Origin of the sequence: Planotetraspora mira, assembly GCF_016863275.1 — a bacterium.
GTDB lineage: Bacteria > Actinomycetota > Actinomycetes > Streptosporangiales > Streptosporangiaceae > Planotetraspora > Planotetraspora mira.
This window is the reverse complement of record NZ_BOOO01000036.1, coordinates 1-222,974: the sequence shown is the minus strand read 5'-3', so window position 1 is coordinate 222,974 and position 222,974 is coordinate 1. Positions and strand designations below refer to the sequence as shown.

At 70.5% G+C, this 222,974-nt stretch carries 212 protein-coding genes, 2 pseudogenes and 1 riboswitch; of the genes and pseudogenes, 119 read left to right on the top strand and 95 right to left on the bottom strand.

What is annotated here, in order from left to right; all coding sequences use genetic code 11:
• The first annotated feature begins 437 nt into the window (after positions 1-437).
• On the top strand, positions 438-1,622 hold the full coding sequence (locus Pmi06nite_RS31135; protein ID WP_203956718.1) for a coiled-coil domain-containing protein: 1,185 nt from the start codon (positions 438-440) through the stop codon (positions 1,620-1,622).
• Between the two features lie 102 nt (positions 1,623-1,724).
• Here the strand turns inward: Pmi06nite_RS31135 and Pmi06nite_RS31130 are convergent, their stop codons facing one another.
• The gene (locus Pmi06nite_RS31130; RefSeq protein ID WP_239114323.1) at positions 1,725-2,186 is read right to left on the bottom strand and encodes a MerR family transcriptional regulator; all 462 of its coding nucleotides are present in this window, start codon (positions 2,184-2,186) and stop codon (positions 1,725-1,727) included.
• An 80-nt stretch (positions 2,187-2,266) separates the two neighbouring features.
• On the opposite strand from Pmi06nite_RS31130, the gene Pmi06nite_RS31125 reads away from it, so the two are divergent.
• Positions 2,267-3,742: an MFS transporter gene (locus tag Pmi06nite_RS31125; protein ID WP_203956717.1), complete on the top strand. Its 1,476-nt coding sequence runs from the start codon at positions 2,267-2,269 to the stop codon at positions 3,740-3,742.
• A 32-nt stretch (positions 3,743-3,774) separates the two neighbouring features.
• On the opposite strand, the gene Pmi06nite_RS31120 is transcribed toward Pmi06nite_RS31125, so the two are convergent.
• Together Pmi06nite_RS31120 and Pmi06nite_RS31115 are read right to left on the bottom strand one after the other, a co-directional pair.
• On the bottom strand, positions 3,775-4,935 hold the full coding sequence (locus Pmi06nite_RS31120; protein WP_203956716.1) for an acyltransferase family protein: 1,161 nt from the start codon (positions 4,933-4,935) through the stop codon (positions 3,775-3,777).
• Positions 4,928-5,896, bottom strand: a complete 969-nt coding sequence (locus Pmi06nite_RS31115; protein WP_239114322.1) for an alpha/beta hydrolase — start codon at positions 5,894-5,896, stop codon at positions 4,928-4,930. The genes Pmi06nite_RS31120 and Pmi06nite_RS31115 overlap by 8 nt, the downstream gene beginning before the upstream one ends.
• A gap of 217 nt (positions 5,897-6,113) precedes the next feature.
• Between Pmi06nite_RS31115 and Pmi06nite_RS31110 the strand changes: the two genes are divergently transcribed.
• Together Pmi06nite_RS31110 and Pmi06nite_RS31105 are read left to right on the top strand one after the other, a co-directional pair.
• A complete protein-coding gene (locus Pmi06nite_RS31110) occupies positions 6,114-7,316 on the top strand; it encodes a sensor histidine kinase (RefSeq protein WP_203956714.1) in 1,203 nt (400 codons plus the stop codon).
• Complete coding sequence (locus Pmi06nite_RS31105) at positions 7,313-7,969, top strand: response regulator (RefSeq protein ID WP_203956713.1); 657 nt, start codon at positions 7,313-7,315, stop codon at positions 7,967-7,969. Before Pmi06nite_RS31110 ends, Pmi06nite_RS31105 begins: the two co-directional genes overlap by 4 nt.
• A gap of 204 nt (positions 7,970-8,173) precedes the next feature.
• On the opposite strand, the gene Pmi06nite_RS31100 is transcribed toward Pmi06nite_RS31105, so the two are convergent.
• The 5 genes from Pmi06nite_RS31100 to Pmi06nite_RS31080 form a co-directional block, all read right to left on the bottom strand.
• A complete protein-coding gene (locus tag Pmi06nite_RS31100; protein ID WP_203956712.1) occupies positions 8,174-8,818 on the bottom strand; it encodes a permease-like cell division protein FtsX in 645 nt (214 codons plus the stop codon).
• The gene (locus Pmi06nite_RS31095; RefSeq protein ID WP_203956711.1) at positions 8,815-9,387 is read right to left on the bottom strand and encodes a sigma-70 family RNA polymerase sigma factor; all 573 of its coding nucleotides are present in this window, start codon (positions 9,385-9,387) and stop codon (positions 8,815-8,817) included. Before Pmi06nite_RS31095 ends, Pmi06nite_RS31100 begins: the two co-directional genes overlap by 4 nt.
• Positions 9,388-9,523: 136 nt before the next feature.
• Entirely contained in the window at positions 9,524-10,558 is a 1,035-nt protein-coding gene (locus Pmi06nite_RS31090; protein ID WP_203956710.1) for a serine hydrolase domain-containing protein, read from the bottom strand.
• 182 nt (positions 10,559-10,740) lie between these two features.
• A complete protein-coding gene (locus Pmi06nite_RS31085; protein ID WP_203956709.1) occupies positions 10,741-11,226 on the bottom strand; it encodes a Clp protease N-terminal domain-containing protein in 486 nt (161 codons plus the stop codon).
• Positions 11,223-11,459 (bottom strand): hypothetical protein, encoded by a 237-nt coding sequence (locus tag Pmi06nite_RS31080; RefSeq protein WP_203956708.1) that lies wholly within the window; start codon positions 11,457-11,459, stop codon positions 11,223-11,225. Before Pmi06nite_RS31080 ends, Pmi06nite_RS31085 begins: the two co-directional genes overlap by 4 nt.
• 345 nt (positions 11,460-11,804) lie before the next feature.
• Here Pmi06nite_RS31080 and Pmi06nite_RS31075 point away from each other — a divergent pair, with 345 nt between their 5' ends.
• Positions 11,805-12,284 carry a DUF302 domain-containing protein gene (locus Pmi06nite_RS31075; RefSeq protein ID WP_203956707.1) on the top strand — a complete coding sequence of 160 codons (480 nt, stop codon included), beginning with the start codon at positions 11,805-11,807 and terminating at the stop codon, positions 12,282-12,284.
• Positions 12,285-12,335: 51 nt separating this feature from the next.
• On the opposite strand, the pseudogene Pmi06nite_RS43040 reads toward Pmi06nite_RS31075, so the two are convergent.
• The 3 genes and pseudogenes from Pmi06nite_RS43040 to Pmi06nite_RS31060 all read right to left on the bottom strand — a co-directional run.
• Positions 12,336-12,458 (bottom strand): annotated as a pseudogene (locus Pmi06nite_RS43040) (ADP-ribosylglycohydrolase family protein); the annotation flags it as partial.
• Positions 12,459-12,517: 59 nt separating this feature from the next.
• Positions 12,518-12,883, bottom strand: coding sequence for a VOC family protein (locus Pmi06nite_RS31065; protein ID WP_203956706.1), 366 nt, complete (start codon positions 12,881-12,883; stop codon positions 12,518-12,520).
• Positions 12,884-13,041: 158 nt separating this feature from the next.
• Positions 13,042-13,950, bottom strand: coding sequence for an oxidoreductase (locus Pmi06nite_RS31060; protein WP_203956705.1), 909 nt, complete (start codon positions 13,948-13,950; stop codon positions 13,042-13,044).
• Positions 13,951-13,998: 48 nt separating this feature from the next.
• On the opposite strand from Pmi06nite_RS31060, the gene Pmi06nite_RS31055 reads away from it, so the two are divergent.
• Positions 13,999-15,015 (top strand): ArsR/SmtB family transcription factor, encoded by a 1,017-nt coding sequence (locus Pmi06nite_RS31055; RefSeq protein WP_239114321.1) that lies wholly within the window; start codon positions 13,999-14,001, stop codon positions 15,013-15,015.
• 149 nt (positions 15,016-15,164) lie between these two features.
• Complete coding sequence (locus Pmi06nite_RS31050; RefSeq protein WP_203956704.1) at positions 15,165-15,920, top strand: SRPBCC family protein; 756 nt, start codon at positions 15,165-15,167, stop codon at positions 15,918-15,920.
• Here Pmi06nite_RS31050 and Pmi06nite_RS31045 read toward each other — a convergent pair.
• Positions 15,917-16,294, bottom strand: coding sequence for an ArsR/SmtB family transcription factor (locus tag Pmi06nite_RS31045; RefSeq protein WP_203956703.1), 378 nt, complete (start codon positions 16,292-16,294; stop codon positions 15,917-15,919). The two genes, Pmi06nite_RS31050 and Pmi06nite_RS31045, sit on opposite strands and share 4 nt — an antisense overlap.
• A 122-nt stretch (positions 16,295-16,416) precedes the next feature.
• Positions 16,417-17,091 (bottom strand): CHAP domain-containing protein, encoded by a 675-nt coding sequence (locus Pmi06nite_RS31040; protein WP_203956702.1) that lies wholly within the window; start codon positions 17,089-17,091, stop codon positions 16,417-16,419.
• Positions 17,092-17,105: 14 nt separating this feature from the next.
• Positions 17,106-17,242: riboswitch (cyclic di-AMP (ydaO/yuaA leader) on the bottom strand.
• 325 nt (positions 17,243-17,567) lie between these two features.
• On the opposite strand from Pmi06nite_RS31040, the gene Pmi06nite_RS31035 reads away from it, so the two are divergent.
• The 4 genes from Pmi06nite_RS31035 to Pmi06nite_RS31020 all read left to right on the top strand — a co-directional run bounded on the left by Pmi06nite_RS31035 (position 17,568) and on the right by Pmi06nite_RS31020 (position 21,059).
• Positions 17,568-18,482: an ABC transporter ATP-binding protein gene (locus tag Pmi06nite_RS31035; RefSeq protein ID WP_203956701.1), complete on the top strand. Its 915-nt coding sequence runs from the start codon at positions 17,568-17,570 to the stop codon at positions 18,480-18,482.
• Between the two features lie 177 nt (positions 18,483-18,659).
• On the top strand, positions 18,660-19,265 hold the full coding sequence (locus Pmi06nite_RS31030) for an ABC transporter permease (protein WP_203956700.1): 606 nt from the start codon (positions 18,660-18,662) through the stop codon (positions 19,263-19,265).
• Positions 19,266-19,275: 10 nt separating this feature from the next.
• Positions 19,276-20,424 (top strand): sensor histidine kinase, encoded by a 1,149-nt coding sequence (locus Pmi06nite_RS31025; RefSeq protein ID WP_239114320.1) that lies wholly within the window; start codon positions 19,276-19,278, stop codon positions 20,422-20,424.
• On the top strand, positions 20,415-21,059 hold the full coding sequence (locus Pmi06nite_RS31020; RefSeq protein ID WP_203956699.1) for a response regulator: 645 nt from the start codon (positions 20,415-20,417) through the stop codon (positions 21,057-21,059). Before Pmi06nite_RS31025 ends, Pmi06nite_RS31020 begins: the two co-directional genes overlap by 10 nt.
• 6 nt (positions 21,060-21,065) lie before the next feature.
• On the opposite strand, the gene Pmi06nite_RS31015 is transcribed toward Pmi06nite_RS31020, so the two are convergent.
• Positions 21,066-22,418 (bottom strand): serine hydrolase domain-containing protein, encoded by a 1,353-nt coding sequence (locus Pmi06nite_RS31015; protein WP_203956698.1) that lies wholly within the window; start codon positions 22,416-22,418, stop codon positions 21,066-21,068.
• A 129-nt stretch (positions 22,419-22,547) separates the two neighbouring features.
• Here Pmi06nite_RS31015 and Pmi06nite_RS31010 point away from each other — a divergent pair, with 129 nt between their 5' ends.
• Both Pmi06nite_RS31010 and recD2 read left to right on the top strand, forming a co-directional pair.
• Positions 22,548-23,399 carry a helix-turn-helix domain-containing protein gene (locus Pmi06nite_RS31010; protein ID WP_203956697.1) on the top strand — a complete coding sequence of 284 codons (852 nt, stop codon included), beginning with the start codon at positions 22,548-22,550 and terminating at the stop codon, positions 23,397-23,399.
• A gap of 84 nt (positions 23,400-23,483) precedes the next feature.
• The gene (recD2, locus tag Pmi06nite_RS31005; protein ID WP_203956696.1) at positions 23,484-25,745 is read left to right on the top strand and encodes an SF1B family DNA helicase RecD2; all 2,262 of its coding nucleotides are present in this window, start codon (positions 23,484-23,486) and stop codon (positions 25,743-25,745) included.
• Between the two features lie 58 nt (positions 25,746-25,803).
• Here the strand turns inward: recD2 and Pmi06nite_RS31000 are convergent, their stop codons facing one another.
• Complete coding sequence (locus Pmi06nite_RS31000) at positions 25,804-26,250, bottom strand: SRPBCC family protein (protein WP_203956695.1); 447 nt, start codon at positions 26,248-26,250, stop codon at positions 25,804-25,806.
• Positions 26,247-26,609, bottom strand: coding sequence for an ArsR/SmtB family transcription factor (locus Pmi06nite_RS30995; RefSeq protein ID WP_239114319.1), 363 nt, complete (start codon positions 26,607-26,609; stop codon positions 26,247-26,249). Before Pmi06nite_RS30995 ends, Pmi06nite_RS31000 begins: the two co-directional genes overlap by 4 nt.
• A 177-nt stretch (positions 26,610-26,786) precedes the next feature.
• Here Pmi06nite_RS30995 and Pmi06nite_RS30990 point away from each other — a divergent pair, with 177 nt between their 5' ends.
• From Pmi06nite_RS30990 to Pmi06nite_RS30975, 4 genes are all read left to right on the top strand, one after another.
• Positions 26,787-27,956, top strand: a complete 1,170-nt coding sequence (locus Pmi06nite_RS30990) for a cytochrome P450 (RefSeq protein WP_203956694.1) — start codon at positions 26,787-26,789, stop codon at positions 27,954-27,956.
• Positions 27,957-28,218: 262 nt separating this feature from the next.
• The gene (locus tag Pmi06nite_RS30985; protein ID WP_239114318.1) at positions 28,219-29,319 is read left to right on the top strand and encodes a L,D-transpeptidase; all 1,101 of its coding nucleotides are present in this window, start codon (positions 28,219-28,221) and stop codon (positions 29,317-29,319) included.
• 130 nt (positions 29,320-29,449) lie between these two features.
• Entirely contained in the window at positions 29,450-30,004 is a 555-nt protein-coding gene (locus Pmi06nite_RS30980; RefSeq protein ID WP_203956693.1) for a DUF6817 domain-containing protein, read from the top strand.
• The gene (locus tag Pmi06nite_RS30975) at positions 29,994-30,380 is read left to right on the top strand and encodes a VOC family protein (RefSeq protein WP_203956692.1); all 387 of its coding nucleotides are present in this window, start codon (positions 29,994-29,996) and stop codon (positions 30,378-30,380) included. The genes Pmi06nite_RS30980 and Pmi06nite_RS30975 overlap by 11 nt, the downstream gene beginning before the upstream one ends.
• 22 nt (positions 30,381-30,402) lie before the next feature.
• Here Pmi06nite_RS30975 and Pmi06nite_RS30970 read toward each other — a convergent pair whose 3' ends face one another.
• Positions 30,403-31,173: a phytanoyl-CoA dioxygenase family protein gene (locus Pmi06nite_RS30970; protein WP_203956691.1), complete on the bottom strand. Its 771-nt coding sequence runs from the start codon at positions 31,171-31,173 to the stop codon at positions 30,403-30,405.
• Positions 31,174-31,319: 146 nt separating this feature from the next.
• Positions 31,320-32,336 carry a radical SAM protein gene (locus Pmi06nite_RS30965; RefSeq protein WP_203956690.1) on the bottom strand — a complete coding sequence of 339 codons (1,017 nt, stop codon included), beginning with the start codon at positions 32,334-32,336 and terminating at the stop codon, positions 31,320-31,322.
• 184 nt (positions 32,337-32,520) lie between these two features.
• On the opposite strand from Pmi06nite_RS30965, the gene Pmi06nite_RS30960 reads away from it, so the two are divergent.
• The 5 genes from Pmi06nite_RS30960 (at position 32,521) to Pmi06nite_RS30940 (ending at position 35,688) form a co-directional block, all read left to right on the top strand.
• The gene (locus Pmi06nite_RS30960) at positions 32,521-32,844 is read left to right on the top strand and encodes a DMT family transporter (RefSeq protein ID WP_203956689.1); all 324 of its coding nucleotides are present in this window, start codon (positions 32,521-32,523) and stop codon (positions 32,842-32,844) included.
• 59 nt (positions 32,845-32,903) lie between these two features.
• Positions 32,904-33,518: a TetR/AcrR family transcriptional regulator gene (locus Pmi06nite_RS30955; protein ID WP_239114327.1), complete on the top strand. Its 615-nt coding sequence runs from the start codon at positions 32,904-32,906 to the stop codon at positions 33,516-33,518.
• A 17-nt stretch (positions 33,519-33,535) separates the two neighbouring features.
• Positions 33,536-33,859: a DUF952 domain-containing protein gene (locus Pmi06nite_RS30950; RefSeq protein ID WP_203956687.1), complete on the top strand. Its 324-nt coding sequence runs from the start codon at positions 33,536-33,538 to the stop codon at positions 33,857-33,859.
• A gap of 446 nt (positions 33,860-34,305) precedes the next feature.
• Positions 34,306-35,223 carry a GNAT family N-acetyltransferase gene (locus Pmi06nite_RS30945; protein WP_203956686.1) on the top strand — a complete coding sequence of 306 codons (918 nt, stop codon included), beginning with the start codon at positions 34,306-34,308 and terminating at the stop codon, positions 35,221-35,223.
• A gap of 63 nt (positions 35,224-35,286) precedes the next feature.
• Positions 35,287-35,688, top strand: a complete 402-nt coding sequence (locus Pmi06nite_RS30940) for a VOC family protein (protein WP_203956685.1) — start codon at positions 35,287-35,289, stop codon at positions 35,686-35,688.
• Here Pmi06nite_RS30940 and Pmi06nite_RS30935 read toward each other — a convergent pair.
• Genes Pmi06nite_RS30935 through Pmi06nite_RS30920 form a run of 4 tightly spaced genes read right to left on the bottom strand, consistent with a single transcriptional unit; the run spans position 35,678 to position 39,050 of the window.
• The gene (locus tag Pmi06nite_RS30935) at positions 35,678-36,436 is read right to left on the bottom strand and encodes a helix-turn-helix transcriptional regulator (RefSeq protein WP_239114317.1); all 759 of its coding nucleotides are present in this window, start codon (positions 36,434-36,436) and stop codon (positions 35,678-35,680) included. The two genes, Pmi06nite_RS30940 and Pmi06nite_RS30935, sit on opposite strands and share 11 nt — an antisense overlap.
• 60 nt (positions 36,437-36,496) lie before the next feature.
• Complete coding sequence (locus tag Pmi06nite_RS30930) at positions 36,497-37,303, bottom strand: ABC transporter permease (RefSeq protein ID WP_203956684.1); 807 nt, start codon at positions 37,301-37,303, stop codon at positions 36,497-36,499.
• On the bottom strand, positions 37,303-38,112 hold the full coding sequence (locus Pmi06nite_RS30925) for an ABC transporter permease (RefSeq protein ID WP_203956683.1): 810 nt from the start codon (positions 38,110-38,112) through the stop codon (positions 37,303-37,305). The genes Pmi06nite_RS30930 and Pmi06nite_RS30925 overlap by 1 nt, the downstream gene beginning before the upstream one ends.
• Before the next feature lie 2 nt (positions 38,113-38,114).
• Complete coding sequence (locus Pmi06nite_RS30920; RefSeq protein WP_239114316.1) at positions 38,115-39,050, bottom strand: ABC transporter ATP-binding protein; 936 nt, start codon at positions 39,048-39,050, stop codon at positions 38,115-38,117.
• A gap of 142 nt (positions 39,051-39,192) precedes the next feature.
• Between Pmi06nite_RS30920 and Pmi06nite_RS30915 the strand changes: the two genes are divergently transcribed.
• Positions 39,193-39,642, top strand: a complete 450-nt coding sequence (locus Pmi06nite_RS30915) for a universal stress protein (RefSeq protein ID WP_203956681.1) — start codon at positions 39,193-39,195, stop codon at positions 39,640-39,642.
• Positions 39,643-39,659: 17 nt separating this feature from the next.
• On the opposite strand, the gene Pmi06nite_RS30910 is transcribed toward Pmi06nite_RS30915, so the two are convergent.
• Entirely contained in the window at positions 39,660-40,361 is a 702-nt protein-coding gene (locus Pmi06nite_RS30910; protein ID WP_203956680.1) for an ATP-binding protein, read from the bottom strand.
• 150 nt (positions 40,362-40,511) lie between these two features.
• A complete protein-coding gene (locus Pmi06nite_RS30905) occupies positions 40,512-41,078 on the bottom strand; it encodes a TetR/AcrR family transcriptional regulator (protein ID WP_203956741.1) in 567 nt (188 codons plus the stop codon).
• A 98-nt stretch (positions 41,079-41,176) separates the two neighbouring features.
• On the opposite strand from Pmi06nite_RS30905, the gene Pmi06nite_RS30900 reads away from it, so the two are divergent.
• Together Pmi06nite_RS30900 and Pmi06nite_RS30895 are read left to right on the top strand one after the other, a co-directional pair.
• Complete coding sequence (locus Pmi06nite_RS30900; RefSeq protein WP_203956679.1) at positions 41,177-41,638, top strand: nuclear transport factor 2 family protein; 462 nt, start codon at positions 41,177-41,179, stop codon at positions 41,636-41,638.
• Positions 41,639-41,711: 73 nt separating this feature from the next.
• Positions 41,712-42,110, top strand: coding sequence for a DUF3224 domain-containing protein (locus tag Pmi06nite_RS30895; protein WP_203956678.1), 399 nt, complete (start codon positions 41,712-41,714; stop codon positions 42,108-42,110).
• A 54-nt stretch (positions 42,111-42,164) separates the two neighbouring features.
• Here Pmi06nite_RS30895 and Pmi06nite_RS30890 read toward each other — a convergent pair whose 3' ends face one another.
• Positions 42,165-43,121, bottom strand: a complete 957-nt coding sequence (locus Pmi06nite_RS30890; RefSeq protein WP_203956677.1) for an NAD-dependent epimerase/dehydratase family protein — start codon at positions 43,119-43,121, stop codon at positions 42,165-42,167.
• 199 nt (positions 43,122-43,320) lie between these two features.
• Here Pmi06nite_RS30890 and Pmi06nite_RS30885 point away from each other — a divergent pair, with 199 nt between their 5' ends.
• The 16 genes from Pmi06nite_RS30885 to Pmi06nite_RS30815 all read left to right on the top strand — a co-directional run bounded on the left by Pmi06nite_RS30885 (position 43,321) and on the right by Pmi06nite_RS30815 (position 55,636).
• Positions 43,321-43,947, top strand: coding sequence for a D-sedoheptulose-7-phosphate isomerase (locus Pmi06nite_RS30885; protein WP_203956676.1), 627 nt, complete (start codon positions 43,321-43,323; stop codon positions 43,945-43,947).
• Positions 43,944-44,318, top strand: a complete 375-nt coding sequence (locus Pmi06nite_RS30880; protein ID WP_203956675.1) for a HypC/HybG/HupF family hydrogenase formation chaperone — start codon at positions 43,944-43,946, stop codon at positions 44,316-44,318. Before Pmi06nite_RS30885 ends, Pmi06nite_RS30880 begins: the two co-directional genes overlap by 4 nt.
• The gene (locus Pmi06nite_RS30875; RefSeq protein WP_203956674.1) at positions 44,305-45,036 is read left to right on the top strand and encodes a D-sedoheptulose-7-phosphate isomerase; all 732 of its coding nucleotides are present in this window, start codon (positions 44,305-44,307) and stop codon (positions 45,034-45,036) included. The genes Pmi06nite_RS30880 and Pmi06nite_RS30875 overlap by 14 nt, the downstream gene beginning before the upstream one ends.
• Positions 45,037-45,164: 128 nt before the next feature.
• Positions 45,165-46,241 (top strand): NADH-quinone oxidoreductase subunit B family protein, encoded by a 1,077-nt coding sequence (locus Pmi06nite_RS30870; protein WP_203956673.1) that lies wholly within the window; start codon positions 45,165-45,167, stop codon positions 46,239-46,241.
• A 1-nt stretch (position 46,242) separates the two neighbouring features.
• Complete coding sequence (locus Pmi06nite_RS30865; protein WP_203956672.1) at positions 46,243-48,030, top strand: nickel-dependent hydrogenase large subunit; 1,788 nt, start codon at positions 46,243-46,245, stop codon at positions 48,028-48,030.
• 53 nt (positions 48,031-48,083) lie between these two features.
• Positions 48,084-48,767, top strand: a complete 684-nt coding sequence (locus Pmi06nite_RS30860; RefSeq protein ID WP_203956671.1) for a NifU family protein — start codon at positions 48,084-48,086, stop codon at positions 48,765-48,767.
• Positions 48,764-49,543: a DUF5947 family protein gene (locus Pmi06nite_RS30855; protein WP_239114315.1), complete on the top strand. Its 780-nt coding sequence runs from the start codon at positions 48,764-48,766 to the stop codon at positions 49,541-49,543. The genes Pmi06nite_RS30860 and Pmi06nite_RS30855 overlap by 4 nt, the downstream gene beginning before the upstream one ends.
• Positions 49,540-50,184 carry a DUF6084 family protein gene (locus Pmi06nite_RS30850; protein WP_203978639.1) on the top strand — a complete coding sequence of 215 codons (645 nt, stop codon included), beginning with the start codon at positions 49,540-49,542 and terminating at the stop codon, positions 50,182-50,184. The genes Pmi06nite_RS30855 and Pmi06nite_RS30850 overlap by 4 nt, the downstream gene beginning before the upstream one ends.
• On the top strand, positions 50,181-51,740 hold the full coding sequence (locus Pmi06nite_RS30845) for a collagen-like triple helix repeat-containing protein (RefSeq protein WP_203956670.1): 1,560 nt from the start codon (positions 50,181-50,183) through the stop codon (positions 51,738-51,740). The genes Pmi06nite_RS30850 and Pmi06nite_RS30845 overlap by 4 nt, the downstream gene beginning before the upstream one ends.
• Positions 51,737-52,261, top strand: coding sequence for a hydrogenase maturation protease (locus Pmi06nite_RS30840; RefSeq protein WP_203956669.1), 525 nt, complete (start codon positions 51,737-51,739; stop codon positions 52,259-52,261). The genes Pmi06nite_RS30845 and Pmi06nite_RS30840 overlap by 4 nt, the downstream gene beginning before the upstream one ends.
• Positions 52,255-52,359, top strand: a complete 105-nt coding sequence (locus Pmi06nite_RS43035; RefSeq protein ID WP_373317340.1) for a DUF6893 family small protein — start codon at positions 52,255-52,257, stop codon at positions 52,357-52,359. The genes Pmi06nite_RS30840 and Pmi06nite_RS43035 overlap by 7 nt, the downstream gene beginning before the upstream one ends.
• A gap of 28 nt (positions 52,360-52,387) precedes the next feature.
• Entirely contained in the window at positions 52,388-52,771 is a 384-nt protein-coding gene (locus Pmi06nite_RS30835; protein WP_203956668.1) for a hydrogenase maturation nickel metallochaperone HypA/HybF, read from the top strand.
• Entirely contained in the window at positions 52,755-53,006 is a 252-nt protein-coding gene (locus tag Pmi06nite_RS30830; protein WP_308441936.1) for a HypC/HybG/HupF family hydrogenase formation chaperone, read from the top strand. The genes Pmi06nite_RS30835 and Pmi06nite_RS30830 overlap by 17 nt, the downstream gene beginning before the upstream one ends.
• A 7-nt stretch (positions 53,007-53,013) precedes the next feature.
• Complete coding sequence (gene hypD / locus Pmi06nite_RS30825; protein ID WP_203956666.1) at positions 53,014-54,141, top strand: hydrogenase formation protein HypD; 1,128 nt, start codon at positions 53,014-53,016, stop codon at positions 54,139-54,141.
• Positions 54,138-55,214: a hydrogenase expression/formation protein HypE gene (gene hypE, locus Pmi06nite_RS30820; protein ID WP_239114314.1), complete on the top strand. Its 1,077-nt coding sequence runs from the start codon at positions 54,138-54,140 to the stop codon at positions 55,212-55,214. Before hypD ends, hypE begins: the two co-directional genes overlap by 4 nt.
• A gap of 26 nt (positions 55,215-55,240) precedes the next feature.
• Complete coding sequence (locus tag Pmi06nite_RS30815) at positions 55,241-55,636, top strand: hypothetical protein (RefSeq protein WP_203956665.1); 396 nt, start codon at positions 55,241-55,243, stop codon at positions 55,634-55,636.
• Between the two features lie 42 nt (positions 55,637-55,678).
• Here the strand turns inward: Pmi06nite_RS30815 and Pmi06nite_RS42715 are convergent, their stop codons facing one another.
• Positions 55,679-58,246, bottom strand: a complete 2,568-nt coding sequence (locus Pmi06nite_RS42715; protein ID WP_203956664.1) for a helix-turn-helix transcriptional regulator — start codon at positions 58,244-58,246, stop codon at positions 55,679-55,681.
• Between the two features lie 67 nt (positions 58,247-58,313).
• Here Pmi06nite_RS42715 and Pmi06nite_RS30805 point away from each other — a divergent pair, with 67 nt between their 5' ends.
• The 7 genes from Pmi06nite_RS30805 to Pmi06nite_RS30775 all read left to right on the top strand — a co-directional run bounded on the left by Pmi06nite_RS30805 (position 58,314) and on the right by Pmi06nite_RS30775 (position 65,690).
• Entirely contained in the window at positions 58,314-59,438 is a 1,125-nt protein-coding gene (locus Pmi06nite_RS30805) for an aminoglycoside phosphotransferase family protein (RefSeq protein ID WP_203956663.1), read from the top strand.
• A gap of 129 nt (positions 59,439-59,567) precedes the next feature.
• Positions 59,568-60,836 carry a hypothetical protein gene (locus Pmi06nite_RS30800; protein WP_203956662.1) on the top strand — a complete coding sequence of 423 codons (1,269 nt, stop codon included), beginning with the start codon at positions 59,568-59,570 and terminating at the stop codon, positions 60,834-60,836.
• 4 nt (positions 60,837-60,840) lie between these two features.
• A complete protein-coding gene (locus tag Pmi06nite_RS30795) occupies positions 60,841-61,626 on the top strand; it encodes a hypothetical protein (protein ID WP_203956661.1) in 786 nt (261 codons plus the stop codon).
• Positions 61,627-62,136: 510 nt separating this feature from the next.
• On the top strand, positions 62,137-62,577 hold the full coding sequence (locus Pmi06nite_RS30790) for a 50S ribosomal protein L7/L12 (protein ID WP_203956660.1): 441 nt from the start codon (positions 62,137-62,139) through the stop codon (positions 62,575-62,577).
• A 348-nt stretch (positions 62,578-62,925) separates the two neighbouring features.
• The gene (locus tag Pmi06nite_RS30785) at positions 62,926-63,957 is read left to right on the top strand and encodes a tyrosine-type recombinase/integrase (protein WP_203956659.1); all 1,032 of its coding nucleotides are present in this window, start codon (positions 62,926-62,928) and stop codon (positions 63,955-63,957) included.
• 40 nt (positions 63,958-63,997) lie between these two features.
• Positions 63,998-64,348, top strand: a complete 351-nt coding sequence (locus tag Pmi06nite_RS30780; RefSeq protein WP_203956658.1) for a hypothetical protein — start codon at positions 63,998-64,000, stop codon at positions 64,346-64,348.
• A 265-nt stretch (positions 64,349-64,613) separates the two neighbouring features.
• Positions 64,614-65,690: an RNA polymerase subunit sigma-70 gene (locus tag Pmi06nite_RS30775; protein ID WP_203956657.1), complete on the top strand. Its 1,077-nt coding sequence runs from the start codon at positions 64,614-64,616 to the stop codon at positions 65,688-65,690.
• A gap of 278 nt (positions 65,691-65,968) precedes the next feature.
• Here the strand turns inward: Pmi06nite_RS30775 and Pmi06nite_RS30770 are convergent, their stop codons facing one another.
• A complete protein-coding gene (locus Pmi06nite_RS30770; RefSeq protein WP_203956656.1) occupies positions 65,969-66,532 on the bottom strand; it encodes a dihydrofolate reductase family protein in 564 nt (187 codons plus the stop codon).
• A 525-nt stretch (positions 66,533-67,057) separates the two neighbouring features.
• Between Pmi06nite_RS30770 and Pmi06nite_RS42165 the strand changes: the two genes are divergently transcribed.
• Positions 67,058-67,246 (top strand): hypothetical protein, encoded by a 189-nt coding sequence (locus Pmi06nite_RS42165; protein WP_239114313.1) that lies wholly within the window; start codon positions 67,058-67,060, stop codon positions 67,244-67,246.
• On the opposite strand, the pseudogene Pmi06nite_RS30760 reads toward Pmi06nite_RS42165, so the two are convergent.
• Positions 67,180-67,649 (bottom strand): annotated as a pseudogene (locus Pmi06nite_RS30760) (Tn3 family transposase). The gene Pmi06nite_RS42165 and the pseudogene Pmi06nite_RS30760 overlap by 67 nt on opposite strands.
• Before the next feature lie 125 nt (positions 67,650-67,774).
• On the opposite strand from Pmi06nite_RS30760, the gene Pmi06nite_RS30755 reads away from it, so the two are divergent.
• From Pmi06nite_RS30755 to Pmi06nite_RS30745, 3 genes are all read left to right on the top strand, one after another.
• Entirely contained in the window at positions 67,775-68,869 is a 1,095-nt protein-coding gene (locus tag Pmi06nite_RS30755) for a hypothetical protein (protein WP_203956653.1), read from the top strand.
• A 75-nt stretch (positions 68,870-68,944) separates the two neighbouring features.
• Positions 68,945-69,703, top strand: coding sequence for a MerR family transcriptional regulator (locus tag Pmi06nite_RS30750; RefSeq protein ID WP_203956652.1), 759 nt, complete (start codon positions 68,945-68,947; stop codon positions 69,701-69,703).
• Positions 69,704-69,810: 107 nt separating this feature from the next.
• Complete coding sequence (locus Pmi06nite_RS30745; protein WP_203956651.1) at positions 69,811-70,623, top strand: HAD family hydrolase; 813 nt, start codon at positions 69,811-69,813, stop codon at positions 70,621-70,623.
• Here Pmi06nite_RS30745 and Pmi06nite_RS30740 read toward each other — a convergent pair.
• The 3 genes from Pmi06nite_RS30740 to Pmi06nite_RS30730 all read right to left on the bottom strand — a co-directional run bounded on the left by Pmi06nite_RS30740 (position 70,557) and on the right by Pmi06nite_RS30730 (position 76,091).
• Positions 70,557-71,315: a GNAT family N-acetyltransferase gene (locus Pmi06nite_RS30740; RefSeq protein WP_203956650.1), complete on the bottom strand. Its 759-nt coding sequence runs from the start codon at positions 71,313-71,315 to the stop codon at positions 70,557-70,559. The genes Pmi06nite_RS30745 and Pmi06nite_RS30740 overlap by 67 nt on opposite strands.
• Complete coding sequence (purB, locus tag Pmi06nite_RS30735; RefSeq protein WP_203956649.1) at positions 71,312-72,739, bottom strand: adenylosuccinate lyase; 1,428 nt, start codon at positions 72,737-72,739, stop codon at positions 71,312-71,314. Before purB ends, Pmi06nite_RS30740 begins: the two co-directional genes overlap by 4 nt.
• Before the next feature lie 115 nt (positions 72,740-72,854).
• Entirely contained in the window at positions 72,855-76,091 is a 3,237-nt protein-coding gene (locus tag Pmi06nite_RS30730; RefSeq protein ID WP_203956648.1) for an efflux RND transporter permease subunit, read from the bottom strand.
• Between the two features lie 129 nt (positions 76,092-76,220).
• Between Pmi06nite_RS30730 and Pmi06nite_RS30725 the strand changes: the two genes are divergently transcribed.
• Positions 76,221-76,760, top strand: a complete 540-nt coding sequence (locus Pmi06nite_RS30725) for a MarR family winged helix-turn-helix transcriptional regulator (protein ID WP_239114311.1) — start codon at positions 76,221-76,223, stop codon at positions 76,758-76,760.
• Between the two features lie 30 nt (positions 76,761-76,790).
• Complete coding sequence (locus Pmi06nite_RS30720; protein ID WP_203956646.1) at positions 76,791-77,564, top strand: SDR family NAD(P)-dependent oxidoreductase; 774 nt, start codon at positions 76,791-76,793, stop codon at positions 77,562-77,564.
• Positions 77,565-77,734: 170 nt separating this feature from the next.
• Here Pmi06nite_RS30720 and Pmi06nite_RS30715 read toward each other — a convergent pair whose 3' ends face one another.
• On the bottom strand, positions 77,735-78,214 hold the full coding sequence (locus tag Pmi06nite_RS30715; RefSeq protein WP_203956645.1) for a pyridoxamine 5'-phosphate oxidase family protein: 480 nt from the start codon (positions 78,212-78,214) through the stop codon (positions 77,735-77,737).
• Positions 78,215-78,499: 285 nt separating this feature from the next.
• Here Pmi06nite_RS30715 and Pmi06nite_RS30710 point away from each other — a divergent pair, with 285 nt between their 5' ends.
• Positions 78,500-79,477 (top strand): aldo/keto reductase, encoded by a 978-nt coding sequence (locus Pmi06nite_RS30710; protein ID WP_203956644.1) that lies wholly within the window; start codon positions 78,500-78,502, stop codon positions 79,475-79,477.
• A 109-nt stretch (positions 79,478-79,586) separates the two neighbouring features.
• Here Pmi06nite_RS30710 and Pmi06nite_RS30705 read toward each other — a convergent pair whose 3' ends face one another.
• A complete protein-coding gene (locus tag Pmi06nite_RS30705) occupies positions 79,587-80,333 on the bottom strand; it encodes an alpha/beta fold hydrolase (RefSeq protein WP_203956643.1) in 747 nt (248 codons plus the stop codon).
• Positions 80,334-80,490: 157 nt separating this feature from the next.
• Positions 80,491-81,474: a helix-turn-helix transcriptional regulator gene (locus Pmi06nite_RS30700; protein WP_203956642.1), complete on the bottom strand. Its 984-nt coding sequence runs from the start codon at positions 81,472-81,474 to the stop codon at positions 80,491-80,493.
• A 71-nt stretch (positions 81,475-81,545) separates the two neighbouring features.
• On the opposite strand from Pmi06nite_RS30700, the gene Pmi06nite_RS30695 reads away from it, so the two are divergent.
• Together Pmi06nite_RS30695 and Pmi06nite_RS30690 are read left to right on the top strand one after the other, a co-directional pair.
• Entirely contained in the window at positions 81,546-82,310 is a 765-nt protein-coding gene (locus Pmi06nite_RS30695; RefSeq protein ID WP_275409618.1) for a DeoR/GlpR family DNA-binding transcription regulator, read from the top strand.
• A gap of 244 nt (positions 82,311-82,554) precedes the next feature.
• Positions 82,555-83,856 (top strand): MFS transporter, encoded by a 1,302-nt coding sequence (locus Pmi06nite_RS30690; protein WP_203956640.1) that lies wholly within the window; start codon positions 82,555-82,557, stop codon positions 83,854-83,856.
• Here Pmi06nite_RS30690 and Pmi06nite_RS30685 read toward each other — a convergent pair.
• Positions 83,838-84,599 (bottom strand): sulfite exporter TauE/SafE family protein, encoded by a 762-nt coding sequence (locus Pmi06nite_RS30685; RefSeq protein WP_203956639.1) that lies wholly within the window; start codon positions 84,597-84,599, stop codon positions 83,838-83,840. The two genes, Pmi06nite_RS30690 and Pmi06nite_RS30685, sit on opposite strands and share 19 nt — an antisense overlap.
• A 191-nt stretch (positions 84,600-84,790) precedes the next feature.
• Positions 84,791-86,707, bottom strand: a complete 1,917-nt coding sequence (locus Pmi06nite_RS30680; RefSeq protein WP_239114310.1) for an amino acid transporter — start codon at positions 86,705-86,707, stop codon at positions 84,791-84,793.
• A gap of 211 nt (positions 86,708-86,918) precedes the next feature.
• Between Pmi06nite_RS30680 and Pmi06nite_RS30675 the strand changes: the two genes are divergently transcribed.
• On the top strand, positions 86,919-89,351 hold the full coding sequence (locus Pmi06nite_RS30675; protein ID WP_203956638.1) for a Tex family protein: 2,433 nt from the start codon (positions 86,919-86,921) through the stop codon (positions 89,349-89,351).
• On the opposite strand, the gene Pmi06nite_RS30670 is transcribed toward Pmi06nite_RS30675, so the two are convergent.
• Both Pmi06nite_RS30670 and Pmi06nite_RS30665 read right to left on the bottom strand, forming a co-directional pair.
• Positions 89,322-90,593: a methyltransferase family protein gene (locus Pmi06nite_RS30670; protein ID WP_203956637.1), complete on the bottom strand. Its 1,272-nt coding sequence runs from the start codon at positions 90,591-90,593 to the stop codon at positions 89,322-89,324. The genes Pmi06nite_RS30675 and Pmi06nite_RS30670 overlap by 30 nt on opposite strands.
• Positions 90,590-91,465 (bottom strand): hypothetical protein, encoded by an 876-nt coding sequence (locus Pmi06nite_RS30665; protein WP_203956636.1) that lies wholly within the window; start codon positions 91,463-91,465, stop codon positions 90,590-90,592. Before Pmi06nite_RS30665 ends, Pmi06nite_RS30670 begins: the two co-directional genes overlap by 4 nt.
• Positions 91,466-91,559: 94 nt before the next feature.
• On the opposite strand from Pmi06nite_RS30665, the gene Pmi06nite_RS30660 reads away from it, so the two are divergent.
• Together Pmi06nite_RS30660 and Pmi06nite_RS30655 are read left to right on the top strand one after the other, a co-directional pair.
• Positions 91,560-92,177 (top strand): TetR/AcrR family transcriptional regulator, encoded by a 618-nt coding sequence (locus Pmi06nite_RS30660; protein WP_203956635.1) that lies wholly within the window; start codon positions 91,560-91,562, stop codon positions 92,175-92,177.
• A gap of 106 nt (positions 92,178-92,283) precedes the next feature.
• The gene (locus Pmi06nite_RS30655) at positions 92,284-93,384 is read left to right on the top strand and encodes an MBL fold metallo-hydrolase (protein ID WP_203956634.1); all 1,101 of its coding nucleotides are present in this window, start codon (positions 92,284-92,286) and stop codon (positions 93,382-93,384) included.
• A 9-nt stretch (positions 93,385-93,393) separates the two neighbouring features.
• On the opposite strand, the gene Pmi06nite_RS30650 is transcribed toward Pmi06nite_RS30655, so the two are convergent.
• Positions 93,394-94,341, bottom strand: coding sequence for an endonuclease/exonuclease/phosphatase family protein (locus Pmi06nite_RS30650; RefSeq protein ID WP_203956633.1), 948 nt, complete (start codon positions 94,339-94,341; stop codon positions 93,394-93,396).
• A 239-nt stretch (positions 94,342-94,580) separates the two neighbouring features.
• Here Pmi06nite_RS30650 and Pmi06nite_RS30645 point away from each other — a divergent pair, with 239 nt between their 5' ends.
• Together Pmi06nite_RS30645 and Pmi06nite_RS30640 are read left to right on the top strand one after the other, a co-directional pair.
• On the top strand, positions 94,581-95,609 hold the full coding sequence (locus Pmi06nite_RS30645) for an ROK family protein (protein WP_203956632.1): 1,029 nt from the start codon (positions 94,581-94,583) through the stop codon (positions 95,607-95,609).
• Between the two features lie 168 nt (positions 95,610-95,777).
• Positions 95,778-96,125, top strand: coding sequence for an avidin-fold protein (locus Pmi06nite_RS30640; RefSeq protein ID WP_203956631.1), 348 nt, complete (start codon positions 95,778-95,780; stop codon positions 96,123-96,125).
• 70 nt (positions 96,126-96,195) lie between these two features.
• Here the strand turns inward: Pmi06nite_RS30640 and Pmi06nite_RS30635 are convergent, their stop codons facing one another.
• The gene (locus Pmi06nite_RS30635) at positions 96,196-96,834 is read right to left on the bottom strand and encodes an Lrp/AsnC family transcriptional regulator (protein WP_203956630.1); all 639 of its coding nucleotides are present in this window, start codon (positions 96,832-96,834) and stop codon (positions 96,196-96,198) included.
• A 120-nt stretch (positions 96,835-96,954) separates the two neighbouring features.
• Between Pmi06nite_RS30635 and Pmi06nite_RS30630 the strand changes: the two genes are divergently transcribed.
• From Pmi06nite_RS30630 to Pmi06nite_RS30605, 6 genes are read left to right on the top strand one after another with little or no spacing between them, the layout of a single operon-like run.
• On the top strand, positions 96,955-98,550 hold the full coding sequence (locus Pmi06nite_RS30630) for an ABC transporter substrate-binding protein (RefSeq protein ID WP_203956629.1): 1,596 nt from the start codon (positions 96,955-96,957) through the stop codon (positions 98,548-98,550).
• Positions 98,525-99,655, top strand: coding sequence for an ABC transporter permease (locus Pmi06nite_RS30625; RefSeq protein WP_203956628.1), 1,131 nt, complete (start codon positions 98,525-98,527; stop codon positions 99,653-99,655). The genes Pmi06nite_RS30630 and Pmi06nite_RS30625 overlap by 26 nt, the downstream gene beginning before the upstream one ends.
• Positions 99,652-100,518, top strand: a complete 867-nt coding sequence (locus Pmi06nite_RS30620; RefSeq protein ID WP_203956627.1) for an ABC transporter permease — start codon at positions 99,652-99,654, stop codon at positions 100,516-100,518. The genes Pmi06nite_RS30625 and Pmi06nite_RS30620 overlap by 4 nt, the downstream gene beginning before the upstream one ends.
• Positions 100,515-101,306 carry an ABC transporter ATP-binding protein gene (locus Pmi06nite_RS30615; RefSeq protein ID WP_203956626.1) on the top strand — a complete coding sequence of 264 codons (792 nt, stop codon included), beginning with the start codon at positions 100,515-100,517 and terminating at the stop codon, positions 101,304-101,306. Before Pmi06nite_RS30620 ends, Pmi06nite_RS30615 begins: the two co-directional genes overlap by 4 nt.
• Positions 101,306-102,220, top strand: a complete 915-nt coding sequence (locus tag Pmi06nite_RS30610; RefSeq protein ID WP_203956625.1) for an ABC transporter ATP-binding protein — start codon at positions 101,306-101,308, stop codon at positions 102,218-102,220. The genes Pmi06nite_RS30615 and Pmi06nite_RS30610 overlap by 1 nt, the downstream gene beginning before the upstream one ends.
• Before the next feature lie 51 nt (positions 102,221-102,271).
• Positions 102,272-103,252: a M24 family metallopeptidase gene (locus tag Pmi06nite_RS30605; RefSeq protein WP_239114309.1), complete on the top strand. Its 981-nt coding sequence runs from the start codon at positions 102,272-102,274 to the stop codon at positions 103,250-103,252.
• A 15-nt stretch (positions 103,253-103,267) separates the two neighbouring features.
• On the opposite strand, the gene Pmi06nite_RS30600 is transcribed toward Pmi06nite_RS30605, so the two are convergent.
• The 3 genes from Pmi06nite_RS30600 to Pmi06nite_RS30590 all read right to left on the bottom strand — a co-directional run bounded on the left by Pmi06nite_RS30600 (position 103,268) and on the right by Pmi06nite_RS30590 (position 105,716).
• Positions 103,268-103,852, bottom strand: coding sequence for a DJ-1/PfpI family protein (locus tag Pmi06nite_RS30600; RefSeq protein ID WP_239114308.1), 585 nt, complete (start codon positions 103,850-103,852; stop codon positions 103,268-103,270).
• 283 nt (positions 103,853-104,135) lie between these two features.
• Positions 104,136-104,333, bottom strand: coding sequence for a hypothetical protein (locus Pmi06nite_RS30595; protein ID WP_203956623.1), 198 nt, complete (start codon positions 104,331-104,333; stop codon positions 104,136-104,138).
• Positions 104,334-104,456: 123 nt separating this feature from the next.
• Entirely contained in the window at positions 104,457-105,716 is a 1,260-nt protein-coding gene (locus Pmi06nite_RS30590; RefSeq protein WP_203956622.1) for a hypothetical protein, read from the bottom strand.
• A gap of 378 nt (positions 105,717-106,094) precedes the next feature.
• On the opposite strand from Pmi06nite_RS30590, the gene Pmi06nite_RS30585 reads away from it, so the two are divergent.
• Together Pmi06nite_RS30585 and Pmi06nite_RS42710 are read left to right on the top strand one after the other, a co-directional pair.
• Positions 106,095-110,720: a cation-translocating P-type ATPase gene (locus tag Pmi06nite_RS30585; RefSeq protein WP_239114307.1), complete on the top strand. Its 4,626-nt coding sequence runs from the start codon at positions 106,095-106,097 to the stop codon at positions 110,718-110,720.
• Between the two features lie 104 nt (positions 110,721-110,824).
• Positions 110,825-110,950 (top strand): hypothetical protein, encoded by a 126-nt coding sequence (locus Pmi06nite_RS42710; RefSeq protein WP_275409617.1) that lies wholly within the window; start codon positions 110,825-110,827, stop codon positions 110,948-110,950.
• Positions 110,951-111,075: 125 nt separating this feature from the next.
• Here the strand turns inward: Pmi06nite_RS42710 and Pmi06nite_RS30580 are convergent, their stop codons facing one another.
• On the bottom strand, positions 111,076-111,270 hold the full coding sequence (locus Pmi06nite_RS30580; RefSeq protein WP_203956621.1) for a CsbD family protein: 195 nt from the start codon (positions 111,268-111,270) through the stop codon (positions 111,076-111,078).
• A 178-nt stretch (positions 111,271-111,448) separates the two neighbouring features.
• Here Pmi06nite_RS30580 and Pmi06nite_RS30575 point away from each other — a divergent pair, with 178 nt between their 5' ends.
• Positions 111,449-111,997 carry an SPW repeat protein gene (locus tag Pmi06nite_RS30575; RefSeq protein WP_203956620.1) on the top strand — a complete coding sequence of 183 codons (549 nt, stop codon included), beginning with the start codon at positions 111,449-111,451 and terminating at the stop codon, positions 111,995-111,997.
• A gap of 151 nt (positions 111,998-112,148) precedes the next feature.
• Here Pmi06nite_RS30575 and Pmi06nite_RS30570 read toward each other — a convergent pair whose 3' ends face one another.
• Both Pmi06nite_RS30570 and Pmi06nite_RS30565 read right to left on the bottom strand, forming a co-directional pair.
• Positions 112,149-113,771, bottom strand: coding sequence for a thiamine pyrophosphate-binding protein (locus Pmi06nite_RS30570; RefSeq protein ID WP_239114306.1), 1,623 nt, complete (start codon positions 113,769-113,771; stop codon positions 112,149-112,151).
• Between the two features lie 144 nt (positions 113,772-113,915).
• A complete protein-coding gene (locus Pmi06nite_RS30565) occupies positions 113,916-114,359 on the bottom strand; it encodes a DoxX family protein (protein WP_203956619.1) in 444 nt (147 codons plus the stop codon).
• Positions 114,360-114,516: 157 nt separating this feature from the next.
• On the opposite strand from Pmi06nite_RS30565, the gene Pmi06nite_RS30560 reads away from it, so the two are divergent.
• The 8 genes from Pmi06nite_RS30560 (at position 114,517) to Pmi06nite_RS30525 (ending at position 124,245) form a co-directional block, all read left to right on the top strand.
• Entirely contained in the window at positions 114,517-115,635 is a 1,119-nt protein-coding gene (locus Pmi06nite_RS30560) for an NAD(P)/FAD-dependent oxidoreductase (protein ID WP_239114305.1), read from the top strand.
• A 63-nt stretch (positions 115,636-115,698) separates the two neighbouring features.
• The gene (locus tag Pmi06nite_RS30555) at positions 115,699-116,673 is read left to right on the top strand and encodes a glutathione S-transferase family protein (protein WP_239114304.1); all 975 of its coding nucleotides are present in this window, start codon (positions 115,699-115,701) and stop codon (positions 116,671-116,673) included.
• A gap of 57 nt (positions 116,674-116,730) precedes the next feature.
• Positions 116,731-117,936: a sensor histidine kinase gene (locus tag Pmi06nite_RS30550; protein WP_203956618.1), complete on the top strand. Its 1,206-nt coding sequence runs from the start codon at positions 116,731-116,733 to the stop codon at positions 117,934-117,936.
• Positions 117,933-118,616 (top strand): response regulator transcription factor, encoded by a 684-nt coding sequence (locus Pmi06nite_RS30545; protein ID WP_203956617.1) that lies wholly within the window; start codon positions 117,933-117,935, stop codon positions 118,614-118,616. The genes Pmi06nite_RS30550 and Pmi06nite_RS30545 overlap by 4 nt, the downstream gene beginning before the upstream one ends.
• A gap of 177 nt (positions 118,617-118,793) precedes the next feature.
• Complete coding sequence (locus tag Pmi06nite_RS30540; protein ID WP_203956616.1) at positions 118,794-121,961, top strand: efflux RND transporter permease subunit; 3,168 nt, start codon at positions 118,794-118,796, stop codon at positions 121,959-121,961.
• Between the two features lie 455 nt (positions 121,962-122,416).
• A complete protein-coding gene (locus Pmi06nite_RS30535) occupies positions 122,417-122,710 on the top strand; it encodes a DUF2218 domain-containing protein (protein ID WP_203956615.1) in 294 nt (97 codons plus the stop codon).
• 36 nt (positions 122,711-122,746) lie between these two features.
• Positions 122,747-123,577 carry a metallophosphoesterase family protein gene (locus Pmi06nite_RS30530; protein ID WP_203956614.1) on the top strand — a complete coding sequence of 277 codons (831 nt, stop codon included), beginning with the start codon at positions 122,747-122,749 and terminating at the stop codon, positions 123,575-123,577.
• Entirely contained in the window at positions 123,574-124,245 is a 672-nt protein-coding gene (locus tag Pmi06nite_RS30525) for a 4'-phosphopantetheinyl transferase family protein (protein WP_203956613.1), read from the top strand. The genes Pmi06nite_RS30530 and Pmi06nite_RS30525 overlap by 4 nt, the downstream gene beginning before the upstream one ends.
• 63 nt (positions 124,246-124,308) lie before the next feature.
• Here the strand turns inward: Pmi06nite_RS30525 and Pmi06nite_RS30520 are convergent, their stop codons facing one another.
• Positions 124,309-126,360 (bottom strand): HNH endonuclease signature motif containing protein, encoded by a 2,052-nt coding sequence (locus Pmi06nite_RS30520; RefSeq protein ID WP_203956612.1) that lies wholly within the window; start codon positions 126,358-126,360, stop codon positions 124,309-124,311.
• Between the two features lie 254 nt (positions 126,361-126,614).
• Between Pmi06nite_RS30520 and Pmi06nite_RS30515 the strand changes: the two genes are divergently transcribed.
• The gene (locus tag Pmi06nite_RS30515) at positions 126,615-127,289 is read left to right on the top strand and encodes an endonuclease V (RefSeq protein ID WP_203956731.1); all 675 of its coding nucleotides are present in this window, start codon (positions 126,615-126,617) and stop codon (positions 127,287-127,289) included.
• 227 nt (positions 127,290-127,516) lie between these two features.
• On the top strand, positions 127,517-127,699 hold the full coding sequence (locus tag Pmi06nite_RS30510) for a deaminase (protein ID WP_203956611.1): 183 nt from the start codon (positions 127,517-127,519) through the stop codon (positions 127,697-127,699).
• Between the two features lie 581 nt (positions 127,700-128,280).
• On the opposite strand, the gene Pmi06nite_RS30505 is transcribed toward Pmi06nite_RS30510, so the two are convergent.
• The gene (locus tag Pmi06nite_RS30505; protein ID WP_203956610.1) at positions 128,281-128,874 is read right to left on the bottom strand and encodes a hypothetical protein; all 594 of its coding nucleotides are present in this window, start codon (positions 128,872-128,874) and stop codon (positions 128,281-128,283) included.
• Positions 128,875-128,883: 9 nt separating this feature from the next.
• Between Pmi06nite_RS30505 and Pmi06nite_RS30500 the strand changes: the two genes are divergently transcribed.
• The gene (locus Pmi06nite_RS30500) at positions 128,884-129,153 is read left to right on the top strand and encodes a hypothetical protein (RefSeq protein WP_203956609.1); all 270 of its coding nucleotides are present in this window, start codon (positions 128,884-128,886) and stop codon (positions 129,151-129,153) included.
• Here the strand turns inward: Pmi06nite_RS30500 and Pmi06nite_RS30495 are convergent.
• From Pmi06nite_RS30495 to Pmi06nite_RS30485, 3 genes are all read right to left on the bottom strand, one after another.
• A complete protein-coding gene (locus tag Pmi06nite_RS30495; protein WP_203956608.1) occupies positions 129,150-129,449 on the bottom strand; it encodes a hypothetical protein in 300 nt (99 codons plus the stop codon). The genes Pmi06nite_RS30500 and Pmi06nite_RS30495 overlap by 4 nt on opposite strands.
• Before the next feature lie 1,123 nt (positions 129,450-130,572).
• The gene (locus Pmi06nite_RS30490; protein WP_203956607.1) at positions 130,573-130,920 is read right to left on the bottom strand and encodes an MmcQ/YjbR family DNA-binding protein; all 348 of its coding nucleotides are present in this window, start codon (positions 130,918-130,920) and stop codon (positions 130,573-130,575) included.
• Positions 130,917-131,222, bottom strand: a complete 306-nt coding sequence (locus Pmi06nite_RS30485; protein ID WP_275409616.1) for an MTH1187 family thiamine-binding protein — start codon at positions 131,220-131,222, stop codon at positions 130,917-130,919. The genes Pmi06nite_RS30490 and Pmi06nite_RS30485 overlap by 4 nt, the downstream gene beginning before the upstream one ends.
• Before the next feature lie 204 nt (positions 131,223-131,426).
• On the opposite strand from Pmi06nite_RS30485, the gene Pmi06nite_RS30480 reads away from it, so the two are divergent.
• The gene (locus Pmi06nite_RS30480; RefSeq protein ID WP_239114303.1) at positions 131,427-132,629 is read left to right on the top strand and encodes an NAD(P)-binding domain-containing protein; all 1,203 of its coding nucleotides are present in this window, start codon (positions 131,427-131,429) and stop codon (positions 132,627-132,629) included.
• Between the two features lie 179 nt (positions 132,630-132,808).
• Here the strand turns inward: Pmi06nite_RS30480 and Pmi06nite_RS30475 are convergent, their stop codons facing one another.
• Positions 132,809-133,753, bottom strand: coding sequence for an SDR family NAD(P)-dependent oxidoreductase (locus Pmi06nite_RS30475; RefSeq protein WP_203956606.1), 945 nt, complete (start codon positions 133,751-133,753; stop codon positions 132,809-132,811).
• Positions 133,754-133,935: 182 nt separating this feature from the next.
• Here Pmi06nite_RS30475 and Pmi06nite_RS30470 point away from each other — a divergent pair, with 182 nt between their 5' ends.
• Positions 133,936-134,514, top strand: a complete 579-nt coding sequence (locus tag Pmi06nite_RS30470) for a TetR/AcrR family transcriptional regulator (protein WP_203956605.1) — start codon at positions 133,936-133,938, stop codon at positions 134,512-134,514.
• 18 nt (positions 134,515-134,532) lie between these two features.
• Here Pmi06nite_RS30470 and Pmi06nite_RS30465 read toward each other — a convergent pair whose 3' ends face one another.
• Both Pmi06nite_RS30465 and murQ read right to left on the bottom strand, forming a co-directional pair.
• On the bottom strand, positions 134,533-135,585 hold the full coding sequence (locus tag Pmi06nite_RS30465; protein ID WP_203956604.1) for a serine hydrolase domain-containing protein: 1,053 nt from the start codon (positions 135,583-135,585) through the stop codon (positions 134,533-134,535).
• A 6-nt stretch (positions 135,586-135,591) separates the two neighbouring features.
• Positions 135,592-136,602, bottom strand: a complete 1,011-nt coding sequence (murQ, locus tag Pmi06nite_RS30460; protein WP_203956603.1) for an N-acetylmuramic acid 6-phosphate etherase — start codon at positions 136,600-136,602, stop codon at positions 135,592-135,594.
• Between the two features lie 32 nt (positions 136,603-136,634).
• Here murQ and Pmi06nite_RS30455 point away from each other — a divergent pair, with 32 nt between their 5' ends.
• Positions 136,635-137,747, top strand: a complete 1,113-nt coding sequence (locus Pmi06nite_RS30455) for an exo-beta-N-acetylmuramidase NamZ family protein (protein ID WP_203956602.1) — start codon at positions 136,635-136,637, stop codon at positions 137,745-137,747.
• A gap of 2 nt (positions 137,748-137,749) precedes the next feature.
• Here the strand turns inward: Pmi06nite_RS30455 and Pmi06nite_RS30450 are convergent, their stop codons facing one another.
• The 13 genes from Pmi06nite_RS30450 to Pmi06nite_RS30390 all read right to left on the bottom strand — a co-directional run bounded on the left by Pmi06nite_RS30450 (position 137,750) and on the right by Pmi06nite_RS30390 (position 152,040).
• A complete protein-coding gene (locus tag Pmi06nite_RS30450) occupies positions 137,750-138,616 on the bottom strand; it encodes a GNAT family N-acetyltransferase (protein WP_203956601.1) in 867 nt (288 codons plus the stop codon).
• Positions 138,613-139,635, bottom strand: a complete 1,023-nt coding sequence (locus tag Pmi06nite_RS30445) for an ABC transporter ATP-binding protein (protein ID WP_203956600.1) — start codon at positions 139,633-139,635, stop codon at positions 138,613-138,615. The genes Pmi06nite_RS30450 and Pmi06nite_RS30445 overlap by 4 nt, the downstream gene beginning before the upstream one ends.
• Positions 139,632-140,642 (bottom strand): ABC transporter ATP-binding protein, encoded by a 1,011-nt coding sequence (locus Pmi06nite_RS30440; protein ID WP_203956599.1) that lies wholly within the window; start codon positions 140,640-140,642, stop codon positions 139,632-139,634. Before Pmi06nite_RS30440 ends, Pmi06nite_RS30445 begins: the two co-directional genes overlap by 4 nt.
• A gap of 6 nt (positions 140,643-140,648) precedes the next feature.
• Complete coding sequence (locus Pmi06nite_RS30435; protein WP_203956598.1) at positions 140,649-141,560, bottom strand: ABC transporter permease; 912 nt, start codon at positions 141,558-141,560, stop codon at positions 140,649-140,651.
• A complete protein-coding gene (locus Pmi06nite_RS30430; protein ID WP_203956597.1) occupies positions 141,557-142,591 on the bottom strand; it encodes an ABC transporter permease in 1,035 nt (344 codons plus the stop codon). Before Pmi06nite_RS30430 ends, Pmi06nite_RS30435 begins: the two co-directional genes overlap by 4 nt.
• Positions 142,588-144,393, bottom strand: a complete 1,806-nt coding sequence (locus Pmi06nite_RS30425; RefSeq protein ID WP_203956596.1) for an ABC transporter substrate-binding protein — start codon at positions 144,391-144,393, stop codon at positions 142,588-142,590. Before Pmi06nite_RS30425 ends, Pmi06nite_RS30430 begins: the two co-directional genes overlap by 4 nt.
• Positions 144,394-144,480: 87 nt before the next feature.
• Positions 144,481-145,416 carry a MurR/RpiR family transcriptional regulator gene (locus Pmi06nite_RS30420; RefSeq protein ID WP_203956595.1) on the bottom strand — a complete coding sequence of 312 codons (936 nt, stop codon included), beginning with the start codon at positions 145,414-145,416 and terminating at the stop codon, positions 144,481-144,483.
• 87 nt (positions 145,417-145,503) lie between these two features.
• Positions 145,504-146,994, bottom strand: coding sequence for a glycoside hydrolase family 3 protein (locus Pmi06nite_RS30415; protein ID WP_203956594.1), 1,491 nt, complete (start codon positions 146,992-146,994; stop codon positions 145,504-145,506).
• Entirely contained in the window at positions 146,991-148,013 is a 1,023-nt protein-coding gene (locus Pmi06nite_RS30410) for an N-acetylglucosamine kinase (RefSeq protein WP_239114302.1), read from the bottom strand. Before Pmi06nite_RS30410 ends, Pmi06nite_RS30415 begins: the two co-directional genes overlap by 4 nt.
• Before the next feature lie 132 nt (positions 148,014-148,145).
• Positions 148,146-148,370: a hypothetical protein gene (locus Pmi06nite_RS30405; RefSeq protein ID WP_203956593.1), complete on the bottom strand. Its 225-nt coding sequence runs from the start codon at positions 148,368-148,370 to the stop codon at positions 148,146-148,148.
• 75 nt (positions 148,371-148,445) lie between these two features.
• Entirely contained in the window at positions 148,446-150,545 is a 2,100-nt protein-coding gene (locus Pmi06nite_RS30400) for a xanthine dehydrogenase family protein molybdopterin-binding subunit (protein ID WP_203956592.1), read from the bottom strand.
• Entirely contained in the window at positions 150,542-151,540 is a 999-nt protein-coding gene (locus Pmi06nite_RS30395; RefSeq protein ID WP_203956591.1) for an FAD binding domain-containing protein, read from the bottom strand. Before Pmi06nite_RS30395 ends, Pmi06nite_RS30400 begins: the two co-directional genes overlap by 4 nt.
• Positions 151,537-152,040 (bottom strand): 2Fe-2S iron-sulfur cluster-binding protein, encoded by a 504-nt coding sequence (locus Pmi06nite_RS30390; protein ID WP_203956727.1) that lies wholly within the window; start codon positions 152,038-152,040, stop codon positions 151,537-151,539. The genes Pmi06nite_RS30395 and Pmi06nite_RS30390 overlap by 4 nt, the downstream gene beginning before the upstream one ends.
• Before the next feature lie 141 nt (positions 152,041-152,181).
• On the opposite strand from Pmi06nite_RS30390, the gene Pmi06nite_RS30385 reads away from it, so the two are divergent.
• From Pmi06nite_RS30385 to Pmi06nite_RS30375, 3 genes are all read left to right on the top strand, one after another.
• The gene (locus Pmi06nite_RS30385; protein ID WP_239114301.1) at positions 152,182-152,472 is read left to right on the top strand and encodes a DUF6400 family protein; all 291 of its coding nucleotides are present in this window, start codon (positions 152,182-152,184) and stop codon (positions 152,470-152,472) included.
• Positions 152,459-152,686, top strand: a complete 228-nt coding sequence (locus tag Pmi06nite_RS30380) for a hypothetical protein (protein ID WP_203956590.1) — start codon at positions 152,459-152,461, stop codon at positions 152,684-152,686. The genes Pmi06nite_RS30385 and Pmi06nite_RS30380 overlap by 14 nt, the downstream gene beginning before the upstream one ends.
• 100 nt (positions 152,687-152,786) lie before the next feature.
• On the top strand, positions 152,787-155,462 hold the full coding sequence (locus Pmi06nite_RS30375; RefSeq protein ID WP_203956589.1) for a YfhO family protein: 2,676 nt from the start codon (positions 152,787-152,789) through the stop codon (positions 155,460-155,462).
• Positions 155,463-155,487: 25 nt separating this feature from the next.
• Here the strand turns inward: Pmi06nite_RS30375 and Pmi06nite_RS30370 are convergent, their stop codons facing one another.
• Entirely contained in the window at positions 155,488-156,804 is a 1,317-nt protein-coding gene (locus Pmi06nite_RS30370; protein WP_373317341.1) for an LVIVD repeat-containing protein, read from the bottom strand.
• Positions 156,805-157,069: 265 nt separating this feature from the next.
• On the opposite strand from Pmi06nite_RS30370, the gene Pmi06nite_RS30365 reads away from it, so the two are divergent.
• Positions 157,070-157,699 carry a DUF305 domain-containing protein gene (locus Pmi06nite_RS30365; RefSeq protein ID WP_239114299.1) on the top strand — a complete coding sequence of 210 codons (630 nt, stop codon included), beginning with the start codon at positions 157,070-157,072 and terminating at the stop codon, positions 157,697-157,699.
• Between the two features lie 533 nt (positions 157,700-158,232).
• Here the strand turns inward: Pmi06nite_RS30365 and Pmi06nite_RS30360 are convergent.
• The 3 genes from Pmi06nite_RS30360 to Pmi06nite_RS30350 form a co-directional block, all read right to left on the bottom strand.
• Complete coding sequence (locus Pmi06nite_RS30360) at positions 158,233-159,912, bottom strand: DEAD/DEAH box helicase (RefSeq protein WP_203956724.1); 1,680 nt, start codon at positions 159,910-159,912, stop codon at positions 158,233-158,235.
• 154 nt (positions 159,913-160,066) lie between these two features.
• Positions 160,067-161,539: a class II fumarate hydratase gene (locus Pmi06nite_RS30355; RefSeq protein ID WP_239114298.1), complete on the bottom strand. Its 1,473-nt coding sequence runs from the start codon at positions 161,537-161,539 to the stop codon at positions 160,067-160,069.
• A 2-nt stretch (positions 161,540-161,541) separates the two neighbouring features.
• Complete coding sequence (locus Pmi06nite_RS30350) at positions 161,542-163,266, bottom strand: NAD-dependent malic enzyme (protein WP_275409615.1); 1,725 nt, start codon at positions 163,264-163,266, stop codon at positions 161,542-161,544.
• A gap of 260 nt (positions 163,267-163,526) precedes the next feature.
• On the opposite strand from Pmi06nite_RS30350, the gene Pmi06nite_RS30345 reads away from it, so the two are divergent.
• The 5 genes from Pmi06nite_RS30345 to Pmi06nite_RS30325 are packed head-to-tail and all read left to right on the top strand — an operon-like array spanning position 163,527 to position 168,334.
• Complete coding sequence (locus tag Pmi06nite_RS30345; RefSeq protein WP_203956586.1) at positions 163,527-165,026, top strand: purine-cytosine permease family protein; 1,500 nt, start codon at positions 163,527-163,529, stop codon at positions 165,024-165,026.
• Positions 165,023-165,646: a cysteine hydrolase family protein gene (locus tag Pmi06nite_RS30340; RefSeq protein WP_203956585.1), complete on the top strand. Its 624-nt coding sequence runs from the start codon at positions 165,023-165,025 to the stop codon at positions 165,644-165,646. Before Pmi06nite_RS30345 ends, Pmi06nite_RS30340 begins: the two co-directional genes overlap by 4 nt.
• Positions 165,643-166,362, top strand: coding sequence for a GntR family transcriptional regulator (locus Pmi06nite_RS30335; RefSeq protein ID WP_203956584.1), 720 nt, complete (start codon positions 165,643-165,645; stop codon positions 166,360-166,362). The genes Pmi06nite_RS30340 and Pmi06nite_RS30335 overlap by 4 nt, the downstream gene beginning before the upstream one ends.
• Positions 166,359-167,375, top strand: coding sequence for an ADP-ribosylglycohydrolase family protein (locus Pmi06nite_RS30330; RefSeq protein WP_203956583.1), 1,017 nt, complete (start codon positions 166,359-166,361; stop codon positions 167,373-167,375). Before Pmi06nite_RS30335 ends, Pmi06nite_RS30330 begins: the two co-directional genes overlap by 4 nt.
• Positions 167,376-167,404: 29 nt before the next feature.
• The gene (locus Pmi06nite_RS30325; RefSeq protein WP_203956582.1) at positions 167,405-168,334 is read left to right on the top strand and encodes a PfkB family carbohydrate kinase; all 930 of its coding nucleotides are present in this window, start codon (positions 167,405-167,407) and stop codon (positions 168,332-168,334) included.
• On the opposite strand, the gene Pmi06nite_RS30320 is transcribed toward Pmi06nite_RS30325, so the two are convergent.
• Positions 168,298-169,233, bottom strand: coding sequence for an NAD-dependent epimerase/dehydratase family protein (locus Pmi06nite_RS30320; RefSeq protein WP_203956581.1), 936 nt, complete (start codon positions 169,231-169,233; stop codon positions 168,298-168,300). The two genes, Pmi06nite_RS30325 and Pmi06nite_RS30320, sit on opposite strands and share 37 nt — an antisense overlap.
• A 102-nt stretch (positions 169,234-169,335) precedes the next feature.
• On the opposite strand from Pmi06nite_RS30320, the gene Pmi06nite_RS30315 reads away from it, so the two are divergent.
• The 3 genes from Pmi06nite_RS30315 (at position 169,336) to Pmi06nite_RS30305 (ending at position 171,097) form a co-directional block, all read left to right on the top strand.
• A complete protein-coding gene (locus Pmi06nite_RS30315) occupies positions 169,336-169,770 on the top strand; it encodes a MarR family winged helix-turn-helix transcriptional regulator (RefSeq protein WP_203956580.1) in 435 nt (144 codons plus the stop codon).
• A gap of 125 nt (positions 169,771-169,895) precedes the next feature.
• On the top strand, positions 169,896-170,723 hold the full coding sequence (locus Pmi06nite_RS30310) for a hypothetical protein (protein ID WP_203956579.1): 828 nt from the start codon (positions 169,896-169,898) through the stop codon (positions 170,721-170,723).
• Positions 170,720-171,097 (top strand): GntR family transcriptional regulator, encoded by a 378-nt coding sequence (locus Pmi06nite_RS30305; protein WP_203956578.1) that lies wholly within the window; start codon positions 170,720-170,722, stop codon positions 171,095-171,097. The genes Pmi06nite_RS30310 and Pmi06nite_RS30305 overlap by 4 nt, the downstream gene beginning before the upstream one ends.
• Before the next feature lie 30 nt (positions 171,098-171,127).
• Here the strand turns inward: Pmi06nite_RS30305 and Pmi06nite_RS30300 are convergent, their stop codons facing one another.
• The gene (locus tag Pmi06nite_RS30300) at positions 171,128-172,030 is read right to left on the bottom strand and encodes a hypothetical protein (protein WP_203956577.1); all 903 of its coding nucleotides are present in this window, start codon (positions 172,028-172,030) and stop codon (positions 171,128-171,130) included.
• Positions 172,031-172,129: 99 nt separating this feature from the next.
• Positions 172,130-174,796 carry a glycoside hydrolase family 3 protein gene (locus tag Pmi06nite_RS30295; RefSeq protein ID WP_203956576.1) on the bottom strand — a complete coding sequence of 889 codons (2,667 nt, stop codon included), beginning with the start codon at positions 174,794-174,796 and terminating at the stop codon, positions 172,130-172,132.
• A 113-nt stretch (positions 174,797-174,909) separates the two neighbouring features.
• Between Pmi06nite_RS30295 and Pmi06nite_RS30290 the strand changes: the two genes are divergently transcribed.
• Positions 174,910-177,033, top strand: coding sequence for a helix-turn-helix domain-containing protein (locus tag Pmi06nite_RS30290; protein ID WP_203956575.1), 2,124 nt, complete (start codon positions 174,910-174,912; stop codon positions 177,031-177,033).
• 13 nt (positions 177,034-177,046) lie between these two features.
• On the opposite strand, the gene Pmi06nite_RS30285 is transcribed toward Pmi06nite_RS30290, so the two are convergent.
• Positions 177,047-178,045 (bottom strand): CU044_5270 family protein, encoded by a 999-nt coding sequence (locus Pmi06nite_RS30285; RefSeq protein WP_203956574.1) that lies wholly within the window; start codon positions 178,043-178,045, stop codon positions 177,047-177,049.
• Entirely contained in the window at positions 178,038-178,652 is a 615-nt protein-coding gene (locus Pmi06nite_RS30280; protein ID WP_203956573.1) for an RNA polymerase sigma factor, read from the bottom strand. Before Pmi06nite_RS30280 ends, Pmi06nite_RS30285 begins: the two co-directional genes overlap by 8 nt.
• Before the next feature lie 238 nt (positions 178,653-178,890).
• On the opposite strand from Pmi06nite_RS30280, the gene Pmi06nite_RS30275 reads away from it, so the two are divergent.
• Together Pmi06nite_RS30275 and Pmi06nite_RS30270 are read left to right on the top strand one after the other, a co-directional pair.
• On the top strand, positions 178,891-179,451 hold the full coding sequence (locus Pmi06nite_RS30275) for an RNA polymerase sigma factor (protein WP_203956572.1): 561 nt from the start codon (positions 178,891-178,893) through the stop codon (positions 179,449-179,451).
• A 44-nt stretch (positions 179,452-179,495) separates the two neighbouring features.
• Positions 179,496-179,945 carry a hypothetical protein gene (locus tag Pmi06nite_RS30270; protein WP_203956571.1) on the top strand — a complete coding sequence of 150 codons (450 nt, stop codon included), beginning with the start codon at positions 179,496-179,498 and terminating at the stop codon, positions 179,943-179,945.
• Positions 179,946-180,006: 61 nt separating this feature from the next.
• Here the strand turns inward: Pmi06nite_RS30270 and Pmi06nite_RS30265 are convergent, their stop codons facing one another.
• Genes Pmi06nite_RS30265 through Pmi06nite_RS30250 form a run of 4 tightly spaced genes read right to left on the bottom strand, consistent with a single transcriptional unit; the run spans position 180,007 to position 183,086 of the window.
• Positions 180,007-180,777: a peptidoglycan-binding protein gene (locus Pmi06nite_RS30265; RefSeq protein WP_203956570.1), complete on the bottom strand. Its 771-nt coding sequence runs from the start codon at positions 180,775-180,777 to the stop codon at positions 180,007-180,009.
• The gene (locus Pmi06nite_RS30260; RefSeq protein ID WP_203956569.1) at positions 180,761-180,928 is read right to left on the bottom strand and encodes a hypothetical protein; all 168 of its coding nucleotides are present in this window, start codon (positions 180,926-180,928) and stop codon (positions 180,761-180,763) included. Before Pmi06nite_RS30260 ends, Pmi06nite_RS30265 begins: the two co-directional genes overlap by 17 nt.
• 60 nt (positions 180,929-180,988) lie before the next feature.
• A complete protein-coding gene (locus tag Pmi06nite_RS30255) occupies positions 180,989-181,384 on the bottom strand; it encodes a nuclear transport factor 2 family protein (RefSeq protein ID WP_203956568.1) in 396 nt (131 codons plus the stop codon).
• Between the two features lie 25 nt (positions 181,385-181,409).
• Entirely contained in the window at positions 181,410-183,086 is a 1,677-nt protein-coding gene (locus Pmi06nite_RS30250) for a class I adenylate-forming enzyme family protein (protein ID WP_239114297.1), read from the bottom strand.
• Between the two features lie 305 nt (positions 183,087-183,391).
• Here Pmi06nite_RS30250 and Pmi06nite_RS30245 point away from each other — a divergent pair, with 305 nt between their 5' ends.
• From Pmi06nite_RS30245 to Pmi06nite_RS30220, 6 genes are all read left to right on the top strand, one after another.
• Positions 183,392-183,925: a nuclear transport factor 2 family protein gene (locus Pmi06nite_RS30245; RefSeq protein ID WP_203956567.1), complete on the top strand. Its 534-nt coding sequence runs from the start codon at positions 183,392-183,394 to the stop codon at positions 183,923-183,925.
• The gene (locus Pmi06nite_RS30240) at positions 183,922-184,677 is read left to right on the top strand and encodes an SDR family oxidoreductase (protein WP_203956566.1); all 756 of its coding nucleotides are present in this window, start codon (positions 183,922-183,924) and stop codon (positions 184,675-184,677) included. Before Pmi06nite_RS30245 ends, Pmi06nite_RS30240 begins: the two co-directional genes overlap by 4 nt.
• Entirely contained in the window at positions 184,674-185,447 is a 774-nt protein-coding gene (locus Pmi06nite_RS30235; RefSeq protein WP_203956565.1) for a VOC family protein, read from the top strand. The genes Pmi06nite_RS30240 and Pmi06nite_RS30235 overlap by 4 nt, the downstream gene beginning before the upstream one ends.
• Complete coding sequence (locus Pmi06nite_RS30230) at positions 185,444-186,511, top strand: NAD(P)H-dependent amine dehydrogenase family protein (protein ID WP_203956564.1); 1,068 nt, start codon at positions 185,444-185,446, stop codon at positions 186,509-186,511. The genes Pmi06nite_RS30235 and Pmi06nite_RS30230 overlap by 4 nt, the downstream gene beginning before the upstream one ends.
• Positions 186,508-188,109 carry a long-chain-fatty-acid--CoA ligase gene (locus Pmi06nite_RS30225; RefSeq protein WP_203956563.1) on the top strand — a complete coding sequence of 534 codons (1,602 nt, stop codon included), beginning with the start codon at positions 186,508-186,510 and terminating at the stop codon, positions 188,107-188,109. The genes Pmi06nite_RS30230 and Pmi06nite_RS30225 overlap by 4 nt, the downstream gene beginning before the upstream one ends.
• 197 nt (positions 188,110-188,306) lie before the next feature.
• Positions 188,307-190,235, top strand: a complete 1,929-nt coding sequence (locus tag Pmi06nite_RS30220) for a Xaa-Pro dipeptidyl-peptidase (RefSeq protein WP_239114296.1) — start codon at positions 188,307-188,309, stop codon at positions 190,233-190,235.
• Positions 190,236-190,323: 88 nt separating this feature from the next.
• Here the strand turns inward: Pmi06nite_RS30220 and Pmi06nite_RS30215 are convergent, their stop codons facing one another.
• The 4 genes from Pmi06nite_RS30215 to Pmi06nite_RS30200 are packed head-to-tail and all read right to left on the bottom strand — an operon-like array spanning position 190,324 to position 195,651.
• A complete protein-coding gene (locus tag Pmi06nite_RS30215; protein WP_203956562.1) occupies positions 190,324-191,847 on the bottom strand; it encodes a long-chain-fatty-acid--CoA ligase in 1,524 nt (507 codons plus the stop codon).
• 17 nt (positions 191,848-191,864) lie between these two features.
• Positions 191,865-192,878 carry a winged helix-turn-helix transcriptional regulator gene (locus Pmi06nite_RS30210; RefSeq protein ID WP_203956561.1) on the bottom strand — a complete coding sequence of 338 codons (1,014 nt, stop codon included), beginning with the start codon at positions 192,876-192,878 and terminating at the stop codon, positions 191,865-191,867.
• A 19-nt stretch (positions 192,879-192,897) separates the two neighbouring features.
• Complete coding sequence (locus tag Pmi06nite_RS30205) at positions 192,898-194,412, bottom strand: carotenoid oxygenase family protein (protein WP_203956560.1); 1,515 nt, start codon at positions 194,410-194,412, stop codon at positions 192,898-192,900.
• A 15-nt stretch (positions 194,413-194,427) separates the two neighbouring features.
• Positions 194,428-195,651, bottom strand: coding sequence for an acetyl-CoA acetyltransferase (locus Pmi06nite_RS30200; RefSeq protein WP_203956559.1), 1,224 nt, complete (start codon positions 195,649-195,651; stop codon positions 194,428-194,430).
• A 98-nt stretch (positions 195,652-195,749) separates the two neighbouring features.
• On the opposite strand from Pmi06nite_RS30200, the gene Pmi06nite_RS30195 reads away from it, so the two are divergent.
• From Pmi06nite_RS30195 to Pmi06nite_RS30185, 3 genes are read left to right on the top strand one after another with little or no spacing between them, the layout of a single operon-like run.
• A complete protein-coding gene (locus Pmi06nite_RS30195) occupies positions 195,750-196,994 on the top strand; it encodes an acetyl-CoA C-acyltransferase (RefSeq protein WP_239114295.1) in 1,245 nt (414 codons plus the stop codon).
• A complete protein-coding gene (locus tag Pmi06nite_RS30190) occupies positions 196,991-197,875 on the top strand; it encodes an SDR family NAD(P)-dependent oxidoreductase (protein ID WP_203956558.1) in 885 nt (294 codons plus the stop codon). The genes Pmi06nite_RS30195 and Pmi06nite_RS30190 overlap by 4 nt, the downstream gene beginning before the upstream one ends.
• On the top strand, positions 197,872-198,681 hold the full coding sequence (locus tag Pmi06nite_RS30185; RefSeq protein ID WP_203956557.1) for a DUF1295 domain-containing protein: 810 nt from the start codon (positions 197,872-197,874) through the stop codon (positions 198,679-198,681). The genes Pmi06nite_RS30190 and Pmi06nite_RS30185 overlap by 4 nt, the downstream gene beginning before the upstream one ends.
• A 72-nt stretch (positions 198,682-198,753) precedes the next feature.
• Here Pmi06nite_RS30185 and Pmi06nite_RS30180 read toward each other — a convergent pair whose 3' ends face one another.
• Complete coding sequence (locus Pmi06nite_RS30180) at positions 198,754-199,392, bottom strand: hypothetical protein (protein ID WP_203956556.1); 639 nt, start codon at positions 199,390-199,392, stop codon at positions 198,754-198,756.
• Between the two features lie 167 nt (positions 199,393-199,559).
• Between Pmi06nite_RS30180 and Pmi06nite_RS30175 the strand changes: the two genes are divergently transcribed.
• Together Pmi06nite_RS30175 and Pmi06nite_RS30170 are read left to right on the top strand one after the other, a co-directional pair.
• Complete coding sequence (locus Pmi06nite_RS30175; protein WP_203956719.1) at positions 199,560-200,666, top strand: LLM class flavin-dependent oxidoreductase; 1,107 nt, start codon at positions 199,560-199,562, stop codon at positions 200,664-200,666.
• A 29-nt stretch (positions 200,667-200,695) separates the two neighbouring features.
• On the top strand, positions 200,696-201,313 hold the full coding sequence (locus tag Pmi06nite_RS30170; RefSeq protein ID WP_203956555.1) for an FMN reductase: 618 nt from the start codon (positions 200,696-200,698) through the stop codon (positions 201,311-201,313).
• 79 nt (positions 201,314-201,392) lie between these two features.
• On the opposite strand, the gene Pmi06nite_RS30165 is transcribed toward Pmi06nite_RS30170, so the two are convergent.
• From Pmi06nite_RS30165 to Pmi06nite_RS30150, 4 genes are read right to left on the bottom strand one after another with little or no spacing between them, the layout of a single operon-like run.
• Positions 201,393-202,115, bottom strand: coding sequence for a TetR/AcrR family transcriptional regulator (locus Pmi06nite_RS30165; RefSeq protein ID WP_203956554.1), 723 nt, complete (start codon positions 202,113-202,115; stop codon positions 201,393-201,395).
• Between the two features lie 15 nt (positions 202,116-202,130).
• The gene (locus tag Pmi06nite_RS30160; protein WP_203956553.1) at positions 202,131-203,378 is read right to left on the bottom strand and encodes a ZIP family metal transporter; all 1,248 of its coding nucleotides are present in this window, start codon (positions 203,376-203,378) and stop codon (positions 202,131-202,133) included.
• The gene (locus Pmi06nite_RS30155) at positions 203,369-203,530 is read right to left on the bottom strand and encodes a hypothetical protein (RefSeq protein ID WP_203956552.1); all 162 of its coding nucleotides are present in this window, start codon (positions 203,528-203,530) and stop codon (positions 203,369-203,371) included. The genes Pmi06nite_RS30160 and Pmi06nite_RS30155 overlap by 10 nt, the downstream gene beginning before the upstream one ends.
• Positions 203,527-204,267 (bottom strand): DivIVA domain-containing protein, encoded by a 741-nt coding sequence (locus Pmi06nite_RS30150; RefSeq protein WP_203956551.1) that lies wholly within the window; start codon positions 204,265-204,267, stop codon positions 203,527-203,529. Before Pmi06nite_RS30150 ends, Pmi06nite_RS30155 begins: the two co-directional genes overlap by 4 nt.
• 339 nt (positions 204,268-204,606) lie before the next feature.
• Here Pmi06nite_RS30150 and Pmi06nite_RS30145 point away from each other — a divergent pair, with 339 nt between their 5' ends.
• Both Pmi06nite_RS30145 and Pmi06nite_RS30140 read left to right on the top strand, forming a co-directional pair.
• Positions 204,607-205,692 (top strand): cation diffusion facilitator family transporter, encoded by a 1,086-nt coding sequence (locus tag Pmi06nite_RS30145; RefSeq protein WP_203956550.1) that lies wholly within the window; start codon positions 204,607-204,609, stop codon positions 205,690-205,692.
• Positions 205,693-205,883: 191 nt separating this feature from the next.
• A complete protein-coding gene (locus Pmi06nite_RS30140; protein WP_203956549.1) occupies positions 205,884-206,303 on the top strand; it encodes a CBS domain-containing protein in 420 nt (139 codons plus the stop codon).
• A gap of 31 nt (positions 206,304-206,334) precedes the next feature.
• Here the strand turns inward: Pmi06nite_RS30140 and Pmi06nite_RS30135 are convergent, their stop codons facing one another.
• On the bottom strand, positions 206,335-208,959 hold the full coding sequence (locus Pmi06nite_RS30135) for a CHAT domain-containing protein (RefSeq protein WP_203956548.1): 2,625 nt from the start codon (positions 208,957-208,959) through the stop codon (positions 206,335-206,337).
• A 126-nt stretch (positions 208,960-209,085) separates the two neighbouring features.
• On the opposite strand from Pmi06nite_RS30135, the gene Pmi06nite_RS30130 reads away from it, so the two are divergent.
• Positions 209,086-210,597: a S8/S53 family peptidase gene (locus Pmi06nite_RS30130; protein ID WP_203956547.1), complete on the top strand. Its 1,512-nt coding sequence runs from the start codon at positions 209,086-209,088 to the stop codon at positions 210,595-210,597.
• Positions 210,598-210,782: 185 nt separating this feature from the next.
• Here the strand turns inward: Pmi06nite_RS30130 and Pmi06nite_RS30125 are convergent, their stop codons facing one another.
• A complete protein-coding gene (locus Pmi06nite_RS30125) occupies positions 210,783-212,252 on the bottom strand; it encodes an MFS transporter (RefSeq protein WP_203956546.1) in 1,470 nt (489 codons plus the stop codon).
• A gap of 211 nt (positions 212,253-212,463) precedes the next feature.
• Between Pmi06nite_RS30125 and Pmi06nite_RS30120 the strand changes: the two genes are divergently transcribed.
• A complete protein-coding gene (locus tag Pmi06nite_RS30120; RefSeq protein ID WP_239114324.1) occupies positions 212,464-213,018 on the top strand; it encodes an AAA family ATPase in 555 nt (184 codons plus the stop codon).
• Here Pmi06nite_RS30120 and Pmi06nite_RS30115 read toward each other — a convergent pair.
• Both Pmi06nite_RS30115 and Pmi06nite_RS30110 read right to left on the bottom strand, forming a co-directional pair.
• On the bottom strand, positions 212,985-214,736 hold the full coding sequence (locus Pmi06nite_RS30115) for an ABC transporter ATP-binding protein (protein WP_203956544.1): 1,752 nt from the start codon (positions 214,734-214,736) through the stop codon (positions 212,985-212,987). The two genes, Pmi06nite_RS30120 and Pmi06nite_RS30115, sit on opposite strands and share 34 nt — an antisense overlap.
• An 80-nt stretch (positions 214,737-214,816) precedes the next feature.
• Positions 214,817-215,461 (bottom strand): nitroreductase family protein, encoded by a 645-nt coding sequence (locus Pmi06nite_RS30110; protein WP_239114294.1) that lies wholly within the window; start codon positions 215,459-215,461, stop codon positions 214,817-214,819.
• A 112-nt stretch (positions 215,462-215,573) separates the two neighbouring features.
• Here Pmi06nite_RS30110 and Pmi06nite_RS30105 point away from each other — a divergent pair, with 112 nt between their 5' ends.
• The 4 genes from Pmi06nite_RS30105 to Pmi06nite_RS30090 all read left to right on the top strand — a co-directional run bounded on the left by Pmi06nite_RS30105 (position 215,574) and on the right by Pmi06nite_RS30090 (position 218,959).
• On the top strand, positions 215,574-216,290 hold the full coding sequence (locus Pmi06nite_RS30105; RefSeq protein ID WP_203956542.1) for an IclR family transcriptional regulator: 717 nt from the start codon (positions 215,574-215,576) through the stop codon (positions 216,288-216,290).
• Between the two features lie 123 nt (positions 216,291-216,413).
• Positions 216,414-217,400, top strand: coding sequence for a glutathione S-transferase C-terminal domain-containing protein (locus tag Pmi06nite_RS30100; RefSeq protein ID WP_203956541.1), 987 nt, complete (start codon positions 216,414-216,416; stop codon positions 217,398-217,400).
• Positions 217,401-217,525: 125 nt separating this feature from the next.
• On the top strand, positions 217,526-217,909 hold the full coding sequence (locus Pmi06nite_RS30095; protein ID WP_203956540.1) for a VOC family protein: 384 nt from the start codon (positions 217,526-217,528) through the stop codon (positions 217,907-217,909).
• Positions 217,910-218,728: 819 nt separating this feature from the next.
• The gene (locus Pmi06nite_RS30090; RefSeq protein WP_203956539.1) at positions 218,729-218,959 is read left to right on the top strand and encodes an alpha/beta fold hydrolase; all 231 of its coding nucleotides are present in this window, start codon (positions 218,729-218,731) and stop codon (positions 218,957-218,959) included.
• Here the strand turns inward: Pmi06nite_RS30090 and Pmi06nite_RS30085 are convergent.
• Positions 218,956-221,703, bottom strand: coding sequence for an AfsR/SARP family transcriptional regulator (locus tag Pmi06nite_RS30085; RefSeq protein ID WP_203956538.1), 2,748 nt, complete (start codon positions 221,701-221,703; stop codon positions 218,956-218,958). The genes Pmi06nite_RS30090 and Pmi06nite_RS30085 overlap by 4 nt on opposite strands.
• Before the next feature lie 421 nt (positions 221,704-222,124).
• Positions 222,125-222,739 carry a hypothetical protein gene (locus tag Pmi06nite_RS30080; protein WP_203956537.1) on the bottom strand — a complete coding sequence of 205 codons (615 nt, stop codon included), beginning with the start codon at positions 222,737-222,739 and terminating at the stop codon, positions 222,125-222,127.
• Between the last annotated feature and the right edge of the window lie 235 nt (positions 222,740-222,974).

Sequence of the window (222,974 nt, the reverse complement as noted above, 5' to 3'; positions counted from 1 at the left end):
CTAGGTGCGGTCGCACGGCCTTGGCTCCCCATCACCAGTCGAGCCGACCATCATATGAAGGCTCCCAGCCGGGCAAGTGGCCTGACCTGCAGATTCGTCGGGAAGCGCTGCATGGAGTCACTGACAAAACTCTGCGCCTACTGACAAAACCCTGCGTTTCCACTGTCAGAACGGCTGCGCTCAACACTTGCTGACACCTAGTGGCAAACCCACTGACACCATGTGGCAAAACCGCAGGACAACTACGTGGCAGTTCGCAGCTTTACAACTTCATGGCAGTTCGCACTTGGGCAGCCGATCTACGAGGAGAAGGTCTCAGGACGATAACTTGCGAGAATTGAACATCTCCCAAGTGATGGTCATCTGACCCGAGCAACGGATCTTCGTTTCTGGATTTCTATTTCCAGAAATTCAGAAAGTCGCTAGATTTGGGCCCCGTGACGACCCCCGCGCCCGCTCCCGCAACGACCGCGTGCAAGCACTGCGGCACCGCCATCGAGCAGAGAACGGGGCGGGGGAGACCCAAGGAGTACTGTCCCGACGGCGACTGTCAGGCCGCGGCCAAGCGCCGGCGTGAGGTACGCCGCGGGACACCGGGTCTCGACGGCGCCCTCGCCCGTGTCGAGGATCTCTACGACCGGATGGAGAAGGGGCTCGCGGCGGCCATCGCGCCTCTCGCACAGGTTCTGTCCGAAGAGCTGAGCCCGGCCGGCGTGGAGGCCAAGCTCAGCGCTGTGCAGGCCGAGGCCCACACCCGGGTGGCGATCGCGCATACCGAGCGCGAGCAGGCGCTGGCACAGGTGCGCATGGCACGCGAGGCCGCGGACGAGGCCAGGCGCGAGACGGAGGAGGCCCGGGTCCGGGCCGAGGAGGCCCACACCGAACGGGACGGTGCGTTCGCCGACGCCGAGACCGCCAGGGAACAGGCGCTCGCCGCGCTCCGGGAGGCGGCGGGCACCGAACGGCGGGCCAGGCAGGAGGCCGAGGACGCTCACCGCAGAGCCGATGGCGCGGAGGCCGCCCGCGATCAGGCCGCAAGGGAACTCGCCGAGCGGATCGAGAAGGCGACCGCTGACGTACGGCAGGCGGAGGCGCAAACCGTACAGGAGCGCAAGGAACGGGAGCGGGCGCAGGCGGACGCCGCGAGCGCGCGGAAAGAGGGCGAACTGGCACAGCGGGCCCGGCGTGAGGCCGAGCAGGCGAGCGCGGCGTCCCTCGCCCGCGCTCAGGCGGCGGAGGCCGAACGTGACCGCGCGGTCTCCCGGGCCGAGGCCGAGCGAGACCGCGCCGTCGCGGTGGCGGAGGCACAACGTGACCAGGCACTGAGCCGCGCGGAGGCGGCCGAGGCGGCGCGGGCGGTTGCCGTGGCGGACGCCGGCCGAGCCGCCGCCGAGGCGGCACACTCTGCCGCACGCGTGGAGGAGGCGGCCGGCGAGCTGGAGCGCCGGGCCGGTGAGGTTCGTGCGGCAGGCGCTCAGCGGGAGCGGATCGCGGCCGAGCTCGAATTGGAGCGGTCACGGCTGGTGGACCTGCGCGCCCAACTCGAGACCACCAGAGCGGAGGCGGCCGAGCTGCGCGAGCGGGCGATCACCGCCGAGTTGCGTCTGCGCGACCACGGGTAAGGCGCAGGTCTCCCACGGCTGAGGCGAAGGGGACTCGTCGGTAGCTGCGCCGATGCGATCTGGGTGCGCCGGATCGCTGGATCCGGACCGGCTCAGCTCACTTCAGTTGGTGTCGGCGGTCGGCGCCCACAGTCGGTCGGCGTCACCGGCGGCGAGCCGGCCTCGGTAGACGCCGATCTTGCGGTCGATGACCTTGAGGTTCTCCTGTATCTCAGCGAGCTTGGCGGTCACGTCGGCGCGGTGGGCCTCCATGAGGGCAAGTCGTTCCTGCTCGTTGCCGGGGCCGGCGGATACGAGTTCGGCATAGCGCCGAATGGTCTTGATGGGCATGCCTGTGGCCCGCAGTTTGGTGCAGACGGTGATCCAGTTCAAGTCTTGCTGCCGGTAGCGCCGCCGGCCGCCATGGGTGCGGTCGACGTCGGTGATGACCAGGCCGGCGCGTTCGTAGTAGCGCAGGGTGTGCGCGCTGACGCCGGTGCGGCGAGCGGCCTCGGCGATGCTCAGGCCCGACTGGGGGATGGAGGGAACGAGCCCGGACACCGGCGGCGGGTTGACTTCGAGCACGCTCTAAATCCTAGCGTCGTGGTCAGTCGCCGAGAAAACCCTCACTGACGATCCTCAACAGCCCGCCGATTGGACCCCGCATGCCCGAACTCAGCCAACGCCGCCGATTCCTGGTGCTCGCGATCTGCTGCGCCAGCATGGTGGTCGTGGTGATGGACATCTCCATCGTCAACGTCGCACTGCCGGCGATTCGCCGGGACCTGCACGCCTCGGTGTCCGGTCTGCAGTGGACGGTCGACGCGTACACCCTGGTGCTGGCCTGTCTCCTGTTGCTGGCCGGGTCCACCGCCGACCGGGTCGGCCGTCGGCGGATCTTCCAGATCGGCCTCGCCGCCTTCGGGCTCGGCTCGCTGCTGTGCAGCCTGGCGCCGGGCATCGGTTGGCTGATCGCGGCACGTGTTCTGCAGGCCGTCGGCGGCACGATGCTCAATCCGGTGGCGATGGCGATCATCGCCACCACGTTCCCCGACCGGGCCGAGCGGGCCAGGGCCATCGGCGTGTTCGGCGCGACGTCCGGCCTGTCACTGGGGTTGGGTCCGATCCTCGGCGGCGCCCTGGTCGACGGTTTCGGCTGGCGCTCCATCTTCTTGATCAACGTGCCGATCGTGGCCGCCGCGATCGTGTGCACCGCGCTGTTCGTGCCGGAGTCCCGTGCCGCCCGGGCGCGCCGGTTCGACCCGGTGGGCCAGACCCTGGTGGTCCTGGTGCTGGGCGGCGTCGTCTACCCGATCATCGAGTCCGGCGGGGCGGGCTGGACCTCGCCGGTCACCCTCGGCCTGCTCGCCGTCGCCGTGCTCGGCGTGCTGGGCATCCTCGGCTACGAACCACGCCGTGCCGACCCGCTGCTGGAGCTGCGTCTGTTCCGCAGCGTGCCGTTCACCTCGGCGATCCTGACGGCGCTCTTCGCCTTGTGCGGGTTCGGCGCGTTTCTGTTCGTGACCACCCTGTACCTGCAGAACGTGCGCGGCATGTCGGCGCTGACGGCCGGGCTGTGCCTACTTCCGGTCGGGGCACTGATCGTGGTGCTCGCCCCGCTCACCGGCCGGCTCGTCGGCACGCGCGGTCCGCGGCTGCCGCTGGTGGTCTCCGGGGTCGCGCTGGCGCTGGGCGGCGGCGTGTCGATCTGGCTCGGACCGGCCACCCCGCTACCGGCCGTGCTCGCGATGTATCTGCTGTTCGGCGTCGCACAGGGCACCGTCAACCCGCCGATCACCAACTCGGCGATATCCGGAATGCCCGCCTCGATGGCCGGGGTGGCCGCCTCGGTGGCCTCCGCCGGCCGGCAGACCGGCACCACCCTGGGGGTCGCGATCGCCGGGACGATCGTGGGATCGGCCGCGTCCCGCGGCGGGACGGCGTTCACCGGCGCGGAGCACGACGTGTGGTGGCTGGTGGTCGGGCTCGGCGTCGGCATCCTGGTCCTGGGGCTGCTCGGCACCGGCCGCTGGGCCTCGGACACCGCCGCGCGGGCCGCGGCGTTGTTCGAAGGCCTGGACGCCGGCGCCACGGCGGGCCCGTCACGCGGCACCCGTGTGCACGCCCGTGGGAACGGTTGAGTGTCCTCAAGTTCCGGACCCCCGTAGACACGTCAGGCACCCCGCGCAACAGGTGACTCGCGGGGCGAGCGCTCCGTCCCGGCATGGTCGCGCCCGTCGGGCTGTCGCTGCTCGTGGACGCGGAACGCGGCCAGGCAGACCAGGAGCGCCAGCGCGAACGCGGGCAGCCAGGCCAGCCGGGCGAGCACCCAGCCCCTGCCGTCGGGGACGGTGTGCAGCCCGGGCAGCGGCCCGGTGAGCAGGCCGATCGCGGTGACCGCGATCATCGCGGTCTGGTGCCACAGGAAGATCGTCATCGCGGAGAGGTTGACCAACGCCACCGCCGTCCAGGTGGCGGGCCGCCTTAGCGCCCGGCGCAGTGGGCCGAGGAGCAGCAGGACCGCCCCGCACTGGGCGAGCCCGAACGCGACGACCGCGAGAGTGGGCGGATCGAGGTTCGAGACGGCGGCGCCCGGCACACCGACCATCGCCGCCGGGTAGCCCGCCCACACGACGAGTCCGGTGGCGGCGGCCACGCCGCCGATCAACAAGGCCCACCCGGTCGCACGGCTCCGCAGGTCGCCGCGAGCCCAGGCCGCGCCGAGGCAGTACGGCACCAGCCACCCGGCCACCACGTTGATCCAGCCGATGCCGGCGGGTCCGCCGAGGCCGTACCGGACCACGTCGGCGAGCGCGACGGCCAGGAGCGGCCAGATCGGGTGCAGCCTGGCGGCCAGCGGGGTCGCCGCCGTCAGCACCGCGAACACCAGCAGGAACCACAGCGGGGACACCACCAGTTTGACCAGCGCCCGTACGGTCTCCAGGCCGGCTCCGAAGGCCAGCATCGCGACCACCGCCACGCTCCACACGATCAGCACGGCGACGACCGGCCTGAACAACCGGCCCATTCGCGCTCCGAGCCACTGCCCGTATCTCGCGCCATGAGCGCGGGCCGAGGCATGACTCTTCGCCGCCACCAGCCCACCCACCAGGAAGAAGACCGCCAGCGTCTGGAACAGCCAGGAAACCGGGGCGAGCCGGGGCAGGTATCTGAGCGGGCTGGCGGCGTGCACCGTCCCGCTGTCCTCGACCAGGGCAGTCACCAGCCAGTGGCCGAGCACCACGCCGAGGATGGCGAGGGCTCGCAGCGCGTCGACGGCGCGGTCGCGGCCGGGCGGAGTCGCCGCCTCGATCCGCCTGATGAGGTCACGCACCGCCGCCCGCCTCCGAGGGGGTCTGTCCTGAGACGATCCGGGCGATGTTCTCCAGCGCGGGAGAGCGAGCATTCAGGTAGTCGCTGTGACCGCCGTCGCCTGCCGCGAAGAGCCGGGCGCCGAACTCCGGCGAGACCGGGTCGGCACCGAATCCGACGGTGACGAAGGGAAGGCGGAGCCGTGTGTGCGGCACATGGGCGATCCAGTCGTGCGTGGCCCGGCCCGCCCACACGGTGGCCGGCGTGTGCAGCGCGGCGACGTCGTCGGCGGTGGTGCCGGCACTGCCGTACAAGATGATGTCCGCGACTTCGAGCCCGGACGCGGCTCGCCCGCAGACCACGGAGCCGTAGGAGTGGCACACCAGGGAGAGCCGGGCGCCGGGCTTGGCCGTGCTCAGCTCCCGAACGAAGGCGCGCAGGTCAGGGGCGGCCGCCGACGCACGGCCGGGTGTCAGAGCCTGGAGGCTCACCGTGCTCGGTGTCCGGTATCCGAGCCAGGCGATGACGGCGGACCGAGCGCCGAGCCGCTGCTGCAGTCTCATCGAGCCGCCGCGCAGGAGTCCGTAACGGTCGAGATCGGTGTCGGAGCCGGGAACCAGCACCGCGATGCGCTCGGACTGGGACAGGTCCCCGAAGACTTCGGTGGCACGGCCGCCGTCGCGGCCGTCGAAGGACAGGAAGTGGCGCGCGGGGTCCGCCATCGCACGCAACATCCCTGCCCTCCACTGGTGACCGCGGTCGGCGGCCATCCGTTCGGCCGCCCAGATGGCCTCGCGGTTCGCGGCGTACCGGTCGGCCAGGGCCGCCGGGGTCGCCGCACGCAGCGGGGTCAGAACGGGCGGGACCGGTGCGGCGACGGCGGCGGGGCGTGCCGCGCCCGTCACGGGTACGGCCACCGAGGCGGTGACGAGGACGGCGAGCACGGTGCGGCGCAGGCGGCTCCCACGCGGACGGGACGCCACGGCGGATGGTCCTTCCCTATCTCGTGCCCGTCCGTGTAACGCGCTGCCGACTCCGGCGAAGGTCCGTTCGTTGACTTCGATCACCCGGCCGACGGTGCCGCAGGCCGCACCCGTGTCACATCGGCCTGCGGATTGCATTCGCCGGGGGCACCCCAGACCGTGGATGTACACCCGTGGTCCGATGCCCGGGTGGAAACCGCGCGGTTACGATCTGCGCATGCAGGTCACACCGCCGCTCCCCGCGCTGAAGCGTGTGCCACCCGGCGTCTGGACGGTCCTGGCCTGGTTCGCGGGCGTGGCGTTCACGTTTCTCACGCGCGTCCGGTTGCCCGGCGAGGGGGCGCCCGCCGTGCACCCCGGCGTCCTCGTCTATCGGTGGGACGGGTTGACGACCCTGGCGACCGCCACCGCTCTGATGCTGGCCGGCAGCGGCCTGCTGCGGCGCCGGCCGCTGGCGGCTCTGACCCTGTTGCTCGCCGCCTCCGCCCTCGCGTCGTTCCCTTTGGGAGTGGGGGAGATCCCCCTGGCTCAGTTCCTGGCGGTCGACGTCGCGCTGTACTTCATCGCGGCCACCCGGTCTCGCCGGACCGGCGTCGTCACCGTCGCCATGGCGCTCGCCGTACTCGTCGGCTACCTGGCCACGCGACTGCTGTTCGGCTGGTCCATCGGGACCTCATGGTCACTGGCGGTGGCCCTGGCGGCCGTCATCGCCTGGCTGATCGGCAATTCGGTGCGCCAGGCCCGTGATTACGCCGAGAATCTGAGCGCCCAGGCCGCGGCGCGGGCGGTGACGGACGAACGGCTCCGGATCGCGCGCGAGTTGCACGACATGGTGGCGCACAACATCGGCATCGTCGCCCTGCAGGCCGGAGCGGCACGGCGGGTCATCGACACGCAGCCGGCGGGGGCGCGTGACGCGCTGGGTGAGATCGAGACGGCCAGCCGGGAGACGTTGTCGGGATTGCGCCGGATGCTTGGTGCGCTCCGCCAGGCCGAACCCGCAACGGCGTCGCAGACGCTGCCACTCGAACCGGGGCTCCGCCTGGCGGACGTCGACCGGCTCGCCGCGACGACGACCGACGCCGGGGTCCGTGTCGACGTGCGCCGGCGGGGCGAGCAGCGTCCGCTTCCTCCGGAGATCGACATGTCCGCCTACCGCATCATCCAGGAGGCGATCACCAACGTGGTGCGCCACGCCGGCATCGACTCCTGCCGTGTGTCCATCGACTACCGGGCTGAGGAGATCTCCATCGAGGTGCTCGACGACGGGCAGGGCCCCTCGGCTGAGGGCAGCGGATACGGCCTGCTCGGGATGCGCGAACGCGTCGGCCTGCTGCACGGAGAGTTCTCCGCCGGACCGCGTGCCGAAGGCGGCTTCCGGGTGGCGGCCCGACTGCCCGTTCCTGCGGGGGTCCGATGACCGTCCGCGTCGTCCTCGCCGACGACCAGCCTCTGGTGCGCGCCGCCCTGCGGATGGTCATCGCCGACGCCCCCGACCTCGAAGTCGCAGGGGAGGCCGGAACCGGCGCGGAAGCGGTTCGGCTGGCCGAGACCGTCTGCCCCGATGTCGTCGTGATGGACATCCGCATGCCGCAGATGAACGGCATCGACGCGACCCGGCTGATCACCTCGGGCCCCGGCGGGGTCCACGTCATCGTCCTGACCACCTTCGACGACGACGACCACGTCTACGGCGCGTTGCGCGCCGGCGCATCGGGATTCCTCGTCAAGGACATGGCCCTGGACGACATCCTCGCGGCGATCCGTGTCGTCGCCGCCGGCGACGGGCTGATCGCACCCAGCGTCACCCGCCGGCTGATCGAGGAGTTCGCGGGACGGCCGGCGTACACCCCCAAGCGCCGCCCGGTCGACGGCATCACCGAGCGTGAACGCGAGGTGCTGACTCTCGTCGGCCGTGGCAGGTCCAACACCGAGATCGCCGCAGACCTGGTCATCAGCGTCGCCACCGTCAAAACGTATGTGACACGGTTGATCGCCAAACTCGACGCCCGCGACCGGGTCCAGCTCGTGATCATCGCCTACGAGTCCGGCCTGGTGTCCCCGGCTCAGTGACGGGGTCACGCGCCCGCGGGCCCCGTATAGGTGTGGGTCCGGGTGTACGCGCGGAAACCCATGGACTCGTAGAGCCGTTTGGGGAGGGGACAGGCGGCGTCTCCGCGCGAGTAGACGACGGCGCGCCGGCCGCCCGCTGCGGCGAAGGCATGCAGTACGGCGGTGCAGACCGAGCGGGCGAGGCCGAGGCCGCGGTGGGTCAGGTCACCGGCCCGTGCCCCCGAAGGAACACTCGTCCTTCGATCCCAGCCACCTCTTGACCGATCCCCAGGCGGAAAGGCTGTCGGCGATGCAGGCACCGTCGACGCTGTTGGACACGCCGGGGAACTCACTCGCGGCCCGAGCCACGGCGGAGAAGTCCGCACCCGGTCTGACCTGGACGCGGAAGGCCTCGGGAAGGTCCGACGGGACGACCGTCCGTAAGAGTTCCGGCTTGTCGGTCATGTTCCTGCGGAAGTTCTCCCATGCCTGCTGTTGGTCTTCGAAGGAGACACTTTCCACGTCGGGCCGTCTTTCCATCGCCCGGCGAAGCTTCTCCCGTTCCGCATCGGTTGCCTTGCCGCTCTTGCAACTCGCGAAGACGTCGTCCTTCATGCAGAGGAAGACCGACACCACAGGCCTACCTGCTGACTCGACGGCGCTCAGGGATACGGTGAGCGTGCTCTCCTGCTCCTGTGGCGCCGCCAGCCGCACCAGTCCGAAAGCCGTCACGGTTACGGCCAGAGCCGCGGCAGCGATCTTGAATCTGCCCCCTCCGGCACGCGGCGCGGGCAACGGGAGGTCGTCGTCCCGGACGGTCCGCGCGCGGGCGGCCATGGCGTCACGCAGTCGATCCTCGATGGCGCTCATGCGTTCTCTCCAGATTCGTCTTGTTCGTCTCCCAGTTCACGGAGCAGCCTGGCCAGCGCTCGTGCGGTCGTGGACCTGACCGTGCTCCGCCTGACGCGCATGATCTCCGCGATCTCGGACTCGGGCAGGTCGAGGTAGTAGCGCAGGACCAGGGCCTCTCGCTGGCGTCGCGGCAACCGGCCGAGCGCCACCAGCACCTCTCGTCGTGACTCTCCGATCAACGCGGCGGTCTCCGCCGAGTCGACCAGGTCCGTGACCCGCTCGGCCCGCCGCAGGGCGACCGCCCTACGGCGGAGCACCGATCGGGCTGCGTTCAGGACACAGGTCCTCACGTACGCGAGTGTCGTGACGCCCGGCCGCCACTTGCCGTGCAGCCGTGCGAACACGTCCTGCACGATGTCCTCGGCCGTCTCCTGATCGCCGACGAGGAGCACCGCCAGCCGGACCAGGTGGAGCCGGTGGTCGCGGTAGAGGGCGACCAACTCGACGTCGGGGGAGCCGGAGATCAAGGCTGTCGGAGCGGGAGCCTGGGGCACCCGCTCCGACAGTCGTAAGGTTTCACCGTCCATGTCGTATGAACGCCGATCTCGGCCGATCCGCTGCTTCTCCACTGGATTCGCCTGGTTCCTCGGCCGTGATGGGGCTGCCGCCTTCGGCGGCGTGGCTGTCGCACCGTCCCGCGCGCGGCTGTCCCGTAGCGCCGGGTTACGAGGCCGAGTTCCGGGGGGTGTCCGGGCAGAAGCCTGTCTCGAAGAGCTTGGTGAAGGTCTCCAGGAAGTCGCTCCAGTCGCCGTTCACGTTGCTCACCATCGTGCGGGTGCCCTGGCGGTTACCCATCACGTACGACATCGAGCCCTGGATGAAGCCGCCGCCGCCCCAGACCGTGGCCCCGCACGGAAGCGTCTGGGAGTAGACGCCGAGGCCGTACCTGGTGTTCGGGACCCAGCCCGAGCCTTCCGTCGACACGGTGGTGAACATCTCCTTCTGCTGGGCGGGCGGAAGGAGATCGCCGTGCAGCAGCGCACTCAGGAACCGGTGCAGATCCGAGGTCGTCGAGATCATGCCGCCGGCGGCCCAGGCCCAGCTCAGGTCCATTTCGGTCACGTCGTGGATCTCCGCCTCGGAGCCGGTCTGCCCCAGCTTCGAATAGTGCCGCGCGTGCGGGTCGCGGATCGTCTGTTCACCGCCCGGGAGGTACGTCCCCGTCAGGCGCAGCGGGCGGGCGATGCGGCGCTCGATCTCGTCCACGAGGGTCGAGCCTGTCGCACGCTCGACGATCATTCCCGCGAGGTTGTAGTTGACCTTGGAGTAGATGAAGCGCTTGCCTGGCTCTTCGGGGCGTGGGGTCTCCTGGCCGAGGATGGCGTCGGGGAGTCCGCTGGTGTGGTTGAGCAGTTGTCTGATGGTGATCTCGGTGCCGTCCGCGCCGAGGGACTCCTCCACCACGCCGGGCAGCCACGTGGCCACCGTGTCATCAAGGGTCGACTTTCCTTCGGCCGCCAGTTGCAGGACCACCGTGCCGGTGAACGCCTTGGTGAAGCTGCCGACGCGAAAGTGCTCACGAGGTTGGCGTTTGCGGCCGGTCGTCATGTCGGCCACCCCCGCCGTGCCGAACCACGGTGTCGCGTGACCGTCTCTGATCTCGGCGACGATGCCGGGGCCGCCGCCGTCCGCCACGGCCTGGTCGAGCGCGCGCTGAATCTCGGCATGGCCTCGGCCGCGGTCGGCCGCGGGGGTCATCAGGCGCTCCCGGCCAGGGTCAGCGCGCCGACGAGCAGGCCCGTGCGGGCGTAGATCATGGACATTCTGCCTCCTTGGGCATGGAAGAAGGGTCGGAGGTCGGGAGGTGGTGGGGGTCCGGCATGGCTCTGCCGGCAAGGGCCTCGAACGGCACTTCGGACTTCGACGGGGCCGGCGACTCGTTACTCGTTGTCGTCGTTGGTGATGGTGTTTTGGACGCGGGTCAGCAGGTCGGTACGGTCGACACCGGCCAGGGCCAGGGCGCGTGGCACCGTGCCCGCCTCGGCCTGCAGGATTCCGAGCAGTACGTGCGCCGGCCGCAGGTCCTTCTTGCGGGGGACCGAGGCGAAGCCGCGCTCAAGGGCGAGTTTGCCCGTCGCGCCCATGGTGGGCAGGCGCTTGAGTGTGGTGCTCGGCCGGGAGAGGCCGAAGGAACCGCGGGACACCCCGACCGTGCTCAGGCTGTGGTCGAACTCCCGATCGAGAGCAGCCTGGACCCCCTCGTGGTCGAGGCCTGCGGCGGCCAGTACGCGCTGCGGGGCGGTGCCCTCCTGGGCCGCGACGGCCAGCAGCAGATGCCGCGCCTCGACCGTGGCCGATCCGTCCCTCTGCGCCTCGACCCCTCCTTCCATGATGATCGTATGGAGGTACTCGTCGAACGGGCTCATGGTGAACGTCTCCTCAGCTTGACGCCTGCGGCGATGAGCCGCTTGGCGTGCTTCCTGTGGACGGCTTGACGGGTCACGCCGAGCGCCTCGGCGACCTGCGGCCAGCTCCAGCCCGCCCGCATCGCCTGCTCGACGGCGGCGTCCTCCAGTTGGTCGGCCAGGCGCCGAAGCGCCACCACGGCCGCCAGTGCGTCGGCGGGGTCCTGGGGGACGGGGATGTCGCTCGCGGGCATGTAAGCAACATTAATTGACTAATTTGAAGATAGTCAACATGAGTTGCTTATAAGGGCCACTGCAGCGCAAAAACCCGGCGATGGTCGGCAAAGGGTCGGCCGACGAGGCGTTTCGGACCGGCGAGCGGTCACATAACACGTCGATGGGGCCCCACCGCCGTGCCCGGCCTCGTACGTGTGGACCCGCGAACGACGGGTCGCCTCCGCCATAGAGGTCCAGCCTGGTTCACCCGCCTCGAGCGATCCATGACGCCCGCGATCCGGAACGTGGACCAAGGAGTCGGAGGAATCATGAGCCAGTCGGTGCACAACAGAATCGAAACCGTGCCGCATCGGGTGAATCGCATGTCCATCGCGGTCGGCGAGCCGTTCGACGTCTTCCGTGCCAGGTACGAGAGCGCCGTACCCCGATTCGAAGCCGAACGTTTCGAGCGGCTCGTCGAGGATGAGGCCGACTGGGACACCATCCGCCAGGCGACGGCCGAGAACGCCCCGCACACCTTCATCATCTACTGGACGGGAGACTTCAACGCGCTGCTGCGGCTGGCCGGTGACCGGTTGCGCTGCGTCGAGTACCTGATGGGCAACCATACGATCGCCCAGAGGATGTTCCACCACAATCCCGCCATCCAGCTGTACGCCCCGCTGCGCACGGCGATCCACGAGGACGCCGAGGGCGAGACCTGGTTCTCGGTGGAGCAGCCCAGCAGCCACTTCTCCAGCTTCGGCAGTCCGGACATCACCGAGGTCGGTCTCGAACTCGACCGGGAACTCGCCGCTCTGCTCGAGTACCTCGGCGTACCGGTCCCGGCCGCCCTCACCTGACACGCTGACGGGCGGCCCCCCCTTGTGCCCGCCTCGGCGAGTCCACCCGTAACACGCGCCCGCGAGGCCGCCCGTGACAGCGGCGACGGTGTCGGTGTCGCCGCCGAGGTCCACCGCCGCGCGGAGCGCGTCCTTTGGGGCCTCCAGAGCGTCACCGACCGCGGAGCCGATCACCGCATCGGCCACGCGCCGGGCATGATCGAGATCCTCGGCACGGGCCGGGGCGGGCGGGCTCAACTCTGCTGGAGCACCGACAGGATGTTGCCGGCGGGGTCCTTGAACCAGGCGATGGGCGGCCCGACTCGGCGGAAGACGCCCTTGTCGTCCGTACCGTCGTAGAACTCGAATTGGACTCCCCGTGAGGCGAGTTCGTCGACGGCGGACTCGATGTCGTCCACGGGGAAGTTGAGGATCGTGAACGTCGCCGGCGTGTGGTCCGGCTTGGGGTAGATCAGTGTGTTCCGGTCGCCGGCGATGTGCAGCGTGAGCATGCCGTTCTCCTCGGACACCCGAATGCCGAGGGTCTCGCCGTAGAACCGCTTGGCCGCCGGGATGTCGTCCACGGAGAATCCGCTGAACGCCCTGGTGTGCTCGAACATCTCGCTCCGATCCAGGTGCCGGGCCGAATGTGGGGCGGTCCACACTATCCAGATCTCCCGCGGATGGGGGATCACCGGTGAAAATGCGTCTCTCTGCAGGGACCACTCATGACGACGTTCAGTACTGCTGCCCGGGCCCGTCGATAGCGACCTAACAGTCAGCGAGGGCGCCGATGGAGGGAGTCCAGGAGGGCCAGCTCGTCCTCGGACAGACGCAACGCGCCGGCGGCCACGTTGGCGGCCAGGTGGTCCGGGTCGCCGGTGCCGGGAATGGCCAGCACGTGCGGCCCGCGGTGCAGCGTCCACGCCAGTCGGACCTGCGCCGTGCTCACCCCGTGGGCCCGCGCGACGGCCAGGACCTCCTCGTCGCCGGCGCCGGTGGTGCCCGCCGTACGCCCGGCGCCGGCGATCGCGTAGAACGGGACGAACGCGATTCCCTGTTCACCGCAGGCGCGTACGAACTCGTCCTGGTCGGGCCGCACCCCGATGCCGTACATGTTCTGCACGCATGCCACCGGGGCGATGGACTGGGCCTCGGCGAGATGTCCGGGGGTGACGTTGGAGATGCCGAGATGGCGGATGAGCCCGGCGTCGCGCAGTTCGGCCAGCGCGCCGAAACGCTCGGCGATCGAGCCGGTTCCGACGATGCGCAGGTTGACCACGTCGAGGTGGTCACGGCCGAGCTGGCGCAGGTTCTCCTCGACCTGACCGCGCAGTCGCTCGGGACCGGCGTGGGGCAGCCACTCACCGGAGAGGTCGCGGCCGGGCCCGACTTTGGTGGCGATGACGAGGTCGTCGGGGTAGGGGGCGAGCGCCCGGTTGATCAGCTCGTTGGCCGACCGCAGCGCAGAGAAGTAGAACGCGGCGGTGTCGATGTGGTTCACCCCGAGTTCGACCGCTCGGCGCAGCACGCTGATGGCCTGGTCGCGGTCGCGGGGTGTGGCGCCGGCGACGAGCGCTTCGCCGGTCTGCGGCAGACGCATCGCGCCGAAGCCGATCCGGTTGATCTCCATGTCGCCGAGCTTCCAGGTGCCCGATGCCGCCGCGGTGATGGTCTGTGAGGTCATGCCGGAATGATCCCTACACGGTAGGGTGGCCGCCATTGATTCAGACATGTGTTAATCGTGGAGGTGGCCGAGCTGGCGGAGCTGGCGTTCTCGGCGAGCGACCTGGCGCAGATGCGGTTCGCCGTCTCGCCGATGTGGGAGGTCGGGACCAGCTTCAAGCTGCTGAGCTCCGGCGCGGCGCATGCCGTGCACCGCCCCTGGATCGAGCAGGTCCGGCCACGGGTGGCGGCCGCTGGGCTGTTCCGGGGGTGGCTCGCCGAGCTGATCCCGCTCTCGGGTTATGTTCCCGACTTCCTCAACCCGGCTCCCACCGGACCGGCCCCCACCCTGGCGGCGGAGTTGACCCGCCTCCTGGCCGCTCCCGGCGGCCAGGTACGCAACGACCTCGATCGCCTGTCACGCCACGGGGGAGATCTGGGCCCCCGGCTGCGGACCCTCTACGCCGAGCCGCAGGACCGCATGGCGCGAGTCGCGGAAGAGATCGAGACCTATTGGGAGCTGGCGCTCGCCCCCTATTGGGCGCGGATCCGGACCGTGCTCGACGCCGACGTCTTCCACCGGGCCAGACAGGTCGCCGAGCACGGCGCGGCCCACCTCTTCAACGAGCTGCACGCCTCGGTGAGCTGGGATGACGACACACTGCGGCTGATCCGCCGGCAGCGGGCCCTGTCCCGCGAGACGGCCGGCCCCGGACTGCTGCTCATTCCCTCGGCCTTCACCGGGCCGGGACTGCTCACCCGGGTCACGCCACCGGACCCGCCGCAACTCGCCTACCCGGCACGCGGCATCGGCTCGCTCTGGGAACCCCAGCCGACCACCGGGCTCGACGCCCTCGCCGCCGTCCTCGGCCGCTCGCGGACCCAGCTGCTGGCCGAACTGGACACCCCGGCCTCCACCGCCGAACTCGCCCGGCGCACCGGCCTGTCCCCGGCAGGGGTGTCCCAGTACCTCACGGCGCTGCGCGACGCGGGCCTGGTCAGCGCCCACCGGGCCGGCCGTTCTGTGTTGTACGCCCGCACCTTCGCCGCCGTGTCCCTCCTCGCCGCCTCCCCGGACAGACGGTGAGCCCCGAAAGATCAGGAGCCTCCGGAGGAGGGCAGCCCGACATTTTTCATCACCTTGACAATAAAAATGTTCGGTGGCAGGCTTCGACACGTTCGAGAATGGCCGCGGCCCGGGCCGCCGGTCGACCATGACGAAGAGGGGGAGCCCCGATGGCCCACGAGTTCGAACTGCGCAAGGAAGTCGAGCTGGACGCGACACCCGAACAGGTGTGGGAGGCCATCTCCACCGGCCCGGGGGTCGACGCGTGGTTCATGGGCCGCAACGAGATCGAGCCGGGTGTCGGCGGCACGATCCGGATGACCGTGGCCGGGCACACCGACGAGTCCAGGGTGACCGCGTGGGAACCGCGCAAACGGCTCGCGCACCAGAGTTCAGCCGGGGCCGACGGGGCCTTCATGGCCTTCGAGTACCTCATCGAGGGGCGAGCAGGCGGCAGCACCGTGCTCCGGATGGTGCAGAGCGGAGTGCTGAGCGGCGACTGGGAGACCGAGTACGACGCGCTGAACGAGGGCTGGAACATCTACCTGCACAGCCTGGACCAGTACCTCGCGCACTTCCCCGGCCGGCATGGAGCCGTGGTCACGGTCGTCAAGCCGCAGGCGGCCGATCGCGACAGGGCGTGGGCTCTGATCAAGTCGGAGCTCGGCCTGGCCGGAGAGATCGCCGTGGGCGACCGCGTGCACCTGGAGATCGAGGGCGCCCCTCCCGTCGAAGGGGTCGTCGACTACGCCGGCCTGCCCACCTTCATCGGCGTGCGCACCCCCGACGGGCTCTACCGCTTCGTCCACTCCGGGCCGCAGCGCGGCGACGTCGTGGTCCTCGGGCATCACATCTACTCGGCGGACGCGGACCCTGATCAGGTCGAGCAGACCTGGCGGTCCTGGCTGGACGGGCTGTTCGCCTAGCCGTCCGAGCCGGGTGTCCCATCCGGGAGGGGGTCCGCCTCGCCTGCCGTACGGCGGGCCCTCCGGCCTCGGGCGACCTCGGTGCCGAGCGCGTCGAGGCGCTGGGTCCAGAACCGGCGGAAGTGCTCCAGCCAGATGTCGACCTCGCGCAAGGGCGCGGGGTCGACGGCGTAGAGGCGTCGTGTGCCGGCGGCCCGCACGGTGGCGAAGCCGCTCTCCCGCAACACCCGCAGGTGTTGCGACACCCCCGGCTGGGAGATTCCGAACTCGCCTTGGACGATCGTGCCGATCTCACCGGCCGAGCGCTCGCCGTCGGCGAGCAGTTCCAGGATCCGGCGCCTGACCGGGTCTCCGAGAACGTCGAACGCGTGCATGCACGCAGCGTCTCAGCTGCGGCTTATATAAATCAACTTCGAAACTTGCCGTCCGGCCCAGAAGATCATAAAACGACAGCGCGCCCGGAGACGTTCCGGGCGCGCTGTCGTTCGAGCTCTGATCAGGCGCTGTCGCTCGCCGTGTAGTACGGGTAGCCGTATCCGGTCACGGACGAGGTGGGCCGGGTGCGGATCTCCACCACGCCGTTGCCGGTGTTGCCCTCGACCGTCTTGATGGTGCCGTCACCGTTGTCCTTGATGACGAAGCCCACGTGGTCGATGGCGTCGATGCTCTTGCTGCCGCTCCAGCTGAAGAACACCACGGCGCCCGGCTTGGGGGTGGTGCCCCATCGGTGGTTCTGCGCGAACCAGCGGGCGTGCGCGACGGTGTAGGCGTCCCATCCCAGGACGGGACGGATGCCGAGCTGGTTGCCCACCCAGGAGACGAACATGTCGCACCAGGCGGCGTTGGCGTAGTCGGCCGTGCTCCCGCCGTCGCGGGCCACGGTCTCCCTGGCGCGCGGCGAGGACATGTACCAGGCCTGGAACTTGGTGCCGCCGCCGAGAGAGTTCTCCCGCACGCCGACCTGGCTCTCGGCCAGCTTCAGCAGTTGAGACGGGCTGACCTTGGGCAGCCCCGCCGCCTCCTTGGCCAGGGGCGTCGTGTTGTCGCTGCCGGCCACGATGTGGTCGGAGCTCTGGGCGTGAGCCGCTGCCGCCACCGGTCCGGCGGCCACCGCCGTAGCGAGAGCGCCGGTTATCAGGGCAGCGTTGATGCAGGTCTTCAGGGCTCGCATGCTGGGGTCTACTCCCTTGCTTCCAGGCCGCCTACCGGGTTAGCTGACGGGTTCGGGCTGGAAGGCGCCCTACGGCACGATGTGTGCCGATTCACCCCAGGAGAGGTGGGTCCCCGGCTCCGCGCTGGCGCGGACTCAGCGGTGGACGGTCCTTCTTGACGGAAGGAACCGCCATCCGAGAGGGCACATCTGCCTTTGATTGAAACGGACAGGTATGCCCTGAGTTACCTAAAAGGTAATAGACGCATCCATACCGGTCAAGTAAGGACAAGTCAGATTTTACCTGTCAGCGTTTCGGTAAACACTCGGATGATCGGGCGTGACGGATCCTCCGCCTACTGCTGCGGGGAAACAGGAACGGGGTAAAGAAGCCGCGCGACCCCCTGCAGGTCAGCGGGGTTTACGGTTTTCCGCCATCGAAGTGGGAGGTTCGCCACCATGGTGGCCACACCACCGGCTGCCTAGCGTCGACCGACATGATCACTCTCAACGGATTGTGCAAACGCTACGGTGACCGGACGGTCGTCGACGACCTGTCGCTGGAGGTCCGGCCTGGCACCGTCACCGGATTCCTCGGGCCGAACGGCGCGGGCAAATCGACGACGATGCGCCTGATCCTCGGGCTCGACCGCCCCACCGCGGGCACGGCACTGATCAACGGCGTGCCGTACCACCGGATCAGGAACCCGCTGCGGACGGTCGGCGCGCTCCTGGACGCCCGTGCGCTGCATCCCGGGCGCAGCGGGCACGCGCATCTGGTGGCGCTGGCACGCGGCAACGGCATCGCGCGCCGCCGCGTGGCGGAGGTCCTGGAGACGGTCGGGCTGACGGATGCGGCGCGCAAGCGGGCCGGTGCGCTGTCGCTGGGCATGAGCCAGCGGCTCGGCATCGCGGCCGCGCTGCTGGGCGACCCCGAGGTGCTGATGTTCGACGAACCCGTCAACGGCCTCGACCCCGACGGCGTGCGCTGGGTGCGCCACCTGATGCGATCACTGGCCGACGAGGGCCGCACGGTGTTCGTCTCCAGCCACCTGATGAGCGAGATGCAGCTCACCGCCGACCACCTGGTCGTGATCGGCAGAGGACGGCTCATCATGGACGCGCCGCTGACAGAGGTCATCGCGCGCAGTTCCCTGACCGCCGTGGTCGTGCGCACCCCGCACGCGGGCGACCTGTCCGTACGGCTGAGCGCCGCCGGGATGAGGGTGGAACGGCCCGGCGAGAACGAGATCGTCGCCACCGGCGCCGCGATCGAGCACATCGGTGACCTGGCGTACGAGGCGGGCATCCGGCTGCACGAGCTTCGGACCCGCGAGGCCTCGCTGGAGCAGGCCTACCAGGAGCTGACCGCGAGCAGCGTGGAGTACGGCGCGCGGAAGGCGGGCGTGTGAACATGCGGACCGGAGAGTTGGGCCAGGCAGTGGGCGCCGAATGGTCGAAGTTGTGGTCGGTCCGCTCCACCTGGTGGTGCCTGGCCGGCGCAGCGGTGCTCATGGTGGTGAGCGCCCTGACGCTCGGCGGATCCACGGCCACAGACATGCTGCACGGCAGAGGCGCGCAGACCCCCGGTGATCACGGCCACCTTGTTCGTCCAGTTCACACTGGTGGCCCTGGCCATGCTGGTGATCACCTCGGAATACGCGTCGGGCGGCATCCGGAGCACGTTGCAGGCCACACCGATCCGCGGCCGGGTGATCGCCGCGAAGGCGCTCGTGGTGGCGCCCGTGATGTTCGCCGCCGGAGTGCTGTCCGGGGGAGTGGCCGCAGCGGTCGTCTACGCGGCGCTGTCCACCGACCTGTTCGGCGGCTACGTGACACTGCCGCCCGCAGAGGTGGCGGTCGACCTGCTGAGGGTGGGGGTCTTCCTCGCCCTGGTGTCGGTGACCACGCTCGGCGTGGGCACCGCGGTGCGCAGCGCGGCGGGCACCCTGACCGTGGTGTTCATGGTGCTGATGGGGCTGCCGCTGATGTTGCTGATGACGGGGAGCCAGGTCGGCGTGGAGGTGTCCCTGCGCATGCCGTTGTTCGCCGGTCTGGCCTTTATGGGCGGCACCGACGACCTGACCGCCGGCCTGATCCCCTACTCGGCGGGAGAAGGACTGGCCTGGCTCCTGGCGTGGACGGCGGCGGCCGTGGCGGCCGGCTATGCCGTGCTGCGCCGGCGTGATGCCTAGACTTCGGACCGTGTCAGGCACCCGCGTCGCGCGCACCCTGGTCGGAGTGATCGCGGGCATGGCCCTGGGGGTCGTCGAGCTGCTCTTCCTGTGCGTGGCCTGGCCGGCTTCCCTGATCCCGGCCACGCGGCCCGCCGCCGACCGGGGCCTGGCCCGGCTGCTGGCACTCGAACGGGCTCGGCTGTCCACGTGGCTGGACCACGACACGATCTCGGCAGGCGGCGGATACGGCTTCCTCGGCGCCCGCGCCGCTCTGGGGGTGCTTGCGGGGTACGGATGCGCCGCCGGTCTGTTCCTCAGCGGCCTGCTCCTGTTCGGCGGGTCGTGGGACCTGCTCTGGGGCGAACCCGAGGCCGTGCCGGTCAACCTCCCCGGCGTGAAGGTGATCACCAACAGTGCGATCCTCGTGCTGACCACCGCCGCCTTGCTGCTGGTCCTGATCGTGCTCGGGGCCGTCGCCGTGGCCGCCGCGGAACGGCGGCTGGCCGACCATCTGCTCGGACCGGGCAGGCAGGAGTTGATGCGCAGGCGCATCGCCGAGCTGACCGCGACCCGCTCGGGCATCGTCCGGGCCGTGGACGACGAGCGCCGCAGGATCGAGCGTGACCTGCATGACGGCGTCCAGCAACGGGGGGTGGCCCTGGCCATGCTGCTCGGGCGTGCCCGGCACAGCGCCGACCCGGCCAGAACCGGCGAGCTGGTCGCCCAGGCCTACGCCGAGTCGCGAGGGCTCCTCGACGAGCTGCGGAGCGTGGCCTGGCGGATCTACCCGACAGCACTGGACGAACTGGGCCTGCGCGCGGCGCTCGCGGGCGTCGCCGAACGGTCGAGCGTGCCGGTGACCGTCCACTACGGGCTGGCCGGGCGGCCCGTGTCCGAGGTGGAGACGGCCCTGTACTTCATCGCCAGGGAAGCGATCACCAACGCGATCAAGCACGCGGGGGCGGGAGACATCCTGGTCGTGCTGACCGAGGACGAGGAGAAGGTGACCGTGGCGATCTCCGACGACGGCCGGGGCGGAGCCGACCCCTCCGGCGGAGGGCTGTCCGGGCTGGCCCGGCGCGTCCTGGCGCTCGACGGAGTCCTCACCGTCGACAGTCCGGAAGGCGGCCCCACCGAGATCGCAGCGACACTGCCGAAGGACGCGCCATGCGGTTGATCCTCGCCGACGACTCGGTGCTGCTCCGTGAGGGCCTGATCCGGCTGCTCACCGACGCCGGGCACGAGGTCGTCGCCGCCGTCGGCGATGCCCCGGCCCTTCTCGACGCCGTCGAACTGCACCGGCCCGACGTGGCAGTCATAGACGTGCGCATGCCGCCGACCCACACCGACGAGGGGTTGCGGGCGGCACTGGAGATCCGCGAACGCCACCCGGACGTCGGCGTGCTCGTGTTGTCGCAGTACGTGGAGAAGACGTACGCGGCCACGCTCCTGGCCGACGCCACCGGGGGCCTGGGTTACCTGCTCAAGGACCGGGTCTCCGAAGTGGCCGACTTCCTGGACTCCCTCACGCGGGTGCGCGCGGGCGGGACGGTCTTCGACCCGGAGGTCGTCCGCCAACTGCTCGCCCGCACCACCCACGCCGACCCGCTGAGCAGGCTGAGCCCGCGCGAGGCGGAGGTGCTGAGGCACCTCGCGCAGGGCTACGTCAACGCGGCGATCGCCGAACGCCTGCACGTGTCGCTCAGCACCGTCGAAAAACACGTCAACGCCATCATGGACAAGTTCGACCTGCCACGCGACCCCGGCTACAGCCGCAGGGTGCTCGCCATCCTGCGCTACCTGGACGGCTGAGGCCCGTCAGCGCCAGCCCTGGGGGTCGACACCTCCCGGCACCGGGACGGCCGCGTCGTACGGCTCCCGCGTGAAGACGAACGTGTTGAGGTCCAGGTGCACACCGCCGACGGTCCTGACGACCTGGAGCGTCTCGCCCGCGTAGTAGCCGTCGAGCCCGAGCCACGTGCCGTCGGCCTGGGCGGCGAAACGGGACGCCCGGCCCTGGGCGTTCACCGGGGTGAGCGACAGCCCCCGCCCGGGCAGCACCCGGCAGACGTATGCCGTCGGACCCCAGTACCACGGCCCGGTCAACGCCAGGAGGTCGTCGTCGGCGGGAGCCGGTGACCATTCGGCCGGCAACGGCGGCTCGTGCTGGGTCAGGATGTCGAGCAGATCGGTGAGCAGGGAGGCGCGCATCCCCGAAGTGGTGTTCGCCAGGAACAGCACGCCGGTGCCGTCCGCCGGGTCCGCCCAGACGGTGGCCAGGAAGCCCGGCATGGAGCCGGTGTGCCCGGCGAGCCTGCGAGAACCGGCCGGGCCGGTGTACCGGCTCAGCTGGAGGCCGAGGCCGTACCCCCGCGTCCAGACGTCTCCGTCCTCGACGGCGGCGGGCTCGCGCATCTCCGCGACGGTCTCCGGCCGCAGCACGCCGCCGGTGTCGCCGCCGACGAACGCCGCCCAGCGGGCGAGATCGGACGCCGTCGACCAGAGCTGCCCGGCCGGCGCCATCGCCCCGTGGTCGTTCTCCGGCTCGGGGAGCAGCACGTCGGCCCAGGGGTGGACGGCGAAACCGGTCGCGTGCGGCGCCCGCGGACGCGGAGTGGTCTCACGCATGCCGAGCGGTTCCAGGACCTCCTCCCGCAGGACCTCCTCCCACGGGGCCGAGCGCCTGCGCGCGACGATCTCGCCGAGCAGGGCGAAGCCGACGTTCGAGTAGTGGTAGCGGCGGCCGGGCCGGTGCCTGGCCGACTCCGATCCGAGCGAGCCGATGAGCTCGGCCGCGGGGACTCCCGGGGTGCGTTCCCACCACTCTCCCGGCGACTCGGCGGTGAGCCCGGCCGTGTGGGAGAGCAACTGGGCGATCGTCACGTCGCCGACCGGCGTTCCCGGCAGGTGCTTGTCCAGGGGATCGAGCAGGTCGAGTTGTCCCTCCTCGCGGAGCCGCATGATCAGGACCGCGACCATGCTCTTGGTGATCGATCCGATGCGGTACTGCGTGTTCTCGCCGGGCTGCTCCCCGCCGACCCGTCCGCGTCCGCCGAACCACGCGACCTGGCCGTCCCGGACCAGCGCCGCCACTATCGACGGAATGCGTGATTCCGCCTGTTCGACCGCCAGCCTCCGCAGCAACGCGCGAGCCGTACCCTCCAGAACCATCTTCGCGACCCTCCCGTATTGTGATCGGTCCAGGCTAACGCCCTGCCGGCGCCGGGCCACCGGGTTCCCGCCGATCCTGGTGCCGGCAGGGACAGGAACCGCCCGCACCGGCCGGATAGCATCGGCGTCATGGCTGTGACCAGCACACTCGGTGAATATCTACGGGCCAGGCGCGAGCTGGTCCGTCCCGGTGAGGTCGGCCTTCCTGAGGGGGATCGGCGCCGGGTCCCCGGGCTGCGGCGCGAGGAGGTCGCGCTGCTGGCCGGGATCAGCGCCGAGTACTACCTGCGGCTGGAGCAGGGCCGTGACCAGCACCCGTCCGACCAGGTCCTCGACTGCATCGCGAAGGCGTTGCGGCTCGACACCGAGGCGTCGGCCTACCTGCACGGCCTCGCCCATCCGGTGCCGCAGAAACGGCGCCGGCCCGCACCGCCCGAGCGCGTCAGCGACAGCGTGCGGAACCTGATCGGCAACTGGACGACGACGCCGGCCTACGTCCACGGCCGCAGTGGGGACGTCCTGGCCGCCAACCCGCTGGCCATGGCGCTGTCACCTCACTACGCGCCCGGCTCCAACACCCTCCGGGCGGCCTTCCTCGAGCCGGAGATGCGCGTCTTCTACCGCGACTGGGACGAGATGACCGCCAAGGTCGTGCCGTATCTGCGGTCGGTGATCGGGGCGGGCGTCGACGACCCGCGCCTGGTCGACCTCATCGGGGAGCTGAGCCTGGGCAGCGAGCGCTTCCGCGCCCTGTGGGCTCGTCACGACGTCCGGCACAAGACCAGCGGCCTGACCCGGCTGCTGCACCCGCAGGTCGGCCCGCTCGACCTGCGCTATGAGAAGCTCGCCCTGTCCGGCGCGGGCCAGATGCTGATCACCTACCACGCCGACCCCGGCTCCGACTCCGAGCAGCGCCTCCACCTCCTCGCCACACTGGCGGTCCCGTCAGATGGCGCGTCCATGCTCGCGGCAGAGGCGTAGGAGGCCTCGGCGGGGCTTCATCGTCGGGTCGATGCCGCCGGCGAGTGAGCACACGCCCTCGGCCGCTGCGGAAGAATGCCGTGCATGACCAATCCTCCTGGCGGCTCCTCCGACGGGTCCGGCACGGGCTCCGAGGGAGGCAGGCCGCCGGGCGCGGTCCTCGAGGCGGTCCTTGAACGGATCACCTACGCCAACGAGGAGACGGGCTACACGATCGCGCGGGTCGCCACCGACCGCGGCGGCAACGAGTTGCTGACCGTCGTCGGACCACTCCTCGGGGCGCAGGTCGGCGAGTCGCTGCGGCTGACCGGCCGGTGGGGCTCCCACCCCCGGTACGGCAGGCAGTTCGAGGTGTGGTCCTACACCACGGTCCTGCCGGCCACGATCCAGGGAATCCAGCGTTACCTCGGCTCCGGGCTGATCAAGGGCATCGGCCCCAAGATGGCCGAGCGCATCGTGGATCATTTCGGCACCGACACCCTGCGCGTGATCGAGGAGGAACCGGGCCGGCTCGTCGAGGTGCCGGGGCTCGGCCCGAAGCGGACGAAGATGATCGGCGCCGCCTGGGAGGAGCAGAAGATCATCAAGGAAGTGATGATCTTCCTGCAGGGCGTCGGCGTCTCCACCTCGATCGCGGTGCGGATCTTCAAGCAGTACGGCGACGAGTCCATCGACGTGGTCCGCAAGGAGCCCTACCGGCTCGCCGACGACGTGTGGGGCATCGGCTTCAAGACCGCCGACACCATCGCCCAGGCGGTGGGCATCCCGCACGACAGCCCCGAGCGGGTGAAGGCCGGCCTGCGCTACACCCTGTCGCAGGCCGCCGACGACGGCCACTGCTACCTCCCCGCGCCCAACCTCGTGGCGGACGCGGTGAAGATCCTCGAGGTGGCGCCCGACCTCACCGCCACCTGCCTCGACGAACTCGTCGCCGAGGAGGGCGTGGTCCGCGAGGAGGTGCCGGTCGGGGAAGGCTCCGTGCCCGCCGTCTACCTGGTGCCCTTCCACCGAGCCGAGCTCTCGCTGGCGGGAACGCTGCGCGGGCTCCTGGCCTCCGGCCACGACCGGCTGAAGGCGTTCGCCGACGTCGACTGGCCCGCCGCCCTCGACTGGCTGCGAGGCAGGACAGGTTCCGACCTCGCCCCCGAGCAGGCCCAGGCCGTACGGCTGGCCCTGACCGAGAAGGTGGCCGTCCTCACCGGCGGTCCGGGCTGCGGCAAGAGCTTCACCGTCCGCTCGGTCGTCACACTGGCCAAGGCCAAGAGGGCCAAGGTCATCTTGGCGGCGCCCACCGGGCGCGCCGCCAAACGCCTGTCCGAGCTGACCGGCCACGAGGCCACCACCGTCCACCGGTTGCTGCAGCTCCGCCCGGGTGGCGACGCCACGTTCGACCGCGACAACCCGCTCGACGCCGACCTGGTCGTCGTCGACGAGGCGTCCATGCTCGACCTGCTGCTCGCCAACAAGCTGGCCAAGGCCGTGGCTCCCGGTGCGCACCTGCTGTTCGTCGGCGACGTCGACCAGCTTCCCTCGGTCGGCGCGGGCGAGGTGCTGCGTGACCTGCTGGCCGCTCCGGAGATCCCCCGTGTACGGCTGACGCAGATCTTCCGCCAGGCACAGGAGTCCGGGGTCGTCGTCAACGCCCACCGGGTCAACACCGGCCAGTCCCCCCTGGTCAGGGACTTCCCGGACTTCTTCCTCTTCCCCTGCGAGGAGCCGGAGGAGATCGCCTCCCTGACGGTCGACGTGGTGGCGCGGCGCATTCCGGCGAAGTTCGGCCTCAACCCGCGGCGCGACGTCCAGGTGCTCGCTCCGATGCACCGCGGGGCCGCCGGCGCGGGAGCGCTCAACATCGCCCTGCAGGAGGCGCTGACACCGTCGCGGGAGGGCATGCCCGAGCGCCGTTACGGCGGGCGGGTCTTCCGCGTGGGCGACAAGGTCACGCAGCTGCGCAACAACTACGACAAGGGCGCCGCCGGGGTGTTCAACGGCACGGTCGGCGTGGTCACCGGCATGTCTCCGGAGGAGAGCAAGCTGACCGTCCTCACCGACGAGGACGAGAACGTCGACTACTCCTTCGACGAACTCGACGAGCTCGCCCACGCGTACGCGGTCAGCATCCACCGGTCCCAGGGGAGCGAGTATCCGGCCGTCGTCATCCCGCTCGCGACGAGCGCCTGGATGATGCTGCAGCGCAACCTGCTCTACACCGCCATCACCCGGGCCAAGAAGCTCGTGGTCATCGTGGGGTCCCGGCGCGCGCTCGCGCAGGCCGTACGGACGAAGGGGGCGGGCCGCCGGCACACCGGCCTGACGCATCGCCTCGACTCTCCGGCGCGACCCTGACGACCGGCCCGGGCGCCGCGGCTCGCCCTTCTCGCCCTGCGCACCCTCGAGACCGGCTCTAACGCCGGAGTTCCGCCTCCAGCGCGGTGAGCTGGTCGAGCGTGCCCTGCTGCCGCCAGGAGGGCTGCTCGTGCCCGTCGAGGAACGTGCCCTGCTCGGTGAGCAGCAGCCGGGTGCCCTCACCGTCCGGGGTGAGCTCCACGGCCGTGACGGACACCGTGGCCATGGTGTCGCCGGACTTGAGGACGGAGGCGGAGACGATCCGCTGGTCGGGGATGATGTCGTGGTAGACGGACTCGAACGTCAGCGCCGCGCCGTCCTCGGCACGTCCGCGGACGACCTCTCTGCCGCCGATGCGGAAGTCGATCTCGTGCTCGGCGGCAGGTCCGGCGAACCAGCGGGCCTTCGCGTCGGGGTCGGCCCATGCGGCGAAGACGCGGGCCGGTGACGCCTTGTAGACGCGTTCGAGGGTGAACGTGGTGTGGGTGACGGAACGGTCGCTCATGATGTGCTCCTGTTCTCCGGTTCCTGGTCTGCTGTGGCCTGGGGATCTTCGGTCAGGTAGTCGCCGAGCCGGTCGAGACTCCGCTCCCAGGACGTGCGCTGCCGCGTGATCCACTCCTCGGCGGCCCGCAACACCTCCGGCTCGATGTGGCACGTGCGGACGCGGCCGGTCTTGCCGGACCTGACCAGGCCGCATGCTTCGAGGACCTGCAGGTGCTGCATGACCGCCGGCAGGGACATGTCCAGTGGCCTGGCCAGATCGCTCACCGAGGCCGGCCCGCGGACCAGCCGCTCGACCATGCTCCGGCGGGTCGTGTCCGCCAGCGCCTGGAAGACCCGGTCCAACTCATACTTAGGCACGTACTTAACTATTCGCGGTGGAGGGCTCGATAGTCAAGTAGTCGCTTAAGCATTCTTGAATCGGTCCGCGGGGGGAGGGCGTGCCGTCCACGGGCGGGAAGCAGCGCACGCTCCACGGGCGAGAAGCAGCGCATGCTTCGCCTCGTGCCGAAACGTCACGCGCTTAGCGTTCCGGGCATGACACACGAACCTCCTGTGATCAGCCGGCACGCCGACGTTCGAGCCGTGTTGTCCGATTCACGCTTCGAGGTGCCCGCGGTCGCGCCCGTGACGGACGGCACACATGGCATCGCCTGGCTCCGGGGGGCGGTGAGCAGGTTCAGCAACGGGGACGAGCACGCCCGGCGCAGGTCACACGCGATCGGACTGCTGTCCCCGATCAGCCCCGCCCAACTGCGCGCGGACGCTTTCGACCTGGCATCCGCGGAGTTGTCTTCCGCCGGGCCGTCCTCGCCTGCGCCGCCCCCGTACGGGCCGTCCCCGTGTGGGCCGCTCCTGGATGGGCCGTTCTCGTCCGGGCGGTCCGAGGCGGTCGTCGTGGACGTGATGGCACGGCTCGCCCGCCGCGTACCGGTCGGTGTTCTCGCCACGCACCTGGGCATCGGCCCGGAGCGCCGGGAGGAGGCCGTCGGCGCCGTCACCGCGATGGCCGCCGCCTACCACCCGCGGCCCGTTTCGGCGCGGCCCGCCCCCGAGGCCGACGCGCGGGACGAACAGGCCGACCTGGCGGTGGGTGTGCTGGCGGACCTGCTCGGACACCCGGAGCCGGAACGGCTGGCCGCCGTGGCGGCGCTGCTGATCCAGGCATGCGACGCGACGGCGGGCCTGATCGGCAACGCTCTCAATCTGCTGACGCGACTGCCGCACGCCGTGGTCGCGAAGTGGCCGGCCGAGGCGATCCTCACGGAGACCCTCCGCCACGACCCTCCCGTACGGCTGACGCGCCGGGTGGCCGCGGCGGACACGATCGTGGGTGGAGCGCTCATTCCCGCAGGCACCGTGGTCGTCGTCGACCTCGCGTCCGCCAACCGCGATCCCGACGCCTTCCGCGACCCTCACCGGTTCGACCCCGACCGGTTCGATCCACGAAGAACCGATGTCGATCGTCGGGGGTCGGGCGAGGAGACGGAGGGCGGACCTGCCGGTTGTCCGCATTTCGGATTCGGCGCCGGAATCAGATCGTGTCCCGGCGATGTGACCGCGATCGCCCTCGCGGCGGGAGTGGTCGAAGCAGCGGCCTCCTGGGTCCTCGTCAACCCGGAGATCCACTACGAGCCGTCACCCAATCTGCGGGTTCCCGCACGTCTTGATCTGCGGGCGGACGAGCCTCGGAAAACAGCTGACTGACGTCCATGATCAGGTTTGACGCGGACTTTACCGGTGATCGAGATAGGTGTGAACGTTCGGCGACCAAACTGTGACCTAACCGGCCCAGAAATTGCACATATCGACGGCTACCCCTAATAAGGTCTTGTGTGCACTTTGCGCCCATGGGGGAGAAGTTGTGACGAGTACTCACACCCGGTCTAAGTTGCCCATCGCCGGGGTCGCCGTGGCCATGGTCACGGCATTGGCAGCATGTTCCAGTGGGTCGGGATCGGGATCCACCGTGTCGCCGGGGGGCGACTCCGGTGAGTCCACGCCCGCGAAGCCGGTACCTTCCATCAAGATCAGTCCGGTCAAGGGCACCTCGAAGGTGCGCCCGGACAAGCCCGTGGTCGTGACGGCCGACAACGGTTCGCTTGAAGAGGTCGTCGTCCAGGCCGGCGGCGTGCCGGTCGAGGGGGAGTTCGACTCCACTCGCACCAAGTGGACGTCGAAGGGCCCGTTGAAGCCGTCGAGCAAGTACACCGTGTCGGCCAAGGCCAGCGGTGAGGGTGGCCCCGCCGAGGCGACCAGCCAGTTCAGCACCCTGAAGCCTAAGTTTCCTTTGGCCATCGCCGACATCACCCCGGGTGTCAAGGGTGAGTCGGTGGGCGTCGGAATGCCGATCATGGTGACCTTCAACCAGGCGGTGACCGACAAGGCGTCCGTCGAGAAGGCCCTGAAGGTCAAGGCCCAGAAGCCGGTCGACGGCGCGTGGCGCTGGATGAGCGCCAAGCAGGTGATCTACCGCCCCGCCAAGTACTGGCCCGCCCACCAGCAGGTGAAGTTCACCGCGAACCTCGCGGGCGTGCGCGGCGGCAAGGACATGTACGGCGTCAAGAACTCCAGCGCGACCATCAACATCGGCGCGGCGTTGATCAGCACCGTCAACGTGAAGACGCACATGATGTACGTCAAGAAGGACGGCAAGACCGTCCAGACGATGAAGATCAGCGCCGGCAAGGGTGACACGCGCGAGTACACGACGACCAGCGGCATCCACCTCACGATGGAGCGCGCGAACCCGGTCACGATGATCTCGCCGGGTAAGAAGGAGGGCGATCCCGGCTACTACAAGGAGATCGTCAACTACGCCGTCCGCATCTCCAACAGCGGCGAGTACGTCCACAGCGCACCGTGGTCGGTCGGCTCGCAGGGCTACGCCAACGTCAGCCATGGCTGCGTGAACGCCAGCCCGGCGCAGGCGAAGTGGTTCTACGACAACTTCCACCGCGGCGACGTCGTCAAGGTCACCGGCACCACCCGCATCCTGGAGTCGTGGAACGGCTGGGGCTTCTGGCAGATGTCGTTCAAGGAGTGGGAGAAGGGCAGCGCGCTCAAGTAGCGGCGCCTCGGCATCAGGGCCCTCGGGTGTTCACCGGAGGGCCCTTTTCACTGCCCTCGGCAGGGGGTCCAACTTCGGCGGGGGGTGGCGATCCGCCTTCCGTGCCGAGGCTCTTGGGACAATGCCAGGTATGCATGGCGATGCGATACGGCTCCTACGCCGGCTAGGCGCGGAGACCGTCCCCCACCCCGGTGGCATGTTGCTGGATCATCTGATTCGGGTGCGTGACCGCCTGGCCCGCTGGAAGGCCGCCCCCGCACTGCGGGCAGCCGGACTGTGCCACGCCTTCTACGGAACCGACGGCTTCCCGACCGGCCTGCTCGGCCTCGCCGAGCGGGGCCTGCTCGAGGAGGTCATCGGGTCGGAGGCCGAAGAGCTGGTCTACCGCTACGGCGCCTGCGATCGTGCGCACGTCTACCCCCAGTTGGGGGTCGCCGACCCAGTCGAATTCCGCGACCGGTTCACCGGCCGGACCGCGCCGATCGCGGCGGCCGAGCTGGCCTGGTTCGCCGAGCTGACCGCGGCCAACGAGCTCGATCTGGCCGACCACGACCCTGACTTCGCCGTGAAGTACGGATCTGATCTGCTGACGCTGTTCACCCGCGCCCGGCCGCTGTTGTCGGCGGCGGCCTGGACAGACTGCCAGACGATCCTGGCCGGGAAGGAGGTGGGCGATGCGGATTGACCGGCTCGATCACCTGGTGCTGACCGTCGCCGATCTGGAGGCCACGGTCGACTTCTACACCCGGATACTGGGAATGACCCCGGTCACCTTCGGAGGTGGCCGCCGGGCGCTGGTCTTCGGCCAGTCGAAGATCAACTTGCACCAGGCGGGTCAGGAGTTCGAACCCAAGGCAACGCACCCGATCCCGGGCAGCGCCGATCTGTGCTTGATCACGACAGACTCGCTGGAGCAGGTGATCACCGAGCTGACCGCGCACGGTGTGCCGATCGAGGAAGGACCGGTCGGGCGTACGGGCGCGATCGGCCCGATGGACAGCGTGTACCTGCGCGATCCCGATGGCAACCTGATCGAGATCAGCGTCTACTCATCGGGTTGAACGCCGGGGGATCTCCGGCGGGTCAGCCTGCGAGGCCGAGCCGTACCGCCCGGGACAGGGGTGTGGACTCGCCGGCCCGCAGAGGCTCGGACAGGAAGAACGGGATCTGCGACATGAACCTCGGCCGCGTCCCGTGGTGCGGCTGGGCGGCGTGGACCAGGAACGGGTGGCACAGGTAGGCGTCGCCGGGCAGACCGGTGGCCAGGGCCAGCGGACGGTCCGCGCCGGCCGCATCCATGACGGGGCCCGACTCGTGGAACGGCAGCCCGCGCTCACCGTACGGCTCCAGGGCGCGGGCCGTGTCGAGATGGGAGCCCACGCGGATCCGAGTGGGGGCGTCCTGCTCGGTGACCTCGGAGTAGAGCAGCAGCACGAGCATGGTGCGCGGTCTGGGCGAGACGATCCCCCAGGCGCCGTCCGGACCGGGATCGTTCTGGTCGATGTGCCAGCCGGTGTCCCCGGCGTCCTCCGGGTGCGGGAAGCGGATCGGCGCCATGCCGACGGAGCCGCGCGGGATCCAGCCGTCCTTGCCCGCGATCTGATCCAGCGCGGCGGCGATCTTCGGGCTGCGGATCGCCTCCCCGAACGGGCCCTGTCCCGTCTGGTCGGTAGCCCAGATGACCGGCTTGACCCACTCCGACGGCCTGTCCGGCGACAGCCCGATCTGCTCCCAGAGCGACTCCCGGATACGGTCGCCCACCGCACGCGGGAAAGCCTCTTCGATCTTGAGGAATCCGTCCGCCACGAACCGCTCGACGTCCACGTCGGCCGTCCGGCCATCCACCGTGCTCATGCCCTGAACGCTAACGATCCGGCACCCGCACGTCTTCTCATTTTTCGGCCGCCCGGCCGAACAGGAGGTCGCGACCATACTGCGACCATGGGCAGGGATCAGACCGGAGCTCGCACGTGAGCTCAGACGAGAGCTCAGTCAAGGGCTCAGACCAGCGCGAGTTGCCTGGCCGGTGATCGGCGGCGACGCCAGCGTCTGGCCGACGTCCCGATGCCGTACGCCTCCGTCAGACCACGGACCTGGTCGGCGATCCGGCGCCGGTAGTCGGCGTCGGCCGTGGGGCCCTTGCCGTACAGCGCCTGGTATCGGGGGACGAGCCCGGGATGTTCGCGTTCGAGCCAGCCCATGTACCACTCGCGGGCGCCGGAGGGGAGTCGCAGGACGACCGGTGTCACGCTGACCGCGCCCGCCTCGGCTGCCCGCCGCACGGTGGACAGGAGGTGGTCGGCCGAGTCGGTGATCAGAGGGAGGATCGGCGCCATCAGGACGCCGCAGGGGATGCCGCCGTCATTCAGCGCGGCGCACACCTCCAGCCGGCGCTGGGGGGTCGCCGCACCCGGCTCGACGGCCCGGCGGATGCGGTCGTCGACGAAGCCCACCGACACCGCGGCGTTCACCTGGGTCATCTTGGCCGCTTCGCGCAGCACGTCGAGATCGCGGAGGATGAGCGGGCTCTTGGTCAAAAGGGTGAAGGGGTTGCCCGCCTCCGCGAGGGCGCGGATGACGCGGGGCATCAACTGGTAGGTCTCCTCGGCGGGCTGGTAGCAGTCGCCGGTCAGCCCGAGCGCGATCGGATCACCGTGCCAGCGAGGTGAGGTGAGCTCGCGGCGTAACCGATCGGCCAGGTTGGTCTTGACGACGATCCGCGAGGCGAAGTCCTCTCCGGCGTCGAGCCCGAGATAGCGGTGGCCGCGCCTGGCCATGCAGTAACTGCATGCGGCCTGACAGCCGCGATAGGGGCTGACCGCCCATTGGTAGGGAAGCTCCGCGGCCTCGGGGACCTTGTCGATCGCGACCCGGGCGGGCACCTCGTAGCAGGTGATGCCGTCGAAGGCTCGCATGACGGCCTGCCGTTCGACCCGGGGCCGCGAGGGCCCTCCGTCGAGGAGCGACTGCTGAACCCCTGGAGTGATGGCGGGGCCGGGAGAGGCGTCGCGACGCATGGGGATCAGTAGAACACGCATTCGACCCTGACGCCAAGTGCCGCGCCGTACGGGAGTGGGCGCCGTGCGGCGGGGGCATGGAGGGACAGGATCCGTCGCCTGGAAAGAGTGGCGAAATGCCCATGGCCCTGACCATGGGAGACCTCTAAACTGGTACAAGCGTACCGCTTAAGTGGAGGTTCCCATGGCGTGGATCCTGCTCGTCGCCGCCATCCTCACGGAGGTCCTGGCCACCTCCGCTCTCAAGTTGAGCAACGGGCTGACCAACGTCGGGTGGACCATCGTGGTCGTCATCGGATACGTGGCGTCCCTCGTGCTGCTCGCGCGTGCCCTCAAGCTGGAGATGCCGGTCGGCGTGGCCTACGCCGTGTGGGCGGGCATCGGCACGGCGGCCATCGCCCTGATCGGCACGTTATTCCTCGGCGAAGGGATGAACCTGACCAAAGCCGCCGGTATCGTTTTGATCATCTGCGGCGTCGTGGTGCTGAACCTGGCCGGCGCCCATTGAGCTCATCGAGATCGGTACGTCGCATCAGCTCTGTTTCGTGAGGTCGTTCCTTGGATGAGGTGGACGAGCAGCGCGAGGGGCACGCCGGCGCGGAGGTCGTGACCCAGCGGCGGCGCAGGCAGGAACGCGCCCTCCGCCGTCGCGAGGCGCTGCTGGGCGCGGCGGCCGATCTGCTGGGGGAGGGCGGCTTCGCCGCCGCGACGCACCGTGCCGTCGCCCGCCGGGCCGGGATCCCCCTCGCGGCGACCACCTACTACTTCGCCGGTCGTGACGAGTTGCTCGCCCAGGCGTTCGCCCTGCTCGTCGAGCGGGAACTGGCCGACATGCGCCTGTCGCTGGAGGACGTGCGCGAGCGGTCCCCCGAGGTCCTCGCGGACAGGCTCGCCACCGTCTACGCCGTCGACCGGCCACGGCAGCTCGGCCTGTGGGAGCTCTACCTGCAGGCGGGCCGGGATCCGGCTCTTCAGGACGTCGCGCGGGCGTGGACGGACGGCTGCGACGAGATCGTCGCGTCGGTGCTCGAACGGGCCGGATACGCCTGCGGGCGGTCCGAGGTCCGGTTCGTCACCACCGTGCTGTCGGGTCTGTGGCTGGAGGACATCGTGGAGGCGCGGCCCGAGGGGCTCGAGCGTGCCCGCGACGTGGTGGCCCGCGCGCTCAAGGCGATCAGCTGACCCATAGGCTCCGTGTCATGATTTTTCATCTTGCACTGGCGGCCGACTGGGAAGACGCCGTGAAGACGGGCGAGTATCGGGTGTCCACCCTCGGCCGCACGCTCGACGAGGAGGGCTTCATCCACGCCTCCGCCGACCTGGCCCAGGCCGAGGGGGTGGCCCGGCGCTTCTATCTGGACGTCACCGAGCCGCTGCTGCTCCTGGCCATCGATGAGAGCCTGCTGAACTGCCCGCTGAAGTTCGAGGTCCCCGAGGGGACGACCGAGGCCTTCCCGCACATCTACGGCCCGATCCCCGTCGCCGCCGTCACCGACGCCACCCCCTTCACCCCCCACCCATGACCACGGGTGGGGGTACGTGATCACGCGCACCACCCATGATCACGCATACCACCCGTGATCATGCACAGGTTCGGAAAATCCCCCACCGACCTGCCCCAACCCCGATCGTGATCATGCGCAGGTTCGGCGGAATCCCCCTTGAGCTGGCACAACGCGAGTCGTGATCATGCACGGATTCGGTGTTGACCCACCCGACCTGGGCGGACACCTTCGGTGATCATGCAATGGGCAGGAAATACATTTGCGGTGGATCCAGCGATTCGATAGTCATTACCGACGGATGCCCCAGCGGAACCGCGGGGCCGATGATCGATGAGAGGAGGGATAAGCCCATGATCCCCATGATCACTGCGCTTGTGTCGTCCCGGGGCGCGCACCGCGTTTGACCTCGGAACACAGGCGCCCTCACTGGAGCGTGCCTTAACTTGTACCCGAACGACCTGATCATGCGTCCGATCACCGGACGCGAAGAACTCGACCTCTTCTCCCGGCTGCCTTACACCCTCAACGAGGAACTGGCGGACGACCTCGACACCGGCCGCAGGCGGCCACCGTGGATGTGGGTCGCCCTGCGTGGCGGCCGTCTCGTGGCCAGGGCCGCCTGGTGGGGCCGGCCAGACGAGGAGACACCGTCCTTCCTGGACGTCTTCGACGTCGACGACGCGGAACCCGATCGCGTGGACATCGGCGTACGGCTGTTGCGGACGGCCATGTCCGAGACTCTCCGGCCGGGTACGACGCCGCCCGTGTACGTGCGGTTCATCCCGCCCGACTGGCACGAAGACGAGATGTCCAGGGGGGTGGTCGAGGACCGGATGACGGCGCTGGAAAAGGTCGGCGCCCGTCTGTTCGTCGAACGGCTCCGGCTGGAATGGCGTCCCGGGACACCGGTTCCCGAGCCGGACGGCCGCCTGGAGTTCCGGCCGGTCCGCGACACCGAAGAGATCCTCGACCTGATGACCCTGACGATGGACGGGACTCTCGACGCGCACAGTCGCGACGACCTGACGCGCTTTTCCGCCCGTGAGGCGGCGGTCAGACATCACGACGACGAACTCGCGCGCTACACGAGCCCGCGGGACTGGTGGCGCATCGCGACCCTGCCCGGCGGCGAGCCGGTGGGGTTCGTCATCGCGGCCCGCAACGACTACAACCCGATCATCGCCTACATCGGCGTTCTGCCCGCCCACCGCGGCAACGGCTACATCGACGGCATCCTCGCCGAGGGCACTCGTGTGCTCGCCGGACAGGACGTTCCGCGTATCCGGGCCGCCACGGACGTCGGCAACGTCCCCATGGCGAAGGCCTTCCAGCGGGCCGGGTATGCCAACTACGAACGTCAGATCACGATGACCTGGAGCTGACCAGGGCACCGGGTGTCTGATTCGTTCAAGACGGTGCCATGCGGGTCCCGTAGCGTGACCGGCATGGCACCTTCCTTCAATCTGATCGGCCTCGTGGTGGCCGACATGGGCAAATCACTCGCCTTCTACCGCCGCCTCGGGCTCGACATCCCGGCGACGGCCGACGCGGAACCGCACGTCGAGGTGGTTCTGCCCGGCGGCATACGGCTCGCGTGGGACGACGTCGAGACCATCCGTTCCTTCGACCCGGCCTGGACACCGCCGAGCACCGGCTCCAAGATCAGCCTGGCCTTCCTGTGCGACGACCCCTCGGACGTGGACCGCGCCTACGCGGGGCTCGTCGAAGCCGGGTACGAGGGGCACAACCCTCCGTGGGACGCGTTCTGGGGCCAGCGCTACGCGACCGTGTTCGATCCGGACGGCAACAACGTCGAACTGTTCGCGCCGCTTCCCGTCAGCGGATGAGCGTGCCGAGAGTCACCCCGGTCAGCGCCCTCACCTCACGCGCGAGGTGGGCCTGGTCGGCATAGCCGGCCACGGCGGCCACGGTCGCGAACGACGTGCCGGTGCGTGCCAGGTCGACCGCGCGGTTCATGCGGAGGATCCGCCCCAGGGTCTTGGGACCGTATCCGAAGACCGCCAGGCACCGCCGGTGCAACTGCCGCTCACTGATCCCCGTCGCGTCGGCCACGCCCGCGGCGGGCAGTCCGGCACGCACCAGCGCGACCACCTCCGCCACCGCGGGGTCCGGCGGACCGGCCTGCCGGTAGCGACCTCCCGCGACCTGCTCCATCGCCGCGCCGAGATCCGTCATCGTTCCTGACTCCAGCACCGCGTGCAGGTGATCGGCCAGCCGCCGGACTCGTACGGCCAGCCACAGATCATCGAGCGGAACCCGGCGGTCACGCAGCTCATGCGCGGGCACTCCGAGGACGGCGGGGCCGGTGCCCGGCGCGAACCGAAGCCCGACGTAGCGCGTGCCCGCCGGATCCGCGGCCAGGTGCGCCTCGGTGTCGGGCCCGGCGACCATCAACTCGCCGTCCGTCCAGATGAGGTCCATGCAGCCGTCCGGCAGCACCCGCTGCGCGGACTCCGAGGCCGGCATCACCCGTCGCCACAGGACCGCGCCGGGGACGCGCGAGGCCCGCTCCCGGTAGGCGCCGGGATCGGGGTCCATCACGACGCCGCTGTCACGCGCGTCCGTCACCGGCACCCGGTCACGACATCCGGGACTCGGCGCCGGACGGCGTCCGGACACGGCAGGCGGGACACACTAGAGGCACAACATCTTCTCCACGCGGCGCGAGGCGAGCCACAACCCGCCCACACCCATGATGGCCAGGTAGGCGATGTTCACCAGGATGCCAGGCCCGACGATTCCCGTGCACAGCGCCCGCACCAACTCGACCGCGTGGTAGAGCGGAGTGAGCTGGATCAGGATCTCCACCCCGACGGGGTAGTTCTGCACAGGCGAGAAGGTGCCGGAGAACAGGAACAGCGCGAACTGGCCCGTGCCCATCAGGTCGAAGTCCTGCCATCCGCGCATCAGCGTGCTGACCCACATGCCGACGGCGCCGAAGGCCAGGCCGATCAGCACGGTCGCCGGGAACGCGGCCAGAGCCCCGGCCACCGTCGTCAACCCCATCGCGACCATGAACCCGAGGAAGATCGCGGTGTACAGCGAACCGCGGATCACCGCCCAGACGAGCTCACCCACCGCGATCTCGAAGGGCCGCACCGGGGTGGCGAGGACCGCTTCGAACGTCTTCATGTATTTGAGCTTGAAGAAGAAGTTGAACGTGGTCTCCGCCAGCGCGCCGGACATGGCCGACACGGCGAGCATCGCCGGGGCGACGAACGCCGCGTAGGACATGGTCTGCCCGTCGAGGGTCAGATCCCCGACGAGGGCGCCCACCCCCACACCGATGGACAACAGGTAGAGCAGCGGCTCGAAGAAGCCGGATATGAGCACGACCCAGTAGGAGGGGCCCGACCGGAGCGCACCCACGTTCCGGTTGATCACGGCGCCCACCCGGCCGGGTGAGACCGAGATCCGGGCGGCCACAAGGGTGGTCATCATCAGTCTTCCAGCCTCCGGGCGAACGCTCGTCTCGCCGCCAGCAGCCCGATCACGGCCCACAGCAGCAGATATCCGATGTGCACGACTATCGGCCAGCTCGGCGCGCGGCCGAGCGTGGCGGCCCGGCTCAGCTCCACCGCATGCCACACCGGCGACGCGTACGCCACAGGCCGGATCGCGACGGGAAGCTGCTCGACGGGGAAGAACACGCCGGAGAACAACGTCGCGGGGATCACGACGAACCGGAAGAGCAACGCGAAGTAGCTGTCACTCTCGATCGTGGCGGCGAACGCGGTGACCGGAGTGACGACCGCGGCCGTCAGCAGCGCGCAGATGGGCAGGGTGGCGAGCGCCCAGGGTGAGTGCAGGCCGCCGAAGAAGACGACCACCAGCAGGAACGCCACGATGGAGAGCTGCACCCGGAAGATCATGTAGAGCAGGTGCCCGTGGACGATGTCCTTCGGCTGGACCGGCGCGGCGCGCATGGCGTGGTAGGCCCGCACCCATTTGAAATCGCCCAGAACCGGATAGGTCGACTCGCCGACGCAGATCTGGAACGCCGTCGAGACGAGCACTCCGGGGACGATCCACGACAGGTAGTCGACGCCCTCGATGGACCCGACATATCCGCCGACCCCGATGCCGATGCTGATGAGGAACAGGATCGGCAGGATGAACGACGAGAAGACCGATGCCTGCCAGAGCCGCCGGTAGAGCGTCAGATACCGCTCCACGACGGCGACGACGGGACGCAACCGCAACGGGCGCGGGTCGCCGGCGCCCGTCACCGTGATCGTTTCCGTGGTCATCGTCAGTCCACCAGCGTCCGGCCGGTCAGGTGCAGGAACACGTCTTCCAGGGTGGAGCGGCGCACGAGCACGCTCGCCGGTGTCAGGCCGCGGCGGTGCACCTCGGCCACGGCGGCGTCGCCGTCGTCGGCGTAGAGGAGCACCCGGTCGGGCAGCGGGTCGACCCGATCGCCGATCCCGTCGAGCTTGGCGGCGTACTGGGCGTTGGAGTCGAGCCCGTCGGAGAAGCGCAACTCGACGACCTCGGCCGTCGAATAGTTCTCGATGAGCGCGCGCGGGGAGCCCTCAGCGACGATCTTCCCGCCGTCCATGACGACGAGCCGGTCGCATAACTGCTCCGCCTCGTCCATGTAGTGCGTGGTCAGCACCAGGGTGGTGCCGCGCTGCTTGAGCCGGAAGAGGCGCTCCCACACCAGATGGCGTGCCTGCGGGTCGAGGCCGGTCGTGGGCTCGTCGAGCAGCACCAGGTCGGGCTCGTTGACCATCGCCCTGGCGATCGTCAGGCGCCGCTTCATGCCGCCGGACAGCGGCTCCACCTTGCCGTTGGCACGATCGGACAGCTGGACGAACTCCAGAAGCTCATCGGCCCGCCTGCGCGCCTCGGCCCTGGTCACCCCGAAATAGCGCGCATAGGTCGTCAGGTTCTCCCGGACGGACAGGTCGGGATCGAGGTTGTCCAACTGCGGGCAGACCCCGAGCCTGGCCCGGATCCGGGTGCCGTCGCGAACCGGATCCATCCCCAGGATGCGCAGCTCACCGGCGGTCGGCGTGGAAACACAGCCGATCATGCGCATCGTCGAGGACTTGCCGGCGCCGTTGGGCCCAAGGAAGCCAAATGCCTCGCCCGGAGCCACTTCCAGGTCGATCCCGTCGACGGCGGTGAAGTCCCCGAAGCGCTTGACCAGGCCGCGCGCAGAGATCAGAGATTGGTCAGCCACGTGTCGAGACCCTAACCAACGGCACCGACATTTCCGCAACAGGTTTTCGGCCTCCGCCATGCCCGGACGCCGGGCGCATGGTCCGCGCCGCTCACCGCCCCTGCCGTGGATCAGCGCCTCCGCCGGGCCATAAGCTCACGATATGAGCGGGTTCGAGATAGGCACCGACGGCCCTCAGGTGATCGTCGTGGGAATCGACGGCTCTGACACCTCGTTGCGCGCGACGGCCTACGCCTGGGGGCTCGCCCGCAGACAGGGCTCCCGGCTGGTCTTCGTGTTCGCCGCCTCCTCCAACACGATCACCACGTTCCTGCCCGATGCCACCGCCTCCGCCATCATGGCCGGCCAGGAGGTGGCGACCGACCTGATCGAGCGGGTGAGCAAGGTCTCGGAGACCATCCACCCCCCGGTTCCCTACACCTTCCGCGTCGAGCAGGGCGACGCCGCGTCCATGCTGATCCGCGTCGCCGACGAGGTCAGAGCCGACGCCGTCGTCGTCGGCGCCTCGGTTCAGGCGGGCCACCGCATCATGGGCTCGGTGGCGATCCGCCTCGTCCGCGTCGGCCGGTGGCCCGTCACCGTCGTGCCATGAGTGCCATGAGTGCCATGTCAGCCGGGACCGTCCAGCACATCACCGCTGGGGGCGGCGACATCGAGGTTGCGCAGACCGTCGAGGACGCGTAGCAGCGTCATCTCATCCGGCCCCGCGGCCCGCTCGGCCTGTGGATGTTGCCGGACCCGCCGGGGCAGGCCCCTGTGCGCGTCGTCGGCGCCGGCGGCCGAACCCTTCCTGCGGCCGATGGCGGCCGCGACGCGGGCCGGCCTGGCGACGGACCGGGCCAGAGCGGGCGGCGGGAGAGGGACCTCACACCAGACGATCTTCCCTCGGTCACGCGCGGTGTAGTGGCCCCAATTCGTCGACAACGTGCCGACGAGGGCGAGCCCCCGGCCGCCCTCGGCGGACGTGTCGTTCTCGGCCACCACGGGCGCCCGCTCGCTGCCGTCCCACACCTCGATGAACAGGCTGCGCGGGCCTGAGGAGACGCGCAACCGGAGCGCGACCATCCGCAACGCCACGGGGAACATCGACGACGCGATCGGGGCGTTGCGCACCAGGTTGGTGGCGTGCACGGCGTTGGTCACCAGCTCGGACACCAGCAGTTCTGCGGTGTCCGCGAGGTTGGCCAGCTCCCACCTGCCGAGTTGACAGCGCACGAACGCCCGGGCCCGTCTCGGCGCGGTCAGCGCGGAGCCGAACACCCTGTCGGCGACCCGCCGATCGCCATGGGAGGAGAACGGTGAGGTCAACATCCTCGGAGTGACTCCCGGAAGGCCCCGACGGACGCGGACTGCGGGAGCAGCCGAGGAAGACGCATGCCTCCGATCATCTGTCATTGAAGGTTGGGAAGTGACGGGGTTTTCAGGATTCAGATAAGTTTCTTGTCGGATGCGCTCATGTCATCACCGAATAGGACGAAGCCCGTCGAACACGATGTCGAGCGCCCGAGTCCGGACGTCCGGACTCACCCGCTCCGCCGCCCGGGACGCTCCGATCAGCAACGCGATCAGCTCCGCGGGACCGACGTCGGCGCGGACGGCTCCGGCCTGCTGCGCGCGGACCAGCAACGTCTCGACGGTGGCCGCCAGTTCCACCCCGACCACGGACGGCTCCCCGCCGCCGCCCCCCGCGACCGCGGCCTCCGACAGCACGTCGGCGTAGGCGCTCTGTGTCGCCGCCTGCTCCACCGCGTAGGTGAAGAACCCGTAGAACGCCGGGCCCGCCTGGGCCTGCGACAACGCCGCCGCCTTGTCGGCCAGTGCGCGCACCCGCGCGAGGAAGACCGCCTCGATCAGCGACTCCTTGGCGGGGAAGTGGCGGAAGACGGTGCCGATGCCGACGCCGGCCTCCTTCGCCACATCCTCCGTGGAGGCCGACAGGCCCTGGGCCGCGAAGACGGCTTCGGCCGCGTCGAGGATCTTTGCGCGGTTCCGCTGGGCGTCCGCGCGCAGCGGCCGCCCCTCACCCATTGACAAGCGGAGTCGTCGCTCCGTATTTTCTAAGCGGAGTCACGACTCCGAGTGTACGGCATGCAGTCCGGACCCCCAGGGAAAGGAATCAGGACCTCATGACCCTCACCCCACGCGACGCCTTCACCCGGTGGCAGCACGCCGTGCTGTCCGGTTTCCCCGATGAGCAACAAGACGCGAACGGCGCGACGAGCACGGCCGGCCCCACGGCGTACGGCGGCGACCTCGCGGACGACCTGGTGGTGGAGTGGCCCTTCAACCTGCCGGGACGGCCGCGCCGCATCGAGGGCAGAGCCGCGTTCGAGGCGATCGCCGGGCCCGGCCGGGCCGCACTGCCTGTGCGGTTCGAGGAGTTCCGCGACCTCGTCATCCATGAGACCGCCGACCCCGAGGTGATCATCGCCGAGTACCTTCTCGCCGGCACGGTGCTCACGACCGGCCGCCAGGCGTCGGCGGGATTCGTCACCGTTCTCCGCGTCCGCGACGGGAAGATCGTGCACGTCCGGGAGTACCAGGATGGGCCGGCCATTGCCGCGGCGCTCGGCGAACTGCCCGGATGACGGAGGCGGGCGACGTCAGCCGAGCCGGTCATACCTGACGGCGGATGACAGGAAAATGCGGCAGGGTCGAGACATGACGAATCACGCGACGGGCATGTTCGACATCACCGGCTGGGAAGAGGTGGCCACTGAGGAGAAGACAGGCGCCACGATCGGGCGGACGCGCATCAGCAAGGCATTCCGCGGCGACCTCGAGGGCACCAGCACCACCGAGATCATGACCGTCGGCACCGAAGCCGGCCCCGCGGCCTACGTCGGCATCGAGCATGTCGAAGGAACTCTTGGCGGCCGCAAGGGCACCTTCGTCCTGCAGCACAGCGCGGGCGGCGACGACGACGGCAAACCCTGGATGCGCTGGCTGATCGTCTCCACCTCGGGAACCGGTGAGCTCACCGGGCTGCGCGGCGAGGGCCGGATCGAGATCCTCGAGGACGGCGGCCACGCCTACACGCTCGACTACGCCGTGGAGTAGGTCCCAGCCCTGCAGTAGGTCCCAGCCCGCCGACCGGGACCTCACGTGACGCGCTCATGCTCCGGCGAGAATCCTGTCCTCCTCCTCCGGGGACAGGCCCACCGACAGCGGCGGCAGGCCCCGCTCGCGATCCCAGGCCAGGACGTCGGCGGCGGTGACGGCCAGCGGCGTCGCGGGCATGCCGGCCGCATGAGCGCGCGCGGCGCTGCGCTGGAACGTCAACGCCCAGACCGGATCGGTGCGCACCAGCGGGAACCGGGGCGGCGCCGACTCGGGCGGCACCGGCACGATCTCGACGTGAGTGCCGGCCGCGGCCGCGCACGTCTCGACGAGCCCGGCCAGCGTCACCGGCTCGGCCGGGCCCACCGCGTTGAAGGCGCCCGGCCGGTCATCGGCGAGCAGGCGCACGACGAGACGGGCGAGGTCACGTGAATCGACCACCTGCACCGGCTGTTCGGGACGTCCGGGCAGGGCGACCCGTCCACCGCGTGAGGCCCGGCGCACCCAGTACGTGAACAGGTCCTGGTTGTCGTACGGCCCGGCCACGACCCCGGGCCGCACGATCGTTGCCCGTTGCCCGAACCTGGCCAGCAGGTCGTCCTCACAGGCCACCTTGAGCGGCCCGTAGGTGTCGGCCCCGATCTGTTCGGTGTCCCGCTCCGCCGGGAGGCGCGGCGCGTCCTCGTCCGAGCCCGGCCCGCAACCGGGCCGGTAGACCGCGTTGCTGGAGATGAACAGGTACCGGCCGACCTGCTCGCCGATCGCGTCGGAGGCCTGCCGTACGTGCCGGGGCACGTAGCCGCTGACATCCACCACCGCGTCCCAGACATCGTCACCCAGCGCCGCGTAGTCGCCGGCGTCGCGGTCGCCGATGCGTCGCGGCAGGTCGGGGAACACCTCGGGGCCGGTTCTGCCGCGGCAGAAGAGGGTCACATCGGCACCGGTCTCCCGTGCTTCGTCGACGATGGCCCGGCCGACGAACGAGGTGCCGCCGAGAATCAGAATCCGCATAGCGGCGGATGATAGTCCTGCCGCACCCCTCCGCCCTGTGGCTCGCCTCGCGAGTGCCCGAGCGGCTCGCCTCGCGAGGACCTGCCGGAGACAGGGGGATTACGCCCGCGATAAGAGCTTTACTCGGGGTTGTGACGCTCGAGGTATCTCGTCCTCGGACACCCACCGTAGCCTGACGACTACCGTCAAGGAGCGTCACATGTCCGTCGCATCGATCGAGCAGGTCGCACGTGAGGCCTTCGCCCGCCGGGACACCGCCGGCGGCGCACTCGCGCGCGACGCGGAGCTGATCACCCGCACGGCCCGTGACATGGCCGTGCGGTTCCGCCGCGGCGGAAAGCTCGTCGTCTTCGGCAGCGGAGGGGCGGGCACCGACGCCGCCCACGTCGCCGTCGAGTTCATGCACCCCGTCATCGTGGGCAAACCGGCGCTGCCCGCCCTGGCGCTCAGCAACGACGCCGCGACGGTCTCCGCGGTCGGCACCGACGACGGGATGGCCGAGGTGTTCGCCCATCAGGTCCGCCACTGGGCGGATCCCGGCGACATCGCACTGGGGATCTCCCGGGACGGCGGAAGCCCCGCCGTACGGCAGGGCCTTGCGGCCGCCCATGATCTGGACCTGCTGACCGTCGCCCTGACGGGCGCACACCATGCAGACCGTACAGATCATGCAGACCGTGCCGGACCGATGACGCGCGCCGACCATGTCATCGCCGTCGCCTCGACCGACCCCGCCGTGGTCAAAGAGATCCACGTCACGACCTATCACCTGATGTGGGAACTGGTCCACGTCTTTCTCGAACAGGGCGGGGAGGCCCTCACATGAACGAACCCACCGGCGAGCCCGGCGGCCGTCTGCGCGACGGCTCGGATGACGGCTCGCACGACCGCTTGAGCGACCTGTTCGTCGGCGAATTCGGCGAGATCCTCGAGATCGGCGACACCGATGACGCTTTCGACGGTTCGGGTGACGACTGCCACTCGACCGGCGGCTGCGTCACATGTTCCGACGAGGCCATACCGGTCACGGTCGTGCGCCTGAAGTACCGGGACATGGCGGTCGTCGACACCGGTGACGGCGAGCCGGAGGAGGTCAGCGTGGCGCTGGTGGAGACCGCCGTGGGCGACACCATCCTGGTGCACGCCAAGGAGGCCATCGCCGTCGTCACGAGGGTGGACGACGATGGGTGTCGCTGAGGACCCGGCACGCGGCCGGGGGATGCGGGAGCTGTACCCGTTCCTCTACGAGGCCTCGGCCGACCCGGCCCCGGTCTGGGCCGACGCCACCCGGTCCTCCGAGGGCAAGGCCACCGAGATCGTGCTGCTGCGCCGCCGGATGGCCGAGTTGTGCGGCGACCGCGTCGCCGTGTGCGCCGAGCGGATGGCGGCCGCCTTCGCCGGCGGCGGGCGGCTGTTCACGTTCGGCAACGGCGGAAGCAGCACCGACGCCCAGGAGGTGGCGACCGCGTTCCTGCGTCCCGCCCATGGCCGCCCACTGCCCGCCCTGTCGCTGACCACCGATGTCGCCGTCGTCACGGCACTGTCCAACGACGTGGGCTTCGACGCCGTATTCGCCCGCCAACTCGCCGCGCTCGGCCGCCGCGGCGACGTCGCGCTCGGGTTGTCCACCAGCGGGGGCTCGGCCAACGTGGCCCGGGCCTTCGAGGAGGCGGCACGCCGGGGCATGCTCACGGTCGGCCTCGCCGGCGGGCACGGCGGGATGCTCACCGAGCTTTGCGAAGCAGGGGTGCTCGACCACCTCTTCGTCGTCCCGTCCTCGTCGGTGCACCGCATCCAGGAGACGCAGACGACGGTCTACCACGTGCTGTGGGAGATCACCCAGCACGTCCTGGCCGGCCGTCGGGCGGCGGAGCACGACCATGCCGCTGCCACGCCGGCGTCCAGCCCACCGTGACCGAGCAGACCGAGCAGACCGGGGGGACGAGCCCGGAGACACACGGCGAACCAGGCACGAGGCACGGCATCTGAGGCCGTCGACCTGCATCGACAGCCATCGACACGGTATCGAGACGGGGAGGCGTCATGACAACGCCGACGAAGTCAGCGACCAGCAAGCAGCGCAAGCAGGAAGAGCCGGTCATCCACATTCTCTGGATGAACGCCGGCCTGAGCTGTGACGGCGATTCCGTGGCCCTCACCGCCGCGACCCAGCCGAGCATCGAGGACATCGTGCTCGGCGTGTTCCCCGGGCTGCCCAAGGTGGCCGTGCACTGGCCCCTGATCGACTACGAGTCCGGCCCGATGCAGGGCGCGGACGCCTTCATCGAATGGTTCTTCAAGGCCGCGCGCGGCGAACTCGACCCGTTCGTCCTCGTCGTCGAGGGGTCGATCCCCAACGAGTCGCTCAAGCGGGAGGGCTACTGGACCGGTTTCGGCAACAATCCCGACACCGGCCAGCCCATGACGGTCCCCGAATGGCTCGACCGGCTCGCGCCGAACGCGACCGGCATCATCGCCGCGGGCACGTGCGCCACCTACGGCGGCATCCACGCCATGGCGGGCAACCCGACCGGCGCCATGGGCGTGGCCGACTACCTCGGCTGGGACTGGCGGTCGAAGGCCGGCCTGCCCATCGTCAACGTGCCCGGCTGCCCCATCCAGCCGGACAACCTGTCGGAGACCGTGCTCTACCTGCTCTACCAGCTCGCCGGGCAGGCGCCGATGATCCCGCTGGACCAGGCGCTCCGCCCAACCTGGCTGTTCACCGCCACCGTCCACGAGGGATGCGACCGGGCCGGCTACTACGAGCAGGGCCAGTTCGCCACCGGGTACGGCACGCCCGAGTGCCTCGTCAAGATCGGCTGCTGGGGGCCGGTCGTGAAGTGCAACGTCCCCAAACGCGGCTGGATGAACGGCATCGGCGGCTGCCCCAATGTGGGCGGCATCTGCATCGCCTGCACCATGCCGGGCTTCCCGGACAAGTTCATGCCCTTCATGGACGAGCCGCCCGGCGCGCACGTCTCCTCGACCATCAGCGAGGCGTACGGCTCGGTCATCCGCACGCTGCGCGGCTTCACCTTCAGAACCGTCGACAAGGAGCCGAAGTGGCGCAGGAAGGGCCGCGAGCTGCTCACCGGATACAAGGCGCCCTGGAGCTGACATGACGACCTCATCGGAGCAAGGCCGTGAGCTGGTCGAGATGGCCTGGGATCCCATCACCAGGATCGTCGGCAGTCTCGGCGTCTACTGCAAGATCGACTTCGCCAACCGGCAGGTGGCCGAGTGCTACAGCACCTCGTCCATCTTCCGCGGCTACAGCATCTTCATGAAGGGCAAGGACCCCCGCGACGCCCACTTCATCACCAGCAGGATCTGCGGCATCTGCGGCGACAACCACGCCACCTGCTCGGTCTACGCGCAGAACATGGCCTACGGCGTACGCCCACCGGCCCTCGCCGAATGGATCATCAACTGCGGCGAGGCCGCCGAATACATGTTCGACCACAACATCTACCAGGAGAACCTGGTGGGGGTGGACTACTGCGAGAAGATGGTCCGCGAGACCAACCCCGGGGTCCTGGCCAAGGCCGAGCGGACCGAGGCGCCGCACGCCGGAGACCACGGCTACAAGACGATCGCCGACATCATGCGCTCGCTCAACCCCCTGGAGGGGGACTTCTACCGCGAGGCGCTGGCGATGAGCCGCCTCACCCGCGAGATGTTCTGCCTGATGGAGGGCAGGCACGTGCATCCCTCCACCCTCTACCCGGGCGGGGTCGGCACGGTCGCGACCGTGCAGTTGTTCACCGACTACATGACCCGGCTGATGCGCTACGTCGAGTTCATGAAGCGGGTCGTGCCGATGCACGACGACCTGTTCGACTTCTTCTACGACGCGCTGCCCGGCTACGAGAACGTCGGCCGCCGCCGCGTCCTGCTCGGCTGCTGGGGAAGCCTCAACGACCCCGACCACTGCGACTTCACCTACGAGAACATGGGCGACTGGGGCCGGAAGATGTTCGTCACGCCGGGCGTCATCGTCGACGGGCGGCTGGTCACCAACGACCTCGTCGACATCAACCTCGGCATCCGCATCCTGCTCGGCAGTTCCTACTACGACGACTGGGTGGGCGCCACCGACCCGTTCGTCACCCACGACCCGCTCGGCAACCCCGTCGACATCCGCCATCCGTGGAACCAGCACACCATCCCGCGGCCGCAGAAACGCGACTTCACCGACAAGTACAGCTGGGTCATGTCACCCCGCTGGTTCGACGGGAAGGACATGCTCGCCCTCGACACCGGCGGCGGACCCATCGCGCGGCTGTGGTCGACGGCGCTCAACGGGCTCGTCGACATCGGCTACGTCAAGGCCACCGGGCACAGTGTGCTGATCAACCTCCCGCGGACGGCCACCAAGCCGGAGAAGACGTTCGAGTGGAAGATCCCGACGCACAAGGGTGAGCCGCTGTCCAACGCCCTCGAACGCAATCGCGCGCGTTCCTACTTCCAGGCCTACGTCGCGGCCTGCGCGCTCCACTTCGCCGAGCAGGGGCTCAACGAGGTGCGGCAGGGCCGTACGCAGACCTGGGAGCCGTTCACCGTTCCCGACGAGGCGATCAGCTGCGGCTTCACCGAGGCCGTCCGCGGCGTCCTGTCCCACCACATGGTCATCAGGAACGGCAAGATCGCCAACTACCACCCCTACCCGCCGACGCCGTGGAACGCCAGCGTCCGCGACAGCTACGGCACGCCCGGGCCGTACGAGGACGCGGTGCAGAACACGCCCATCTTCGAGGAGAACTCCCCGGAGAACTTCAAGGGCATCGACATCATGCGCGCCATCCGCAGCTTCGATCCGTGCCTGCCCTGCGGCGTGCACATGTACCTCGGCGAAGGAAAGCTGCTGCGCACGCTGCACAGCCCCCACGCCTTCACCGCGCCGTGACCGGCCCCCGGTGACCGGCTGACGACCGACTGACGGAAAGGAACCCGGGGCAGATGCCCGAAGCCAGCGACCACAACACCAGGGCCGGCGCGGCCTTTGACGGGCCTATGGCGGACGTCCACGAGGCGGGGGCCCGGGTCGAGGCGCTCATCGCCGAACTCGCCGAACTCGGCCCGCACGGCACGCGGTCGAAGGCCGAGGAACTCGTCCGGGTCCTCGTCGGCCTGTACGGCGAGGCCCTCGAGCGTGTCATGCGGACCGTCACCGGGGCCGAGGCCGCCGAGGTCCTGCACCGGCTCACCACCGACGACCTCGTCTCCGGCCTGCTCATCGTGCACGACCTGCATCCGCTGGGGACGGCCGACCGGGTGCTGGGCGCGCTGGAGGAGGTCCGGCCGCATCTCGGGCTGCACGACGGGGGAGTGGAACTGGTCGGGGTCGATCCCTCCGGGGTGGTGCGGCTGCGGCTCGAAGGAACCTGTCACGGCTGCCCGTCCTCGCGGCTGACCGTGACCGGCGCCATCGAGCGGGCCATCACGCGCGCGGCCCCCGAGGTGACCAGGGTCGACGTCGAAGGACTCGACCACGACGACGGCATCGACGGCCGCGCCGGGCGCCACGATCACCACCATGGCACCGCGTCCGAACCGTCGAACGGGCATGGCGCGGGCCGGCCGCTGCTGCAGATCCAGCGGCGCCCGCCGGGGCCCTGCCCGGTGCCGGAGGAGATCTCGTGACGGGGAGCGGGCTGCGCCGGTTCCGCGAACCGCCGCAGCGAACCCACCAGGACCACCATCTCGACCACCATCCTGACCATCAGCGCGCCCATCAGCAGGCTCACCCGGCGGCGGGGGCACAGGTGTCCCCGGCCGCCGGTCCGGGAACGGCGCGGCGCCCCGCGGAGGGCACACGGTGTGAGCTGTGCTCCGAACCCGTCGGGGAGGACCACGGCCACGTCGTCGACATGGACGACAGGGCACTGCTGTGTGCCTGCCCCGGCTGCCACCTGCTCTTCGCACCCGCCGCGCAGGGCCGCTACCGCGCCGTGCCGCGCCGCTACCTGCACGCCCCGGAGTTCCGCATGTCGGCCACCGACTGGGACGAACTGCAGATCCCGGTCCGCACCGCGTTCTTCTTCCACAACTCCGCGCTCGGCCACGCCGTCGCGTTCTATCCCAGCCCCGCCGGCGCCACCGAATCACTGCTCCCGATCCCGGCCTGGGAGCGGATCCTCGCGGCCAACCCCGAGCTTCCCGGGGCGGAGCCCGACGTCGAGGCGTTGCTCGTCGACCGCGGCGCCGGCACCGACCGCACGGGAGCCTTCGTCTGCCACCTCGTGCCGATCTCCGCCTGCTACGAACTGGTCGGCCTCGTCCGGCTGCACTGGAAAGGGTTCAGCGGAGGCGAGGAAGCCTGGGCCGCCATCGACGGCTTCTTCGCCGAACTCGTACGGCGAGGCACGGCCGTGCCGTACGGACCGGGCGGCGGCGACGGGGGAGGCGGGCGCTGGTGAGCGAGCCGCGGTTCGACTGCCTTGGCGCACGGCCGGAGCCGTACGCGGCCTCGCCCACCATGGACTTCCGCCTGCGGATCACCGACCCCTCACCGGTGCACGCCATCCTGCTGCACTGCCAGATCCGCATCGAGCCGCAACGCAGGAGGTACGGCCCCGCCGAAGCCGCGCTGCTCGGCGACCTGTTCGGAGAGCCGTCCCGCTGGGGGGAGACCCTCAAACCCCTCCACCTCGCCGGCGTCTCCGTCATGGTCCCCGGCTTCGAAGGCTCCACCGAGATCGACCTGCAGGTGCCGTTCACCTACGACCTGGAAGTCGCCGCCGGGAAGTACTTCGCCGCGCTCGACGACGGCGAGATCCCGCTCATCCTGCTGTTCAGCGGCACCGTTTTCGTCCGGACCGAGAGCGGTTTCACCGTACGGCAGGTGCCCTGGCACTGCGAGAGCCGCCATCGGCTGCCGGTCGCGGTGTGGCGCGAACTTATGGACCGCTACTTCCCCGGCTCCGGCTGGCTGCTGTTGCGGCGGGACACCCTGCGGGCGCTCCACCGCTACAAATCCGAACACGCCGTTCCCACCTGGGACGACGCCATCGACATGCTTCTGGGCGAGGCCCGGGGACTCAAGGAGGCCCAGAAGTGAGCGTCCCCATGGACATCGCCCGGCGGGTGGCCGACGCCGTCCTGTACGAGGGCTACCTGCTCTACCCGTATCGCGCCTCGGCGGCCAAGAACCAGCTCCGCTGGCAGTTCGGCGTGCTCGTCCCGAACGGCTACTCGGCCACCGCCGAGCCGTCCAGGAGCGTGACCGAGTGTCTCCTCGAGGCCGGCGGCGACGCCGAGGACGCCGACGTCCACCTGCGCCTGCGGTTCCTCCACATCAGGTCCCGCACCGTCGAGGAGCTGACCGGCGACGGCGGCTACCGGGCCGTGCCCGAGCTGACCAGCGGCGAGACCGTGTACCTCGGCTTCGACGACGCGACCGAGCGTGAGGCGGAGGCCGTCCTCCCGCTGCGCGACCTCCTCACCGAAGAACACTCCGTCGAGGTCCAGGTCGCCGGGGGCAGGACGGCCGAGCCGATCCTGTCGCCGGCGGGCGAACCTCTGGGCCGGGTGGTGTCGCAGCAGCAGCCCCTCGACGCCAGGCTCCGCGTCTCCGCGACGCGGCAGGCCGGGCCGTACGGCCTGATCAAACTTCACATCGAGACGAGGAACACGAGCTCCTGGGACGAGCCGGGGGCGCCTCGCGAGGAGGCGCTGCGCCGGTCGCTGATCGCGGCGCACCTGCTCATCGGAACCACCCGGGGAGGGTTCGTCTCCCTGATCGACCCACCGGAATGGGCGGGCCCCGCCGTCGACGGCTGCAGGAACCAGCATGTCTGGCCGGTCCTGGTCGGCGAGCCCGGCGACCGTTCGCTGATGTTGTCCTCGCCGATCATCCTCTACGACTACCCGGACATCGCCCCGGAGAGCCAGGGCGACATGTTCGACTCGACCGAGATCGACGAGATGCTCCACCTGCGGGCGATCACACTGACCGACGAGGAGACGCGGGAGGCGGCGGCGACCGACCCGCGAGCGGCCGAGATCCTCCGCAGGGCGCGGGAGTTGCCCCCGGAACTGGTCGAGCGGCTGCACGGCGTCATCAGGTACCTCGGCGCGCCGTCGCATCCCGCCGCTCCCGGCGCCCCCGCCACGGCGGGGCCCGGCGGTCCGGCCCTGGCGGGCTTCCCCGGCTTCTCCGGCGTTCGTGGTGTTTCCGGTGTTTCCGGCCCCGACGGTGCCCCCGGTCTCCCCGGGGTTCCTGGTGTCCCCGGACCGGCCGGCGGCCTCGCGAACGGTCATGCCGCGGACCCGGGCGTTCCCGGTGCGGCTCCCGGCACGCCGTGGTGGGACCCCGGCACCGATGCGCGCGTGTCTCCGGAGACCGACACCGTCACCGTCTCCGGAGTCCCGCTCGCCAAGGGCAGCCGCGTCCGCCTCAATCCCGGCAAACGCCGCGCCGACGCCCACGACATGTTCCTCACCGGGAAGGTCGCCCACGTCGAGGCGGTGTTCCTCGACGTGGACGGATCCCGTCACCTGGCGGTCACCCTCGCCGACGACCCGGCCGCTGACCTGCAACGAACCCAAGGGCGTTTCCTCTACTTCGCACCCGACGAGGTGGAGCCGCTCGGCGACGAGGAGGCGCACCCATGAAGATCCTGGTCGCGGGAGTGGGCAACATCTTCCTGCGCGACGACGGGTTCGGCGTCGCCGTCGCCAGGCACCTGGCCGACGTCGACCTGCCCGAGCAGGCGCGGGTCGCCGACTTCGGCATCCGCGGCATCCACCTCGCCTACGAGCTCACCGGCGGCGGCTACGACCTCACCATCCTGGTCGACGCCACCGCCCGCGGCGGCGCACCCGGCACCGTCTACGTGCTCGAACCCCCACCTGACCAGCAGCGCGGGGCGGCCTTCGTCGACGCCCACGCCCTGACACCGGAAACCGTGCTCGCCCTGGCCGGCACCTTCGGCGGGGGAGCGGGCCAGGTGCTGATCGTCGGCTGCGAACCCGCCGACACCTCACCCGGCATGGAGCTCACCCCACCCGTCGCCGACGCCGTGCCCAAGGCCGCGTCCGTCGTCGCCGACCTCATCGAACAGCACATCAACGCCGGCCACCACGACCACGCACCCGCCCACCCACCTGCCCAGCAAGAGGAGCGGACATGTTGAGACGACTCGTCATCGGCGCCGCCGTCGTCACCGTCGGAGTCATGGTCTACCGGGCGATGCCCGACCTGAGGCGCTACATGGAGATCCGCAAGATGTGAGACCCGTCGCCGACCAGGAAGGCACGACATGCACGAGTTCGGAATCGCCGAAGCCATCCTCTCCGCGGTCGAGCAACGCGCCGCCGGCCGTCGCGTCCGGCAGGCACGCGTACGCGCCGGAGCGCTGCTGCGCATCACCGAGCCCGCGATCAACCAGGCGTTCGCCATGGTCGCCGAGGGATCGGCCGCCGAGGGCGCCCGCGTGGACCTGGTCATCGTCCCGGCCAGGCTGACCTGCCGGTCCTGCGGTCAGACGACGACCTCACACGACCCGTTCGTCACATGCCCGGGCTGTGGCGGCGCGGACATCGACACCGAGGGCGGCGACGACCTCATCCTCGAATCCATTGAGATGGCGGAGGCCACCCATGTGCCTGGGAATCCCCGGCGAGATCGTGGAAATCCTGAATGACCGTCCCGACCTCGCCATGGTCGCCGTCAGCGGCGTACGGCGCGCGATCAACATCGGCCTGCTCGAGGACGAGACCGTCGCACCCGGCGACTGGATCCTCATCCACGTCGGCTTCGCCCTGTCCAAGATCGACGAGACCGAGGCCAAGGCCGCTCTCGACTTCCTCGAGAGCATCGGCCAGGCCTACGACGACGAGATCGCGGCGCTCCGAGAATCCATGATCGAACAGGGGTGACACCTGAATGCGCTTCGTCGACGAATACCGCGACGCCGACACGGCCAGAGCACTGGCCGCCCGGATCACCGCGCTCTGCGAACCCGGCCGTTCCTACAAGTTCATGGAGGTCTGCGGCGGCCACACCCACACGATCTACAAGCACGGCATCGAGGACTACCTGCCCGAAGCGGTCACGCTCGTCCACGGACCCGGATGTCCCGTCTGCGTCATCCCGATGGGACGGGTCGACGACGCCATCCACATCGCCGCGCAGCCCGACGTCATCATGACGTCGTTCGGCGACATGATGCGCGTCCCCGGCGGCAAGGGCTCGTTCCTCGACGCCAAGGCGCGCGGCGCCGACATCCGCATGGTCTACTCACCGCTCGACGCCCTGAAGATCGCCAAGCAGAACCCGTCCAAACGCGTCGTCTTCATGGCCATCGGCTTCGAGACGACCGCACCGTCGACCGCCATGACCGTCCTGCGGGCCAAGGCCGACGGCGTCGACAACTTCTCGGTCTTCTGCAACCACGTCACGATCATCCCCGCCATCAAGGCCATCCTCGACTCGCCCGACCTGCGCCTGGACGCCTTCATCGGCCCCGGCCACGTCTCCACCGTCATCGGCTGCCGGCCGTACCGGTTCATCGCCCGCGACTACGGCAAGCCCATCGTCGTGGCCGGATTCGAACCGCTCGACGTCCTGCAGTCGGTCCACCAGATCCTCACCCAACTCGCGCAGCGCCGTTGCGAAGTGGAGAACCAGTACGCCCGCGTCGTGCCCTGGGACGGCAACCCCAAGGCCCTGGCCGCCATCAACGAGGTCATGGAGTTGCGGCCCCACTTCGAATGGCGCGGCCTCGGATTCATCTCCCAGTCCGCGCTCAGGGTGAGCGCCAAGTACGCCCGCTACGACGCGGAACGGATCTTCCAGATCCCCGGCGGCCGCGTCGCCGACCCCACCTCCTGCCAGTGCGGCGAGGTGCTCAAGGGCGTGCTCAAACCCTGGGAGTGCAAAGTCTTCGGCACCGCCTGCACGCCGGAGACGCCGATCGGCACCTGCATGGTCTCCTCCGAAGGAGCATGCGCCGCCTACTACAACTTCGGGCGCTTCTCCCGTGAGCGCGTCAAGGAGGCGACCCGCCAGTGACAGGAGACACCGGCCTGGAGGAGCAGGTCCTCGAACGCATCGAGCGGGCCCGCCGCCGCAAGGCCCGCGTGCGCGAGGAGTACATCACCCTCGCCCACGGGGCAGGCGGCAAGGCGACCCACACGCTGATCGAAGGGGTGTTCCTCGAGTCCTTCCGCAACGCCCTCCTCGAACCGCTGGAGGACGGCGCGGTCATCGACGAGATGGCCTTCACGACCGACTCGTTCGTCGTCACCCCGCTGTTCTTCCCCGGCGGCGACATCGGCGACCTGGCCGTCAACGGCACCGTCAACGACCTCGCCATGTGCGGGGCCCGGCCCCGATACCTGTCGGCCGGCTTCATCCTCGAGGAAGGCTTCCCCCTCGCCCACCTGCGGCGCATCACCGCGTCCATGGCCGCGGCCGCAAAGGCGGCGGACGTGCAGATCGTCACCGGCGACACCAAGGTCGTCGAGAGGGGCAAGGCCGACGGCTGCTACGTCGTCACCGCGGGCGTCGGCACGCTCGACCGGCCCACCCGGCTGAGCGCCGCCGCCGCCCGGCCCGGCGACGCGGTCATCGTGTCCGGGCCCATCGGCGAACACGGCATCACGATCATGCTGGCCAGGGGAGAGCTCGACATCCAGGCCGACCTCACCTCCGACACCGCGCCGCTCAACGAACTCACCGCGCGACTGCTGGACGCCTGCGACGACGGCGAGGTCCGCTGCCTCCGCGACGCCACCCGCGGGGGAGTGGCCACCGTCCTCAACGAGATCGCCGAGGCATCCAAAGCGGCAATTGTCGTGAATGAGGACATAATTCCGGTTCGTCCTGACGTTCGCGGGGCATGTGAACTCCTAGGCATCGACCCGCTGTACGTCGCCTGCGAAGGCCGGATGGTCGCGATCGTGTCCCAGGCGTCCGCCGAGACGGCGCTCACCGCGCTGCACTCGCACCCGCTCGGCCGCGAAGCCGCCGTCGTCGGCCGGGTCAACGACGACCCGCCCGGCCTCGTCCTGCTGAAAACCGCATTCGGCGGGACCCGCATCGTCGACCTGCTGGTCGGTGACCCGCTACCGCGGATCTGCTGAGATCCGCCGACCCGGGGGAGTCGGACATGACCAAAACCACCAAGCCCGGCCGCTTCGAAGGCAAACACCAGCACGGATTCTCACCCGACGTCGGCAAGGCCAGCGAAGAGGTCGTCCGAGCGGGCGACCGCGCCTTCCGCAAGCCCTCCGCCGACCAGGGACCCGGACGCGAGGTCGGCGCCACCGAACGCCACGGCGTCCCGGCCACCGACGTCAGCGCCTCCTCACCCCTCGGCGTCGGCGTCAGCACGACCACCCGCGCCGAGGACATCGCCCACAAGAAGGAATCGGCCCACCACCGGACCGGCACCCACGAAAAGACCGGCCGACCCTACGGGAAGACCCCCGAGGGACACGGAACGGGTGTCGGCCGGCCGCATCTCGTCGAGGAGGAGGAAAGCCCGAACCTCCCGACCGGCTGAAACCCGACTCCCAGGCCGCGGCCGCTCAGTCGAGGCGGCTCATCAGTCGAGGCGGCTCAGAATCTCGCCCAGAGCCACCCGGTCACCCACACCGAGCCGCTCATACACCGCCCCGAGGTGGTTCGCCACCGTACGGATCGACAACACCAGCCGATCGGCGATCTGCCGATTGGTCAACCCCTCAGCGGCCAGCGCCGCGACCTCACGCTGCCGCGCGGTCAACTCGGGAAGCACCAGACGCACCAACGCCGGGGTCCGAACCCCCGGACAGTCACGCGCCAGCGACCAGGCCCTCGTCCTCGACGCCTGAGCCGCCCGCACGTTCCCCTCCCCATCGTGGACGACCGCCGCCTGAGCAGCCGCCTCCGCAGCGAGCACCCGCAACTCCAGCGCCGCGAACTCGGCCGACAAGGCGTCCAGACCCACCCCGTCCCTCGACACGCACGCCGTGGCATGCCGGGACAACAACCCGACCAAAGGACCCTCGACCTCGCCCGCCAACTGAACCAGACGCGACTCCGCCAGATGAGCCGCACCCAGCCGCACAAGGTCATGCCACGCGGTCACCTCATAAACCCGCAAACCCCGAGACGCCGCCTCACCAGCCGTCTCCACCCCGTTCCTGACGGCCGCCGCGAGATCACCACCCACCGCGAGAACCCACGTACGGGCGAGCCGCACAGGGAACACCACAGGATGACCCTCCGACACCGTCATCTCCGCAGCGGCCCGCAACGCGTCCCCCGCCGCCGCCGCGTCCCCCCGCATCGCCAGCACAAGAGCCAACTCGCCCAGACACCCACCCGCATACACACTGCGCCGCGGCAACCTCGCCGCCGCCTCCCGGCACAGACGCAGCGCCTCATCCGACTCGCCACGCAACCGGCACACCCGCGCCCGGTCCACGCCGAACCCCACCAGCGCCCGGTTCCACGCACCGAACTCCTCCGCCAACCGGAGCCCCGCCGCCGAATACCGCTCAGCCGCCCGCAGATCACCGACCAGGAGCGCGGCCACCACCCCATACTCGAGCAACGCCGCCCGATAACTCGGAAAGGCCTCAGAAGAGTTCCCCTCGACAAGCTCCAGAGCCTGAACGGCCCGCCCGTCGAAGGCATAGACACTCATCCGCAACGGCGTCACCGACCGAGCGCCCTCCTCCGGCATCGGCCCCAGCGCCAGCACCCGCTCCAGCCCCGCCTCCGCCGCGACCAGATCCCCGGCGAAGGAATCCATCACGGCCCGAAGAACAGCCAGGCCCTGCTGGTAGACGGGCTCCGACATCCCCCCACCCGCCTCGTCGGCCAGAGCCCGCGCCTCACCCTCCCGCCCCAGACCCCAGTACAGATTGAACGACCGCGCCGCGACGTACTCGATCCGCTGCAAGTCATCGCCCAACCGCACCCCCTGGAGCACCTCCTCCGCCTCCTCATACCGGTCCATGTAGTGCAGGATCCGCGACAGATGAAGGTCGGCCTCGGCTCCGCCACCCGCCGCCGACGCCGCCCGCGCCAGCCGCTCGGCCAACCCCAGATCACGCGCGAGCCGCGCCACCCGGCAGGCCTCCAGCAACAGACGCGGATCAGCCGCCGTCCCACTGTCCAGCCGCCACAACGCCACCCGCAACGCGTCCTCACGCCGCCGCAACCCCGCCGCCTCCACGGCCTCGGCCAGCCGCGACAACACCCGCCGCGTCCGCAACGTCCCGCACCTGGCCCGTACGGCCTGGCCGTACAGAGGATGCGCGAGCCGCACCTGCAGCCGCCGCCCCTCAACCACGACCGACACGAGCTGACGATCCTCCAGCCGCTCCAGAACCTCCGCCGACCCCAACCGGCCCAGCAACTCCGCACCGAGCGGCTCCCCATACGCCACCAACTCCAGGACGTCCCGCTCGGCATCGTTCACCGCCCCGATACGCCGGCCGACGAGCTCCCGCAGCCGCGTCGTGACCGCAAGCTCGCCCTGCCACCGCCACGACCCACCGCCGACCGCGAGCGAACCGGTGGCCTGCCCCGCCAGCACCAGCTCACGCAAGAACAACGGATTGCCCTGACTGACCTCCCACAGCCGGCGAACCGTCCGCTCCTCGACCGGCCCGCCGAGCGCCCCGCCCAGCGCGTCGCCCGCCTCCTCCAACGACAACGGACCCAACTCCAGCCGCGGAACCAGACCGTCCTTCCACAAAGCGATCACCGCGTCAGCGGTCGCCTCCCCGGTCCTGACGGTCGCGACCACCCGCACCCCGCCGTACCTCACCAGATGATGAACCAACGCGGCAGAGGCACCATCGAGCAGATGAGCGTCATCGACCAGCAGCAGACCCGTCGCGCTCAACTCCCCGGCCGCCCACCGAAGGGGATTGACCCGATCAGCCGGGGGAGCGGGCAGCAGATGAGCGAACGCACCGAACGGAAGCTCCGCCGCCGCCTCCGTCGCCCGGACCTCGGCCACCGAGAAACCCGCCGCCTCACCCACGGCCCGCGCGGCCAGACGGCTCTTACCCACCCCCGCCGGACCCGCCACGACGACACCACGGCCACCGCGGATCGCCGCGCCCATCGCCGCCAACTGCGCCATACGGCCCGCGAAGGGCCAGGTGGTCCGCACGGCGTCGAGCGTAAATGAGTACGCCATACTCATGCCAGAGCCCAAACCCCCGGCGCACCCTCAGTCCATGACACAACTCGACGACCCCGCGATCACCGCACTGACCACACTGCTCGGCACACGGCTGACCACAGCCGCCGTCACGGACGTGGTCCACGCCGCGATCGGACGCGGCGACGCCGACGTCGCCGAGTGGCGGTTCACACCGGTCGACCACCCCCTGTCCACCCCGTCCACCACCGCACTCGCCCGCATGACAGGAACGACGGCATGGGGGGAGAAGTGGTCGGTGTTCATCAAGGCCATCGCATCCGCCCGCCACTGGCCGCTCATCGACCAGATCCCCGAACAGGCCAGAGACGAGTTCATCGCCCAGTTCCCCTGGCGCGCCGAACTGGACGCCCACGCCTGCGACCTGCCCCTTCCCGACGGCCTCCGGCTGCCCCGGCTGTACCGAGTGGACGACCTCGGCGACGACCGCCTCGTCCTGTGGATGGAAGACGTACGCGTCGCCCCCCGCGACTGGGACCTGCCCCGATACCGCACCGCCGCCCGGCTGCTGGGCCGCCTCGCCGCCCTGCGACAGGTGACGGACGCCACCGGGCCCGGCCTTCGCCCCTACTGGCTCGGCCGGGTCACCCTGGGACTGCTGCCGATCCTGCGCGACCCGGCCACTTGGGAACACCCACTCGTGGCCCGGCACGCGGACCCGGACCTCCGCACCGACCTCGCCACCCTCGCCGAACGCGTCCCCGCCCTGCTCGACGCGCTCGACCGCCTCCCGCAGACCTTCGTCCACGGCGACGCCTGCCCCCAGAACCTGCTGATCCCCGCCGACGGCTCAGCCGAGTTCGTCGCGATCGACTGGGGCTGGTCCGGCTCGTACCCCCTCGCCTTCGACCTCGCCCAACTGCTGGCCGGACTCGCCTTCAGCGGCACGACCGACCCCCGCGACCTACCCGCGATCAACACCGAAATCCTCAACGCGTACACCGAAGGATCCGGGGGAGACCCCGCCCACGTCGCCTTCGGCCACACCGCGACGACGCTGATCCGCTGCGGCTTCAGCGCGCTGCCCGGCGAACTCCTGGGGGAGGAGCCGACACCCGAACTGGACGAACTGTTCCGCAAACGGATCGCCCTCACCAGATTCATCGCCGACCTCGCCCTCGCCCTGCCCGTCAGTCCCTGACCCGGGAAACCGATAGCGCGCAGGATTTGAGTACGGGCCTACTCACGCGGACCCACCCGGCCCCGGACCAGGATCGGAGCCACGCCCCTCCGCGCCCACTCAGCTCAGCCATCCCAGGACGGAGACGACATGATGGCTGTCGTCCTGATCATCATCATCCTCAGCATCCTCCTCACGCTGCTCGCCAAACACATCCGCAGGCGACGCGACACCGGCCCGCTCACCGTCACCGAAACGATCCCGACCTTCAACGTCGTCGCCCTCGGCCTGCAGGGGTCGGGGAAGACACTGCTGCTCGCCAGCATGTACCACCGGCTCAAGGCGCCGACCGGCCAGTGCTACTTCATCACCGCGACCCGCGACGACGTCCTGCAACTCAACGACTGGTACCTCCAGATGGCCGACACCGCCGCCACCGGCGCCTGGCCACGCGGCACCGCCAAAGGCGAGACACGCCACTTCACCTTCACCGTGAAAACGCACATCGACGGCGCGGCGCACCCCATCCTCGACCTGAAGTACCTCGAATACGCGGGGGAGTTGCTCACCGACCTCCAGGACGCCGGATCCACCAAACAGCAGGAACTCTTCTCCCACATCGACTCCGCCGACGCCCTCATCGGAGTCATCGACGGCTACCGCATACGCCAGCACGTCGACGGCCACCCCGAAGGGCCGCTCCACCTCGAACGAACCCTCAACGCGCTCCTGCCCGTCATGCTCGAGGCGACAGCCCCCATCAGCTTCGTCATCACCAAATGGGACCTGCTCGCCGGCCTCCACCCCGACGAGAGCACCCGGCTCAACATCGTCCGCAACCTGCTGACGTCCAACGACCACTTCCGCTCACTGGTGAACCTGCACGGCGCCACCCGGGTGGTCCGCCTCATCCCCGTCAGCGCCGTCGGACCCGGATTCGCCACCATCGACCCGAGCGGAGAGATCGTCAAAACCCCGCAGAGCGCGGTACAGCCGACCAACGTGGACGTCCCGCTGTCGGCCGTCGTCCCCGGACTCTTCGAACAGATCGAGACCCGCCTCGACCACGACAGCATCGCCGCCATCAGAGCCGAGGTCGACAAGCGCACCCGGCAGGGCGCCCTCGAGGCGTTCGCCTCGCTCACCAACTTCGCCGGCCAACTCGCCGGCCGTACGGTGCTCGCCATGCTCGGCACCCCGGGCGCGGCATTCGGCGACACCGTGCTCGGCTTCTTCCTCGACTCACGCATGGGCGCACCCGACGACGAACGAGCACGCCTCGGCAGAGAGCTGAACGAGGCGGAACAGCGCATCGAAAGCATCCAGCTCGCCCGCCGACGTGTCATGTACGACATGCGCCGCAAAGTGGACGCCATGGAAGGACGTCTGCCGTACTCCCGGCTGTCCGAAGGCGGGTGATGACATGAGCGGGTACGCCTGGCCGTTCCTCGTAGCCCGGGGGAGGCGCCTCGGATACCGCACCATCCTCGCGCCCGGCTTCCTCATATCGGCGGGGGAGCACGGCGTCCTCGACGACACCGTGGTGCCGGACAGCCAGGAGGACCGGGCGGCCGTCGTCGAAACGGAAACACCCTCCGGACGGAGGATATCGATCGTCCACGCCACCCACATCGTCACCGCCGCGGACGTCGCCGAACCGGGAACGCCGCCGGCCGAGCGCGCACCCCGGGACACGCACAGCCGGCCTCTCCAGTTGATCTACGGATTCGTCTACGTGGGCGGGGGAGCAGGTCCACCGGGCTCCGACGACCTGCGAATCTGCCGGGATCTGTCACTGGCCGCCTACCGGAGGTTCCTGGCGGACGAGGAGGCGTTCCGGGTGGAGTCCGGGCACGGGTTCGCATTGCGCTCCGGCTTCAACGGCGGCGTCACGGAGCCTGAGGAGTCAGCCCAGTCGTCGATGCCGGGAATCGAGGACTTCGAGACGCCCGACCCCGGGCGGCATAATCACACCGGTGTGATTCTCCTGGCCGGCGCCGTGGTGCTGATCGGCGTCGTGATCCTGGCCATGCTGCGGCTCACGGCGACCCCGGAGCCGATCGTCCCGTGTCCGAGCGTGTCGGCAGTGGCGAGTAAGACCGACCCGAAGAAGCTTTCACCAGCACAACCCACACAAAGCAAGCCCACCCTCAAACCGACGACGCCATGCGCCCCACAACCCCCAAGAGAGAAGCCTCAACCCAAGTAACTTGACATAATGTTCCTTATCAAGCACAACTCCTTCATAGGCGTGATCACTTTAATGGGCGTGATCATGCACAGATTCGCAAATACCCTGCACGACCTCGCCATCCCCGATGCGTGATCATGCACACCTTCGGGAATGCGCGGCGCGAGCTGCACCGACACGTTTCGTGATCATGCACGGATTCGGTCGCACCTGCCGTGACGTGCGTCTTTGCCGTGCGTGATCATGCGCGCTGCCGGCTCAGTCTTGTCTAGCAGGCCGGACCCAACGGACGAGACAACTCAGCAGCCGCGCTCGTAGGTGCTGGTTTGGGTTTTGGAGAGATGGAACAATTTTCCAAAACTGAGCGCCTTTACAATGTAGATTAATTAATGATTGCCGGCGAGCATGCCTGCGCATCGCATGATCACGAAACGTGTCGGTGCAGCTCGCGCCGCGCATTCCCGAAGGTGTGCATGATCACGCCGAGGGGGCTGGGGCAATGGGTAGGTAAAGCCGTACGATCACGACATGTTCGGCCTCACGATCGAGTTAGTCGTCTTGGTGCTCGCCGCCCTTCTCACGGTCGCGGCACTCGTGGTCGTGCTGGCCGCAGTCCGGACAGGCGCCCGGCCCAGCACCTCGCTTGGCTGGCGTTCACCCGGGCTTCCGCCGCCGATCTCCGCTGACCTGCAGAACCGTGTACGGGCTCTCATCGCCGAAGGACGGAAAACTCAGGCGATCAAGGTCGTCAGGGAGGAAACCGGGATCGGCCCCAGAGAAGGCAAGAGCGTCGTGGATGCCATCGCCGCGGGACAGCCGATTCCAGGAGTCACCCCCACCCCCTCCGACCTCGCCTCCCGGGTTCGCGAGCTGAAGGCGGCCGGCCGTACCCAGCAGGCCGTGCTACTCGTCCGCGGCGAGACCGGAATGGGACAAGTGGAAGCAGAAGCATTCATCAATGCCCTCTAACTCCCATACCGGACAGAAGGTGAATTCTGTCCGGTATGGGAGAACGGTTCTTCTGAGCACCCTCGCCAACGCGGCGCCACCAGAAACTGAATGCCGAGGCCAGGCCGCTGCACACAGTCACGTGCATGATCGCGCTTGACGTAAGGCCAGCTCAGCGGGATCTGCCAGAAAGTGCGCACGATCACGCACGGCAAAGACGCACGTCACGGCAGGTGCGGCCGAATCCGTGCATGATCACGGAACGAGTCGGTGCAGCTCAGGCCGCACATTCCCGAAGGTGTGCATGATCACGGTGGTCGCCGGCTCTTCGATCTGTGAATGTCGGTGGGCACCGGTACGGTTTCGATCATGCTGCCCGCACAGGTGAACCGCCTGACCGTGGAGGAGGCCGCCGATCGTTACGTGGATCTGGTGCGGGCCAAGACCGTGACCGGGGCGCTCTCCCCCGCCACCGCCGAGGTCTACGCGCGCGACGTCACCACGTTCGTACGGCTGGCAGGCCCGGGCCGGGTGCTCGACGACCTGACGGGTGAGGACGTCGACGAGGTGCTCCTGGCGTTCGCGAGGAAACCCGACGAGCGGCGCAGGGCGGACGCCCCCCGCAAGGATGAGGGTGTGCAGAGCGCGGCGTCGCAGGCCCGCTTCCGGCGATCGGTCTCCGCGTTGTTCAAGCACGCCGCGTCGGTGGGCTGGGTGCAGCTGAACCCGATGGCGACGGCATCGGTCACGGCGCGGGAGCGTGGCGGGCTGCGGGCCGAGCGCCGGGCCCTGACCAAGGAGCAGGCGGAGGGCCTGATCGGCGCGGCCCGCTCCCCCGCCGCCGAGCCCGCCCGGCGAAGGGACCAGCGGACCGACATCCGTGACGCCTTGATCGTCCTGCTGCTCGCGACGCTGGGGCCGAGAGTGTCCGAGCTAGTCAGGGCAAATGTGGAGGACTTCTACACCAACGACGGGGTGCGTTACTGGCGGATCTTCGGCAAGGGCGGGAAGACCAGGGATGTGCCGCTCCCCCGTGACGTCGCCGCGGTGTTCGACGCGTATCTGGTGGTCCGGGCGGCCGAGCGGGACAAGGCTCTGCTGTTGTCCTGGCGCGGCCGGCGGCTCGCACGGGGCGACGTGCAGGCGGTGATCGACCGCATGCAGCAGCGGGTCGAGCCGGGGCGGCGGCGCAGCGTCACCCCGCACGGCTTACGCCACACGACGGCGACGCATCTCTTAGCGGACGGCACGGACATGGACGCGGTGCGCCGGGTTCTCGGGCACAGCGACCTGTCCACACTCGGCCGGTACCGGGACGAGCTTCCCGGAGAGCTGGAGGTCGCGATGCGCTCCCACCCGCTGCTCCGTGACGGGGACACCCCATCACCGCCGCACGGATGAACCTGGGGTCCCCGTAGTACTCGCCGAAAATCGGACGGATATGGCGCTGACCAGCGATGATCCGACCGGGCAGGCGGCACGATCACCGGGTGGTCATGCGGTCTACGAGTTCGTCGGCGCTGAGTGTCCAGGTACCGCGCTGGGCCTCGATGCCGTCGAGTCGGCGCTGGGTGCCTTCTTTGCTGGGCTTGAGGTAGCGCTGGAGGGTGCGGCGGTCTTCGTGGCCGGAGAGGTTCATCAGGTCGGCTTCGGTGGCGCCGTCCTCGCCGGCGTGGGTGAGTCGGGAGTGGCGCAGGTCGTGCAGATTCCAGCCGTCGGTGACCGGGCCACCGCTGGTCTGAACCGTCGGTTAGGCGTCCTGTCCGACCTCGGCGAGGCCGCGGGTGACTGACCTCGCCGAGGCGGCGTCTGGTTTGGCATCGCGGTCGGAGGCGCGCCGACGCGGCCCCTAAGTAGCAGGCGCCGAGAAACAACGCTTAGCCGCGCCGGCCCCACCTCGACATCGAGGGTGTGCCCGACCCGGAGCACGTTCCCTGGATCGACCCCGACCCATCCGGCCTGGCGAACGGCCCGGTGTCAGCGGCTTCACCGATCAGAAATCCTCCGCCACGTCGTCAGTTCTGTTAGCCCTCGCACCGGTGGAAGGATTGATGACCATGACCGACAGCAGACCGCTGGGCGCCGACGAGGCCACGTTCCTCGCGGCGGTCCGCTCAGGCGACACGGCGCGGTTCGCACTCATCACGGAGCGCCACCGGCGTGAGCTGCAGGTGCACTGCTACCGGATGCTCGCGAACTACGAGGATGCCCAGGACCTGACGCAGGAGACGTTCCTGCGCGCGTGGAATAAGCGGGAGTCGTTCAAGGGCCACGCGGCCCTGCGGACCTGGCTGTACCGAATCGCGACGAACGCCTGCCTCGACTTCCTGGAGAAGCGCAACGACCGCACACCCGTACCCTCCGAGCTGCCGGACCCCGGCTCCGAGGTGCTGTACCTGCAGCCCTACCCCGACCGGATGCTCCCCGAGGACCCGCAGGAATCGGTGGTGGCGCGGGAGACGATCGAGCTGGCGTTCATCGTCGCCGTCCAGCACCTGCCGCCGCGGCAGCGGGCGGTGTTCATCCTGCGCGACGTCCTCGGCTGGCCGGCGACGAAGGCCGCCGACGCCCTCGAGCTGACCGTCGCATCGGTGACCAGCGCACTGCAGCGGGCGCGTGTGACGATGCGCGAGCAGCTGCCCGACCGCCGCCTCGACTGGCGGAGCCCCGCCACCCACGAGCTGTCGAATGACGAGCGGGGCGTGGTGAAGTCGTATATCGACGCCCATGAGCGCAACGACCTGGACGGGCTGATGTCCCTGCTGCGCGACGACCTGCGCTTCGCGATGCTGCCCGAGTCGGGAACCTCGGTCATCACGGCCAAGGACGCGGTGGACGGCTGGGTCTCCGGTGGGCTCTTCCAGCGCGGCCACGACGACTGGCGCTGTATCACCACGACGGTCAACCGCATGCCTGCCGCCGTGCTGTACCTCCGCACCCCCGACGACCCGGCGTACCGGCTATTTGCCATCGCGGTCCTGCACATCGTCGACAGGAAGATCGCCGAGCTCACCGGATTCGACGCCACCGACAAACCATGGCTGGGCCTGCCCCCGACACTGTCATCAGACAAAAGCCCCATCGTCGACGAGTCCAGCGCACGGGCCGCCGTCACCGAAGTCACCGTGGAATGAGCACCCCGACCAGCTGAACACCAACGCGACAACGCGAACACCACCGCCCCGCCGGCGTTGCCGGCGGGGCATCTTCATGCCCGAACAACATCGTCACAATCAACGATGCCGTCGCCCTCATCTCCAGCAAGTCGGTCAACAGCTCACTCGGAACGCAAGGAAGGGCCCGGGAAAGGTTCCCTCATAGCCGAGGGTCACGGTGAGCACGCCAGGAAGGATTTCGACCTGGCCTCACGAGCCCAGGACCTGGCTTCACGAGCCGAGCATCTGGCCCGTCCTCATCGCCTCGTCTCGTATCGGGTCAGCACCACGCCGCCGGGAAACGTCCGCGTCTCGACCAGATTCAGGTTCACCCAGCTGTCCAGGGCCGTAAAGAACGGCGTGCCGCCGCCCACCAGGACCGGGTGGGTGACCAGCACGTACTCGTCGATCAGCCCGGCCCGCATGGCCGCTGCGGCAAGTGTGGCGCCGCCGATGTCCATCGGGCCGCCGTCTTCGGCCTTGAGCCGGGTGATCTCGGCGACCGCGTCGCCGGTGACCAGGCGGGTGTTCCAGTCGACCGTGCTGGTCGTCGAGGAGAACACCACCTTCGGCATGTCCCGCCAGCGGCGGGCGTACTCGATCTCCGCCGGGGTAGCGCCAGGCTGCTGGTCGGCGGTCGGCCAGTGGGAGCTCATCGTCTCCCACAGTTTGCGCCCGTACAGCGCCAGGCCGGTCGCCCCCACCCGGTCGGACCACCACCGGAACAGCTCGTCGCTCGGTACGCTCCAGCCGAGGTCGTCGCCGGGCGCGGCGATGTAGCCGTCCAGGCTCAGGTTCATGCCGAAGATCAGTTTCCGCATCGTGCCAGCCTCTCGTGAGTCGATCTCACACGTACAGACGGGCACGGCGCGGAAACCTAATCGGTGCGCGATCTGCGTCCGCAGGTAGTCCTCGCGTTCCGGACTCGGCTCGGCGTACTCGGCTGGGCTCGAGCACTACCCACCGGATCTCGACTTCACCCTCGTACGGGCAGCGGCGCACCCATGGCCAGCTCTCCCCGGCCGCTGCTGCCGTCTGCCCGGACGGGAAGGCCTTCCACGGCCACCTGCAACAGAGGCTGTCTACTTTCGCAGAGGCGTTGCGGTAGCGCTCGACGCGCTCGCTGTGCGAGCAGGAGTGTGAGCGATCTGGGTCCCCGAACGCCTGATCACACAGCTATAGCGCCAGCCAGGCCCCCTCACCGCGCTGGAGATCGCCAACCAGTTCCCGACGCTGGGCATCTCGCTCGGCAACCAGCGGCCGCACGTGCCCGGCAAGATCCGAGCGTGTCGCGGACGAGCAGCGGCCGATAGCCGGTGGGACCGAGCTGGGCGAGTTCACCTTCGATGTCGACCTCGTTTGCGCCGAAGAAGTTGATGTTCTCGCTATGCGCCGGGGAGATGTGGGCCAGGACCTCGTCGTCGATGCGGCGTCCCGCCCTGCGCATCGACTCGACCGCGAGGCCGTACTACTCGGTGGTCCAGGCGACCACGGCGTTGGTGGCCAGCGTCAGGCACCACGCCTGCTCGGTCTGAGCTTCGAGCTGCCGCGCTCGGATGGCGCCCTCGTGGGCGTAGAGCAGGTCTCGCTTGAGCGCGCGCAGCGACTCGCCCTGTTCAGCTGCCGGGAGATCTTGCGCCGGTAGGCCGGGTCGGCGAGGTACCGGGCGGCGTAGATGGTGCGCCGCAATGCCCCGTACTCCTTGAGCGCTGCGGCGAGCGCGTTCTGCCTGCCGGCCGCGGACAGCTTGCCGACCAGTAGCGAGCCGGTGGCGTGCCCGAACTTTAGCGAACCGGCCAGCCGGAGCAGGTCGTCGTAGTGCTCGGCGATCAGGTCAGTGTTGAGCGGGTCAGCAGCGGCCCGGTGCGCGGGAAGAGCGCTCCAGCTCCTCGTCCGCGAACACCTGCGTCGACAAGAACGACCTACCGCCAGACCCACAGATTCCCCGCTCAGAAGCCTACCCAGCCATATCCGCCCGATTTTCGGCGAGTACTACGGGGACCCCAACCTGTCCCGAACGAATCCCCTCTAGTTGGCGTCCAACCTGTAAACAGGGAGGGCCCATGCGGTATGTGCTGGTGGCGGGAGCGGCGGTTGTCGGGCTGACCGGGGTGGTGGTCGTCGCTCCGCCTGCCGGGGCGGGAGGTACGGGAGCGGCCGGCCAGGCCCCGCCGGTGTGGAAGCTGGTCAAGGTCAACACCCTGCCGAAGGACGACGTGCTCAACGACGTGGCCACGCTGAAGAACGGCTCGGTCTGGGCTGCGGGTCACCGGGTGGTGAACGGGAAGGCGAAGGGCGTCGTCGAGCGCTTCGACGGCAAGAAGTGGACCCTGCTGCCCGGCGTGCCGGCGGTCGACCTGACGGCCATAGCCGCGAGTTCACCCAAGAGCGTGTGGGTGTTCGGGCAGGGCAAGGCGGCCCGGTGGAACGGGAAGTCCTGGACCACCCGGTCGCTGGGCAAGCGGTTCTCGACCGCCGACGCCGACGCTCTGAACGTGAAGGACGTCTGGGCCGTCGGGGCCCAGACGTCCTCTGCCCGGCACTGGAACGGCAAGTCCTGGCGGAGCTTCGCACTCCCCGGTCAGGCGAGCGCGATCGACATCTACAAGGCGCGCGACGTCTGGGCCGCAGGCCTGAACGGGTCGCAACCGGCGATCATGCGGTGGAGAGGGGGCTCCTCGTGGAAACCCGTCCCCCTTCCCCCGGTGGCGCTGCCTTCACCTGACGCGGAGGTGGGCTTCCGGGACATCCTGGTGATGGGACCCAAGAACGTCTGGGCGGTCGGCGGCATCAGCTGGGAGGGCGCGAACGAAGAGGGTGACGACGTCACGTTCAGCCGTACGCTTGTCATGCACTGGAACGGCACGAAGTGGACGACGTCCGTGGGGAAGATCGGCGGCCAGCCGTACACCCAGGTGACGCCCGACGGCCGGGGCGGGGTCTGGATCGTGCAGGGTGCGTGGAACGCCACGTTGTGGCATGTCACCGGGTCGGGGTGGAAGAGCACGCCGCTGCCGCGCAAGCCGGGGACGGACGCCGTGTTGTCGTCCATCGCCCGGATACCGGGGACGGCGACGACGTGGGGCGCGGGGTTCACGGTTCCGCAGGGCGATCCCGACGATCCATCCGCGAACGGGGCGTTCTGGCGCGCACGCTGACCCACCGGCGAAGATGACGAGTTGACCCTCCCGTAACGTCAGGCCACACGCTGGATCCTGAAAGGGGGTGAACCCATGGGCTATTCGGTCGGCCAGGTCGCCGCGCTCGCCGGAGTGACGGTCCGGACGCTGCATCATTACGACGAGATCGGACTGCTGTCGCCGGGTGAGCGGACCCGCGCGGGGTACCGGCGGTACACCGAGCCGGATCTCGACCGGTTGCAGCGGATCCTGTTCTACCGCGAGCTCGGGTTCTCCCTGGAGGAGATCGCCACCATCCTGGACGAGCCGGGCGTCGACCCGATGACGCACCTGCGGCGTCAGCACGAGTTGCTGCGGCGGCGGATCGGCAGGCTCCAGGAGATGGTGGCGGCGGTGGACAAGGCGATGGAGGCACAGACGATGGGGATCTCGCTGACCCCGCAGGAGCGGTTCGAGGTGTTCGGCGACTTCGATCCGGACGAGCACGCGCAGGAGGCAGAGGAGCGGTGGGGCGGCACGGACGCGTTCGAGCAGAGCCGCCGCCGGACGGCCGCGTACACGAAGGAGGACTGGCTGAGGATCAAGGAGGAGGCCGGCGAGGTGGTGCGGGACTTCGCCGCGGCGTTCGAGGCGGGCGTCCCGGCTGACGACGTGCGTGCGATGGACGTGGCCGAGCGGCATCGTGAGCACCTCGGCCGGTGGTTCTACGACTGCTCGCCGGAGATGCACAAGGGGCTGGGCGACATGTTCGTCGCCGATCCCCGGTTCGCCGCTAACTACGAGCAGGTGGCGGAGGGGCTGGCGGTGTACGTCCGGGACGCTCTCCACGCGAACGCCGAGCGCCGTTCCTGACCGTCCCAACCGGCCCCCGGCCCGAGTTGACCTGAGTTGACCGGTGCGGTCACGGGCCTTCATCCGCAGGAAATCCGGGTGAAACACCGGCTGGTCACGATGGCCTGGTGATCAGGGCCATTCTGTTCGACCTTGACGAGACCCTTTTCGACCACCGTCGGGCCGTCGCGTACGCCGCGACGAGCTGGACGGAGTCGGTCTCCCCCGGGCATCCGCTGCTGATGGAGACGCCCGCGTTGTGGCTGGATCTGGAGAACAGGCATCTCCCCGCGTGGCATGCGGGCGAGTGCTCGTTCGCCGAGCAGCGGCGCAGGAGGGTGCGGGAGTTCTGCGGCCGGCTGGGGTTCCCGGTGCCGGCGGAGGACCCGGACGCGGCCTACGCGGACTTCCTCGTGCACTACGAGGCCGCGTGGTCCGCGTTTCCGGACGCGGCCGAGGTGATCGACGTTCTCGCGGGTGCCGGCCTGACTCTCGGGGTGCTCACCAACGGGGTGCCCGTGCAGCAGGAGGCCAAGCTGCGCCGTATCGGGCTGATGGACCGCCTCGACCCGGTCCTGACGCCCGACTCTCTCGGTGGGCACTTCAAGCCGTCGGCGGAGTGCTACCTGCGGGCCTCGGCCAAGCTGGGGCTGCGGCCGCAGGAGGTCGTGCTCGTCGGTGACAACCTCCTGCTCGACGCGGTCGGCCCGACCCGGGTGGGCATGCACGGGGTCTGGCTCGACCGTTACGGCAGCACGCCCGCGGCCGCGCCCGCGGAGATCGCGACGATCACGTCACTGACCCGGCTGCCGGACGTCGTCCGCGCACTCGGAAGGGTCTCCCCCGCTCCCCCATGGCGTACGGCGGGTCCGGGTCAGGCGAGGTGGCCGTCGACGGCGGCGGCCGCGACGAAGCGGCGGGCGAAGCCCAGGCGCTCGTAGACGCCGATCGCGGCGGGGTTCTCGTCGTCCACCATCAGCGCCGCCCGGTCGTGCTCGGCCAGCAGCGCCTCGGTGACGAACCGGCAGGTCCGCTCCCCCAGCCCGCGCCCTCTGGCCTGTACGGCTGTCGCGACGCCGGCGAGCAGCCCGACCGTGGGCGCCGACCAGGCGTCGGCGGCGACGGCGAGCAGTTCGCCGGTCGTGTCTCGGATGCCGGCCCATCGGCGGACCCCGGGGATGCCCGGCACGGCGTAGGAGTCGGGGTTGGCGGTCTTGAGGAGATCGGTCACATCCGGCTCCTCGTCCGGAGGCAGCCAGGCGACGTCCCGGTCACCGGCGGCGGGCAGAGCCGGGGCGGGTGGCGGCGAGGTGGTCGCCATCCAGGAGAAGCGGCCCAGGAGCGCCAGCTCGTCGATGGTCTCCGACAGTTCGCGGACGAGCTGGACATCGCCGAACGGGCGGAACTCCGGGCCCATCTCGGCCAGGGCGTGCCGTACCAGCCGGGTGGCGTAGGCGGTGCTCCCGCGGACGGCCAGCCGGTCGCGGCGGGACGCCTGCGGGCTGGCCACGGCCACCGCGTCACCGGCGGCCCAGGCCCGCACGCCGGGCTTCATGTCCTGGGCCGCCCACACGATGAGGTCGTCGTCGGCGGAGGCGTCCACGACCTCCGCCGTGCGGGTGAGCTCCCTCAAAGGATCGCGCCGGGCGTGTAGGCGGCGGCCGCGGGGTGGGCGGCGGTGATCCTCCCGACGCGTTCGACGATCTGGGTGACCTGGTCGGGCGCGGCACCGGTGAAGGAGATCCGGTCGGCGAGCAGCGCGTCGAGCTCGGCCCTGCCGAGCGGGAACCGGGTGTCGGCGGCCAGCCGGTCCAGCAGTTCGTTGGCCTTGCCCTCGGAGCGCATGGCGAGCGCGGACGCCACCGCGTGCTCCTTGATCAGCTCGTGTGCGGTCTCGCGCCCCATCCCGGCGCGGACCGCGGCCATGAGCATCTTGGTCGTGGCGAGGAAGGGAAGGTAGCGGTCCAGCTCGGCCTCGATGACGGCGGGGAACGCGCCGAACTCGTCGAGGACGGTGAGCATGGTCTCCACGAGTCCGTCGAAGGCGAAGAACGCGTCGGGCAGGGCGACCCTGCGCACGACCGAGCACGACACGTCGCCCTCGTTCCACTGGTCCCCCGCCAGTTCTCCCGCCATGGACGCGTACCCACGCAGGATGACGGTGAGGCCGTTGACGCGTTCACACGAGCGGGTGTTCATCTTGTGGGGCATCGCCGAGGACCCGACCTGGCCCTCCTTGAATCCCTCGGTGACGAGCTCGTGCCCGGCCATCAGGCGGATGGTCTTGGCCAGCGACGACGGCGCGGCGGCCAGTTGCACCAGCGTGGTGAGCACGTCGTAGTCGAGGGAGCGCGGGTAGACCTGACCCACGCTCGTGAAGCGGCGGGCGAACCCAAGGTGCGCGGCGACCCGGTCCTCCAGTTCGGTGAGGCGGTCACCGGATCCGAGGAGGTCGAGCATGTCCTGCGCGGTGCCGACCGGGCCCTTGATGCCGCGCAGCGGGTAGCGGTCCAGCAGGTTCTCGAGGCGTTCGAAGGCGGCGAGCAGTTCGTCGGCCGTGGTCGCGAAGCGTTTCCCGAGCGTGGTGGCCTGCGCGGCGACGTTGTGGGAGCGGCCGGCCAGCACCGTCGGGGAGTGCTCGGCGGCCAGCCGTCCGAGGCGGGCGAGCAGCGCCACGACACGCCCCCGGACGAGCAGCAGGCTGTCGCGGACCTGGAGTTGCTCGACGTTCTCGGTCAGGTCGCGCGAGGTCATGCCCTTGTGGACGTGTTCGTGCCCAGCCAGGGCGTTGAACTCCTCGATGCGGGCCTTCACGTCGTGGCGGGTGACCCGCTCACGCTCGGCGATGGATCCGAGGTCGACCTGGTCGACGACCTTCTCGTAGTCGGCGACCACGCCCGGCGGCACGTCGATCCCGAGGTCGCTCTGCGCCTTCAGCACGGCCAGCCAGAGCCTGCGCTCCAGCACGACCTTGTGCTCGGGGGACCACAGGCGGGCCAGCTCCGCTGACGCGTAGCGGGCGGCCAGGACATTCGGGATTCGCGGCTTGGCACTCACGTTGGGTCAGTCTATTGAGGCCACCCACCCTCTTGCGCTGCCGCCCCGCCAGAGCGGCCGTCCCCGGCCGCTCTGGCGGCAGGCGGGCCGCTCTGGCCCGCCTGCCGGGGGTGTCTCACTGGGCCGGGGTGAGTGCCTCCTTCTCGTACACCTTGAGGTCGCCGTCGCCCGACGGCTCCTTGGGCGTACGGCGCATGCGCTCCTTGGTCCGCTCGACCATCGTGTAGAGGGTGGGCACGAGCACCAGCGTGAGCAGCGTCGAGGAGATCAGTCCGCCGATCACGACGATCGCGAGCGGCTGGGAGATGAACCCGCCCGACCCGGTCACACCCAGCGCCATCGGGGTCAGCGCGCAGATCGTCGCGATGGCCGTCATGAGGATGGGGCGCAGCCGGCGCCTGCCGCCCTCGATGACCGCCTCCACGATGCCCAGCCCCTTGGCTCGGTACTGGTTGATCAGGTCGATGAGCACGATGGCGTTGGTGACCACGATGCCGATCAGCATGAGCATGCCGATCAGCGCGGGGACGCCCAGCGCCGTGTCGGTGGCCAGCAGCAGCCCGATCGCGCCGGTCGCCGCGAACGGGATCGACACGAGCAGGATCAGCGGCTGCACGAGGCTACGGAACGTCGCGACCATGATCATGAAGACGATCGCGATCGCCAGCAACATCGCGATGCCGAGGCTGGAGAACGCCTCCTGCTGGTCGGAGCTCGCTCCGCCCATCTCGTAGGTCACCCCGGCGGGCAGCGTGAGCGTCTTCAGCTTGTCGGTCACCTTCGAGGTGATCGCCCCGAGGTCGGAGGCGTCGGCCGCGCCGGAGACCGTCGCCGTCCGATCGCCGTCCTGACGGCTGATCTGCGTCGGCCCGTCGGTCTTGACCACGTCGGCGACCTGGCTCAGCTTGACCAGCCCGGTGGGCGTGGGCAGCTGAATGTCCTTGATCGCGTTCAGGTCGTCGGGTGCGTCACCCACACGCAGCACGACGTCGCTCGACCGCTCGTCGATGTCGAGCGATCCGATCGGCGCCCCGCGGAAGGACTGCGCGACGATCTGGCCGATCCCGGCCTCGGTCAGCCCCTTGGCCGCGGCCTTCTCCCTGTCCACGTGGACCTCGACGCGCTGCGCGCTGTCTTCCAGGTTGGAGGCCACGTCACGCAGCCCGCCGACCCCGGCCATCGCGTCACGCACCGTGGTGGCGGCCGTCTTCAGCTCCGCGGGGTCGGAACCCTGCAGGATGACCTGGACCTGGTTCGAGTTGAACCCGCCGCCGCCTCCCCCGCCGACCGTGATGTCGCCGATGCCGGACACCTGCTTCAGCCGGTCGCGGAGCGTCTGCTCCACCGTCGGGGTGTCGACCCCGTCGGACAGCGTGAGGGAGAAGGACGCGCGGTCGGCGCCCCCGCCCACACCCGCGAGGAACTGGTTGCCGCCGCCGACCGTCACCTGGTACGACGCGATTCCCTTGACCGACGACAGGACGCCCTCGACCTTCTTCGCCGCGGCGTCGGTGGTCGCGAGGTCGGTGCCGACGGGCATCCGCTGGCTGACCTGGGTGGTGTCGTTGCCCGAGGAGTCGAGGAAGTTGGTCTTCAGGTTGGGGACGAGCCCCATCGTGCCGATGAAGATGACCAGCCCGATCAGGAGCGTGACGAGCCGCCGCTTGGTGGCGAACCGCAACACCGGCAGGTACATGCGCTGCAGCGGGCTGCGCAGTTCCCTGCGCTCCGCGTCCTCCCGTGCCGCCTCGGCCTCCTGCGGCGTGAATTTCGGCGTCTTGAGGAACCAGTACGCCAGGACCGGGATCACGGTGAGCGCGACCAGCAGCGACGCGAGCAGGGCCACCGTCACGGTGATCGCGAACGGGCTGAACAGCTGGCCGACCAGGCCGCCGACGAACGCGATCGGCAGGAACACCGCCACCGTCGTCAGTGTGGACGCGGTCACCGCCCCCGACACCTCACGTACGGCCCCGAGGATGGCCTGGCGTTTCGGCTCGCCGTACGCCAGATGTCGTTTGATGTTCTCCAGCACGACGATGGAGTCGTCGACCACGCGGCCGATGGCGATGGTCAGCGCGCCCAGTGTGAGCAGGTTGAGCGAGTAGTCCCCGATCCACAACGCGATCAGGGCGATGACCACCGACAGCGGGATCGACACGGCCGTCACCAGCGTCGACCGGACCGACAGCAGGAACACCAGAATGATCAGCACGGCGAAGACCAGCCCGAGCAGGCCCTCGGTCGTCAGGTCCTCGATCGAACGCTCGACGTAGGGAGCCTGGTCGAACACGACCGTCAACTGGGAGACGTCGCCGAGCGAGCGCGTCAGCGCCGGCAGCGCGTCACGCACGTCATGGGAGATCTGCACGGCGTTGCCGTCCGGCGTCATCGTGACCGACACACCGAGGCTCGACTTGCCGTTCGTGCGGGTCAGCGTCGTCGCGGGGGCGTCCTTGATCTCAATGGTCGTGACGTCGCCCAGCTTGACCGGCCGGAGCCGCAGCGAGGCGACACCACCCGGCAGACCGGGCTGCCCGGCCCGCGCTCCCGCGCCCTGTACGGCCTGGCCTCCCTGTCCTCCGGCCCTGCCGGCTCCGGCGGGCGGCGCGGCGGGGGTGAGGTAGAGGTTCTTGAGGTCGTCGACGCTCTGGATCCGGTCGCCCGTCTGCACGGTGAGGGACTTGCCGGCCTCGGTGAGACTGCCGGCGGGGATCAGCACGCCGTTCGCCCGCAGCAGGTCGGGGATCGAGGCGGCGGACAGGCCGAGGAGCGCGAGCTTGCGCTGGTCGGGGGTGACCACGACCTGCTTCTCGCCTGCGCCGCTCACGGTCACCTCACGGACGCCGGTGATCGACTGCAGCTTGGGCACCATGACCCGCTCGAGCTTCTCGAACGTGCCGTGCTTGTCGCCGGCGTCGTCGACCGCGATGGCCATGACGGGGATGTCGTCGGTGCTGCCGGCGACCACCTGCGGGTCCACGTTCTCCGGAAGCTGCGGCCTGACCCGGGTCAGAGCCTGCTGCATCTTGCCGACGACGTCGTCGATGTCGGTGCCGAACTCGTAGGCCACCTGGATCTGGGCCACCCCCTCCTTCGAGGTGGAGGTGATCTCCGTCACGCCGGGCAGGCCCTGGAAGCCACTCTCGATCGGCTTGGTGACCTGTTCCTCGACGATCTCAGGCGAGGCGCCGGGGTAACTCGCGACCGTGAAGGCCGCCGGGAACTCCAGCGAGGGGAAAAGCTGTTGCTTCAGCGAGGGGATCGCGAAGGCGCCAAAGAGGCCGAGGACAACCGCAATCATGATCACCAGACTGCGATTGGCAAGACTCAGCCTGGCCAGCGAGGTCATCTGGCAAGCTCCTTAACCGGGTTATCTAGGTAAGACATCAAAGTGTTTTGGCCAACGATAACACTTCGCTTGGCACGAACATTTAGCATGGCATTAACTTCTGGTAACCTCTCCAGGCGAGAGGTGAACGTGAGCGACTGTCGAACAGGGCGGCCCGGCGACGCAGCAGCCGACGTCGACACTCAGGGGCCCGACCAGGATCAGGCCGGTGACCGGGACGAGATCATCGCCCGGCTCGCCGAGCTGCAACGAGGGCTCGGCCGGTTCTTCGCCCGCGACCGATCCCTGCCCATCATGGCCTCCAACCTGACCATGCAGCAGCTCAAGGTCGTGATGTTCCTGTCCTTCCACGGTTCGACCTCCGGGCAGGAGCTGGCCCGCCATCTGCACGTCGGCCTCGGAACCGTGACCGGGATCGTGGACCGCATCGTCGCCCAGGGCCTGGCCGGCCGCCGGGAGGATCCGAACGACCGCCGCATCCGCCGGGTCGAGCTCACCGACGCGGGCAAGCGGCTGACCGCCGAGATCGTCGACGCCGGGACCACCGGCTACCGCCGCCTCCTCGAGCATCTCGACACCGAGACGCTGCGGACGATGGAGACCGTCATGCGGAAGATACAGCAGGCCATGCGGGACATGGCGGCGGAAGACCACTCCCCCTCGCACTGACAGTGATCAGCGCTGATAGCTTTCCACGACATGTCGGCATACCTTGAGTCGCTGTTCTCCCTCACCGACCGCGTCGCCCTGGTAACCGGAGGCAGCTCCGGCATCGGCCACACGATAGCCGAGGCACTCGGCCGGGCCGGCGCCGCCGTGGTCATCGTCGCCCGGCGCGAGGAGGAACTCGCCAAAGCCGTCAGTCGCCTCGAGGGGCACGGCGTGCGCGCGGCCGCGATCAGCGCCGACCTCGGCGACCGCACGGCCGTCGCCCGGGTGTGCGAGCAGGCGCCCCGCTTCTTCGGCGACATCGACATCCTCGTCAATGACGCCGCCAACAACATCCGGCGGCCCATGGCCGAGCTCACCGTCGACGACTACGACCACACCATCGCGGTGAACCTCACCGCGCCGTTCCTCCTCGGTGGGCACTTCGGCCCACGCATGGCCGAGCGCGGCTGGGGACGGATCATCAACGTCGGCTCGCAGCAGTCGATCAGCGCCTTCGGCGACAGCGGCGCCTACGGAGCCTCCAAGGCGGGCATCTGCGGGCTGACGCGCTCCCAGGCCGAGGCGTGGTCGGCATCAGGTGTCACGAGCAACACGATCATCCCCGGGTTCGTGCTCACTCCCCTGACCGAGCCGGCCCAGGCCGTGCCCGGACGCGTGGAGGCGCTCGCCGCCCGCTCGATGACCGGTCGCAACGCCGTCCCCGCCGACTTCGCCGGAGCCGCGGTCTTCCTGGCCGGTGACGCCTCCGCGTATGTCACCGGTCAGGAAATCCGCGTCGACGGAGGCTTCAGCGTCCACTGAGGGTCCACTGAGGGTCCATTGAGGACGCCCACGCCGATGCCCGCCGCCCCGGGCGTCACGACCGCCGCCAAGGCAGCCCCCGTGACCGCCGCTGTGACCGCCGCTGTGACCGCCACCTGGACCCGCGACGTCGTGCACCCCACCGGCCGATGTGGCTATCAACGTGCCGGTCACTTGCGGCGGACCACCCGGACGCCTTGCCCCTCGTGCCACATCTCGATCACGAGGTGCTCCCCCGCCGGGTCGACCTTCGTCAGGACGACCTCGGTGACGTCCACCCGGAACAGGTGGGAGTCCATCTCGGGCGAAGCGCCGAACCGCTCGCGCGCCGCCGGGTCGGTGATCTCCACCGCCGTGCCCGCGAGCTTCGCGTCGCCGTCCCACGCGGTCGGATCGGACTCGTCCGGGTCGTCGGACATGCCGTGGATCGCCACGCGTGGATCCCGCCGAAGGTCGAGCGCCTTCACCGCGCCGGTCATCGAGCCCAGCCACACCTCGCCGTCCTTGAACTCCACCTCGGTCCCGCTGATCCGCGGCGAGCCGTCCTTGCGGAGTGTGGCCATCGTCTTGTGCTTGCGTCTCCCCATGAGCGCCAGCACGCGCGCGGCCAGCTCGGGGATCTCCTTCTCGATCTCCTGCCATGAAGCCATGCCGCCATAGTGCCGTCCGCCACCGACAGTTTCCATCGGCGACCCTTCGGCCCCGACGCGGTCGCGGAGGCCTCCCGATCGCAGAGGCCGGCGACGGCTGATCGAGCCGTCCCGCCGCGTGACCGGCTCAGCCGTCCACAGACCTCGTGGAGATCCTCTCGGCCCCGATCAAGGGGGGCGCTTACCCCAGGGCGCCCCCGGAGGAGAAGACTTGGTCCGTAGATCGCGACAGCGCCACGCGAACGGCGTTCACGACACCACGCACAACCCGATGATGGGGGAGCAATGAAGCAGCGCACACTCGGCCAGGGCCTGCGCACGTCCGCGCTCGGACTCGGCTGCATGGGCATGAGCGACTTCTACGGTCCCGGAGACGACACCGAGTCGACCGCCACGATCCACCGTGCGCTCGACCTGGGGATCACCTTTCTCGACACGTCCGACGCGTACGGGCCCTTCACCAACGAGCGCCTCGTCGGCAAGGCCGTCGCCGGCCGCCGCGACGAGGTGGTGCTCGCCACCAAGTTCGGCATCGAGCGGCTGCCCGATGGCACCCGGCTGGGGCACAACGGCCGCCCCGACTACGTGCGCAAGTCCTGCGACGCCTCCCTGGAACGGCTCGGCGTGGACCACATCGACCTCTACTACCAGCACAGGATCGACCCGGACGTCCCGATCGAGGACACCTGGGGAGCGCTCAAGGAGCTGGTCGAGGCGGGCAAGGTCCGTCATCTGGGCATCTCGGAGGCCGCTCCCGCGACCGTGCGGCGAGCCCACGCGGTCCACCCGATCACCGCGGGCCAGTACGAGTATTCGCTGTTCACCCGGGACATCGAAGACGAACTCCTGCCGACGCTGCGCGAGCTCGGCGTCGGCCTGGTGGCCTACAGCCCCCTCGGCCGCGGCTTCCTGGCCGGCGCCTTCAGCAAGCCCGGCGATCTCGCGGACGGCGACGTCCGTCACACGCACCCGCGCTGGCAGGGTGACAACTTCGCCGCCAACCACGCCCTCGCGGCGAAGATCGGCGAGGTGGCGTCGGGTATCGGCGCCACGCCCGCCCAGGTCGCACTCGCCTGGGTGATCGCCCAGGGCGAGGACGTCGTGCCGATCCCGGGCACCAAGCATGTCGGCCGTCTCGAGGAGAACGCCGCGGCCGCCGGGATCGAGCTCGGCTCCGGCGACGTCGAGGCCCTCGAATCGCTGGCCGCCCAGGTGTCCGGCCCCCGGTACAACGCGACGCAGATGTCCGGGGTCAACCGCTGACCGGCGCCCAGGAAGGCCGGTTCGTCCAGGCGAGGTTGGGGGCAGGCGGGGTTTTGGGGTTGGGCGCGGTGAGCTCACCGCGCCCAACCCGGCGCCTTTACAATGTAGATCAACAAGGTAGGAAGCTCAGCAGGAGCGAGGTCACCTCGTCGGGGCGTTCCAGACTGGGCAGGTGACCGGCCCAGTCGAACTCGAAGAGCGCCGCGAGCGGCATGGTGTCCGCCATGTGCCGGCCGCTCTCCCTGAAGTACGGCAGGTCATGTGCGCCGGTGACCACCAGGGTGGGCGCGCCGATGACGGCCAGGTCGATCGGGGCGCGGCGCTTGTCAGGCTCGGAGACGGCGGCCAGTTGCATCTCGAACGCATGCCGCTGCATCGCCGCGAGACGCGTCCGGGTGGCGTCGTCGGCCGACGGGCCGAGCCAGGTACGCACGTTGAGGGCCACCGCTCCGTCCAGGTCGCCGGCGTCGATCAGGCGCTCCTCCTCGGCGTCGAACTCGGTCAGGTCCGGCGTTGGGGGCAGCCCGCACCCGGCGTTCAGCAGCGCCAGCTGCGACACCAGATCGGGATGCTCGGTGGCGAGTTCGAGCGCCACCCGCCCGCCGTACGACGATCCGACGAGCGCCACGCTGCGAAGGTCCAGTGCCGCGAGCAGCGAGGCCACGTCGCCGGCGTCGGAGTAGGGCCCCTCCGACGCGTACGGCGTGCGCCCGTGGCCCCGGAAGTCCATCCGCACCACGTCGAAGCAGGCGGTCAGCGGCTCCCACTGCGCGTCCCACATGCCCGAGTCGGCGACGCTGGAATGCAGCAGCACGACCGGATCGCCCGCTCCCCCACGTTCGTGCCAGACCGTCATCGAGCGACCCGCCCGTACGGTGGGACCGGCGTCAGGGCGGCGAGAGGAGGTGGCGCCGCGGGCGGTGAAGCAGTCAGATGCATGTGCCCATCGTTCCGGGGCCGGGGCGGACGATCAACATCATTCACCCGCGCCGGAACCCTGCTGATCGTCAGTGTCATTCCTCATCGGGGGCGTCGCCGTACATGACGGACAACTCGGCCACCGTCCTCGCTATCCGATCGCGCACCTCGGCCGGCTCCAGGACTTCCACGGAGGAGCCCAGCCGCAGCAGTTGCCACGCCGCGTGGTTGACCGACTCGATCGGCAGGGTGATGCGGATCCACCCGTCCGCGCCGGTCACCCCGTCGGCCAGCGCCTTGTCGCTCACGTCGGCGCCCATGGTGTAGCGCAGCAGGTCCTGCATCCCGGGTGCGAGGCGGATGACCGCCTTGGCGGTGTACATCCGCACGGCGAACTCCGCGGCGAACTCGCGCCAGAAGTCCGCGAGGTCGAAGTCCGGCGCCCGCGTGAACGTCTCGTCCAGGGCCTCGGCCGCGATGATGCGGCTGACCCGGTATGTGCGCACGGTTCCGTCGCAGGACGCCGCGAGATACCACGAGCCGCCCTTGAGGATGAGTCCGTAGGGATGGACCACCCGCTCCACCTCGGCCGGCCCCCATCGGCGGTAGCGCAGCCGGACGACGCGGTCCTCCCACACCGCCTCCGCGACGTCCATGAGGAACGGCACGTCGTCGTTGCCCCGATACCACCCGGGCACGTCGAGATGGAACCGCTCGCGCATCCGGGCCGCGTGCGAACGGGGCTCGGGCGGGAGCGCGGCGAGAAGCTTCAGCTCGGCCGTCGCGGCGACGTCGGCCCGCCCGAGTTCGGCGGCGGGGCCGGGAAGGCCCGCGAGGAACAGGGCCGAGGCCTCGTCGGCCGTCAGCCCGTTCAGCCGAGTGCGGTACCCGTCGAGCAACTGGTATCCCCCCAGCGGGCCGCGATCGGCGTACACCGGCACGCCTGCCGACGACAGGGCCTCCACGTCGCGGTAGACCGTGCGGACCGAGACCTCGAGTTCCGCGGCCAACTCGGGCGCGGTCATCCTGCCGCGGGTCTGGAGGAGCAGCAGGAGGGAGAGCAGTCGGCTCGCGCGCATGCGCTCCAGTCTGCCACCTTTACAATGTAGATTTATTTGCGTTCGCACATCGACAATGTTCAAATGAACGCATGGAAGGTGCCGACAGGATCCGCGCCATCATGAACGAGCTGCGGACCTCCGACAGCGTCTCGGTGACCGAGCTCGCCGCATTGCACGGCGTCTCGGAGATGACCATCCGCCGCGACCTCGACGAACTGGCCCAGCAGGGTGTGGTGCGGCGGGTGCGCGGAGGCGCTCTCAGCCTGCTCCTGCGCGGCGAGGAACCCCCCTTCGGCGTCCGCGAACGCGAGGCCGTCGACGCCAAGCAGCGGATCGGCGCCGAGGTCGCGGGCCTGCTCGCCGACGGCGAGGCGGTCCTGCTCGACGGCGGCACGACCGTCCTGGAGGTCGCCAGGGCGATCCACGACCGGCGGCTCACCGTGCTCCCGCTCGCCCTCCAGGCGACACAGGAACTCGCCGGCGCCCCGCGGATCCGCCTCGTCCTTCCCGGCGGCGAGGTACGGCACAGCGAGATGAACTTCGTGGGCCCGCTGACCGAGGCCTCCATCAGGGCGTTGCGTTTCGACACCGCGGTCATCGGCTGTTGCGGGCTGTCCGCCGAGCATGGGCTGACCGCCCACGACCTGCCGGAGGTCGCGATCAAACAGGCCGCGATCGCGGCCGCCCGCCGGGTCGTGGTGGCGTGCGACTCGGGGAAGTTCTCCCGCACCGCGTTCGGCTCGGTCTGCACGCTCGACAAACTGGATGTGGTCGTCACCGACGACGGCATCCCCCGCGAGCAGCACGACGCCCTGACCGCCGCCGGCGTGACCGTCCGCATCCCCTCCGCATGATCCCCCCGCACCTCCCCCGCCGTGATCATGCGCACGCGTCAATCCCCCGCGTGATCATGCACACCTTCGCCCGCGCCCCCTCCCACCTGCCCCTCCCCCCGCCGTGATCATGCACGGATTCGGGAAAACCCCCTTCCACCTGCGCGTTCTCGCATCGTGATCATGCGTGGATTCGGCCGCGTCACCTCTCACCTGGCCGAACGTCCTTTGTGATCTGGCATTCTCACCGTTGGAGCCCTGCCACATGGCGCTACTCGCCACCGCCCGGCCGTCCCTGCGACGCGCCCGCCTCGCCGTCTTCGGGCTGTTCCTGCTCGCCGGGACGGCCATCGGCACCTGGACGGCCCGCATCCCCGCCATCAAGGAGGACCTCGCCCTCTCGGACGGCCGCCTGAGCCTGGCCCTGCTCGGCGTCGCGGCGGGCGCCATCACCGGAATGCTGATCATCGGCCGTCTCGTCGACAGGTACGGCAGCGACCGCGTCATGATCCCGGCGGCCATCGCCCAGGGGGCCGTCCTGGTGCTCCCCGCCCTCGCGCCCGATCTGCCGGTGCTCGCCCTGACCCTGTTCCTGTTCGGCGTGGTCAACGGCACGCTCGACGTCTCGATGAACGCCAACGCCGTCACGGTCGAACGCGCGTACGGCCGGCCGATCATGTCGGCGTTCCACGCCGTGTTCAGTGTCGGAGGCTTCGCCGGGGCGGCGTTGGGCGGGCTGTTCGCCCACGCCGAGGCCGGCCCGACCGCCACGTTCGCGGTGGCCGGGGCGATCATCCTGGTCGTCGCCGTGCTGTCCGCCCGCTGGGCCCTGCGCGACACCCCCGACCCCCGGGAGCCGCAGTCGGCCGCGGCCGCGGCCATCCAGCAAGAGGCCACCCCACAAGAGGTCACCTCCGAAGAGGCCGCCCCTCAGGAGGCCGCCTCCGATCGCCGGACCGCCGCGCCCCGCCGCCGACTGCCGCAAGGCGCGTTCTTCCTCGGTGTGCTCGCCTTCTGCGGTCTCATCGGCGAGGGAGCCTCAGCCGACTGGAGTTCGGTCTACCTCCACGACGACCTCGGCTCCTCCCCCGGCTTCGCGGCCGCCGCCTTCGCCGCCTTCTCGATCATGATGACCGCCGGGCGCTTCGCCGGCGACCGGCTCGCCGCCCGCCTGGGCCCGGTGGCCCTGGTGCGCGGGTGCGGCCTGCTCGGCGCCGTGGGCCTCGCGGTCAACCTCGTGATCGGCACGCCGGTCGCCGGGGTTATCGGGTTCGCGCTGTTCGGCGCGGGGCTGTCGTGCGTCATCCCGCAGGTCTTCTCTGCCGCCGGGCACCGCGATCCGGCCCAGTCCGGGCGTGCGCTGGCGACGGTGGCGAGCCTCGGCTACACGGGGTTTCTCGCCGGCCCGGTGATCATCGGCGCCCTCGCGGAGCTCGTCACACTGCCGAGAGCCCTGTTCGTCCCCGCCTTGCTGACGCTCCTCGTCGCCCTCGCCGCTCCCGCCGTACGGCCGGTGCGCACCGGCGGAACGACCTCCGCCGCGCCCGCTCAGGCGAACGTCTCGTAGCCGAGCTTCAGAACCAGCACCGTCACCACGCACAGCAGGACGATCCGCACGAACCCCGCACCGCGGCGCAACGCCATCCGCACACCCAACTGCGCGCCGGCGATGTTGCACACGGCCATGCCCAGGCCGAGCGCCCACATCACGTGCCCCTGGGCGCCGAACACGATCAGCGCGCCGAGGTTCGTCCCCGTGTTGATCACCTTCGCCGTCGCGGAAGCGTGCACGAAGTCCATCCCCAGCAGGGAGGTGAACGCGATGAGCAGGAACGTCCCCGTTCCCGGGCCGAGGATGCCGTCGTAGAACGCGATCGCGACGCCGGCGATCCCGACGGCGGTCACGACGCGGGTCCTCGTCCGCAGGTGCGGGTGCGGCAACCTCCCGAAAGCAGGGCGGAACGTCACGAACGCCGCGACCACCAGCAGCACGACCATCACCAGCGGCTTGAGCATCGAGGCGTCCAGCAGCGCCGCCGACGCCGCTCCCAGCCCGGCGAACACCACCGCGAGAACACCCGCCGGTACGGCCACGGCCCGGTCCAGCTTCGTCCCCCGCACGTACGTCACCGCGGCGGACGCCGTGCCGAAGATGGCCGCGGACTTGTTGGTGGCCAGCGCCTGCACCGGCGACAGGCCCGCGAGGATCAGCACAGGAAGCTGAAGCAGCCCGCCCCCGCCCACGACGGCGTCGACCCATCCCGCGGCCAGCGCCGCCAGAAGCAGGAGCACGATCTGTCCGACCTGCATCGCGGCGCGTCCCCCCGTGTGTGTTCGACGGCGCTCTGCGACGCGCGGTCGGCTAGGCCGAGGTTAGCCGCCGGACAAATCGCATCATCACAGGGGTGACCACTGAACGCCCAAGCCCGCCAGACCGCCCGACTGCGTGAACGCCCAAGCTCCCGAGCGCCTGACTGCGTGAACGCCCGAGCGCCGGGGGATCAGCTCACATGGACCTGGGGGCGGCGGCCGATGTCGGGCTCCGCCTTCCTGATGACCTCCCGCGTCAGCGGCGGCACGTCTCCCCCGCCGAAGACCAGGTAACGCAGCAGCGCGCCGACCGGGTTCCCCTCGGCCCAGTGGAAGTACACGTGTGGCCGTTTGCCCGTCACATCCCTGAGGTGGAACAGGATCGCCGCGATCGTGTTGGCCACCGCGGGGCTCTGCACGGTCAGCACCTGGTAACCGTGCCGCGTCTCCCCCTTGACGAGCAGATCCGCCTCGAACTCCGACGCGTCGCCGAGGGTGACCTCCAAGAAGATCATCGGCTCGTCCTCGGGCAGATGGTGGTATTCGCGCGTCTCGCGGTCCTTCTCGGCGTACTCGGCCGTGTCCCGCGCGTCGGGCTCGTTGGCGATCAGGCGGAGCTGTCCCGGTGCCTCGGCGACGATCCTGCGGGCGGTCTCGTCCAGCCTCACCTCGGTGACCCGCAACTCCGTCGACCGGGTGGCGCGGGACACGAGTGAGCTCACGACGATGGCGACGACGAAGCCGATCGCGATGCTCAGGCCGTCGGGCCGCTCCCTGATGTTCTCGACGGCGGCGTAGGCGATGACGAGGGTGATCAGGCCGAACCCGGCCCCGGCGACCGTGCGCCCGGCGCGGAAGACGGTGAGCGTGACGGCGATCGCCGCCGAGAGGATCAGCACGAGCACCCCTGTGGCGTATGCGCCACCCTGGGGCTCCACCTCGGCGCCGAACAGGATCGTGATGCCGAAGGCGATGGCGGTGAAGACCAGGACGAGCGGGCGTACGGCCCTGGCCCAGTCGGGGGCCATGCCGTACCGGGGCAGGTAACGGGGGACGATGTTCAGCAGCCCGGTCAGCGCGGACGCGCCCGCGAACCACAGGATGGCGATCGTGCTGACGTCGTAGACGGTGCCGAAGGCGTCGCCCAGGTTCTCGTGGGCCAGGTAGGCGAGCGCGCGGCCGGACGCCTTGCCGCCCTCGGCGAACTCCCCGGCCGGGATGAGCATGGTCGTCGCGACGCTGCTCGCGAGAAGGAAGACGCTCATGATCAGCGCGGCGGTCGTGAGCAGCCGCCGGGCGCCGGCGATGCGGGCTCGCAGGTCGCCCTCGATCTGCGGCATCACGGCCACGCCGGTCTCGAAGCCGGACAGGCCGAGAGCGAGCTTGGGCAACACCAGCAGGGACATCGCGATCATCGCCACCGGGCTGGAGTGATCAGCCGTGAGCGAGTGCTGCCAGCCGTCCAGGAGTTCGGGGTGCGTCACGACCTTCGCCAGGGCCACCCCGACGACCACCACGTTGAGCACGAGGTAGACCACGACGAGGACGACCGCGAGCCCGATCGCCTCGCTGAAGCCGCGCAGGAAGATGCCGCCGAGCAGCGCGATCAGCAGCAGCGTGATGCCGACCTGGTGGCCGCTGAGGAACCCCGGCACGAACGGGTTCTGCAGGATGTGGGCGGTGGCGTCCGACGCCGACAGGGTGATCGTGAAGATGAACGCCGTCGCGACGAACCCGAGCAGCACGAGGACGAAGAGCTTGCCCCACCAGCGCGGCAGCAGGCCCTCCAGCATCGCGATGGAGCCCATTCCGTTGGGGCTGTGCTGGGCGACGGCACGGTAGGTGGGCAGGGCGCCGAACAGGGTGAGCAGCACCAGCAGGAGCGTGGCGATCGGCGACAGCGCTCCGGCGGCGACCGCCGCGATCCCCGGCTGGTATCCCAGGGTGGAGAAGTAGTCGACGCCGGTGAGGCACATGACCTGCCACCAGGTGTGCCGCTTCTCCGGATGCTCCTCATGCGGGCCGGTGGCCCGGCGTTCGCGCTGAAGGCCCTCCAGGAGCCAGGCACGGACGGTCCCGGGGCTTTCCCGCTGCGCGGACGTGGTCAATCCGGCTCACTCTCCTCGGCTGGGGGACACGATGGCGGCAGGGAGACCATACTGACCAATCACGCGGCACGCCGCGTTCCGCCGGGCCGTTTCCGGCTCCGTCGTCCAGCCCGGTCATCCGGCTTGTCCTCCGGGCTTTCTCCACGGAGGCGGGATCACCTCCGCGATCCGGCAGAATGAGTGCCCTCCCGGAAGAAAGCAGATCAGGATCGTGACGACCACCATTCAGCAGCGGATCGCCGAAGAACTCGGCGTACGCGAGAGCCAGGTGACCGCGGCGGTCGACCTGCTCGACGGCGGGGCAACGGTCCCGTTCATCGCCCGCTACCGCAAGGAAGCGACCGGCACGCTCGACGACGCGCAGTTGCGCACCCTCGAAGAGCGGCTGCGCTACCTGCGCGAGCTGGAGGAACGGCGCGCGGCCATCCTCGACTCGATCCGGTCGCAGGGCAAGCTCGACGAGGCGCTCGAAGCGCAGATCTTGGCGGCCGACTCCAAGGCCCGGCTGGAGGACATCTACCTGCCCTTCAAGCCGAAGCGCCGGACGAAGGCGCAGATCGCCAGGGAGGCGGGGCTCGAGCCACTCGCCGACGGCCTGCTCGCCGACCCCTCGCTCGACCCGGCCGGCACGGCGGCCGCGTACGTCGGGGAGGGCGTCGCCGACGCGGCGGCGGCGCTCGAGGGCGCCAGGGCCATCCTGGTCGAGCGCTTCGGGGAGGACGCCGACCTGATCGGCGATCTGCGTGAGCGCATGTGGGGGCGCGGCCGGCTGGTCGCGCAGGTCAGGGAGGGCAAACAGGAGGCCGGGGCCAAGTTCTCCGATTACTTCGACTTCTCCGAGCCGTTCACCAAGCTGCCCTCGCACCGCATCCTCGCGATGTTCCGGGGTGAGAAGGAGGAGATCCTCACCCTGACGCTCGACCCGGAGGCGGACGAGCCGAACGGCTACGAACTGCGCATCGCCGGCCGGTTCGGCGTCTCCGACCAGGGCCGCCCGGCGGACAAGTGGCTCGCGGACACCGTCCGCTGGGCCTGGCGTACACGGATCCTGGTGCACCTCGGCATCGACCTGCGCACGCGCCTGTGGCAGGCCGCCGAGGAGGAGGCCGTCCGCGTTTTCGCCACCAACCTGCGCGACCTGCTGCTGGCGGCCCCTGCGGGCACCCGCGCGACCATGGGCCTCGACCCCGGCCTGCGTACGGGCGTGAAGGTCGCCGTGGTCGACGCGACGGGCAAGGTCGTGGCCACTGAGACGATCTACCCGCACGAGCCGAAGCGGCAGTGGGACCAGTCCCTCGCCGTCCTCGGCAGGCTCGCCGCCGAACACGGCGTCGAGCTGATCGCGATCGGCAACGGCACGGCGTCGCGCGAGACCGACAAGCTCGCCGGCGAGCTCGTCAAGCTCATGCCGGGCCTGACCAAGGTCGTGGTCTCCGAGGCCGGGGCGTCGGTCTACTCGGCGTCCGCCTACGCCTCGCAGGAGCTTCCCGGGATGGATGTGTCGCTTCGCGGCGCCGTCTCCATCGCGCGCCGGTTGCAGGACCCCCTGGCCGAGCTCGTCAAGATCGACCCGAAGTCGATCGGCGTGGGGCAGTACCAGCACGACCTGTCGGAGATCAAGCTCTCCCGGTCGCTCGACGCGGTGGTCGAGGACTGCGTGAACGGCGTGGGCGTCGACGTCAACACCGCGTCGGCCCCGCTGCTCACCCGGGTCTCCGGAATCGGGTCCGGCCTGGCGGAGAACATCGTGGCGCACCGCGACTCCAACGGCCCGTTCCGGTCGAGGAGCGCGTTGAAGGAGGTCCCCCGGCTGGGTCCCAAGGCGTTCGAGCAGTGTGCGGGCTTCCTGCGCATCCCGGGCGGCGACGACCCGCTCGACGCGTCCAGCGTGCACCCGGAGGCGTACCCCGTCGTCCGGCGCATGCTCCAGGTCGCCCAGGGCGAGCTCGGCACGCTCATCGGCAACACGGCGGTGCTGCGCTCCATCCGGCCGGCCGACTTCGTCGACGACACCTTCGGCCTGCCCACCGTCACCGACATCCTCAAGGAACTGGAGAAGCCGGGCCGCGACCCCCGGCCCGCGTTCAAGACCGCGACCTTCAAGGAAGGCGTGGAGAAGATCGCGGACCTCACGAGCGGCATGATCCTCGAGGGCGTCGTCACCAACGTCGCGGCCTTCGGCGCCTTCGTCGACGTCGGCGTGCACCAGGACGGGCTCGTCCACGTCTCGGCGATGTCCAACACCTTCGTCAAGGACCCGCGTGACGTCGTCAAGCCCGGTGACGTGGTGCGGGTGAAGGTCCTCGACGTGGACATCCCGCGTAAGCGCATCTCGCTGACGCTCCGCCTCGAGGACGAGGTCACGGCCAGTGGGCGGCCCGAGCGTGACGGCGCCCAGGGAGGCCGGGACGGCCGGCCCAGGCAGGACCGGGGCGGCGCGGGCAGGGGCGGCGGGCAGAACCGGGGCGGCCAGAGCCGAGACGCACAGAACCGAGACAACGCGGGCAACCGGGGCGGGCGCGGCGCAGGCGGCGGTTCCGGTTCCGGCGGCGCGATGGCCGAAGCCTTGCGGCGTGCCGGGCTGGCCGACCCCGGCGCTTCGGGGGGCGGGTCGTCACGCGGGTCGTCGGGGCGTGGCCGCTGAGCTCCCCGGCTCGTACGGCTGCCGCCGCGTGACGGTGCGGGGGCCCGCGCCGAGGGCGTCCGCACAGAGCTGCGCGAACCAGGCGATCCCGGGGAGCAGCAGGATCCAGCCCATCAGGGCCCAGCCGAGGTGGAGGTGGCCTGCGGTGTGCGCGAACGCGGCGACGCCCTGGGCGCGCACCCCGTCGGACCGCTCGTAGGTCATGCGGCGGATGCCGTGCGGGTGGTCCTCGGCGGCGCACAGGTGCAGGGCCACGGGGCGGCGCCGGGCGATCCACCGGCCGAGCGCGCGGCACTGCTCGCATCCCTCCGCGACGTACACGACGGCGTGCGGCGTCTCCGGATGCGGGCGCAGGCGCGGCCACCAGGGGCGCACCCGGGCCTGGTAGCCCACCCACGCCTCCCCGTGCCGGGCGGCGAGCTGCTCGCCCTCGTGCCATGCGGCCAGGCCCGCGCCGTAGGCGACGGCGACGACCGCCGCGGCGAGGAAGCTCACGTCCAGCGCGCCGAGCAGCAGGAAACTCGCGGCCATGGACACCTGCATCGGGTTGCGGACGTAGGCGTACGGCCCGCCGGTCGCCAGGCGGCGCGGCGGGTCGTACGGCACCGGCGTGCCGCCCGCCCACGCGAACTCCCGCACGGCGGCCAGGCCGAGCGTCATCGGGGCGGCCAGGAGCTGCGCGAACAGCCCGATCACCCACGCGGGCTGGCGCCACACGCCGGTGAGCGCCACCGGCAGGCCCAGCATCAGGCCGCCGGCGAGCACGACCTGGGCCGCGGCCCGCCAGGGCAGCCGCCGGTCGTCTCGGGTCCAGCGGGCCAGTAGGAGGCCCGGGACGAGGCACAGCGCCACCGCCAGGGCCTCGCCGTACAGCCAGCCGGGCCCGAGCCGCACCACGGGAGCGGTCAGCGGCATCAGCGCGAGGTCGGCCCAGGTGAGCACGGCGACGGTCAGCGGCAGCGGGAGGCTCCTGGCGGCGTGGGCGGGCAGGGCGCCCCACAGCAGTGCCCAGCCGATGAGCAGGTCCGCGGGCGTCCCCGCGACGACGGCCCCGTCCGCGTGGAAGGTCCACCATCCGGCGGCCAGGGCGACCTCGTTGACCGCCGCGAGGGTGAGGAGGTTCCACGCCGTTGCGACGATCACGGCCGCGACGTCCCGGCCTGCCGGGCGCCGTACGGCCAGGGCGAACCAGAGCGCGGCGACGGGGCCGAGCAGGGCCAGCGCCCGGATGAGGGCGATCATGAGGTGAAGGTGGCGGCGAGGTAGCCGGCCGCCTCCGAGAGGGCGTACCGCTGGAGCGGGCCGAAGTACCATCCCGGGTCGAAGGTGCGGCGGTAGCGCAGCGTCACCTCCAGGCGTTCGCCCTGCCAGCGGAAGTCGGCCTCGCGCAGGTCGAGCCAGCGGGCCAGCGTCGTGTCCTCCACCACGGCGAACACGACGCGCCCGGAGGCGAGCGCGCTGACCCGCAACGTCATGGAGCGCGGCTCGGGCGGCGCCCCGATGCCCAGCGGCCTGCGCGGCGTGAACGTGATCTTCCGGGTGTCGCCGATCTGGAGACCCTGGCCGTCCGAGGCGAGCGGCCGGGGGAAACCCGCTTTGAGGAACAGCGAGTCGAACGGGCGGAAGACCGGGGTGCGCGCGAGCGCGCCCTCGATGTCGGCGCCCGGTGCCGCGATGCGGGTCGCGCGCACCTCCTCGAGGTGCGGCGTGGACGAGCCGCCCTGTAAGGCCAGGCCGAGGAGGAGCGGAACGGCCACCAGCGCGTGTTCCCGCCTCCTTCCCCTGGCCACCCAGTCCAGGACTCCTCCGATGAGGAAGCCGATGAAGTAGAAGATCGGCGCCGCCATGAGCAGGCAGACGATGCCCTCGTTGAGCAGCGGCCCCGCGAGGGCGAGCCCGATGGTGATCACCGACATGATCAGGCCCGTGGCGCTCTTCGGGCGGGCGGTCAGTGCCACGGTGAGGGCGATGACCGCCGGAATGCCCACGTAGAACAGCACGGTCTGCTCCAGGTGCCCGGCATGAAGCACGCGGTAGAGCAGCAGCGCGGCGAAGAGACCGGCGAGCACGGCCGCGAGGAGCAGTCGCGCGCTCCTGTGGTCGTCGGGATCCATCGGTACTCCCATCGGGATTGATCGATCGGTTTAATCGATTGATTAAACCGTATGATGAAGGCACCGTCGGCTGTCATGTCAAGAGGGAGTCGCCATGACCGGGAAGCAGCAACCGGGCGCGGAGACGCGCGAGCGGCTCATCGAGGCCGCGGCCGAGACGCTGCGCACCGAGGGGTACGCCGGAACCAGCGCACGCACGATCGCCCGAGCCGCCGAGGTCAACTCGGCGCTCGTCTTCTACCACTTCGGCGGCGTCGACCCCCTGCTGCTCGCCGCGCTCGACCGCTCTTCCGAGCAGCGGATGAGCGCCTACCAGGAGGCGGTGGCGGGTGCGCGAACCCTGGAGGAACTGGCCGAGATCGCGACCGCCATCTACCGGGCCGACATCGAGGGCGGCCACATCACGCTGTTCTCCGAACTCGTCGGCGCGAGCATCGCCCGTCCCGAACTGCGCAAGGAGATCATCGAGCGGGCCGGGCCGTGGATCGATTTCGTCGAGCACACGCTCGACCGGATCATCGGCGGATCCCCCCTGGCCAAGCTCCTGCCGCCGCGCGACCTGGCGTACGCGGCCATCACGTTCTACCTCGGAGTGAACCTCTTCACCCATCTCGACACCGACAACAGCCGCACCGAGGCGTTGTTCGCGCTGGCCGGGCGGGTCGCGCCGCGGGCGAAGTTGCTGACCCTGCGCCTGCCCCGCCGCCGCTGACCCTGCGCCTGCCCGTCGCCCGCGGGCGGAGCATGGCGGGAAATTGTCTAGGCTGATCGAACCATCCCCGGTCCCCCACAAGGAGCGAGTTCTATGGCAGTCCACCATGGCTGACGGGCGGATGTGGCGCCTGGCCGCCGGAGCGCTGGCGCTCGGCGCCGCCGGATACGCCCTGCGCGGAGTCTCGGCCGCCCTCGGCTCACGGCCGTCGGGCGACAGGGCCCGGCGGGTCAAGCGGTCGCCCCAGTTCCGCGACGGCGCGTTCAGGAACGGCAACCCCAGCCCGATCCTGCCGCCCGGCACGGTCAACCGGGTCGCCCGCGAGATGATCTTCGGGAAGCAGCGGCGCACTCCCCGGCTGCCGGTGCCTCTGATGACGCCCTCCCGCGCGCCCGAGAGCGATCTGGACGTCATCTGGTACGGCCACTCCTCGGCACTTGTGGAGATCGAGGGCAGGCGGGTGCTGTTCGACCCGGTGTGGAGCGACCGCTGCTCGCCCTCCACGCTGGTCGGCCCGCGCCGGTTGCATCCGGTCCCGGTGCCCCTGCACGACCTGCCCGAGGTCGACGCCATCGTGATCTCCCATGACCACTACGACCATCTCGACCTGGAGACCGTCCGGGCGCTGACCCGCGCGGGGTCCGCGCCGTTCCTCGTGCCGCTGGGGGTGGGCGCCCATCTGCAGCGGTGGAAGGTGCCCGCGTCCCGGATCATCGAACTCGACTGGAACGAGGAGGCCTCGGTCGCCGGGCTGCGCTTCGTCGCGACCGCCGCCCAGCATTTCTCCGGCCGCGCGTTCACCCGCGACCGGACCCTCTGGGCCTCGTGGGTGGTGGCCGGCGAGCGCAGGCGGGTCTTCTACAGCGGCGACTCGGGCTACTTCTCCGGGTACGCGGAGATCGGCGAGGAGCACGGCCCCTTCGACCTGTCCCTCATCCAGATCGGCGCGTACAGCCCCGGCTGGCCGGACATCCACATGACGCCGGAGGAGGCGATCCTCACGCATCTCGACGTGCGCGCGGGTGTGCTCCTCCCGGTGCACTGGGGGACGTTCAACCTCTCCTATCACGCCTGGAGCGAGCCGATCGACCGGCTCTGGCAGGAGGCGAAGGCGCGCGACGTCCGGCTCATCGTGCCCCGGCCGGGCGAGCGGGTGAGCGTGGACGACCCGCCGCCCGTGGACGCCTGGTGGCAGACGATCGCGTAGGCGCCCCGGTCAGATCGACAGTGTGGCGACGATCGGCGCGTGGTCGGAGTCGGCCGCGTCCCGGCGCGCCGCGGGCTCGTCGCCGACCGACGGCAACCCGTGGTCGACCACCGACCGGACCGACTCCACCCGGTCCAGGACGGCCCGGCTGACCAGGATGTGGTCGATCAGTTCGCCGCGGCCGTGATAGACGCGCGAGTGCCGCTCGTCCTCGGGGATGAGCGGCGCGAGGTTCCACAGGCGCGTCGCGTCGCCCTTGTCCGGCCGTCGCTCCCCCACCGTGCCGATCTCCGAGCCGGGCGGGCCGAGCAGGATCTGGGTGGTGGCCGCTTCGGGCTCGTCGTTGAGATCGCCGAGCACGATGACGTTGCGCGTCCCGCCCTGCCGGTCGAGCAGCCGGTCGGCCAGGGTCCGCACGGTGACGGCCTCGGCGCTGCGCCGGTAGAGCGCGTACGCGCCGAACCTGGCCCGCTCCTGCTCGTCACGCGGCTGGAAGCGCCTGCCGGGGAAGGACAGCAGCTTCGACTTGAGGTGGCAGACCACGACGTCGAGCGCCGTCCCCTGTCGGGGCTCCACGCGTACGGCCAGCACGCCGCGGCTGGTCTGGAAGGTGGTCGCCCCCGTGTCGTCCGCCTGGACGGGCGCCAGCGGATGGGAGAAGGCGGCGAGGTCGTGGAGCACCTGGAGAGGGAACCTGCTGACGAAGCCGACGCGGATGCCGCGCGGGTCGGGATGCCGCGAGAGCGCGACGTGCCACTCCCCGTCGAGGAGGGCGACCAGGTCGTCGAGGGCGGCCGGATCCCCGACCTCCTCGACGCCGAGGACGTCGGGCGAGATCCTGGTGATCGTTGCGCTCAGCGCCTTGAGCTTGGCCTCGTAGGCCGCCGGGTCGCGCGGGCCGTACTCGCCGCCCGGACGGTAGAGGTTCTCGAGGTTCCACGTGCCGACTACAGCCATGGCCGCCACCCGGGGTAGGGGTCGAATCAAGGGATTGCAGGGACGGACCCACTATGTACCGTTCCAGAAGTCCTGGCGAGGACATCGCATCGCGAAACCCAACACAGTTTCTGTAAAGCCGCTCCACCTGGACATGTCAGCCCCATCGGGCGGGCGACGGCTGCGAGCACGGGCTGTGCTGGGCGCAAGATCTCTCGTAGTCTCTGCTCTGACAAGCGCGGACAGAAGGAACTCCCCCAATGGCAGATGCAGGGTCCTGGGTCGTCGTCGGCCTGGACAACGGCGGTACCAGCAACAACGCGACGGTCCTCGACGCCTCGGGGCGGTTCCTGGTGGACCGTCTGGTCGAGACTCCCAGTCTCGTCCGGGAGGGCCCCGAGACCGCCGTGGAGCAACTCGTGCTCGCCCTGCACAACGTGCTCGACGTCACCGGCACCGCCGTGGAGCAGGTCCGCGCCGTGGGCCTGGACACTCCCGGGCCCGCCAGCGCCAACGGCGTGATCTCCTCGAAGGGCGCCACGAACTTCGTCGACCCCGGCTGGTACGGCTACGACTTCCGGGGCGCACTCGAAGCCCGGCTGGGCCTGCCCGTCGTCTACAACAACGACGGGAACGCCGCCGCTCTCTACACCCATCACGTCCGCTTCGGTGACGACGCCTGGGACAACTCCTCGGTCTCCGCCATCGTGGGCACCGGGCTCGGCGGCGGCGTCATCGAGTCGGGCCAGGTGGTGAAGGGGTCCGCCGGAATGGCCGGCGAACTCGGCCACGTCCACATCCCGATGCACGGCCTGCTCGAGGACGGTCAGCCGCTGCCCGCCTGCAACTGCGGGTTCGCCGGTGACGCCGAGAGCGTCGCCTCCCTGACCGGCATCGAGAAGAACCTCCTGCCGTACTGGCTGTCCCGGTTCCCCGACCACGAGCTGGCGCGGGTCGAGCCGATCGGCAAGGCCGCCAAGCTGCTGCGCGGCTACGCCGAGAACGGCGACGGGCTCGCGCTCAAGGTCTTCGGGCAGCAGGCGATGGCGATCGGGCGGCTGTTCACGATCGCGGCCAACTTCACCGACCCCGACGCCTACTTCGTGGGTGGCGGCGTGGTCGAGGCCGCGCCGCACTTCCGCGAGTGGTTCCTCGAGAAGGTGCGCGAGCACACGCTTCTCCGCGAGGAGCAGCGGCAGGTGGCGACCGTGTCGCTCGTGGAGGACCTCGACATGGCGGGCGCACGCGGCGCCGCGCTGGCCGCCCTCAGCGAGACCGTCGGCCGCTGATCCCACTGCCCGGGCTGCCTGAGATCTCGCGGCCCGGGTCATTTGTGATCTCGCGGACCGGGCCGTCCGGCGGAAGACTTGGACGGATCACCATGTGTATCGCCCACTTGTGAGCGAAACGTCCAGGTCTGGTTGCGGAAGTCCGCAAGTCCGGCACGATGCGGAGACGTGAACGACAAGGACCTCCTCAACGGCCGCCGATTCGCCATGGTCAGCTCCACGTCCAGCTCCGTCGACGCCGACGCGCCGACCGAGTTCGCCTACGAGGAGGCGGGCGGGGTGATCTGGGGCAGCTACGCCGGGGACACGGTGGAGCACGGCCGGTTCGTGGGGACCAGGGACGCCGACCGGATCCAGCTGTCGTACGTCCACCTGCTCAGGACGGGTGAGCGGGCGGCCGGCCAGAGCAGCAGCCGCATCGAGGCCCTTCCCGACGGCCGGCTGCGGCTGGTCGAGGAGTTCCAGTTCGCCGGTGACGACGAGACGCACGTCAGCGTGTGCACCGAGCTTCGCTGAGGCCCACCGGCACGCGCGGATCTCGGCCGCCCCGGGCCCCGGCAGCGCCCGGGCCTCGACGGACGCCTGCTCACGACTCCTTGCCGAGCCCCGCCCGGCCCTCCGCCGCGCCCACGAAACCCAGCTTGCCGAGGGGAACGGGGTCCTGCGCGGGGGCGGGGGCCGAACGGCGCACGGGCCGGCCCTGGCCGCGGTCACTCGGCAGGACATAGGGCCGTCTGAGCACCTCGTCGAGGATGAAGACCGTCTCGGTCGCCTTGACCGCCGGGATGTTGGCCAGACGATCGGTGACCATGGTGTGGACCGCGGCGACGTCGGCCACCCGGATCTGGATCATGGCGTCGTGCTGTCCCGTGGTGATCGCGCAGTACTCCACCTCGGGCATCTGGGCGAGTTGGGCACGGAACTGACGCCACATCTGCTGCCGGACGGTCACGAAGATCAGCGCGGTGATGCCCAACCCGGCACGCGTGTGGTCGATCTCGGCCGTGAACCTTCTGATCGCGCCGTCGGCGCGCAGCGCCTCGAAGCGCGTGTACGCGTTCGCCCGCGAGATCCCGACCCGCTCGGCGAGCGCCGCGACGGAGATCCGCCCGTTCTCCCGGAGCACTTCGAGGATCTTCAGATGCGTGGCGTCGAGCTCCAGGCCGATGCCGATCCGTCCAGGCGGGCCGCCCTCAGTGCTCGGGTTGCTTGACGTTTCGGTCATCGTCTAATCCTCCGTGGGCGTTTCGTCTCGGCTTTGCCGTACGAGCTGGACTTTCTGCCGGACAATCCTGGACGATCGGCGACCAAACGTCTACACGGTCCATTTTCGGAGGATACAGAAATGGCGACCCGTTCGCGGCAGGCGCAGGCAGCCCTGCTGCCGGTGCTGCTCACCGGCTTCCTCTCCCTCGCCGCCTGCTCCGGCGGCGGTTCGTCCACGACGCCCTCAGGCGGCGCCGCGAGCAAGACGCTCGTGATCGACACCTCGTTCGACCTCAAGACGGCCGACCCCGGGCGCACCTACGAGCCCACCGGCCTGATCGTCGACAAGGCGATCTACGACACTCTGCTCACCTTCGACGGTTCCGACGTCACCAAGCCGGTCCCGGCACTCGCCGAGTCGTACGAGCTGTCGCCCGACGGCACCACGCTCACGCTGAAGCTGCGCAAGGGGGCGACCTTCGCCGACGGGTCCCCCGTCACGGCCGACGACGTGGTGTTCTCGCTGACCCGGGTGCGGGACATGAAGGGCACGCCGTCCTTCCTCCTCGACGGGGTGGACGTCGCCAAGACCGACGAGTCCACGGTCACCCTGACGTCCAAGACGCCCAACCCCGCCCTGCCGTTCCTGCTCCCCAACCCGGCGCTCGGCATCCTCAACTCCAAGGTCGCCAAGGCCAACGGGGCGACCACCGACTCGACCGACAAGGCCGAGCAGTACCTGAACTCGACCTCCGCCGGCTCGGGGCCGTACACGATCGAGTCGTTCAACGTCAGCAACCAGGTCGTGCTCAAGGCGAACACGAAGTACTGGGGCGAGCACAAGCCGGTCTACGACAAGGTGGTCATCCGCAACGTCGAGGCGGCCACGCAGAAGCTCAACGTGCAGCGCGGCGACAGCCAGGTGGCGCTGAACCTGTCGGGCGACCAGGTGTCCGCCATCTCCGGCGGCCTCCAGGTCACCAAGACGCCGTCGGCCAACGTCATCTTCCTGCTGGCCAACCAGGACGCGTCGGTCAGCAAGGTCACCTCGAGCCCCGGGTTCGCCGAGGCCGTCCGCAAGGGCGTCGACTACGCGGGCCTGCTCGAACTGGCGGGCGAAGGGTCGGTGCAGGCCCCCGGCGTGATCCCGTCGATGCTGCTCGGCGCGCTGCCGCCCGACCAGGTCGCCAAGCGTGACGTCGAGGGCGCCAAGGCCGCGCTCCAGTCGAGCGGCCAGAGCAACCCGACGGTCAAGCTGGAGTACCCGAGCGAGCTGACCGTGAACGGCCTGTCCTTCCAGCCGCTGGCCGAGCGGATCCAGGCCAACCTCAAGGAGGTCGGCATCAACGTGGAGCTGGCCCCCGCGCCGGTCACCACGGCCCTGGACAACTACCGCAACGGCAAGGAGGAGCTCGGCCTCTGGTACTGGGGGCCCGACTACCCGGACCCCAGCGACTACCTGGCCTTCCTCCCCGGCAAGCTCGTCGGCCTGCGATCCGGCTGGAAGGCGGGAGCCGACAAGGAGCTCGAGGCGGCCGGCGACAAGGCGGCCACGACCCTCGGCGACGACGCCAGGAAGCAGGCCTACGCCGACATCCAGACGAAGCTCAACGCCTCCGGCCCCTTCGTCCCCCTCATCCAGCCCAGCCAGAACATCGTGACGGCCGCGTCCGTCACCGGCCTGGCGTACAACCCCGTGTGGACCGTCGATGTCGCCAGCCTCGGCGCCAAGTAACGAGCCCGAGTCCGGTACGGCCGCGCAGGGGCCCACGGCCCCCGTGCGGCGCGGCCGTACCGGACGGGGACCGCGCGGCTCCCGGAGGCCCCTGGTCCGCTTCCTGGCCCGCAGGGTGGCCATCGCGCTGCTGCTCGCGCTCGCCATCACGCTGGTCACGTTCGTGCTGACCAACCTGGTCCCCGGCGACCCCGTCTCGGCCAACCTCGGCCAGCAGGCGCTGGGAGACCCCGCCATCGTGGCCCAGTGGCGGACCGACCACGGCCTCGACCGGCCGCTCCCGGAGCAGTACCTGCTGCATCTGGAGGGCCTGCTGCACGGCGACCTCGGGATGAGCCAGCAGAGTCACCGCCCGGTCGGCGACGACCTGGCCGAGTTCGTGCCGGCGACCCTGGAGCTGGCCGGAACCGCGATCATCATCTCCCTGGTGCTGGGCGTGGCGTTCGGCGTGATCGCCGCCCTCCGGCGCGATCGCCTGTCCGATCACGTGCTCAGGATCGCCAGCCTCATCGGCATCTCCGTGCCGACGTTCTGGCTGGCCCTCGTGGCGTTCTACGTCTTCTTCTTCCGGCTGCAGATCACACCGGGCAGCGGCAGGATCGACCCGGGCCTGAGCCCGCCGCCGCAGGTCACCGGGCTCTACACGGTCGACTCCGCGCTCGCGGGCCAGTGGGACGTGTTCTCCTCGGCCATCGGGCACCTGCTGGCGCCCGCGCTGGTGCTCGCCCTGTACACGATCGGCCTGCTCACCCGCTTCACCCGTTCCGCGGTGCTGGAGGTGCTCGGGCAGGACTACGTCCGCGCGGCCCGCGCGAAGGGGCTCCCGGGGCGGGTCGTCCTGTTCCGGTACATCCTGCGTCCCGCCCTCGTGCCGATCATCACGGTCGCCGGTCTCGCGTTCGGCAGCCTGCTGTCGGGCACGGTGCTGGTCGAGGCGGTCTTCGCCTGGCCGGGCGTCGGCCAGTACGCCTACAAGAGCGCGACGACTCTCGACCTGCCGGCCGTCATGGGCGTCGGCCTCGTGGTCGGCCTGGTCTACCTCGTCATCAACCTCGTCGTCGACGTGCTCTACGGCGTCATCGACCCGAGAGTGAGGGTCTCGTGAAAGGATCCGGGATCCTGGGCCGGACCCGGCTGCCCGAGGCCTGGCGGCAACCGCTGGCCGTCGCCGGAGGCGTCATCGCCCTCGCCTGGATCGTGATCGCCGTCGCCGCACCCCTGCTGGCTCCGCACGATCCGCTCGCACAGGACCTGCCGCGCCTGGCGCCGCCCGGTGCCGGGCACTGGTTCGGCACCGACCAACTGGGCCGCGACATCCTCAGCCGGATCATGTACGGGGCGCGGGTGTCGATCCCGCTCACGCTGCTGCTCGTGGTGCTGTCGGTCCTGATCGGCGGCCTGCTGGGCGCCGCCGCCGGATATTTCGGTCGATGGGTGGGCGAAACGATCATGCGGGTCGCCGACCTCGTGTTCGCGTTCCCCACGGTCATCCTCGCCATGGTCGTGGCGGCCGCCCTCGGGGCGAGCCTCACCAACGCGGTGCTCGCCGTACTGGTCGTCGCGTGGCCGTCCTACGCCCGGGTGACGCGGGGCCTGGTGCTGGGAGTGCGGGAGCGCGAGTTCGTGCTGAGCGGGCGTCTCCTCGGGTTCTCCGCCTGGCGCTCGCTCCGGGTGGACGTGCTGCCCAACGTCACGGGGCCGATCCTGGTCCTCGCCACCCTCGACATCGGCACGGCGCTGCTCCTGCTCTCCGGGCTGTCCTTCCTGGGCCTGGGTGCCAAGCCCCCCTCGCCCGAGTGGGGCGCGATGGTCGCCTCGGGAGTGGACGTCTTCGACAGCTGGTGGGTCGCCACGTTCCCCGGTCTGGCCATCCTGACCGTGGTCCTGGCGTTCAACTTCCTCGGTGACTCGCTGCGCGACGCCCTCGACCCCCGCACCGCCCGGGCCATCAAGGAGCGTGCGCTGTGACGCTGACCATCTCAGGGCTGAAGGTCTCCATCGGCGAGGCCGAGATCCTGCGCGGCGTCGACCTCACGGTCAGCGCGGGCCATGTCCACGGCCTGGCGGGCGAGAGCGGATCGGGCAAGACCGTCACCGGGCTCGCCGTGCTGGGCCTGCTCCCCCACGGCTCCCGTACCGCAGGCACGATCGAACTGGCGGGCCGGGACCTGCTGGCCATGCCCGCCAAGCAACTCAACGCGGTGCGCGGGGCCGAGATCGCGATGGTCTTCCAGGACCCGGCCACCAGCCTGCACCCCATGGTGACGGTGGGCGTCCAGCTCACCGAGCACATGCGCCACCACCTCGGCGTCGGCAGGAAGGAGGCGCGGGAGCGGGCCCTCGGCCTGCTCGCGAAGGTGCGCATCCCCTCTCCGGAGACGGCCGTCGACCGCTACCCCCACCAGTTCTCCGGCGGCATGCGCCAGCGGATCGCCATCGCCGTCGCCCTGGCCTGCGAGCCCAAGGTGCTCATCGCCGACGAGCCGACGACCGCGCTGGACGTGACCGTCCAGGCGGGCATCCTCCGCCTGCTCCGCGGGCTCTGCGACGACCTCGGCCTGGCCGTGCTCCTCGTGACCCACGACCTCGGGGTGATGTCGGCGGTCGCCGACGAGGTCAGCGTGATGAAGGACGGGCTCGTCGTGGAGACGGGACCGCGCGGGCAGGTGCTCACGGAGCCCCGCCACGCGTACACCCGCGCCCTGCTGGAGTCCCTGCCAGGGGACGACCACAAGCTTCCGCAAGAGGAGCGGTGATGACGCTGCTGACGATCGACGATCTCGTCGTCGAACACCGGACGCCGGGGCGCCCCCTCGTGCGCGCCGTGGCGGGCGCGAGCCTGACCGTCGCGGCCGGGGAGGTGGTCGGCCTCGTCGGAGAGTCGGGGTGCGGCAAGTCCACGCTGGCTCGCGCGGTGTGCGGCCTGCATCCGGCGGCCGCGGGCACGATCACGGTCGGCGGGCACCCGGTGACGTCCCTCGGGCTGCGCAGCAGGCACCGGGCTCTCACCGGCGCCCAGATGGTCTTCCAGGACCCCTACGCCTCGCTCAATCCACGGCGCCGGGTCGGGGCGCAGATAGCCGACGGGCTCCGTACCGCGGACGACCGCACCACCGCCCCCGCGGACCTGCTCGAACGCGTCGGGTTGCCCCGTGACTTCGCCGAGCGGTTCCCGCACGAGTTCTCCGGCGGCCAGCGGCAGCGGATCGCGATCGCCAGAGCCCTCGCGGCCAGGCCGTCCCTGCTGATCGGGGACGAGCCCATCTCCGCGCTCGACGCCTCGGCCCAGGCCCACGTGGCACGGCTGATGCGAGACCTGGCCGTGGAGTCCGGAGCGGGGCTCCTTTTCATCAGCCACGACCTGTCGGTCGTGCGGCTGATCGCCGACCGCATCGCGGTGATGTACCTCGGGAAGATCGTGGAGACGGGACCGACGGCGGAGGTGTGGGCCGACCCCAAGCACCCCTACACCCGGGCTCTTCTCGGCGCGATTCCGATTCCCGACGGCCGCGGAGTGCTACCCACGGAGTTGCCGGGCGACGTGCCCGACCCTGCGGACCCGCCCTCCGGGTGCCGGTTCCATCCGCGCTGCCCGCTGGTGATGGACGTCTGCCTCGATCGGGAGCCGGAGTTCGGCCCGGTCGCCTGCTGGCTTCACAAGCCGGCGTGACCGAGCGGCACGATGGACCACGCCGGAGTGGCGCCTGATGGACCTCCGCTGATGGATCCCCTCATGCTCGGCGACGTGCGTGCCGGGATGGCCGCGGCCGGCGTCGACGCGCTGGTGCTGCGCCCCTCCCCCGACTTCCGCTATCTCGGCGGGCGGGGCACCGGTTATCTCGTCCTGACCGCCGAGGGGCCGCCGAGGACGGCTCGGGGACCGGCCGAGGCGGCGGCCCTCGTTCCCGCCTCGGCGCGCCGCGTCGCGGTGGATCCCGAGACGCGGGCGCGGGAGTTGCTCATCATGGGGCTGGACACCGAGCTCATGCTGGCCTCGGCCGTCCTCGGGCCGCTCAGGCTGACGAAGCGGCCGGCCGAGGTGGCGGCCCTGCGGCGGGCGGCCTCGGCCGCCGACTCGGTGCTGCTCGCGGCACGGGAGCTGACCTGGTTCGGCGCCACGGAGCGGGACATGGGCTTCCGGCTGCGGGCAATGCTGGCGGAGGCCGGGTGCGACGAGGCGATATCCGTCGTCGTCGCGGCGGGTGAGCACACGGCCGAGCCGTCGCACGAGCCGTGCGACCGCGTGATCAACCCGGGAGACGCGGTCGTCGTCTCGGTGTGCGGGCGGTGGGACGGCTACTGCGCGGAGGTGGCCCGCGTGCTCGCGGTCGCCGAGCCTCCCGAGGACTTCGACGCCATGTATTCGGTGGTCCTCGCGGCCCAGCAGGCGGCTTTCGACCTCATACGGCCGGGAGTCCCAGCTTTCGAGCCGGCCCGGGCCGCCCGGGAGGCGATCGAGGGCAGCGGCTACGGTCACTACGTGTCCGAACGACAGGGACGCGGCATCGGCCTCAGCGACGACGAGGGCCCGTCCCTGACCTCCGGCCAGCAACTGGCCCCCGGCATGACGATCTGCCTCGAAACGGCCATCTACCTGCCTGAGCTGTTCGGGGCGCGGGTGGCCGACGTCGTGCTCTGCGGCCCCGAGGGGCCCGAACGGCTGAGCCCCGGGCCCCAGAACCTCCACATCGCCGACCACTGACCGCGCGGGCCCGCCCTACACCGGCGGCATCGGGTCGTACTGCATCTGGCGCCGGACCTTCCGCGCGCGTTCGACCCCGGCCAGCCTCGCGACGAGGTGCAGCGCCATGTCGATTCCCGCCGAGACCCCGGAGGACGTGACGATGTCGCCGTCGTCCACGAAACGCTCGTCGGCCCGCACGTCGATGGTCGGGTCCAGTTCCTTCAGGCGATCGAGGCTGCCCCAGTGCGTGGTCGCGGGGCGGCCGGTGAGCAGGCCGGCGGCGGCGAACACGAGCGAGCCGGTGCACACACTCGTCAGCAGCGGGATCCGGCCCTGTTGCTCGCGCACCCACGCCAGCCGGTCGGGGTCGTCGAGGTGTGGCCTGGTGCCCCGTCCGCCCGGATAGACCAGCACGTCGAGCGGCCCCACGTCCGCGAAACCACGGTCCGCGTGCAGCGTGAGGCCCTTCGACGCGAGGACCGGTCCCGCCTCGGGGGCGAAGGACACCACCTCCGCCTCATCCGGGCATGTGCTCGCCCACATGCCGAACACCTCCCAGGGGCCGACCGCGTCCAACTCGTCGACGTGCTCGAACAACAAGATGCCGATACGTGTCATGCCGACCATCCTCACGCATCACCGTACGGTCATCGCCACTCGATTTCGCATGCTTATGACGAGCCAAGGGCGCTTTAGTGGGGAATATCCCGGAAGCGAGCTCTATGGAGGAGATCGCTTCTGCAAAAGTGAGCAAATAACCGCTATCGGCATCAGAAACCCCACCTGACACGGTGGAAGATAGAAAGGTCGTTTTGCACTCGTGGACCTCACGGGCAGCTCGACCGCACCCCGCCACCGTGCCGGGGGGTTTCGCACTCGGGGGAGGAACCATGACCGTGGCTCAGACGACGAGGCCGTCACGCACGCGAACGCCCAGCACCTCCAGGACACGCTCCGCGATGGCGAAGAAGACCTCAGGCCACCAGCTCAAGCTCAACCTGCCGTTCATGAGCATCCAGGTCCGGCAGCCGGAGATGCGGATGCCCCACATGGACATGCCGCACATCAGCAAGCGTGAGGTCGGGCAGGCCGTGGACATCGCACGGACGTTCCTCCCCCCGCCCGAGCGCATCGCCTACTACGGCGGCCTGGGAGCGCTGGCCGTCCTCGGGTTCCTCGAGTGGCCTGTCGCGGCGGCGATCGGCGCGGGCACCATCATCGCTCAGCGCACCCGCGCCCAGGAGCGCTGGTCCCCGCTCCGTCCGCAACGCACCACACCTCCGAGGACCGCGCGCTCGGCTGAGAAGATGGCCGAGGGCGCGGAGGAGCCGACGACGCGGAAGCCCGCGGCCCGGCGCACCACCGCGCGGAGGACGACGACCGGGGCCGCCAAGCGGACCACCGGACGGACGACCACAGCCACAGGGCGTGCGGCCACCGCGCGGACCACCACGGGGCGGACCACGGCCGGCCGGGCCACGACCGCAGGCACCGCCACCGGCCGCACCGCAGCGGGCCGTACCACCACGGGACGCGCGACCACCGCACGGACCACCACCGCCCGCGGCACTGCCGCACGGACCACCACAGGACGTGCGACCACCGCACGGACCACCGCCGGCCGCACCACCACGGGACGGGCCACCACCGCACGGACCACTACGGGACGGACGACCACCGGCCGGGCAACCACCGCACGAGCTACTGCCGGCCGTACCACCACGGGACGTGCGACGACTGCACGGACCCCTGCCAAACGCGCGACCACCACGGGGCGGGCAACCACCGGGCGGGCGACCGCTGCACGGACCACCGCCGGCCGCACCGCAGCGGGCCGTACCACCACGGGACGTGCGACCACCGCACGGACCACCACCGGCCGCACCACCACGGGACGGACGAGCGGAGGCACCGCCGCCACGCGGAGCACCGCCGCACGATCCACGGCCAGGCGCACCGCCACCGGACGGACGACTACGGGACGGAGCACCGCCGCACGGACGACCGGAGGCGCCACCACCGCTCGGAGCACCGCCCGGCGTACGACCGGAGGCACGACGACCGGCCGCTCCACCGCGGGCCGGACAGCCCCCCGGCGGGCCACCGGGCGCACCACCGTCGCTCGGACGGCCACAGGACGGACCACCGCCAGGCGCACCACCACGGGACGCGCGACGGGACGTGCCACGACTGGACGGACCTCAGCGTCACGCGCCTCCGCGACACGGACGTCGCCCGCCCGAATCGGCGCAGGGCGCACCACCGCCACCGCGCGCACATCGGCGGCACGATCGGCCACCCCGCGAAGCGGCGCGGCACGCACCACGGCGGCGCGCAAGGCCACGGCACGCACCACGGCCGCGCGGAAGGCCACGGCACGGTCCTCAGCGGTCCGTATCTCGGCGGCACGCGCCTCCGCGACACGAACCGTGACCGCTCGGACCGGTGCCGCGAAGTCGTCGGCGGCGCGGGCATCGGCCAAGCGCACCACCAAATAGACGCAGCACGGACCGGCGTGGCCGCGCCCCACAGTGCGCTCCAGGGTTTGACCCCGAGGCTCGCACAACGGAACTCGTGACCACGTCGCCTGCTGACGCTCACCGCACGGCCCGACCAGCACTGCTCGACCCGCTTGACCCGCTTGACCTGCTTGACCTGCTTGACCTGCTTGACCCGCGTTGCCCTCGTGGCCTTCGTGACCCCGATCCGGCTGACCCCGGTCGGGACCTCGATCGGTCCGGGGGTACGTGTGCTCGCTAGCGATCACTCTTCGTGGTCGAACCTGTTCGATCCGTGCCGGACGATCATTCGTGATCACCCGGCGTGTCCACCATTTCCAGATTCGATCTCCGGAGACGACATGTGGCCGTTCGGCTCGCTGGCCGCCGACTCATTGCTGGCCCTGGTGCCGGACCAGGTCCTCAGCCTGGTACCCGACCCCGTCCTGTCCCTCATACCGCGGGCTCGGCGGACGCAGGTGTGCACCGGCGGGGTGCGGATCAGCCTGCGCGTCATCGGCGGGCCCGGCACCGAGAAGGCGATCAGCGGCCTCGAGGCACGGCTGTGCGACGCGGGAATGGCGCGGGCGGAGGTCAACGGCGCCCTCGGCTGCGTCTTCGTCGCCTGCGATCCCGAGACGGTCGACATGGACAAGCTCCTGCGGATCGTGGAGGAGTTCGACGTCGACGACCCGGACGGTGATCCTCACGGGGATCAGATCAGTGAGCGGGAGACCGGTGACCAGGACGAGACCGGCCCGGAGACAGGTCTGATCGACATACCGGAGATCGCCGACCTGGCGGAGCAGGCCGTCCTGGAGATCGTCACAGACGCGGAATCGGCCGCCGCCGCACCTGAGGAATCGGCCGCGGACGAGGACGAAGAGGAGGCCGAAGCAGACAGCCTGGACAGCGAGACGGCCGATGACTGGGAGATGGACGGAAGCCCGGAAGACGGCGCCGACGAAGGCGTGTGGGCACGCGACGCGCGCGAACACCACGCTCGGGCGGCGCTGAGCCTCGCGGGCAGCCTGGTCGGCACCGGTGTGGCGCTCGCGGGGAGGGCGACGCGGGTGTGGCGGCTGCCACCCACCGTTCCCACGTTCCTGCACCTCGCCGAGCACACGCCGCGCGTCCGCCGGGAACTGGAGCGGCGCATCGGCTCTCCCGGCACGGAGGTGCTCTTCGCGACCACCCGGCTCGTCGGCCAGACGCTGGGCCAGCGGCCGACCGGGCTGTTCGTCGACTCGCTCGCCGCGGCGGGCCGGTACGCCGAGGCTCGCGCCGGGCTGGGCGCGTGGGCCCGTCTGGAGGAGGCGTTCGCCACCCACGACGGGGCCTACGCCCATGTCCGGGCGGAGAAGGAACCGCGGCCTGAGTCGCTGCCACGCGGGCCGATCGAGCGATACTGCGAAATCGCGAGCCCCGCGTCGCTGGCGGCTCACGGCCTGACGCTCGCCGCGAGCCGGAGCCGCGCCCGCGCGTTGTCCGTCCTCATCACGGGAACGCCGAAGTCGGCGCGCGTGGGCAGGGACGCCTTCGCCAGCGCGGTCGGCCGGGCTCTGGCCCGACGCGGCGGCGTGGTCCTCAACCGGCACGCCCTTCGCCGGATGGACCGCGTCGACACCGTGGTGCTGGACGCCGAGATCCTCACCACCGGAGCCTGGACGATCGACGCGGTCGTCCCCCTGACCACCAAGCTCGACCTCGACGACCTGCACGACCGCCTCTACTCGTTGCTCGACCTCACCGACCCGGAGGCCCGGCGGCGTCACGACGGTTGGAAGGCCGAGCCGTACAAGGGGGACGAGGATCTGGCTCAGGTGGCGCAGTGGCGCGCGCAGGGCATCCGGCCGGTCACCGTCATCAGGGGCAGGACGGCCGTCGCGCTCGTCGGCCTGGCTCCCGAGCTCGATCCGCTGGCCGAGTCCCTGGTCGAGGCGCCGGCCGGCACATGCGAGGTGCTCGTGGCGGGAGGCCCGTCGTGGCTCGCCCGCCGCCTCCAGGTCGCACAGGTCGCCGGCGGGGAGGATCTCACCGACGCGATCATGGACCTGCAGGCCGAAGGGCGCGGCGTGGCCGTGGTCGCCACGGGGTCGCACCGCGCCCTGCGCCAGGCCGACCTGGGCGTCGGCCTGATCCGCCGGTCCCGTCAGGTGCCCTGGGAGGCGGACGTCCTCGGTGACCTCGGCGGCGCGCATCTGATGCTCGCCTGTCTGCCCGCCGCCCGGCGTGCCAGCGAGTTGGTCGTACGGCTCGCCGCGGCCTCCGCGGTCGTCGGAGGCGCGCTGGGGATCTTGGGGATGGAGCGCACCGCCGTACGGCGAGCGCAGCTCGTGGCCGACGGGACGTCGCTCGCGTCCCTCGTCATGGGCACATGGGCGGGACGGCGCATGGGGAACGGCGAGACGCCGATCACGGCCGACCGGACGCCCTGGCACGCGATGTCGGCGCAGGACGTGCTGGCCCGGCTGAACAGCTCGCCCGGCGGGCTGACCGAGGCGGAGGCCGCACTGCGCAGAAGGACGTCGGTGCGGTCCGCCTCGGCGGGCCCCGAGTCGCTGGCCAGGGCGTCGGTGGAGGAGCTGGCCAATCCGCTGACCCCAGTGCTCGCGGCGGGTGCGGGAGTGTCCGCGGCCATCGGGTCGGTCCTCGACGCGGTGCTGATCGTCAGCGTGATGGTCGTCAACGCCGTGCTCGGCGGCGCGCAGCGACGCGACGCCGGCCGGGTGCTGAGCGCGCTGTCCGAGGCCACCGCCGTGCGGGTACGGCTGCGCCGCCCGGACGGCGCGGGAGACGGCGGCCAGACGGGCAACGCCGCGGACCTGGTCCCCGGCGACGTGATCGAGCTTCGCGCAGGCGACGCCGTGCCCGCGGACGCCCGGCTGCTCAAGGCCGTGGGCCTGGAGATCGACGAGTCCACCCTCACCGGGGAGTCGCAGCTCGTGAGCAAGGCGGTCGCTCCGACCGCCGCTCCCGCGGTCGCCGACCGCAGCTCCATGGTGTACGAGGGCAGCTCGGTGGCGGCGGGCTCAGGCCTCGCGGTGATCGTGGCGACGGGCGAGGAGACCGAGACGGGCAGGACGGCCCGGCTCGTCCACGGCGGGCCTCCTCCGAGTGGTGTGGAGCTGCGGCTCCGCACGCTGAGCAGCAAGATCGTGCCGATGGCGATCGGCTCCGGTGTCGTCCTGATGGCCGGTGAGCTGCTCCGCGGCGCGTCGTTGTCGCAGGCGCTCGCACCGGCCGTGAGCCTCGCCGTCGCGGCGGTCCCGGAAGGGCTTCCGTTCGTCGCCACGCTCGCGGAGCTGGCGGCGGCGAAGCGTCTGTCCACACGCAACACCCTCGTCCGCAACCCCTCCACGATCGAGGCGCTCGGACGGGTCGACGTGCTGTGCTTCGACAAGACGGGCACTCTGACCGAGGGGCACATCAGCCTGCGCCGTGTGTCCGACGGCCGGATCGAGGGCGGCGCGGGCTCGATGACGCCGCGGCTGCGCCGCGTCGTCGCCGCTGCTCTGCGCGCCGGGCCGAAGTTCGAGGGCGGCCGGGTGCTCGCGCACCCCACCGACCGGGCCGTGGTCGAGGGGGCGCAGGGCCTCGGGGTCGCGGCCGCCGAGGGGCTGGAGAAGTGGGAACGGGTCGACGAGATGCCGTTCGAGCCGGCGAGGGGTTTCCACGCCGTGCTGGGGCTGGCCGAGTCCGCCCACCTGCTCAGCGTCAAGGGCGCCCCCGAGGTGGTGCTGACCCGCTGCGCGACCCTGCTCCGCGACGACCAGGAGGTCGAGCTGGACGAGGACGCCCGGCTGGAACTGGAGACCGAGGTCGAACGGCTCGCCCTGCAGGGTTACCGGGTCCTCGCCGTGGCGGAGCGGCCCGCGTCCAGCCGCGCGGATCTGGACGAGTCGCGGGTCGACCGGTTGTGCTTCCTCGGGTTCCTCGGAATGGCCGATCCCGTGCGCCCGACGGCTGCGCGGAGTGTTCAGGGCCTGATGAAGGCGGGCGTCCGGGTGATCATGCTGACCGGTGATCACCCGAGCACGGCGGAGGCCATCGCGGCCGAGATCGACGCCGTCAACGGCCTGCGGGTCATGACGGGTCCCTCGCTCGACGCGCTCGACGACGAAGAGCTGATGAAGATCCTTCCCGAGGTGTCGGTGTTCGCGCGGACCACACCCGCGCACAAGGCACGCATCGTGTCCGCGCTCCGGCAGTCAGGGAGCGTCGTGGCCGTGACCGGAGACGGCGCCAACGACGTGCCCGCGATCCGTCTGGCCGACGTGGGTGTCGCCCTCGGCTCCCGCGCCACGGCCGCGGCCCGCGCCGCCGCCGACATCGTCGTGACGGACGACCGCATCGAGACGATCATCGACGCGATCGTCGAGGGCAGGGCCATGTGGGGGTCGGTCCGCGACGCCCTGGGCATCCTGCTCGGCGGGAACATCGGTGAGATCATCTTCACCGTCGGATCGAGTCTGCTGACCGGTCGCAGCGCGCTGAACGCCCGGCAACTCCTCCTGGTCAACCTGCTCACGGACATGTTGCCCGCCATTGCGGTCGCCGTACGGCCGCCGAGCGCCGCCAGTCCGGAGAAGGTCCTGGCGGAGGGCCCGGAGAACTCTCTCGGCTCGGCTCTGACCAAGGACATCAACGTGCGGGCCGTGACGACCGCCTCCGCCGCGGGCGTCGCGTGGATCGCCGCCCGGATGACGGGCACCCGGAGCCGGGCGGACACGGTCGCGCTGGTGGCCCTGGTCTCGGCCCAGTTGCTCCGGACCCTCAGCGCGGGCGGCAGGGACCGCACGGTCACGATCGCCGCGGTCGCCTCGATGGGCGCGCTGATGGTCATCGTGTCGACTCCCGGCGTCAGCCAGTTCTTCGGATCACGCCCGATCGGCCCGTTCGGCTGGGGGATCGGGCTCGGATCGGCCGCCGCGGCCGGGATGACGGGCGGCACGGTCGAAAAGATGATCGACAGAATGTACGGCTGACGATCGCCGATCGTTCACCATTGGTTAACCATATCTGTACCGATATGGTCAGTTTTGTGCGACACTATCCCGTGGAATGTAAGTTTATAGCCACGAGGTATCTTGTGTCCGAGTTTCTCACCGCGATGCTGGCCAGGGCCGTCGTGATGATGCTGGAGGCGCTGCTCATGCGCCTGATCCAGTCGTTCGTGACGTCCGGGTTCCGCATCAGCTTCCCGCAGGCGGCCTGAGGCTCCACGCCTCGGCCCACGGCCAGAGACCCGGCCGGGCCCGGAACATTCCATCCGGGCCCGGTTCACCAGCCATTCCACGGACCGTTCACGGGCGCGAAGCCCGTGGACCGTCGTCGCCCACGTCAGCGCTTGAAAGCGTGCTTGACCTTGTCGGCGGCGTCCTTCACCTTCTCGCCGGCCTGCTTGGCCCGGCCCTTGGTCGTGTCGGCGCGGCCACTGGCTTCGAGGTCTTCGTCGCCGGTCGCGCGGCCCGCCATCTCCTTGACCTTGCCGGCGACCTCCTGCGCCTTGTTACGGATCTTGTCTCCGGCGCCCATCGGTCATCCCTCCCGGTCGGTTCGACTGAAGAACCACCTTCCCCCGCCCATGGGCTCAAACCCCTCAGGACGCCCGCCAAATGCCATCATTCCGTCACAATCTGGATCAACCGGATATCTCGGGCGTAAGATGGATATAAGTGTTTAAATCCACACCTTCAGAAGGGTGGTGTAACAGATGACGCATAGCACTGACATCGGGTCGCACCCCGACATCGTGCAGATGCGTGCGCGGTACGAGGCCGCCGCGGCTAATCCCGTAGCTCAGGGAGCGGATGGCCTCGCGCTACTCAGCGGCATGTACCTCGCGCTCTCACCCTGGATCGCAGGATTCAGCAACAGGGGTCCGCTCACCATCAACAACCTCATCACGGGCCTCGTCGTCACGATCCTCGCCCTGGGGTACAGCTCGATGTACGGCCGCACCCATGGCATCGCGTGGGTCCTGCCCCTGATCGGGCTCTGGACCATCATCGCCCCCTGGGTCATTCGGGGGGACATGGCGTCAGCCAGGACGATCTGGAGCAACGTGATCGTCGGCGCGATCATCCTGGCCCTCGGGCTGGCCACGATGCGCTTCGGCATGATGGCCGACCACGACCGGTCCGGCGGGTTCCGTAAGCCGAAGCTCACCGAGCGCTCGACTCACGGCCAGGAGCGCACCCCGTACGGTCAGGAGCGCCCCCCGTACGGCCAGGACCGTCCGGGCCCGACCTCACGGACCTGACCAGTCCGATGACGCCTCTCCGATAGGAGGAGGCATCCGACGTGGGGCATCCGCGGCCTCAACCGGCTCCGGACGCCCCACGGCCGGTCATGGGAACCCGTCTCCCGGACGGGGCCCTCGAGAACAGACCTCTCTCAAGCATGCGGCCGCGTCACGCGGTCACCCAGATCAGCGTCGGCCGGTCCGCGCCGAACGCCCTCGTGACCTCGGCTCCCACCTGCGGCGCGGACACGCGCACACTTCGGCAGCCCAGAGCCCGGGCCAGCGCGGTCAGGTCCGCGGGAGGCGAATCGGACGCCCAGACCGGATTCCCCGGGGCCGCATCATCGTCGCCCGGGCCCGCTGGGCTCTGCACGACGACCACGGGCAGCGGCAGGTCGAGCTCCGCGGCGGCCGCCAGTTCGGCCAGGGCCGACATCGCACCGTGCTCGTCGAGCAACACGACCAGCGGCGTGCACGGAGCCGCGATCTTCGCTCCGACCCCTGCCGGAAGGCCGAACCCGGCGACGGCGTCGCCGTACAGGAACGCGCCGGGATGGTGGGCGGGCAGGTTGGCCAGCACCCCGTGGGCGGAGATCGCCGCCGCGCCCGCGGCCACGACGGCGTCGCGCGGCAGAACCGCGGCCAGGGCGTCGACGACCTCCAGCCACTCCGCCCCGTCCGCGCGTGACTCGGCACGCTTGCGCCGGCGCCATTCGTCGCGGACCTCGTCGCGCAGTTTACGATCGGCCGGATCCAGGTCGCCGGGGGCGAGGCGCTCGAACAGGCCGCGCAGCGCCTGCGCCGCGTCCGCGACCACGGCCACCTCGGGAATCGCGTTGGCCAGGATCTGCTCCGGGTCGAGGTCGATCCGCACCAGCCTGCCGTACAGGGGAAGCGGGCCGTTCCACAGGTCAGAGGGCGCGAGCTCGCTGCCCACGACCAGGACGGCGTCGGCCTGCTCCACCAGGTCGGCCACCGTGTGCAGGTGTGTGCCCGCGCCGAGTGCGAGCGGATGGTTGTCCCAGATCACGCCCTTGCCACCCGCGGTCGTGACCACGAGGGCGCCGAGGCGTTCGGCCACCGCGCGCAACTCCCCCGCGGCGCCGCGGGCCCCGCCGCCCGCCACGATGACCGGCCGTTCGGCGGCGGAAAGCCGCTCGGCGGCCGCGTCCAGGTCCTCCGCCCGCGCGGCCGGTACGGGGAGGCGAATCGGGGCGACGGGCCGGGCGGCCCCGTCGGCCTCCGACAGGTCGGCGGGCACCTCGATGTGCGCGGGCCGGGGACGCCCTGACGTCATCGCCGCGAACGCCCTGGCGACCGCGACCGGGATCTCCGCCACGCTCGTCACCCGGTGGCTGTAGGCGGTGACCGCGCCCATCACGGCGGTCTGGTCCCCGATCGTCTGCCCGGCGCCGCAGGACACGAGGAGGACGGGCACGGAGTCGCGGTACGCCTGGGCGACCGCGCCCATGGCGTCCAACGTCGGCGTTCCGGAGGCCAGCAGGCAGACACCCGGCCGGCCGGTGACCCTCGCGTGTCCGTACGCGGCGTGGACCGCCCCCTGCTCGCGCCGCATGCTCACATGCCGGACGCCGAATCCATGCAGATGGCGGTAGGCCGGAAGTCCGTGCGCCCTGGGGGTTCCGAAGACGATGTCCACGCCATGCGCCGCCAGCGCCCGGATCAACGGCTGTCCCGCCATGGCTCCGTCCGGGCCCACCCGCAAGAGGTTGATCTCGATCTCCTCGACGTCCGGCCGCGCGGCAGGGCGCCGCGAGGCCGCGGCCACCACCGGCGCGGCGCCTTATTGGCACATGCGGGACGCCGGAGGACATCCCCATCAGTCTGTGCGGGAGGGAGGATACGCAACCCCGCGATCACTCCCGCGTCCGGGTCCACCTTCCGAGGAAAGTTGGAGCTACAACCTTGGCGATCGCTACGCCGGCGTCTCCTCGCGGGAGCGCCCGCCCAGGAGGGCCCGGCGCCGCCACAGACCGTCGACGGCCAGAGCCCCGCCGCCGCTGAACGCGATGAGCAGACATGCTCCCGCGAGCGCCAGCACGTACTCGTATCCGCCGTTCTCGGAGCCGAGGCCGTGGGAGCCGTGGACGAAGACGATCGCCCCGATCATGTCCATCGCCAGCAGCATCGCGAACAGCGGCAGGGCCGCGCCGAGGATCAGGGCCGTCCCCCCGACCAACTCCAGCACCGCGACCCCCGGGCCGGCGATCCCGGCCAGCGGGATGCCCACGTCCTCGAACATCTGCGCCGTCCGCGCGAGGCCCATGTCGGCGACCTTCATCCACCCATGGAAGACGAAGATCACACCGATGATCACCCGGCCTGCGAGCGTCGCGACGCCTCGCGCCCGATCGAACATGACGACTCCCCCGATATCGCGTGTTCCATGGCGGCGGCCTCCCGCTTCCGCGCGGAATCGGCCTCCCCCATTCAACTGGGCGGCCACGCGCGCCCGGGGCGCGCAACGCCGGGCGACGGGCGGACCGGTGGTGACGGCTTCCTGCGACGATGCGGGTATGCAAAGGGACATTTCCATCGTCGTGGTCGGAAGCGGAATCGTCGGCGCGAGCGCCGCCTACCATCTCAGCCTCCTGGGCGTCGCCGTGACCCTGGTCGACCGGCCGACGGCCGGCGAGGCGACCTCCGCCGGCGCGGGCATCCTCTGCCCGTGGGTCGATCACGAGGGCGACGACGACTGGTTCCGGCTGGCCCTCGACGGCACCCGCTACTACGACCGCCTGGTGGAGTCGCTGGTGGAGGACGGCGAGCACGACGCCGGCCACACGAGGACCGGCGCGCTCCTCGTGGCGGACCTGCCGGGCGAGTTGGCCGGCGTCGAGTCGCTCCTGCGGAGCAGGCAGGGGTCGGCCCCCGACATGGGGACGATCTCCACGGTCGACCGGCCAGAGGACCTCTTCCCGCCACTCCGTCCGGACCTGGCCGCGCTGCACATCGAGGGGCCCGCCCGCGTCGACGGCAGGGCCGTCAGGGACGCCCTGCTCCGCGCCGCAGCCAGGCACGGCGCCCGTATGGTGACCGGGACCGCGTCGTTCACCGCGGCGGGCGCACTGCTGGTCGACGGCTCACCGCTGGAGGCGGACGCGGTCGTCGTGGCGGCCGGGGCATGGACCGGCGAGCTGTGCCGGCCTCTCGGGCTCGAGATTCCCGTCGGGGCGCGCCGGGGCCAGATCGTGCACGCGGAGGTGCCCGGGACCGACACGTCGGGCTGGCCGATCGTGTTGCCGCGGCGAGGGCCGTACCTGCTGGGATTCCCGGGCTCGCGCGTGGTGCTCGGAGCCACCGTCGAGGACGCCGGGTTCGACGCCCGGGTGACGGTCGGGGGGATCGGCGAGGTGCTCGCGACCGGTGTGGAACTCGCGCCCGGTCTCGCCGCCGCGACCCTCGTGGAGACGCGTGTGGGCTTCCGCCCGGTGACGGCGGACGGCCTGCCCCTGATCGGCCCTCTCACCGACCGCGTCGTGCTGGCCACGGGGCTCGGGGCGTACGGCCTGACGGCCGGGCCGTACGCCGGGCTGCTCGCCGCGCACCTCACGCTGCGGGAGGCACCGCCGTCGGACATGAGCGCCTTCTCCCCGCGCCGGACCGTGCGGGGAGCGGAGAGGCAGGAGGGCTGAGGCGTGCCCGCGGGCGGCACGCGTCTATTCTCGGAAGACCGTCCCCCAGGAAGGACCGTGCCGATGACCACGACAGCCCCCGTCGCGAGCCCGGTGGACTTCGCCGCTTACGGCGACTACATGGTGAAGCCCCCCGTCCGCGGGGACGGCTCCTTCGTGCGCCCTCTGTATCCCTTCCAGGGCCGGATAACCGCCGGCGGGGAGAGCGGCTACCGCGCCCAGCCGGGCCGGTACCACCTCTACGTGTCGTACGCCTGCCCGTGGGCACACCGGGCGGTGATCGTGCGGTCCCTGCTGGGCCTGGAGGACGTCGTCAGCCTGTCGGTCGTCGACCCGGTCCGCGACGGCCGGGGCTGGGCCTTCCGCGAGGGCCCGGGGCACGGGCCCGACGAGCTCAACGGCTTCGCCCTGCTCCGCGAGGCCTACGAGGCGACGGAGCCCGGCTACGACGGCCACGTGTCGGTCCCCGTGCTGTGGGACCGCGAGAGCGGCCGGATCGTCAGCAACAACTTCCCCGACATCACGATCGACCTGGGCACCCAGTTCGCGGAGTGGGCCGATCCGGACGTCGACCTCTACCCGGCGGCGCTCCGCGCCGACATCGACGCCCTCAACGAGCAGATCTACGCGACCGTCAACAACGGCGTGTACCGCTGCGGCTTCGCGACGAGCCAGGAGGCGTACGAGTCGGCGGTGTCCGCGCTGTTCGCCACTCTCGACGAACTGGAGCGGCGCCTGGCCGATCGCCGCTACCTCTTCGGCGACCGCATCACCGAGGCCGACGTCCGGCTGTGGGTGACGCTGGCCAGGTTCGACAGCGTGTACGTCACCCATTTCAAGGCCAACCTGCGCCGCCTGGTGGACCACCCCAACCTGTGGCGTTACGCCCGCGACCTCTACCGGCTCCCGGCCTTCGGCGGGACCACCGACTTCGGCCACATCAAACGGCACTACTACGGCACGCATCCCGGGATCAACCCGACCCGCATCGTGCCGGCCGGGCCGATCCTCGACTGGTCCCTACCGCGGCCGCAGTAGTCATGACCGATACGTGGGAACGATGAGCGCGGCGCGGTGCGACCCTAGCGTGGACGGGTGCAGCACCTGAGAGCCTCCCTGAAACAGGCACTGCGGGCGCGGCCGTACATCTTCGACACCGCCGTGGCCGTCTGCGTGTACGCGGTCGTCCTCATGGCGACGTCCGCGGGGCCGGGCCCGGGGCCGGAGCTGACGCCGGCACTGGCGGTGGCCGGGGCGGTGATGTGCGGCGCCCTGGCGTTCCGGCGTCGATGGCCGCTCGGCGTCCTCGCCGTCACCGTGACCGGGACCGTCGTACACGACACGGTCGCGTCGTCGCGGAGCCCCCTCATCCTCGTCGCCATGGTGGCCACCCTCTCCGCCGCGACACTCGTGCCGCGCAGGACGGCGTGGGTCGCGGGCACGGCGGCCGCGCTCACCCTCGCGGTGAGCCGGATGCTGGCCTCGGATGAGTCATGGCTCCATCCCGAGATCGTGGGCCTGGTCGCCTGGCTGGGCATGGCCACCGCGGCGGGCGATGCGCTGCGCAGCCGGCGCGCGTATGTGGCCGCCATCGAGGAGCGGGCGCGCCGGGCCGAGCAGACGCGCGAGGAGGAGGCCGAGCGCAGGGTCATGGAGGAACGCCTGCGGATCGCCAGGGAGCTCCACGACGTCCTGGCGCACCACATCGCCCTCATCAACGTCCAGTCGCAGGTCGCCGCGCACGTGCTCGACGACGAGCCGGCCCAGGCACGCGAGGCGCTGGGGCACATCAGGCTCGCGGGCCGCGCCGCCCTGGAGGAGCTGCGGACCACCGTGGGCCTGCTCCGCCGGCCGGGCAGCCCGGACGAGCCGCTCACCGAGCTGGTCACGGAACCGGCGCCGGGGCTCGACCGGCTCGACGACCTGATCGGTTCGTTCACGGCCGCCGGGCTCGCCGTCGACTTCCGGACGGAGGGCGACCCGCGCCCGCTCCCCGCGCCGGTCGAGCTGGCCGCCTTCCGGGTGACGCAGGAGGCGCTGACCAACGTCAGCAAGCACGCCCCGCGCGCCCGTGCCACCGTCCGGATCGTCTACACACCGCGGGATCTCGTCGTGGACGTCGCCGACGACGGGGGTCCGCTCAAGGCCCCCTCGGACGCCGGCCACGCCGGCCACGGGCTCGTGGGCATGCGTGAGCGGGCCCTGTCGGTGGGCGGGACGTTCACCACCGGGCCGTCCGTGACGGGCGGCTTCCGGGTGCTGGCCGTGCTCCCCGCCGCGCTGGGCGTGACCTCGGCATGACGGAGGTCTCCCCGATCCACATCGTGATCGCCGACGACCAGGCGCTGGTCAGGGCGGGATTCCAGATCCTGGTCGACTCCGCGCCCGACCTCACCGTGGTGGGGCAGGCGGCCACCGGCGACGAGGCCGTACGGCTCGCGCGGGCGACCCGGGCCGACGTGGTGCTGATGGACATCCGCATGCCCGGGATGGACGGCCTGGCCGCGACCCGGGCGATCACCTCCGACGGTGAGCTCTCGTCGGTCAAGGTGCTGGTTCTGACGACCTTCGAGATCGACGAGTACGTCTTCGCGGCGTTGCGCGCCGGGGCGAGCGGGTTCCTCGGCAAGAGCGTGGAGGCGGGCGAGCTGCACGACGCGATCAGGCTGATCGCGCGCGGCGACTCCCTGCTGTCGCCGGTGGCGACCAAGACCCTGATCGCCCGGTTCCTCGCCGGCCCGGCGTCCACCGTGGAGCACGTGCCCGAGGATCTCGACTCCCTCACCGACCGTGAGCGTGAGGTCATGATCCTCGTGGCGGCCGGCCTGACCAACGACGAGATCGCCGACCGGCTCGGCATCAGCAGGACGACGGCCAAAACGCACGTCAACCGGGCGATGCTCAAGCTCGGCGCGCACGACCGCGCACAGATGGTGATCATCGCGTACGAGACCGGGCTGGTGCGCCCGGGATCCCGGTGACCCCGCCCCCCGGCGTAACCGCCACCTGACCGCTACTGCGATCGCGGTACCCGAAGACCGTCCTCGCGTCGGACGAGCCGGGTCCCTGCGCGCGCGAGCCTTGAGACATCACGACGAGCAGCCGTCGGCCCGGGCCGAAATCGCATGCGCCCCGGTCATATCAAGAGAAGTGGAACGATGTCCTTTCTGGCCAGATTGAGCCTCGCCAACCGGGGGCTGGTCGCGCTCCTGACCATCATGGTGGTCGGGTTCGGCGCATATACGCTCCCGGCGATCAAACAGCAGTTGCTGCCCTCGATATCCCTGCCCACCGTGTCGATCGTGTCGTCGTACCCGGGAGTGGCGCCGCAGATCGTCGAGGAGCAGGTGACCGTGCCGCTCGAGGACGCGGTCCGCGGCCTGGCGGGAGTCACCGGGGTCACCTCGATATCCAGGGAGTCCGGCGCGACCGTCGGGGTCGTGTTCGACTTCGGCGCCGACATCGACGCCGCGCAGGCCCAGATCCAGCAGGCGATCGGCAGAGTGTCCGCGCAACTGCCCGACGGCGTCGACCCCCAGGTCCTCGCGGGAAGCACCGACGACCTGCCGGTCATCCAGCTCGCCGCGGGATCGACCGGGGACCAGCGCGCGCTCGCCGCCAAGCTGAACTCCCAGGTCGCTCCCGCGCTCAGCGGAATCGACGGGGTCAGAGACGTCTCCGTCAGCGGCGCACGCGACCAGGTCGTCACCGTCACGCCGGACGACGACAAGCTGGCCCGCCACGGTCTGACCGCGGCCGCCGTCATCGGCGCCATCCAGGCGGCCGGCGCCCCCGTTCCCGCCGGCACCCTCACCCAGTCGGACCGGACGCTGACCGTGCAGGTGGGCAAGGGCTTCACCGGCGTCGACGACCTCAAGAACCTCTACCTGACCCCCGCGCCTCCGGCCTCCGCCGGTGGGGCCGCCGGGCCTCCCGCGGGCCGGACGGCCGGCCGGGCCGCACCTGCCCCGGTACGGCTCGGCGACGTCGCGAAGGTCTCCCTCGGCCTCGCCGACACCACCACGCTGACCAGGACGAACGGCAAGCCGAGCCTGGCCGTGTCGATCACGATGAAGTCCGGCGGCAACGCAGTGTCGATCTCCGACGCCGTCCGGGCGAAGCTGCCGGAGCTGACCCGGGGGCTAGGCGGGGACGCCCAGCTCACCGTGGTGTTCGACCAGGCGCCCTCCGTGCGGGAGTCCATCAACAGCCTGACCACCGAGGGCCTGCTCGGCCTGGTGATGGCCGTGCTGATCATCCTCGTCTTCCTCACGTCGATCCGCTCGACGATCGTGACGGCGTTGTCGATCCCGCTGTCGGTGCTCATCGCGCTGATCGCCCTGTGGGCCCGGGACTACTCGCTGAACATGCTGACCCTCGGCGCGCTCACCATCGCGATCGGCCGCGTCGTGGACGACTCGATCGTGGTGCTGGAGAACATCAAACGCCACCTGTCGTACGGCGAGGCCAAGCGGAAGGCGGTGGAGAACGCGGTCCGCGAGGTGGCGGGCGCGGTCACCGCGTCGACGCTGACCACGGTCGCGGTCTTCCTGCCCATCGCGTTCACCGGCGGCCTCGTCGGCGAGCTCTTCAGCCCGTTCGCGGTCACGGTGACCGTGGCGCTGCTGGCCTCGCTGCTCGTGGCCCTCACCATGGTGCCGGTGCTCGCCTACTGGTTCATGAAGGCGCCGCAGGGCGCCGACGCGGAGACGATCCGGGTCCAGGCCGAGGAGCGGGAGCGGCACGGGTGGCTCCAGCGGGCGTACGTCCCCGTCATCCGGTACGCGACCGAGCACAGGTTCAGGATCGTGGCCGCGGCTCTGGCCATCTTCGTGGGAACGCTCGCCCTGGTCCCGAGGCTGCAGACGAGCTTCATCGACGGAACCGGCGAGAACACCGTCAACATCACCCAGACCCTGCCCGTCGGCACGTCGCTGGCGAGCGCCGACGCCAAGGCCAAGCAGGTCGAGCAGGTCGTCACCGCGACCAAGGAGGTCGAGTCCTACCAGGTCACGGTGGGTGGGCGTAACAACGTCAACCCAGGCGCCAACTCCGCCGGCGGCGGCGCCGCGCGCGCCGGATTCTCGCTCACGCTGAAGGACGGCAGCGACGTCACCGCGGTGCAGGACTCCCTGCGTGACCGCATCGGCAAGCTGCCCGATGTCGGCGAGATCCAGGTCGGCCAGTCGGGCGGCCTCGGCGGCAACGGGCTCGAGGTCGACGTGCAGGCGGCCGAGCTGGACACGCTGTCGGCCACGGCCAAGCAGGTGCAGCAGGCCATGGCCGCCGTCCCCGGCGTGACCGAGGTGACCACCACCATCGCCGACACCGCCCCGCGCGTGGAGGTGACGGTGGACCGGAAGAAGGCCGCCGCGCACGGGCTCACGGAGATCGCCGTCGGGCAGGCCGTGACGCAGGCGCTGCGCGGCAGCACCGTCACGCAGCTCACCCTTGACGGGGCGAACGCGGCAGTGATCGTGCGCCCGGTCGGCGCCCCGGCGTCGCTGGCCGCGCTGCGCGGCCTCACGCTCGTGGGGAAGACCACCGTCGCGGACGTGGCGACCGTCCGCGAGGTCGACGGGCCCGTTCAGCTCACCCGCATCGACGGCAAGCGCAGCGCGACGATCTCCGGCAAGGCCTCGGGTTCCGACCTCGGGGCGACGAGCGCCGACCTGGAGAAGCGGCTGGACGCGCTCACGCTCCCAGCGGGCGCCACCTACACCATCGGCGGCGTCAGCGCCGACCAGCAGGAGGCGTTCGGCAACCTCGGTCTCGCCCTCGTGGCGGCTGTTGCGCTGGTGTTCCTGATCATGGTGGCCACGTTCCGGAGCCTGATCCAGCCACTGGTGCTCCTGGTCTCGATCCCGTTCGCCGCGACGGGCGCGCTCGGGCTGCTCCTGGTCACCGGCACGTCGCTCGGCCTGGCCGCGATGATCGGCATGTTGATGCTCGTCGGCATCGTGGTGACCAACGCCATCGTCCTGCTCGACCTGATCAACCAGTATCGGGACCAGGGGATGTCGCTGCACGAGGCTGTGGTCGAGGGCGGCAGGAGGCGGTTGCGCCCCATCCTGATGACGGCCCTGGCCACCATCTTCGCGTTGCTGCCCATGGCCCTGGGCATCACCGGAGGCGGCGGCTTCATCTCCAAGCCGCTCGCCGTCGTGGTGATCGGCGGCCTGATCAGCTCCACGGCGCTCACGCTCATCCTGGTCCCGACCCTCTACACCATGGTCGAGAACCGCAAGGAGAGGCGCCGGCTCCGGCGGGCCGTACCGCCGGTCCCGGACCGCACCCCCGAGCCCGTGGGGACTGCGGCGGGTTAGGACCCGGAGGCGGCCGTGTCGCGCACGTGATGATCCACGAGATCGAGCAGTGCGCGCACGGCCGCGTTCGGCCGCCGCATCGAGACCGTCGCCACCGACAGCCACCAGGGAGCGTAGCGTCGGAGACGGTCAGCACAGCCAGGTCCCGGGCGTCTCGGCGGTCTCGGGAGTCTCGAGCACCCAGGCCGTCTCGAGCGCCCCGGCCGTCTCGGCCGTCTCGGGCGTCTCGGGCGGCGGCATCCAGGCCGCCATCATCGGCTTCGCCGCTCTGCCGTCCGCGGGCGCGGCCCTTTCGGCCGTCGTATGACGGACGCGCCTGACTTGACCGGCGGCGTCCCGCCGGCCGCGCGGCGCCTAAGCGGAAATATTTGAGGGATCAAGTTTGTCGCTAGTGGCCAGACGCTCTCGGGCTTCTTCTTTGCCCCCGGGGGCCTGATCGTAGGAGGCTGTTGGCCATGCCCAGTTCCACCGCACATGTCGCCACTGACGCAGCCGCACGGTACGCCAAGCAACTCGCGTCCCACCTCGGCCGCAAGGTCGCGGTCGAGGACCTGCCCGGCGACGGCTACCGGCTCACCTTCTCCGCCGGGGAGGGGACCCTCACTCCGGAGGCGGACCGGCTCGTCATGCGCGCCAGCGCCTCGGACGCGGAGTCCCTCGCCGCCGTGCAGGATGTCCTCGGCCGGCACCTGGAACGGTTCGGCCAGCGCCGCGAACTTGTCGTGACCTGGCAGGAGGACGCCTCATGACCGGCACCACGGCATGAGACGTCTCGGGGCCGTTCGGTGACCGGGACGCTTTACGCCATAAGCGACCTGCACATCGGCTATCCGGAGAACCGCGAGATCGTCGCCGGGCTTCGGCCGGAAACGGCCGACGACTGGCTGATCGTCGCCGGCGACGTGGCCGAGACGCCCGCCGACATCGAGTGGGCGCTCGGCACACTCGCCGGCCACTACGCGAAGGTGATCTGGGCTCCCGGCAACCACGAACTATGGACCACGGCGCACGACCCGGTGACCCTGCGCGGCGTGCGACGCTATGAGCACCTCGTCGGCATCTGCCGCGATCTCAAGGTGTCCACTCCCGAGGATCCGTACCCCGTGTGGAACGGCCAGGACGGGCCCGTCGCCGTCGCGCCCCTGTTCGTGCTCTACGACTACAGTTTCCTTCCCGCCGGGACCTCGACGAAGGACGAGGGCCTGGACTACGCGCACGGAACGGGCATCGTCTGCTCCGACGAGTTCGTGCTGCATCCGGATCCCCATCCGTCGCGGGAGGCCTGGTGCCACGCGAGAGTCGAGCACACGGAACGCCGCCTCGCGGAGCTTGGGCTGCCGACCGTGCTGGTCAACCACTTTCCGCTCGTCCGTGAGCCGACGAGCGTCCTGCGCTACCCCGAGTTCGCCATGTGGTGCGGTACCGAGCGGACCGCCGATTGGCACACGCGTTTCCAGGCCGCGGCCGTCGTCTACGGTCACCTGCACATTCCCCGGACGACCTGGTATGACGGCGTCCGGTTCGAGGAGGTCTCGCTGGGCTACCCACGGGAGTGGCGGCTGCGCGACGAAGGGCCGGCCCAGCCGCGCGCCATCCTTCCGGGGAGCCCGGGATGATCGGCGAGATCCTTCCTCCGTGGGTGACGGCGGCCGAGATGTTCGATGACGCGCCCGCGGACACACTGTTCCCCGAGGAGGAACCGCTGATCGCCCGCGCCGTGGAGAAGCGGCGGCGCGAGTTCATCACCGGACGGCACTGTGCGCGGACGGCGCTCGCCCGCCTGGGGGTGCCTCCCGGCCCCATACTCCGCGGCGACCGGGGCGCGCCGCAGTGGCCATCCGGCACGATCGGGAGCATCACGCACTGCTCCGGATATCGCGCCGCCGCCGTCGCGACCTCGACGTCCGGAATCACCATCGGCATCGACGCCGAACCGGACGGGCCTCTCCCCGCCGGGGTACTCGAAACGGTCGCCTCACCGGAGGAGATCGCCGCGCTCGACCGGCTGCGCGACGGCAATCCGCGGGTGAGCTGGGACAGGATCCTGTTCAGCGCCAAAGAGTCGGTCTACAAGGCCTGGTTTCCTCTCACGGGGCGTTGGCTCGACTTCACCGAGGCCACGGTCGATGTCGATCCCTCGGGGCGGTTCACCGCGACGCTGCTGATCTCCGACCCCCGGATGGGGACCGACCGGCTGACGGGCAGATGGATCGTCGCGGACGGTTTGCTCGCCACCGCCATCGCACTCCCCCGCGTCGTCCCGGAGCACGACCGCTCCGCGTGACGGCGGGTCTCGGCTGCGGGCGCGGCTCCACGGGCATGGCGATGCGCCCGCCCTTCTGGGGGTTCAGAAGGGCGGGGTGTCGTTGTCCGACCCGGCCTGTGGCCTGCCCGGTTCGGGTGGCGGGTGGGTATCTGGCTGGCGTTTTCGCCGGTCGGCTGGGTGGTCGGTCCAGATGGGGGTGTGTTCCCAGGGGTGGGGCGGGAGGTCGGTTTCTGCTGTGGGGTGGTCGGTGGTGTGGGGGTTGGGTTCGGGGAGGGGTTCGATGATCGGTGGGGGTTGGACGGGGTAGTGGTGGCCGGTTCGGCTGATCCACGTCAGGTGGCCTGGCGCGGTCTGGGTGAGTTGCCAGCCATGGTCTCGGAGGTCGTGGTCGTGGGTGCAGGTGGCGGCGAGGTTGGTGTGGATGGTCGGTCCGCCGCGGCCGTGGGGGTTGGTGTGGTCGAGTTCGGTGCGGGTGGCGGGAGCGCGGCAGCCGGGGTGGCAGCAGACGCGGTCGCGGATCTGAATCCACCGGCGCAGCTTGGCGGCGGCGAATCGGCGCCGCTCATCACTGCTGGACGGGCCTGGGTATGCGCGCGCCCATGGGTCGTCGGTGGTTCCCTCGACCCGGCCGAGGTGTCCGGTCGTGACTGGCTCGGCAGTCACGGTGTGCTCGTCCGCGACCGGGTGGTTCGAGCCGAGGTAGTCGGTGGGGGGGTCGCCAATGTGCTGGTCGAGTTGGCGGATGATGTCGGCGATGACGGAGGCCCAGCCGCCGAGGGAGGGCAGGTCGGTCTGCCATTGGCGGAGCAGGGCGAGGGGGATCTGTAGTTCGACGATGCCTCGGCGACGTGCCGACGCCCGTCCGGAAGGTGGTCTCGGATCCGGTGCAGGTCCGCGTGTCGGGCGGCGTGGCCAGCCGTTGGGTCGGTGACGGGTGATTCCCGCATGGAGGAGTCTCCCGTCGTGATCGCAGATGGCGTAGCGCCATTCGCTGTTGATCTGGGCTTTGGTCAGGCGACGGGCCAGGTGTGCGTGGATGGGTCCCCATCCGGCGAGTTCGGCGGGCAGGTCGTCCAGATGCATCAAGGTCGACACCTGGACTCGTATCTCGCCCGCCGAGAACCCCACCACCGGCCCTGGTGCGTAGCCCTCGCCCGGCCCCGTGCCAGGTCCGAGACCGGGCTCGCCGCCTCCCCTCAGGCCAGGTCCGCCATCACGTCCCTCGTCGGGTCCGCTGCCAGGTCCGTCGCTGGGTTCGCTGCCAGGTCCGTCGTCGGGGCGGTCGTCCAGTTGGTCGTCGTAGTCCTCTTCGTCGGGGCGCGGTGGGCCGGCGTGGAGGAGGGCGGTGGCGATCTGGGTGTCGTTCAGGCCGGAAAGGGTGCCGTCGAGCAGGCCGAGGAAGATGTCGGTGCGGATGTGGTCGATCGGGGTGTGCAGCCCGGCGCGTTTGGCCTGCTGAGCGATGGCGTCGACGCGGGCGATCGCGGCGGCGGCCTGGTCCAGAGGCAGTTGGTGGCCGGCGATGCTGGCGCTGCCGTCGGGCAGGCGGGTGCCTTCGACCCGGCGGCGTTGCAGGGCGCGTTCGTAGCGGCGGCGGGCCCAGCCCGGGTCGGCGGCCAGCAGAAGCCGTTTGATCTTGTCTTTGAGCTGGCTGGTGGTATGCCCTCCTGCCGTGGGCAGCAGATGGTCGGCCACCGTGCGGGCGAGGTCGGCCGGGACGTCTTCGAGCCAGTCGGAGAACACCATCGCGCGGGGTTTGTCGATCCGGCCCGCACCGAGCGCCTCACGAACAGCGGGCAGACGGGTGGCCAGGTCATGAGCGAACGCGTATTCCCGTTCGGCCGCCCGCCGCGTCAACGTCAACGCGGCACGTATTTCATCGGCGGAGTATTTGTCCGGCACCGCCATTTTCGTCATATCGCCGGGTGCGGGAACATACAACCCGACTTCGGCCATCACGGTCGCTTTCCTGGCCTGCACATGCGCCTCCAGCCGAGCATGGGCCTGCAGGACCACCACCGCGTCGTACCCGCTCAACCGGCCGAGATCCAGCCCATCCAGCAGAACGGAAAGCTCCGGACCGGGCGCCATATCGGCCAGCCCTTCCGGAATCATCTGCCGCTCGACAATCACAGCGCAAAACTAACGACCACCACCGACAAAACCTCGCGCACATAAACCGTGAATCGGACATGCATTCCAGTCGCCAATTCAGATCTACGCGAGAAGACCACTGCCCCACGCCAGATCCCGTCACCGTGACGATCGCCCGGGCACTCCAGGACGGCTATCTCGAACGGCATGTCGTCTTCGAGCCCGCTGCGGGCCGGCCGGACCCATCCGCGTTCCCTCCGAGGGGCCAGTGGTTATCGTCCTCGAATGTGAGAATGCGCCTGCCCATGACCATGCCCGCGACCCCTCGCGAGGCTGAGCTGATCCAGGAGGAGCTGCGTTCGCGGCTCGATCTCGTCGGGCCGGGCGAACGCCGTCCGGCGAGAGTGGCCGGCGTCGACGTCGCCTACGCCGATGACCGTCTCGCCGCCGCGGTCGTCGTCCTCGACGGGGTCACGCTCCAGGTGCTCGACCAGGTCGCCGTCCCCGGGCGGGTCGCCTTCGACTATGTGCCGGGGCTGCTGGCCTTCCGAGAGCTGCCCAGCGTCATCCAGGCGCTGGAGCGGCTCTCAGTCACACCGGACCTGGTCGTCTGCGACGGGTACGGCATCGCCCACCCACGGCGGTTCGGCCTCGCCTGCCATCTGGGCGTGCTCACCGGTCTGCCCGCCATCGGCGTCGCGAAGACCGCGTTCGTGGGCGCCTATGACGAGCCCGCGCACGAGCGGGGGGCGTGGAGTGAGCTGCGTCTGGACGGCGACGTCGTCGGGCGGGTGCTTCGGACGCAGGACGGCGTCAAGCCGGTCTTCGTCTCGGTCGGCCACGCGGTCGACCTGGACACCGCCTGCCACAACGTCCTGACGCTCACTCCCCGTTATCGCCTTCCGGAGACGACGAGGGCCGCCGACCGGCTGTCACGGGAGGCACTCCGGTCAGCCTCCGCCACCTGATCGCCACAGGGGAATGGAGCCGCCGACTGCTCAGTGCGGCCCTCCCGAGAGGGTTACGGCGCTTCAGCGAGATAGGCGGCGGCGACCCGCTTCGGCACGGCCATCCGCCAGCTTTGACTCCCTTACAGATGCCCTTTGACCAGGGCATACACTGACAGGGAGACCAATGGCTAAACGTAGCGCGCCTTAGCGACGCCAAAGACGAGAGCACCTCCATCGTTCGTCAGGTGGAGAAGGGCTACCAATGGGCGACCCTCCATGACGCGAACGTTATCGGGGAGGCGATCGACGAGTGCGACGGAGCCACCCTCTACATCACCGACGAGCCCTGCTCGTCCTGCCTGAAGCTAATCCGCGGTGCCGGTGTGGTCCGTGTCGTGACCCCGCAGGGGTCCGTCGAGGTGATCTAGAAAAGAAGAAACCCTCCCCGTTGTCGCGGGGAGGGAATCCTCTTTATTTTCTTGCTTATGGACTGTTTGGGCGCATCTCGTGCTCTTAGGTAGCAAACGATCTGGCCACTAATTACTCATGATTCATGAGTGCGGTCCGGGGGAGTTCCAGCTCCTTCCGGACCGTCTTCAATTTCACCTACAGAGGTGCTGCTCCGACGAACTTGGTATCCCGTAGAGGTGGTCACGACCTCCCAGTTAGCATCCGCGCCTCGGCTGGCTATGTGGCAGAGCCACACAGTCCCTAAGAGTCCGATAACGCGGCGGGCCACGTAGGCGATCGCCCCACCAGCGCCAGCCGTCTGGAGCAAGGTCCAGACGTTGGCCATGGGTCAGTCCTAGTTCGTCAGCTTCTCGTCCGAAATCGGCGGATTCATAGGCGTCGCCCTCCCAAGGCGATCCGAGAAGGGCGATTCCCCTCCGATTGCCCCCAGTTTACCGCGCCGTGATACGCGGATCGCCATTCCAGAACGGGATTTCCCGGACAAATCGTGGCAGTTGGGATGCCCTCGCTTCGGCGGGGGCTTTCTTGTTTGCGCCGCTCAGCGTCCGGCGCGGCCACTGCCGCCTGTGCTCGCCCACAGCTCGTACTTGAACTGGATCAGGAGATTGCTGAGTGCCGGCGGCACCTCGATGCCCCGGTCTCGCAATAGGGCCTCCGCGTCGCTCAAGAGGTCTACGCGCGCTTGCCACCCCAAGCTCGCATCCTGAACCGCACGCTCGATCATGGCGATGATCCCCTCGCGAGCCATCTCCTCCTCGGCGGCGGGGGTACCCACGGCTGGGAGATCGTCCCGGGTGTCGGCCACTCCTCTGCGAGGGCGGGACCTCCTGGGCTTGAGCTTGTCACGCGTGGTGTGTCCCACCAGCTCGGCGGGTGGATCCAGGGCCTGATGAGCCGCCCACAGCACCTTTACGCCGAGGGCTTCCACGCTCTCCAGCCGGCCGTCTAACATCTTCGCGATCTGGGCCTTGTACTTCCTCGTGACGTAGATGACTACGAACACCACGACGAGCGGCCAGATGATCACGCCGAGGAGTTTGGTGGCGGAGTCCAGGATGCTTACCCAGGTGTCCGCAGCTGGCTCTTCGGCGAAGATCCTGGCTAAGCCGATTCGTATTAACTCGGGGGGCATGATGACATGGTGGCACGTGGCACCCCCTTCAGAGCCCCGGATCTGGAACCACCACCCGTGGTGGTGGTCCTCCGGCCGGACACCATGAACCCGGTCGGTGCCTACCTGCTGGCCTGGCGCCGAGGAGCCGAGGGCTGGGAGGCCGGCGTCACGTGGACGCAGATCTTCACCCCAACCAACTCGGCCCCGTACACCCACGTCGACACGGCCTGGGTGCCTGCACCCTTGATGTCGGAGGTACGTGGACAGGACTACTCGAAGGTTCCGCGGCTTTCTTAGTTATCGAAAGCCGGTGGCCACGCCTTCTTCCCGCAGTGCGGGCAGAGGTACGGCGTCAGGGTTCCGAACATGGCCGGCAGGTGTGTGCCGAACCAGTGCCACAGCTGTCCGATGAGGTAGGACGCCACATGCAGCGTGTGCATGAAGTCCTCGTAGTCCTCGTTCCTCACGATCTGGCGAAGCAGTATTGCGTGAACGCTTCGCGAGCCAGCCAGCCTAACGAGGTGGTGCAGGAGATCCTGGAGGTCCGTCTGGGCCTCCGCAGGCACCTGGTTAGGGCGTAGTTCGTCCACCATGAACACCTCCCGGTGTAGCGAATTGGTGGGATGTTCACGTCTTTGGGAACCTGCATACCGTATACATTGAAACTTGAACAACTCAAGTTAACGGGGCGCCGGCCTGCCCGAGTTACCTACTTCTTGACGGTTTCATGAGGTTCTGTGAGCCCGTCCCAGACGGGCAAAACCGCAGTTCTGTGGGGGTTACCCTGACTCCTCGACAAAACCGCGGCAAAGTTGGTTGCTTGCGCGCTGCCAGAGAGCCGGCCCCCCGGCGGGGTCCAACATCAACTAACTAAGGGTCTCCCCCGGGTGTGCACCCATCAACGAACTAACTAAGTCGCGACCTTGCCACTGAGTTTCTTATATTGGTTTCAACAAACTCAATTCATGCATTGACCTGGGGTTTCTCATCTGAACCATGATCCAAACTTACTCACTTACGAGAGTTCCTGTCTGAGAAACGTGGAAACTCATGAGTAGAGTCATGGTTAGTTCGGTGCTTTCAACCGAACTGCATCGGGCTTCAGAGCCCGGCCAGTAGATCCGAGAGAACTAACTAACTCGGAACTAACTCAGACATAGACCAGCCCACACAGCGTCACATCCGCCAAGACACGCGCTGCGGGCCAGCACAGAACAGGGCAACGCCCCCAAGATCAGCCCCTCCGCCTTCCACGGCCTGTCATGGCCGCGGGATGCGACGCTGACGAGGAACTGAACGAAGAAACTAAGTCGGAGCGGTTCCCGAGGAAACTCCCACGGTCGAGATCAAGATCCCTGCCCGTCCGCTGGGCGTCGACGGTCTGCGGAACCTGCTCGACGGTAAGTCCGTCGAGGCCGTGAAGGTCCCCACGGTCCCCAGGGGGGTCGATGCCCTGCGGGCGCTCCTCCACGGCCAGGCCGAGGCTGAGAAGCCTGCGGCGGCCGCCCAGGGCGTTGACGCCCTGCGGGCCATGCTCGACGGCGCTACGCAGATCCGCACGGCTACCAAGGTTGTCCCTGCCCCGGTTGCGCCCGTGCCCCTGGTCCTCTTCCAGGCCCCGAAGCTGACGTAGTGCGCCGGGCTGACGGGCATCACGGGTCAGCACAACGTCAGCACCGGTGCTGATGTTGATCACGGCTGTTGGAAGTCATACAGTCAGGTAGTCTGCTGGCCTGGGAGCGAATGCAGGCGCTTGGGCACGACCATCCGCCACGCGTCGACGACCAACTCCTCCATCTCGGCATGGTCGAGCGCGGCGAGCCAGGCCCGGACCCAGTTGTAGCGCTCGTCCGACGGCCGGGGCATGTGGAACTTGTCCGGCTCCGCGGCGATGAGCGCGGCCCGTTCCTCCTTCGGGAACGCGAAACCCATCGACGTCTCGTCCGCGGAGATCGTCACGTAGACGATCCGGCCGACGCGGAACGTGACTCGGTCCCTGACCAGCTTCTCCTCAGTGCGTGGCAGGGGCGTGGCCACCTCGCGGATCTCGGCCGCGGTTATCACGCCTCCTCCGCCAGGTGGCGTTCGATGGTGTCCACCTTGGCGTCGAGACGGCCGCCGCCGGCACGCGAGTCCGCCTTGAGAACCACGCTCACCCGGGGCGCCCGTGCCTCGACGGCGGCGACGGCGGCCGTGACGACCGCCAGCACCTCGTCCCAGCTCTCACCCTCGACCGTGGTGAACATGGCGTCCGTGCGGTTCGGCAGGCCGGACTCGCGGACGACGCGGACCGCCTCCGCCACCAGCTCTCCGACGTCCTCACCGGATCCGATCGGCGTGACGCTGAACGCCACCAGCACCGACATGGCTCCCCCTCACAGCTGCGACGCCGGGCCGTCCGAGCCCGGCATCCGCGAGCGTATCCTGGGCCACCGACAGAGCCACCGACGAGAGCCGCCGGCAGCCACCGGCAGAACTGCTGCACAGAGCTCCAGCAGAACTGTTACACGGAGCTCCGGCAGAACCGCCCGAAGGGAAGCCGGACGCCCGGCGCGTTGTTGACCACGGCCGTGAGCACCACCACCACCGGTCCGGCCGCGAGCATTCCCCTGACGGACGTCGCACCGACGGAGGTCGACGTCGTCGTCATCGGAGCCGGCCAGGCAGGGCTGTCCAGCGCGTACTTCGTGCGCCGCTTCGGGCTCGGATTCGTGGTCTTGGACGCCGAGCCGGGACCCGGCGGCGCGTGGCGGCACCGGTCTCCGACGCTGACCATGGAGAAGATCCACGACATCTTCGACCTGCCCGGCGTCCACCGGACTCCTGAGGTCGATCCGACTCTGCTCGCCGCGGACGTGGTGCCCGGATATTTCGCCGACTACGAACGGCGGACGGGACTGCCGGTCCTCCGTCCCGTGAAGGTCCGTTCCGTGACCCGTCACGAGGACGGCAGGCTCCTGGTCGCCGCCGAAGAGTCAGGCGCCGAGCGGGAGTCGAGTGGCCGGGCGGCAGGCGATCCGGGAGCTCCTGGCGTCGTCTCCCCCGCGGGCCCGGGCGCCGCCGTACCCCGCACGTGGGCGGCGCGCGCGGTGATCAACGCGACGGGCACCTGGAGCCGGCCGCACTGGCCCTACTATCCCGGGGCCGCGGACTTCCGGGGCAGGCAGTTGCACTACGCCGACTATCGGGGACCCGAGGACTTCGCCGGGGCGAAGGTGGTCATCGTCGGCGGGGGCGCCTCGGCGACGCATGTGTTGTCCGAGCTCGCGGACGTGGCCGCGGAGACCATATGGGTGACGCGAAGCCCGCTCGTCTTCCACGAAGGCGCGTACGGCGAGGACCGTCGACGGGCGGCCGTCGCGCGGGTGGAGGAACGCGTGCGGGCGGGGCTGCCGCCGCAGAGTGTGGTGAGCGCCACCGGCCTCGCCTACACGAAGGTCATACGGGACGCCATGGACAAGGGGGTGTTCAACCGGCTGCCCATGTTCAGCCGCATCACCCCGGACGGCGTCATGTGGGACGACGGCCGGGTGGCGGCCGCCGATGTGATCATCTGGGCGACCGGGTTCCGCTCGGCCATCGGCCATCTCGCACCCCTCAAGCTGCGGGGCCCGGGCGGCGGCATCCAGATGGACGGCACCCGCGTGGTCGCCGAACCTCGTCTCCACCTGGTCGGCTACGGCCCCTCGGCCAGCACGGTCGGGGCCAACCGCGCCGGCCGTGAGGCCGCCCTGCAGATCCGCCGCCTGCTGGCCGCCTCCCACGCCGCCTGACCGGCGCCGCCTGACAGCACGCCCGAACAGGCCGCCCGAACCCAGGCCAGCCTGACTCGGACCAGCCCCGCGTCAACCCGACGCCGCGATCGGGCCGGTCCACGCCCCCGAGCGGGCCGGCCCGAACTCGCCGCCACGAGGCCCGCTCCCAGGAGGCCGACTCCCGGGAGCCCGGCGTTCTACGCGGCCAGCGTCTCGACGGACACCTGCCAGAGCAGTGTGGCCGCCTCGGGGTCGAGCGCCCAGGCCGCGACACCCCGCCGGGTGCCCGGCTGGTGCGGCTCCGCCTCGTTGCAGTCCTCGAAGTAGCGGCCGCCGACGCCTTCGAGCAGAGGCGACGTCGCGAGAAGGACGGACGTCGCGGCGCCCTGCTCGGGCGTCTTCCACGAGACACCCGCGCCGGCGCTCTGGGCGCGCAGGCGCTCGAGTTCCTCGTCGGAGACGTACCGCTGGAGGTTGGTCCGGATCCCGCCCGGCATCAGCGCGTTGGCGGTGATGCCGTCGTCCGCCCACCGCCGGGCCGCCTCGACCGCCATCAGCACGTTGGCCGTCTTGGACTGCCCGTAGGCGGACCACGGCTCGTACTCCCGCTCCCGGAAGTGGATGTCCTCGAAGACGATCGGCGACCGCAGGTGCGCACTCGAGCTGACGGCCACGACGCGGGCGCCGCCGGCCGCCGCGAGCGCCCGGTGCAGCCCGGTGGTGAGCGCGAAGTGGCCGAGGTGGTTGGTGGCGAACTGCAGCTCCCAGCCTTCCGGCGTCCGCATCTCGGGCGAGGCCATCATGCCGGCGTTGTTCACGAGAATGTGCAGCGGACCGTCCCACGCGGCGGTGAACGCCGCGACGGATGACTGGTCGGCGAGGTCCAGCCGCGCGACGAGAACCTGCTTGTTGCCGGTGGTCGCGACGATGTCCTCGGCCGTGCGCTCCCCCGCCGCGAGGTCGCGGACCGCCAGGGTCACCTCCGCACCCGCTCCGGCGAGCGCCCGTGCGGTCTCTATGCCGATGCCGGAGGCCCCGCCGGTCACGATGACCCGGCGTCCGGTGAGGTCGATGCCGTCGACGACCTCGGCCGCGGTCGACTCGGCGGTGAACGGTGTCGTGATGCGTGTGGAAGCGGTCATGTTCTTTCCTGTCTCGCCACGATTTGACGTCATGCCAGGGCATGCGCGCCGGGGGCCCAGCCGGTACGCTGAAAACGGAGGAACCTCCGTTACATGAAGACTCTAATCGGAGGAACCTCCGTTTAGCAAGTTCCGCCCGCACGCAGGACAATGAGCTGCGAACACCCCGACGAGGAGGAAACGTGCCGCCCGCCCGCCCGCTGCGCGCCGACGCCCAGCGCAACCGCGACCGCCTACTGGAGGTCGCCGTGCGCGCGTTCTCCCAGGACGGCCCGGACGTGACGCTCGAAGCGATCGCGAAGGAGGCGGGCGTGGGCATCGGCACCCTCTACCGCCACTTCCCCACGAGGGAGGCCCTCGTCGAGGCGGTCTACCGCAACGAGCTCGCGAGGTTGTGTGACGCCGCCTCGGAACTCCTGGAGGTCAAGCCCCCGGATCAGGCCCTGCGCGACTGGATGGACCACTTCGTCGACTACATGGCGACCAAGCACGGGATGGCCGACGCGCTGCGTGCGGTCGTCGCCTCGGGCGGAAACCCGTACGCGCACAGCCGCGACCGGCTGATCGGCACGATCGGGACTCTGCTCCAGGCCGGCGCCGGCGCCGGGAGCGTACGGTCCGACGTCCGGCCGGACGATGTGCTCGCGAGCCTGAGCGGCGTCTCCCTCACCACCAGTGCCCCCGAACGGCGTGAGCAGGCCCGCCGCCTGCTCGATCTGCTGATGGACGGCCTGCGTTACCGGGCCGCGAACGGGGCCTGACACCCGGCGCGACCGCGATCAGGCCAAGCCGAGAGCCTCGGCGGCGACCGCGTGGCGAAGATCCCGGATGCCGGGCCGTCCCCGCAGCGGATGGACGTTGTTGGTGAGCAGGACGACGGTCAGCCGGCGGCCGGGATCCACGACGAGCGACGTCCCGGTGAAGCCGGAGTGCCCCCACGCGTCCACGAGCGGGCCGACGACGGCCGGGTCGCCGATCCGCACGCCGAGCCCCTGGCGGAAGGCGCTGCCGGCGACACCGTGGTCGCGCGTCATCTCGGCCGCCGCCTCGCGGGAGAGGACTCCGTCGCCGCCGCCGCGCAGCGCCTCGCAGAAGCGGACCAGGTCCGCGGCCGTGGAGAACAGACCCGCGTGCCCGGCGACGCCGCCGAGCACGTGGGCGGTCTCGTCGTGCACCTCTCCCCTGACGCACGCCGGCGCGGACTCCCCCAGACGCGCCGCACGCTCAGGCTTGTGCTCGGTCGCCACGATCCTCGGCAGCCATGCCGGGTCCGGCCGGTAGGCGGTGTCGGCGAGGCCGAGAGGTCCCGTGATCCGCTCCCGCACCAGCACGTCGAGAGGCGCGCCCCCGGCGATCTCGGCGATCCGCCCCGCCGTGATCATGCCGACGTCCGAGTAGACGTGTGTCCCGGCCGGGCCGGAAGCCAGGGTGGACAAGATCATGTCCCACCGGCGCTCGGAAGGCTCCGCCTCGACCCGTCGTCCCGGCGGCAGACCCGCCGTATGGGTGAGCAGGTGCCGGAGTGTGATCGCCGGCCGATCGCCGTAGTGATCCGGCAGCCATGTCGCCACCGGTTCGTCGATGGACACCCGGCCGTCGTCGGCGAGCGACAGCAGTACGACGGTCGTGAACAGCTTGGTGATCGAGGCGAGATCGAAGATCGAGTCGAGCGCGACCGGCGGGCGCTCCCGAGCCGGGGTCTCCGACGCGTCCGCGTAGCGCACCGCCTCTCCCACGGCCGCCTCGGCCGCGGTCCGCCCGTCCAGGGCGATCACCGCGACGGCGGCAGACGCGACCTCGGGGACCGCCGCCCGGAGAATGTCCTCGAGCATGCGCCGTCAATCGCCCTTGTGCCGCGGCCCGCGAGCCGGCGACTCGCCGGAAGACGACCTTCCGGATGCCGGCCCTTCGGACCCGGACGCCTCAGACCCGGGTCCGCCGGGCCGCGGGTCACCGGCGCCCAACGCGGTGTCGAGCCTGCCGCCGCGGTCGGCGAGCAGCGCACGGGCCCGGTCTGCGGAGAAGCCGCACTGGACCATCACGACGGCGGTCTTCACGTCGTGGTCCGCGCCTTCGAGGGCCTCGCGGGCGACGGAGATGTCGGCCCCCGTGACCTCCGCGACGATCCGCACCGCACGGTCGACGAGCTTGGAGTTGCTCGCCGACACCTCGATCATGCGATTGCCGTACGTCCGGCCGCACCTGATCATCGTGATCGTCGAGATCATGTTGAGGACCAGTTTCTGGGCCGTGCCCGCCTTGAGCCGGGTCGACCCGGTCACGATCTCCGGCCCCACGATCACTTCGACGGCGTGATCCGCCTCCGCGCCGAGCGGCGTGCCCGTGTTGCAGGCCAGCGCCACCGTCAGGGCGCCGCGCCTGCGGGCCTCCGCGACGGCCGCCACCACGTACGGCGCGCGCCCGCTGGCGGAGATCCCCACGACCGAGTCTCCGGGGCCGACCCCCTTGGCCCGGATGGCCTCCGCTCCCGCCTCGGCGTCGTCCTCGGCGCCCTCGACGGATCGGGTCAGCGCGGGCTCGCCTCCCGCGATGATGCCCTGGACCAGGTCCGGGTCGGTGCCGAAGGTCGGCGGGCACTCCGAGGCGTCGAGCACCGCCAGGCGTCCCGACGTTCCGGCGCCCACGTAGAGCAGGCGGCCGCCCATGGAGATCCGCGCGGCGATTCCGTCGACCGCGGCCGAGATCACCGGGACCGCCTTCGCCACGGCCGCGGGCACGGCGGCGTCGGCCTCGTTCATCAGCCGGGCGATCTCCTCCGTCGGAAGCGTGTCGATCCGGCTGTAGCGGGGATCGCTCTGTTCGGTGGCGAGAGCCGCAAGTGATTTCATCCTAAATATCCTATTTGGAGTATTTTATCCCGATGATTCGTGTCCGGACGGGGCTGGAAGAGCTGGTCGCGGCACCGCGGCCGGCGAGTCACGGCCGTGCGGGCCTCATCACCAACCCCACAGGAGTCCTGCCCGATCTGACCCCGTCGGCAACGGCCCTGCTGTCGGCTGGAATCCGGCTGACCACGCTCTTCAGCCCCGAACACGGCCTTCGGGGCACGGCGCAGGCGGGCGCGGGCGAGGGCGACTCGACCGATCCGGCGACCGGGCTGCCGGTCATCGACACCTATCGAAGATCCCCTGACGAGCTCGCCGAGCTCGCCGCGGCCTCGGGGGTCGACACGCTCGTGTTCGACGTGAGCGACATCGGCACGCGCTTCTACACCTACGTCTGGACGATGTACGACCTCATGGTCACCTCCGCCCGGCTGGGCCTGCGCTTCGTCGTGCTCGACCGGCCCAACCCGATCGGCGGCGTCGACGCCGAGGGTCCGCTGCTCGACCCGGCGAGCGCGAGCTTCCTGGGCCGCGCGCCCATCCCCGTACGGCACGGCCTGACGCCCGGTGAGCTGGCGCTGTTCGTCAACCGCACGATCGACGCGGACCTGCACGTGATCCCGCTCAGCGGCTGGCGGCGGGAATGGCACTTCGGCGAGACGGGCCTGCCCTGGGTGATGCCGTCGGCCAACATGCCCACGCTGGACACCGCGCTCGTCTATCCGGGGACGGGCCTGTTCGAGGGCACGAACGTCTCCGAGGGGCGCGGCACCACCCGGCCGTTCGAGCTGATCGGCGCGCCGTACGTGGACGGGCGTTTCGCGCCCGAGCTCAACGGCCTCGGGCTTGCCGGGGTGCGCTTCCGCGACACGTGGTTCACCCCCACCTTCGGCAAGCACGCCGGCGTGCAGGTGCGCGGCGTCCAGGCGCACGTCGGCGACCGGTCGGCGTTCCGGCCGGTGCTCACCGGGGTGTCGATGCTCCACTGCCTCCGCACGCTGTATCCGGGCGAGTTCGCCTGCGACCCGTTCCTCGACCTGCTGTGGGGCTCGGCCTCGCTGCGCGAGCACCTCGACGCGGGCGAAGACCCGCGCGGGCTCTGCTCGCCGGTCTCCTGGTTCGGCCAGGTGGAATTGCTCTACGGCTGACATCAGCCGAAGGCGCGCCGGTAGAGCCAGAAGACCCGCTCGACCCGCGCGCCGAACGCCAGAGAGTAGAACCGGACAGGACCCACCCAGCCGATCTGCACCTCGCGCAGTCCCGCCGCCCTCTGCTCCGCCAGGCACCGCCTCGCGAGGACCCGGCCCACCCCGAGCCCCCGGGCCGCCTCGGCCGTGCCCATCGGGCCGAACCAGAGCGGACGGGAGCCCCACGCGGCGAACCCGAGGATCTCCCCGTCTCGTGAGGCATAGTGGCAGCCCGTCGCCTGCTCGGCCTCCCAGGCCCACGCGTCGTTCCAGTGCCGGCGGGCGAAGGCGGCCACGGCTCCGCGCTCCCCGGCGGGCGCGGCGTGGAGGGTCACACCGGCCGAGGCCAGTCGTGCGGTGACCGCGTCGTCCTCGTCGAGCAGGCTCCCCATGGCCGAGACGTCGGCCGTCATGTTCCAGGCCACCCGGTATCGGTCGTACCCGAGGCTCTCCGCCAGGCAGGCCGCCGGGGTGTAGCGCACGTCGATGCCCGGCCAGGCGTAGCACGGCGGGTTCCCGGCGAATCTGACCTCGGTGGCGCCTTCCGCGCGCAGCCACTCCTGCGCCGCCTCGGCGAGGCGGCGGCCGATCCCCCGGCCGCGGGCGGCGGGGTCGACGGCGATCAGGTCGAGGTGTCCCACGCCGCCCTCGGACATGGAGGCGAACACGGCCCCGTCGAGGCCCGGAGTGGCGAGCACCGTCCACCGGCGCCCGGAGGGCGGGGAGGCCAGCCGCCGCACCAGCAGAGCGGCGTCGGCGTCGGCCCAGAGGGCGGCCGCCGCGAGGCCCTCGACGCGGGCGTCGGGCGTCACCGGCCGGATGTCGGTCATGCCCCCACGCCCTGCGGGATCACGCTCCTGCGCCGCGGATGGAAGCAGGCGTGCAACTGCACGGTCGCCTCGCCGCTCTCCCCGCCGTCGTGACCCAGAACCGGCCGCTCGCTCTCGCAACGGGCGGTGCTGAAGGGACATCTGCGCGAGAAGAGGCAACCCTCGTCGGTCTGCCCCTCGTCGAGCGCCTCGGTCGGCACGACCTGCTCGGCGCCCGGCCGTTCCAGCCCGTGCAGCACCGGGATCGCCGACAGCAGCGACTGCGTGTACGGATGCACGGGATCGGCGATGATCGTCTCGGTCGGCCCGCGCTCGACGACCTGCCCGCGGTAGATCACGTAGAGCTCGCCCTCGTCCCCGACGTACCGGGCGGTGGCGATGTCATGGGTGATGAACAGCACGCTCACGCCGAGCCGTTCGCGCAGGTCGCGCAGGAGACCGAGGATGCCGAGCCGCAGGGACACGTCGATCATCGAGACGGCCTCGTCGGCCACGAGCATCTCGGGATCCATGGTGAGCGCCCGCGCGATGACCACCCGCTGGCGCATCCCGCCGGACAACTGGTGCGGGTAACGCGGCAGCACGTAGCCGGGGTCGATCCCCACCAGGTCGAGCAACTCCTCCGCTCGGACGTCGCACCACGCCTTCGAGCGTCCCGTCTGGCGGGCGCGCAGCCGCAACGGCGCCTCCAGGGTCTGGTGGATCGTGCGGGTGGGGTTGAGCGCCGAGTAGGGGTCCTGGTGGATCAGCTGGATCCGGCGGTAGTACGGCTGGCGGTTGCGGTGGGTCAGCGACGACATCGGGGTGCCGTCGATCACGATCTCACCGGAGTCGTAGGTCTCCAGACCGGCGATGATCCGGCCGAGGGTGGTCTTGCCGCAGCCCGACTCCCCGATGAAGGAGACCGCCCCGCCCTTCGGGATGGCGAAGTCGACCCCGCGCAGAGCCGGGACCTCACGTTTGCCGAGGACGTTCCCGCGCTGCTTGAACGTCTTGGTGATCGCAGTGCCCGTGATCACGCGTATTCCCTCCGCTTCACCGGCGCCGGGCGCCCGGCGGCGTGGCAGGCGACCGTCCGCCCGTCATAGGTCACCGTCTCGGGCTCGACCGTCTCGCAGATCTCCATGCGCTTGTCGCAGCGCTCCCGGAACACGCATCCCGCGACCGGGAGCGTGCCGAGCGTGGGAGGCCTGCCGGGCAGCGCCCTGGCCAGCGAGATGTCCCCCGACAGGCGCGGGATGGCCCGGATCAGGCCCTGGGTGTAGGGGTGCCGGGGCGTGCCGAGCACCTCGGCGATCGGGCCGTGCTCGACCACGCGCCCGCCGTACATCACGGCGAGGTCGTCGGCCACCTCGGCGACCGCTCCGACGTCGTGAGTGATGACGAGGGTGGTGAGCGCCCGCTCCTCGTGGACCTCCCTGATGATCCGCAGGATCGTCGCCTGCGTGATCATGTCGAGTGCCGTCGTCGGTTCGTCGAGCACGACCACCTGGGCGTTCAGTACGAGCGCGAGCATGATCCCGACTCGCTGGCGCATCCCGCCCGACAGTTCGTGCTGGTGGGAGTCGAGCACGCGGGCCCCGTCCAGGCCCATCCGGGCAAGGAGCGCCTTCGCGTCGGCCACCAGCGCACGCAGGTCGGCCACGTCGTGCGAGCGGCCGAGGTCGAGCAGTTGCTTCCCGACGGTCTTCAGCGGGTTGAGGGAGCTCTGCGCGGCCTGGAAGACATAGCCGACCTTGCGTCCGCGGGTGCGGCGCAGGTCCTCGCCACCGAGGTGGAGGACGTCCCCGAGCCCGTCGATCTCGACGCTGCCCGCGGCGATCCTGCCGGGCGGCTGCACGGCGTTGAGCAGGGAGAGCGCCAGGGTCGACTTCCCGGAGCCCGACTCCCCGACGACGCCGGTGATCGTGCCCGGGGTGAGCGTGAGGCTCACGCCGGAGACCGCCGGCAACTCGCCCGCCGGCGTCTTGTAGACCACGGTGAGGTCGCGGACGCGTACCTCTGGCGCGGCGGAATCTCTGGTCAACCGGGGTCACTCCTCACGCAGGCGGGGATTGAAGATCTCGTCCATCGCGTCCACGATCAGCACGATGCCCAGGGTGAGCAGCAGGATCGCGAGCAGCGGCGCCAGCAGGTACGGCAGCGCCGCGGGGGTCGTGAGCGCCCCACCGCTGAATACGGCGAGGTTCAGCATCACGCCCCAGTTGTTGGCGTCGAAGGGCAGGACGCCGAGGAAGAACAGGCCCACCTGGGCGTAGACCGCGCCGGTCACCGCGATCAGCATGTTCATCGCGATGTAGGGCGCCATGCTGGGCAGCAGTTCCCGCCCGATGATGTGCCTCGTGGGCAGGCCGAGCCCTCTCGCCGCCTCGATGAAGCCCCGCTCCCGCAGCGACAGCGTCTGGGACCGTACGGCACGGGCCACGCCGCCCCATCCGAGCAGCCCGAGGACCAGGCCCATCTCGATCGGGCTAGTGAACTTCCACACGGTCGACAGGACGAGCAGCAGGGGCAGTCCGGGGATCGCGAGGTTCAGGTCGGTCAGCCGCATGAGCGCGCTGTCCCACCTCCCCCGCCTGAACCCGGCGAACAGCCCGATGGCGGTGCCGAGCGCGACGGTGATGACCGCCGTGGCGAGGCCGGTGAGCAGGACGTAACGTGCGCCGGTGATGACGAGCGCGAGGACGTCGGTGCCCTCGAAGTCCGTGCCGAACAGGTGCTGGAGGCTCGGCGGCGCGTAGAGCGCGTTGTCGTCCCTCGGCAGGTTGGCCGGGTAGAGCAGCGGCCCGATGACGCCCATGACGGCGAATCCGAGCACGATGACCACGCCCGCCATGCGGCTCGGCTTGCGGCACAGCACCCGCCACACCCCGCGCCAGAAGTTGCGGCGAAGCGTCGCGCGGGTGGTGCCTGCGGTCATCTCGGGGATGACGGTTACGGTCATGCCGCCTCCCCGCTCCTGACCCGCGGGTCGATCGCCGTGTACAGCAGGTCGGCGACGATGTTGGCCACGACGATGCCCACCGTGATCACCAGGAACGTCCCGCCCATCAGCGCGTAGTCACGGGTGCTGATGCTGTTGACGAGCAGCAGCCCGAGCCCGGGATAGTTGAAGATCTCCTCGATGAAGATCGATCCGCCGAACAACATGCCGATCGACAGGGCGAGGATGGTGAACAGCGGCAGGATCGCGTTGCGCGCCAGATAGCGGAACACGATGCCGCGTTTCAGGCCGCGCAACTCGGCCGCCAGGATGAAGTCGTCGCCGAGCACGGCGACGACGTTCGACTTCATCGCCAGGATCCAGCCTCCGTAGCTCGCGAGCGTGTACGTCACGACGGGCAGCACGGCGTGGTGGATCAGCGAGCCGATGTAGCCCGCGTTCAGCCCCGGGACGAATGCCACGTCCACCGGTCCTCCTGACGGCAGGATCGGCCACAGGGTCGTGAAGATCGCCGTGAGCAGGAGCCCGATGACGTACACCGGGATGCCGTGGAGCAGCGAGCCGGACAGCGCGAGCAGGTCGCCGAGCTTGCCGGATCGCTTGATCGCCGCGTAGACGCCCATGATCACGCCGAGCAGGAAGCTCAGCAGGGTGCCCGCGAGGACGGGCAGCACGGTCCAGCGGGCGGCGGAGCCGATCAGGCTGGTCACCGCGACGCCGGGCGTGCTCAGCGAACGCCCCAGGTCGAAGTGGAGCAGCGACCACATGTACCCGACGTACTGGTCCCACAGGCTGCCCGTCGGGAGGAACCCGTAAAGGACGGCCGTGGCCCGTTCCGCCTGGTCCGGCGACATGCCCTTCTGCAGGAGGCTCTCGTACATCCCCTGGACGGGGTCGCCGGGGATCTCCCTGATGATGACGAAGCTGATCGTCGCGACGACCCAGATCATGACCAGGCCGCGGACGACGTGCCCCGCCACCCGACGGGCGAGGGCGGTTCCCCGCGGACGGTCCCGCACCGCTTTCGTCATGCCTGCCTCTTCCTGATCATGCCGAGCTGCATCCATACGCCTGACGACAGCCGCAGCGCCTCGCTGTCGTCCGGGGGGAAGCCCGTGTACCGGGATGTGTTCACGAACTGGGTGTTCACGTAGTCCCACAGCTGGATCACCGGCAGCTGTTCGTTGGACACCTTCGCCAGCGTGCCGACGATCTGCTTCTGCTCTCCGGCCGAGGCGAAGCTGAGCCTGCTGGTCAGCGCGCCGGGGTCGACCCGGCCCACGCCGGCGACGTCGACCGTCTCCGGGCCGCCCATCCAGTTGCCCTCGGTGCCCGGCGCGACGTGTTCGAGCCGGCCACCGAACATCTGCCAGCCGTTCGCCTGTCCGTAAAGGCGCTGGTAGATGTTGTACGGCGAGGGCCCGAGGCCCATCAGCCAGAAACCGACATCGTACTTCCCTGCCGCGAGCTCACTGAGATAGAGGGTGTAGTCGGCGGCGGTGACGACCGTCGCGTCGACCCCGTGGTCGGTGAGCTGGCTGCTGATCGACTTGGCCGCGGAGATCCAGTCGGAGAACGACGCGGGCACGTGGATCTCCACCTTCCACGGCTTGCCGTCGGGCAGCGCCCACTTGTTCCCCCGCCGCGTCATGCCCGCCGCCTTGAGCTCCGCCGCGGCCTTGGCCGGGTCGAGCCGGTAGGGGTCGAGCCCGGAGAACGCCGACCCCAGCCAGACCTTGGCCGCCTCGGCGTGGATGCCCGACGTCGTGAGGGAGGGCGTGCCTCCCTCGGGTGCGGCGATCTTCGTCACCTGCGCCCGGTCGATCAGATAGGCCAGCGCCCGGCGCACGTGCACGTTGTCGTACGGCTTGCGCGCCTGGTTGAAGGCCAGCGACGTGGAGACGGGCGAGAAGCCCTTGATGACCTGACTGCCCCTGACCGCGCGGATGCGGTCCAGGACGGCCGACGGCACGGACGTGAAGGGCGCGTTGTCCAGTTTCCCGGCGATCAGGTAGTTCCAGATCTGCTGGTTGCCCGTGTAGTTGAGCAGCTCGACCTTGTCGGGGCCGATCAGTTTGCTGTCGTAGAAGTACGGGTTGCGCTTGAGCAGTGCCGCGCCGGGATTGATCCGCTCCAGCACGAACGGCCCCGCGGACACGTCCTGACGCGGCGCGAATCCGATGACCTTGTCGGCAAGGCCGGTGATCTCGGTCTTCGCCTGCTCGGCAGGCTTGCCCTTCCCGTCCTGGGCGAGCTTGAGCTTCTGCCAGAAGTCGCGGGGGAGAAGCGAGCCGTAGACGTGGGCGGGCACGACGACGGTCGACAGCAGGTTGCTGAGGAACGTGTTGCTCTTGTTCGCGCCCTGGGTGATCCGGATCGTCGTGGGGTCCACCACCTGGATGGTGGCCGCGGCGCCCGCCGCCTTGGGGTCGAGCGCGTAGGCCGTACCGCCCTGGGTGTAGGCGAGACCGATCGAGACCCGGATGTCCTCACTGGTCACCGGCTTGCCGTCCGACCAGCGGGCGTTCGGCTGCAGGTGGATCACGACCTCCGACTGGTCGGGGGACGACGTCCAGCTCCGCGCGATCGCGGGATAGAACTGGTTCGGGTCGATCGGGTCGTTCTTCGGCCAGGCCAGCGCCATTCCGTTGTAGCCGTCGAAGACAGAGCCCACGGGGTTGAAGGGGTTGATCGGCGCGCTCGCGTTGATCTGCTTGCTGCCGTCGATCGTGGTGTAGATCCCCCCCTGCCCTGCATTCTCCTGGCCGGTACTTCCACACGCGGTGGCGGTGGCGATCGACGCCAGAGCCGCGATCGCCGCGAGTCGCTTCATGGGCTGCTCCTGGTTCCCGGTTGCCTGGACAATACGGGCGCCCGGCGGCAGCGTCAATTTTTTCCGTCTATGGAGACTGTCGTGAAGTTAATTTTTACCTAGGCCGCCCACCTGCGGAGACGTCTGACGATGACGGTGCCGGGTGTCGTCGAGGAACCTGTCCAGCGCTCCCTTGGTGGCCAGCAGGGCGCCCTCCGAGGCCTCGAAGGTGCGCTGCGCGACGCCCACGAAGACGCAGTCGACGATGAGCAACTGGCTGATGCGGCTGGCGAGCGCGCCCGGCCGGAAGGCCGTCTCACGGCCGGCCGACACGAGCACGTGATCGGCCGCCTCCGCGAGCGAGGAACGGGGGTTGTTGGTGATCGCGACCGTCGTCGCTCCCGCCCGCCGGGCCGTCCGCATCGGCTCCAGCACGTCGGGCGTCTCCCCGGTGCAGCTCACACCGATCGACACGTCGGAGGCCCCGGCCACGGCGGCCGCCGTGAGAGCGAGGTGGACGTCGGTGAAGGCGTGCGCGGAGACGCCGATGCGCAGGAGTTTCTGCGCCATGTCGGCCGCGACCAGGCCCGACGCCCCCACACCGAATACGCTCACCCGCCGGGCGTCCGCGACGGCCTCGACCACCGGCCCGAGCCGTTCCGGGCTGAGCTGCGCCGCGGTGTCCGCCAGCGCCTCCGATTCCGCCCTGGTGACCTTGGCGATGACGTCGGCGAGCGGGTCGTCGGGGGCGAGGTCGCCCGGCACCAGTCGCTCCGGCCGTCCGTGCGCGGACGCGGCGGCCAGGGCCAGGCGCAGCTGGGAGTAGCCCGTGAACCCGAGGGCGCGGGCGGTCCGCACTATCGTCGCCTGGCTGGTGCCCGAGGCCTCGCTCAGCTCGGTGATCGTGCTTCCCGCGACCGTGGCCGGGTCGTCGAGAATCAGCCTGGCGATCGAACGCCCGGCCGGAGTGAGGGAGGGCAGCACGGCGCGCACCGTGGCGACGAGGTTCGCGGACACGGGCCCGCCTGGCGAGGGCTCCTTCATGAGGCTCCTTCTGGGGGAGGTGAAACGGGGAAACGGGGCGGGGAGGCCGTTCCGGGGGATTCCCGGGGGTTCGAGGGGCTCCGATCGTCAGGCGTGCTCCTGCGTCCGGATGGCGGTCAGCCGGCGGGCGGCCGCGCGCGACGACACCGTGGAGCCGCCGTGGGTGGCAAGGTACACGGCCCCTGCGGGTGTTCCCGGCACGCCCGTCTCGACCACCACCGCGTCGGGGCGCACCTCCAGGGCTCGCGCCAGCAGCCGCTGGATCCACACGTGGCGGGTGGCGTCGCGCACCACAACGACGACTGGGCGGTGGAGATCGGTGAGGTCGGGGAGATCCTCTCCCTCGGCGACCTCCGCAACGACGGTCCCCGGAATGATCTCCCCGATCGCGGCGCCGACGCCCACCGCCGTGGCGCGGCCCACGGCCTGGGACGGGCGGGTGGTCATCTCCACGACCAGCGGGGCGACCCGCAGCACCGGGCGGCCGGGGGTTCCGATCACGCGCAGGGCGGCCGTCGCGGTCTTCAGTCCGACGCCCTCGTCGGCGTCGCGGGCGGCCGCGGCCCTGGCCGGGGCCTGCTCCGCGTGCCATCGGGCGAGTTCGAGCACCCGGCCCGCCGCCTCGGCCAGCCGGGCTTCGGGCAGGCGACCCTCCCGTACGGCGGAGACGATCGCGTCGCGGAGTGCGTAAACGCTCTCACCGCCGGGTGAGGAGACGCCGACGCAGATCGCGTCGGCGCCGGCCACAAGGGCGCGGACGGTGATCTCCTCGGGAGCGTGCAGCGCGGCGACCGCGCGCATCTCGATGGCGTCGGTGACGGTCACCCCCCCGAACCCGAGCTCCTCCCGGAGCAGTCCGGTCAGCACGGCACGGCTCAGCGTGACCGGAGAGCGGTCCAGGGCGGGCACGAGCAGGTGGCCGCACATGATCGCGCGCACGCCCGCCTTGATCGCGGCGCGGAACGGCGGCAGATCCCGCCGTTCGAGGACCTCCCGAGACGCGCGGACCTCGGGCAGGGCCAGATGCGAGTCGGTCACGGTGTCCCCGTGACCGGGGAAATGTTTCGCGCAGGCGGCCACTCCCGCCCCCTGGAGCCCCTCGATCCACGCCACGGCGTGCCGCCGGACCCGCTCGGGATCCGAGCCGAAGGACCTGACGCCGATCACGGGATTGCGGGGATCGGCGTTGACGTCGACGACGGGCGCGTAGTCCATCGTGATGTCCGCCGCGCCCAGCATGCGCCCGATCTGCCGGGCGACCCGTCCGGTCGCCCGCACGTCGTCGGCGACCCCCAGGGCGAGGTTGCCCGGCCATGAGCTGCCGGTCCGCGCCTCCAGGCGGGTGATCGCGCCCCCCTCCTCGTCGACCGCGACGATCACGCCCGGATTCTCCTCGCGCATCGCCGCGACCAGTTCGGCGGTCTGTGCCGGGCCGGCGAGGTTGCGGGTGAACAGGACGGCCCCGCCAAGGCCGTCGGCGAGGGCCCGGCGCAGCCAGTCCGGCGGGGCCGTCCCCTCGAAACCGGGCTGGAGCACGGTCATCGCCAGCCGGCAGAGCTCGCGGGAGCGGGTCCTCATCGTTCCTCCGAAACCGGCACCCGGTCGAGCAGCCGCAGGTGCGCCTGATGCGCCCGGTCCGGCGGCAGGGCCGCCCGGATGGCCAGCGCCGCCGCACCGGCGGCGCCGTCCCGTGCGGGCGTCCACGGAACCCGATCCCCCAGGGCGGCGCGCACCCTGCGCGCCAACTCCGTCGGCTCGGTCAGCAGCGACCCCGCCAGCACCAGCGGGCCGCCGTACTCCAATCCGCCGTTCTCCCCCTCCCGCGGGTCCCTGGCGGCCACCTTCGCCGTACGGCTCAGCCGGCGCGCGGCCTCGTCGAGGATGTCCCCCGCGACCGGGTCTCCCCTACGGGCGGCGTCGTCGACCACGGGGGCCAGCGTGCCCAGCCAGGCCGCGCCCGCCGAGTCCACCTGCTCGTAGACGGCCGAGACGATCTGCTGGGTGAGCTGACGGCAGACCTCCGGGGAGAGCTCGCGGGCCGGGGCGGCACGGCCGAGGACCGCCGCCGCGACGAGGTCGACCAGCAGGGTGGGCGGGGTCCTGCCGTCGAGGGCCGTGAGCGCCCGGGTGAGGGCGTGGCGCCCGATCCAGACTCCGGAGCCCTCGTCGCCGAGCAGCCAGCCGAGCCCGTCGGCCCGCCGCACGACCTCCCGTCCCCGGATTCTGGCCGCCATCGCCCCGGTGCCGGCGACCAGCACGGTGCCGTCGGGGTCGGCGGTGGCGCCGCAGAAGGCGACGAGCACGTCAGGCACCACCACGGGAAGGCCGGTCAGCCCGGCCGCGCGCCAGGCCTGGACGGCCGGCGTCTCGGCGCGGGCGACCCCCGCGAGGCCGAAGACGCCGCCGGCGACCCGTGACCGGTCGAGGCCCTCCAGCGCGGCGGTCAGCGCCGTCAGCAGGCTGGCGGCCGGGTCGGGCGCGGACAGCACGTTGGCTCCGCCCGACCGTCCGCGCCCGGCGACCTCTCCGGTCTCCCCGGCCACGACACATCGGGTGCTCGTACCGCCACCGTCCACCCCGACGAACAGAGCCGTCACGACCGCCCCTTGCGTAGATACCTTCCAACAAGTTACAAGAGAGCGAAGATTTTCTACAACGAGTAACGAGTGCTGTGACGGGGGGCGCCCGTCCCGCGGACCCCGGCGGGGACCCGCGGGATCGCGCGAGGACTACCTGGAGTTGTCGGCCAGGTCCGCCAGGTCCGCCGCCATCCGGAAGAGCCTGTTGCGGCCCAGGTCGCCGATCGTCTTGATGTTGAAGGCCTGCTTGAGGAGCTCGGCGTCCTTCTCGGTGATGCCCGCCATCGCATGAACCGGGGCCTTGAGCAGCTCGGCCAGGCTCATGTTCTCGTACTTCCGATCGAGCAGCTTCGCCAGATCCGCTGTCACAGTCATGGGTCCCCCCCTCGACACGGGCCAAGGCCCGTACTTCGGGGGTGCCCAAACCAGTTGTTTTCTATGCGAGTTACCTCAAATACCCCCACCGATGAGCCGGTCCAGGCGGATCGGCAGATCGCGGACCCGGATGCCGGTGGCGTGGTACACCGCGTTCGCGATGGCCGCGGCCGTGCCCACGATGCCGATCTCGCCGATGCCCTTCGACCCCATCGGGTTCAGCTCGGGGTCCTCCTCCTCGATCCAGAACGCGTCGACGTCGCGGACGTCCGCGCAGGCGGCGACGTGGTACTGCGCCAGGTCGCGGTTGAGGTAGTCGCCGAACTCGAGGTCCATGACGCTCTCCTCGAGCAGGGCCATCGACAGACCCATCGTCATTCCCCCGATGAACTGCGAGCGCGCCGTCTTGGGGTTGATGATCCGGCCGGCCGCGAACGCCCCCAGCAGGCGCAGCACCCTGACCTCCCCGGTGTCGAGATCCACTCCGACCTCGGCGAACTGCGCGCCGTACGCGTGCCTGGAGAGCGGCCGCTGGGAGCGCAGCTCCTCCGCCGTGTCCGCGCTCGCCTCGAGGCCGCCGGGAGGGACGTCGCCCGAGCGGCGGTGGAGGGCGGCCATCAGCGCCTCGCAGGCCCGCAGGACGGCCGTGCCCCACGAAGCGGTCCCCGACGATCCTCCGGCGACCGAGGCGCGGGGCAGCGCGCTGTCCCCGACCTCCATCCGCACCTGGGCCGGCGGGACGCGCAGCGCGTCGGCGGCGATCTGGGTGAGCACGGTCCTCGCCCCCGTCCCGATGTCGGCGGCGGCGATCCGGACCGTGAAGCCGCCCCCGGGCTCGGCACGTGCGGAGGCCTGGGACGGCAGGCGGTAGACCGGGTAGGTCGAGGACGCAACGCCGGTGCCGATCAGCTGCCTGCCGCGGCGGCGGACGCCCGGCTCGGGGTCGCGTCCTGCCCAGCCGAACCTCTCGGCTCCCTCGCGCAGGCAGGCGACGAGGTTCCGCGAGCTGAAGGGAAGCCCCCGCTCCGGATCGATCGTGGGCTCGTTGCGGACGCGCAACTCGACCGGGTCGATCCCGCAGGCGACGGCCAGTTCGTCCATCGCCGACTCCAGCGCGAACATCCCCGGCGTCTCCCCGGGCGCCCGCATCCAGGTGGGGATCGGCACGTCGAGCCGGACCAGCCGGTGCGAGGTCCGGCGATGCGGCGCCGCGTACATCATCCGAGTGACGACCGTCGTCTGCTCGGCGAACTCCTTGATCGTGGCCGTCTGCTCGAACGCCTCGTGCACGATCGCGCTCAGCCTCCCGTCCTCGTCCGCGCCGAGCCGTACGCGCTGGACGGTCGGGGTCCGGTAGCCGGTGACCGCGAACATCTGCCGCCGGGTGGCCGCGAGCTTGACCGGGCGGCCGACCTGCTTGGCCGCGAGCGCCGCGAGGACGACCTGTGCGTGGGGGGCGCCCTTGCCCCCGAAACCCCCGCCCACGTACGGGGATATCACCCGGACGCTCTCCGGCGGCAGGGCGAACAGCGGGGCGATCGTGGCGCGCACCCCTGAGGCGCTCTGCGTCGCGTCGTACAGCGTCAGCCCGTCGGCGTCCCACAGGGCGACCGTGGCGTGCGGCTCGATCGGGTTGTGGTGTTGCGCTGGCGTGGTGTACGTCGCGTCCACCACGACGGACGCGAAGGCGAGGGCCGTGTCGGGATCGCCGAGCTCGCTGTCCGTGGCGTAGTTGGGGTTGACGTGATCGGGCCGGTACATCCCCGGATGGTCGGCCCGCAGCTCGACGTCGTGCGGTTCGGCCCGGTAGTCCACCCGCAGGAGGCGGGCCGCCTCGGTGGCGCTCTCCAGGGTCTCCGCGACCACGATCGCGACCACCTGACCGCGGTAGGCGACCCGCGGCGACTGGAGCACGGTGAGCTCCGCGTCCTCGACCGGGGCCAGCCGGGGCGCGTTCTCGTGCCAGATCGCGGCGATCATCCCGGGAAGCTGGAGCACCGAGTCCGCGTCGACGGCGCGGACCTCTCCTCTGGAGACCGTGGCCTGGACGACCACGGCGTAGGCGAGGTCGGCCGGGAGGTTCTCGTAGGCGTACCTCGCCCGGCCCGTCACCTTCTCCGGGCCGTCGACCCGGTCCAGGGCCGTCCCGGCGTACGGCGCGGCGACGGTGGTCATGGTGCCTCCACGAGGTCGAGCAGTGTGCGGACCACCACGTTGCGGGCGAGTGGCACCTTGAACGCGTTGTGCGGCAGGGGGGTCGCCATGGCCAGCTCCTCGGCGGCCGCCTGGGCGAACGCCGCCTCGGTGGCGGGCGAGCCGCGCAGGGCGGACTCGGCCCGGTCCGCGCGCCACGGAATGTGGGCGACGCCGCCGAGGGCGATCCTGCAGTCCCTGACCATGCCGTCCTCGAGGTCCAGCGCCGCCGCGACCGACACGACCGCGAACGCGAACGACACGCGGTCCCGCACCTTGCGGTAGCGGGAGCGGGCGGCGAACGGCAGCGGCGGCACCTCGACCGCGGTGACGAGATCGCCGGGTTCGAGCACGGTGTCACGCTCCGGCGCGTCGCCGGGCAGCCGGTGGAAACCGGGCATCGGCACCTGGCGGGGACCGCCGGGGCCCTCGATGTGGACGACCGCTCCCAGCGCGGCCAGCGGGACCGCCATGTCCGACGGGTGGGTGGCGACGCAGGCCTCCGACTGGCCGATCACGGCCAGGTTTCGGTGGTCGCCCCGCCGCGCCGGGCAGCCTGAGCCGGGCACCCGCTTGTTGCACGGTTTGCTCACGTCCTGGAAGTAGGAGCAGCGGGTGCGCTGCAGCAGGTTCCCCCCGACCGTCGCCATGTTGCGGATCTGCCCGGAGGCTCCGGCCACGACCGCCTGAGCCAGCATCGGGTAGCGCCGCCGTACGAGCGGGTGGGCCGCCAGGTCGCTGTTGCGCACCCCGGCGCCGATGAGCAGGCCGCCGCCCGCGGTCTCCTCGATCCCGTCGAAGGGCAGCCGCGTGACGTCGACGAGGACTCCGGGCGAGACGACGCCGAGCCTCATCAGATCGACGAGGTTCGTGCCCCCGCCGAGATAGACGGCGCCGGCCCCGTCCGCCGTGCCCGCCGCGCAGGCGGCGACGGCCGATCGGACGTCGGTGGCCCGTTCGTAGGCGAAGGGTCTCATGAGCCCACCTGCTTGATCGCCGCGACGATGTTGACGTAGGCGCCGCATCTGCACAGGTTGCCGCTCATCCGCTCGCGGATCTCGTCGTCGTCGAGCACCGCGGGGCCCGACACGTCGGCCGTGACCGCGCTGGGCCACCCGTCGGCCACCTCGCGCACCATCGCGACGGCCGAGCACAGCTGGCCGGGGGTGCAGTAGCCGCACTGGAAGGCGTCCCGCTCGACGAACGCCGCCTGCATCGGGTGCAGGGCGCCGTCGGCTGCCAGCCCCTCGACCGTGGTGATCTCCCGGTCGTCCACGGTCACCGTCAGGGTCAGGCAGGACTTGACCCGCCTGCCGTCGACGAGGACCGTGCAGGCGCCGCACTGACCGTGGTCGCAGCCCTTCTTGGCCCCGATGAGATCCAGGTGTTCTCGCAGCGTGTCGAGAAGCGTCTCCCGGGTGTCCACGGTGATGGGGCGCTCGTCTCCGTTGACCGACAGCAGAATGTCGGCAGTGATGGGGTCCGCGAAGACCGGACCGCTGTTTCCTTCGCCGTTCACGCGCGTGCCCTACCCAGTTGTCCGCCGTGCATATCCCGACCCCGCCCTCACTCCATTCGTAAAATCACACGATTTACCCCAAACAGCCATATATGGTGCATGACGGGACAAACTTTCGACAGCGAACGGGAAAACACCGTCATGCCCCAGGACGACAGCGGCGAACACGCCGTCTTCGAGATCGACCTCACCCTCGAGGAGGCCAGGCGCCGCGCCGAGGTGGTCACCGCACTCGGGAGCGACTGGAACCCGATGGAGGCCATGCGCGCGGAGGAGGCGGCCTACGACGCCCTCTACTCGGATCTCGACGCACGGCAGCAGGAGACCTACGACATGCTGGTGGCCGCCGGCGTGCTGCCCCGGCGGAAGCCCGGCCATGTTGCCGATTGACCCGCACGCCGACCTGGGCCGCCGGGCCTGGGTGTCCTGCCCCCAGTGCCGCGACGACAGGGACTGCGCGGACTGCGGAGCCGGGCGCAACTGCCGTGACCACTGGCGCTACCTCCTCGGCACCACGGGGAGCCTCATCCACGTCCAGTGCCCCGGCTGCGCCCATCTGTGGGATCACGAGACCCGGTTCCGGAACGGCACACGCCGCCACTGATCCTCGTGGATCACCCGGCGAGAAATCCGGTGTTCACCTGCGGGTCAACATGATCGGCTAGGGTGCCCTCTGGCCAACCCCACCCATGCCATGAGGATCCGTGACCACGCAGGAAGTCGAGCGCGCGCCCGCGACCACGGCCGCGCCTCCCACGGTGAAGCACGTCGGCCGGAGAGCGGGCGCGGCCCTCATGGCGGCGATGCTGGCGGCCATCGGGCTCTGCGTGGGCGACGCCGTCGCCGGGTTCTTCCCCTTCGGGCCCGCGTCGCGCAGCATCAGCGACCTCGGCAACCAGTACGTCCCCTTCTACGCGTACTGGTGGGACGTGCTGCACGGCCACGCCCGGGGAGACCTGATCGTCAACTGGGCCTCCGGGTTCGGCTCCAGTTACCTCCCCGACGTGTTCTACTACCTGGCCAGCCCCTTCTCCCTGCTGGTCGCGCTGTTCCCCCGCGCCCAGGTGGACCTCGCCGTCTACGTGATCACGGCGGCCAAGATCGCGGCGGGCGCCGCCGCCATGGCCTGGTACCTGCGCGGCCTGTCCGTCCGCGGCCCCTTCCGCTCCGGTCTGGCGGCCGTCTTCGGCGCCGCCTACGGCCTGTGCGGCTGGGCCGTCACCGACGCCGCCTACAACCCCATGTGGCTCGACGGCCTGATCGCGCTCCCCCTGCTGTGCATCGTCGGGGAATGGGCCATGGCCGGGCGCAGGCCCGTGCTCGGGCCGCTGTGCGTGGCGTTCGCCGTGGCGACCGGCTTCTACACCGCCTGCTTCGCCTTGATCGGTGCCGCCGTCGTGTTCCTCATCCGGGCGACGACCGAGGCGTCTCCCCTGCGGGCCAGGCTGCGCGGGTGCGGGCGCGCCGGGCTGTACGCCGGAGCCGGCCTGGGGCTGGCCGCGCCCGTCGTCCTGGTGGTCTACCTCGCTGCGGCGGACGCCTGGCCGGTCAGTCCCCGGCCCTTCACCTCCGTCGGCGTCTCCCCCACGCTCGGGCGGCTGCTCCCCGGCAGCTACGAGTTCAACTCACCTGCGATCTTCGTGGGCACCTTCGCGCTCTTCGCGGCGCTCACGCTGCCGTTCAACCCGGCCGTCCGGGCGCGTGCGCGGGTGGCCTGGTCGGTGGCGATCGTCGCCGTGGCGGCCTCGATGTTGTGGGAGCCGACCGTCCGGATCTGGTACGCCAACACGACCCCCAACGGGAGCACCTACCGGGAGGCCTTCGTCCTGAGCGGCCTGATCGTCGCCGCCGGATGGACGTCGTTGTCCCGGGGCGCCCCCCGGCCGTACGCACTGGCGGGCGGCGCGGCACTGCTCGGTCTCACGATCTGGGCCGCCTCCGGCTGGGAGAAGACCACCCCGGAGATGCTCCAGTGGGCCGGGGCCGTCGCCGCCGCAGGGGCCGTGCTGTACGGCGTGCTCGCGCTGGCCAAGCGGGTCGGCCGGCGGACGTGGCGGATCACGGCCGGCGTCCTGCTCGTGCTGGTGGCGGCGGTGCAGACGGCCGAGGCCGTGGCCAACGTCGCCGACGTCGACACCAAGCGCCAGGCGGCTCTCGGCTACTACGCCGCGTGGGGTCCGTGGCATGACCGGTTGCGCAAGGCCGTGGACTCCGCCGACGCGTGGCCGTCCTACCGTACGGATCCAGGCGAAGCCCGGATAACCGGCAACGATCCGCAACTGATCGGCGGAGAGGGCTCCGCGTACTACAGCAGCGTGACCTCGGCCACCCTCGTCGACATGCTGAGGAACCTCGGCTTCGGCTGGATCTCCCGGGGCCGCTCACCCAAGAGCCTGGACAACCCGGTGACCGACACCGTGTTCTCGATCGCCGCGCGGGCCCACTCGACGGTGACGGGCGCGTCCCAGTCACGCGGCGGGGACCAGGCCGACGTGACGCTCACCCGGCGGCAGGTCCCTCCGCTGGTGACCGTCAGGCCCGACTACGCTCCGCCGCCGCGGTACGGCGAGTCCCCGTTCCTCAACCAGGAACGGCTCCTCGGCGCCTCCGTCTACACGGTCCCCGAGGTGCGCTACCAGCGCAAGGACGGCACGGACCTCGGCACCAGCGGCCCGTTGGAAACCGTTCCCGATCCGGCCCCGCGCTCCTATCCGTACAACCTCCTCGCCACCTGCGGTCCCGGTCAGGAGGTGTACCTGTACGCCCCCGACTACGCGGGCGGCGCCTCGCTCGTGGACAGCGGGTACCGGGTCGGGCTCACCGGCTCCGCCGGGCGGAACAGGGCGCCGATCGAGTGGCTGGGCACGGTTCCAGCGACGGGACGGGTCAAGGTCAAACTCCGGCCGATGGAACGCGGGACGGTGCCGGACCACCCCATCGCCTGCCTGGACACCGCACGCCTGGCCGACGCCGTACAGCATCTCCGGAGCACGGGAGCCACCCGCGTCCAGGTCTCCGGGCACGGCGTCAGCGCCACGCTGCCCGCCGGCAGCACCGGGACCGCGGTCATGGCCATGCCGGCGATCAAGGGCTGGACGTGCGCGCTCGGGAACGCCGCGGCCCGGCCCGCCGGGAACTTCCTCGGGCTGGTCGCGGTACCGCTGGACGGCAAGGCGACGCGGGTGAGCTGCTCGTTCTCTCCGCCGGGCCTGAAGATCGGTCTGGCGGTCACCGGGGGCACCCTGCTCGGCGCCGCCGCGCTCTGGATCGGCCTGTGGCTCCTGCGCCGCAACCGGGCGCGTGGACGGGCCCAGCAGGAAGGGACGGCGCCCGAGACCGTCGTGGCCTCGGACACCGCCCCTTCGCCGGTTCCTCAGTGATCAGCGGGCCGGGAGAGCCTGCCTGCTAGTGCCCGTGACCGTGACCCCTCTCGGAGTACGAGCCCTGGGTCTGCGTGTTGAGCCGGTCGACGCGAACCTTGCTCGCCGAATCGGTCCGACGGTCATCGATCTTGATGACGTCGAAGCCGCGGTTGAAGTCGCTGGCGTAGACGTAGCCGTTGTAGTAGTACGCGGACCAGAACCCGCCGGACCCCTCGGCGGCCGGGCCGCGCTCGAAGTAACCGATCTCCTTCGGGTGCGCGGAGTCGGTGAAGTCCCAGAAGGACGCGCCGCCCTGGTACCAGGCCTGGACCATGATGTCGCGGCCCTTGACCGGGATCAGCGAGCCGTTGTGGGCGACACAGTTCTCGGTGTCCGACTGGTAACGGGGGATCTTGAAGTAGCTCTTGAAGACGAGCTTGCCCTTCACGATGTCGTAGATCGCGTCGGCGCCCCGGTTCGGGCCGATGGCCTCGTTGCAGGTGGCCGCGCCGCCGCCGCCGAGCTCGTCGGTGAAGACGACCTTGGTTCCCTCGTTGTTGAACGTCGCCGAGTGCCAGAACGCGAAGTTCGGGTCGGTGGTGCGGGCGGTCACCCTGGGCTTTTCAGGGTTGCGGATGTCGAACAGCACGCCGTCGCCCATGCAGGCGCCGGCCGCGATGCCCTTCTCCGCGTAGACCGTGATGTCGTGGCAGCCGCTCGTGGGGACGAGCAGGCCCGGCTGGGTCTCGTTGCCGCCGTCGGGGAAGACGACCGGGGTGGCCACCACCGACGCGGACGTCGGGTTCTTCAGCGGCACCTTCACGATCGAGATCTTGTCGTGCGGCGGCTGGCAGTCGGGGAAGTTCGCCGACGGGCTGTAGGAGGAGATGTACAGGTAGACGTTGTTCCGCTTCTTGTCCGGCACCAGTGTGTGGGTGTGCGAACCGCAGCTCGTCTCCACCGACTTGATGTACTTCGGGTTCGTCTTGTCGCTGACGTCGAAGATGCGGATGCCCTCCCACGATTCCTTCACGGACGCGGGCTGCGCGGCGCTGGCGCAGGAGTCGTCGCTTCGTGAGGAGTCGACCGAGGCGAACAGCAGGTCGCCGTAGACCGAAAGGTCCATCTGCGAACCGGGGCAGACGACGGAGCTGACTGCCTTCGCCTTCTTGGGGTTCTTGATGTCGTAGATGGAGAAACCGCCATAGTTACCGACATAGGCATAATTGCCCTGAAATGCGATGTCGGTGTTGATGGTGGCCGCGATGGCGGCCGGCTTGGGGACGTTCGTCACGTGCTCGACGTTCGAGCTCATGACGATCTCGTCGGTTCCCGGGATGTCCGCGGCCTGAACGGGCATCACCGGCAGCGCGATCGCCGCCGCCGCTCCCACCAGAACGAGGAACCGGCCGACCCGGCCGCCTCTGCGGAGGTTGGACAACACGCAGGTACCCCTCCTTGGTCGCACACGTCCGGGCATGCGAAATATCACCAGATCGCAACCCGAACAGGAATTTGTACGCCATAGTGCCTGCTTCGAGAAAATAGATCAACATACCGGCTTTACCGGATTTTCCATATTTTGTTAGTGTGCCTAAGCACGGCTAGAGATCAAGGGAGGCCGGGTGCGCGCCGCACTCCTCACTGCCATCGTCATCGGGACGGCCATGCTCGCGGGGTGCTCCGCCTCCCCCGAGACCGCGGGGGCCAGACCCACCGCACCGGTCATCGCCCCAGGCCGGCCGGGGGAGGAAGCGAGGACGCTCGGCCCGTCCGAGGTCGTGACGGCCGTCCCCTCGCCCGCCGCGAACGCGGCCGACGTCCTGTTCATGCAGGACATGGTCGTCCACCACCGCCAGGCCCTCGACATGAGCGACCTGGCACCCACGCGGGCCGCGTCGGACGGCGTCAAACGCATGGCCGCCCGGATCAACGACACCCAGGGGCCGGAGATCTCCGCGATGACGCGCTGGCTGGAGCAGCAGGGCCAGCGACTTCCCGACCACCATCAGCTACAACATCAAGACATGCCGGGCATGGCCACGCCGGAGCAGATGGACTCCTTGCGCAAGGCGATCGGCACCGACTTCGACCGGCTGTTCGTGCAGTTGATGATCGACCACCACATGGGCGCCATCACCATGGCCGCGGACGAGATGGAGAAGGGCTCCCACGTGATGGTGCAGGAACTGGCCCAAGACATCTCGGTCACCCAGACAGCCGAAGTAAACCGCCTCCGCCAACTCCAGCCGTGATCATGCACAGGTTCGGGATCTTGCCCCCCGACCTACCCAAACCCCCCGCGTGATCATGCGCACATTCGGGCGCATGCCGTCCGACCAGCGAAAACACCAGCCGTGATCATGCAGACATTCGGTTAAGGCAGCACCGACCCGCGGCCTTTTCGATCGTGATCATGCACAAGTTCTGCCATGACCGTACTGACCTGCGGCCCTCTTCGCCGTGATCATGCACGCGCCGACCAGGTGCATGATCACGCATGGTGTTCGCGCAGGCCGGACGGCATGCTCACGAATGTGCGCATGATCACGGACCGCGTTTCCGCTGCTCCTACGGCACATGCGCGAGCCCGTGCATGATCACGCCTGATGTTTCCGCTCGTCTAACGGCAGGTGGGCGAACCCGTGCATGATCACGGCTGGTGTTTGCGCTGGTCGGACGGCATGCGCCCGAATGTGTGCATGATCACGCGGGAGGTTTGGGCAGGTCGCGGGGCAAGATCCCGAACCTGTGCATGATCACGCCCAAGGGAGTGGCCCGAGGGGGGTCAGTAGGAGGCGTCGCGGTCGCGGCGGATGGTGACCTTCCGGCCCTTGATGGTGGTCCTCCGCAAGGCGTCGATGACTTCCTCGACGGCCGCCTCCGGGACCTCGACCAGGGAGAACCTGTCGGCGATCTCGATCGCGCCGATGTCGCGCCCGCTCACCCTCGTCTCGCCGGCGATGGCGCCGACGAGGTCCTGGGGCCGGATCCGCGCGCTGCGCCCGGCGCCGACGAACAGGCGGGCCATTCCGCCTCTCGACGCCCCGCGCCCACGCCGGTCATCGCGCGGCCCGCCGTCACGCCCGCCCCCGTCACGCCCGCCTACGTCACGGCGACCGCGGGTGGGCGACAAGGCGATCTCGGGGATCTCCTCCTCGTCGGCCGCGGCGCCGGTGGACTCGTGGGCGAGTTTCACCGCGGCGAGGGCCACCTCCATCACGTCGAACTCGTCGGCGAGGGTCTCGACCACGACGCGGAACCGGTCCAGGTCGTCGTCTTCGAGGATGCTCTCGTGAATCGCGGCCCGGGTCAGCTCGAGTCGCCGCGCCAGCAGATCGGCGATCGTCGGCACTTTCTGGATCTCGATGCGGCTCCGGGTGACCCGCTCGATGGTCTTGAGCATGCGGTGCTCGCGCGGCTCGGCGAGCGTGATCGCCACGCCCTCCCTGCCCGCCCGGCCGACCCGCCCGATCCGGTGGACGTACGACTCGGGCGCCGAGGGGACGTCGTAGTTGATGACGTGGGTGAGCTGCTCGATGTCGAGACCTCTGGCCGCCACGTCGGTCGCGACCAGCAGGTCGGCGGTTCCGGTCCGCAGCCGTCCCATCACGCGGTCGCGCTGCTCCTGGCCCATGCCCCCGTGCAGGGCTTCGGCGCGATAGCCGCGCCCGTTGAGCGTCTCGGTCAGCGAGTCGACCTCGTCACGCGTACGGCAGAACACGATCGCGGCCGCGGGCGACTCGACGTCGAGCACGCGCCCGAGAGCAGCGGGCTTGTGCGACCGGGACACGATGTAGGCGCTCTGCCGTACCCGCGGGCTCTCCCCCGTGGTGGCCTGCTCGTGCTCGATCTTGATCCGGACGGGGTCGGTGAGGTGCCGGCGCGCCATCCCGTCGATGCGGGGCGGCATGGTCGCCGAGAAGAGCACCGTCTGGCGGTCCTCCGGGGTGTCCTGGAGGATCGTCTCGATGTCGTCGGCGAAGCCCATGTCGAGCATCTCGTCGGCCTCGTCGAGCACGACCATCCGGAGTCCGCTCATGGACAGCGTGCCCCTGCCGATGTGGTCGAGAGCACGTCCGGGGGTCGCGACCACCACGTCGACGCCGCGCTCCAGCGCCCGCAGCTGGCGGCCGATCGGCTGCCCGCCGTAGATCGGGAGCACCCGCGCCCCCATGTCCTTGCCGTAGCGGTGCATCGCCTCGGACACCTGTACGGCGAGCTCCCGCGTGGGGACAAGGATCAACGCGACCGGCCCGGACTCCGACTCCCTCTCGGACATGCGCTGCAGCACGGGCAGGGCGAACGCCGCCGTCTTGCCCGTGCCGGTGGCGGCCTGTCCGAGCAGGTCGCGGCCTTCGAGGAGGGGCGGAATCGCCTCCCGCTGGATGGGAGTCGGCTCCTCGTAGCCGAGATCACCCAGAGCTCGCAGGAGCTCGGGGCGCAGTGCCAGATCCGCGAAGCTCATGGCTTCGTCGGTCACGTTCACGATGTCGGGCTCCTCTGAGGACGGGCAGGCTTGCGGGGACGGGTCCACCCTATGATCCCCCCAACCTGACACTCCTTCGTCAGCGGGCGTCCCTCACCGGCGGAAAGTCCGGCCGGCACGGCCCGCGGAGACGTCATCTGCCGGTACGGTGCGAACGGCCGTCGCCCGCCACCCCCGGGCGGGTGAGGCGCTCAGGATCGACCACTTTGTCGAAGAGTCGCTCGCTGACGCCCGACTTCATCGCCGCCTCCTTCAGCGTGAGGTCGTCGGAGATCGCACGATGCGCGATCTTCGCGGACTCGTCGTAACCGATGACCGGGCTCAGCGCGGTCACCATCATGACCGAGCGCTCGATGTCGGACTCGAGCTTGGATGTGTTCAACCGCACACCCTCGACGAGGTACTCCCGGAAATGGTCGATCATGTCGGACAAGATCCGGATCGAGTGGAGAACGTTATTGATGATCACCGGCCGGAACGCGTTGAGCTCGAAGTTCCCCTCCGCCCCGGCCATCGAGACGGCCCCGTCGTCGCCGATCACCTGGACGGCGACCATCAGCATCGCCTCGGCCTGAGTCGGGTTGACCTTGCCGGGCATGATCGAGGACCCCGGCTCGTTGGACGGCAGGTCCAGTTCGTGCAGTCCGGTCCGCGGGCCCGACCCCAGCCACCGCATGTCGTTGGCGAACTTGAACAGCGACACGGCCAGGGTGCGCAGCGCCGCGGAGACCCGGACGAGCGGGTCGCACGACGCCTGGGCGGCGAACCGGTTGGGTGCGCCGGTGAACCCGTGCCTGGTCAGCCGGGCGATCTCGCGGGCGACCTCGTCTCCGAACCCGGGCGGGGCGTTCAGCCCGGTGCCGACCGCCGTCCCGCCGATCGCCAGCCTGTCGAGACCCTTCGCCGTGGTCCTCAGATGCTCGGTGGCGTCATCGATCTGGGCGACGTACCCCGACCATTCCTGACCGACGGTCAGCGGCGTCGCGTCCTCCAGGTGCGTACGGCCCACCTTGACCACATGCGCCCACTCCCGGCTCTTGCGCCCGGCGGCGTCGCTCAGCCGTGCCAGCGCGGGCAGCAACCGCGCCTCGAGGGCCTGGACCACCGCGATGTGCATCGCGGTGACGAAGGTGTCGTTGGACGACTGGCCCATGTTCACGTGGTCGTTCGGGTGCACCGGATCCTTGCTGCCGAGACGGCCGCCGAGCAGTTGGATCGCCCGGTTCGAGATCACCTCGTTCACGTTCATGTTCGACTGCGTGCCCGAGCCGGTCTGCCAGACGTACAGCGGGAACTCCGCGTCCAGGCGGCCGTCGATCACCTCGTCGGCGACGCGGGCGATGAGGTCCGCCTTCCACCGGGGCAGGCGGCCGGCGCGGCCGTTGACGCGCGCCGCCGCCTTCTTGATGTAGCCGTAGGCGTGGTAGACGGCCTTGGGCATCCGGTCGTCGCCGATGTCGAAGTGGATGAGAGAGCGTTGCGTCTGAGCTCCCCAGTAGTGGCCGGCCGGCACCTCGATCTCCCCGAGCGAGTCGCTCTCGGTGCGGGTGCCCGACGCGTCCAGCCCGATCGGGACGTCCATGATGCGGGGGTCGTTGCGCGCCATCGTCAGCCTCCCCTCACCCGGCGGTACTCGGGTTGCCACATCGCGTCCTCCACCTGCTGGATCACGTCGTGCAGTTCGACGCGCGCGAGGCTCTCCTTCCCGGCCTCCCCGGCGACCTCGACGGCGACCAGCGCCGAGATCTCCCTGAGGTTGTCCACCTGCGGCAGCAGGGACGCGCCCGGCGTGGACACGTCGACGAGGCTCGCCACGGCGTCGGCGGCGGCCTGGAACATGCCGTCACTGACCCGCCGGGCCCGCGAGACGGTCACGCCGAGCCCCAGCCCGGGATACAGCAGGGCGTTGTTCGCCTGCCCGATGGCGTAGGTGACGCCCTTGTAGGTGACCGGTTGCACCGGGATCCCGGTGGCGACCAGGGCGCGGCCGTCCGTCCAGCGGATCAGGTCGCCCGGCATCGCCTCGATCCGCTCGGTCGGGTTCGACAGCGGGAAGATGATCGGCCGGTCGGTGTGGGAGGCCATCGCCCGGACGATCTCCTCGGTGAACGCGCCGTGGACGGTGGAGGTGCCGACGAGCATGGTCGGGTGGACGTGGTCGATCACTTCACGGAGCCCGATGCGTCCGTCCTCGCCCCGCCGGCCCGCGACCTCCCCGGCCGGCCGGGCGTAGGGGGCCTGGTAGTCCCGCAGGTCGTCCATGTCGTCGGTCAGGAGTCCCTGCTTGTCGACCGCCCAGATCAGGCGGGTCGCGGTCTCCTTGTCGAGCCCGGACCGCATCATCGCGTCGCGCAGTTGGTCGGCGATGCCGATACCGGCCGTACCCGCGCCGAACACGACGATCCGCTGCTCCCGCAGCGGCAGGCCGGCGACCCGGGTGGCACCCAGCGCGGCGGCGAGCACGATCGCGCCCGTGCCCTGCATGTCGTCGTTGAAGGTGCTGATCCGCCCGGTGTACTTCTCGAGGATCCGCCGGCCGTTCGACGGCCCGAAGTCCTCCCAGTGCAGCAGCGCCTTGGGGAACATGCGGGTGGCGGTGGCGACGTAGGCGTCGATGAAGTCGTCGTAGCGTCCGCCGCGCACCCGCGAGTGCCTGTCGCCCACGTAGGAGGGGTCGTTGAGCAGCGCCTCGTTGTTCGTCCCCGCGTCCAGCGCGACGGGGATGACCCGGTTCGGGTGGATCCCGGCGGCGGCGGTGTAGACGGCCAGTTTGCCGACGGCGATGCCGCTGCCCCCGCCGATCCCCCAGTCGCCGATGCCCAGGATCTCCTCCGCGTCGGAGGCGACGATCAGGTCGACGTCGTCCGGCCCCAGCCCGAGGTTCCCGAAGGCCCGCTCGATGCCGCCCACGTCGTCGATCGACAGATAGACCCCGCGTGGCCTGCGGTACTCGTGGCTGTACGCCTTGATCGCCTGGCCGACGGTGGGGTCGTAGACGACGGGGAGCATCTCCCTCAGATGGTCGGAGAGCAGGCGGTAGAACAGCACCTCGTTCCGGTCGTGCAGCGCCGTCAGGTAGATGTTCTTGCGGAGGTCGTCCGGCTGGGCCTCGTACTGTTCGTAGGCCCTGCGCGCCTGCTCGTCGAGTGTCTCGACGGCCGGGGGGACGAGGCCCTCGAGCCCGAGTTCCGCCCGTTCCTCCTCGGTGAAGGCCGTGCCCTTGTTCAGGAGGGGGTCTCGCAGGACCTCCAGTCCGCGCGCCGGCGTGATGTAGGTCCCGTCGGTCTCCGTGAAGCTCCGACCCCCGATTTTCCCGTTCTTCTCAGCGGACACCTGACCCACCCCCGTGGCTGGAATCATGCTTTTCCGTCATAAACGGCGCTTACGTTCCTTTACGGGGGTTCCCATCACCGGGAACGGCAAGCCAAAGCGGGGACAAAGGTCATCTCAGGCGTCCATTGCGCCCGCCCCGGACGCGCCCGCCGTACGGCCCCTGTTCGCACGGCGGGCGCTGGCCCGATGTTTACGGGGTCTTGACGCTATATCGCTCTAAGTCCTATGTTTCGCTGAACAAGTTTAGACAGGTAGGGCACATGGCCAGTACGCAGGGCAAACATCAGCAATCTACGACTGCCGGACGGGCGCTGACGGTCGAGACCCACGGGCTCGACGTGATCGGCGACGAGGAGCGGAAAGGCAGCCCCAGGCAGCTTTTCTGGCCGTGGTTCGGCGCCAACGTCTCGATTCTGGGTCTGAGCTACGGCTCGTTCGCGCTCGGGTTCGGCATCTCCTTCTGGCAGGCGCTCATCGCGAGCGTGGTGGGCATCGTCTTCTCGTTCCTGCTGTGCGGCTTCGTCGCGGTGGCGGGCAAGCGGGGCTCGGCCCCCACCATGGTGCTCAGCCGCGCCGCGTTCGGCATCGGAGGCAACCGCCTGCCGTCCGCCATCTCCTGGATCCTGACGGTGGGCTGGGAGACCGTGCTCACCGCGCTGGCCACCCTCGCGACAGCGACGGTGCTCGGCAGGCTCGGTTGGGGAGGCGGCACCTCGACCAAGGTCATCGCGCTCATCGTGGTGACCGTCCTGATCATCGGCGCGGGGGTCATGGGATTCCACCTGATCATGCGCCTGCAAACGATCATCACGGTGATCACCGGCGTCCTGACGGTCGTCTACATCGTGCTGGTCTTCGACCACATCCACTGGGGCACGGTCTCCGCCGTCCCCAGTGGGTCCTCGCAGGAGTTCATCGGCGCCCTGGTGTTCATGGCGACCGGCTTCGGCCTCGGGTGGGTCAACGCGGCGGCCGACTACTCGCGCTACCTGCCGCGCAGGGCCTCCGGCCGGGGCGTCGTCGGGTGGACGACGTTCGGGGCGTCCGTTGCGCCGATCATCCTGGTGGTCTTCGGCCTGCTGCTGGCCGGCTCCTCCCCCGGCCTGAACACGGCGATCGCGGGAGACCCCATCGGGGCGCTCGCGGCCGTGCTGCCCACCTGGTTCCTCATCCCGTTCGTGGCCGTGGCCGTGCTCGGCCTCGTCGGCGGCGCCGTGCTCGACATCTACTCCTCCGGTCTCGCCCTGCTCGCGGCCGGTCTGAAGGTGCCGCGCTACGCCGCCGCCCTGGTCGACGGCGTCATCATGATCATCGGGACGGTGTACATCGTCTTCATCGCGGACGACTTCCTCGGCCCGTTCCAGGGCTTCCTGATCACGCTGGGCGTCCCCATCGCCGCCTGGTGCGGGATCATGCTGGCCGACATCCTGGTCCGCCGCCGCGACTACGACGAGACCGATCTCTTCCGTCCCTCCGGCCGGTACGGCAACATCCCGGCGGCCCCCATCGCGATCATCCTCGTCAGCACCGCCCTCGGCTGGGGCCTGGTCATCAACACCTACGCCGGTTGGCTCAAATGGCAGGGCTACCTGCTCGGCCCGCTCGGCCTCGGCGGCAAGGACGGCGCCTGGGCCTACGCCAACCTCGGCGTGCTCGCGGCGCTCGTCGTGGCCTTCGTCGCCACCCTGCTGGTGAACCGGTCGCGCGTCCGCGCCCAGGAGAGCTTCTCTCCCGCTCCCGCCGAAGGGGTGGCGCCGTGAGCGACCCCCAAGGCTCGCAAGGCTCGCAAGACCCGCAAGGCCTCCAGGGCGCCCGGCCGCCCTGGCTGGCCGTCATCGACATGCAGCGGGTGTTCGGCGAGCCGTCCAGCGAGTGGTTCACCCCGCGCTTCGCCGAGACGGTCGGTCCGATCAAGGAGCTGACCGGCGCGTTCGGGTCCCGGGTCACCTTCACCCGTTTCATCGCGCCCGACAGGCCCGAGGGGGCCTGGCGCGAGTACTACAGCCGCTGGCCCTTCGCCCTCCAGCCGCCGGACGCCCGGATCTACGAGCTGGTCGACGACTTCGGGGACGGCGCGGGCCCGACGCTTGACGCCACGACTTTCGGCAAGTGGACGCCGGAACTGGCCGAAGCGGTCGGCCCCGGAGGACGGCTCGTCGTGGCCGGTGTCTCCACCGACTGCTGCGTGTTGTCGACGGTCGTCGCCGCGGCCGACGCGGGTGTGGAGGTCCTGGTCGTCTCCGACGCGTGCGCGGGCATGACCGACGAGAGCCACCGGCAGGCGCTGGACATCATGGCGCTGTACGGCCCTCTGGTGCGGGTGGTGACCTCGGCCGAGGTCCTGCGCGACATCGAGGACACCGCGGGAAGGGCTTCGTGACCGGACCCGTCAGATTGAAGCACCAGCGGATCACCGTCGTCCTGGAGACGGAGATCCGTTCGGGCCGGGTCCCCCGTGGGGCCCGGCTGCCGGGCGAGCTCGCGCTCGCCCGGCGCTTCGGCGTGAGCCGCAACACCGTCCGTGCGGCTCTCGCCGAGCTCAACGAGGCGGGGCTGATCACCACCCGGACCGGCAAGGGATCCTTCGTGCTCTTCGACGGGCGCCCGCTCGACGACCGGCTCGGGTGGGCGCACGCCCTGGCCGCTCAGGGCGTCGAGACACGGGTCCGCGTCCTCGGCATCGCCGCGACGCGGGACGAGAAGCTGTCCGGCCTGCCGGGGATGGCGTCTCCGGACGTCATCGTCATCGAGAGAGTGCGCGAGATCGAGGCTTCGACCGTCGTCTCCTACGAACGCAGTTGCGTCCCCGCGATCGGCGAGCTGCGCGATCTGCCCGCCCGCGGTCTGGGAGGCGACTCGCTCACCGAGGTGCTCACCCGTGCCGGGCTGTACGCCGACCACGGCGAGCAGCGCCTCCGGGGCCGCAGGATCGACGCCCGCGAAGCCGTGCTGCTGCGGCGCGAGTCCGGCGCGTGGTTTCTGAACACGCGGCGGACCAGCTGGGCGGCCGACGGCACGTTCGTCGAGCGCGTCGACAGCCTGCTCGACCCCGAACACTTCCAGCTGTGCCTGGACTTCCGCGAAAGCACCCCATGACCACGACACGATCGAGAGCCGCCGGCGCCCTCTACGGGCTGGCGATCGGCGACGCCCTCGGCATGCCCACTCAGATGCTCTCCCGGCCGCAGATCACGGCACGGTACGGACCTGTCCTCGGCGGATTCCTCGACGCCGCGCCCGACCACCCGCTCGCTGCGGGGATGCCCGCGGGGGCGGTCACCGACGACACCGAGCAGGCGATGGTGCTCGCCGGTCTGCTGATCGACGGCGACGGCAAGGTGGATCCCGCCGAGCTGGCCCGCCGCCTCGTCGTGTGGGAGGAGTCCATGCGGGCCCGCGGCTCGCTCGACCTCCTCGGCCCGTCGACCAAACGCGCCGTCTCCGAGGTCGTCGCCGGGGCGGACGTCGCCGAGACCGGCCGGTTCGGCACCACCAACGGCGCGGCGATGCGGATCGCGCCGGTCGGCGTGGCGACGGGATCGGACGACCTGCACGCACTCGTGGACCGGGTCGTCGAGACGAGCATGGTCACGCACAACACGGGGGTCGCGCTCGCGGGCGCGGCGGCCGTCGCGGCGGCCGTCTCCGCCGGAGTCGCGGGAGCCTCCGTCGGGGAGGCCGTGCGGTTCGCCGAGGCCGCCGCGCGGCTCGCGGCCGGGCGCGGGCACTGGGTCGCCGCCGCCGACGTCGCGGAGCGCATCGCCTGGGCGACGGCGCTCGTCGACGGGTTGCCGGACGAGGAGGTGTGCGAGCGCGTCTACCTGCTGGTCGGCACGAGCCTCGCCACGCAGGAGTCCGTCCCCGCGGCGTTCGCCATCCTGTGGGCGTGCCGCGACGACCCGTGGCGGGCCTGCCTGCTGTCCGCCTCGGTGGGCGGCGACTGCGACACCATCGCCGCGATGGCCGGAGCCGTCGCCGGCGCCTGCCACGGCGTGGACGCCTTCCCCGCGGACGCCCGCCAGACCATCGCCCGGGTCAACGGCCTGCGCCTCGACGAGACCGCCGACGCGCTGCTGGCGCTGCGCTCCCCCTCGGGACACGAGCGCTAGTGGGGCGGACATACGACAGGTTGCTCCACGTGGGCAACGTCGTCGTGGACCTCGTGCTCGATGTTCCGGCCCTGCCGGAACGCGGGGGTGACGTGCTGGCGACCGGGTCCGCCCGCGCGCCCGGCGGCGGGTTCAACGTGATGGCGGCCGCCGCCAGGCAGGGGCTGCGCGTGGCCTACGCGGGGGCCCACGGCACCGGTCCCTTCGGCGACCTGGCGCGAGCGGGCATGCGGGAGGCCGGCATCGAGGTCCTCCATCCCGCGCGGGCCGACCTCGACACGGGGTTCGTGGTCGCCGTGGTCGACGCCGGAGGGGAGCGCACGTTCCTGACCAGCCCGGGAGCGGAGGCGACGCTGACCGGCCGGGATCTCGACGCGGTCGCCACGGGCGCGGGCGACATCGTCTACGCCTCCGGGTACGGCATGCTCCACGCGTCCAACCGGGTGGCGCTGGCGGGCTGTCTGCCCCGCCTCCCGGACGCCACCCCACTGGTCTTCGATCCGGGGCCCCTGGTCGGGGAGATCTCCGCCGACGTCATGCGGGCCGTCCTCCCCAGGATCGACTGGTGGACGTGCAACGCCCGCGAGGCGGCCGTGGTCACCGGCCACGCGGATCCGATGACGGCGGCGGCGGACCTCGCGGGCCGCACGGGGAGACACGGCGTCCTCGTGCGGACCGGTCCCGACGGATGCGTCGTCGCCGAACCGGGCGGTCCGCCCGTGCGGGTGCCGGGATTCCCCGTGGAGGCGGTGGACATGAACGGCGCGGGCGACGCCCACACGGGCGTGTTCGTGGCCGCGCTGGCCGCCGGTTCCTCCGCCGTGGACGCGGCCCGCACGGCCAACGCCGCCGCGGCGCTGGCCGTCACCGTACGGGGGCCCGCCACGGCCCCGGCCGCCGAGGAGTTGTCGGCCTTCCTGCGTCAGCGGAGGTTGCCCGCCCGGAGCCAGCGGACGTAGTCGCCTGCCGCGCGGTCGAGGTCGTATTCGGGCGCGAACCCGGTGTCGCCGCGCAGCCTGTCGATATCGAGGGGCACGGCGGGCGCGGTGCCCGGCCGGCGTCCCTCGGCGAGACCGGGCATCCTGCCGGGCACGGCTCTCGCGAGGGCCTCGGCGACCTCGCGGTTGGTCGTGGTGCGCCCGCTGCCGACGTTGTAGGTCCGATGGTTCAGCGCCTCCGCCGTCTGCAGCAGCGCGATCGCCCGGCCGCAGTCGCGGACGTAACACATGTCGGTCGCGTCCTCGGCGTACAGCGGCCCGGGGAGGGCGTGCCCGCCGACGGCGGCGTGGACGATCTGGGGCGCTCCGAAGAACGGCGAGGCCGGTCTGCCGAGCGGACCCCAGACCGCCCCGATCCGGACGCTGACGACGTCGAGGCCGGTGCTTCCTGAGACGGCGCTCGCCAGGATCTCCGCGCTCTTCTTGTGCGCGGGGATCAGGTGGGCGCTGCCGATCGGCAGCGGCATGTCCTCGCGATACGCGTCGGCCACGTCCGCTCCGCCGTACACGCCGATGGTGCTGGCCAGCACCACCCGGGCGACGCCCCACTCCTGCGCGGCGCGCAGCACGTTGAACAACGCCCGCGTGTTCGCCCACAGCTCGTCCAGCGGCGTGTCCGCGCCCAGGGCGGCGGCGGCCAGATGGACGATGCCGGTGATGTCGTGGCGTTCGCCGACGCCGAGGAGGCTGTCGAGGTCGGTGCAGTCCATCCGCTCCACCACGGCCTGACCACCGGCCGCCAAGGCGTCCGGCGACCGCCCCGCCGTCCGACCGCCGATCACGCAGCGCTCCCCCATGTCCAGCAGTGCACGGCTCGTGTGCGAGCCGATGAAGCCCAGTCCACCCGTAACGAGAATCACGGCAGTCGTCCTTCTCCCGATCGGCGCCGACAGGTCGTTAGCGCGCTAATGACACGGTATCGGCGCAATCATTAGCATGCAAACGATCCGTACAATGAGCCCGTGACCGAACTGATCAGGCTGCTCACACGGGCACAGAAGCTGTTGCGGGCCGCCGCCGACGACGCGATGAGCCGCCACGGCGTGCGCGTCGGCCAGAACCTCGTGCTCGAGGTGCTGTGGGAGACGGACGGCCTGACACCGGGCGAGTTGGCGGGACGTCTGCGCGTCACGACGCCGACGGTCGTCAACACGGCGACCAGGATGGAGGCCGCCGGTCTGCTCGTGCGCCGCAGGGACCCGGCGGACGGCCGCCTCGTCCGCCTGCATCTCACGCCGAAGGCACGCGCCGCGCAGGAGCCGATCGAGGAGGCCAGGCGACGGCTCGCCGAGCACGCCATGGCCACCCTCACCGACGACGAGCGCCGCCACCTGCGCAGCGCCCTCGAAAAGATCATTGACCGGATGAGCGATCATCCGCTCGACCTCGGCGAATGAGCCGGCCCCCTTCCGGCTCCGCGCGACTCGGTGCCGAGCGCGTCGGCGCCTCCATCGGGGCGTTGACTTTGTCGCAATGTATGACTCACTATGTTGAGACAAAGGTTGCGACATTGGGAGGTGTCATGGGGGCATTACCGGAGCCCGACCTGTCGGTACGTCCCGCGGATCTTCAACGGGCGGGCGCGTGGCTGGTCCGGCACGGCCTGGCCGACGCCCGGCCGACGCCGTTGCTGGCGGCGCGCCTGGCGGCACGGCGACGTGCGCGCCTCGCCGATCACGTCATGCTGGCCGCGTTGATCATCGCGGCCGCGCTCGCACAGGCCTACGACCGGCTGTCCACCTCCGCCTTCGGCGGGTTCCAGCCGCACCGCGCGCTGCCGTTGCTGGTCCTGATGGCGCTGATAGCCGGACTTGTGCTGGTCCAGTCGCTGCTCGACTGGTGGGTCCGGCGCGTCGACCGGCGCGTGGGCGCCACGTTGTCGCGACGGGCGGCCCACCCGGTACAGCCAGGCTGGCGAGGCGTGCTCGGCCTGCCGTACGCCGCCTTCGCGGTCGCCACGTTCGCCGGCGCGACGGCGCTGGGGGTGAGCGCCCTGACCGTCCCGGACTCCACCGTGCGGTACGCGGCCTTCGTCATCCTCGTCGGCCTGTTCGGGGTCGCCGTCGGGGCCGCACTGCAACTCCGCGACCTGCTGGCGCGCCCGGTCGTGGCCGAGGACGAGGTCTCGCTGACCGCCGACGTCATCATGCGGGTCGAGGACGCGCGCGAGCTCACCGCGCCGGGGGTGCCGTGGGCGCTGCCCTTGGTGTTGCTCTTCGGCATGGCGCCCGGATGGTGGAACGCCGCCGCGCTCATCGTGGTGGTCGCGGGCCTCGTCACGCTCGTCGTGATCAACAAGAGGACTCCGCCGAGCGTGACGGTGGCACGACAGGCCATGAGCGCCCGATGATCGTCATCGACGCGGCCTCGCCCGTCCCCCCGTTCGAGCAGTTGCGCGCCCAGTTCGCCCGGCAGATCCAGGACCGCACGCTGGCTGTGGGCTCCCGGCTGCCGACGATCCGCCACCTCGCGGCCGACCTCGGCCTCGCCGTCAACACGGTCGGCAGGGCCTACCGCGAGCTGGAGGAGGCGGGGCTCATCGAGACCCGCGGGCGTGCGGGCTCGTTCGTGTCGGCCGCGGGCGAGGAGGGACGTGAGCGGGCGCGCCGTGCCGCCGCCGACTACGCGGCCGTGATCGCCAGCGTCGGCATCGACACGGGCGAGGCGATTCGCATCGTCCAGGCGGCGCTGACATCCGGCAACACGGCACCGGCGTCTTCGTGACTCACCACGCGGAACGCGACGCCGCGCGCGTCAAGAGAGCGCGGGGGCGAAAACGGGGGTCAGCGCCCCTCCTGCGTCGGGGTCCGTGCTCGCGTCTCGCGGCCAGACCATTGACGCCGTGTGCCGCTTCCCGTCCAGTTCCACCTCGACCTCGATCGTGTACGGCTCCCGCCCGACGGCGCCCAACACCCTCTCGTTGGGCACCTCGGCGTGGAACCTGACCTGCCCCTTCGGCCGGCAATCGTCCTCGGATAGAGGGAGGTCGTAGCTCGCCCGGCCGTTGCGCCCGGTGATGGTCAGCGTGGCGGCGGCCTTGCGCGGCGACGTGCTCAGGTGGTCGATCCAGAACTCGAACGTGCCGTAGTTGTCCGGCTTGCCGTCGTGGTCGTGGAAGGCGCCCAGGCCCGCCTGGGGAGCAGGCGTCGAACCGGCGCGGGTGGTGGTGACCGCGAACGCGGTGACGAGGTCGCCTCCGCCCGGGGCATGCCCGAACACGTCGATCCGGTATCTCCCCGCAGGCCCGGCGGGCTCCAGCCGCCACGTGCCGGTTCCGGCGCCGACGAGACGTGCGGGAAGCTGCACGTCGCAGGGCTGCGGGAAGGCGACGGCGGGCTGCAGTTGCGTCGCCTCGAACCTCCATCCCTTCAGAGGAAAGGAGACGGTGATCTCACCGGCGACCGTTCCCAGGTCGGGCAGATGCTCCGGCCTCCCATCGGCGCACGTGTTGAGGTAACAGTAGGTGAACGCGTCGAGGGACACCTGCCGCCCATCGCCGCGCACGGTCACCTGGGGCGGTTCGGCGGTCCCCTCCGATTCACGTGGATCGCCGGTCGGCCCGCAGGCCGCCATCCCTGCCAGGGACACGAGCATGACCGTCCATCGCCAGCGCACATCGGCCTCCAGAGGCTCCTGCCCATATGACGCTTCGCGCACCGGCTCGGTTCGAACCGGTGCGCGAGGTGGGGTCGCGAAGTACCGCCCGGGTGGTGGGAGGCGTCCACTCCCACCACCCGGAGGTCTGGCCGCGCCGGGCTATGTCGTGCCGGCGCAGGTTTCGGCGTCGGCGTCCTTCGCGGCGCCGGGCACCCAGCGGACGTTCGCGAACGACGCGGAGAAGGCCCCGTCCGTGTAGACCAGGAACGGCGTGTTGACGACGCTCAGGTCGAGGCCCCCGGTGGCGAAGCACGAGATCGGGACCTTGACGGTGGCCTTGGCGCCCACGGGCAGCCGCTGGAACAACGGCGTCGCGTCGATCTCGGCGAAGCACGGGTAGACGCAGTGCGTGCTGATCACCGTCCGCGCCGCCGGCGGCTGGTGCACGACGGTGTCGAAGACCAGGGCGGCGTCGGCGTTGAGGTAGCCGCGAAGATCGCTGCCGCCCGCCGGGTCCTGCATGTAGATCTGCGCGGGCCCGCTGCCGTTCCAGGTCGCCTTCAGGCCGTCGCCCTGCACGTTGACGTCGGACGGCACGACGCTGATCTCGGAGTGCGCGGCCTCGCCGTCCACGCCGATCTCGGTGCCGCCCCAGTTCTCCGCCGAGCCGATGAAGCTCTTGTACGGCGCGACGTCGGCACGGTTGAAGATCTCCAGGTCCTCGGTGGCGGTGCCGCCTCCGCCCGTCTGGCCGCAGGCGAACTCGGGTGAGGTCTCGTCCAGCGTCCCGACAGAGCCGGACTGCCCGTAACGCAGGCCATAACCCGCGGGGAAGAGCGGGTCGTAGTCCGCGTCGCCGGTGTTGAGCGGCGTCTGGCAGGCCGACTTCGGCCACGAGTACGACAGCTTGCCCGTGTAGCCCGCGCCGCTGTGCCTGCCGCGGACGAGCAGGTCGGCGACTCCCGCGCCCTCGGTGCCGGGAAGCCATGCGGCCACGAACGCGTCGGAGCGGTTGAGCTCCTTGTTGACGTAGAGCGGGCGGCCGGAGAGGTAGACGGTGACGACGGGCGCGCCCTTGCCGCTGACCTTGTCGAGCACGGCGAGGTCACCCGGGTAGAGCTTGGCCGCCTCCAGGGTGCGCCGCGACAGGTCGCCGACACCCTCGGCGTACGGCGTCTCGCCGATGACCGCGATGACCGCGTCGTACGCCGAGGGGTCGACGCCGTCACCGGTCTCGCTGAAGGTGACGTCGTCGGTGCCCAGCGCCGCGCGCAGACCGCCGAGGATCGTCGTGCCGTTCGGGAAGTCGGCGTTGGTGTTGCCCGTTCCCTGCCAGGTGAGGGACCAGCCACCGGTCTGGTTCTGCAGGTTGTCGGCGCTCTTGCCGACGACGAGCACCTTGGCCGAGGGCGACAGCGGCAGCACCTTGTGGTCGTTCTTGAGCAGCACCTGCGACTCGCGAACGGCCTCGCGGGCGAGGTCCTTCGCCTGGAGCGCGTCCGCGGATCCCGCCGCGTAGCGGGCGGACGGCCTGGGCTCGTCGAACACGCCGGCGCGCAGCTTCACCCGCAGGATGCGCGTGACCGCGTCGTCGATCCGCGTCATCGGGATCTCGCCGCTCTCGACCTGCGCGACCGTGTTGGAGATGAACGCCTTCCAGTCGTTGGGCACCATGACGATGTCGATGCCCGCGTTGATCGCTCGCGCGCAACTGGCGTTGGTGCATCCCGCGACCTGGCCGATGCCGTTCCAGTCGGAGACGACGACGCCGTCGAAGCCCATCTTCTGCTTGAGGATGCCCGTGAGCGCGCGCTCGCTGCCGTGCAGTTTGCCCTCGTTGATGCCGAGGTCGGCGTTCGTCCAGCTGTTGAACGACGCCATCACGGTCTGGGCGCCCGCGGCCAGCGCGCCGTAGTAGCCCTGGCCGTGAATGTTGATCATCTGGGCCTCGGACGAGGGGTCGACCCCCTGGTCGACGCCCTTGTCCGTGCCGCCGTCGCCGATGTAGTGCTTCGCCGTGGCGATGACACCCTTCCGGCTGATGCCGTGCGAGTCGCCGCCCTGGAGTCCCCGGATGGCCTCGTAGCCGTAGGCGCGGGTGATCCGGGGATCCTCGGAGAAGCCTTCGTAGGTGCGGCCCCACCGGTCGTCGCGCACCACGGCGAGGGTGGGCGCGAACGCCCAGTCCTGACCGGTCGCGTGCATCTGCTTCGCCGTCGCCGCTCCGATGTCGCGGACGAGGCAGGGGTCCTGGGCGGCGCCGAGGCCGATGTTGTGCGGGAAGAGGGTCGCGCCGTACACGTTGCTGTTGCCGTGGACGGCGTCGATGCCCCAGATGACGGGGATCTTCGTCCGGGTGGCCTTCGAGGCGGCCCAGTAGGCGTCGGCGAGGTCCAGCCAGGCCTGCGGCGACGCGTGCTTGTCACGGCCCGGCCACGAGCCTCCGCCGTTGAGCACCGAGCCGATGCCGTACTGCCCGACCTCGGCGGGCGTGATGGCGGCGATCTCCGGCTGCGTCATCTGGCCGACCTTCTCCGCGAGCGTCATGCCGCCGAGGATCTTCTTGATGCGCTTGTCGTCGGAGGGGTCGCGCTTGATCTGGCTTTCGACCTTCGGCCAGTCGGCGAGCGCCGGCAGGCGGTTCTCGATGCGGGCGCATCCGTGGGCGTCCAGGGCGGGCTTGCCGACGACGGGCTGCCTGCCGCCCTTCGCGGCGTCGGCTCCGGCGCTCGGAACTCCGGCGGCCCCGCCGCTCAGGAGGACGACGGCCGCCAGCGTCGCGAGCATGCTCCGGCTCGCGCGTAATCGGGCCAGGGATCTGATCATGAGGAGTCCTTCTCACGGCGCGGGTTCGGTCATGGTGCGCCTCCGGGCGGCGTTCGCCCGATCTTGACGCGAGAGCGCTCTCTGGTCAAGGGTCCGTGAATGCGGAGTCAAGATTGCTTGAAAGATCCCTCACGTCCGCGGACGCGACGCTGTGCGCCGTCCCCTGCCGGACCGGCATGTATCAAAGCGGCGGCGGCCTGCTCTTCATTCACATGGAGGATCCTCGGGACAAGTGGCCGTTCGGCGGGCGCGGGGCCGAGCTCGACCTGATACGTGAAGCCCTTCACGGCGACCGCCGCGGCATCGTCGTCACCGCCGGCGCCGGCGCCGGCAGGAGCCGTCTCGCGGCCGAGTCCGTCGCCGGTCTCCCGCACGCCTGGGTCACCGGGACGCGCGGCACCGCGCCGCTTCGATTCGCGGCGTTCGCGCACCTGCTGCCCGGTGCGGCGGCCGACTCGCTGAGCCGGGCCGTCGACGCTCTGCGGCCGGTGCGCGTGCTCGTCGTGGACGACGCCCACCTTCTCGACGACGCCTCGGCGGCGCTCGTCCATCACCTGGTGGCCAACCGGCGCGCGCGCGTCCTGCTCACCCTGCCGGGCGGCGCCGCCGCCCCCGACGCCGTCCTCGCACTCGGGCGGCAGCACATGCTCTCCCACCTCCGCCTCGGCCCGCTGCCCGCCACGGAGGTGACCCAGGTCCTCAGTGCGGTGCTCGGTGACCATGTCGAGGCGCTGACCGCGCAGAGGCTCCGGCGGGTGAGCGACGGGAACCTGTGGCTGCTCCGCGAACTGGTCGTCGCGACGCGCGAGGCGGGCATGTTGCGGCGGGTGAACGGCGTGTGGCGGTGGCGTGGAGCCGTGCCCATGACGGGCCGGCTCAGGGACCTGGTCGGGGCCGCCATGGGAGAGGTCGACGGCGCCGAGCGGGAGGCGCTCGAGCTCGTCGCCTTCGGCGAGCCGGTCGACGCCACCGCCGCCGGGACTCCCGTCGCCCCGCTGGAGAGGCTGGAGGCGAGGGGACTGGTCGTGACCGACGACGCCCTTCTCGTACGGCTGGCCCACCCCCTGTTCGGCCCCGCCGTACGTGCCGGCGTCGGGCGGCTGCGCGCGCTCCGGCTGAGCCGTACGGCACGGCCTCAGGAGAACCTGGCGGCGGCGTTGTCGGCCCAGTGCGCGGAGCTGACCGCACTCGGTCACGCCGGCGACGTGACGCAGGTCGTCCCAGGCATCGGCGAGCGGCTCACGGAGGAGGACGAGGGCTGGGACGAACCCGGCATGGTCGACTTCTGCGCGCGCCGGGCCTGGATCGCCCGGCTCCGCGGCGAGCTCCGTGAAGCGGTGGCCTGGAGCACCGAGGGCCTGCGGCGCTCTCCCCTGCACGGGCCGTGCCTGGCGGAGCTGGCCTGCTCGGCCACCCAGTCCGGTGACCTGCTGACGGCGGAGGACGCGTTGGGCCGGTGGCCGCAGGACTCCTTACCCGAGTTCCTGGCCACGCCCGCCTCGTTCCTCCTCGCGCGGGCGTGGGTCTTCGCCACCCGGGGCGAGCAGGACGCCGCGGTGGGATCCGCCCTGGCGGCCGCCCGAGCGTGCAGGTCGGGCGCCCGCCTGCCGGATGGCCTCTTCGCGCTGCACAGCCTCGCCCGTTCCGGCGCCGCGAAACCGGGACCGCCGCTCGCGCCGCACGGTGACGGCCGGTTCACCGGCCCAGGATCAGGTGAGCTGTTCGCCCTGCACGACGTCGTACGGCTCGGCGCGCCCGGCCTGGTCGCCGATCGGCTCAGGCGGCTCGCCGACACCCTGCCGGGTGACCTCGCTCCCCTGCTCGCCGACCACGCCGCCGCTCTCGTGGCGGCGGACGGGCCCGCCCTGGACAAGGTGGCCAGGAGGCTGGCGGACCTCGGCCTGCTGCTGCATGCCGCCGAGGCGGCGGGCCACGCCGCGAAGGCCCACCGCGACACCCGATCCGCGGACGCCTCCATCGCCTACGCCTCGACGCTGGCCCAGGCCTGCCAGGGGGCCCACACCCCGGCGCTGCTCGACCTCGCGACCCCCCGCCTGACCCCGAGGCAGCGGCAGATCGCCGGCCTGGCGGCGGCGGGCCTCACCAACCGTGAGATCGCCAAGCGGCTGGGACTGTCCATCAGGACGGTCGCCAACCAGCTGTGCCGGGCCTACGAGAACCTCGGCAGCAGCGACAGGACCGCGCTGCGGCGGTTGATCAGTCTGGCCTCGGGCTGATCGACCGCGCACGTCACGCCCGGCGCCGGCCCGGCGCGGCGACCGCGATCACCTCGCTGCGGGTGAAGGAGGACAGGACGGTGCCGGCGGGACGGGCGGGCATGTTCCACGGATCGCCGGGCTTGCCGGTCACGTCGGGCTTCGGATTGACGGGACGCGTTCCGTCGCTCACCTCGGCCCACCCGATCATGCGATACGTCACGGGGTCGAGGAGCAGGGCATGAGTCGGGCTCGAGAAGACGCCGATGGCCGACCGGCCGGGGGCGTACTCCACCTTCGACCGGACCTCGACGCCGGGCAGCCGCCCCAGCGCCCGGTAGAGCGCGGCCTGGACGTGCGGCGGCGCGCCCGCCAGTGAGTTCCACACGAGTTGCTGGATGCTCCTGAAGGCGAACTCGTCGCGGCTGAGTCCGCCGTCCTCCGGCGGGGATCCGGCGATCTCGTAGAGGGCGGCGATCATCGCGTCCGGATCCGTCGGCAACGAAGTGAGCAGCCGGTAGGCGCCGAGCGGCGTCCCGTCACTCGGCCCGGTCCTGGTGTGTCTGTAGACGACGAGCTTGCCGGTCGCGACGTCGGCGTCCTTCATGCCGTCGAACGTCTCCCAGGTCTCGCTGGTGGTCAGGGCGCTTCCGTACTGGTAGCTGAACGCCTTGTAGTACAGCCACTGCGTGGGCGTGTATGCCCGCTTCGGCTGTCCCTCGACGGCCAGTGCCGCCTTGTTGAGCACTTCGGACGCCGCGCTCAGCTGGAACGCGGTGGGCCGGGGGGCGACGACGGCTCCGTCGTCGTGCGGGAACCCGACGACCACACCGGCGGCGGCGACGGCCGTGGCCAGGGTCAGGCCACCCGCGACGAGCAGGGGACGGCGAGGCAGGGTCCTGCGCGACCTCGCCGGCGTGGCGGCCGGTGAAGTGATCGCGGTGCGCAGGCGTTCCCTCCCCGCCGACAACCGGGCGGGCGAGGTCTCGGGGGCGTCGGCCCGCATCTCACGGACGAAGTCCAGGTCATTCATTGCCGATCTCCTCAGTGATGGAAACGGGGTTCTGTCCGCCGAGCGCGGCGAGCGCCCTCTTCCGGGCTCTGTGCAACCGAGACCGCACGGTGCCCGGCGCGATGCCCAGCGCCTCCGCCGTCTCCTCGTGGGAGAGTCCGGCCCAGGCGACCAGCAGAAGGACCTCCCGGTACTTCGGCGGGAGCCCGGCGATCGCGTCGGCGAGCCTCCGCTGCGCCGCGGCGGCGGACACCCGGTCGTCGACCTGGTCGGCGTAGGTCTGTGCCACCGGGTCGGCTCCCGTGCGGGCGAACGCGTGGAGCATCCGCGTCTCCGCGCGGCGGTGTTTGCCGATGAGGTTGGCGGCGATCCCGTACAGCCACGGCCGGGCGTCGGCCCGGTCGCTCCGGTAACGGCCCCGCTGGCGGAACGCGTCCAGGAAGGTGTCGGCGACCACGTCGTCGGCGACGTCCGCGCCGAGCCTGCGGGTCACATAGCGGTGGATGTGCGCGGCATGACGGTCGTAGAGGACCGCGAACGTCTCGGGCTCGCGCCCGGACCGTTCGATCACCTCGGCGTCGCTCAGGGTCTGCCGCGCCGTGGGGGGCGGATACGGCTCTGTTCTCATCCGGTCTCCGATTCTCGTGCGAGGCGCGCACCAGGTTCACCGGCTATCACCCGGACGGCCCGGATCCGTTCCCGACCAGATTCACCCCCCGCTTTCCGTGCCGTGAAGGAACGGCGGAAACCGCGTGCGGCACCCGGGAGGTCGCGGCCGATCTCGAACAGGTCTCGCTCCTCACACGGCAGGTCCCCCTCGTCGTACGATGACGATCCCGGATGCACCCGACGTAAGGGCGTGCCGCGTGGACATCGACTCGACCGGCGCCCTCTTCCAGGCCGCGGCCAAGGGAGACGCGGCGGCTTGGGAGGCACTCGTCGGCCGCCTCAGCCCACTCGTCTGGTCGGTCGTCCGCTCGCACCGGCTGATCGACGCCGACGCCCACGAGGTCTTCCAGACCACGTGGTTCCGGCTCGCCGACAACCTCACCCGGATCAGGGAACCGGACAAGGTCGGCTCCTGGCTGGCGAGCACCGCGCGCCACGAGTGCCTCAAGGTCATCCGCGGATCCCGCAGGGTCGTGCCGACCAGTGACGTGGACGTGCTGTCGCCCGAGGCCGACGACCGCTCCCCCGAGCAGGCCGTGCTCGACGCCGAGGAGGCCGCGGGGCAGGAGGCCGCGCTGCGCCGTGTCTGGCAGGCGTACGAACAGCTCTCCGACAACTGCAGGCGGCTGCTGCGGGTCCTGATGGCCTCGCCTCCGCCGAGCTACGCCGAGATCGCGGCCGGTCTCGGCATCGCGATCGGAAGCATCGGCCCGACGCGGGGGCGCTGCCTCGGTCACCTGAGAAGGTTGCTCACGTGATGACGCGGCGAACCGGAGGGCCGGCGACGTGAACGGTGACGTGCGTGAACGGTGACGTCGACGACGACGCGGAACTGGAGGGTGCGCTGCGGCGGGCCGCGGAGCTTCTCGACCCGGTGCCGGCCGCCCTCGTGGAGGTCGCCGTCGAGGCGTTCCGGTTCCGTACGGTCGACGCCGAACTCGCCGAGTTGACGTTCGACTCGATGGCCGGGACGGCGGCCGTCCGCGGCCCGGCGCAGGCGCGCGTGCTCGGGTTCGGCGGACAGGCGGCCGGCCTCGATCTGGAGATCACCGCAGCCGGGCCGTCCCGCCGTGTCATCGGCCAGGTGACGCCGCCGGCTCACGCGGTGGTGGAGGTCCGGGGGCACACCCCCGTGTCCGTCACCACGGACGCGCTCGGCCGCTTCATCGTGGACCGGGTTCCGCCCGGTCCGCTGAGCTTGCGCTGCCGCGTCGGCGACGTCGTCTTCACGACGGAGTGGGTCACCGTCTGACCGGACGGTGACAGACCGGTCGTGCAGGCGCGGCCCTCGCGGGCGGAGATCCGCGCGGAGGTCAAGCCTTGAGGCGGGCCTCCCACAGGGCCACCCAGGTCCGCTTGTCCACGACCCCCGTCGCGTCCATGCCCTGACTCTCCTGGAAGCCTCTGACGGCCGCCCTGGTGTCCGGGCCGAAGTCGGCGTCCACCCCGGCGGGCCCGAGCTTGAACCGGCGGCGGCGGAGTTTCTCCTGGACGCGCCGCACGTTCGCGCCCTTGTGCCCCTGCTGAACCGTGCCGGGGAACCCGGGAGCGTCTCCCAACTCGGCCAGCACGGCCGCGAGCGAGAGATTCGGGACGGACGGCCTGCCGTCGTACGCCGGGCGGCCGAAGCCGACCACGCAGGCGTTCGTCCGCCGGTTCCGCACACAGGAGTCGCCGATGTTGCCGTCGATCGTCTGGATGTCGCGCGCCGAGTGGACCTTCTCCACCGTGGCGACATGGTCGATGGCGTCGATCTTCTTGCCGCCCGCCCAGTCGAAGAAGACGATGTCGCCGGCGCGGATGCCGGCCGTCCCCGCGTGCCAGCGGCCGTTGTCCTTGAACCATTGGGCGTGGCCCACCGTCCAGGCGAAGTCGCCGACGACGGCGAGCATGTCCTTGCCGCCCGCGGCCAGCGCGCACTGCGCGACGTACATGTCGCACCACGCGCCCTTGTCCCAGGCGTCCGTGGGCCGCAGGTCCTTCCGCTCACGGAAGGAGGCCCCGAACACGGTCCTCCCGCCGGCGGGTTCCGCGTACCCGAGGTACCTGGTCATCTCCTTCAGCAGCTCACTGGGTCTCGGCATCGCGCGCCACCTCGCGATCGATCTCGTCATAGTCGGGCTCGTCGAAGTCCTGGGGCGGATCGTCGGGTGACGGCTCCGGCACAGGTCGCGGCTCAACCGGTAGGTGTTCTTCCATGTCCCCATATGACCGGCAGGTGGGCGTGCCGGTCATGAGTACCCCCCTACTCCTTCGGGGCCGACGTCGTCGGTGCGGCCCCGAGAAGCCCGCCCGTCAGTGCGCGAAGTCGGCGCCCAGGCCCATGCCGCGCAGCAGCGTCGGCCGGTCGTAGTACTCCAGCCACTCGGTGACGCGGCCGTCCTCCACGGACAGGACGCCCACCGCGGGCACCTCGCCGTGATGGCCCTTCACGTCGAACACGTCCCGCCGTTCGATGAAGACCCGGCCGTCGATGACGCCCATGGCCTTGATCTCCAGGGTGATCCGTTCGAGCCCGTCCGTCAGCGCGGTGAGCCGTCCGCGGATCGCGTCGTGGCCCACGATGGGCTCCTGCATGACGCTGTGCAGGACGCCGTCGGGCGCGAACAGGTCCACCACCCGCTCCCAGTCCATGGTGTTCCACGCCTCGACCATGTCGCGGGCGACTTGCAGTCGCGCGGCGTCGTCCATCTCGTCTCCTCCGCTGTCTCGGGTGTCAGGCGATCTCACGGCGGAGTTCGCGCTTCAGGATCTTGCCGACCGGGTTGCGCGGCAGGACGGTGCGCGTCTCCAGCCGCTCCGGCAGTTTGTAGGAGGCGATCCTGGCCGCCCGGAGGTGACCGAGAAGGTCGTCGAGGGTGACCTCGGCGCCCTCCTTGGGCACGACGACCGCGCAGACCCGCTCGCCCAGGACCTCGTCCGGATAACCGACGACGGCGACGTCGGCGACCCCGGGATGGGCGGAGAGCAGTCCCTCGATCTCCGCGGGGGCGATGTTCATGCCGCCGCGGATGATGAGGTCCTTGGCCCGGTCGACGTACCGGAGGAACTCGCCGCGCTCGCCGTCGATGACGAAGACGTCACCGGTCCGCAGGTAGCCCCGCTCGTCGAACGGATCGGGCAGGCGCTCGCCCTTGAGATACCCCGCGAAGACCGTCGGGCCCTTGAGACGCAACTCTCCCGGGCGGCCCGGCTCCGTGACCTCCTCGCCGGTGTCGGGGTCGACGAGCCTGACCGACACCTGGCGGGAGATCCGCGAACTCCACCTGACCCCCGGCACGCCGTACCGGGGGAAGTAGCGTGCCCGCTGCTCGGGATCGGGCACGTCGTGAGGGTCGGTCAGCAGCGCGATCCCCTCGTTCGAGCCGAAGAAGTTCACGATGCCGATGCCGTGGACGTCCTGCCAGCCCTTCACCATCGGGGGCGGGAGCGGCGCGGACCCGGACCCGATCAGGCGGAGCGACGAGATGTCGGCGCGGGCGAGGAGGTCCGCGCGTGCCAGCAGCAGGGACAGGAGCGCGGGCGGCGCCACCGTGTACGTCGCGCGCTCCTCGGCGATCTGCGCCAGGAACGTGGGCAGGTCGAACGGGTGATGCTGCACGAGCACGCCCCCGACCCGCAACCACGGCAGGAACATCCCGTTGATGCCCGCCATGTTCACCATGGGGAACGGGTTGAGCAGTACGTCGTCGCCGGTCAGCCGGGGCGCGTCCACGGTCGCCCAGCTCATCGCCAGCCAGTCGTAGTGGGTGCGCGGCACCCCCTTGGGCGTGCTCTCGGTCCCCGACGTCCAGCAGATCGTGACGCAGTCGTTCGGGTCCGCCGGGTGGGCGGCCGCGTAGTCCTCCACGAGCCGGCGCGCCTCCTCCGGGTCGGTCCCGGCGAGCTCCGCGTCCAGGTCCTCCCCGTACGCGAGGACCGCCCCCAGGCCGGGCAGGGCCGTACGGACCTCGTCGGCCGGCCGGCGGTCACCGGACCGCCCGACGGTGACGAACCCCGCGAACCCGGCGAGGGCTCCCAGTTCCGTCACCTCATGCTCGCGGTACTGCACCGGCAGCGGCGAGACCACGATCCCCAGCCGCCAGCACGCGAGATAGACGGTGACCAACTCGACGGTGTTGGGCAGTTGCACGCCCAGCACGTCACCGGCGCCCAGCCCGTGCCGGAGGAACACGGCGGCGAGCCGGTTCACCTCCGCCTCGAGCTCACGCCAGGTGAGCCGCCGCGGCGGGACCCCTAGCAGGTCGTCCTTGTTGCGCGGGTCCACGAGGGCGAGCCGGTCGGGGGCGGCGTCGACCCGGACGCGGAACAGGCCGTCCATCGTCTCGTCGCTCCACCAGCCGAGGCGGGTGTATTCCTCGACCCGCTCCCGCGAGTGCAGTCCCCGGGTCACCGGTGAGCTCCGGCGTCCTGGGCGCTGTGCGTTCTGTGCATCCGACGTCGCTCCCCTGCGAGTTCCGTACGGCTGGCGGCAGTGTGTTGCCGGTCACAGCGTTACTACAGCAGACAGAGTTACCGCGTCAACGGGTCACGCCCCGGCCGAAACTCGTCCGCAATCAACCCTGGCCGCTTAACTCTCTTAGTTGTAGCGTGATGCCTGGCCTGTCGGCCGCTCCCCCCGGACGGCGAGACGGCCGGACGGTGCGGTTGAGTCGGTGCGGTCAAGTCGGTGAGGTTGAGACGGTGAGGAGGCCAGGCGTGACGGACCGGTTGCGGGAACTGCTCGACAAACAGGACATCTACGAGGTGCTGGCGCGCTATCTGCGCGCGGTGGATCGGGGTGACGTCGCGGGCGTCTCGGCCTGCTACCTCCCCGGGGCGACCGAGGACCACGGCGGCGTGTTCAGCGGCAGCGCGGAGGACTACGTGGCGAGCGTCGCCCCGGTGGTGGCACATCCGCGCGGCCGGACCATGCACTGCATGACCAACGTGCTGGTCGAGCTGGGGGACGATCCGGACACCGCCCAGGCCGAGTCGTACGTGACGACGTTCACGCGGGTGCGCACGCCCGACGGGCACGGCCACTCGTTCGTCGGCGCCCGGATCATCGACAGGTTCGAGCGCCGCGACGGCCGCTGGGGCATCGCGCACCGCACGCTCGTGTGGGAGTGGAACCACGACGCGCCCGCCAATGAGACCTGGATCTTCGGCATGCTCGTCCCCGACCCGTCCGTGCTCGTCCGCGGCGGCAAGCACCCGAACGACCCGGTTTACGGCGGAGCGGCCCGATGATCGAGCTGACGGGCCGGGCCGCCCTCGTCACCGGCGGCAACAGGGGCATCGGCAGGGCGTTCGTCGAGGAGTTGCTGGCTCGCGGCGCGGCCCGGGTCTACGCGGGCACCCGCGACCCCGGCGACGTGGACACCGCGCTCGTCGAGGCCGGAGCGGTGCCGGTACGGCTCGACGTCACCGACCTCGGCCAGGTCACCGCGGCGGCCTCCATGTGCGCCGACGTGTCCGTCCTGATCAACAACGCGGGCCATTTCGCCAACCGGCGCCTGGTGCTCACAGACGATCCGGACGCCGCCAGGGCCGAGATGGAGGTCAACTTCTTCGGCACGCTCAACATGATCCGCGCGTTCGCGCCCGTGCTCGCCGCCAACGGCGGCGGGGCCATCGCCAACGTGCTGTCGGTGGCCGGGATGGTGCCGACCCCGTTCATGGGCGGCTACTCGACGTCCAAGGCCGCCGCGCTCTGGCTCGGCACCATCGCCCGAGCCGAGCTGGAACCGCAGGGCACGCAGGTCACCTCGCTGATCGTCGGCTCGGTCGACACCCGGATGGCCGCGCACGTGGACGGGCGCAAGGAGGATCCGCGCGACGTCGCGCGGGCGGGCCTGCGTGCGGTGGAACGCGGGGAGAGCGTCGCCGACACCGACTGGATGGCGGTCGACGCCCGTGCGCGGATGGCTCGCGACCCCGGCCGCTACGAGCGGCAACTGGCGAAGCTGCTGCACGCGTCCACGTTGCGAACGGGCCGATGAGCGCGCCCGAACTCGTGCAGGCGACCGTCGCGGTCCACGACCTCGCCGCCGCGGGGATCCGGGAACGGCTCGGGCTGGCTCCGGGATTCCCCGATCCCGAGCTGGCCGCCTGGGCGATCGCGAACGAGGTGCTGACGCTCGGCGACACCTACCTGGAGGTGGTCGCCCCCTCCGGCCCTCAGTCCCGCCTGCACCGCTTCCTCGAGGACGGCGAAGGCGGCTACCTGGTCGCGTTGCGCGTCCCCGAGGCGACGGCGCTGGCCGAGCGGTGCGCCGCGTCGGGCGTGCGGATCGTGCACCGGCAGGACCTCGACGGAGCGACGATCATCCAACTCCACCCCGGCGACCTCGGCGTCCTCGTCGAGGCCGACGAGATGCCGCCCGGACGCGCCTGGCACTACGACGCGTGGGACACCCCGGGCGTGTCTCCGGGGGCGCCGGCGGGCGACCTGGTCGCCGTCGACGTGGCCGTAGCCGATCCCGCCGCGACGGCGGTGTTGTGGTCGCGGCTGTTCGGCCTGCCCGTGGAAGGCGCCGCCGCGGAGAACAGCGCCGTTGAAGGCAGCACCGTTGAAGGCAGGACAGTGGAGGGCCCCGCAGTGGAGGGCGCCGCCGTGCGCGCCGGGCGTGGGCTGATCCGGTTCGTCCCCGTGACCGGCAGACGCGGCCTGGTCGCGCTGGACCTCCGGGCGTCCGAGGCGGGCGTGATCGAGACCGCCGGGCTGACCATCCGTCTCGTCCCTCATGAAGGGCCCGGAGGTGCCGCATGACCGTGCGCGTCATCCAGTGGGCCACCGGCGCCATCGGCAAGACCTGCCTGCGGGCCGTGCTCGACTCCCCCGGTCTCGAGCTCGCCGGGCTGTACGTCTACGGCGACCGCAAGGTGGGCCGCGACGCCGGCGCCATCGCGCGCCGTCCCCTCACCGGGATCGTCGCCACCCGCGACAGGGACGAGATCCTGGCGATCCCCGCCGACGTGGTCGTGCACACGCCGCGGCTGCAGGTGCCGTACGAGACGCACGACGCCGACATCCTCGCGCTGCTGCGTTCCGGCAAGAACGTCATCACCACGGCGGGCAATCACTTCCCGCGCGCGCACGGCCGCGAGCGCGAGGAGATGTTCCTGGCCGCCTGCGCCGAGGGCGGCACCACGCTGTACGGCGTCGGCATCAGCCCCGGCGTCATCGGCGAGCGCCTGGCCCTCGCCCTGTCCGGCGTCTGTCTCGAGCTGGACCGGATCGTCGTCGACGAGGTGCTGGACGCCACCCGGATGCCCGATCCGAACTTCGTGTTCGACGTGATGGGCATGGGCTCCGACCCCGCCGCGATCGACCTCACGGCGGGCGAACTGCCCCGGCTGTACGGCCGGCTCTACACCGAGACGCTGGCGTTCATGGCCGAACGCATGAGGCTCGCCGTCGACGCCTACGAGCCCGATCACCACATCGAGCCCGCCGTCCGCGACCTCGAGGTGGCGGCGGGGACCATCAGGAAGGGCACCGTCGCCGCCACCGAGTGGCGATGGCACGCGCTGTCCGCCGGCCGCCGTGTGCTCACCCTGTCCATCGTCTGGACCATGGACCCGGCCATGCCGCGCTACGCCGGGCGCGACCACTGGACGGTGAGCGTGACCGGCAGGCCGGGACTCACCATGACGCTGAACCTGGTCGAACCAGACGATCCGCACAGCAGGACCACCGCCGCGCAGTTCGTCACCGCGGGACCGGTCATCCGCGCGATCGGCGACGTCGTGGCGGCCCCGCCGGGGATCTTCGAGCCGCCGGTCTTCGCGCCGTACACCTTCAGCACCGAGGCCACCCAGGGGGCATCGTGAACACCTCGCTCAGAACCGGTCCGGACGCCGGTTACGCCCTGCACGCCGACGGCACCCGCGTCGACCGTCTGGCCGACATCGTGCGCCGCCGCGCGGCCGCCACCCCGGACCTGCCCGCCGTCATCGAGGCCGGCCGGGTCGTCACCCATGCCGAGCTCGATGAGCGTTCCAGCCGGGTCGCGCAGGCGTTGCTGGCCGACGGCGTCCGCGCGGGCGACCGGATCGCCTACATCGGCGTCAACGCCGCCTCGTTCCTCGAGGTCCTGTACGGCGCGGCCAAGATCGGCGCGATCGCCACCGCGGTGAACAACCGGCTCGCCCCGCCGGAGGTCGCGCGGATCCTCGCCGACGCCGAGCCCGCCGTGCTCGTGCTCGGCGCGGGCGACGAGCGCCTGACGTCCACGGCGGCGCCGTCCGTCGTCAGGGTCGTGACGGCCGAGCCGGTCGCGGGTGCGACGCCGTACGAGTCCTGGCTGGCCGGTCAGCCGCCGGTCGACCCGGACACGCGCCCCGATCCGGACGCGACAGCGGTGATCTTCTATACCTCCGGGACCACGGGGACGCCCAAGGGCATCATGCTGAGCGGCCGCAACCTCGGCCGGGCCCTGGCGACCATGCACCACGAGATCGACCTCGACGAGACGTCGGTGGCGATGGCGCCGATCCCGTACTTCCACATCTCGGGCTTCGGCCTGGCCCTGATCGCCGCCGTGAACGGGGCGGCCATCCTGCTGGAGAACGCCACGGCGCCCGAGGAGCTACGCGACCTCCTGATCGCGCGCCGGGTGTCCCACGCGGTCATGGTGCCGACGCTCATCCAGCGACTGGTGTCGCTCGACGGCGTCACCGCCCATGACTGGTCGGCGCTCAAATACGTGGTGTACGGCGCCTCGCCGATCCCCCTGCCGGTGATCGTCCGGGCGACCGAGACCATCGGCTGCCGGTTCATCCAGAGCTACGGCCTCACCGAGTCGACGGGCGGCGTGACCATGCTCACCGCGGCCGACCACCTGCCCGGCCCCGGTCAGGAACGGCGGCTGCTGTCGGCGGGCAAGGCCATGCACGGCGTGCCGATCCGGGTGGTGGACCCCGCGGCCCTGCCGGGCGAGATCCGCGACCTGCCGCCCGGCGAGCGCGGCGAGGTGCTCATCGGCGGCGGCCACGTGATGCTCGGGTACTGGCGCAATCCGGCCGCGACCGAGGCCGCCGTCCTGCCCGGCGGCTGGCTGCGCACCGGAGACGGCGGCTCGTTCGACGAGGACGGCTACCTCTACCTGCACGACCGCCTCAAGGACATGATCGTCAGCGGTGGGGAGAACGTGTACCCCGCCGAGGTCGAGAGCGTGCTCACCGCGCATCCGGCGGTGGCCGAGGTCGCCGTGATCGGGGTGCCGTCGGAGCAGTGGGGCGAGGTGCCCCACGCCGTGGTCGTGCTCCGGCCTGGAGCCGCACAGGTGGGCGCAGACGACGTCATCGCCTTCGCGCGCGAGCGCCTCGCCCACTTCAAGTGCCCGCGGGGTGTGACGTTCGCCGAGGCGCTCCCCCGCAACGCCAGCGGCAAGCTGCTGAAGAACCGCCTGCGCGAGACCCACTCCTGACCGTGGAGCACGCGGGAGGCGGGCCCTTGATCACCGGATGTGATCTCTCTTGATACACAGGGTGCACCTTCTGTCTCATATGTCACATACCGGCCGCAAGGAGGTGTACAAGACGTAAAGAGATCTTGTCAGGCCCCCAATGCGGGGTGAGAGTTGCGCGCGATCGTCCCTTTTTCCGGTAATCCGGGAGGATTTGCGTGCTCAAATCCCGTCGGCGAGGCGTCTCAGCCGCTCTCGCCCTCACAGCGGCACTGGCCATGGTCGTGGGGACCACACCGGCCGGCGCGGCGACACAGCCCAAGATCAAGGTCGAGCGAGGAGTCACCCAGCCGGTCTTCTCCTACGCCGACGCCATCCGCGAATACGTCTACGTCGAGTCGAGTGTCGACAGCGACGGCGACGGCACGAAGGACCGCGTACGCGTCGACATCATCCGGCCGAAGGAGTCGGACAGGGGGCTCAAGGTTCCCGCCATCATCGACGAGAGCCCCTACTACGACAACTCGGGCCGGGGCAACGAGGCGGAGCGCAAGACCTACGACGCCGACGGCAACCCGCTCAAGTTCCCCCTGTTCTACGACAACTACTTCGTGCCACGCGGCTACGCCGTGCTCAACGTGGACATGATCGGCACGACCAAGTCCGACGGATGCCCGGACATGGGCGGCAAGGCGGACGTCCTCGGCGGCAAGGCGGTCATCGACTGGCTGAACGGCCGCGCGAAGGCGTACGACGCCGCCGGGAAGCAGGTCAAGGCCACCTGGAGCACCGGCAAGGCCGGGATGATCGGCAAGTCGTACGACGGCACGCTCGCCAACGCGGTGGCGGGAACGGGCGTCGAGGGCCTGGTCACCATCGTGCCGATCAACGCCATCAGTTCGTGGTACCGCTACCAGCGGATGAACGGCGTCGTCTACAACTACAACTACCCGTCCTATCTCTCCAACGCCGTCGACACCGATCCGGACGCCAAGTGCGCGGCCGTACGGACGGGACTGGACGCGGCGGCCGGGGACGACACCGGCAACTACAACGCGTTCTGGAACGAGCGCGACTACCTTCACGGCTCGATCTCCGACGTGCGGAAGGTCCGCGCCAGCGTCTTCGCGGTGCACACGCTCAACGACCTCAACGTCAAAACCGACAACCTCTCCACCTGGTGGGACGCGCTGGGCGACAGGAACGTGCCGCGCAAGATCTGGCTCGGGCAGTACGAGCACGTCGATCCCTTCGACTACCGCCGTGACGTCTGGGTCGACACGCTGCACCGCTGGTTCGACTACTGGCTGCAGGGCGTCCACAACGGGATCATGAAAGAGCCGCGCGCCGACATCCAGGCCGCTCCCGACACCTGGATCACGCAGAAGGACTGGCCGGCCCCGCACACCGACGAGGTCGCGCTGCGCCCGGCCGCCGACGGCACCCTCGGCCTCACCAAGGCCGGCAAGGGCACGACGGCGACGTTCACCGACCTCAGGCAGTCGGAGAACGCCATGACCGCGGACGTGGGCACCCCGGCGGCGGGACGCGTCGCGTTCACGACCGGCGAGCTCCCCGGCGACCTGCGGATGTCCGGCACCCCCGAGGTGTCGCTGAAGGTCACGCTGGACAAGCCGACCTCCAACCTCACCGCGCTGCTCGTCGACTTCGGCGAGGAGGCCCGAGTGGACTGGCGGTCCGGCGGCGGCATCACGACGAACACCGACGAGACCTGCTACGGCGACAGCACGGCGACCGACGACGCCTGCTACCGGACGACCACCACGAACGTCGTGAGCCGGCCCCTGGAGATCGTGGCCCGCGGCTGGATCGACGTGCAGAACCGCGACTCGCTGACGACGTCGTCCCCCCTGCCTGCCGGGGAGTCCGCCACCGTCACGTGGGACACCCTGCCGCAGGACTACACCTTCAAGCAGGGCCACCGGCTGGGCGTGATCCTCGCGGGCACCGACTCCAGCTACTCCCGCGACACGGCCACCGGAGCCGCGGTGACGGTCGACCTGTCCAAGAGCAAGGTCACACTGCCGCTGGTGAGCGACAAGGGCGCACACGCCTTCGGCGGCAAGCACGGCTGGCACGGCCCCGGCAGGGTGGACCTGCCGACGCCGCAGGCACGCCTGTTCTGATCCGCTGACCCACCCTGTACGGCGGAGCCCGGTCCCGGGCTCCGCCGTACAGGTGCGCGGAGTCATCCGGCGGACCACGCTCCGCGCGTCAGCCGATGCGGCGCTCTGAGCTCTCCCACCACGGACGGCGCAGCTCCCGCTTGAGGATCTTCCCGGACGGGTTGCGCGGCAGCGCGTCGCTGAACACGGTCTTCGTGGGGCACTTGTAGTGCGCGAGCCGTTCCCGCGCCCAGGTCAGCATGTCGTCCTCGGTGGCCTCCGCGCCCGGTCGCAGCACGACCACCGCGAGCGGCGTCTCCCCCCACTTCTCGGACGGCACCCCGATCACCGCGGCCTCCAGCACGGCGGGATGCCCGGCGAGCACACTCTCGATCTCGGCGGGGTACACGTTCTCCCCACCGCTGACGATCATGTCCTTGAGCCGGTCGTGCAGGTAGAGGTAGCCGTCGGAGTCCATCGACCCGGCGTCGCCCGTCCGCAGCCAGCCTCCGGGGAGGAAGGCGGCCTCGGTCGCGGCGGCGTTCCGCCAGTAGCCGGTCGTCACACAGGGCCCGCGCACGATGACCTCACCGGCCGTTCCCGGCGCCGCCGTCCCGCCGGTCTCCAGGTCGAGCACCGCGACCTCCATGCCGGGGACGGCCCGGCCCGCCGAGCGCAACCGCCCCTCCACGGGGTTGTCCGGCAGGTGCTGGTCGGGTCCGAGCAGCGTGGTGACGCCGATCGTCTCCGTGAGGCCGTAGGACTGGAAGAACTCCGCGCCGAACAGGGCGACCGCCCGGCTCAGCAGGCTCTCCGAGATGGGCGAGGCGCCGTAGACGACCTGCCGGAGCGCGGAGAAGTCGGCGTCGCGGGCCGAGGGCAGCTCGGTCATGATCTGGATGACGGCGGGGACCAGCGCCGTGTGGGTCACGCGATGATCGACGAGTTGGCCGAGCATCGACTGGGGTGTCGGCTCACGGCACTGCACGAGCGTGCCCCCCTCGGCGATCGTGATGAGCGCCCACCCGGCCCCGGCGATGTGGTAGTAGGGGATCGGGACCATGCTGACCGTGTCGGGGCCGAGGGTGAAGCACGCGCCGAACAACTCGACGGCGGAGGCGAGACCGGCGGCGGTCACGTGCACGCCCTTGGGCCGGCCGGTGGTACCGGACGAGTACATGAGGACCACCAGCGCGTCGCCGGTCGCATCCCGCTTCGGGTCGGCGGGTTCCTGCCCGGCGAGCCACTCCTCGTAGTCGGAACCCACGGCGATGACCGGGACGTCCGCGGCGCCGCGAAGGGCCTCCACATGGTCGGGACCCGCCACGACCAGCGACACGTCCGCGTCGCCGAGGATCCAGCGCATCTCGTCGGGGGCCAGCCGGAAGTTCAGCGGGACGAGCACCACTCCGGCCTTTGCGGCGCCGAAGAGCAGTTCGAAGTATTCGGTCGCGTTCCTGTCGACGTAGCCCACCCGGGATCCCGGGGCGAGCCGGGCCAGTGCCGCGGCCACCCGGTCGGACCGTTCGGCCAGTTCGCCGTAGGTGAGGGCGCGACCGTCACCGGTCACCACTGGGGAGCCGGGGCTCCGCGACGCCGAGGAGCGCAGCAGATCGGCGATGCCTGAGGACACCTGGTCCTCCTTTCTCGTCAGGCCGGGCGTTCCACCACGACCTCGGTTCCGCGCAGCGGCACCGCACAGGCGTCGCAGGTGAGCTGTGCGTGGAAGTCACGGCCACAGGCGCGGTGGGTGTAGACGAGGGCGGGGCCCTCCTCCGCCAGGAACCATCGCTGGCCCCAGTCGATCGTGGTGATGACGACGGGGAAGAAGGCACGCCCCTTCTCCGTGAGGTGGTAGCTGAGCCAGTCGGCGCGCTCCGCGCTGGGGGCCTGCTCGAAGACGCCGAGGTCGCAGAAGGAGCGCAGCCGTTCTGCGACGATCGTCGGCGGCGCGCCCAGCCTCTGCTCGAAGTCGCGGAACCGGTGCAGGCCCTGGAACGCCGCACCCAGGATGGCCGCCGACCAGCGGTTGCCGATGAGGGCCATGGTCTGCGGGAACATCCCCGCGCCGCCTTCCGAGGTGGACCCGGATCGGCGGCGGGTCGTCGCGGCGGGGACCGACCGCTCCCAGGTGCCGCTCGGGCCGAAGCCGCCGGTGATGTCGCGCGGGCGCACCGCCTCGCCGCAGGCGGCGCACGAGAGGATGGGCAGGAACTCCTTGCCGCACGTCCGGTGGACCATGCGCGGCAGCGACTCGACGTGTTCGGGCACCCAGGCCGACTCCCAGGCCCAGATGGTCAGCAGCACCGGCCACAGGTCGCGTCCGCGCTTGGTCAGCCGGTACTCGAACCGTCTGCCCTGGCCCTCGTCCCCGGCCTTCTCGAGGATCCCCATGTCGGTCAGCGACGCGAGCCTGCGGGTCAGCACGGCGTGCGAGATGGGCATCGCCTTGCGCCACTCGCCGTACCTGCGGACCCCCATCAGCGCGTAGCGGAGGATGAGCAGGTTCCACTCGTCGCCGACGAGCCCCAGGGTGAGGCCGACGGCGTTGGCATGGCCTGCCGGCAGCCGGGTCGGCCGATCCGGTGGATGGACGAGCACGTGCGTCTCCGTCTGTCTGCGGTCCGGTCCGCCGTCGACGCGCCGCTCCGCCCGGGCCGTCATCAGAGCCCCCGCGCCCGCATCAGAGCCGCAGGGCCCGAACCGGGGAGTCGGCCTCTCGCCAGCCGGGGATGGAGTCCCCCGGCGCCCAGGTGGCGTGCGTTCCGCTGGAGACGCGCTCCGGCAGCCTGATCCTCGCCACCGGACCGTCGGCCACCCGCGCCGCGTCGAAGATCAGACACTCGGATCGATCTTCGTTCATGTCGGTCGTCAGCGTAACAAGATAGCCGTCGTCCTCGGCGGAGGCGCCGGAGCGCGGCGCCATCGCGGGCTCACTGCCGAACACGCCCTCGGGGAGGCGGAAGCGCTCCTCGCCGCCGGTCACGAGGTCGTGCCGGACCAGGCCGTCGAACAGGAACCAGCCCTTGGCGCCCGTGGCCGCGTAGGCGTACCGGTAGTTCAGGCCGCCGTAGGCGTTGTTGACCACGCCGAACTCGGTGATCGAGTCGGTCAGGCGCTCCTCGCGGCACCGCCCGGTCACCAGGTCGAGCCGCCAGCGGTGGAGCCTCGTCTGCATCCGGTCCAGCGCGAGGAAACGGAACATGCGCTGGTAGTAGCCGCCGTCGCCGGTGTCCTTCGGCTCGGGGTCGCCCTGGAAGAACCCGTCCAGGACGATCTCGTCGCCCTCTTCGTACGCGTTGACCCAGTGCAGGACGTACGTCGGGTCCGCCTCGAACCACCGCACCTGCGAGGAGTCGCCCTTGCGCGGGATGACGCCCAGCCGCGTCGGGAGCTCCGGGTGGAACCGGGCCGCGTACATGCCGCGCGCCATCAGCTCCGGCTCCCAGAACAGCGGGCAGTCGTTGAGGATCGCGTAGTTCTCGGTGAAGGCCATGTCGTGCGGCAGGCGCGGACCGGGCAACGGGATGTCCACATAGTGGCTGAGCCGGTCGTCCGCGCCGACGACGCCGTAGTGCATGTACGGCTCGTCCGTGCCGTAGTTGAAGAACAGCAGCTCACCCGTGCGCGGGTCGACCTTCGTGTGCGCGGAGACGCCGCGGTCGAAGGGGAAGCGGCCGCCCCAGTCGGCCTTGCCGAGCGTCTCCAGCGTGAGCGGGTCGAGCCGGTAGAGGTCTCCGCACTGGTAGAAGCTGGTCAGCGCCACGCCCGCGTGGACGACGACGTCGGTGCTCGACGCGTCCTTCATCCGGCCGCGCGCGCCCCAGCCGTCCTCGCGCGGGGACTTCGCGGGCCGCTCGGCGATGCCCGCCCACAGGGGCTTGCCCGCGTCCGCCTCGGCCAGGAAGCCGTCCGTGCGGATGAACCTGTTGCGGTAGAACGCCTTGCCGTCCCGGAAGCCCACGACGTGGACCATGCCGTCACCGTCGAACGGGTGGTAGCGCTCCAGCGCGGGGTGCACGGGGTTCTCGGTGTTGCGCAGGTAGACCCCGTCGAGGTCGGCGGGGATCTCGCCGACCACCTCCAGGTCGTCGGCGCGCCATTCCGTGGTCTGCGGCCGCCACGGCCCGGTCCGGTACGGATGATCGTCATCCTCCGGCAGGGTCGACAGGACCCTTCCGACGACGTCGACGTCCACGGCGTTCTCCCTCGCTCAGTCGGCGCCGACGACGAAGGCGACCGTCGTCGTCGTGCTGCCGCCGATGTTGAGCGTGCCGAACCGGCGCGCCCCCTCCACCTGGTAGTCCCCGGCCCGGCCGGTGACCTGACGCGCGGCGTCCAGCACCATCCGCACGCCGGTCGCGCCGACGGGGTGGCCGCCGCCGATGAGCCCGCCGCTCGGGTTCACGGGGATGCGCCCGCCGATCTCCAGGTCGCCGTTCTCGATCGCCTTCCAGCTCTCGCCCGGTCCCGTGATCCCGAAGTGGTCGATGGCCGCGTACTCCGACATGGTGAAACAGTCATGGGTCTCGATGCCGTCGAGGTCGTCCACGTCCGCTGTGCCGGCGCGGCGGAACGCGTCGAGCACGGCCCGCCGCACATGCGGCAGCACGTACGGATCGTCCGCGCTGCGCTCCAGCTTCTGCGCCAGCGGCAGGCCGACGGTGCGGTGGCCCCAGCCGAGGATCCGGGCGAGGGGCTCGCGTGCGAGGTCGGGCCTGCGGGCCAGGAACCGCTCGCCGACCAGGACCACGCCGGCGCCGCCGTCGGTGATCTGACTGCAGTCCGTACGGCGCAGCCTGCCCTCCACCACCGGGTTGGCGGCGTCGTCGGCCCGGAAACTGCCCTCGGTGAAGGTCCAGCCCCGGGTCTGCGCGTTGGGGTTGGCCCGGGCGTTGCGGAAGTTCAGCTCGGCCACCGCGCGCAGGTGGGAGTCGTCGAGGCCGTACCTTCGGTCGTACTCGTCGGCGAGGGCGCTGAACATGTACGGCCACATGAACCGGGCGTCCTCCCCCTCGTGCCCGACCCAGGCGGCCGCGCCGAGGTGTCCGGCCGCGTCGTCACCGGAGACCGTGCGCTCGAGTTCGAGACCGAGCACGAGGGCGCAGTCGTAGCGGCCGGCCTCGATGTCCGCCATCGCGGCGAGGGCGGCGACGCCTCCCGACGCGCAGGCGGCCTCGTGCCGCGCCGCCGGAGTATCCCAGAGCTCGGGGACGACCGTCGCCGGCATGCCGCCGAGTTGTCCCTGACCGGTGAAGAGCTGGCCGAAGGCGTTGCCGACATGGATCACGTCGACGTCTTCGGGTGCGAGGCGCGCGTCCTCCAGCGTGCCGCGCACCACCTGCCCGGCCAGCTCGGCGAACCCGTCACCGGCTCTGGACCAGTTGCGCGCGTAATCGGTCTGGAATCCGCCGAGGATCCACACGGCTTCCGGCATGCCCGCCACCTCCCTGCCTTCTCCCATTCTTACTACAACAATGAGAGTGTTCCGTCAACGAGAGGACCTTGCCGGGCAGGGGTATCGACACTACATTTATGAGAGTCAATGTCGGGCGGCAGAGAGGCGCGATCGTGTCCGACGTCTACGTGCTGGAGTATGTGCGGACCCCTCGCGGCAAAGGCTCCGCCCGCGGTTCCCTCCACCACCGCAGCCCCGTCGACCTGGTCGCCGCGCTGCAGCAGGCCATCGTCGAGCGCACCGGCCTCGATCCCACGGCCGTGGAGGACGTGGTGGTGGGATCGGCATCGCAGGTCGACGAGCAGGGCGCCAACCTGGCTCGCACCGCGACCCTCCTGACCGGGTGGGGCGACGGCGTCCCCGGAGGCACGATCAACCGTTTCTGCGCGTCCGGCATCGACGCCGTCGCCCAGACCGCCGCGCGGATCCGCTCGGGCGACCTCGGCCTCGCCGTCGCCGGAGGCGTCGAGAGCGTCTCGCGCGTCCCGATGTTCAGCGACCGCGGCCCGCTGTGGTCGGACCCGGAGACCGTCAAGCGGGTCGGTTCGATCCACATGGGCGTCGCCGCCGACCTGAACGCGACCATCGACGGCTGGCGGCGTGAGGAACTCGACGCCTACGCGGTGGAGACCCACACCAAGGCCGCCGCCGCATGGGACCGCGGCGACTACGCCCGCTCGGTCGTCCCGGTGCAGGGCGCCGACGGCACGGTCTTCGACCGCGACGAGCTGATCAGGCCCGGCACCACCGCCGCGGCCCTTGCCGCGCTGCCTCCCGCGTTCGAGGAACTGGGTGCCTCCGGCCAGGACGATCTCGCGGTCGCCGCCCACCCCGAGGTCGGGGCGATCTCCCACCTGCACACGGTCGGCAGTTCCCCCGCCCTCGCCGACGGCGCGGCACTCCTCGTGCTCGGCACCGAGGAGCAGGCGCACCACCAGGGCCTGCGGCCACGTGCCCGCGTGATCGCGTCCGCGACCGCCGCCGTCGACCCGGTGATCATGCTGACGGCCGGTCAGACAGCGGTCGAGAAGGTCATCGCCAAGGCGGGGCTCAAGCCGTCCGACATCGACGTGTTCGAGTTCGCCGAGGCGTTCTCCGCGTTGTGCCTGCGGCTGCGCCGCGACCTCGGGCCCGGGCCCGACCGGCTCAACCCGGCCGGAGGGACCATCGCCATGGGCCACGCCTTCGGCGCCACCGGAGCCATCATGGTCGGCGGCTGCGCCGACGCGCTCGACAGGCTCGGCGGCAGGTACGGCGTCGCCGCCGTCAGCGGCGCGGCCGGACTAGGCGTCGCGGTCCTGATCGAGCGGGTGCCCGCGTGAGCTCCCTCGACGGGCGCGTCGTCGTCGTCACCGGTGGAGGCCGGGGCCTGGGCCGGGCGTTCGCCCTGCACCTGGCGGGCCTCGGCGCGCGACTGGTGGTCAACAACCGCAACCGGGTGGTCGACGAGAACGGGCTCGGCCCGGCCGACCATGTGGTCGAGGAGATCCGCTCCGCGGGCGGGGAGGCGGTCGCCGAGCACGGCGACGTGGCCGATCCCGCGACCGCGCGGCGGCTGGTCGAGTTGGCGACCGGCACCTGGGGACGGATCGACGCCTGCGTGACCAGCGCCGCCGTCAGCGCGCCCGCGATGTTCCACAAGTCCACGCCGGAGGCGTTCGAGGCCGTCATCCGGACGAATGTCCTCGGCACCGCCCAGGTCGCCGCGGCGTGCTCGGCCGTCATGCGCGAGCAGAGACACGGCCGCATCGTCATGGTGGCCTCCACCGCCGGCCTGCACGGCGAGCCCACCGTGTCCGCGTACGCCGCGAGCAAGGGCGCGGTGATCGCCCTCGGCCGGACGGTCGCCGTCGAAGGCGCGCCGCGCGGTGTGCACACCAACGTGCTCCTGCCCTACGCGCTGACGCAAATGACCGAGAACGGCATGGCCGGCGAGCATCGTCACCTGATGGACCCCGAGGCGGTCGCCCCCGTGGTGGCGGCGCTGTGCGACCCGTCGTGCGAGCTCAACGGCGAGGTGATCGTCGCCGCCGGGAGCGGGCTGCGCGCCTCCGACTCGGTCGAGTGGGGCACCGTGCCCGCGTCCTGCTCCGGCCCCGCGGAGCTGGCCGACCTGCTCGGGCGCAGCCGCAAGGGCCCTGTCCACCGCTACACCAACGCCAGGGACGGGTTCCTGGACTTCGCCGCGGAGATGACGCGATGACGGGACTGCTGACCAACCTGCTCGTGACGGCGCTCGCCGTCGTGGTGACGATGCTGGCCACCATGGCGTACGCGCTGCGGACGGGCACCCAGAGCATCATCGACACGATCTGGGGCCTCGGCTTCGTGGTGATCGCGGCGGTGAGCTTCGTGACCTCGCAGGTGCTCGGGGACGGGCTCGACGGGCGGCGGATACTCGTGCTCGTCCTCACCGCGCTGTGGGGAGTGCGGCTCGGGGCGCACATCCACGCGCGGAACCGGGGCACGGGTGAGGATCCTCGTTACGCCGCGCTGATGCGCAGGAACACCAGCCCCGTCATCCCCTACGTGATCAGGACGATCTACTGGCCGCAGGGCGCCATCATGTGGGTGGTGTCGCTGCCCGTCCAGGTCGCGATGTACGAGACCGCGCCCCTCGGGATCGTCACCTGGCTCGGCGTCGCCGTGTGGCTCGTCGGCCTGCTCTTCGAGACCATCGGCGACCTGCAACTCTCCCGGTTCAAGGCCGACCCCGCCAACCGGGGGAAGGTCATGGACCGCGGCCTGTGGGCGTGGACCCGCCACCCCAACTACTTCGGCGACGCGACCGTGTGGTGGGGCCTGTTCCTCGTCGCCTGCGCGCACTGGGCCGCCCTACTCACCGTCGTCTCACCGCTCCTGATGACCCACATGCTGGTCAACCGCAGCGGCAAGGCCCTCCTTGAGCGCCGGATGGCCCGCTCACGCGGCCCCGAGTACGCCGACTACCTGGCCAGGACGAGCGGGTTCCTCCCCCGCCCGCCGCGCAGGAGCCGCGCTACGCCGTGACGGCGGGCCGGCGCGGACCGTCTTGTTGTGGTGCCGGATGCGCGGGTTGACGTGATCGGCCGGAGGTGGGGTTCAGGCGGGGGTGCCGCCGTCTCCGTCGCCGCAACACGCCACCGCGGGCCCGCCGAGCGGGTTGTCCATCGACGGCGCGGGCGACATCGGTAAGACCGACAAGAGCGGAATGGTTCTGATCAGCAGCGCGCCGAAGCCGAACTGGAACGTCGCCTCCCCCTGGAGGAGGAACCCGTCGTCCTGCAGCAGATAGACGGCCGCGATGATGCCGCCGGCGAGCTGGACGAGCAGGAGCGCGGCGCCTGCGCCGTGCGCCCAGGCGACGAGCCGTAAGGCGAGCAGCAACTGGAGCATGAACAGAGCCGCACCCAGCAGCCGGTGGGTCCAGTCGACCGCGCCGCTCAGTGTGTACGGCGTCAGGATGATCCCGCCGAGCAGGAGCGCGAACGCGTCGGCCGCGATCCGCAGATGACCTGGCGACGGCGACGTGGACGCCGCGTGGCGTAACGCCCTTCGGGTGAACAACGCCGCACTCAGGATGCCCACCGCGTAGGGCAGGACCGTCTCCCAATGAACGCCGTAGTAGCTCATCCCGTTGTTGGCCCCCAGGCCCTCGGGCATCAGCACGATACAGAGCAGCAAACCAACAAGCAGGCAGACCTGTCCTCTGACCAGGTCGCCCATGACCTTGTCCCGCATCGGGCGGTGCGCCTCCCCTCTCCGCCGGATGCTTCATCATCGATGAGGATCAGCGGGGCCGTCGAGGCCTCCCGTCACGCTTCAAGCGTTCTCCGAACGGGAATAAGATCCCCTCGTCTGCGTTAAAGGTGGTTGAAATTTCAACGACAAGGAGACTGGTGAGCACGATGCAGTTCGGAATCTTCTCCGTCGGCGACGTCACCACCGACCCGACCACGGGTAGGACGCCGAGCGAGCACGAGCGAATCAAGGCGATGGTGGCCATCGCCCTCAAGGCGGAGGAGGTGGGGCTGGACGTCTTCGCGACCGGCGAGCACCACAACCCGCCCTTCGTCCCGTCCTCACCGACCACCCTGCTGGGGTACGTCGCGGCGAGGACCGAACGCCTGATCCTCTCGACGGCGACGACGCTGATCACCACGAGCGACCCGGTGAAGATCGCTGAAGACTTCGCGATGTTGCAGCACCTGGCCGACGGCCGGGTCGACCTGATGATGGGCCGTGGCAACACCGGCCCGGTCTACCCCTGGTTCGGACAGGACATCCGCCAGGGCATCCCGCTCGCGATCGAGAACTACGCCCTGCTCCACCAGTTGTGGCGCGAGGACGTGGTCGACTGGGAGGGACGGTTCCGCACCCCGCTGCAGGGCTTCACCTCGACGCCCCGCCCGCTGGACGGCGTTCCGCCGTTCGTCTGGCACGGCTCGATCCGCAGCCCGGAGATCGCCGAGCAGGCCGCCTACTACGGCGACGGCTTCTTCCACAACAACATCTTCTGGCCGATGGAGCACACGCGGCAGATGATCCGCCTCTATCGGGAGCGCTACGCCCACTACGGGCACGGCACCCCCGAGCAGGCCATCGTCGGCCTCGGCGGTCAGGTGTTCATGCGTAAGAACTCCCAGGACGCCGTCCGCGAGTTCCGCCCCTACTTCGACAACGCCCCCGTGTACGGCCACGGGCCGTCGCTCGAGGACTTCACCAGGGAGACCCCGCTCACGGTGGGAAGCCCGCAGGAGGTCATCGACAGGACGCTGACCTTCCGGGAGTCCTTCGGCGACTACCAGCGTCAGCTCTTCCTGATGGACCACGCGGGGCTGCCCCTCAAGACCGTGCTGGAGCAGCTCGACATCCTCGGCGAGGAGGTCGTGCCCGTGCTCCGCAAGGAGTTCGCGGTGGGACGGCCGAGCGAGGTGCCCGACAGCCCGACCCACCGGTCCCTCATCGCCCGGCGCGACGCCGAGCAGGCCGAGCCCGCGGCCTCCGGATCCTGACTTCTGAACGAACGAGTGTGGAGAAGAACGTGAAGCCCCTGAAGATAGTGGCCGTCTCCGCCGGCCTCAGCCAGCCGTCGTCGACGCGTCTGCTCGCCGACCGGCTGGCGGAGGCGACCCGACGGCGGCTCGCCGAGGAGCGAGAGGTCGAGGTACGCGTGGTCGAACTGCGCGACGTCGCCACCGACGTCGCGAAGAACATGGTGACCGGATTCCCCGGCCCCGTGCTGCGCGAAGTGATCGAGGCCGTGACGGAGGCGGACGGACTGATCGCGGTCACCCCAATTTTCACCGCCTCCTACAGCGGGCTGTTCAAGTCGTTCTTCGACGTGATCGACAGTGACGCGCTCGCCGGGAAGCCTGTTCTCATCGCGGCGACAGGAGGCACGGCCCGGCATTCGCTGGCTCTCGAGCACGCCCTGCGCCCGATGTTCGTCTACCTGCGGGCGCTCGTCTTGCCGACGGCCGTGTACGCGGCGTCGGAGGACTGGGGCGGCGGCGGGGACGCCCACACGGACGGCCTCGCCGTCAGGATCGACCGTGCGGCCGGGGAGTTGGCCGACCTGCTGCTGCGGCGGCCTCCGGCGACCAGACCGGTCGAGACGGTCGTCCCGTTCGCGGAGCAGCTGGCCGCGCTGCGCCCCTGAGCGGCCGGGCCGGACGGCCCTCGGCGGAAGATCCCGTCGCACTCGAAGAGGCCAGGCATCCGCCCCGGACGGCCTGGCCTCAGGCCCCGGACGGCGCCCCGGCGAGACTTGTGAGCCACTGCTGGAGCAGGGCGGTCTCGGCCGAGGTCAGGACCGCCGGAGGCGCGTCACGCAACTGCGCGCTGAGTGTGGTCGCCGTCACCGGGACGCCCGGCGCTCCGGCCGCCGTTCCCGGCGCCGTCCCGCCGTCCGCGGGAGCCTCGTCGACGGTGATGGACGCGATGACGGCGTCACGCACCAGACGAGAGAAGCCCTGGTCGGTGTAGATGGCGGGGCGGGAGACCAGGGACAGGGCGACTCCCGCGTTGGCGGACATGACCATCTGAGCCGCGAGCTGCGGCGAGATCCGGAGCCTGCCCGCCGCCGCGCATCGCTCGAGCACCGCCACCAGCAGCCCGTGCGCCTCGGCCGCCGCGCCCGGCGGGGCCGAGAGACCGGGCGAGTACATCAGCCGGTAGTAGTTGGGGTTGTCGACCGCGAACGCCACATGGTTGTCCCATCCGTCCCGCAGGTCCTGCACGGGGTCGGCCGACGGCTGGGCCGCCCGCTTGCCCGCCAGATACTGCTCGAAGCCGTAGTCGACGACCGCGGTCAGCAACCCCTCCTTGTCGCCGAACTGCCGGTAGAGCGCCGGCGCACCGACCCCCGCGGCCTCACAGACCGCCCGGGTCGAGATGTCCGCCTCCGGCGACTCGGAGAGCAAAGTCGCGGCGGCCTGAAGTATCCGCGTTTTCGCATCCATGATAACGATGCTAGCTCATTCGGGATGGCCGTCGAAGACCGCCAGCAACTTGCGGCGCTCGTCCTCGGACAGGTCGGCGATGTGCCGCTTCTCATCGACGCCGCTCGACTGGATCAGGGAGTCGACCCTTTCCGGCAGGTACCCGGGCAGAAGACGGACGATCCGGCCGACGACCACACGCCCGGTGGTCTCATCGTGCCGTTTGAGCACGTCGCCGAGGCTCAGTTTTCCCGACGTCACGGCCTCACGGAGCTCCGCCCGGTTGAGCGGGCCGGCGTCGGTCGTCGCCGTCGCCCCGGGAACCCGGGCGAGCGGCGCCGTCGGTGAGGTGCTCGAGCCACCCGCCAGAGCCGGCGGCGCCCCGTGGGCGTGGGCCACGGCCGCGTCGGGGAACCCCGCGAGAGAGTGCCGGAAGAGCGGGGCCGCCTGCTCGGGCTCACCCTCGCCGTGGAGGGTGTGCGCCGTGACGATGATGACCCCCACGGTCGTGGCGGCCATGGCCGCGATCGTGACCTGGCGCCGGGAGAGCCGGCCGTCCCGCTGGTTGCTCGCGGCGAGCTTCATGCCCACCACCGCGGTGCGGAGCAGCACGCCCATGACCATGCTCAGCAGGATCGGCACAAGCCAGCCGGGCATCGGGGCGACGGTGGCCATCAGCACCCCGACGGCCGGGCTCACGCACGCGACCACCAGCCAGGGGGCGACGCGCTGCCTGGCCAGGTCCAGGAGAGCGGCCAGCGCGAGCCCCTCACTCGCCGAGTGGATCGTCAGCGCCACGATCACGACGGCCGACGCGGTGAGCCCGAGGGTCGCGCCCTCGATCGCACGGTGGAGCGTGAGCGCGGCGGCGGTTCCCATGCCGCCGAACAACGCCGCGTCGACCGCCTGCTTCACCCGGCGATGACGCCCGGGCGCGTGCATCGCGCCCGGAGCCGCGTCGGACGGACAGGCACACCCGCGTCGCGTGAAATAGGTGATGACGAGAAAGCCGAACGAGCCGGAGAGAAGGAGCGTCCAAAGGGGGACTCCGGCCTCCACGGCCTCCGACCACGCGTCAGGCAGCAGGTCGACCAGCGCCGTGACCAGCATCATCGCCGAGGCGATCGCCAGCCACAGGCTCAACCGCCGGGTGTTGCGCCGGGCCATCCACGCACCGGCCAGGGTCGCGGCGCAGACCAGGACCACCGCCGCCCACGCCTCCCGCCTGCCCGGAATCGCCTCCAGCACCGGCCCGACGGTGCCCACCCAATCCGTTAGCGGCATCGCTGAGATCTCCTGTCGATCTGCTCGGTCTGCTCGATCTGCTCGGTCCGCCGGTCGGTCCGGTCACCGTTCTGCTCGTTGTCCCACTCGCTGCGGTGCTCGCTGCGGTGCGAGGTGTCGCGCACGCTGTCCCGCGACGTCGCGGCGTTCATCCGAGTGCGCGCCCGTTCGCGCCCGGATGGGACTGCTCCCCCGCCGCCAGGCCGCTCACCAGGGGTGCCGTGTCGCCGTCACGGTCGCCGTCGGCATCATCCGAGGCGGCGTGCTGGGCGAGGATCGGCTGGACACCGCCGAAATCGGGAAGTTCGTCGAGCAGTCCGTGGAGCCGGCCGATCTCGCCGTCCACGATCTCCCGCAGGCGCGCACCGAGGTCGGCCACGAAGGCGTGCAGTCCTTCCACCCGGCGCTCGAGGACGTCCCGATGGGACTCTCTGGCCTCGCGTTGCAGCAGCGCCGCCCGTCCCAGCGCGTCGCTCTCCACCATCTCGGCCTGCTCCTGCGCCCTGGCCAGGATCGCGTGCGCCTCCTCCTGGGCCATGGCCAAGGTCCGGTCGGCGGCCTCCTGGGCGATCTCGACGATGCGCACCGCGCTGTCACCGGGCGAGAGCACCGCCCGCTGGATGTTCTGTTCCGCCTGGTCCTGCCGGACCCTGAGCTCCTCGTTGTCCCGCAGGACGCGGCTCAGGGTGGTCTCGACCTGCCCGAGGAAGCGGTCCACCTCGGCCAGGTCGTACCCCTCCCGCAGGCGGACGACCGTGAACACCTGGTTGCGCACGGCGGCCGGGCTCAGCAGGCCCGTCACCCCGTGCGGGTCGGAGCCCGCCCGCACGGCCGAACCGTTCTCGGCCACATCCACAGCGGAGTGGCCGTGCCCATGTCCTTCGCCCATGACCTACCTCACCGAGCCTTTCGACATGTCTCCGCGGGCACTGTGGGCCGCCGCGGCATGGAGGATCCGCACGGAGGCCGTCCTCTTGGCGATTGCCACGCTGTCTCCCTTCGATGGCATCGCCTCCCCCAGCGGGAGCCCGGCGGGTCGGCCCAGTGTTGCCGGGCCGGCCTGCGATGCTTACTGAAAGTAGTTCTCCAGTTACTTATCGTTTACACATCTGAGCAATCAATCAATCGTTCTTGGCCCTCCCGGAGGGCTCTCGAGTGAGATACGGAACGCGACCGGCCCGCTACGGCGTGCCTTGACAGCGGCTCCGACCGGCCTACACTCGCACATATGAATATCCGTTCACATGTCGTGCCGACTGATGCCCAGCACAAGCACGGACATGGGCACGGACACGGCCACGGGCACGCGGTGGCCGCCGACGCCGACAGGCGTCTGCTCGGTGGTGCGCTCGCGCTCATCGTCGCCTTCATGGCCGTGGAGGTGGTGATCGGCCTCATCGCCCGGTCACTCGCGCTGGTCTCCGACGCGGGCCACATGCTCACCGACGCCATCGCGATCGTCTTCGCCCTGATCGCGATGCGGATATCGGCCAGGCCGCCTCAGGGTGGTTTCACCTACGGGCTCAAGCGAGCCGAGATCATCTCAGCGCAGATCAACGGGATCACGCTGCTCCTGCTGGGGGCGTACTTCGTGGCCGAGGGCATCCGGCGGCTGATCGTGCCGCCCGAGGTCGAGGGCGCCTACGTGGTGGCGACGGGGCTCGCCGGGATCATCGTCAACCTCGCGGCGACCTGGCTCCTCAACAGGGCCGACCGGACCAGCCTCAACGTCGAGGGCGCCTTCCAGCACATCCTCAACGACCTGTACGCGTTCATCGCCACCACCGTCGCCGGGGCGGTCGTCTGGCTCACCGGCTGGGGCAGGGCCGACGCCGTCGCCGCCCTCATCGTCGCGGCGCTGATGCTGAAGGCGGGCTGGGCTCTGGTCCGGGACTCGGGCCGGATCTTCATGGAGGCGGCGCCCGCGGGCCTGAACCCCACCGAGATCGGCCGCAAGACCGCCGCTCTGGAGCACGTCGCCGAAGTCCACGACCTGCACATCTGGGAGGTCACCTCGGGCTATCCCGCGATGTCCGCGCACATCCTGGTGGCGCCGGGCGCGGACTGTCACACCGTACGGCAGGCCGCGGAACGGCTGGTCCACGACGAATGGGGAATCGGGCACACCACCCTCCAGGTCGACCACGCCGCTCCGGAGGTGCTGGCCCTGGGCCGTACCAAGCCCGGCCACTGCGCCGACCCCCGCTCCAACCGCACCGCTGACGCCGATCCCCCCTCAGCCGATCCCGAGCCCGTCGGCGCCGTCCTCGCCGTGCCCGGCCACCCCACCGAGCACGGCGAGGACGGCGGGTGACTCCGGGATTCCGCGACGGAGGCGGACTCCGCCCCTGTGGGGAACGGCACCGGACCGTGCCCTGCGGGGAGCGGCACCGGACCGCATGGGGCGTCGGCCGAACACCCGGATCGGGACTTTCGACACTGTTTCCCGCGCTCGGCCCCCTCACATGATGGAAGGTGAGGCAAATACCGAAGGAGGAGATCCCGGTGACCACAGCGCGAGAGATCATGCACCCTGGGGTCAAATGCGTCGGTGAACATCAGACGCTCCGGGCCGCCGCTGTGCTCATGCGCGACCTGGACGTGGGCGCCCTGCCGATCTGCGGTGACGACGACCGGCTCCAGGGCATCATCACCGATCGGGACATCGTGACCAAGTGCGTCGCGATCGGCTGCGACCCGATGTCGATGACCGCCGGCCAGCTCGCCCAGGGCAAGCCGGTCACGATCACCGCTGACGCGGATGTCAGCCGTGTGCTCCAGACGATGGAGGAGAGCCGGATCCGCCGGCTTCCCGTCATCGAGGACCACCGGCTCGTGGGCCTGATCACTGAGGCGGATCTGGCCCGTCACCTGCCCGAGGACGAGGTCGGGCACTTCGTGGAGTCCGTCTGCGCGACCCCGTGACCCACGGCCGTTCGACCGGACCGCTCGCCGCTCAGGCGGCCCCGATGGCGGAGAAGGACCATCCGGTGGCCTGGTGGAGAGCGGAGGACGGGAGCGTCGCGCGTGCGTCGCGGAGGGCCTCGGCCAGTCCGCGCCCGCTCCTCAGCGCCTGATGCAGGGCGACCATGAGCGGGACCACGGCTTCGTCGTGCACGGGCACCGAGCTGGCGACGATCCCGGCGGTGCCGAGCGGAAGCAGCGCGGTCGCGAGGCCGAGCAGTTCGTCCGCGCCCACCGGTTCGAGCGTGCCCGAGTCGCAGCTCGACAGGACGATCCGGTAGGGAGCGCTCCTGAGCCGTTCGAGGTCGTGCACGATCAGCGGGCCGTCGTCCATCTGCAGCGAGGAGAACATCGGGCTGTCGGCGCGGAAGGTCCCGTGCGCGGCGATGTGGGCGATGCGGCAGCCGTCGATCTCCTTCAGCACGGAGTCGCCGGTGGCCGTCCCGTTCTCCAGCACGGTCGCGCCGCCGTACAGGTCCGCCAGAACCGGCACCTCCGCACCGCCGGTCGCCAGGCCGGGGCCGCGGACGAGCACCACCCGGTCCCCGCGCGGCTCGATCCGCCGGGCGCGCAGCCATGTGCTCGCGGACGGCGACACACTCAGCACGCGCTCCCGCAGCGCGGGCAGCAGCGCCCACGGCACGCCGTGGAGCGGCCCGGGCGGGACGACGACGACCGGCTCCTCCCCCACCAGATGCCGTACGGCGGGCCCGAGCAGGGTCTCCTGGAGCCGCCGCCCGGCCTCCTCGAGAAGGGCGGTCCGCCCGCCCGGCCCCTGGTAGGCGAACCTGCGCAGGGCCGCGCGCGCGTGCTCGGCCTCCGCCGCGGCGTCGGCGACCCGGCCCGCCTGGAACGCGCGGACCCGGCCGCTCCCACAGAGCAGGACGACCAGCCGGCCGTCGAGCGCGACGATCTCGATCAGCCACCCGTCGCCGAGGGCGGCGAGCAGGGCACGCGCGTCCACGCGGTGGTCGGGCGCGGTCCCCTCGCTCCGCATCCGCAGGCTGCGCGCGCGGATGTCCCGCTCCAGCCGCTCCTGCTCCCTGCGTAACCACGGCACCGGGCTGCCCGCCGACCTGGCGGCCTCCACGCGGCTGGAGATCTCACGGAACGCCGTCAGGTCCCGCTGCAACTCGGGGTCGTCCGGCGGCCGGGCGGGCGGGACGGCGAGCGCGACCGCACGCCGGCGCTCGCTCCAGACGAGGAACCTCCGCGGGTCGCCCGAGGTCGCCCGTTGCGCGAGGGTCGCGAGTTCGGCTCCCCGCGCGGTCACGCGGGCCCGCAACTCGGACGCCCCCAGCGTCATGCGGTGCTCGTCGAGCAGTTCGAGCCCCCGCCGGCAGGCGTCGAGCAGCCCGCGGCTCCGCCCCGCCGCCTCGGCCAGCAGCGCCTGGGCGACCCAGCCGTCGACCCGCGCGACGGCGGGTCCCCGCCACCTCGCCTTCGCGGCGACGGCCAGATGTCTGTCCGCGTCGGCCCGCCGGCCGAGGGCCGTGGCCGTACGGCCGGCCAGCAGGAACGCCTGGACGGATTCCGGCGACCCGAGTCCGGTGAGCCCCTCGGCGACCGCGACCGCCTCCCGCAGGAGAGTCTCCGACGCCTGCCCGGCTGCGAGGCGGGCCTGGACACGCACGAGCCGCGCGTGGGCCTCCCACCACTCGCGCCGCTGCGCGGAGAACGAGCGCACCGCGGCGTCGGCGCGGGCGGCCGCCGCCTCGGGATCGCCGGAGTCGTTGAGCGCCCGTGCGGCGACGAGCATGAGTTCGGCTCTTCGCGTGGTCTGGCCGCCCAGCCGGTCGAGCAGTTCCGTCGCCGCGTCGGCCTCCTGCGCCGCCTCACGGGCGAGCCCGGCCGCGAGCAGGGCGCCGCAGCGGGAGCCGGCCAGGACGAACGCGGGCGTGCCGAGGGCGGCGTAGCGCCGCGCCGCCTCGTCGAAGTGGCCGAGCGCGGCGGGGAGGTCTCCCGCGCGGAACGCGGCGAGCCCGCGGTTCTCCACGGCGACGGCCTTGTCGTGCTCCTGGTCGGTGGCGTCCCACAGCCGCTCGGCGGCGGCGAAGTCGGCCTGGGCCCACTCGGCGGCGCCCATGGCCAGGTTGACGGTGGCGCGCAGGGTCAGCGCCCGGGCGCTCCAGATGATGTCGCCCGCCCGTCTCAGAATGGGGATGGCCCGCCGCAGGTCCTCCAGTGCCTCGCGGTGACGGCCGAGCACCCACGACGCGTACGACCGGCGGAACAGCACGCGGGCCAGCGTGACCCCCGTCCCGCGGGCGACCCCCTGGTCCAGGGTGTCCAGCCCCCGTCTCGTGCGGCCGGCGTGGACGTACGCGGCTCCGAGGGTGGCGAGCACGTCCGCCTCACGGTCGGCGGAACCGGACCTCGCCGCCAGGTCGCGCGCTCGCCGCAGGTGCCCGAGTCCGACCGCGAGTTCGCCGAAGTCGCGCTGCCATATGCCGATCACCTGGTGCGCGATGGAGGCCTCATACGGCCCAGGGCCGGGCTCCGCGTCCAGCAGCGCGTGAGCCCGTTCGAGGGCCTCCCCCGGTCGCGCGAACACCAGGGGCAGCAGTTCCACCGGATCCGGTACGGACGGTCGCCCCGATGATCTTCCCGCGACCACGGCTCGATGTTAGACATTGAGTGACCGGCACGTCCACCCTCCGTGCATCACACGGATGTATCAGACCGCCGGTCACCGGCTCTCGTTCATGACACCACGACATCCGGCTTCACAAGGAGCGGCTCCATGGCGCCGAACAGATTCAGAGAGCAGTTCGAGGTGATACGGCGGGCGTTCGCGGACGACGCCGCCAATCCCGTTCAAGTGACCATGAACGAGGCGGAGGGACTCGTCTACGAGAAGACCCACATCCTCACGCGGGGCGACGACGTCGAGCAGGTCCTCACCCTGCTCAACGAGAGGCTCCCCCGCAACCGCCGGCGGCTGATCCAGAACACGGAGAACCCGGACACGCAGCCGTCGGACACCTATCGCATCCAGGTCGGGGACCCCGCGGAGGAGGCCGACGACGACGGAGGCGTGACCGACGCGTTGAACGAGTTGCGGGCCGAACGGAGCACGCACGGGTCGACGCTGGCCACCATGAACCACGTCGTCAGCATCACCAACGTGAACTGCTGCCCCGCCGACGAGCCCGACACCGTGCGGGCGACCGGCGAGGGGGCTCTGAACCCGGGCCTCGCCCCGCGGATCGACTCCGAGGAGACCGTCGACATCCTGGTGATCGACACCGGGCTCGTGAGCGACTACAGGAAACACTCGTGGATCGCCACAGGGACCGGCGAGCCGGCGGACCTCTTCATCGGCGGAGCGCCGAGGGGCGGCGGATCGTTGCCGCTCATCGACGCCGGCGGCATGCTGAAGCCGCACGAGACGGCGCCCGACGGGACACTCCTCCAGTACGTCGGGCACGGCACGTTCATCCTGGCTCTCATCCGGGCCGTGGCGCCCACCGCGAGCGTCTACGTCCACAACGCGCTGCAGGGTGTCAAGGCGGGGGCCATCCTGGAGAACGACCTGGGCAACGTCCTGTTCGGCGTCATCGCGGAGCGTGGCTGGCCCGACATCCTCAGCCTGTCCGCCGGCACGGGGACGGCCGACCAGGCGGCGCTCAAGGGGCTCGAGCACTTCATGGACCGGCTGCGCCAGACGAGGACCCTGCTGGTCGCCGCGGCCGGCAACGACGGCCTGGCCAGGAAGTTCCACCCCGCGGCGTACGCGGGCGACCGCGACTTCCGCGACGCGGTCGTGTCGGTCGGGGCGCTGCGCAACGACGAGGAGCCCAAGGGCGCCTGCTTCACCAACTACGGACCGTGGGTCCGCGTCTACGCCCCTGGTGAGCGCCTCACCAGCGCCCTGACGGGAGTCGGCGAGAGTGTGCCCTACGTGTACCAGCACTCGACCTTCGACGACTGCCGTTACCTCGGCGGCGATGACTCCTACGAGGAGTGCGTCTGCCAACTCCCCAACCACACCGGCGTCCTCAGCACCGAGCCGCCGGTCGGGACCAGCACGGACTTCACCGGGCTGGCGCGATGGAGCGGCACGTCGTTCGCCACGCCGATCGTCGCCGCCATGATCGCCAACCACATGCTCTGGACGGGCGAGCGCAATCCGAGGGAGGCCGCGAAGGACCTGCTCGCCACGCGTCACAGCCATGCGAAGGTACGCGGAAGGGACGCCCTCGCGCTGATCCCCGACACCTGGCGTCCCTTCGACTACACCCCCACCTCGTAGGGGCTCCAGCGCACTCTTCCGGCAGAACGAGGGAATCCATGAACTCCGACGACGACCGACTCGAAGGCACCCTGTCCCGTGCCGTGGAGTTCATGGATCCCCTGCCCTCCTCCCTCATCCCGCCGGCCGTGGCCGCTCACGCCATGCGTGCGGTGGACGACGAGTTCGCCCGGCTGACCTTCGACTCACTCACCGGGCCGCTGCTCGTCCGGACGGGAGGCGGGACGCGCCTGCTCGCGTACGAATGCGGCGGGACGACCGTCGAGGTGGAGGTCGTGCACAGTGGCGCCGCCACCACCATCGTGGGACGGCTCGTCCCGCCGCGACCCGCTGAGATCATCGTCGAGACGGGCACAGCGGCCGGCACCGGAATCGGCGGCGGCCGCGTCGCCGTCAGGACCGACTCCCTCGGGCGCTTCACCTGCGGCGGCGTTCCCCCCGGGCCGTTCCGGCTCCGCTGCCGGCTGGACGACACCGTGGTCGTCACCGAGTGGACCGGGGACTGGTAGCCGTCGGCCCGCGGCGGTGAGGAACGGCACGGCGAGGCCGAGCACCGCGGCCGACCCGGTGAGCGCCGCGCCGATCGACAGGCGTTGGGCGAGCAGGCCAAGAGGCGGGCCTCCCACGAGTTCTCCGGCGGCGTCCGCCTGCGAGAACAGCGAGTAGACCGTCGCACGGCTCGCGGGCTCCGTCTGACGGGCCAGCCAGGCCGCGCGCGCCGGCTCGGCCGCCGACCGCGCCATGCTCGCCCCGGCCCACGCGAGGGCGGCGACCCAGAACACGCCGGTCAGCGCGAACACGGCCGTCGCCGCCGCGCCCAGCGTCTGCAAGACGGCCAGTGTGCGAGCCGTACGCGCCGGGTCGGTCAGGTCGGTCAGCCTGCGGACCAGTTCGGTGACGCCGGCCGCCCCCGCCATCGCCGCCACGGCCATGACTCCGAACCAGTACGGCCCGGTGCCCCAGGACCGGATGAAGTGGACCTGCCCGAGCCGGTCGAAGCCTTCGCTCGCGAAGGCGGTCAACAGCACCGCGACCAGCATGAGCTTCATCGGGCGGCTACGGCGGGCCGCGGCGACCGCAAGCCCGGCCTGGTCCCGCATCGACCGCATCGACCCCCGCCACGCGGCGTGCCGGGCCTGCGGGCGGAAGCCCCGCTCGGGCATCGCGGCGGCGAGGAGGAGGCCGAGGACCAGCCAGACGACGGCGCCCACGACGAGAGGGACGTTCAGCCCGAACCCGGCCAGCCAGACCGACGCCCCGATGCCGGCCACGGTCGCCGCCTGGTCGACTTGCGCACCGCGCACGAGAAGGGGGCTCACGCGTCCGGGGCCGACCTCGTCGGCGACCCACGCGTCCTGGGCGCCGTCGACGAACGTCCAGCCGACGCCCAGGACCGCGTTGGCCACCAGGATCGGCCCGAAATGGGGCGCCAGACCTTCGATCAGCACGCCGGTCCCGAACAGCAGGTATCCGACGACGACCGACAGCCTGCGGCTGCGCAGGTCTGCGAGCACCCCCGTCGGCACCTGCGCGACCAGGCAGACGACCTCCAGCGTCGTGCCGACGATGACGAGCTGAAGGGGCCCGAGACCCGCGACCTGTGCCTGGTACACCAGATTGAGGGTGAACGCGCAGCCGGCGGCGAAGGCCGCCATCCCGCGAATGATCAAATACGTGACGGAGGCACGCAAAACAGGCTCCAATGGGTGGGAAGGGTGGTTACCCTCCGGCGCCCATCCGTTCAGACGACGCCGGAGTCCGAATCGCCGTCACGCACTGTCATCGGTGAACTCCTCACGTCGCCCGTACGCGCACGATAACCGCCCGGCGCGCCCGGCGACTATAGGGTTCCGGTTCGTGGGAACGATGCGCAGGGTCTCGGTGGTGGGCAACTCCGGGTCGGGCAAGACGACGCTGGCCCGCCGCCTGGCCGAGCAACTGGGCGCGCCGCATGTCGAGCTGGACGCGTTGTATCACCAGCCGGGCTGGGAGCCCCTGCCCGCCGACGAGTTCCGCCGCCGGATCGACGCGCTGGTCACCCGCGACGCCTGGGTGATCGACGGCAACTACAGCGCCGTGCGCGAACGGATCTGGGCCCGCGCCGACACGGTGATCTGGGTCGACCCCCCACGCCGGGTCGTCATGTGGCAGGTCGTCATCCGCACGCTGAGGAGGGCGGCCACGCGGGCCGAGTTGTGGAACGGCAACAGGGAACGCTGGCGCAACCTGACCACACTCGATCCGCACGAGTCGGTCGTGATGTGGGCGTGGACGAAACACCGCGAGTACCGGGACAGGTACACGCGAGCCGCAGCCTCCGCGGAGCACGCACACCTGCGGTTCGTCCGCCTGCGATCGCGCCGCGACGTCCGCCGCCTCCTCGAGGCTCAGCCGGCCTGCAGCGCCCGCAACCCGGAGTAGACGCCCCCGCCGCGGAGCAGGTCCTCGTGCGAGCCGATCTCCACGATCCGGCCGTCCGCCATCACCACGATCCGGTCCGCTCCCCGGATGGTGGACAGGCGGTGCGCGACCACGAAGACGGTGCGGCCGGTCACCAGGCGGCCGAGCGCCTCCTGCACCAGCGCCTCGGAATGCGAGTCGAGCGCGGAGGTGGCCTCGTCCAGGATCAGCACCCGCGGATCGCGGATGAGCGCGCGGGCGATGGCCAGGCGCTGCCTCTGGCCGCCCGAGAGCCGGGCGCCGCGCTCACCGACGACCGTGTCCAGCCCGCCGGGAAGCCGGTCGATGAACTCCAGCGCGTTGGCGTCGCGCAGGGCCCGCCGCACGGTCTCCTCCGGCACGTCGCGCATGCCGTAGGTGACGTTCTCCCTGATGCTGCCCTCGAACAGGATCGACTCCTGGGGCACCACCGAGAGGAACCGGCGGTAGGTCCGCAGGTCGAGCGTCTCCATGTCCCTGCCGTCCAGGAGGATGGCGCCCGACGTGGGCCGCAGGAACCCGATGACGAGGTTGAGCACGGTGGACTTGCCCGCGCCCGACGCGCCCACCAGCGCGATCGTCTCGCCGAGCGCCACGGTGAGACTGAGGCCGTCGATCGCCGGGCGGCCCGGCTCGTAGGCGTAGGTCACGTCGCGGAACTCGAACGTCCCGGTGATCCCGTCGACCTCCTGCTTGCCGGCGTTCTGCTCCAGATCGGGCGCCTGCAGCACCTCGCCGATCGACCGGACCGCCTCGAGGCCCTTGCCGATCACGGGGGTGAGGCTCATCAGGGTGGTGACCGCCGAGGTGAGGGTGGCGAAGAAGGTGCTGAGCATGACCACGTCGCCCGGGGTGATCGCCAGCACGCCGTAGTAGGCGATCAGCGCCGACCCGGCGAGGAAGCCGACGCCCAGGACGTTGAGGATGATCCAGGCGAGCGAGCCGAACCTGCCGTTGACCAGGTCGAGACGCAGGCCGGTGCGCAGGACCTTGCTCAGGGTGCGGTCGACCCGGTGCAGCGCGTCCTGCTCCAGCCCGTGCGCCCGGGTGATCGGGATGAGCGCGGTCATCTCGCTCACGCGTGAGGAGAGCCGCTCCACCTCTTGGCGGAAGCTCTCGTTGTCGGACCGCATCCGGCCGCGCATGCGCATGACGAGGACCGAGGCCGCCGGGACGACGAGGAGGAAGACCGGCAGCGCGAGCGGCACCTTGAACGCGATCACCCCGAGGCCGCCGACGAGCATGGCGAGTGCGCTCAGGCCGCCGTCACTCGCCTGCTGCGCCATCTGCTCGACGACCTCGACGTCGCGGATGACCTTGGTCTGCAGGACTCCGGCGCTGACCCTGGAGTGATAGCCGATCGACAGGTCCTGCATGCGGCGGCACAGCGCCGACCGCACCCGCGTTCCCATCCGGCGGATGGCGCCGTGCATGTTGCGGACATAGAGCAGATGGCCGGGATAGTTGAGGACCAGCAGGAAGAGCAGCACGCCCGTGTTGGCCCACAACTCCACGACGGGCCGGTGTGCCACCAGCACGTCGATCACGTTGGCGGTGATCAGAGGAAGCGTCCAGGTCGGGCTGTGCTTCACCATGAACGCGATGACGGCAACGGCGATGCCGCGCCGATCCTCGCTGAACAGGTAGGCGAGGGTCCGGACCGGATGCTCCCCGCGATAACGATGATCCAGCGCCGTCATGCCCGACCTCTCCGTACGATCCCCGGAGATCCTTACATCACCCGATTAACGGGATATTTCAGGAAATAGGGGTGGTCTCCTCACCACCGGTCCCAGTGCAGGACCTCCTCACGTGGGACACGGCGGGCCGGGCGGAAATCCGTGCCGATCGTGTACGCCAGGGGGATGAAGGCGGCCAGCATCACATCGTCGTACGGAACGCCGAGGACCTCGGCCATGTCCCGCTCGAGTGGCGCCTGGCCCGTGGTCCAGACCGTCCCGAGCCCGCGGGCGCGGGCGGCCAGCATGAAGCTCCACACCGCGGGCAGGATCGAGCCCCACGTCATCGCCTGGTCGAGCACGGGCGCGCCGTCCGTGCGGCCCTCGACGCACGGAATCACGAGAGCCGGGACCCGGTCGATGACCTGGTAGAGATGGGTGAAGCCCTCGGCGATCCGCTCCATGGACCCTGGATGGGCGTACATCCGCCTGACGTCCTGAGGGTTGACGGGCCGGGCGCCCTCGGCGGAGGCGACGCCCCGCCGGAAGACCTCGGCCACGGCCGCCCGCCGCTCGGGCTCGGTCACGACGACGAAGTGCCAGCGCTGGCGGTTGCGGCCGGTGGGGGCCTGCACGGCGAGGTCCACGCATTCCTCGATCAGCGCCCGGGGCACGGTCCTGGTGAGGTCGAGGCGCTTGCGCACGGCACGGGTGGTGGAAAGGAGTTCGTCGGCCGAGAGGTCCATGAGCATTCCCTTAGATCAGGATCGGAATTAGGTAAAACCCGGAATTTCCAACCTGACAGCGAGTTGTGACTGGTAGGAAGGCTCGACTTTCACCCACTGAAAGGGCGTGAACATGTCCGTCGCCGGAAGACTCCTGTCGGTCCTGGGCGCGTTCCAGGACGGGCCGGAGTCGTTGCGGCTGTCGGACATCGCCGAACGGACCGGCCTCCCGCTGCCGACCGCGCTGCGGATGGCCAGGGAACTGGTCCTGTGGGGCGGCCTCGAGCGGCAGCGCGACGGGACCTACCGCGTCGGCACGCGGTTGTGGGCCCTCGGCGAGCTCACCCCCTGCCTGCGCAGGTTGCGCGCGACCGGCCGGCCCTTCCTGCGCGAACTCCACGATGTCACCCGGTCGGCGGCGCGGCTGTTCGTCCTCGACGGGCACCACGCCATGGTGCTCGACGAGTTGGGCTCCCCCGTCCTGTACGGCTCCCGCCTGCCCGCGCACGCCACCGCTGCCGGCCGGGCGCTGCTCGCGGACGCCCCCGAGACGGTGGTCGACAAGGCCCTCGCCGAGCCGGCCCGGCTGACGCCGTACACGATCACGAACGTGAACGTGCTCGCTCAGCGACTCCAGGCCGTACGCGAGGGAGGCGTCGCCGCGTCGCACGAGGAATGGCGACAGGGGGTGGTCTGCCTGGCGGTTCCCGTGACGGCAGGCGACGTGGGCACGGTCGCGGCGCTGTCGGTGTCGGCGACACCCGCCGTCACCTCCACCCAGACCGGCAGGATCACCCGGGCGCTCGTGGACGCGGCCGCCCACATGTCGCGCTCACTGGACCAGGCTTGAACCCCGGGCACCGCTCGAGGAGCATCACAGTTGCGAATCTCAATTTCCAGACTACTCTGGTAGGAATTACAGGTTTAATGAGAACGAGCCGATACGACCGGCCAGTGCCCGGAAGGTGACGTCATGACCGCACCAGCGGAGAGCCCCGCATACGCGAGCCCGGTGGACATCGAGACCTATGGCCCGTACGGCCCGGGGCGGATCGACAGCTCCTCGGGATGGAATCGTCCGCGTTACCCCTTCCAGGACCGGATCACCGCCGACGGCTCGAGCGGATACCCGGCGGAGCCCGGTCGCTACCACCTCTACGTCGGCTGGTTCTGCCCATGGGCGCAGCGCACGGCGATCGTCCGGTCGCTCAAAGGCCTCGACGAGGTGGTGACGCTCTCCTACGTCGACGACGAGCGCGACGCCCGCGGATGGGCGTTCCGCGAGCGCCGCGGGGCCGACCCGGTGAACGGGTTCCTGTTCCTGGAACAGGCCTACGACGCGACCGAGCCGGGCTATCCGGGACACCTGTCGGTGCCGGCGCTCTGGGACCGGCAGACCGGCAGGCTCGTCAGCAACAACTTCCCGGACATCACCATCGACCTGGGCACCCAGTTCGAGCAGTGGGGAGACCCGGACATCCGGCTCTACCCGGAGCACCTGCGCCCGCAGATCGACGAGCTGAACGAGGAGATCTACCGGAAGGTCAACAACGGCACCTACCGGGTCGCCGGGGCGACCACGCAGGAGGACTACGAGGAGTTCCGCCACGACTTGATCGCGACACTGGACGACCTCGACGCCCGGCTGGCCGACCGCCGGTTCCTGTTCGGCGACCACATCACCGAGTCGGACGTCCGGCTGTGGGTGACGCTCGCCCGCTTCGACCTCGGGTACAACCCGCTCGGCAAGATCAGCGAGCGCCCGCTCACGGCCTTCCCCCACCTGTGGGGCTACGCCCGCGACCTCTACCAGCACTCCGCCTTCCGGGACACCACCGACTTCGGCTCCTTCCACTTCAAGGGCGCCTCGTTCCTCAACGACGGCCCCGTCCGCATCGAGGTGGAGCCGCGCGAGGCCGACTGGGAGGCCCCGCACGGCCGCGAAAAGCTCGGCGCCTGATCCGCGCACGGCCGGCCACCCGCTCGCGTCCCGGCGGAGCGGGTGCCGGCATTGTTGCGGATGGTCCCGGCGGTGATCTCATCGATCACATATCGCCGAGGCGTGCACAGCGGTACCTTGCAGACATGGCGACACATTGGACGCTTGGTTGTGATGCAGCCGACCCGCAGGGGATAGCGGCGTTCTGGGCGAGCGCGCTCGGGTATGTGAGTGAGCCGGGTTACGACGATCCAGATGGTGCCTCCATCGTCGATCCGAACGGCCTGGGTCCTGCCATCGGCTTTCTCAGGGTGCCGGAGGGCAAGACAGCCAAGAACAAGATGCACATCGACATCCGAGTGGCGGGCGAGCCGCCCTGGGACATGGCCGAGCGCGAGCAGCTCATCCGTGTGAAGGTAGCCGAACTGGTCACCGCCGGGGCAACGGCTGTCCGCGAGGAGTCCTACGGTGAGCAGCTTGGTCATATCGTGATGCTCGACCCAGAAGGCAACGAGTTCTGCGTCGCGTGACGGCGAAAAGGGCACGATGCGGGACTCGGCACTCTTGATCGTAGCCAGGCAGAACCTACGGGTCCTTGTAGACCTCTTCTTCTGCGGCTTTCACATCACTGCCGAGCGAGTGCCCGACTGGTCGATTTCCGGGGTGCCCGGGCTGGCCCTTCAGTGCGCTGAACATGTGGGATTCACAGGACAAGCGCTAGACCCCAGGATCACGGTCAATGCTTTGGGAGCAAGAAGTCGCAGGTTCAAATCCTGTCGCCCCGACTCTCCAACCAGCAAGAAGGCCATCCCCAAGATCGGGGGTGGCCTTCTGCGTGACAAACTGAGTGACTACGGTTCCGGATCTTCCCTGAAGATGCGGTCCATGGCCACCGCTCCCCCAACGGCGAGGTCCCGTTCAGCCAGGCGGTGTTCTCGGGCGGCAAAGTCTCGTTCAACGAGATGACGTTCTCCGGCGGAGAGGTCGACTTTAGCGATCCTCGTGACTGGTCTCGGCCCCCGGTTGGCCTACCTGATCAGGCACCGGGATTGCATTTGCCCACGTTCCGGGACGGGACACCAAAGACAGCACCGCTGTCCTACCTCGGCTGATGCTTGACGCATCGACACCGCCTGATGCCTTACATGATCACGGCGAGACTGGCGACACTTCCTCTTCTGCCGAAAGTAGTGCATGTGATCATGCCAAGGTTCGGACGACGGCGTTGGACACGGCCGAGACGTTCATCGAGCCGTACGGCGAACGGTATGCGGAGGGCCTGGTTCTCTTCGTCCGTGTGAAGGCGTAGCGGGCCGGTCTACGGTGGCGCGGTCCTTTCGACGGCCGCCGTGGGGACCGAGCATGTCACGGCGCTGGTCTACGTGGCGGCCTTCGTCCCCGGCAGCGGGGAGGCCGTCGGTGCGTTGGTCGCGAACCCGGCGGCGGCGCAGGAGTTCATGGCTACCCGGGCCAACGCCACGGTGAGGGTGGTCGAGGGCGCCTCGCACATGGTGTTCGTCTCGCATCCGGACGTTATGGCGGCCTTCATCCAGCGGGCGGCCGCCGAGACGGCGTCCTAGCGGTGCCGGGCGAGCAGTTCTGCGAGCTGCCCGAGGTCGGCTCGCAGGAGCTCGGGTCCGCCGTCCTGGAATGTGCCCATCAGCTCGACGGCGCGGTCGAATGCCCGCCGCGCCCCGGCCACGTCACCCGTCGACAGCAGAAGCTTCGACAGATCCCGGAGCGTATAGACCTGCGTCGGTCCCTGCGCCAACACGCCGCCCAGCCGGACCGCTGCGGTGTATTCCTCGATCGCCTCGTCGACTCGGCCCATGCCCGCGAGGCTCTGCGCGAGCATGTGCCGGATCCACGCTTCCTCGGTCCACTGGTCGAGGTCACGGCAGATGTCGAGCGCCTGCCGCAACGCGTGTACCGCCTCCTCGAACCGCTTAAGCTCGGCGAGCGACTGACCTATGCGCATCAGGCCGTTGAGTTCGGTTTGACGCTCTCCGCTGAGCCGGCTCAGAGTCACCGCCTGCCGGGCGTGTTCCAGCGCCACCTCGTGGTCGCCGAGCGAGGTGTACACCGCCTGGAGGTTGTTCCGCACCGCGCTCTGCTCCTTGGTCATGCCGTGCTCGGTGTAGTGCCGCAACGCGGTCCGCAGCAGGTCGAGGGCGTCGTCGTTCGCGCCGGAGTACCAGCGGGGACCGGCGAGGCTGCGGCACAGGTGCGCCTCGCCGATCGCGTCACCTTGCTTGCGGGCGGCGCGCAGCGCCAAGCGGACGACGTCTTCCCAGTCGCGGATGAGGCCCGCACTCTCCAGGTACTGCGGCATGGCCAGGGCCAGCCGCCAAGGGGCGACACCGTGGTCACCCTCGGCCGAGACGTGGACAGCCTCGAACAGAACGTCGCGGTGACGGTCGAACCAGCCGTAGGCGTTGTCCAGTGAGCCCTGCCGCTCGGCGATAACGCCGTCCGGCGGAGGCGGCGGCGGTGAGATCCGGAAGTAGCTCTTCAGCTCGGACTGGGCATTCAGGACACTGTGCAGGTAATGCTGCAGAAGCCGGCTGACCGCCGCCGCCCGCTCGGCGGGCGGTTCGGTTTCCCGGAACAGCTCTTCCGCGTACGCCTTGACCAGGACGTGTGAGGTGAACCGGCCGTGGTCGTCCTCCGTCACCAGCGCGGCCTCCGCCAGTTCCATGAGGGCCTCGCGGGTGCGTCGCGGCTCCCACGCCGACAGGCTCGTGGCCGCCTCGGCCGTGATGCCCGGGGTCAGCGCGACCGACAGCAGCCGGAACAGCCGGGCCGCGTCGGGACTCAGCTGGCGGTACGACCACGCGAACGTCGTACGCGGGTCACGCACGCCCCGCCCGCCGGGGAACGCCGCCAGCCGGTGGGCGCCGTCGCGCAACTCCGCGACGACCGACGCGAGCGACAGTCGCGGATGGGCGCTGAGCCGGGCGCCCAGGATCGCCAGTGCCAGTGGCAGCCGCCCGGACAGCTCGACGATCGCGTCGAGGGACTCGGCGTCGCCGCCGGTGACACGTTCGGTGTGTGCGAGCCGCCGTTCGAGCATCTTGCGGGCGACCTGTCGGTCGGGCAGGTCGAGCCGGATGAGGCGGGCGCCTCCGAGGGCGGCCAGGCCTACCTGCGGGAGGCGGCTGGTGACCAGTACCAGACTTCCGGCCGAACCCGGCAGCAGCGGCTGGACCTGCGACTGGTCGCGGACGTTGTCCAGTAGCACCAGGATCCGCTTCCCGGCCGTGAGGCTGCGGTAGGTACCCACCAACGCCTCCAGCGACTCCGGGGCGTCCGCACCGCGCAACCCCAGTGCGTAGAGCAGGGAGCGCAGGGCTTCGACGGCCGGGACGCCCTCACTGTCGTCCTCGTGGCCCTGCAGGTCCAGGTAGAGCTGGCCGTCGGTGAACTTCCGGGCGACGCGGTGCGCGAAGTGCGCGGCGAGCGTCGACTTGCCCACGCCGCCCATGCCGTCCATCGCGATCACCAGTGGACCGGTGCGGTTGGTCGTCGCGGCCACGAAGTCGTCGAGCACCGCCAGTTCCGCCCGGCGTCCGACGAACAGCGGAAGATCGGGCGGCAGCTGGGCCGGGACAAGAACGGTGGGCGCGGTGGGCGGCACCACGGCTGGGGTGACCACGATCGGGGTCAGCACCCGCAGGTACGCCTCGCGCAGCTCGCGTCCCGGGTCGACACCGAGCTCGTCGGCGAGACGTTCACGAATCGACTGGTACACCGCCAGCCCTTCGGCCTGGCGATCGGCGCCGGCGAGCGCCGCCATCAGACCCGCGTGCACGGGTTCGTGGAGCGGGAACATTCTCGCGGCCAGTCGCAGCGGCGCGAGCACCTCGCCCGGACGGCCTTCGGCCACCGCGATACCGGCGGCATCGACCGCCGCGTCGACGAACTGGCCGTCGATGCCGGCGAAGACGGCCGCAGCCGCTGCGTTGTCCGCCAGGCCGCCGCCCGCCGGACCCTGACACAGCTGCAGGGCCTCGCCGTACCGGTCGAGCGCCTCACCCGTCCGCCCAGCGGCGGCCGCCGCTTTCGCCGCCGTGACGAACCGGCCGAAGGCGGCCAGGTCGAGCACGTCGGGACCGGCCGTCAGCCGGTAGCCGTTGCCCTGGCGGGCCAGGTACGACCCAGACGACCGCGGCGCCACGTCGGGTTCCAACATCCGGCGTAGTGCACCGATGTACTTTTGGATGATATTCACCGCGGTCGCCGGCGGGTCCGTCTCCCAGATCAGGTCGACGAGCTCGCCCAGTCCGACCGGCCGGCCGTGCTGCGCCAGCAGTAGTGCCAGCAAAGCCTGCTGCTGCCGGGGGCCGGCATCGACCTCGATATCACCCCGCCATACCCGTAACGGGCCCATGACCTGCAAGCGCAACCGAACCTTCATCAGGCGCCCAGCCGGTGGCAGTGGTAGACCGGGGCGGGCGACAGATTGGCCCACGACGTCCGGTTCGGGTGCGGTCACCGGCACAATTTACAGGCCGTGGCACGCGCCGCCGATGCGCACGGCTATCGCGCACGACACCGAACACTCAGATAGACGATGTATGCAGATACCCTTGCGAGATCACGTGCGCGGATCTGCCGCTGATCGCGCGTTGATCTTCGAATAGTCAACACGCGACTTTGCCGATGTGCGTGCACTCACGACATGAACTGCCGCTCCCACCACGGCCACGCTTCCGGCAGATGTGGAGCCGAGGACGTCCGTCACGTCAGCGGCTTCCTGGGCGGACGGGCGACCATACTGCTTCCAGGCCATGGTCGCTGGCGTAGTGCACGTACGGCCGCAACTCGGGAGCGTGCTCCAGGTCGCGACGCAGCGCGCGCAGATGAGCTGACCTCGCCGCTAGGAACGGTTGGGCGGCGAGTAGGCCCCGAAGGTCCCCGAACCGCCAATCCACACCCAGCAGCTTCCTGACTCGTACCAGCAGCTGAACGGCATCGACCGGAACGTTGTCTACATAGACGTCGGCGGTTGGCGGCAGCTCCGGCTCCGGGTCGGGTGGCAGGGCGAAGCGGGAATGCAGCCACACCTCGAACACGGGAGCAACAACATCGAGGTCGACTTCGCCGAGGCCGCCCAGGTCGGCCCGGAACACCGGGCCGCCGCCACCGTCGCACCTGAGGAACAATCCCCGATCGCCTTCTTGGCCGATCATGAGATAGCCCGTGAGCCACTCGCCGATCCCGTAGGTCGCGTGGCGCTCCAGCAGGGATTCCAGGCAGAACATGACCACCCCGTCGGCGACGACGTCATCGGTGATCGACGCCAACCACCGCTGATAGACGGCATCCGTCCGGGAAAGAAGCTGCTCGACCATCTCCACCGCCGACTCCTACCCGTCGTCGCCCGGCGTGGGCACGCCTGCTCCGGCTGGCCCAACCCGACACCCCGGAGGCCAACACCGTAGCCCTGCCCCCGCTGCATCCTGTCGTCGCGATCTTCGCTTCCGGATCTGCCGCGAGTCGTACCCGCGGCCAGACTCCGAATTGATCATGTCAACCATCAACCGAGGCCGCAGTGTCAAGCATCAGCCGAGGTAGGACACAAAGACAGCACCG

Coding starts and splice junctions, on each gene's coding strand:
- Pmi06nite_RS31125 (WP_203956717.1), top strand. CDS start 2,267: ATGCCCGAACTCAGCCAACGCCGCCGATTCCTGGTGCTCGCGATCTGC.
- Pmi06nite_RS31110 (WP_203956714.1), top strand. CDS start 6,114: ATGCAGGTCACACCGCCGCTCCCCGCGCTGAAGCGTGTGCCACCCGGC.
- Pmi06nite_RS31105 (WP_203956713.1), top strand. CDS start 7,313: ATGACCGTCCGCGTCGTCCTCGCCGACGACCAGCCTCTGGTGCGCGCC.
- Pmi06nite_RS31100 (WP_203956712.1), bottom strand. CDS start 8,818: ATGAGCGCCATCGAGGATCGACTGCGTGACGCCATGGCCGCCCGCGCG.
- Pmi06nite_RS31095 (WP_203956711.1), bottom strand. CDS start 9,387: ATGGACGGTGAAACCTTACGACTGTCGGAGCGGGTGCCCCAGGCTCCC.
- Pmi06nite_RS31090 (WP_203956710.1), bottom strand. CDS start 10,558: ATGACCCCCGCGGCCGACCGCGGCCGAGGCCATGCCGAGATTCAGCGC.
- Pmi06nite_RS31085 (WP_203956709.1), bottom strand. CDS start 11,226: ATGAGCCCGTTCGACGAGTACCTCCATACGATCATCATGGAAGGAGGG.
- Pmi06nite_RS31080 (WP_203956708.1), bottom strand. CDS start 11,459: ATGCCCGCGAGCGACATCCCCGTCCCCCAGGACCCCGCCGACGCACTG.
- Pmi06nite_RS31075 (WP_203956707.1), top strand. CDS start 11,805: ATGTCCATCGCGGTCGGCGAGCCGTTCGACGTCTTCCGTGCCAGGTAC.
- Pmi06nite_RS31065 (WP_203956706.1), bottom strand. CDS start 12,883: ATGTTCGAGCACACCAGGGCGTTCAGCGGATTCTCCGTGGACGACATC.
- Pmi06nite_RS31060 (WP_203956705.1), bottom strand. CDS start 13,950: ATGACCTCACAGACCATCACCGCGGCGGCATCGGGCACCTGGAAGCTC.
- Pmi06nite_RS31050 (WP_203956704.1), top strand. CDS start 15,165: ATGGCCCACGAGTTCGAACTGCGCAAGGAAGTCGAGCTGGACGCGACA.
- Pmi06nite_RS31045 (WP_203956703.1), bottom strand. CDS start 16,294: ATGCACGCGTTCGACGTTCTCGGAGACCCGGTCAGGCGCCGGATCCTG.
- Pmi06nite_RS31040 (WP_203956702.1), bottom strand. CDS start 17,091: ATGCGAGCCCTGAAGACCTGCATCAACGCTGCCCTGATAACCGGCGCT.
- Pmi06nite_RS31035 (WP_203956701.1), top strand. CDS start 17,568: ATGATCACTCTCAACGGATTGTGCAAACGCTACGGTGACCGGACGGTC.
- Pmi06nite_RS31020 (WP_203956699.1), top strand. CDS start 20,415: ATGCGGTTGATCCTCGCCGACGACTCGGTGCTGCTCCGTGAGGGCCTG.
- Pmi06nite_RS31015 (WP_203956698.1), bottom strand. CDS start 22,418: ATGGTTCTGGAGGGTACGGCTCGCGCGTTGCTGCGGAGGCTGGCGGTC.
- Pmi06nite_RS31010 (WP_203956697.1), top strand. CDS start 22,548: ATGGCTGTGACCAGCACACTCGGTGAATATCTACGGGCCAGGCGCGAG.
- recD2 (WP_203956696.1), top strand. CDS start 23,484: ATGACCAATCCTCCTGGCGGCTCCTCCGACGGGTCCGGCACGGGCTCC.
- Pmi06nite_RS31000 (WP_203956695.1), bottom strand. CDS start 26,250: ATGAGCGACCGTTCCGTCACCCACACCACGTTCACCCTCGAACGCGTC.
- Pmi06nite_RS30990 (WP_203956694.1), top strand. CDS start 26,787: ATGACACACGAACCTCCTGTGATCAGCCGGCACGCCGACGTTCGAGCC.
- Pmi06nite_RS30980 (WP_203956693.1), top strand. CDS start 29,450: ATGCATGGCGATGCGATACGGCTCCTACGCCGGCTAGGCGCGGAGACC.
- Pmi06nite_RS30975 (WP_203956692.1), top strand. CDS start 29,994: ATGCGGATTGACCGGCTCGATCACCTGGTGCTGACCGTCGCCGATCTG.
- Pmi06nite_RS30970 (WP_203956691.1), bottom strand. CDS start 31,173: ATGAGCACGGTGGATGGCCGGACGGCCGACGTGGACGTCGAGCGGTTC.
- Pmi06nite_RS30965 (WP_203956690.1), bottom strand. CDS start 32,336: ATGCGTCGCGACGCCTCTCCCGGCCCCGCCATCACTCCAGGGGTTCAG.
- Pmi06nite_RS30960 (WP_203956689.1), top strand. CDS start 32,521: ATGGCGTGGATCCTGCTCGTCGCCGCCATCCTCACGGAGGTCCTGGCC.
- Pmi06nite_RS30950 (WP_203956687.1), top strand. CDS start 33,536: ATGATTTTTCATCTTGCACTGGCGGCCGACTGGGAAGACGCCGTGAAG.
- Pmi06nite_RS30945 (WP_203956686.1), top strand. CDS start 34,306: ATGCGTCCGATCACCGGACGCGAAGAACTCGACCTCTTCTCCCGGCTG.
- Pmi06nite_RS30940 (WP_203956685.1), top strand. CDS start 35,287: ATGGCACCTTCCTTCAATCTGATCGGCCTCGTGGTGGCCGACATGGGC.
- Pmi06nite_RS30930 (WP_203956684.1), bottom strand. CDS start 37,303: ATGATGACCACCCTTGTGGCCGCCCGGATCTCGGTCTCACCCGGCCGG.
- Pmi06nite_RS30925 (WP_203956683.1), bottom strand. CDS start 38,112: ATGACCACGGAAACGATCACGGTGACGGGCGCCGGCGACCCGCGCCCG.
- Pmi06nite_RS30915 (WP_203956681.1), top strand. CDS start 39,193: ATGAGCGGGTTCGAGATAGGCACCGACGGCCCTCAGGTGATCGTCGTG.
- Pmi06nite_RS30910 (WP_203956680.1), bottom strand. CDS start 40,361: ATGTTGACCTCACCGTTCTCCTCCCATGGCGATCGGCGGGTCGCCGAC.
- Pmi06nite_RS30905 (WP_203956741.1), bottom strand. CDS start 41,078: ATGGGTGAGGGGCGGCCGCTGCGCGCGGACGCCCAGCGGAACCGCGCA.
- Pmi06nite_RS30900 (WP_203956679.1), top strand. CDS start 41,177: ATGACCCTCACCCCACGCGACGCCTTCACCCGGTGGCAGCACGCCGTG.
- Pmi06nite_RS30895 (WP_203956678.1), top strand. CDS start 41,712: ATGACGAATCACGCGACGGGCATGTTCGACATCACCGGCTGGGAAGAG.
- Pmi06nite_RS30890 (WP_203956677.1), bottom strand. CDS start 43,121: ATGCGGATTCTGATTCTCGGCGGCACCTCGTTCGTCGGCCGGGCCATC.
- Pmi06nite_RS30885 (WP_203956676.1), top strand. CDS start 43,321: ATGTCCGTCGCATCGATCGAGCAGGTCGCACGTGAGGCCTTCGCCCGC.
- Pmi06nite_RS30880 (WP_203956675.1), top strand. CDS start 43,944: ATGAACGAACCCACCGGCGAGCCCGGCGGCCGTCTGCGCGACGGCTCG.
- Pmi06nite_RS30875 (WP_203956674.1), top strand. CDS start 44,305: ATGGGTGTCGCTGAGGACCCGGCACGCGGCCGGGGGATGCGGGAGCTG.
- Pmi06nite_RS30870 (WP_203956673.1), top strand. CDS start 45,165: ATGACAACGCCGACGAAGTCAGCGACCAGCAAGCAGCGCAAGCAGGAA.
- Pmi06nite_RS30865 (WP_203956672.1), top strand. CDS start 46,243: ATGACGACCTCATCGGAGCAAGGCCGTGAGCTGGTCGAGATGGCCTGG.
- Pmi06nite_RS30860 (WP_203956671.1), top strand. CDS start 48,084: ATGCCCGAAGCCAGCGACCACAACACCAGGGCCGGCGCGGCCTTTGAC.
- Pmi06nite_RS30840 (WP_203956669.1), top strand. CDS start 51,737: ATGAAGATCCTGGTCGCGGGAGTGGGCAACATCTTCCTGCGCGACGAC.
- Pmi06nite_RS43035 (WP_373317340.1), top strand. CDS start 52,255: ATGTTGAGACGACTCGTCATCGGCGCCGCCGTCGTCACCGTCGGAGTC.
- Pmi06nite_RS30835 (WP_203956668.1), top strand. CDS start 52,388: ATGCACGAGTTCGGAATCGCCGAAGCCATCCTCTCCGCGGTCGAGCAA.
- hypD (WP_203956666.1), top strand. CDS start 53,014: ATGCGCTTCGTCGACGAATACCGCGACGCCGACACGGCCAGAGCACTG.
- Pmi06nite_RS30815 (WP_203956665.1), top strand. CDS start 55,241: ATGACCAAAACCACCAAGCCCGGCCGCTTCGAAGGCAAACACCAGCAC.
- Pmi06nite_RS30805 (WP_203956663.1), top strand. CDS start 58,314: ATGACACAACTCGACGACCCCGCGATCACCGCACTGACCACACTGCTC.
- Pmi06nite_RS30800 (WP_203956662.1), top strand. CDS start 59,568: ATGATGGCTGTCGTCCTGATCATCATCATCCTCAGCATCCTCCTCACG.
- Pmi06nite_RS30795 (WP_203956661.1), top strand. CDS start 60,841: ATGAGCGGGTACGCCTGGCCGTTCCTCGTAGCCCGGGGGAGGCGCCTC.
- Pmi06nite_RS30790 (WP_203956660.1), top strand. CDS start 62,137: ATGTTCGGCCTCACGATCGAGTTAGTCGTCTTGGTGCTCGCCGCCCTT.
- Pmi06nite_RS30785 (WP_203956659.1), top strand. CDS start 62,926: ATGCTGCCCGCACAGGTGAACCGCCTGACCGTGGAGGAGGCCGCCGAT.
- Pmi06nite_RS30780 (WP_203956658.1), top strand. CDS start 63,998: ATGGCGCTGACCAGCGATGATCCGACCGGGCAGGCGGCACGATCACCG.
- Pmi06nite_RS30775 (WP_203956657.1), top strand. CDS start 64,614: ATGACCGACAGCAGACCGCTGGGCGCCGACGAGGCCACGTTCCTCGCG.
- Pmi06nite_RS30770 (WP_203956656.1), bottom strand. CDS start 66,532: ATGCGGAAACTGATCTTCGGCATGAACCTGAGCCTGGACGGCTACATC.
- Pmi06nite_RS42165 (WP_239114313.1), top strand. CDS start 67,058: ATGTCGACCTCGTTTGCGCCGAAGAAGTTGATGTTCTCGCTATGCGCC.
- Pmi06nite_RS30755 (WP_203956653.1), top strand. CDS start 67,775: ATGCGGTATGTGCTGGTGGCGGGAGCGGCGGTTGTCGGGCTGACCGGG.
- Pmi06nite_RS30750 (WP_203956652.1), top strand. CDS start 68,945: ATGGGCTATTCGGTCGGCCAGGTCGCCGCGCTCGCCGGAGTGACGGTC.
- Pmi06nite_RS30730 (WP_203956648.1), bottom strand. CDS start 76,091: ATGACCTCGCTGGCCAGGCTGAGTCTTGCCAATCGCAGTCTGGTGATC.
- Pmi06nite_RS30720 (WP_203956646.1), top strand. CDS start 76,791: ATGTCGGCATACCTTGAGTCGCTGTTCTCCCTCACCGACCGCGTCGCC.
- Pmi06nite_RS30715 (WP_203956645.1), bottom strand. CDS start 78,214: ATGGCTTCATGGCAGGAGATCGAGAAGGAGATCCCCGAGCTGGCCGCG.
- Pmi06nite_RS30710 (WP_203956644.1), top strand. CDS start 78,500: ATGAAGCAGCGCACACTCGGCCAGGGCCTGCGCACGTCCGCGCTCGGA.
- Pmi06nite_RS30705 (WP_203956643.1), bottom strand. CDS start 80,333: ATGACGGTCTGGCACGAACGTGGGGGAGCGGGCGATCCGGTCGTGCTG.
- Pmi06nite_RS30700 (WP_203956642.1), bottom strand. CDS start 81,474: ATGCGCGCGAGCCGACTGCTCTCCCTCCTGCTGCTCCTCCAGACCCGC.
- Pmi06nite_RS30695 (WP_275409618.1), top strand. CDS start 81,546: ATGGAAGGTGCCGACAGGATCCGCGCCATCATGAACGAGCTGCGGACC.
- Pmi06nite_RS30690 (WP_203956640.1), top strand. CDS start 82,555: ATGGCGCTACTCGCCACCGCCCGGCCGTCCCTGCGACGCGCCCGCCTC.
- Pmi06nite_RS30685 (WP_203956639.1), bottom strand. CDS start 84,599: ATGCAGGTCGGACAGATCGTGCTCCTGCTTCTGGCGGCGCTGGCCGCG.
- Pmi06nite_RS30670 (WP_203956637.1), bottom strand. CDS start 90,593: ATGATCGCCCTCATCCGGGCGCTGGCCCTGCTCGGCCCCGTCGCCGCG.
- Pmi06nite_RS30665 (WP_203956636.1), bottom strand. CDS start 91,465: ATGGATCCCGACGACCACAGGAGCGCGCGACTGCTCCTCGCGGCCGTG.
- Pmi06nite_RS30660 (WP_203956635.1), top strand. CDS start 91,560: ATGACCGGGAAGCAGCAACCGGGCGCGGAGACGCGCGAGCGGCTCATC.
- Pmi06nite_RS30655 (WP_203956634.1), top strand. CDS start 92,284: ATGGCTGACGGGCGGATGTGGCGCCTGGCCGCCGGAGCGCTGGCGCTC.
- Pmi06nite_RS30650 (WP_203956633.1), bottom strand. CDS start 94,341: ATGGCTGTAGTCGGCACGTGGAACCTCGAGAACCTCTACCGTCCGGGC.
- Pmi06nite_RS30645 (WP_203956632.1), top strand. CDS start 94,581: ATGGCAGATGCAGGGTCCTGGGTCGTCGTCGGCCTGGACAACGGCGGT.
- Pmi06nite_RS30635 (WP_203956630.1), bottom strand. CDS start 96,834: ATGACCGAAACGTCAAGCAACCCGAGCACTGAGGGCGGCCCGCCTGGA.
- Pmi06nite_RS30630 (WP_203956629.1), top strand. CDS start 96,955: ATGGCGACCCGTTCGCGGCAGGCGCAGGCAGCCCTGCTGCCGGTGCTG.
- Pmi06nite_RS30625 (WP_203956628.1), top strand. CDS start 98,525: ATGTCGCCAGCCTCGGCGCCAAGTAACGAGCCCGAGTCCGGTACGGCC.
- Pmi06nite_RS30610 (WP_203956625.1), top strand. CDS start 101,306: ATGACGCTGCTGACGATCGACGATCTCGTCGTCGAACACCGGACGCCG.
- Pmi06nite_RS30605 (WP_239114309.1), top strand. CDS start 102,272: ATGGATCCCCTCATGCTCGGCGACGTGCGTGCCGGGATGGCCGCGGCC.
- Pmi06nite_RS30600 (WP_239114308.1), bottom strand. CDS start 103,852: ATGACACGTATCGGCATCTTGTTGTTCGAGCACGTCGACGAGTTGGAC.
- Pmi06nite_RS30595 (WP_203956623.1), bottom strand. CDS start 104,333: ATGTCCACGGCCTGCCCGACCTCACGCTTGCTGATGTGCGGCATGTCC.
- Pmi06nite_RS30585 (WP_239114307.1), top strand. CDS start 106,095: ATGTGGCCGTTCGGCTCGCTGGCCGCCGACTCATTGCTGGCCCTGGTG.
- Pmi06nite_RS30580 (WP_203956621.1), bottom strand. CDS start 111,270: ATGGGCGCCGGAGACAAGATCCGTAACAAGGCGCAGGAGGTCGCCGGC.
- Pmi06nite_RS30575 (WP_203956620.1), top strand. CDS start 111,449: ATGACGCATAGCACTGACATCGGGTCGCACCCCGACATCGTGCAGATG.
- Pmi06nite_RS30565 (WP_203956619.1), bottom strand. CDS start 114,359: ATGTTCGATCGGGCGCGAGGCGTCGCGACGCTCGCAGGCCGGGTGATC.
- Pmi06nite_RS30560 (WP_239114305.1), top strand. CDS start 114,517: ATGCAAAGGGACATTTCCATCGTCGTGGTCGGAAGCGGAATCGTCGGC.
- Pmi06nite_RS30555 (WP_239114304.1), top strand. CDS start 115,699: ATGACCACGACAGCCCCCGTCGCGAGCCCGGTGGACTTCGCCGCTTAC.
- Pmi06nite_RS30545 (WP_203956617.1), top strand. CDS start 117,933: ATGACGGAGGTCTCCCCGATCCACATCGTGATCGCCGACGACCAGGCG.
- Pmi06nite_RS30540 (WP_203956616.1), top strand. CDS start 118,794: ATGTCCTTTCTGGCCAGATTGAGCCTCGCCAACCGGGGGCTGGTCGCG.
- Pmi06nite_RS30535 (WP_203956615.1), top strand. CDS start 122,417: ATGCCCAGTTCCACCGCACATGTCGCCACTGACGCAGCCGCACGGTAC.
- Pmi06nite_RS30525 (WP_203956613.1), top strand. CDS start 123,574: ATGATCGGCGAGATCCTTCCTCCGTGGGTGACGGCGGCCGAGATGTTC.
- Pmi06nite_RS30515 (WP_203956731.1), top strand. CDS start 126,615: ATGCGCCTGCCCATGACCATGCCCGCGACCCCTCGCGAGGCTGAGCTG.
- Pmi06nite_RS30505 (WP_203956610.1), bottom strand. CDS start 128,874: ATGCCCCCCGAGTTAATACGAATCGGCTTAGCCAGGATCTTCGCCGAA.
- Pmi06nite_RS30495 (WP_203956608.1), bottom strand. CDS start 129,449: ATGGTGGACGAACTACGCCCTAACCAGGTGCCTGCGGAGGCCCAGACG.
- Pmi06nite_RS30485 (WP_275409616.1), bottom strand. CDS start 131,222: ATGTCGGTGCTGGTGGCGTTCAGCGTCACGCCGATCGGATCCGGTGAG.
- Pmi06nite_RS30475 (WP_203956606.1), bottom strand. CDS start 133,753: ATGACCGCTTCCACACGCATCACGACACCGTTCACCGCCGAGTCGACC.
- Pmi06nite_RS30465 (WP_203956604.1), bottom strand. CDS start 135,585: ATGCTCGAGGACATTCTCCGGGCGGCGGTCCCCGAGGTCGCGTCTGCC.
- murQ (WP_203956603.1), bottom strand. CDS start 136,602: ATGAAATCACTTGCGGCTCTCGCCACCGAACAGAGCGATCCCCGCTAC.
- Pmi06nite_RS30455 (WP_203956602.1), top strand. CDS start 136,635: ATGATTCGTGTCCGGACGGGGCTGGAAGAGCTGGTCGCGGCACCGCGG.
- Pmi06nite_RS30450 (WP_203956601.1), bottom strand. CDS start 138,616: ATGACCGACATCCGGCCGGTGACGCCCGACGCCCGCGTCGAGGGCCTC.
- Pmi06nite_RS30435 (WP_203956598.1), bottom strand. CDS start 141,560: ATGACCGTAACCGTCATCCCCGAGATGACCGCAGGCACCACCCGCGCG.
- Pmi06nite_RS30430 (WP_203956597.1), bottom strand. CDS start 142,591: ATGACGAAAGCGGTGCGGGACCGTCCGCGGGGAACCGCCCTCGCCCGT.
- Pmi06nite_RS30425 (WP_203956596.1), bottom strand. CDS start 144,393: ATGAAGCGACTCGCGGCGATCGCGGCTCTGGCGTCGATCGCCACCGCC.
- Pmi06nite_RS30420 (WP_203956595.1), bottom strand. CDS start 145,416: ATGAAGGAGCCCTCGCCAGGCGGGCCCGTGTCCGCGAACCTCGTCGCC.
- Pmi06nite_RS30415 (WP_203956594.1), bottom strand. CDS start 146,994: ATGAGGACCCGCTCCCGCGAGCTCTGCCGGCTGGCGATGACCGTGCTC.
- Pmi06nite_RS30405 (WP_203956593.1), bottom strand. CDS start 148,370: ATGACTGTGACAGCGGATCTGGCGAAGCTGCTCGATCGGAAGTACGAG.
- Pmi06nite_RS30400 (WP_203956592.1), bottom strand. CDS start 150,545: ATGACCACCGTCGCCGCGCCGTACGCCGGGACGGCCCTGGACCGGGTC.
- Pmi06nite_RS30395 (WP_203956591.1), bottom strand. CDS start 151,540: ATGAGACCCTTCGCCTACGAACGGGCCACCGACGTCCGATCGGCCGTC.
- Pmi06nite_RS30385 (WP_239114301.1), top strand. CDS start 152,182: ATGACGGGACAAACTTTCGACAGCGAACGGGAAAACACCGTCATGCCC.
- Pmi06nite_RS30380 (WP_203956590.1), top strand. CDS start 152,459: ATGTTGCCGATTGACCCGCACGCCGACCTGGGCCGCCGGGCCTGGGTG.
- Pmi06nite_RS30370 (WP_373317341.1), bottom strand. CDS start 156,804: ATGCCCGTTCAGGCCGCGGACATCCCGGGAACCGACGAGATCGTCATG.
- Pmi06nite_RS30360 (WP_203956724.1), bottom strand. CDS start 159,912: ATGAGCTTCGCGGATCTGGCACTGCGCCCCGAGCTCCTGCGAGCTCTG.
- Pmi06nite_RS30355 (WP_239114298.1), bottom strand. CDS start 161,539: ATGGCGCGCAACGACCCCCGCATCATGGACGTCCCGATCGGGCTGGAC.
- Pmi06nite_RS30345 (WP_203956586.1), top strand. CDS start 163,527: ATGGCCAGTACGCAGGGCAAACATCAGCAATCTACGACTGCCGGACGG.
- Pmi06nite_RS30330 (WP_203956583.1), top strand. CDS start 166,359: ATGACCACGACACGATCGAGAGCCGCCGGCGCCCTCTACGGGCTGGCG.
- Pmi06nite_RS30310 (WP_203956579.1), top strand. CDS start 169,896: ATGGGGGCATTACCGGAGCCCGACCTGTCGGTACGTCCCGCGGATCTT.
- Pmi06nite_RS30305 (WP_203956578.1), top strand. CDS start 170,720: ATGATCGTCATCGACGCGGCCTCGCCCGTCCCCCCGTTCGAGCAGTTG.
- Pmi06nite_RS30295 (WP_203956576.1), bottom strand. CDS start 174,796: ATGATCAGATCCCTGGCCCGATTACGCGCGAGCCGGAGCATGCTCGCG.
- Pmi06nite_RS30285 (WP_203956574.1), bottom strand. CDS start 178,045: ATGAATGACCTGGACTTCGTCCGTGAGATGCGGGCCGACGCCCCCGAG.
- Pmi06nite_RS30280 (WP_203956573.1), bottom strand. CDS start 178,652: ATGAGAACAGAGCCGTATCCGCCCCCCACGGCGCGGCAGACCCTGAGC.
- Pmi06nite_RS30265 (WP_203956570.1), bottom strand. CDS start 180,777: ATGCCGAGACCCAGTGAGCTGCTGAAGGAGATGACCAGGTACCTCGGG.
- Pmi06nite_RS30260 (WP_203956569.1), bottom strand. CDS start 180,928: ATGACCGGCACGCCCACCTGCCGGTCATATGGGGACATGGAAGAACAC.
- Pmi06nite_RS30255 (WP_203956568.1), bottom strand. CDS start 181,384: ATGGACGACGCCGCGCGACTGCAAGTCGCCCGCGACATGGTCGAGGCG.
- Pmi06nite_RS30240 (WP_203956566.1), top strand. CDS start 183,922: ATGATCGAGCTGACGGGCCGGGCCGCCCTCGTCACCGGCGGCAACAGG.
- Pmi06nite_RS30235 (WP_203956565.1), top strand. CDS start 184,674: ATGAGCGCGCCCGAACTCGTGCAGGCGACCGTCGCGGTCCACGACCTC.
- Pmi06nite_RS30230 (WP_203956564.1), top strand. CDS start 185,444: ATGACCGTGCGCGTCATCCAGTGGGCCACCGGCGCCATCGGCAAGACC.
- Pmi06nite_RS30210 (WP_203956561.1), bottom strand. CDS start 192,878: ATGACGGCCCGGGCGGAGCGGCGCGTCGACGGCGGACCGGACCGCAGA.
- Pmi06nite_RS30200 (WP_203956559.1), bottom strand. CDS start 195,651: ATGCCGGAAGCCGTGTGGATCCTCGGCGGATTCCAGACCGATTACGCG.
- Pmi06nite_RS30195 (WP_239114295.1), top strand. CDS start 195,750: ATGAGAGTCAATGTCGGGCGGCAGAGAGGCGCGATCGTGTCCGACGTC.
- Pmi06nite_RS30185 (WP_203956557.1), top strand. CDS start 197,872: ATGACGGGACTGCTGACCAACCTGCTCGTGACGGCGCTCGCCGTCGTG.
- Pmi06nite_RS30180 (WP_203956556.1), bottom strand. CDS start 199,392: ATGCGGGACAAGGTCATGGGCGACCTGGTCAGAGGACAGGTCTGCCTG.
- Pmi06nite_RS30175 (WP_203956719.1), top strand. CDS start 199,560: ATGCAGTTCGGAATCTTCTCCGTCGGCGACGTCACCACCGACCCGACC.
- Pmi06nite_RS30165 (WP_203956554.1), bottom strand. CDS start 202,115: ATGGATGCGAAAACGCGGATACTTCAGGCCGCCGCGACTTTGCTCTCC.
- Pmi06nite_RS30160 (WP_203956553.1), bottom strand. CDS start 203,378: ATGCCGCTAACGGATTGGGTGGGCACCGTCGGGCCGGTGCTGGAGGCG.
- Pmi06nite_RS30155 (WP_203956552.1), bottom strand. CDS start 203,530: ATGAACGCCGCGACGTCGCGGGACAGCGTGCGCGACACCTCGCACCGC.
- Pmi06nite_RS30150 (WP_203956551.1), bottom strand. CDS start 204,267: ATGGGCGAAGGACATGGGCACGGCCACTCCGCTGTGGATGTGGCCGAG.
- Pmi06nite_RS30145 (WP_203956550.1), top strand. CDS start 204,607: ATGAATATCCGTTCACATGTCGTGCCGACTGATGCCCAGCACAAGCAC.
- Pmi06nite_RS30130 (WP_203956547.1), top strand. CDS start 209,086: ATGGCGCCGAACAGATTCAGAGAGCAGTTCGAGGTGATACGGCGGGCG.
- Pmi06nite_RS30125 (WP_203956546.1), bottom strand. CDS start 212,252: ATGGCGGCCTTCGCCGCCGGCTGCGCGTTCACCCTCAATCTGGTGTAC.
- Pmi06nite_RS30120 (WP_239114324.1), top strand. CDS start 212,464: ATGCGCAGGGTCTCGGTGGTGGGCAACTCCGGGTCGGGCAAGACGACG.
- Pmi06nite_RS30115 (WP_203956544.1), bottom strand. CDS start 214,736: ATGACGGCGCTGGATCATCGTTATCGCGGGGAGCATCCGGTCCGGACC.
- Pmi06nite_RS30110 (WP_239114294.1), bottom strand. CDS start 215,461: ATGGACCTCTCGGCCGACGAACTCCTTTCCACCACCCGTGCCGTGCGC.
- Pmi06nite_RS30105 (WP_203956542.1), top strand. CDS start 215,574: ATGTCCGTCGCCGGAAGACTCCTGTCGGTCCTGGGCGCGTTCCAGGAC.
- Pmi06nite_RS30100 (WP_203956541.1), top strand. CDS start 216,414: ATGACCGCACCAGCGGAGAGCCCCGCATACGCGAGCCCGGTGGACATC.
- Pmi06nite_RS30095 (WP_203956540.1), top strand. CDS start 217,526: ATGGCGACACATTGGACGCTTGGTTGTGATGCAGCCGACCCGCAGGGG.